This window comes from Streptomyces sp. NPDC093252, assembly GCF_040683675.1.
Classification (GTDB): Bacteria; Actinomycetota; Actinomycetes; order Streptomycetales; family Streptomycetaceae; genus Streptomyces.
In genome coordinates this window covers 168,772-398,061 of the sequence record NZ_JBFBEM010000004.1, presented here as the reverse complement: position 1 = coordinate 398,061, position 229,290 = coordinate 168,772, and the positions used below count along the sequence as shown (strand labels likewise).

The window sequence follows — 229,290 nt, the reverse complement described above, 5'->3', positions numbered from 1 at the left end:
TCCGGCGAGGGTGACGACCGGGACCAGGGCGTTGCGGAAGGCGTGCCGCCAGATGACCCGGCGCTGCGGGATACCCCGGACGCGGGCGGTCTCGACGTACTCCTTGCGCAGTTCGGCCAGCATCGAGGAGCGGGTGGCGCGGGCCACCAGGGCGGCCGAGGACAGGGCGAGGGCGACGGCGGGCAGGGTGAGGTGCCACAGTCTGCCGGTGAGGCCCTCTCCGGCGCCGAAGGCCGGGAACCAGCCGAGGGTGACGGCGAACAGTGAGGTCAGCCCGATCGCCAGCACGAAGGACGGGGTGCCCATGACGACGGTCGTGGCGATGATGGCGGCCCGGTCGGTCCGGCCGCCCCGGACCGCGGCGAGGACGCCGATGAGGACGCCGGAGACCAGGATCAGCACGAAGGCGTAGCCGACCAGGGTGACGGTGGTGGTGATCCGGGAGCCGATCAGATCGCCGACCGGCTGGCGGAACTGGAGGGACTGCCCGAAGTCCCCGGTCAGGATGCCCCCGAGCCAGGACAGGTACCGCTCGAAGAAGGGGTCGTCCAGGCGGTACTGGTCGCGGATGGCCTGGAGGGTGTCGGCGGTGACCGAGTTGCCCCGGGCGAGGAACGACTCCGGTGAGCCGGGCGCCAGATACATCGCGGAGAAGACGATGAACGAGGTCGCCAGCATCAGCAGGGCCAGCGCCGAGAGCCGTTTGGCGAGCGTGATGAGAACACCGGGCAGCCCGCCCGCCGCGCCCTTCACGAGGACGCCCCGAGGTCGGCGGCCCACGGGTAGTGGAGCTGCATGTACGAGGCGGGGGTGCCGGTGAGGCGCTGGTTGAGGAAGAGGGTGTTGTAGGGGGCGTAGAGGGGGATCCAGGCGAGGTCGTCGACGACGATCCGCTGGGCGGCGGTGACCAGGTCGGCGCGGCGGTCCGGGTCCTGGGTGCGCCCGGCCTCGTCGATCAGCCGGTCGAACTCGGGGTCGGAGAAGCCGGAGAAGTTGTAGAAGTGGCCGGTGCGGAAGTACTGGTACATCTGGAGCGGGTCGGGGAAGTCGGTGCCCCAGCCGGTGAGGTAGAGGTCGATGCCCTTGCGGGCCTCGGGGTCGGTGTAGACGCCGTTGTACTGGTCGGCGGGGATGGCGCGGACCTCGACATCCAGGCCGATCTTCTTCGCCGCGGACTGGATCTCGGCGCCGATCACCGGGACCTCGGCCTCGGCGCTGGTGGTGGCGACGACGATCGGTTCCTTCGGCGCTCCGGCCTCGGCGACCAGGCGCTCGGCGGCGTCGAGGTCGCGTTCGGTGACATCGAGCCCGTCCCAGGCGGTGCGGTAGGTGTCCTCGGCGTAGCCCCAGGAGCCGGGGACGGCGGGCGCCTTCTGGGGCTGCCCGGCGCCGCTGATGACGGAGTCGATGATGCCCTGGCGGTCGATGGCCATGGACAGCGCCCGGCGGATGCGGACGTCCTTCAGGGGGCCCTCGGCGTCCATCACGATGGCGTGGAAGCCCTGGGTGGACTCGCCGTAGTAGACGGTGCCCTTGCCGCTGGAGGTGAGGCGGTCGAGGGCGGACGGCGGGAGGAACCAGCTTCCGTCGAGGGAGTCGGAGAGCAGTCCGCTCACCAGGGCGGCGGGGTCGCGCACGAAGCGGAACTCGACCTCCTTCGCCCGCGCCCGGTGATCGGCGTCGAAGTAGTCGTCGTCGCGGGTCAGGGTCATCGACTGGCCCTTGTCCCAGGCGCTCAGCTCGAACGGGCCGACGCAGTTCACCCCGCCGCCGGGCGTGCCGTACTCCTTGCCCTTGGCGGTGACGGTGGCCTCGCTGTCGACGATCCCGGCGGGGCTGCTCAGATACGAGGTGAACAGGGCGTCGGGCTGCTTGAGGGTGACGGTGACCTCCAGCGGGCCGGTGGCCTTCACCGAGGTGACGTTCTCGTAGGCGCCGGACCAGTAGGAGCCGGCCTCCGGGTCGAGGTTGCGGTTGAGGCTGAACGCCACGTCGTCGGCGGTGAGCGGGGTGCCGTCGTGGAAGGTGACGCCCTGGTGGAGGGTGAAGACCCAGGTCTTCGGGTCGGGGTTGGTGAACGACTCCGCGAGCGCGGGCTGTACCGACAGATCGGGGTCGAGCCGGAAGAGGCCCTCGCAGACATTGGCCATGATCTGCCCGGTCTCGAAGCTGGCGTTGTAGATCCAGTCGAAGGACGCGGGTTCGGCCGACACGGCCCAGGTGATCCGGTCGACGGGGCCGGCGGGCTTCGGGGTCAGCCCGGTGACGGAGACCCCTTTGGCGCGCGCCGGGTCCGAGGTGTCCGGGGCGGCGCCGGAGCAGGCGGTGAGCAGCAGCGCCCCGGCGGCCAGCGAGACGGCGAGGCGTCCGGGGCGCGGCGGGACGGGGAGGGCGTTCAAGGGTGGTACCTCCGCGAGGGATTCGGGGTCACGCAGGGCGCGTGGGCCCGCAGCGGGGGATGCGGGTCACTGAGGACTCGTCGCACAAGGCAGGAATCGGCCTGATGCGTGGGGGTGGGTGCGGACAGCGGACGGGCCGTCCCGGCGGGGTGCCGTTTCGGTCCCGGCTCTGTCCCGGCTGTGCCGCTGAGCCCGTGGGCGTGGGCTCGATGGCCGCAGTCAACACCGAGGGGCAACGCGGGTCAAGACCCTGAAAGAAACGTTTCTTCGAGAAAAAGAAACGTTTCTTTTCCGCGTGGTTTCCGTCATGATGCTGAGCCATGGCGAGACCGCGGCCCGCTGCGACGCGGTGCCCGGCGCAGGGCGGAGGTGCCCTCGTCACACCGAGCGCGCTTCCGCCCACTGAGCCACGTATTCCTTCCACCGGAAGATGAGCGATGACCCAACCCTGGATTCTGGTGACCGGAAACGGCGCCTTCGGCACTCTGGCGAACCGGACCGAGTTGCACTACGCCGACAACCCCAGCTCCGCCGTGGCGCTCGCCCTGGACGGCGCGGAGATCGGCGGCCACCGTGTGGTCGGACGCCCCCTCGTGTGGAAGGAGCACCCGGAGGAGGCCCTGCTCCCGCTGCTGTCGCCGGACCTCGCCGGGGGGCCGCCGCCCGCGGCGGTGGTGTCCTGCGGGGTGTTCTCCGGGCGGACCACCGTCACCGTGGAGCGCACCGGGGTCAATGTGGAGGACTTCCAGTTCGCCGAGGACGGCCGCCGCCCCGCGGGCGAGGCCCTCTACCCCGAGGGCCCCGTCGCCTATCTCGCCACCCTGCCCATCAAGGCGATGACCACGGCGATGCGCGCGGCCGGGGTGCCCGCCCTGATCTCCAACTCGGCGTCCACCCACGGCTGCAACGCCGTCATGTACACCGCGCTGCACCTGGCCGCCCGCTTCGGGCTGCCCACCCGGTGCGGCTTCGTCCATCTGCCCGACACCCCGGAGCATGTCGCCCGGCTCGGCCACAACGGTCCCAGCATGGACCTCGCCCTCCAGACCGCCGCCCTGCGCGCGGGGCTGGCGGCGGTGGCCGCCCACCCGACGGACATCCGGGTCCCCGCCAACGAATGGGAGTGGTGACACCGTGATGCCGCCCGTGCCGTCCGTGCCGCCCAGGTCGTCCAACCCATCCAGCCCGTCCGGCTCATCCGGCTCGTCCGAACAGCGGCTTCCCTCGCCCGGCTCCCGCCCGCTGATCCGCAACGCCCGGGTCCACGGCCGCACCGGGCCGGTGGATGTGTACGTCCGGGACGGGAAGGTGAGCGCGATCCTGCCCGCCGGACCGGCCCACGGCCCCGGAGCACCGGACGCCGACCACCCGGACGCACCCGACCCCGCGGACACCGCCGTCGACGCCCGAGGCGGACTCCTCTCCCGCTCCTTCACCGAGCCCCACTACCACCCCGACAAGGCGTACACCAGGGACCGGGCGCCCGCCGGGGCCCTCGACGGGTTCGAGCGGGCCCGGCTCATCAAGGCCGGGTTCACCGCCGAGGACGTGGCGGACCGGGCGGCCCGCGCGCTGCGGCTCGCCGCGTCCGGCGGGGTCACCCGGCTGCGCGCCAATGTCGATGTCGACTCGGTGACCGGGCTGCGCGCCCTGCACGGGGTGCTGGCCGCGCGGGAGCGGGTGGCGCATCTGATGGACGTCGAGATCGTCGCGTTCCCGCAGGAGGGGCTGGCCCGGGACCCCGGGACGCGCGAACTGCTGGCCGAGGCGCTGCGCTCGGGCGCCGATCTGATCGGCGGCTGGCCCAATGTCGAGGACACCCCGGAGGCCCGGCGGGCGAGCGTGCGCGAGACCTTCGACCTGGCGGAACGCTTCGGCGCCGGGGTCGACATCCACGTCGACTGCGCCATCGACCCCACCGAGACCATGCTGGAGTACCTCGCCGAGGAGACCCTCCGGCGCGGCTACGGGGGCCGCGTGCTGGCCAGCCACTGCTGCGGACTGGAGGTGTACGCCGACACCGACGCGGCCCGGGTGGTCGCCAAGGTCGCCGAGGCCGACGTACGGGTGGTGGTGGTGCCGCTGAACCTGGTGGACGGCGGGCCGCGCGGGCTGTCCCGTCCGGCGGAGCTGATCGCGGCCGGGGCGGTGGTCGCGGCGGGCAGCGACAACATGAACGACGGCTGGTACGCCCTGGGCACCCTGGACCCGCTCGACCGGGCCCGGATGACGTTCCTGGGGGCCGGGTTCGAGGACGAGAGCGCCGTCGATCTCGCCTGGGAGATGGTCTCCGGGCGCGCCTCGGCCGTCCTGGGCGGGCGTGACGGGGACATCGCGGTCGGCGAGGACGCCGACCTGGTGCTCTTCGAGGCACCGGACCGCGCGACGGCCCTGGCCGGGCTGCCGGGCACCCGGACGACGTTCCGGCGGGGGCGGCTGGTGGGCCGTCGGGTGACGGACGCCCACGACGCCCGAGATGGGCGTGCCGTGGCCGGGGCGCGGGCATGAGCCCGCAGAACACTCCGTCGGTCGTGGATCTGGCGGTGACGGGCGCGACGCTGCTCGCGCAGGACGGAGAGGCGCACGACGGACCCACGCAGGACGGGCCGGACGGTGCTGTCGGATCGCGGCCCGGGACGCTGCTGGTCGACGGCGGGAAGGTCGCGGCGATCGTGCCGCCCGGGGTGCCCGTCCGGGCCCGGGAGACGCTGGACGCGCGCGGGCTGCTGCTGATGCCCGGGGTGGTCGATCCCCATGTGCACTTCGACGTGCCCGGCATCTCCCTCGAAACCGACTTCCACACAGGCACCCGGTCCGCCGCCGCCGGCGGGGTCACCTTCGTCGTGGAGCATCCGTTCTCCGACCCGCCCACCACGACCGCCGCGCGCTACGCCGACAAGATCGGGCGGGCCGGTGCCGGGGCGGTGGTCGACTTCGGGCTGTGGGGCGCGCTGACCGCCCCGTCGCTGGATGAGATGGCGGGCCAGCACGCGCTGGGCGCGCCCGGCTTCAAGGCGTTCCTGCCCGACAACGACATGGACTTCCCGCCCGCCACCGAGACCGACCTGCTCACCGGGATGGCGACCGCCGCCCGCCTCGGCGCCCGGGTGCTGGTGCACGCCGAGGACCGGGCCGCGCTGGCCCGGGGCGAGGCCGAACAGCGGGCCCTGGGCCGGACGGATCTGGGCGCGCTGCTCGCGGCCCGGCCGCCGTCCTCGGAGATCGAGGCGGTGCGCGGGGTGCTGCGGCTGGCCCGGCGCACCGGGTGCGCGGTCCATCTGGTGCATCTGTCGACGCCGGAGGCCGTGGACCTGGTGGCCGGGGCGCGCGCGGCCGGTGTGGACGCCACCTGCGAGGTCACCGCCCACCATCTGCTGCTGACCGCCGACGAACTCCCCGCCCTGGGCGGCTTCGGCGTCTGCGCGCCCCCGCTGCGGGACCCGGCGCGGGTGGAGGAGCTGTGGGACCGGGTCGCGGCCGGGCTGGTCCGGGCGATCGTCTCCGACCACTGTCCCTACGGCCGGGCCGACAAACTCGGCGCCGCCGACGACGCGTTCGGCTGCCCCTTCGGCATCCAGAGCGTCCAGGAGTACGTGCCCCTGATCCTGACGGAGGCGCGGCGCCGGGGCCTGGGCTGGGAACGGATCGTGCCGCTGCTGACCAGCGGCCCCGCCCAACTGTGCGGTGCCGGGGACCGCAAGGGCGCGCTGCGCCCCGGCCTGGACGCCGACTTCGTCCTGCTCGACCCGGCCGCGCCCTGGGTGATCAGCGCGGAGCACCAGCAGCTCACCGAGGAGCGCTGGTCCCCCTACGACGGCCGCACCGCGTCGGTCCGGGTCGTCAGAACGGTGGTCCGGGGCAGGACGGTGGCGGTGGACGGCCGGGTGGTGGCGCCGAAGGGGACGGGGAACTTCGTACCGGTGGCGGCGGGGAGGAACGGGGCCGGTGCCGATGCCGGGGCGGGTGCGCGGGACGGGGCGAAGGACGTGCCATGTCCGCTGTGAGCGACCCCGCCGTGCCCGACCTCGTCGCGGGAGCCCGTGAACTGCTGCGGAGCTGCCTCGCGGTCACCGGGGACGACCGGGTGCTGGTGATCACCGATCGGCGCACCCGTCCGCTGGCGGACGTCATCGTGGCCGAGGCCCGCGCGCTGACCCGGGCCGCGCTGGCCGTCGTACCGGAGGTGACCGGGGACGGGTACGCGCGGGCGCGGGCGGAGATCGGGCGGGCGCTGGACGCGCACCGGCCGACCGTGACCGTGTTCGCGGCGGCGGACCCCGGTGATCTGGTCGCCTGGGACGGCACGTTCTGGGCGCGTCTGGACCAACTGGGGGCGCGGCACGCGCACATGCCTGCCCTGGACGATGTCTGTCTCGGCGTCGGGATGGCCGTCGACTACGCCGAGGTCGCCCGCTTCACCCTCGCGGTGCGGGACCGGCTCACCGGCTGCCGGTCGGTGCGGATCACCAGCGCGACCGGCACCGAACTGACCCTGACCTGCGCCCCCGAGCGCCCCTGGACGCCGTTCACGGGGCTGTACGGGTGCGCGGGAGAGGGCGGGCGGCTGCCGCAGGGCGAGGTGTTCTGCACCCCGGTGGACGCCGAGGGCATGCTGGCGGTGTCCGTCGTGGGCTATCCCTTCAACAGCGCGACCGGGCTGCTGCCCGAGCCGCTGCTGATCGAGGTCGCGGGCGGCCGGGCGGTGTCCCTGCGCCATCCGGACCGGGAGCTGGAGTCCCGGCTGCGCGACTGGCTCGGCGGCGCCCCGGACGGGCTGCGGCTCGGCGAACTCGCCCTCGGCACCAACCGCGCGCTGCCCGCCCTCACCGGGAATCTGCTGTTCGACGAGAACGTCCCCGGCACGCATCTCGCCTTCGGCCACCCCTTCCCCGAGTTCACCGGCGCCGACTGGGAGTCCCCGGTCCATGTCGACATGGTCGTGGAGCGCCCCAGTGTCCGGGTGGACGGTCAGGCCGTCCTCACCGACGGCACCTATGCCGGGTCCTTCGACGACAACCGACGAGAACAGAACAGGAGTCGAGCATGAGCAGCAGCACCACCAGCCCCAGTCCCGTCGTCCACCAGGTGAGCGCCAGCCGGGGCCGGGTGCGGCCCGCGTACACGCTGATGTGCCCCGAGAACCTGGTCGAGAACGCCCTCCCCCATCTCACCGGGGTCGTCGCCAAGCCGCTCGCCACGCCCCGCGCCCTGCCCGCGCGGTTCGGCGAGTACCTCCTGGAGTTCGAGGACGGCGGGCACAGCACCCGGCCGCTGGGCGCCGGGTTCGAGAACTTCCTGTATGTCCTCGAAGGTCACCTCGTGGTGACGGCCGGCACGGACACTTCGTACCCGCTGGAGCCCGGCGGGTATGTGTTCCTGCCGGAGGGCACCGAGTTCGGGGTCCGGTCGGCGGGTGAGTCGCGGGCGCTGTGGGTGAAGCGGCGCTACGACCGGGTGGACGGGGTCGCGGCGCCCGAGCCGGTCGCCGGGCACGTGGACGAGGTCACCCATCACCCCGACGACACCATCGGCGGCACCTACGCCCCGCTGCTGCCCGACGACGAGCGCTACGACATGGCGATGAACTTCATGCGGTTCGACGTCGGCGCCCGGTTCCGGATGGTGGAGGTCCACCACCAGGAGCACGGTCTCTACATGCTGGCGGGCGAGGGCGTCTACTACCTGGGCGACGACCATGTGGAGGTCTCCGCCGGGGACTTCGTCTACATGGCCCCCTACTGCCCCCAGTCGTTCTACGCGACCGGCTCGGCCCGCCCCTCGTACCTCCTCTACAAGGACATCAACCGTGACGGTTTCTGAGACACACCCGCCCGCCGACCTGGTCGTGACCGGTGTCCGGCCCGTCGACGGCGCCGGCCGGGTCGCGGACGGCCCGGTGGATGTCGTCGTCCGGGACGGGCGGATCGCGGCCCTGGGGCCCGGTGCCGGGTCCGGGATGGCCGCCCGGGAGCGGATCGAGGGGGACGGCGGGCTGCTCACCGCGCCCTTCGTCGAGCCGCACAGCCACCCCGACAAGGCGCTCAGCCGCCGCTCGATCGGCCCACTGGGGCTGCCGTTCCCGCTGAGCCACCGGCCGGATCTGATGCAGCGGCAGCGCGACCTGAAGGCCACCTTCACCCGCGCCGAGGTCGCGGACCGCGCCGGGGCGTTCCTGCGGCTGGCCGCCGCGCAGGGCGTCGGCACGGTCGCGGGCCAGGCGGACATCGACTCGGTGACCGGACTGACCTCCTTCGAGGGGGTGATGGACGCGGGCCGCGCCCACGCCGACCTCGTCGACCTGCGGGTGACGGCCTTCCCGCAGGAGGGCCTGGTGCAGGATCCGGGGGCGTACGACCTGGTCGCGGCGGCGCTGGCGGCGGGCGCCCACCGGGTGGGCGGCTGGCCCAACAACGAGCGCACCCCGGAGGACCGGCTCGCCCATCTCGACCAGGTGTTCGCGCTGGCCGAGCGGTTCGGCGTCGGGATCGACATCAACGTCGACTACTTCACCGACCCCGCCGAGCGGCTGCTGCTGCCGCTCGCCGAACGGACCCTCGCCCATGGGATGCAGGGGCTGGTCAACGCCAACCATGTCGGCGCGCTGGAGACCTACGGGGACGACGACGCCCGGCGGGTGATCGAGAAGGTGGCCGAGGCGGGCATCACGGTCACCGTCTGCCCGACCAATCTGAGCGGCTCGCGCCCCTGGCGGGGGGTGTCCCGGACCGCCGAGCTGCTGGCCGCCGGGGTGGCCGTCGCCGCCGGGACCGGCAACCTCCAGGACAACTGGGAGCCGTTCGGCAATCTCGATCCGCTGGACACCGCCCGGCTGGCCTGGCACGCCGTTCCGCTGGCCGACGAGGCGGACCGGGGGGTGGAGACGGCCTGGCGGATGGTGACCGACCACGCGGCCCGCGCCGCCGGGGTGCCCTTCGGCACCCTCGCCCCCGGCGGACCGGCCGACTTCGTCGTCCTCGCCGCGACCTCCCTCACCCACGCCCTGCGCAATGAGCCGGGCCCGCGCCGGACGGTGCGCGCCGGGCGGGTGGTGGCGGCCCGGCGGGGCGAGATCTGGACGGCACCGGCGGGTGTGGGCTGATCCGGTGGGGGGCGCGACCGGGGTGGCGGGGCGGCCGTGGCCGTGGCTGCGGTGGGTGCTGCGGTTGCCGTGGCGGCGGCTGTGGCCGTGGCTGGTGCGGCTGTGGTTGCGGGGGTGCGGCGGGAGGCCGTCGTACTGTATGCGGGGGCGTTGTCCGTCCCCCGGGTGGCGGGTTGCGCGTCGGTGCCGGGCGGGACCGCGAGGGAAACGGCTGGGTCCGCTGATGCCGCTGAAGTCTGTGAGGCCGATCGGAATGCTGGTGGGAGCGGTGATGCCGAGGTGAGGGCGACCGGGGCCGGGGGCGGCCGGGTGACGATCCGTGATGTCGCCGCCGCCGCGGGGGTGTCGGTGACGACCGTCTCCGACGCCCTGAACGGCAAGGGCAAGCTCCGACAGGAGACCCGCGACCGCATCCGGCGCACCGCCGACTCCCTCGGCTACCGGCCCAGCCGGGTCGCCCAGGCGTTCCGGCACGGCCGCACCGGCACCATCGCGCTGGTCCTGCCGCACCGGGACGTCAGCGGCAACGAGTACGACATGATCGGCCTCGACTACTACATGACCATCGCCTCTGGTTCGGCCCGCGCCGCCTTCAGCGAGGGGTACGCGGTGATGCTGACCCCCCGGATCAGCACGGCCGACGAGTGGCGGCTGATCGGGCCGGACGGGGTGGTGCTGTGCGACCCGGCCGCCGGTGACCCGAGGATCGATCTGCTGGAGGGCATGGGCATCCCGGTCGTCTCCATCGAGCGCGACCCGGACCGCCCCGACCGGCCGTTCTATGTGTCCGGCGACAACGACCGCAACATGCGGGACCTGCTGGACCATCTGCACGCCCAGGGTGCCCGCCGGATCGCCCTGCTGTCCGCCCGGTCGACCTGGGCGTGGACCCTGGAGGGGACACAGGCGTACGAGTCGTGGTGCGCCGGGCACGGGCTGCGGCCGTTCGTCGCCCAGGTGTCGGTGGACCGGCTGGAGGCCGACTCCTATCGCGCCGCCTGCGCGCTGCTGGACGCCGCCGAGCCGCCGGACGCGCTGATCGCCTCCGCCGAGCAGTACAGCGAGGGCGCCACCCGGGCCTGCCGGGAGCGGGGCATCCGGGTGCCGGAGGATCTGCTGCTGGCCATCGGCATAGACAACCGGTTCGCCCAGCAGTCCGATCCGCCCATCACCGCGATCGATCTGCGCCCCGCCGACCAGGCCGGAGCGGCGGTGGAGATGCTCCTGCGCCGCCTGAACGGAGAACGGGTGGAGCGCCCGACCCTGGTCCCGAGCAGACTGCGGGTCCGGTCCAGTACGGTGCGGCGGGGGGTGGGCTGAGCGGGGGTGTCCGGGCCCGGCCCGCTGGGAGCGCCCGGCGCGTCCCGGCCGGTCAGTCGGTGCGCAGGGCGCCCAGCAGCGTCGTCAGCGCCTCGCGGGTGCGGGCGAGTTGGCCGGAGCCCTCGCCGGAGCCCTCGGTGGTGGCCAGCCACAGCGCCGCCTCGTTCATCGCGCCGGACAGCAGATGGACCAGGGGGGCCACCGGCTGCGGGGTGATGCGTCCGGCGTCGATCAGCGCGGTGAGGGCGTCGGCCAGATGCCGGACGGACGCGGCCTCGTCCATGGCCCGCCACTCGGCCCAGCCCAGCACCGCGGGGCCGTCGACCAGCATGATCCGCTGGAGTTCCGGATCGGTGGCCGCCGCGAGGAACTCCCCGCACCCCGCGATGAGCTGATCCCAGGGGTCGTCCTCGGCGTCGGCCGCCGCGGCGACCCGGCGTCCCACCTCCTGCTGCACCTCCTCCAGCACGGCGTGGAACAGCTCCGTCTTGCTGGGGAAGTGGTGGTAGAAGGCGCCCTTGGTGACCCCCGCGGCCCGCACGATCTCCGCGAGCCCGACCCCCGCGTAACCGTCCCCGGCGAACGCCCTTCTGCCCTCCCGCAGCAGCGTCCGCCTGGTCTGCGCCCGCTGCCGGGCCCGGACGCCCTCTTCCCGCATCGCGTCTCCCTCTCCTCGCTCATCCCTCACACCGGCCATTTTGACATACCGCAGGTATGCCAATACCTTCCTTCGCATACCGACGGTATGCGAAAGGGAACCGCCATGACCGCGCCCACCACCACGCCCGCCCGCCTGACCAGCTTCTATCCCGTGATCGGCACCGCCCGGCTCAAGGAGTCGCACGACTTCTACACCCGGCTGCTGGGCTTCGAGACGACCTTCGAGGCGGACTGGTACATCAGCCTCCGCCGGGGCACCCACGAACTCGCCCTCCTCGACCACACCCACCCCACGATCCCCGAGGGCCACCGCCACCCCGCGCGGGGCCTGCTGCTCAACGTCGAGGTGACCGATGTGGACGCCGAGTGGGAGCGGCTCGTGGTCCGCGAGGGACTCACCCCGCTGCTCGCCCTGCGCGACGAGGACTTCGGCCAGCGGCACTTCATCGTCGCCGACCCCAGCGGTGTCCTCGTCGACGTCATCAGCCCCATCGCGCCGACGGCCGAGTACGCGGACCGGTACAGCGACCCCGATGTCAGTGCCGGCTCGTAGAGTCGGACCCATGACTGATCGCGAGACCTACGCCCCCCTGGTGCTCTTCGAGTACGACCACCGGCCCGGCTCCTACTGCCTGATGCTCGGCGACAGCCACATGGGGGCGGTGGAGGACGTCTTCGCCGAGTGCGGGCACGAGGCGGGCGGGTACGGCTGGGAGGGCGTCGCCAGATCCGCGGTGCGCGAGCGCGCCCCGGAACTGGCGGGCCGGTTCGGGTACGACTGCGAGGCGGGGATGTTCGTCGCCTACGGCGAGGACCCCGACGCCCTCGGCCGCCTGGGGGCGCTGCTGCACCGGGCGTTCGGGGACCGGGCGCTGCTCAAGGAGCTGATCCTGGCCGCCGACCCCGACTGGTTCGACTGACGCCCCCGGACGGGGCGGGGCGTCAGGCCGCCGGGTCCGGCGGGGTGAGGATCCGGGGGGTGAGGCCGAGGGAGCGGACATGGCGGGCGATGTCGGCGAGCGGGGCGATCCAGGTGTCGCCGGTCGCGGTGATCCGCTCGATCAGGGTCTCCAGCGCGGCGGCGCGGGACGGACGGCCGCTGAGGAAGGGATGGTTCGTCAGGACGAAGCAGCCGCCCTCGCGGTGCAGCGCCTGGAACTCCAGGGTCCACATCTCCAGCACCTTGGCGGGGCTCTCGATCAGTCCGGTGCCGGAGATTCCGGGGAGGTAGCAGTACTGCTCCCAGTCGTCCAGCGCCCACTGCACGGGGATCTCCACGATCGACGTGCCGTGTTCCACGGCCAGTTCGTAGGGGACGTCCGCGTCCATGAGGCTGGAGTCGTAGAGGAAGCCGCGCTCGGCGAGCAGGCCGGGGCTGCGGTAGGTGAGTTCCCACATCGGGGCCCGGTAGCCCACCGGGCGGATCCCGGTCACCGACTCCAGGGCCGCCAGGCCCCGGTCCAGGTACGCGGCCTCCGCCTCCGCGTCCGCGTCCGACAGCGGCTCGTGGAGATACCCGTGGTGGGCGATCTCGTGCCCGGCCGCCGCGATGGACCGCACCACGTCCGGATAGCGCAGCGCCGTCCAGCCCGGCACGCAGAACGTGGCGCGGACGGCGTGCCGTTCGAGGATCCCCAGCAGCCGGGGCACCCCGGCGAGGGGGCCGTACGACTGGTGGGACATCACGGACATGCGGTGCCGGGCGAAGGGGTGTGCGTACAGGACGGCGGCCTCGGCGTCGAGGTCGAAGGTGAGGGCGGCGGCGGCGCGGTGGCCGTCGGGCCAGCGGACCGGGTCTGCGGGGCGGGTCGGTGAGGTCATCGGGGCGTCCCCGCGCACAGCGACACATACTCATAGGCGAGGTTGGCGGCGGCGACGCTGGTGATGTCGGCGTGGTCGTAGGCCGGGGCGACCTCCACGACATCGGCGCCGACCAGGTTGAGGCCCTTCAGTCCGCGCACGACGCCGAGCAGTTCCCGGCTGGTCAGTCCCCCGGCCTCGGGTGTGCCGGTGGCGGGGGCGTGGGCCGGGTCCAGTACGTCGATGTCCACCGACAGATACAGCGGGGCGTCCCCGATGGTCGCCCGGAGCCGGTCCACCACCTCGGCGACGGTACGGGTCTCGAAGTCGGCGCTGTGGATGACGGTGAAGCCGAGTTCGGCGTCGGAGGTGAGGTCGTCCGGGCCGTAGAGCGAGCCCCGGATGCCGACATGGGCGCTGGCGCCGGGGCGGAAGAGACCCTCCTCGGCCGCCCGCCGGAAAGGCGTGCCGTGGGTGAGAGGGGCGTCGAAGTAGGTGTCCCAGGTGTCGAGATGGGCGTCGAAGTGGACCAGGGCGACCGGGCCGTGGACGCGGTGCACGGCCTTGAGCAGGGGGTAGGCGATGGTGTGGTCTCCGCCCAGGGCGATCAGTCGCGCCCCGTCGCGGATCAGGGCGTGGGCGGCGGCCTCGATCTCCCGTGCGGCCTGCGCGATGTCGAAGGGGTTGCAGGGCAGATCGCCCGCGTCCACCACCTGCTGGGCGCGGAACGGCAGCACGTCCAGCCGGGGGTTGTAGGGGCGCAGCAGCCGGGACGCCTCCCGGATCGCGCCGGGGCCGAAGCGGGCGCCGGGCCGGTAGGTGACCCCGGCGTCGAACGGGACCCCGGCGACGGCCACGTCGTAGCGGGGCACGTCCTCGATGCGCGGGAGCCGGGCGAAGGTGGTCAGTCCGGCGTAGCGCGGGCTGATCTGTCCGTCGACGGGGCCGACCGGAGCGCTGCGGGAACCGTCCACGTCGGAGTCCGGCTCGGTGCGGGCGTCGGGGCTCAGGCTCGGCATCGGGTGCTGCCTCCGTTGATCTGAAGGGTCTGGCCCGTGAGCGAGCCATGGGAGAAGTCGGTGAGATGGGCGACCGCCGAGGCGATCTCCTCGGGGCGGCCGATCCGGCCCAGCGGGATTCCGGCGGCGTAGTGCCGGTGGGTCTCGTCCAGCGTCATCCCGGCGTCGGCGGCGTCGACGGCCAGTTGGGGGGTGTCGGTGACACCGGGGGCGACGGCGTTGACGAGGATGTTCTCCGGGGCGAGTTCCCGGCCGAGGCTCTTGACGAGGGCGATCAGTCCGGCCTTGGAGGCGGCGTAGGCGGTGGCGTGCGGCCAGCCGGTCACCCCCCACTCGGAGGAGATGACGACGATCCGGCCCCGCCCCAGGCGCCGCATGCCCGGCAGCACCGCCTGGACGAGATGGAAGGTGCCGCCGAGATTGGTGTCGACGATCCGCCACCAGTCGTCCTCGTCGTGGTCGAGGAAGCCGCCCATGGTCATGTAGGCGGCGTTGCAGACCAGGACATCGGGGTCGCCGACGGTGTGCCGCAACCGCTCGACCAGGGCGCGCACCTGCTCCCGGTCGCGGACGTCGGCGGGCGCGGGGACCCCGCCGGCGGTGCGGGCGACGGCGTCCAGATCGGGGCCCGGCGCGGGCCCGCCGACGGCGACCCGGGCGCCGTCGGCGGCCAGCCGCAGGGCGATGGCCCGGCCGATGCCCTGGGTAGCGCCGGTGACGAGGGCGAAGGGCGAGCGGGTCGCGGACAGGTCGGGGGGCTTCGGGGAGGTCGGGGGGTTCGGGGGGTTCGCGGATTTCGAGGGCGTTGAGGGCGTCGGGGAGTTCGAGGGCGTCGGGGCGGGCATCAGATCACGGCTCCGGAGTTGGGTGAGACGACTTCCCCGGTGCAGAAGGTGGCGTCCTGGAGGAGATAGCGGGCGGTGGCGGCGATCTCGTCGGGGCGGGCGAGCCGCCGGGTGGGCAGGGTGGCCAGATAGGCGGGGTCGCGCCAGGGCGAGTCGGCGGCGAGCAGCGGGGTGTCGGTGGGGCCGGGGGCCACCGAGTTCACCCGGATGTTCCGCGGGGCCAGTTCGACGGCGAGGCTGCGCACCAGGCCGATGACGGCCCCCTTGGCGGCGGCGTAGTGGGCCTCGCCGTCACCGCCGCCGAGGGCGAGTTCGGAGGAGATGGCGACGACGCTGCCGCCGCCGCGCTCGATCATCGAGGGCAGGACGGCGCGGGCGGTGTGGAAGAGGCCGCCGAGGTGCACCCGGAGCATGCGGTGCCACTCCTCGGGGGTGAGGGTGGAGACGGGGGCGGCGGCGTAGTGCCCGGCGGCGGTGACCAGCCCTTCGACCGGGCCGAGCGCCCGGTGGACATGGTCGACGGCCTGCCGGACCTTCTCGCCGTCCGCGACATCGGCGACCAGGGACAGGGCGAGGGCGTCGTCCACCACGGGCTGCCGGTCGATCCCGGCCACCCGCCAGCCGTAGGTGTGCAGTTCCTGAACGATCCGGGCACCGATACCGCTTCCGGCACCGGTGACCACGGCGACCCGGGGGTGCTTCATGATCCTGCCTTCTGGAGGGGAGGAGTGGGGGGCGGGTGACTCCGGCGGAGATCCGCCGGACCCGCCCCTAGGGGCCCGTGTCGGGGGCGGCGGCCGGGACGGGACGCTCCTCCTCCGCCGCGAGGCGGACGGCCAGCGGCGGCTTGATCCGGCGCCGTACGACCGCGTAGATCACGGTTCCGGCGACGGCCAGCAGGCCGGTCGTGAGGATCATGCTCCAGCGCAGGTACCAGGTGTCGCCCATGGACGCGCGCGGCCAGGCGATGTTCACCGTCTGGGCGACCGCCCACAGGGCCGCGAGCAGGGTGACCGGCAGCCCCCAGCGGCCGAGGCTGAAGGCGCCCGGCTTCCACTTGCCGGTGAGACGGGCGATGAGCGCGGCGATCACCGGGACGGCGAAGGCGATCTGGAAGCCCATGGTGGTGAAGTTGACCAGCACCCGGTAGAGGTCGGACCCGGCGAGCAGGACGAGGATCGCGGCGACGACCCCGGTGAGGGCGATGGCGTTCACCGGCAGCCGCTCGGGCCCCGCGAGCTTGACCAGGAACTTCGACCCGGGCAGGGCGTTGTCCCGGGCCGAGCCCCACAGGCAGCGGGTGACGGCGGCCTGGACGGCGAGGAAGCTGGACAGGAAGCCGATCACGAACATGATCAGCAGCGGCCGGGCGACCCCGGAGCCGAAGGCGCTGACCAGGGTGTCGGTGACCGGGTCGCCGGTCTTCGCGGCCATGACGCCGTCCAGGTCGGGGATGGCGAGGATGACGGCGATGCTGGAGTACATCACGATCGCGGCGACGCACAGCAGCGACAGGATGATCGCCTTGGGCACATTGCGCTCCGGCTCCTCGACCTCCTCGGCGATGGACCCGGCCGCCTCGAACCCGACGAAGGACCAGCCGACGTACGCCATGGCCACCAGCAGGGGTCCGGCGACCCAGGAGCCCAGGCCCTGGGTGCCGAAGCCGTCGAAGAGGACGTCGACGGGGTTGACCCGGTGGAAGATCAGCAGCACGGTGCTGAGCCCGACCGAGCCGATGACCTCGCAGATGATGCTGGCGATGACCATGATCTTCAGGACCCGGCGGCCGACCATGTTGGCGAGGCTGCCCACCGCGAGGATGCCGATCGCGGTCGCCGCGGTGACCCCCTTGCCCGGGTCGTCCACACCGGCCGCCGGGAGCAGGAAGCCCGCGGCGCCGTAGGCGAGGGTCGACAGGGCGATGGTCAGGCCCCAGGAGTAGGCCCAGGCGGCGATCCAGCCCCAGGAGGCGCCGCGCAGATGGCGGGCCCACTGGTAGACGCTGCCGGCGTAGGGCCAGCGGGAGGCGAGTTCGCCGAAGACACAGGCGATCAGGAGCTGACCCGCGAGCACGATCGGGAAGGCCCAGAAGAACGCGGGGCCCGCCGAGAACAGACCGAGCGTGAAGATCGCGTACAGGGCGACGATCGGCGAGACATCGGCGAAGGCCAGCGAGAACGCCGAACGGAAGCTGAAACCGCGTTTCAGCCGGCTCTCCCCGGCGGGGCCGTCCGGGGAACCGGCGGCGCCCGCTGAGTGTGACGCGACTGGAGGATTCGACATGCGCCGCTCCTTACCTGGCCCCCTGCCGGGGTGGCGATGAGGCACCGTCCGCCCCGCACGAGGCGGAGGTGAAGCGGACGTGCTGGGAGTCTGCGTCGCCGGTACTTCCAGATCTACCGAGCGATCACCACAATCGCCACTTGCTCTTTGAGCGATCACACAACAGGATTGCATCGAAGTTACAAACGCGCGTCGGCGTCACACACCCCCGGAGGGCGTGGCGGACGGCGGAGAGGCGGAGGGCGGAGCGCCTGTGCCGACCACCCTTCACACCGTGCTGGACCTGCCCCATCTGCGGCTCAGCCTGTTCGCGGGGGCGGCGGGCCTGGACCGTCCGGTGTCCTGGGCGCACGCCTCCGACCTGGACAGCCCCTGGGACTGGATGGCCGGCGGCGAACTGCTGATGCGCAACGGCTGCACCCTCCCGGTGAGCGGCGCCGCCCAGGCCGCGCTGGTCGAGCGCTGCGCGGTGGCCGGGGCGAGCGGCATCCTGATCGGCGAGGACCCCGAGACACCCGCGCTGACCGGCGCTCTCGCGGCGGCGGCCGACCGGCACGGGCTGGCGGTGCTGACCGCCGCGTACTCCGTCAGCTTCGTGGCGGTGGCCCGCGCGGTCGCCGACGCCAACACCGGGGAGGCGTCGGCCCGCTTCGGCCAGATCGAGAAGATCTACGGTGCCCTGCGCGACAGCCTCGGCGACCGCACCGGCGACTCCCCCACCGCCCGGCTCGGCCGTGACCTGGGCTGCCGCCTGCTGCTGCTCGACACGGCCACCGCCCACCCGGTGGACCCGGCGGCCGAGGCCCCCGAGCCCGCGCTGCGCCAGGCCCTGCTCACCGCCGTCCACGACCACGACGGCCGGATCCCGGGCGTCCTGCACGTGCCCTTCACCGAGGGGACGACGGTCCTCGCGGTGGAGGTCCCCGCCGAGGAGCCGACCGTCCTGGTCGCCGTCGAACCGCCCGGCGGGGACACCTCCCTCCTGCACCATCTGGCGACCGCGGCGGCCGTGGAGACCGCCCGGCAGGGGATGCTCCGCGAGCACGAGCGGCGCCTCGGCTCCGAACTGCTGGCCCAGCTCCTCGACGCCCGCGTCGACCCCGGCGCGGCCCGCGAGGAACTGGCCGCGCACCGGCTGCCCGCCGAGGACCTGGTGGTGCTGGCGGTGCCGCAGGAGGATGTCGCCGACCAGCGCGATCTGCATCTGGCGCTCAGCCGCCGGCGCGTCCCGCATCTCCTCCTGAACCGCAGTGATCTGCTGCTGGCGCTGCTCGCCGACCGCCCCGGCGAGGTGGCCGCCGTCCACCAGCGGCTCGGGCCCGGCACACCGGTCGGGCTGAGCGGCCGGTGTGCCCTGGAGCGGATCTCCGACGCCCGGGACGAGGCGGTGTGGTCGCTGGCCCTGGCCCGCACCTCCGCGGGCGGCCTGGTCCGCTACGGCGACGAGACCGGGTTCACGGTGCTGCGCAGCCACGCCGAGGCCCGCGCGGTCGTCGACCGGGTCCTGGGCCCGCTCACCGCCTACGACCGCGCCAACGGCACCGAGCTGCTCGGCACGCTGCGGGCGTTCCTGGTCAACCGCCGCTCGTGGCAGCGCACGGCGGCGGCGCTGAACATCCACAAGCAGACGGTGATGTACCGGGTACAGCGGGTGGAGGAGCTGACGGGCCGCCGACTCGCCGAGACCGCGGACATCACCGAACTGTGGATCGCCTTCCAGGCGCACGCGCTGCTGCGGGGGGAGGTTCTGCGGTGAGGTGAGGACCGGCGCCACGGGTCCTACGGCTCCTATGGGTGCTCTGGGTTCAGTGGGTTCTGTGGGTCCTATGGGTGCTATGGGTCCACCAGCACCGCGTCATAGGGGGTCGAGCGGGCGCGGCCGGACATGAAGGAGAGGAAGTCCTTCACGAACGCGGCCCGGGTGTAGGTGGTCCGGGCGGCGACGGCCGGGTCGCGGTGGAACGCGGTGCGGAAGAGCGCGCGGTACTCGTCGGCGTCGATGGACCCGCTGCCGTCCTTGTCCGTGCCGTCGAAGAGCACCTCGGCGGCCCGGATCAGCGCCGGACCGGCGAGGGAGGGGACCGCGGCGGCGTACTCCTCGGCGCTGACCCGGCCGTCGCCGTCGGTGTCCAGGGCGCTCTGGAGTTCCCGCCACCAGTCGGCGAATGCCTGGTAGAGCCGGGTCTCCTGGGGTTCGTCCAGGTCGAGGCGGGTGGCGAGTTCACGGGCCATGGCGGCGAGGTCGGGCCACTCCACGAACCCGTCGCCGGTCTGGTCGAGGACCTCCCGGAAGAAGGCGTCGGCCGCGCGACGGGGGGCGGGGTCGGTCGCCCAGCTCTGCGGGGCGGGTCCCGGTGCCGGTGCCGATGTGGGTGCCGGTGCCGGTGCGGGCTCCGGTTCGGGGGTGAGCGGGGTCATCAGGCGCAGCAGGGCGGCGGCCCGGCGCGCGGTGTGCTGCAACGCCGCGACGGTCCGGGCGGGGGCACTGTCGCTGTCGGGCGAGGGGTCGAGGAGTTCGGCGAGGTTCTCGGTCCGCAGCCAGCTCTCGGGCAGGAAGCGGGCCATGCCGACGGCGAGGTAGGCGCTCTGCATCAGGGTCTGCGCCCCCGGCACCTCCGGCAGTCCGGCCCGGCGCCGGAACGCCTCGGGCAGCGAGGCGACGGTGATCGCCCCGATGACCGGCCCGGCGACCGCCCGGCCCGCCGCCCACAGGGTCGGCACACCGCTCAGCACCGGCGGCGCGGGGAGATGCTCGAAGAGCCGGTAGAGGATGACGCGGGCGGCCTCCGTGTTCTCCAGTTCCTCCGCCACGACCCGGTCGAAGTACGGCCAGAAGTCCTGGAGCTGCTCCGGCAGATGCCCGGGGGCGTCGCCCATCGTGGCGTGGAAGGCACGGAACTCGGCGTACAGCCGCTCCATGGCGTCCTGTTCCAGGGGCTGGCCGCTGAGCCGGCACATGGTGACGACGCTCTCGAACAGGGTCGCCACCACCCAGGCCCGTGCGGCGGGGTCCGTCCCGGCGTAGGGCCGGTCACGGGCGTCGGTGCCGGTGAGGCGGGAGTGCAGCCGGTTCAGGCGGTCCGCCTCGCGCTGCCGTATGTGGTCGTCGGCGCCGAACAGCCGCTGCACACTCATGAAGGTGTTCCGCAGCCGCCGCCAGGGGTGGGCGACGAAGGTGGAGTTGTCGACGAGGGCCGCGCCGATCTGCGGATGGGCCGCCTCCAGCACGGTCGCCCGCAGCACGGCGAGGGCCCAGCGGGGGTCGTTGAGGAACGTGTGGAAGCGGGCGCCGGGGCCGAAGAGGGGGGTGGCGTGGCCGGCCGGACCCGTGGGGGTGGCCTGACCGGCCGGACTGGTGGGGGTGGCCTGACTGGCCGGACTGGTAGGACCGGTGGGGGCGGTGGGGGCAGTAGGACCAGCGGGGGGTGCGTCGTGGTCGGCGGGCGGGTCCGCGCCCCGATCGGCAGCCGGGGTCGCGCCGCTGTCACCGGGTGACCCCGGGCCCCCGTCGCCGGGCGCCCCCGCGCCTCCGCCACCGGGGACTCCCGTGCTCCCGCCCCCGGACACTCCGGTCCCGGTACCCCCGCCGCCGGGCACTCCCGCAGCGTCGGCACCGGGTACTCCCGCGCCCCCGTCACTGGGCGGCCTGGTGCCCTCGCCGCCGGGCACCCCCGGAGCCCCGTCACCGGGCACCCCGGCGCCCCCGCCGCCAGGCGCCCCCGCGCTCCTGCCCCCGGACCCACCGGTCCCGGTACCCCCGCAGCCGCCGGGCACCCCTGCGGCCCCGCCTCCAGGCACTCCCGCGGCCCCGCCATCGAGCACCCGGGCGCCCCCTTCGCCGGGCGCCCCCGTGCTCCCGCCGCCGAGCACACCGGTCCCGGTACCCCCACCGCCAGCAACCCCCTCGGCCCCGCCTCCAGGCACTCCCGCGCGCCCGGCATCGGACGCCCTGGTGCCCCCGCCGCCAGGCACTCCCGCGGCCCCGTGACCGAGTACCCCCGGACCCCCGTCACCGGACACCCCGGCGCCCCCGGCGCTCCCGCCGCCCTCGTCGTCGGGCGTCCCGGTCGGCCGTTCGGTCATGGGATTGCCCGAGCCGTCGTCGTCTGCGGTGGTCACGATCGCGGTTCTCCGTTCGGTTCGGGCTGGACGCCGCCGAAGCGGCGTTCGCGGCGCCGGTAGGTGTGGAGGCATTCGAGGAAGTGCGGTGCGCGGAAGTCGGGCCACAGGACCGGAGGGAAGACCCATTCGGCATAGGCGACCTGCCAGAGCATGAAGTTGGAGATGCGCTGTTCACCGGAGGTGCGGATCACCAGGTCGACGTCCGGGGTGTCGGGGAACGGCAGATGCGCGGCGAACGCCCGCTCGTCCACCGCCTCGGCCGTCACCCCGGACCGGATCAGCGAGCGGGCCGCCGCCACGATGTCCTGCCGTCCCCCGTGGTCGAAGGCGACGGTCAGGGTCATGCCCCGGTTGCCCTCGGTCAGGGTCGTGAGGTCGGTGAAGTCCCGGGCGAGCGCGGCGGGAATGCGGGGGTCGGCGACCCCGAGGAAGCGGCAGCGGATCCCGCGCGCGTGCAGCAGCGGGGCGTGTTTGCGGACGACCCGGCGCACCAGGCGCATGAGGTAGTCCACCTCGGTGGCCGGGCGCCGCCAGTTCTCGGTGGAGAACGCGTACAGGCTCAGCCACTCCACCCCGGCGGAGCGGGCCGCCTCGATCACATCGATCACGGTCGTCTCGGCCGCGCGATGACCCGAGGTGCGGGGCAGTTCCCGCTGGGCGGCCCAGCGGCCGTTGCCGTCCATGACACAGGCGACATGCCGGGGCACCGCGCGCGGCGCCGGGACGGCCGAGGCAGCGGCGGGAGCCGCAGGGGTGACGGGGATGATGGGGATGACAGGGGGATCGGGAACCGCGCCGGTGCTGCTCAGCTCGCTCAACCGTCACACCCTCGCGTTGATCCGACAATCCGGAAAGCATGGCAATGCCGGTCGCCCGGACGGCGTGCGAAAGCTCCGGCTTCACCCGTGTGGGTGACGGCCGCGTGCACCGCGTCCACCCGGCGCACCACCCCACCCCACCCCCTCCCCCGGGTTTACTGTCCTGGCCCGGCCGCACCGGACAACGCGCCCCGCCCCCGGAGAGGAACCCCCGTGTCCATGAGCCCCGTCCGCCCCGGCATCGGACGCCTGACCCCCCGCCCGGCGCCCGCCGGACTGCGTATGTGGACCGTCGATCACCCGCCCACCAGCGCTCTCTACGACGCCCCCGTGGACGCGCAGATCCTGCTGGAGCACTCGGACGATCTCGACCGGGCCGATCTGGCGCTGATCGCCGAGGTGCTCGCCGGGGTGGACGGCATCCTCGTGGCCGCCCTGCGCTTCGTGCGGGAGGCGCTGCGCGGGGATCCGGCGTTCTTCGGGCTGACCGCGGCGGAGGCCGCCCCGCTGCTGGACGGCGAGGTGTCCGGCATCCCTCTGGAGTCACCGCAGTTCGTGTTCCACGACGACTCCTGGCTGCTGCGGTTCGAGGGGCGGCTGCCCGTCTGTGACCCCTATGGGCTCGCCGTGCTGTTCGAGGGGACCCGCCCGGTCGGACTGGAGGATCTCAGCCGGGCCGAGCTGATCGACCCGGACTGAGTCCGTGCCCGGGGCGGGGCCGGAGTCCGCTCACCCAGTGAGTGGCCCGGTCACCCGGTGGGCGTTCCGGTCACCCGGTGAGTGCCTCGTGCAGGCGTCTGGCCTCGGTGATCAGTCGGCTGGAGCCGCGCCGGGCCGCGAGACCGGCGAGCCAGGGCGCCTCCTGGCGGGCGCCGCCGGCCTCCGCTCCCCCGGCGAGGGCGGCGAGGAGGTCGCCGGTGCCGCGCGGGGGCGGGGTGTCGGCGGTGAGCAGCGGCGGGAGCAGGGCGGCGCCGATGGACCAGGCGGTGACGGGGGCACCGGCGGACACCAGGGTGGCGAGGCCGTCGGCGACCCGGTTGGCCTTGACCGCGCCCTGGGCGAGCAGTGCGGCGAGGTCGGCGCCCAGGCGGGCGGCGTCGAGGGTGTCGCGGGCGGCGAGGGTGAGGACGGCGTCGACCACCGCGAGGCGGTCGTCGGTGTGGCGGACGCTCAGTCCGTAGGCGAGGGCGAGGTGCAGGGCGGGGCCGGGCGGCCCGGGTGCCTCGGCCAGGGTGAGGAGAATCCCGGTCTCGTTGCGGTCGGTGTACACGGCGGAACTCGCCAGCAGCGGCAGGAGATGGACGGCGAGGGTGTCGGGCCGGTCGGGGTGCAGGGAGATCCAGTGCCGGGCGGAGCCGTGGAGGCAGCCGCACCAGCGGTCGCCGGGGCGGTGGCCGTCGCCTATGCCGGGGAGCGCCGGGAGGGCCTTGGCGAGGGGGCGGCTGGGGGCGTCGGTCATCAGGGGGCGGGTTTGGTGGTCGTCGATGCGCAGGACCGTGCGCTCGGGGGCGGGCGCGGGTGGGGGCGGGGTGGTCAGCCAGTCGGCGAGGCGGCGGCCCGCGGGGGTGCCCAGGGCGCGGGCGCGGGTGGCATGGACCGCCGGGTCGGCGGGGCGGCGCAGCCGCAGCAGGGCGATGTCGAAGTCGGCGGGGGCGGGGTCGGCGCCCTCGGCGCGATAGGTGTCGAGGCGGTGGAGGAGGTCGTCGGGGTCGAGTGCGCCCGAGTCGCGGCTCGGGGCGGCGAGGAGGAGGGGCGGGACGGGGCCGGTGACGATGAGCGCGGTGATCTCGGCGAGGCGGCGGCGCCAGGGGTGGCTGAAGCGGGTGTGGGGGCAGTTCTTGTGCTCGGTGGCGCGGCGGGCCCGGCGGAGGTCGGAGGCGTCGATCCGGCCGGTGACGGCGGCGAGCAGCGGGAGCAGTCCGAAGCCGCCGTACAGCCGCCAGTTGGTCCCGTCGAGCCAGCCGGAGTGGCGTTGCGCGACCGGTTCCAGGGCCTTGGCGAGGGCCTCGCGGTCCTGGTGGGCCAGCCGGACGACGCCGTCCAGGGCCCATTCGTAGGGGCCGCTGGTGACCCGTTGACGCAGTTCGGCGGTGAGGACGGAGGCGAACTCGGCGGCGAACTCCTCGGCGCTGTGCGGCGGGGGCGGCAGCGGGGCGGGGGTCCGGGGTTCGGGCAGGGTGTCGCGGTGCGGGGCGGGGGCGCCGGGTCCGGGCCGGTCAGGGACGAGTTCCGGGGCGTCGAACAGGTCGGCGGCGGTGGCGAGGAGACCGGGGCGCAGCAGGACGGCGGCGGCGGCGAGGTCGTCGCGGGCGGCGGGTCCGGCGTGGCGGAGGTGACGGCCGGCCAGGCGCAGGGCGCGCTGCTGGAGGGCGGTGTCGGTGTGGCCGAAGACATCACCCAGGGTGGGCAGCAGAACGGGGGCGGTGTCCTTCGGGTCGCGCCGCAGTGCGGCCTCCACCCAGGAGAGCTGGGCGCGGACGAGCTGCTTCTCGGTGCGGAAGAACACCCCGCGGGCGGTCTCGGCGAGCTGGACCGTGGTCAGCCTGCCCGTGTCCCAGAGGTCGCGCAGCACCTCCTGGGCGTATCCGGCGGCCACGGAGGGGGCGTCGGCGGCGATGCGCGTCCAGTCGGCGGTGCGCGCGGCGCGTTCGTCGGCGGTCAGGTCCAGGGCGCGCAGCAGGGCGACGCAGAACCGGACGCCGTTCAGCGGCCAGGTGCCGCGCAGCAGGACCGTGAGGGTGCTCGCGATCAGGCCGGCGCGGTCGAGGACGCCTTCGGCGGCGAGCGCGGCGTAGGTGCCGTGCCAGGTGTCGACCAGGTGCTCCCCCTGCTGGCACGCGGCCCACACCAACTGCCCGGTCAGTTCGGGGGTGTCGATGAGATGGGGCAGCATGCGCGGGGTCAGCGGGTCCTCGCGCAGCGCGGCGAGCAGCCCGCCGCAGGGGGTGCTGAGGTCGGGATGCGGGGCGGCGCTCTCGCCGCGCCGCCGCTGCCGGGGCCGGTGCGCGCAGCGGGTGTAGTGCCGTTCGTACGCCTCGGCCTGCCACTGGGCGCCGGTGGCCTCGGTGAGGGGCAGGGGGTGGTGCGCGAGGTCGGCGAGGGTGCGCAGGAGCTGCCAGTCCCAGCGCCGCATGTCGGTGCGGGCGGCCAGGCGCTCCACCACCGTGGTGAGGAACTCGGCGGGCCTGCCCACGAGTACGGCACTCACCAGGTAGGGGTCCTGCTCATAGGTGAACGAGCGCCTGAGCCAGGTGGCGCAGGCGACGGCACCGGTGTGGCAGCCCGCGGCGGCGAGGTACGCGGCCCGGCGGGTGTCGCTGGTCACGGTGCCGTCCTCGCGCAGCCGCTTCAGCTCGGGCAGCAGCGCGCGGCGGGCCCGGTCGTCGAGGTCGGCGAGGAGGACGGGGACCTCGTTGCGGGCCCCGGCCTCGACGGCCCTGAGGAGCGCGAGGGAGGGGTCCTTCCCGGCCTCGTGGCGGAACCGCTGGATCTTGGCGGGGCTCCCGGCAGGCCCGAAACCGGCGGAACGCGCGGAACGGGCCCTACGGGCCGAGCGGCCGGAGGCGGCTGAGCCACCGGAAGGGCCGGTAGCGGCAGAGCTGCCGGAGGGATCGGAAGCGGCCGAGAGGTCGGTCGGGCGGATCATCGGTGCTCCAGGGAGGCGCTGTCACGGCGGTGGGCGATACGGACGGCGAGGGCGTGCTTGCAGGGGCCCCGCCCGCCCCGGTGGTCGGCCCACCAGGGGCAGGTGCAGCTCAGCGCGGGCCCGCCGGGAACGGGCCGGACCAGATGGACCCGGTCGCCGGAGCGGACGTCGGCGACCGGTCCGCCGGTGCCCGCGGCCCCCTCGCGGAAGGTGACGGCGCCCTCGGCGACCAGCGCGCGGGCGGCGACCAGGCGCGGGTTGTGGCGCTCGGCGCGGTCGGTGTCGTAGGGCAGTTCGCGGTGGAAGTAGGCGGCCTCGGCGGTGTCGTAGCCGACCCGGCCCGCCGTGCCCAGCCGGACGAGGGCGGCCCGGACCCGGTCGCGGGTGAGGCCCGATCGGGCGGCGAGGTCGGCGGGGTCGATGCGCGGCTCCCAGGCGAGGAGGACGGCGACGAGTTCGGCGTCGGCGGCCGTCTCGTCGCCCGCCAGCGCCTCCAGGACCGCGCCCTCGCCGCTGAAGCCGCGGACCACCGCGGGTGAGAGGACGAGGGTGAGCCGCATACCGGGCAGTTGGACCTCCCACCCGGAGGCCAGCGGCGGACTGTCGGCGGCGGCGGGAGGACCGTACAGGCGCAGGCCGGTGGCGTGGCGCAGGACGCGGTGCAGGGTGGCGAGCCGCCAGGGGCCCGGGAGGCAGACGGCACCGGGGGCGGGGCGGCTGGTGGGGCGCAGGGCGCGGCCGGTCGGCAGCAGCCACTGGACAGCGGCGCCGGGGCGCCCGGTGCGGGGCAGGCCGCGCAGGAAGCGGAGGGTGTCGGCGGCGCCCAGTTCGGCCCGCAGATCGAACGCGGCCGAGAAGACCTGGGTCTCGGCGAACCCCCGCAGCCAGCGCTCCGGCAGCGGCACCTTCTTCTCCACCACCGGCCCGTCGAGGGTGGTGACCGCCAACTCCTCCGGCCCGACCCGCAGATGCAGCGGATCACCGCCGCCGATCCGGGCCAGGGCGTCCCGGAGCGGGTTGTTGACGTCGACATTGGTCGTGCCGTGCCGTATCTCGCCGCCGTCGAGACCGTCACCGAGGACGTCGAGGCGGGCGTAGACCCCGCCGCAGCCGGAGAACGACTCGAACCGGAGCCGGTCGCCCTGCGCGGTGACCACCGGGTCGCGCAGGCGGGCGAGTTCGGGCCGGTGGTAGCGCGCGGCCGCCACGTCGGCGATGGCCAGCAGTCCGGCCGCGGCCACCGGGGGCCGGGTCAGGAACCCGGAGTAGAACCGCGGCCGGGCCACGGGTCCGGCGGGCGTCACCCCGCCGGAGGTCTCCAGACCGAGGGCGGTCCCCCGCGCGGTCGTACGCACGGCGGACGGCTGGGCGTAGGCGTACGCCTGGTGATTCGACGTCATGCCCAGAACGCTACGGGCCACCACTGACAATGCCCCCCCGGCGACCGGACCACCGGCCCCTCGGCCCCTTGGATCCCCGCGCCTGCGCCCCCGCACCCGCACCCCCACCGCCACCCCCCAAGGATCACATTGACCCCTCTCACGTACCGCAGATATTTTTCCGGTATCCGAGAGAGGCGGCGCACCCGATGAGCGAGCAGGGACGGCGGTCCATCCTTCCGGCCGGGGCGGGGCACGCGCCGCCCGCGCCCCGGCTCTCGCTCACCGAGCAGGTGTACCGGCGGCTCAAGGACGACATCCTCGAAGCCCGCTGCACCCCCGGCCAGCTCCTCCTGGAACCGGAGCTGGCGGCCCGCTACGGCGTGTCCAAGACGCCGGTCCGGGAGGCGCTGCGGCTGCTGGTACAGGAGGACTGGGTCACGGTGATGCCCCGCAAGGGCTATCTGGTGCGCCCGGTCCATCTGGAGGACATCCGCGAGGTGTTCGAGATCCGGCATCTGCTGGAACCCGCGATGGCGGCCACCGCCGCCACCCGGCGCGGCCCGTCCGATCTCGACCGGCTCACGGCCCTGTACGCCGAGCAGGAGCGCTCCGGCCCGGACCCGGCCGAACCGCTCCGCGCCGCTCGCGCCTTCCACACCCGGCTGGCCGCCGTCACCGGCAACCGGCGGGCCGCCACCATCCTCGGCGGCCAGTTGGACGAGGTACGGCGACTGCACCGGCTGATGCCGGAGGCGGAGCGCCGTCTGACCTCCGGGGTGGAACTGACCGCCCACCACGGGCTGCTGTCCGCCGTCCGCGACGGCGACCCCGACAAGGCGCGCCGCCTCATGAGCGAGCATCTGACGCAGATGGCGGCCACGATGGTCGACGCATTCGTGGGGACGCGGCGCTAGCGGAGCCCACCGGGCTCACCCGCCTCCTCCCCTCTCCCCCTCCCCCCGGACAGCGGTGCGGCACGCCTCCGGCAACCGAAATCACGTTCTGGACCCCGCCCGCGCATACCCGTGACGGCGACGGAAAGCCCCCCGTTGCCCCCTCACGTGTCCGCACCCGGTCCCGATCACCCCCCTGCCCCCTCCGGAGGAGCCAGCATGCACCCCTTACGCCGCTCCGCACCGCCCCGACCCACGTACGCAGCCACCGCCGCCACAGCCGATGCCGATGCCCATGCAACTGCCACCGCAACTGCCCGGGGAGGCGCCCGGTGAAGAGATTCGTCCGGTTCTTCGGCCCGGTGAAGATGGCGGAGCCCCGCGTGTCCGACGCCGAGCGGGAGCTGTTCGGCGGGCCGCTCCGCTACGACCTGGGCTGGTCCCAGCACGAGCACGCGGGACTCGACCTGACGATGATGTCCGCGCTGCGCTCCATGCCCGCGCTCGTCGGCGCGACCCTGCGCCTCGCGTGGCAGGCGGACCGGCGGGCGCTGCTCGCGGTGGTGGTCAGCGAGATCGGCCAGGGCGTCGCCGCGGCGGTCGGCCTGCTCGCCGTCAACGCGGTGATGCACGCCCTGCTCGCCGGTTCCGGCAGCGCCCACGAGCGGCTGCACGCGCTGCTGCCCGGCCTGCTGGCGGCTGCCGCCGTCGGGGTCGCGAACTCCGCCCTGGCCGCCTGGTCGACGTCCCGCGCGGGGCGGCTGGAACCGAAGGTCGAGCGGATCGCCACCACCCAGTACCTGGCCGCCGCCGTCAGTGTCGAGCTGGAGGCCATCGACGACCCCGACTTCCGGCGGCTCCTGGACATCGCCGAGCACGGCCCGGTCTCCGCGCGCCGCATGATCGGTGCCTGCGTCGCCGCCCTGAACGGTCTGATCTCCCTGGTCACCACCGCCGGTGTGCTGGCCGTGCTGCACCCCGCCCTGCTGCCCATGCTGATCCTGATCGCCGCGCCGCGCGGCTGGGGCGCCATGCGCGTCGCCCAGGAGCGGTACGTGTCGGTGATGAGCTGGATCGAGCATGTGCGGGCCAGCCGGCTGATCGGCAATCTGCTCACCGAGCGCACCGCGGCCCAGGAGGTCCGGCTGCACGGCGTCGGCGCCTTCCTCCTGGGCCGCTACCGGCGGATGGCCGAGAGCGCCGAGGCCGAGCAGGAGCGCCTCGCCTCCAGCAAGGCGCTCACCGAGTGGGTCGCCTCCGCGCTGTCGGGCCTGGCGATGGCGGTGACGTACGGGGCGATGCTCTGGCTGATCATGGCCGGGCACATGAGCCTCGCCGTCGCCGGGACCGCCGTCGTCGCCGTGCGGACCGGGTCGGCGAGCCTGGGCGCGCTGGTGATGAACGTCAATCAGCTCCACGAGGAGTCGCTCTACGTCCGTGACCACGGCAGGTTCCTGGACCGGGCCGCGCGGCGCACCCTCCCGGTGGGCGGCGACCCGGTGCCGGAGCGGATCAGCGAAGTCGTCCTCGACCGGGTCACCTACCGCTACCCCGAGCGGGAGTCGGCCGCGCTGGAACAGGTGTCGCTGACCCTGCCGATGGGGTCGGTGACCGCGGTGGTGGGTGAGAACGGCTCCGGCAAGAGCACGCTGATGAAGATCCTGTCGGGTCTGCTGCTGCCCCAGACCGGCACCCTGCGCTGGGGCGAGGCGGACATCCGGGGCCTGGACCGCGCCGGGGTCTTCGAGCGGGTCTCGCTGCTCACCCAGGACTTCCAGCGCTGGCCGGTGACCGCCGCGATGAACATCCGCCTCGGCCGCCCCTCCCGGCCCGCCGCACCGCGGGACCTCCAGCCGTCGGTGGAGTACGCCGGGGCCGGTCCCGTCATCGCCAAGCTCCCCGACGGGCTGCACAGTCTGCTGGCGCGGATGTTCCGCGGGGCGATCGAACTCTCCGGGGGCGAATGGCAGAAGGTGGGTCTCGCCCGCACCCACTGGCGCAGTTCGACCTCACGGGCGGACAGTGTCCTCATCGTGGACGAACCCACCTCGGCGCTCGATCCGGAGGCCGAGATCGAGGCGTTCGACCGCATCCGCCGTCTCGCCGCCCCCGACCGGGCCGTCGTCCTGGTCACCCACCGCATGTCCGGCGTCCGCCACGCCGACCACATCTACGTCCTCAACCAGGGCCGCCTCGCGGAACACGGCACGCACGACGAACTCATCGCGGCGCGGGGGCGGTACGCCGCGATGTTCGACGCGCAGGCGGCCCAGTACGCCCCGACGACCTCGACGACCCGGATGGCCTCGACGACCCAGACAGCCCCGACAGCCCCGACAGCCCCGACAGCCAAAGCGTCCCCGACGATCCCCCACCCCACGCACCCCACCGTCACGGCCGACCCCGCCTGACCCCGACGGGGACGGCCCCGCCCGGCGACCACGGCCGCCGCCGCCCCGCGGCGACCACGGCCCCCGCCCTATGATCGCGCGGTGAAGATATGGACGGATCCGCCGGCCGCGGCCGATGTAGAAGCCCTCATCCACCGCTACTTCGATCTGCTCCGGGCCGGGCAGCTCACCGAGGCCGCACAGCTCGTCGACCACGCGTCGAACCGGCATGTCCTGACCGCCCTGTGGAAGGGCTCGGTGGGCGTGAACGCCGAGGCGGACGGGACGACATGGACTCTCTCCCTCACCGACGACCACGACCACGATCACGACCAGAACCACGACCTCCACCTGTCCTGGCTCCGCGAACTGACACTCGGCCCCTTCCACTGGGGCCACACGGGCCACGACCACGTCTACGTCGAGATCGTCCACGACTCCCGGATCATCGAGGTGTCCCTCGGCTTCTGGGTCAAGCCGGTGGACACCGGCTGGGTCCTGGCGGGACCGTCCACGCTCTGGTGAGCGGGACCGCTACTCACCGCACCCGCTCAGTCGCCCCGCCCGGCCGTCAGATCGAGGGCGATGTCGACGATCATGTCCTCCTGTCCGCCGACCAGTCCCCGGCGTCCGGCCTCCAGGAGGAGGGTGCGGACGTCGGTGCCGTACCGCTCGGCGGCGGTCTCCGCGTGGCGCAGGAAGCTGGAGTAGACGCCTGCGTAGCCGAGGGTGAGGGTCTCGCGGTCGACGCGGACCGGACGGTCCTGGAGCGGCCGGACGAGGTCGTCGGCGGCGTCCTGGAGGGCGAGGACATCGCAGCCGTGCCGCCAGCCCATCAGATCGGCGACCGCGACGAACGCCTCGATGGGGCAGTTCCCCGCCCCGGCGCCGTGCCCGGCGAGGGAGGCGTCGACACGGGTGACCCCGTTCTCGACGGCGACGACGCTGTTGGCGACGGACAGGGAGAGGTTCTCGTGGGCGTGGATGCCGAGTTCGGTCCCGCTGTCCAGGACATCGCGGTAGGCGCGGATCCGGTCGCGGACGTCGTTCATGGTGAGCCGGCCGCCGGAGTCGGTGACGTACACGCAGTGGGCGCCGTAGCTCTCCATGAGCCGGGCCTGTGCGGCGAGGTGGGCGGGCGGGGCCATATGACTCATCATCAGGAAGCCCGATACGTCCATGCCCATTTCGCGGGCGGTGGCGATGTGCTGGGCGGAGACATCGGCCTCGGTGCAGTGGGTGGCGATCCGCACGGACCGCACCCCGAGGTCGTAGGCGCGCACGAGGTCCTGGACGGTGCCGACGCCGGGCAGCAGGAGGGTGGTGAGGCGGGCGTGGGTGAGGTGGGCGGCGGCGGCCTCGATCCACTCCCAGTCGCTGTGCGAGCCGGGGCCGTAGGTGACCGAGCCGCCGGCGAGGCCGTCGCCGTGGGCGACCTCGATGGCGTCGACACCGGCCGCGTCGAGGGCGGCGGCGATCCGGCCCACGTCCCCGGGGCCGATCCGGTGCCGGACGGCGTGCATGCCGTCCCGCAGGGTCACGTCCTGGACGAAGACGGTCGTGGGGCTGGTAGTGGTCGTGGTGTCGGTGTGCTGGCTCATCGCCGGTTCCCTTCGCGCTGGGCGATCCGCTGGGCGATCCGCTCGGCTACCCGGAGCGCGGCGGAGGTCATGATGTCGAGGTTCCCGGCGTAGGCGGGGAGGTAGTGGGCGGCGCCCTCCACCTCCAGGAACACCGAGACCCGGTGGGTGGGCCGGGTGGTGGCGCCGGGGGCGAGGAGGGTGTGCACGGGCTCGCCGGGCGGGACCGGGTCGATCTGCACCGCCTGCTTGAGCCGGTAACCGGGGACGTAGGCCGCCACCTCGTCGACGGCCTTGGCCACCGAGGCGCGGATCCGCTCGCGGACCCCGGGATCGTCGGCGGTGACCAGGCAAAAGACGGTGTCGCGCATGATGAGCGGCGGTTCGGCGGGGTTCAGGATGATGACGGCCTTGCCGCGCTCGGCGCCGCCGACGACGCGGAGGGCGTGCGAGGTGGTCTCGGTGAACTCGTCGATGTTGGCGCGGGTGCCGGGGCCCGCCGAGCGGGAGGAGATCGACGCGACGATCTCCGCGTACGCCACCGGCACGACCCGGGAGACGGCCGCCACGATCGGGAGGGTGGCCTGGCCGCCGCAGGTCACCATGTTCACGTTCGGCGCGTCGAGATGGTCGTCCAGATTGACCGCGGGGACGACGAAGGGGCCGACGGCGGCCGGGGTGAGGTCGATCAGCCGCTTGCCGAGCGGGGCGAGCCGGGCGTGGTGGGCGGCGTGCGCCTTGGCGGAGGTCGCGTCGAAGACGATCCCGATGTCCGCGGCGCCGGGCATCGCGAGCAGGCCCTCGACGCCCTCGTGGGTGAGGGGCACCTTCATCCGGGCGGCCCGTGCGAGGCCGTCCGAGGCCGGGTCGATGCCGACCATCGCGCCCATCTCCAGATGCCGGGAGTGGCGGAGCACCTTGATCATCAGATCGGTGCCGATGTTGCCGGAGCCGATGATGGCCACCTTGGTCCTGTGTGTGTCGGTCATGTCGGTCACGTGTCCCCTCCCTGCCGGGTCCGGCACGGTTGTCCGGGAGACGGGCGCGTCTCCCGAGCCGGCCGCTGTCCCAGTGCACAGGCGGGGCTGTGCCGGGGACCATGGGTGTGGTCCACTGAGCGGACCAGGAGGTGAGCGGGGAGGAGGGAGCGGCACATGCCCGACACGCCAACGCCCCGCGGCCCGGGGAACCGGCTGGACGAGCCGCCGGGGCCGGACGGACCATCGGGGCAGGACGGACCATCGATGCCGGACGAGCGACCGGTACTGGACGAGCGACCGGTGCTGGACGAGAGGTCGGTGCTGGGCCGGTCGATGCGGATCCTGCACGCGTTCGGCGCCGAGGACCGGGGCGTGGGGCTGATGGAGCTGACCCGGCGGACCGGACTGCCGAAGGCCACCGTGCACCGGATGGCACAGGATCTGGTGACCGCCGGACTCCTCGCGGTGGGCGACCGCGGCTACCGGCTGGGCCGGGGTCTGTTCGAACTGGGCATGCTGGCGGCGCCCGAGCGCAGTCTGATCGAGGTCGCGGTGCCGTTCATGCAGGACCTGTTCCTGCGCACCGACGAAACCGTGCACCTGGGCATCCGGGAGGGCACCGAGGTGGTGTACATCTCCAAGGTCGGCGGCCACCGCCAGGCTCCCACCCCGACCCGCCTCGGCGGCCGGATGCCGCTGTACTGCACGGCCATCGGCAAGGCACTGCTCGCCCACGCCCCCCGCTCCACCGTCCGCCAGGTCCTCAGCGGCCCCCTGGAGCGCCGCACCCCGCGCACCCTCGTCCAGCCGGGCCCGCTCGGCAGACAACTGGACCGGATCGTCGCCGAGGGCGTGGCCTACGAGTACGAGGAGTGCCTGCCCGGCATCACCTGTGTCGCCGCGCCGGTACTGGACCCCGACGACCGCCCGCTCGCGGCGATCTCCGTCACCGGCCCGTCCACCCGCTTCCGCCCCGAACGCCACCAGGCGTCCGTACGGGCGGCGGCGGCCGGAACGGCGTCGATCCTGGCCCGCCGGGGAGGGTGAGCCCGCCGGGGGGGCAGGGGCCCGGCGCGGGGCCGCCCTTTCCGTGGTCAGGCGATCGTCGCCGCAAGGAACTTGGCGGTGTCCACGAACTGCTCGAAGCGGACGATGAGCCCGCCGCGCACGACGAAGTGATGGGCGACCCGGACATCGAGCGCCTTGCCGGTCCCCCGGTGGGTGCCGGTGTAGCGGGCCAGCACCACCACGTCCTCCCCCTCCACGACATAGGTGTCGTCGTGGACCGTGAGGCCGCTCCACTCCTTGGCCAGCCGCTCCATGACACCGGAGACGACGGCGTCCGGGGTGCGGTACGTGCCGGCCAGCGGGAAGCCCGCCATCGCCGTCCACTCCACATCGTCGGCGAGAGTGGCCCGCAGGGCGTCGAGGTCGCCGCGGACGGAGGCGAGGTACTGGCGCCGCACCACATCGGCGGGGGCGGCGGAGGTCCCGTGGGCGGTGTTCCCGGTCAAGGCGCGTCCGTCCGTTCGTCGGTACTGCTCGTCGGTGACCGGCTCCAGCCACTCCATGTCGGGCGTGCCGTCGCCACGGCTCTCGAACAGGGCGATGTGCTCCATGAAACGGTCGGGGGCGGCACCGTGCCAGTGGTCCTCACCGGCGGGGCAGGTCACGGTCTCCCCGGGGTGGGCCTCGACGACCGTGCCGTCGCGGATGCCGACGAGCGCGACGCCGGAGACGATGTGCAGGGTCTGGCCCAGGACGTGGCGATGCCATTTCGTCCGGGATCCCGGCGCGAACCGCACCAGGGTGGCGCGCAGCCGGGACGGATCCTCACCGGCATGGATCACGTCCATCCAGACATCGCCGGTGAACCATGCGGCGGGGCCCTTCGTGGTGGCCTGCGGTGTGCGGAGTTCCATGGTGACCCTCCAGGGTGGGGTGAGGTGGTCCGGTGGTTCGTCCGCACGGGAGGGCGGCTACGGGAGCACCGATCGGGCGAAGGCGACGGCCCGGTCGAGCAGCGGTGCCGCGTCGTCCGTACCGGCCCAGAGGTGTCCGCCGCCTTCGACCAGGTGGAGGTCGACAGGGACACCAGCGGCGCGCAGGGCGGTGGCCAGGGTCCGGCTCTGGCTGCTGGGCACCAGCAGGTCGTGGGTGCCGTGGGCGATGTGGAAGGGGGGCGCGGCTGCGGAGACATGGGTCACCGGGCTGGCGAGCCGGGCGAGTTCGGGGACCTGGTCCACCGGGCTCCCCAGGAGCAGTGCCTCGCGCGAGGGCGCCGCGGGGGGAGGCGTCGGCCGGCTCAGGGTGAGGAGGTCGGTGGGGCCGTACCAGTCGATGACGGCGGTGACCTGGCTGGACGGTCCGGTGACGCCGACGGTGCCCTCCAGTGCGGGGTGGCCGGGGGTCAGGCCGAGCAGCGCGGCCAGGTGGCCGCCGGCCGACTCGCCGAAGGCGATGATGTGCTCGGTGTCCAGGCCGAGTTCGTCCCGGCGGTGGCGCAGCCAGCGGACGGCCGCCTTGACGTCGTGCAGTTGCGCGGGGAACGTGGCCTCGCCGGAGAGCCGGTACTCGACCGCCGCCACGGCGAACCCGGCCCGGGTGAGCACCGTCCAGGGGTCGGGGGTGACACCGTCGAAGGCCGGGCCGAACTCACGGCGGCTGCCGAGCCGCCACCCGCCGCCGTGCAGGTGGACGATCACCGGGGCGGGCCCGTGCGCCTCGGGCAGGTAGAGGTCCAGGGTCAGGGGCCGGTGGCCGGGGATCACCGCGTAGACGGCCTCGGGGATCAGCCGGGCGCCGCCGCCGCTGCTGCGGGTGCGGGGCTGCGGGAGGGGGGCCGTCGCCGGGCCGGGGAGCCGGGGTGCGCCGATCATCAGGAGCCGAGGTCGATGTCGGGGCGGTGGGTGTTCCGGAAGCGGCTGCCGGCTTCCCTCAGCACGTCGGGGGAGGCGAAGAACGGCTCGGGAGGGATGCCGCCGCGCAGATCGGTGGGCAGGCCGACCGCGTGGAAGAAGCGCTCGAACCCGCCGGTGGCGACGCCGATGGCCTTCGCCCGCGGGGTGAGGATGTGGTAGTTGTGCACCAGACCAGCCGGTACGAAGGCGAAGTCGCCGGGGGCGAGGACCTTCTTGACCCGCTTGCCCTGCCTGTCGTCCATCCTGACTTCGAGTTCACCCTCCATGACGTAGAAGACCTCGTGGACGTCGTCGTGGCTGTGGGCCGGTACCCATTCCCCGGCCGGGCCCTCCATGACGAAGCAGCCGAACTGCCCGTCGGTCTCGTCGCCGCTGATCAGCACCGTGAACAGTTCGTTCCCCACGACGGACCGCTCGCCGTCGCCCGCTTCGAGGAAGTACGGCTCGGGGCTGCCCGGCAGGGTGGGCCAGGAGGGGTGCCGGGGTGTGGTCGTGGTGTCGGGGGTGTGGTGCGTGCTGTGTTGCGCGCTGTGTTGCGCGCGCAGCTCGTGCAGGGTCATGACCGGCTCGCCTTCGAGTGGGTGGGGATGCCTTCGATCCTGTACCTGCCGTGCGGTGGGGTCCAGTTGGATCTGGGGGCGTGATTGTTAGGCTCGTCCTTGTGAAGCAGGTGGGCGGCCCCGATGTGTCGATCACGACGCTGCGCTACTTCGTGGCGGTGGCGGAGGAACTGCACTTCGGGCGGGCCGCCGAGCGCCTGCACATCACGGTGCCGTCACTGAGCCAGCAGATCAGCCGGCTGGAGCGGCGGCTCGGGGTTCCGCTGCTGGCGCGCACCTCGCGGCAGGTGTCGCTGACCGGTGAGGGGCGGTCCCTGCTGGAGCTGGCCCGGCGTTCTCTCGCCGCGCAGGAGGAGTTGCTGCGGTGGGCGGCGCGGCTGCACACACCGCGTCTGACGGTGGGGCTGATCGCCACGGGGGCCGGGCCCTGGACCACACCGATCCTGACCACGCTGGTCCACCGTGTCCCGGGGCTCCGGCTGGAGTTGCGCCGGCTGGGCCTGGCGGACGCGCTGCCCTCGCTCCGGGAACGGCGGGTGGACGCGGCGTTCGTCCCCTTCCCCCCGCATCTGCTGGACCCGGACATCCGCGCCCTCGCCATCTGGAGCGAGCCCCGGGTGCTCGTCGTCGCCGACAGTCATCCTCTGGCGCGGCGGGAGGCGATCGGCATCGACGAGTCGAACGGACTGGAGTTCATCCACCCCGCCGCGCAGCCGTCGGACCGCAGAAACGCCTGGTGGACCGTCGATCCCCGCCCCGACGGCACCCGGGTCAGACACGCCGCGCCCGCCGAGGACCTGGAGGAGATCCTGGCGCTGTGCGCCACCGGCGCCGGGGCGAACATCGCGGGCGCCTCCGCCGCCGAGTACTTCCCCCGGCCCGGTCTGGCCTTCGTACCCATCACCGACATCGAGCCGATGACCGTGTCCCTGTGCTACCTGGCCGACACCGCCGACCGCACCCTGGCCACGCTGGAACAGATCGTCACGGACCTGATCACCCCACCACCGCCGCCCACGCCCGCTTCCACCATGCCCTAGCCACCCTCCAGCGCCCTCGGCCCACCCCTCGCGCTCCCCCTCCTCGCCCCGGGAAAGCAGGCCCGGTCCCCATCCCCTTCCCCACTACTCGGTGATACCGTATAGTGGTACTCGGTACTACGGAGTACCACCAGGCCGAGGGGACGCGCGTTGGACGACCTGACGGAGATGCTGAAGGGCACACTGGAGGGCTGCGTGCTCGAAATCATCGGCACCGAGGAAACGTACGGGTACGCCATCACCCGCCGGCTCAACGAACTGGGCTTCACCGACGTCGTCGAGGGCACGGTGTACACGATCCTGCTGCGCCTGGAGAGGAACGGCCTCGTCCAGGTGACGAAACGACCGTCCGGGGTCGGCCCACCGCGCAAGTTCTACGCGCTCAATGACGCCGGACGCGAGGAACTCGCGACGTTCTGGAAGAAGTGGCAGTACGTGTCCTCACGCATCGACAGACTCAAGGAGGGCGGGAGATGAACTTCTGGGAGACCGTCACAGGAAGTGATCTCACCAGGGAATGGAAGGCGTTCGAAGCGCGGGCGGCGATCCTGCCGACCGGCCATCGGGCGGCGTGGGAGCAGATCAAGGCCCACCTCTTCCCCTACGGAGACTTCACCGGCCGCAATCTGATGCCGATCCTCGACGCGGCCCTGGCGCTGCTCGAAGAGACGGCGAGGGACGGGCAGAGCATCGAGGAGGTCCTCGGCGACGACATCCAGGGCTTCTGCACCGCACTGGCCGGCGGCGAGGGGGCTCGAACGTATCGCGACCGATGGCGCAGACAACTGAACCAGAACGTCGCCCGCAAGCTGAGCAGGCTGGGAGGCTGAGATGGGCATCCAGGACATCATCGAGGGCAAGAAGCAGTGGCGGGCCCATGTGGCGCGGGTCAAGGCGCTCCCGCCGGACTACCGGATCGTCTATCAGGAGATGCAGAAGTACCTGTTCAAGGTCGGTCCGGTCGAGTTGTCGGACGGACCGCTGCTCCCCGGGATCGTCGACTTCTTCGAGGAGGGCGCCGCCTCGGGCAGGGGGGTTCTGGAACTCATCGGCGACGATGTCGCCGCGTTCTGCGACGATCTGATCAAGGACTCCCGTACCTACGCGGACATCTACCAGGACTCCCTCGGCAAGGACCCCGGCACGGCCGGGAAGTAACATCCCCGGCGCGCTCTTCCCCCAGCAGCCGTGGGCCCCGCCGCCCGCGCACCCGGCTCGCCCGGCGCGGCGCCGCATGAACCCGCGCAGGCGTGAACAGGTGTGAACAGGTGTGAGCCGAAAGCCCGCCTGAAGCCCCCGCGCCCACCGCCCGCGCCCGCTACCCGCATCCGCTACCCGCCCCCACCGCCGCGATGGCCGCCGCGCCCGCCGCGCCCGCCGCCGAGCGGGAACAGGGCCGATGACACCTGCCCCGGTCCGGCGCGCCGACCCGGCCCCGCGCCCTCGCGCACCCATGCCCCCGCGCTCCGAATCTCCGAGTCCCGGCGAAACTCCCGTACCCGAAGGGAATCCCCTATGCCCAAATCTGTCATGCCCACATCCACCCACCAGGGCGACAGCCATGGCGATGTCCATGGCGACGGCCATAGGGACGGCCATAGCGGCGACAGCCCTGGCCACAGCGACAGCCACCCCTCCCCCACCGCCGTCTCCGCCGTCGGGCTGCGCAAGGCGTACGGCGACAAGCAGGTCCTCGACGGTGTCGATCTGCGCATCCCGGCAGGTTCCGTGTTCGCGCTGCTCGGGCCGAACGGCGCCGGCAAGACCACCGTCGTGAAGATCCTCTCCACGCTCATCACCGCCGACGCCGGTGCACTGCACGTCGGCGGGCACGACCTCGCCGCCGAGCCGCAGGCGGTGCGTGCCGCGATCGGTGTCACCGGGCAGTTCTCCGCCGTCGACGGTCTGATCACCGGCGAGGAGAACATGCTGCTCATGGCGGACCTGCACCATCTGCCCAGGAGGGAGGGGCGCCGGGTCGCGGCCGGACTCCTGGAGCGCTTCGACCTCACCGGGGCCGCGAAGAAGCCCGCCTCGACCTACTCGGGCGGCATGCGGCGCCGTCTCGATCTGGCGATGACGCTGGTCGGCAGCCCGCGGATCATCTTCCTCGACGAACCGACCACCGGCCTCGACCCGCGCTCCCGCCACACCATGTGGCAGATCATCCGCGGGCTCGTCGCCGACGGTGTGACCGTCTTCCTCACCACCCAATATCTGGAGGAGGCCGACGAACTCGCCGACCGTATCGCCGTGCTCCACCACGGCACGATCGCCGCCGAGGGCAGCGCCGACGAACTCAAGCGGCTCATCCCGGGCGGGCACGTCCGCCTCCGCTTCACCGACCCCGCCGCCTACCGCGCCGCCGCCACCGCCCTGCGCGAGGTCACCCGCGACGACGAGGCACTGTCCCTGTCCCTCCCCTGCGACGGCAGTCAGCGCGAACTGCGCTCCGTGCTCGACCGGCTCGACTCGGAGGGCGTCGAGGCGGACGAACTGACCGTCCACACCCCCGACCTCGACGATGTCTTCTTCGCCCTGACCGGCCCCGGCCACCCCTCCCACCGGTCGGCCCCGCCCGCCCCGCCCGCTCCGTCCGCCCCGCCCAACCAGTCGTCCAACCCGTCCGAGGAGACCGCCCGATGAGTACCGTCCCGCTCGCTGTGCGCGACTCCGGCACCATGCTGCGCCGCACCCTGCTGCACGCCTGGCGCTATCCGTCCGGGACGCTGAACCTGCTGCTCACGCCGATCATGATGCTGCTGCTCTTCGTCTACATCTTCGGCGATGTGATGAGCGCCGGCATCGCCGGGGGCGGCGCGAACCGCTCCGACTACATCGCCTACATCGTCCCCGGCCTGCTCCTGATGACCGTCGGCAGCACCGTGATCGGGGCGGCGGTCTCCGTCAGCGTCGACATGACCGAGGGCCTCACGGCCCGGTTCCGCACCATGGCGATCTACCGGGGCGCCCTGCTCGTCGGACATGTCGTCGGCGGAGTGGTCCAGTGCGTGCTCAGCGTGGTCCTCGTCGGCGCCGTGGCGGTGGCGATGGGTTTCCGTTCCACGGACGCCACGGCACTGGAGTGGATCGCCGCGTTCGGGCTCGTCACGCTGTTCGCGACGGCGCTGACCTGGATCGCGGTCGGGATGGGCGCGGCGGCCCCGAACCCCGAGGCGGCCGGCAACATGGCCATGCCGCTGATCCTTCTCCCGCTCATCTCCAGCGCGTTCATCCCGGCCGAGACCATGCCGGGCTGGTTCCAGCCGATCGCCGAGTACCAGCCCTTCACCCCCGCCATCGAGACCCTGCGCGGTCTGCTCCTCGGCACCGGGATCGGCGGCAACGGCTGGATCGCCCTCGCGTGGTGCGCGGGTCTGACGGTGCTGGGCTACCGCTGGTCGACGGCACAGTTCAACCGCGAACCGAAGTAGTCCCGAGTAGCCCCGGATCGGCCCGTCCCCATACAGCCCCGCTCAGTCCAGTCCGGCTCAGCCCGGTTCGGACGCGGAACGGCTGCTGCTTCGTCCTCCCGTACTGCTCCAGGTTGCCGGACGGCACATGGTGTGGCGCGATCGGATGGGACCTTGGCGTCATCGGTCACTGTGGCGGGTGATCCGGGTGCCTACTGTCGTCAGCGAAAGGAGCATCGACATGACGCAGACCGTTCTCATCACCGGGACGTCCACCGGGCTCGGACGCGCAATCGCCAAGCTCTTCCGGTCCCGGGGCTGGAATGTCGTGGCGACCATGCGCAACCCCGGCGCGGAGCAGGAGTTCACCGAACTCGACAACATGCTCGTCACCTATCTCGACGTACAGGATCCCGAATCCATCGAGGCCGCTGTCCGGGCGGCGCTGGCCCGCTTCGGCCGTATCGACGCGCTGGTGAACAACGCGGGATACGGCGCCTACGGGCCGCTGGAGGCCACCTCGCTCGACAGGATTCACCGGCAGTTCGATGTGAACGTCTTCGGTCTGCTCGCGACGACGAAGGCGCTGCTGCCGCATTTCCGCGCCAACAGGAGCGGGACGATCGTCAATATCTCGTCCATGGGTGGACGCGTCGCGTTCCCCCTGGGCACCCTGTACCACGGTACGAAATTCGCCGTCGAAGGGATCTCCGAGGCCCTCCAGTACGAAGTGAGTGACATCGGCGTGCGCGTCAAGGTCGTCGAGCCCGGCACCATCAGGACCGACTTCGGCGGACGGTCCTTCGACTTCAGCAACGACCCGGCTCTGTCGGAGTACCAGCCGATGGTGGAAGCGGTCTCCAACGCCTTCGGCCCGATGGCCGGGGCAGCGCCGGAGCCCGAGGCCGTTGCCGAGACCGTCCACCGGGCCGTGACCGACGGCACCGGCACCCTGCGGTACGTGGCGGGTGCCGACGCCGAGCAGCTACTGAAGGCTCGTGCCGACGCCGATGACGCCACGTTCTTCGCCGGAGTGCGCGCTCAGTTCGGACTCCGCCCTGCAAGCGAATGACAAAGCAAAGGACAAAGCAAAGGACAGAGCGCAGGACAGAGCGCAGGACAGGGCGCAGGACAGGGCGAAGAACAAAGCGAATGATAAATTGAACGCGGGAATCTATCTCGACTCACGGTAGATGATGCATATGCAGACCTATGCACTGGACGCTACCTGGCGTGCCATTCTGAAGGATCTCGATGTCGTGCCCGCCCATGTGCTACGTCGTGCCGGGCTGGCCGAGGACCTGTTCGTACAGCCGTCGGTGAAGCTCATACCCAGGGACTACTACCGTCTGTGGAACAGCATCGAGGCCGAGACAAGGGATCCCGCATTCCCTGTCCGGCTGTGCGAGATGTTCCGCGCCGAGTTGTTCTCCCCACCGTTGTTCGCGGCTCTGTGCAGTCCCGACTTCGTGGTCGCCGCACAGCGGATCGGGCAGTACAAGAAATTGATCGCACCGATGCGCATGACCGTGCCGGAGAGTGATTCGGCGGTCGCCGTCGAGTTGTCCTGGCCCGGTGGGGAGCCCTCTCCGCCCACTTCGCTGGTGATGATGGAACTGCTGTTCTTCGTCGCCCTCCTGCGGATAGGGACCCGCGAGGAGGTGAGTCCGGTCGCGGTGACCACCACGACCCTGCCCGACGTGATGGAGCCGTACACAGAGTTCCTCGGAGTCCCCCTGCGCGCGGGCTCCACCCACCGGGTCGTGTTCTCCACCGACGACGCGACCCTGCCGTTCCTCACCCAGAATGAGCCGCTGTGGGCCGCATTCGAACCCGAACTGCGTCGGCGGCTCGGCGATCTGGAGGAATCGGCGACCACCGCCGAACGGGTTCGGGCAGCGCTGCTGGAGACATTGCCGAGCGGATCGACATCCATGGACACGATCGCCCGAAAACTGACGCTCAGCAGACGAACGTTGCAGCGCCGCATCGAAGCGGAGGACACCAGTTACCAGCAGATCCTGGACACTACGCGGAACGATCTGGCACGGCATTATCTCCTGAACACCGAATTGTCGGTCGCCGAGGTTTCCTTCCTCCTCGGTTTCAGCGAGCCGAATTCCTTCTACCGGGCGTTCCGTACGTGGACCGGCACGACCCCGGACACAGTGCGACGTACGCGGACCCCACAGGCGTCACCGCGCTGACATCCGGGTTTCCCGGCCCGCGCGGCCCGCCGCGATCCGGTACGACACGTCGGCGCGGCGCCTCCCTCCACACACCTGCGCACGAAGGACACGCCATGCCCATGCCCAGCGGCACCGAACCCCACCCCACCGACGACTGGCCCACCGGCTACGACCCCCGCGCGTACCCGGTCCACGCCTACAACGAGATCCGCACCAGCCTGCCGCCGGAACGGCTCTGGCCCGTCCTGACCGACGCGGCGGCGTGGCCGCACTGGTACGGCAATGCCCGCAAGGTCGCCCTCCAGGGCGGACACGACCGGCTCGCCGACCGGGTGACCTTCACCTGGGTCACCTTCGGCATGGCCATCACCAGCAGGGTGCACGAATGCATCCCCACGCGCCGGCTCGGCTGGATCGCCCAGGGATCCCTCGGCTCCCTCGGCTACCACCGCTGGGACCTCACCCCCACCGCCGATGGCGGAAGCCTTGTCGTCACCGAGGAGGTCCAGAGGATGCCCCTGGCCCGTCTGATCGGCCCGCTGGTGCGCCGCGCGATGGAACGCGAGCACCAGAACTGGCTCGACGGCCTCGTCCGTGTCGCCGCCGAGGCCGCAGAACCCCTTCCATGACTCCCGGCACCATCACCACCCCGGCGGAGGACAACCCCGACGGGGCCCGCTGAACGACCATCCACCCGGAGGCAGAACATGAGCTGGACCGCCGAGGACATCCCCGACCAAGGCGGCCGTACGGCCGTCGTCACCGGCGCCAACGGCGGGCTCGGACTCGTCACCGCCAGAAACCTGGCGTCGAAGGGCGCGCACGTGGTGATGGCCGTGCGCAACCAGGAGAAGGCCGCCGCCGCGGTCGAGGACATCCGGGCCACCACCCCGGACGCCTCACTCGAACTGATCGCCCTCGACCTGTCCTCACAGGCGTCCGTGAAGGAGGCCGCGGCACGGATCCTGGCCGCCCACGACCGCCTCGACCTGCTGGTCAACAACGCGGGCGTCATGGCCATCGCCGAGACCCGCACGGCCGACGGCTACGAGATGCAGTTCGCCGTCGACCATCTGGGCCACTGGACCCTGACCGCGCTCCTGCTCCCCGCGCTCCTGCGTACACCCGGGTCCCGGGTCGTCACCGTGACCAGCACCGCCCACCACCTGGGCCGGGCCGTCAAGGTGGCGAATCCGCATCTGGAGGGCCGCTACGGACCGTGGCGCGCCTACGGTCAGGCGAAGCTGGCCAACTTCCACTTCGGACTCGGGCTCCAGCGCGAACTGGACCGGGCCGGCGCGCGCACGGCCAGCCTGATCGCGCACCCCGGACTGTCCCGCACCGATCTCCAGACGGTCAGCGTGCAGGGTTCGGGCGGCGGCGCCTCCCAGCGCTTCTTCCACGCCATGGCCCAGCGCACCGGCATGTCCCCCGACGACGGCGCGCTGCCGCAACTGCGTGCCGCCACCGACCCGGCGGCCAGGGGCGGCGAGTTCTACGGACCCCGGTTCGTGAACAACGGCGCCCCGGTCCGCAGGCCGGTCCTGCGCAGGGTCGGGATGGACCGGGCCATCGCGAAGCTCTGGGAGGTCTCCGCACGCGAAACCGGCGTCGCGCTCAGCGTGCGCATTCCGGCCGGAGCCTGAGCGGGCCACCACCGCCGTGATCCGCCGCAGCGGAGCGGCCGGCCACGCCCCGTGCGCGCGGCCCCGCACTGAACCGGGCCGGCGCCCCCGCTGCACAACCTCCCGACCAGCGAAGGTGAGAAGCCCATGCCATCTCCGGAGAAGCTTGCCCATGTCGTGCTGTGGACGCACCGGGTACCGCTCATGCGGGACTGGTACGTCGCGGCGCTCGACGCCCGTGTCGTGCACGAGAATCCGTTCGCCGCGTTCATCACCTACGACGACGAGCACCACCGCATCGCCGTGCTCGACCCGACGGGCGCCGAGGAGGCGATGGCCGACCGGGCGGGCACCGCCACCGCCGACCCGTCCCCCTCGGCACCCCGGCCTCCCCTCACCGCCGAGGAACTGGCGACACTCGCGCCGCACGGTCTCGCACACATCGCGTTCACCTACCGGGACCTGGCGGAACTGCTGGCGAACTACGAACGGCTGCGCCGCCTGTCGATCACCCCGCACACGACGATCAACCACGGCCCGACCACGTCGATGTACTACGCCGATCCGGAGGGCAATCAGATCGAGCTCCAGGTCGACAACTTCGCCACGGTCGAGGAAGGGACCCGGTTCATGGAATCCGACGCGTTCCGGGCCAATCCCATCGGCGTCCCCTTCGACCCGGACGAACTGCTCGCGCGGCTGGCCGCCGGAGAAGCCGCCGAAGACCTGGTGAGGCCGTCGTGGTGACAGGGCCGAGCCGGACCGGGTTCCGTCCGCCGACCGACACGGACCTGCCGCCCTTCCTCACCGGCGTCTGCACCCAGGACCAGAGACCGGCGGAGCAACTGAACACCCTCACCTGGTGAGACGAGCCGCACGGCCCTGACACCGCACCACGAGCTGTCCCCCGCCCCGAGCCTACGAGGATCCCCCCCCCCACCCCTCGTTCCCCCGTCACCCGTCACCCGTCACCCGTCGAGGGAACCCCCTGGCCCCTGCGTCCGCTCCCACCGGAAACCACGAGCACCAGAGGTCACCGCACCCGCCCACGCGGCTTCAGCGTCGTCGGTGGCAGCTCGGGGGCGGGCAGCCGCTCCCCCTCGTACCCCTTCACCTCCCCGAACCGCGTCCCGGCCATCCAGTCCTCGCGCGCCCGCACGATCTCCTCCTGGGACCGCCCGATCCAGTTCCAGAACCTAGCCCACTGTGCGCGCTTTCATGCAGGTCAGTGGTGTCTTGGGGTGCTGGCGGTCAGCAAACTGTCAGCATCGGCCGCAAGGGACAGCAGGTCATGGCTTCTGGTTCGTTGGTTCGTGGGATGGGGTCGTTCTTCAAGGAGTGTGGGCATCCGCGGTCGCGGTGGGCGAAGTGTCCGCACCTGTACGAGATCCGGTATCGGTCTGCGGCCGGGGGGCAGGTGGAGGAGTCGGGGTTCGGGACGCAGGACGAAGCGACCGAGGCAGCAGTGTGGGTCCGTCTGGCCGACGTGCAGGACGACACCGCGCTGTCACCTGCGGCTGCCGACGCCGTGAGCATGCTGGACCGCGCCAAAGCGGCATTCACCACCACTCGTTGAGAACTGAGATCAGCGCGGTCGCCTCGTACCGTCGCCTCGTACCGGACGGCCAATTTTTCGTACCTCGTGGCCGCCACGGCACGGTGACGCTGGAGCCGATTGATCCCGCGCTCCAGCTCCACCGCGCATCGTTCGCGATGATCGGTCTTTTCGAACGCTGGCGGCCTCCCGTCTCTGGGTCCGAGTTCGAGGCGATGTCTGCTGGAGCATGGAAACCCATGCACCGTCGCAGCATTGACTGCGACGGACGGCGGGGCGGTCGCCTACAGGAGGTACTGCCATTTGGCCATGCGGCTCTTGAGGTCGATGGTCGGTCCGTCGAGGGTGAAGGTTCCGTCTCCGCGATGGTGGAAGAGCTGCGGCTCGGGGTGTGCGGGGTCGGTCCAGGCCCTGACCGGCTCCAGGAGGAAGAGGTGGTAGGGCGCTACGAGGGTGCTGTCGGCGACCTTGCACTCGATGTTGGCGAAGCATTCGGCCACGAGCGGTGCCCGGACCTTTTCGCCGGGGACTGCGGTCAGGCCGAACCTCTCGAACTTGTCCACGTCGGCGCCGGAGCAGTTGCCGATGTCGACCACGGTGGCGGCCAGGTCCGCCGTCGGGATCGAGATCACGCACTCGCCGGTCTCGGTGAGGGCCCGGTAGCTGTGATCCCAGGGGCCGATGGTGCCCGCGATCAGGGGCGGGACGTGGCGCACCATCATGTTGAAGCCGTTGGTCATGACGTTGGGGATGCCGCGGTGCCGGGTGGTGACCAGGATGACGGGGCCGGGTTCGATCAGCCGGTGGATCTGGTCCAGGGGGTGGGGCCGGAGGTCGTTCACGGTGGTCATGTCTGCTCCCGGTGCTGTGCGAACTGCGCGCTGACGCGGTGGTCGGCGCGGTGCTTGTCACATCGAGTGTCGGGAGACGGAGACACGGTGATGAAGGCCGCGATGTTCCTGGGTGCGGCAGGACCAGCTTCCGCTGGTGTCCGGGTCGTCGTGGCCGTCGTGCTTGTCGTTGCTGCTCGCCTACGCCGGGTCGGCCGCCGGAGCTGTGGCTGTCCGGGGGGTGGTCGGCGGGGTGGCCAGGGCCCTGAGTGTGTCGAAGGCGGTGGCCGTCGGGCTGGCCGGTTCTGCTTGGTAGACGACGAGTTGCTGGTGCGGGGCGCCGTTGACGGTGAACGCGGCGAAGGCGATGTGCAGGTCCCCGACCTGGGGGTGCTTGAGGTGTTTGCCCTCCTGGGACTTGCTCTTCACATCGTGCAGCCGCCAGATCGCGGCGAACTCCTCGCTCCGGTCGGACAGTTCCGCCACGACTTCGGCGATGCGGGCCGATGCGGGGTCGTATCCGTAGGCGGCCCGCAGTTCGGCGACGCAGGAGTGCGCCGCGCGTTCCCATTCCTGGTAGAACTCGCGGCCGGCGGGGTCCACGAACACCATGCGGGCCAGGTTGTCGAACGCGTCGAACCCGCTGTGGAGAGCGGTGGCGAGGGAGTTGCCGGCCATGATGTCGAGGGCCGGGCCGATGACGAAGGCCGGGGTGTGGTCCCATCCGTCCATGAGCTGGAGGAGTTGCGGGCTGATACCGGTCTCGCCCCGGTCGCGTGGCCGCTGCGAGGGGGTGAGGCAGAGGCGGTTGAGGTGATCGGCGGCTTCCGCGTCCAGTTTCAGGGCCTGGGCGACGGCGTCGAGGACCTGGTGGGAGGGGCTGTTCTCGCGTCCCTGTTCCAGCCGGATGTAGTAGTCGGAGCTGACGCCGGCGAGCATGGCGACTTCTTCCCTGCGCAGCCCCCGGACCCGGCGTCGTCCGTGTTCGGGCAGACCGACGTCGTGCGGCTTCAGGGCTTCTCGGCGGGCTCGGAGAAAGTCACCCGGAGGGGTCCCATGGCTCATGCAGTCACACTAGGCGCTTTTCAGCCTGCGAGAGCGGCCGGTCGTGGATTTTGGCCCTTCGTAGCGCGGGCGTCGCGAAGGGTAGTCGCCTGTCCGGGCGGGCGAGGGCCGATCGGCCGTCCGGTTTAGGTGGATTACGCGATGCCGGGGACGTGGCGTGATCCGGCTCGTGTGTTCCCCGGGAGGTGCCCGCGTTCCTGGGTGTAATGCACCCACCGTCGGCGGCGCTGTGCGCGGTGTTCTCGGCCTACCTTGGCAGCATGGACAGAGATACGCGCCCTGGCCCGGGGGGAGGGCTGGGCCAGTTCCTCCGCTCGCGCAGAGAACGCCTCGGCCCCGCCGCTGCGGGGCTGCCCGGGGCGGGCCGCCGCCGGGTGCCGGGCCTGCGGCGCGACGAGGTCGCGGCGCTCTCGGGCGTCAGCCTCAGTTACTACAGCCGACTGGAGCAGGGCCGGGAGACCGGCCCCTCGCACCGGGTGCTGGAGGCTCTCGCCCGCGCGCTGCAACTCGGCGACGAGGACCGGGCCGAGCTGTTCCAACTGGCCCGGCCGGGCACCCGCCGTACGACGTCCCCAGCCCGGGTCGAGCGGGTCCGCCCGCATCTGCGGCGGCTGATCGAGGACTGGACCCGGACACCGGCCTTCATCGTCGGCCACGCCCAGGACCTGCTGGCCACCAACGCGCTGGCCGACGCCCTCTACCGTGAGTTCTCCCTGCACGACAACGTGCTGCGGATGCTCTTCCTGGACCCCGCCGCCAAGTCGTTCTACCGCAGCCCCGAGCGGGCCCGGCACCGTGCGGTGGCCGACCTCCAGCAGACCGCGGCCAGCACCCCCCAAGATCCCCGCACCCTGGAACTCGTCGGTGAACTGTCGGTGCGCAGCGGCGAGTTCCGCACCCTGTGGGCCCGCGAGTACATCCGCGTCCCGCCGTACGAGGTCAAGCAGATCCACCACTCCGTCGTGGGAGACCTGGAGTTGCGGCACGAGGCTCTCGACATCCGCAGCGCGCCGGGGCAGCAGCTCATCATCCTCCAGGCCGAGCCGGGATCCCCGTCCGCCGACGGACTGGCCCTGCTGGGCTCCCTGAGTGCGCCCGGACCGTCTCACCGGCAGCAGCCCCCGCACGGGTCCTGAGCCGGAGGACCGGCCAGGAGGAGCACGGCCGCGTGCCGTGGCCCGGCTTCCGGCACACACTTCGCCGCCCCAGGGTCCTTGCGGGGTATTCCGGTCGGAGGCAGTGAGGAATACCTGAGCCTTCCGGAAGACTCCCTGATGAATTTCTGCTGTTCGACCTTTCCGGTTCGGGGATCAACTGTCCCTGTTGTCCGCGCATTCTTTTCCTCCGGCGCCGGCGCCTTCTCTGATCGTCCGTGCGCGCTTCCGCGTGGGTGTGAGCGCCCCGCGCCTCGTGCGAGGCGCTCCCCGATCTCCCTCTGTCTGGAGGAAGTTGCCGCGCCGACAACCCTGCTCCGGCCCCGGCCCACGCCCACCTGCGCCGCGTCACTTGCCTAGGTGTGGGACACCCAGGAAAAAGACAGCCTTCATAGCCCTGTGGCCGAGGGGCACACTCGAAAACGTCAGCAGGAAAACCCCGGAAACGGGGAATCGAACGAACACCGAAAGAGGTTTTTCCCATGGCTACATGGTTTGTCACCGGCGCTTCCCGTGGAATCGGTGCGGAAATCGCCCGTGCCGCTCTCGCGGGTGGTAACAATGTTGTCGTCGCCGTACGGAATCCGGAGCGGGTGCCGGACGACCTCAAGAACTCGGACACCGTCTTCACGGTCGCCCTGGACGTCACGGACAATGACAGCATCCCGCAGGCGGTCGAGGCGGCCGTGGACCGGTTCGGCGGCATCGACGTCCTGGTCAACAATGCCGGGCGGGGTCTGCTCGGCGCGCTGGAGGAGATCACCGACGCGGAGGCGCGGTCGCTGTTCGACCTCAATGTGTTCGGGCTGATCAATGTCACCCGTGCGGTGCTGCCGGTCATGCGCAAGCAGGGCTCGGGCCGGCTGGTCCACATCGGTTCGCGCTCCGGCTTCGAGGGCGAACCCGGCGTCAGCCTGTACTGCGCCTCGAAGTTCGCGGTCGCCGGGATCAGCGAGGCCCTGTCCGTCGAGATGGCCCCGTTCGGTATCCAGTCGATGGTGGTCGAGCCGGGCGTCTTCCGCACCGACTTCCTCGACTCCAGCTCCCTCTCCGTCGCACAGAACCGCATCCCCGACTACGACGACACCCCCGCCCATGTGACGCTGGACTGGATCGACAAGGCGAACCACGCCCAGCTCGGCGACCCCGTCAAGGGTGCCGCGCTCATCGTCGAGGCCGGCTCCGCCGAATCGCTGCCCACCCATCTCTACCTCGGGCGCGACACCCTGGAGCGGCTGGACGTCAAGTACCGGCAGGTGCAGGCCGATCTCGCCCCCTGGCGGGAGAAGTCCGCCGCGACCGGGCACGACGACGACGCCTGATCCGACCCGCCCAACTCCGGTCACCGGCCGCTGATCACTGGCTGTTGGTCAGCAGCCTCCGGGCCGGTCATCCCCTCCCCCCCCCCGCACTCCCACTCCACAGATCGAGGTTCCGTCATGTCTTCTTCCGCCCTGCTCACCAGCACCCCCCTGTCCGGCCGGGTCGCCGTCGTCTCCGGCGCGTCCAGCGGCATGGGTGCCGTCACCGCCGCACGGCTCGCCGCGCTCGGTGCCATCGTCGTCGTCCTGGCCCGGCGCAAGGAGCGCCTCGACAGCCTGGTCAAGGACATCGAGGCGGCCGGCGGCACCGCCCTCGCGCTGGCCGTCGACGTGACCGACCGGGCCGCCGTCCAGGCCGCCGCCGACGAGGTCGCCGCCCGCTTCGGCAGGGCCGACCTGGTGTTCAACAACGCCGGCGTCCAGCTCGTCTCCGGTATCGAGGAACTCAAGGTCGATGAGTGGCAGCGCCAGATCGACCTCAACATCGGCGGCCTGATGAACGTCATCGCCGCGTTCGTCCCCCACCTGACGCAGGCCGCGGCCCAGGGCGGGCCCGCCGACCTGATCAACACCTCCTCCATCGCCGCCACCCGCATCCTGGAGAAGTTCTCCGTCTATTCCGGCACCAAGGCGTACATCAGCCACCTCACCCGGCTGCTCCGCGTCGAACTCGGCCGCAGGATGGTCCGCGTCGCCACCATCGAGCCCGGCATGGTCGACACCGAACTCCCCGACCACGTCACCGACCCCGACGCCTCCAAGCTGATGGCCGACCTGATCCACGACATCGACGTCCTCCAGTCCGCCGACATCGCCGAGACCGTCGCCTTCATGGCCGCCGTCCCGCGCCACGTCAACCTCACGGAGATCACCATCCTGCCCACGGCCCAGGCCATCTGACGTCACCCCAGGCCATCTAACATCACCTTCCGGCGTGGTGGGGGGGAGAGAGAACAGCTCAGCACTGCTCTCTCCCCCCACCACGCCGCAGTCCGTTCCGGGTGGCCGCGCAGGCGAGCAGTCGACGACCCGGGGACGGGACGGGAGCGGGTGACGGGGGTCATGTCCGCAGCCGTTTGCGCAGTGCCAGGGCGATCGGAACCGTCGCCAGCGCCAGGGTGGCCGCCAGGGCCATGGCCCACCGCCAGCCGGTGACCAGCGCCGCATCGGAGCCGGGGTCGGCCTGGGCGGCGGTGACCTCGGCGGCCAGCGAGGTCATCAGGGCCACGCCCAGGGCGATGCCGAGTTGCTGGCCGGTGTTCATCACGGCCCCGGCGACGGCCTTGTGGTCCGCGGGTACACCGTTGTTCGCGGCGATGCTGGAGATCACCAGGACGATGATGTGGCCGAAGGCGTTGACCGCGGTGGCCACGATGACCAGCCACAGTCCGTTCTTCTCGGGCAGCACGACGAGTGTCAGCAGGCCGGCCGCCGCTATGGCGATGCCGGCCAGCAGCATCTGATCGGGGCGCAGGTGTCGCAGATACCTGCCGGTGAGCACGCTGTTGACGACGCCGACGGCGCCGGAGACCGCGAACACCAGCCCCGTGGCCAACGCGCCGTAGCCCAGTACCTCCTGGAGGTACAGGGTCAGGATGAGGAGCATGCCGCCGTAGGCGGCGACCATCAGCAGGCCGATGGCATTCGCCCCGCCCACGGCCCGGACCGCGAACAGCGACAGCGGCAGGATGGGGCCGGGACTCCGGCGCTCCACCCTCAGGAACGCCAGGACCAGGCCCGCGCCCAGGGCGAGAACGAGTGCCGTGGACATCCACGCGGTGTCCGCGCCGAGTTCTTCGAGCCCGTGGACGATGCAGAACATGGCTCCCGCCGACAGCAGACAGCCCGGAATGTCCAGGCGGCCGTTCCCCTGGACGCGGCTCTCGGGGAGGTACCGCACGGCCAGCGCCACGGCCGTGATCACCACGGGCACATTGATGTACATGGTCCAGCGCCAGTTCAGCAGCTCGGTGAGGACACCGCCTCCGACCATGCCGCTGACGAACCCCGCGGACATGATCGCGCCGAAGATCCCCAGGGCGCGCTCGCGCGCGGGGCCCTCGGGGATGGTCGCGGTCAGCAGGCCCAGGGCGGAGGGGGCGATGAAGCCCGCGGCCAGCCCCTGGAGGACGCGGCCGGTGAGCAGCACGGCCGGATTCCACGCGGCGCCCGCCAGAACCGAAGCGGCCCCCAGCACCAGCAGGCCGGCGACGAAGACCCGTCTGCGGCCGTACAGATCGGCGACCCGGCCACCCGGCAGCAGCGCGGAGGCGAACGCCAGCGCGAAGGTGGAGAGGACAAGGCCGGCCGAGTGGGGCGCGAAGCCCAGTTCGGCGGTCATCCGCGGCATGGCGATGCTGGCGATCGACAGGTCCAGGGCCACCAGGAACTGCGCGGCGCAGATCACCAGCAGCCCGAGCCCGCGTCGGGTGGACCGCGCCGCGGACCGTCCGGCGCCCCCCTCGCTGATCGTGTCCGGCTCTCGGGTCATCGAAGACCGTCCCTCCGGGCGCGCGGCCGCAAGGCGCGGCACCCTCTCCCTCGTCACCTTCAAAAGCATTACGCTGGTGACGCTACGAGGGTGGGGTGTCACCGTCAAGAGAGATACAGTGGTGACGGGTGAAGTACGGCCAAGGAGGCTTCGACGCGATGAACGACCCCGGTAACCCCGCACCCGGCGCTCTGGAAGCGGTCCGTGGATTCGTCGACACCCATGACATCTACAACGGCCGTGACGAACTGGCGGATGTGGAGGCCGCGACCGAGTGGCTGACCGCCGAGGGCCTGTGGGGCAAGGGCCGTTCGATGACCGGGCGCGAACTGTCGGCGCTGCACGAGCTGCGCGACGCCCTGCGCGCGATGGCCGCGGCCAACACCCTGGGCGAGCAGCCGCCGCGCGCGGCCGTCGACTCCTTCAACGACCTCGCCGCACCGCATGCCGCGTCGGTCCGGCTCGATGTACGGAACGGCTCGGGCCCCATGACCGCGTCTTTGCGGCCACATGAGGAAGGCATCGGGGGCGTGGTCGCCGTCCTCGCCGCCGCCGTGCACGAGGCTGTGCTCCTCGGGACGTGGACCCGGCTGAAGTCATGCGACAACCCCGAGTGCCGATGGCTGTTCTACGACGAGTCACGCAACCGCGCGGCCCGCTGGTGCAGCATGCGCGGCTGCGGCAGCATCGTGAAGGCCCGCCGCTACCGCGACAGGCAGCGCCGCAGCGCCGGGCATGCTCCGTGAGGTGATCGGTGATCTGCTGGGTCCCGCTTCGGTGTCCCGACACCGGACCCGTAGCCGCCTCGGATGTCGTCGAGGTTCCCGCGCTCGGCACCCACCACACCCCGCCGGATACGGCGTCCTGGTCACCTTCACCATCGAGCGGCCCGGTCGCCGGTCCGCGCCGCCCTGTCGGGGCGGTGAGAGTACCCGCCTCCGCCCGCAGCGGAGTACCGCGCCTGCGGACAGCGGCGATCCCCCGCCCCGTTCGCCGTCACCACCTTGATGGTCGGCCCGCGCCGACGGTGAGACGCCGCTGCCCGCCCGGCTCTCGTGGCCTCTGCCGGTCCTGCCCGGCCGCGCACAAGGAAGCGGCGGGTGCCCGGGGTAGGTGGTACCCCAGGCACCCGCCGTCCCACTGCCAGGCGCGCCCGGCCTACGCGGCCAAGGACTTGCGCCCCTTCACTGCTGGGTCTCGCTTCGATGCCCCGAGTTCTTCTGCGGCTGCGACTGCGGCGCTGCTCGGGCCGCCGGGGTGGTCGGGCGGACCCGGCCTTCGGGCGGCCGGGATAGTCAGGCCGTTGGGGTGTTCAGGCCGCCGGGGTGTTCAGCACGTACTCCCGCGAGGCGTGCACCTCGTCACGCAGGGCGGTGAGGTCGACGTCGAGAACCTGCCCGCCCCACTTGCGGGGCTCGCCGTCGATGAGGACGGCGCTGATGTTGCGGGCGTCGCAGCCCAGTACGACGGTGCCGATGGGGTCGTTGAGGGGCATGTTGTTGAGGTCCTCGGCACGGATGACGAGAAGGTCGGCCTTCTTGCCGGGGGTGAGGGCGCCGGTGATGACGGAGAGGCCGTTGGTGCGGGCGCCCTGGAGGGTGGCGAAGTCGAGGACGTCGTGGGTGGTGATGCGGGACGGCTGCCGATCGGTGCCGTAGGCGGTGTTGACCGCGCGCATCCGCTGGATGGCGTGCAGGGCCCGCATCTGGGTGAACATGTCGCTGGCCAGCGCGACTTCGACATCGATGCTCAGCCCCGGTCGGATACCGGCGGACAGTGCTTCGTCGACGGCGGGGATCGCGGTCTCCAGGCCGATCTGCGCGTCGGAGGTCGGAGCGAGGGCGACGGTGGTGCCGGACTCTCCCATCGCCCGCCATGCCTGGGAGGTCAGGCCGGTGGAGTGGATCAGGGTGACATCGGGGCCGAGGATGCCGTCCTTGGCCCAGCGCAGCACCGCCTCGGAGCCGGACGCGCCGAAGACGGCGTCCACGCTCACCCCGATGCCCAGATCGGCGGCGGTGCGGGCGAGTTCGGGGCCGTAGGCGAGGGCGGGTCCGGCGATCTCGTCGGTGGCCAGGGTCGCCAGGCGCAGGGTGAGCAACTGGTCGTCGCTGCTGAAGTACTGGCCCTGGAGGCGGGTCAGGTCGGCGGGCCACTGCCGGTCCCAGTCGCCGAAGTGCGGGCCCATGGCGGCGTGCACGCCCCGGATGCCAGTGGAGCGGAGGGCCTCGATCGCGGCGTCGGAGTGCTCGCGGGTGCGGGAGTTGTGGGAGAAGTCGAGCATCGTGGTGATGCCGCTGTCGATCGCGGTGAGGGCGGCGAGCCTGGTGCCGGTGTGCATGTCCTGGGGGCGGTAGACGGTGGCGTACCCGGCGAGGGTGGCCATGACGTAGCCGCCGAGGTCGTCGACGTCCGGCATGATCCGGCGGAGCTGGGCCTCCCAGGCGTGCCGGTGGGTGTCGACGAAGCCGGGGGTGAGGATCGTGCCGGTGGCGTCCACGACCACGGCGTCCCCGGCATCAAGGCTGTGGCCGATGGCGGTGATCGTGTCGCCCTCGACCATCAGATCGGCGCCGTCGAGGACACCCAGGGCGAGGTCCATGGTGACGATCGTCGCGCCGGTGAACAGGATGCGCCGCTGGTCGGCGGGGCGTCGCCGGAGGTCTTCGAGTACGGCCGGGCTGGTGGTGTCGTTGAGGGTGCTCATGAGGGTTCTACTTTCGGGGAGGAGAGGGGGCGGCCGGGAGGGGGGGTCAGCCGAGCTTCATGACGTAGCCCGCGTGGTGGAGTTCGTTGTCCCGGAACTCGCCGTAGGCCCAGAAGCCGAGGTCGTCGAGGTAGTCGATGCGGTCGCCGTCGATCCAGTAGCGGCCCTGGTAGGCGTGCGGGCGTCCGCCGCGGGTCTCGTCGTAGCGGCCGTCGGGGGTCAGCTCCTGGTGCAGGAAGTCGTTCCGGTCGATCCAGACGCCGACGCGCGGGCTGCCGGTCAGGTCCTCGGCGGCCGGGATGCCCGCCTCGGGCGCGGTGGCCCGGCCGGGGACGTCCGCACCGGCCCACAGGACCGGCCGCCCGGCGGCGACCAGCGCACGCACCTGCTCCGGCGCCGTCAGCACCACGGCCACGGCGCTCGCCACATCGGCGGCGAGCGCGTCGGGCACCACCGCGAAGTCAGTGGTAGCGCCCGGGGTCAGCGTCCCGACGCACTCGGAGCGGCGGGCCCGGCCACCGGCCAAGGCGGCGGTGTCCACCACCGCCGGGACGACGGTCAGGCCGGTGCAGTCGACCACGATGGCGTTGTCGTCCCCGGCGGCGGTGATGATGCCGGGGCCGACCCCCACCAGCAGGGGGCCGACGAAGAGCAGGTCGGCGCCGGTCAGGGTCCCGATCAGCGGGTCCGCCGTCAGGATGCGGGCGTTGGTGAACAGCACGGGCCGCCCCTCGTCGTTCGCGAGGATCTCGGCGAGGGCCTCCGCGTTCCAGCCCGCGGCGCCGGCGGCGGTCAGGGTGGTGGTGTCGGTGATGCTCATGGGCGTGCTCCTGGGTGGGGTCGCCTCGCCGGTGGCCGCACTGCGCGAGATGCACGCCGGTGCGAGCGTCGAGGCGGGTCTTCGGCAGCCGCGGCGGCTGCCCGACCACCAGATTCGTGGCGCCGCGGAGCCGGAACCAGGCCGCCGTTATCCCGGGTGCCCCGCACCCACGATCCGCCGCGCCGCGGACAGCCACACCGGTCGCCATACTGGGTGCGCGCCGCCCAGGAAGCCCTCACCTGGGGAGACGGCGGCCTGGTCCCCACTGTCCGGCGAAGCCACCGTAGAGCCATGACCAGCAGCAACGACACACCCCGAGCCCCGCACCCCTACGTCGGTATGTGGGTGACCGCTGACGGACACATCCGCCAGGAACTCCTGCCCGACGGCCGCTACGACGAAGCCCGAGGCAGCCGCCGGAGCGCCTACACCGGCCGCTACACCGTCACCGGCAGCCACATCGACTACGTCGACGACACCGGCTTCACCGCCACCGGAGACATCCGCGACGGCGTCCTCCACCACGAACACCTCGTCCTCTTCCGGGACCTTTGACATATCGACGCCGCCAGACCCGCAGCATGCGGCCGGGGCTGGCAAGCAGGGTGACCGGCAGAAGGTACCACCGGGCGGTGTCTTCACCGAGCCCGGAGATCACGGACCGGGATGCTCGCGCGGCCGGGTTCACCACCAAGGTGCACCTGGCCGTCGAGCAAGGCCAGAAGCCCATGTCGATCGTGATCACGACAGGGCAGCGCGGGGACTCTCCGGAGTTGGAACCCGTGCTGGAGAAGGTCCGCGTGCCCCGCATCAGACCGGGCCGGCCGCGCGTCCGCCCCGGGAGAGTCCGCGCGGACAGGGCGTACGCCTCCCGCAGGAACCGGGGCCACCTGCGCCGCCCGTCGGGGGAACCGTCTCGTTGGAGATCGACAAGCAAGATCCGCAGAACCCCGCGGGAAACGGGCTCACCAGCGAGCGCTACGAGAGGGCTCTGAACGTCACCCTCAACTCAGTCGTGTTCCGTTCGTCGGGCCAGGAACTCACCACGGTCGGCGGCTGCATCGAAAGGGCGTCGTGCTTCACCCAGCCCGTGCTTCCAGGTCTCGCTGTGCGACTTTGTGCAACCGTGTCGAGACGGTGAATTGTCCGCCCCGGCAAATCAGGGCCGCCCACGTCCAGGGCCGGTTCACGGCGCGAGGGCTGTGCGCGTACGCCGGTATGACCCCCGTGACCTGGTCCTCGGGAACGGTGACCCGGACCTCGATGCGGCGCGCGGTCAATGAGAACCTCCGCCAGACCCTGACCCAAGCGGCGTTCACGTCCCTCAGCCACTCCCCCGGGGCCAATGCCTACTACCGGGGCCGCCGCGAGCGGGGAAGCACGTACTTCACCAGCCTGAGAGCGATCGGCGCCCGCATCGCCCGCGCCCTGCACCACTGCGTCGAGCACTGGACCGTGTACGACGAGGCGAGGGCCTGGGACCCGGAGAACCGCCCGCATCCGCTCTGAACGGCGGCACCCCCTGGCGGAGAGGCGGAGGAACCGGCCGGACTCGGCTCCGGCCGGTCCCCCGGTCCCTCGGCCGGGGGCGGAACGGGGACGGACGGCGCGGGTATGCCCGCTACACCTCCCGGGCCACGAGCCCCACCGCGGGAACCGGCGCCCCGCACCGTCCGTCCCAGCCCACACCAAAACATTGGTGGCTACTTTTGGTAGCATTCTCAACCGAAATGAGGGAGTTGGGCTTCCCCTTCGACTTCACTCCTCCGGGCAGGACCCTCCCTGCGCCAACCCGCGCGACGGGCTGGCCGCTCCGCGAGAGCGGAGGTGCTCCCGATCTGTTCACCGTCACCTCACCTGAACAGATTCACCCCCGCGCACACGGGGATGGAAAGCGGGTCCTGCCCGGCCCCGTCTCTCGGGAATCGGCACGCTCGCCCGGCGCGCGCCCCATTCCCCTGCGGCCACACCCATTCGACCTCGCGTGCCAACGACGGGCCGTCAGCTACCGCCAGTGCCCCGACCTGGGCTACTACACCGGGAAAGCGGTCGAAGGGGTCCCGTTCATCTGGTCACCAACCATTTAGGAGAGCATCGAGCGCAAGCCGAGCTGGACGCCTGACCGGGCGGCCCCCTCCGCACACTCCACCCAGTCCCCGCCGCTCTCTCACAGGCAGGCGACAGCTACGTCGATGTGCGCCCGAAGCGGCCTCGACCTCAGTCGCACGGTCGTCCTGCGGCCGGGCGCGAACTGGTCGCGCGGCCCTCTCCCGACCTGGCGCCGATCGCATTCACTGCCGGTGTAGCCGTGGGTCACGGATGAGCCGGGCCCAGGGTCCAGCCCGGTAGCGTGCCAGTTGCTGCTGTGCCGGACAAGACGCCGTTCGCCAGCGGCCGTTCCCTGGGTGCGTGGGCCGCTGACTGCATCTGGATACCGATGGAGAACAGCGCAAGAGGCCCTCACGGGCATGCCTCGCCATTGTCACCATGTCCTAATGAGCGGCTCGCCGGACACCAGCACACCGCCACCCGGGCCCGACGACAAGGCCCGGTTCTACGCCGGCACGAAAAGATGCCTCTGGGTAATGAAACGTCCTCTCCTAGGATTATGCCTTCTGCTCCTCTTTTTCAGCCTGCTCGGATACTTCAACAATTTTCCACTCTCCAATCCAGAGGCGCTCACCCCTGTGGGTATTTTCGCATTCGTCGTCATGACCTGCCTGTCCTCCCCCGGCGGGCAGAGGCGGCTCTGGGTCATGCATCTAATTCCGCTGCTGCGACTCGCCGGTGCCGGGCTCATCCCGCCACTCACTCACCGCGTCGACGATCTCCGCATACACCGGCGAATCCTTAACTATCCCCCTCTCGTTGGGACCGACCATCCGAATAGGGGCCACGATTTCACCCAGCGACCACATCGGACGCAGATTCGGATGATCCATCGAAATGAATTCGTGAGCACGTGACGGGATGAGGGCCTCAAACAGTCCGTCATCCCCTCCCGTACCATTGTGGTAGGGCTTGCTGTAAATCATGTGGGTGGTGATGAACTGAACTCTGGCAGCGAGGTCCGGAGTGCGTGCTATGAACTCCAGAAGTGCTGAACCCGCTTCATCGGGATGAGACAGTCTCTCCAGCGCAGGCGTGATCAGGGTGAAGTGAAGATCGCCGGGGCGGTTAAACATCTCACGTACGAGCGTGGCTGCTATTTTTACAAGAAATGCACGCCCCTCGGTACTGTCGAGCGATATTTTGATATCGTTCTTGATTCCCGGGTTCCATGATCCGCTGGAGTTTATCTCCATCGCCTGGAAATCCGCTCCCAAGTTTATCCGCTCGGCGACGTACGGACCTGTGCGCCACATGACAGAGGAGCGTCTCATGATGGTGTGATCGGTCTGGTCCATTGGTGACTCAAATTCATCCTTATTGAATCTCGACAGGAACAGGCTTCGCTGATCTTGGGTATAGTTGAAACGCACCGTATCGAGATATTGCCGGATTGCCGGATGACGCCGCGGGGCAATATAGAGACTGTTGGCGTTATGGGCTGCTTTGAGCATGGATGACGTGGCGAGCTGATCTGCCATTGTCTTCAGAGGGTCATTTTCCGTGGACAGGCCATCATCACCATCCATATATATTCCGCCGAAGCGTTCGAGTATCTCCAGGCGAAGGATGTCGCTGGCTGCCGCGTATCCCCTGCCCACCTGCCGGATGTGTTCGGTCGCGTACTCGGCGCGCAGCGTCATCGGACTGGCGGCGGTGAAGATCTCGTCGGGGTGGACCAGTTGAATCGAGTGACTGCGCGCCCAGTTCACCATGGACCGGGTGGCGGAGTCCCCTTGCGACGGGTCTGCTGACGCTTCGATCTGACTGCGGGTCACATCGGTGAAGAGGACGGTGGTGACAGAGGGGCCGAACCGGGCTGCCGCGCTCGTCAGGCCGTCGCGGAACTCCTGCATCTTGCCCTGGTCTCTGAGTGGTCCGCCGAGCCAGATCGCGTACCGCACGAGCGGGATACTGCCACCGGAACTCGTGATGACTGTGCCACCGGTGAACTCCACGGGATTCAAGGCGTGGGTGGGTGTCTGGCGTGTCATGCTGATCGTACGGAAGAAGGCGGCGACGCCTTCGGGTGCGAGTTGCCTGGAGTCGAATCGCTGTAGGAATGCAGGTGCTTCGGGGTGTCCGCGGAGACCGAAGATATCCGGTCCCAGATGGCCTGTTTCCTGGGGAAGGTTCGGCCGCACCGCTGCGAAGAGGCGGTCGACGAGTCGGCGTGACCGGTTCTCGATCACGATTTTCACGCCGCTCGCGGCGGGGGCGTTCCCGACACTGATGGGGAAGTCGTACACGGTGAATTGCCGCTGCCATTGGCCATGCGGAGGTATGAGTGAGGCGATGGCCTGGCGCAGTGCAGTACCCACGGTCTTCGCGTGCCGGCCGTCGGCAGGTGGAGCAGACGGGGCAGCGGACCGTGCGTCATAGCCCATGACGTAGATACGGGGAGCGGGCCTGCCGGGTGTGCGGAACGTGTGGGCGGCTATGTGCTGTGCCGCTTGATTGATCGTGGCCGAGGCCGTCCTCGGGAAGTTGGTGGTCCCTTCCGTGAAGACAATCTCGAAAGTGGTCTGGTTCCGGGACTGACCCGCAGTCCGCCCGCTGTCCCCGGTCGCCCGCGAGGAACTGCCTCCCAGACGTTCCTGATGCGGCGCCGGCAGGGGTGTGCCCCCCTGGGGAAGAAGGGGGCGAGGCTGGCTCCAGGAGGGATCGGCCCCGCCCCTGAGCCGCAGGACCCCGTCATCAGTCCCGTCCGACGAGGGATCGCTGCCCTCATCGTCCATCATGTCCATGATCAGGTCGGTGTCCGAGGTCTCGCCTTCACTGCCGCTGCCCTCACGGTCACTATCCTCGTCCATCATGTCCATGATCAGGTCGGTGTCCGAGGTCTCGCCTTCACTGCCACCGCTCTCCTCGTCCTCGGCCTCCCCGTTCCCGGCGTCCGTGTCCATGGCCTGCGTGTCCCCGGCGTCCGGGCGCTGCAACGGAATCCCCTGACGCCAGTCCTCCGCGAGGCTCTCCACTTCCCCATAGGCCACCGAATCCGTGATTCTCTCCGCTCCGTTCCAGGGTCCGCCCATGGTTGCCGGTACGACGATCTCGCCCAGGATCCACCTCGGATTTCCGTGCAGATAGATGAAGCGGTGCGCGAGCGAGGGGATGCGGGCCGCGTCCAGCCGGTCCCACTTGTGTTGTGGGTCGAATTCGTTTCTGGTGCTCAGAAGGTGGGTGGTGATCGTCGTCACCTTGGCCGCCAGCTCCGGGACGCGCGATATGAACTCCAGCACCGCGGCTCCGGCCGCGTCCGGATCGGACAGTTTCTCCAGAGCGGGGGTGATCAGCGTGAAGTGAAGGTCTCCCCAGGACCGGTTGAACAGTTCACGGACCATGGTCGCCGCTATCTTGACGAGGCTTTCCCGTCCCTCCGGGCTGTCGAGTTCGATCACGCTGTCGCCCGCCAGCGTTCTCCGCCACGAAAAGCTGTAGCTGGCGGGGGCGGACGCGAAGACATCGTCTCCGAGGAAGAGGTACCGGGCCGCATACGGTCCGCTGCGCCACATGACGGATGACCGGCGCACCGCGGTGTCCATGTCGTCGTCCATCCGCGACTCCCACTCCCTTTCGGTGAATCCGCGGCGCAGATCGTCGTAGAGGAAGAGGTCCTTCTGGTCCCTGGTGTAGTTCTCGCCGATCAGGTCGAGGACCTCGGCATACTTGGGGTGCTGCCGCGGGGCGATGAGCAGATTGTTGACAGCGCCCGGCGCCTTCAGCATGGTCGCGGACGCGAATCCCGCCGCTATTTCCGCCACCGGGTTGTCCGGCACCCTGTTGTCGCCGTCCATGTAGATCCCGCCGAAACGGTGGACTATCTCCACCCGCAGGATGTCGCTCGCGGCGGCATACCCCCGGCCCACCTGCCGGGTGTGCTCCGTGACGTATTCGTCGCGCAGGTTCAGCGGGCTGCTCTCGTTGAACACCTCGCCGGTATTGACCAACTGGATGTTCTGGGCCTGGGCCCACTCGACCATGCCGCGGACGGCTGGATTCCCTTCGGGTGTGTCCCAAGCCCTCGCGACGTCATCGCGGGTGACATCCGTGAAGAGGACGGTCGTCACCCGGGGCCCGAATTTCCTTGCCGCGTCCAGGACGAACTCACGGAACTCACCCTTCTTCCCCGCGTCCGTGAGCGGTCCGCCGAGCCAGATCGCGTACCGCACCAGAGGGACCCCGCCCGCGGCACTGGGCACGACGGCCCCTCCGCCGAATTCCTCCGGGGTCAGGATCCGGGTCGGTGCGCCACGGGTCAGGCTGATCTCGGTGAAGAACGCGCCGACCCCGCTCGGGTCGAGCCGGTCGTAGTCGAAGTCCTGGAGGAATTCGGGGGTCGGGGCATCGATACGCAGACCGAACAGGTCCGGTCCGAGAGGCCCGGCTTCCTCGGGGATATCGGGGAGCATCGCCGCGAAGAGGTGATCGACAGGCTGCATGGGCGCGTCCTCGACGAGGATGCGGACGTCCCGCTCCCCCGCCGGAGCGGCGTCCAGGGTGATGTGGAAGTCGTCCAGGGCGATCCGGCGCTGCCAGGGCCCACGATCGGGAAGGTACGCGCTCAGCACCTCGTGGAGTGCGCGGAGGACGCTCTGCGAGCGGCCTTCATTCCCCTCGATCCCGATGTGGACCGGGCTGCCGTGCTCGCCGAAGGCGCGGCTGACGATGGCGCGTGCCGCCTCATCGATCCGTGCCTCGGCGGCCGGGCCGGACACGGCCGTGCTGCCCTGCGCGAACGGGATGCGGAAGGATTCCGCCGTCCCCGGACCGGGCTGCGACCCGCCCGGAAGTGACCACTGACCCGTGTTCTGGCTCGCCGCCCCGTAGGTGGTGCCGCGCGGCGGGTCGGTGAGGGCGTCGGTGAGGGTGTGGGCGGGGCGGGTGGTGTCGGTAAGGGCGTCGGGGATGACGCGGCCGTCGGGGCCGATGACCACGGCATGGGTCTGGAAGGGGTGGGCGTCGCGCGCGCCGACCGGGCGGTTTCCCTCGGCGAGGAGGTCCGGGGCGAGGAGGTGCGGCTGGGAGGGCAGGGGCTCGTCGGTGACCAGCGGTCCGTCCGGGCCCTGCATCTCGATCCAGCGCAGGCCCTGGGAGGTGTGGTGGACGGCGTGGGCGTGGCCGGGCAGCGGGCCGTCCGTGCCCTGGGTGAGGAGGAGCGCGGTGCTGCCGGGGGCGCGGTCCAGGGCGTCGGTCAGGGTGTCCCACGAGGTGAGGCGGGCCCAGCCGGGGCCCTTGGCGAGGCGTTGCCGGGTCGGGTCGGTCCCGAGGGCGAGATCGGGGTCGTCCAGGACACCGAGTTCGAGGGCGCGGGCGGTGCGGTCGGTACCGACGCCGATGTCGTCCAGGGTGCGGGCGGGCCGGACGCCGGTGCCGGACACCGGCCGGACCGGGCGGCTTCCGGCATGCAACTGGTCGACGAGGTGCTGGAGCAGGATCACGCAGTTGATCACCCACAGGTCCCGCGCGGCGGTGGAGCGGTCGTCGTCCGAGGACCGGCCGGACTCCCGGCGTACGGCGTCGAACGCGTCGGCCGCGGTGGATGCCGCGCGGTGTGCGGCGTCCCGCAGTCCGCGTTCGTCGAGGAGGGGCGACGGCGGGCGGGCCGGGTTCGGCGGGGGTGTCGTCGTGGCGCTGACGGCGGCGAGGTGACCCGGGTTCGCGATGTCCCGGGAGCCGCCCGGGTCATCGGGCAGGTGCACGTCGGTGACACGGCGGGGGCCGCTCTCGTCCGTGCCGGGGGTGAGGGCGCGGAAGAGGTCGGCGCCGGTGGTCACGGGGCCGGCCGTGCGGCCGGACGCGGGCTGCCTGGGACCGGGAACGGCCCGCGTGGATGCCGGGGTGTTCGCCGTCGGCGTCGGTGTGCGGCCTCCGGTGGATTCTTCCCGTGCCCGCCCCGCCGTCACGAGGGAGCGGTCCGGCAGCGGGGTCACGGTGCCGAGTTGCGCGGCGAGAGCGTGGGCGAGGAGGGTCACCTTGGCCGGGTCGTAGGGGAGGGCGAGGAGTTCCTTGGCGAGGATCCGCTTGATGCCGTCGGTCATCGCCTGCCGGGTGTCGACCCGCATGACGACGGGATTCCTGGCGGCGCCGTGATGGCGGGCGACCTCCTCGGCGATCTGCCGGGAGCGCCCGACGACCCGGCGTTCCGCCTCGGTCTGCCTCGGGTACCGGGCGTTGATGACGGGGGGCTCGGGGCGGGTGGCGTTGTCGTCGCGCCGGACGAGGTTCCTGGACTCCACCAGGACCGGATGGTGGTCGGCCTGGTCCAGGAGGGGCGGCTTGGGCGAGAGCTGGCCCGTGCCCCAGTCGTAGGCGTTGTTGACGCGGTGGTCGCTCTTGGCGTACACGACGAGGTCGACGGTGCCGTTGCCGGTGAGCGCGTACACGTACGCGACGCCGCCGCGGCCACCGTCGAGGTGGGCGTGCAGCGGGTTGTTGACGGTGCGCTGGGTCTTGCGGTCCCGCAGTGACTGGACGCCCTGGGAGAGCGTGGTGACGACGTGCTCCTGGGCCGGTGAGAAGGGGACTCCCCGGGCGCGTCCCGCGTAGTGGATGGTGCCGCTCAGTGCCCAGGTCGAGGGGTTGTTGGCCCGGAAGTCGGTGAAGCGCCGGACCTGTTCCCGCCACTCGTGTGCCAGGGCGAGGCGCCGCTCCTCCACCACCTCGCGCCAGGTGTGCGTCGCCGCGTCCCGGACCGTCCTGTAGTGGTCTCCGGGGGCGGTGAGGTCCGCCGCGGTGAGGAAGGCCGCGAAGTACCGGTTCAGTACGTCCGGCGAGGTCAGATCCTCGCCCCTCCCGGCCAGCGTGGGGGCGGGCAGGCGTTCTGCCAGGAAGTCGCGGAAGAGGTAGTCCTTGAGGCGTTCGGGGTGGGCGTCGAGGCCGTCCGTCCGGACCGGGTTGGCGATGAGCAGCGGCAGCAGTTCGGGGTTGCGGGTCATGGCCTGGGCCACCTGCGGTCCGCGGGGGCCGGTGAGCAGATCGGTGACCTCCACGGGCAGTTCCCTCAGCAGCGGGGGCAGTTGAGGTGCCGGTTCCGGTGCGGTGGCGGGCCGCTGGTCCAGTGCTGTCAGCAGGGCCCGGGGGTCGCGGGTGGTGAGCAGCGCGCGGAAGGCGTGGGCGTCCTGCTCGGCCAGCGCGCGCACCGCGGCGGGGAACCGGGTGTCCTGTCCGGCCCGTTCCTGCCAGGCGGTCCGGGTCACGAACGCGGCGGTGAACTCGGGCCGCTCGGAGAGCAGTGCGGCCACCGGGGTGCGGCGGATGGCGTGGCGGAGTGTCTTCGCCTCGGCCGTGGTGAAGTGGTCGCGTGCGGTGATCCGCGCGGTCAGGTGGGGGTCCGCTTCGAGGACCCGGCGGAGTCTGGGGGTCATGCCCGCGGCCAGTTCGGGGTGACGCTCGGCCAGGGCCCAGACCGGGCTGCCGGGGGAGGCCGTCTCGGCGAGGACCGGGGCGGCGCGGACCGCGGTGACCAGCGCGGGCCGTGCGCGCAGTTCGCCGAGCAGGAAGGGGTTGCCGCGCATCAGGTCGGCCAGGCCGGTGTGGCGGGCGAGGGCGAGCCGCAGGCCCGGGTTCTGTACGAGGTCGGACGCCAGGCCGGGTTCCGCGTCGATCAGGCGCAGCACCGGCGGCGCGCTCAGCGCGGCCCATGACTCGGGCGCTGACAGCTCCAGCACCTTCACCATGTCCGGGGCGGTCAGCATGGCCGGCAGGCGGTCTTCGTGGAGTACCCAGGCGGTGAGTGCGGCGTCGGTGGCGGTCAGGCGGTCCGTCAGATCGCGGGTGTTCAGGAGGTTCGCCCAGTCGGTCGCCGTGGTCACGATGCCGGGCCGGTCCCCCAGGACGTCGGCCAGCGCGGGGGTCCGCGCCAGGCGGGCGACCAGACGCGGGTCCTCGGCGGACGCCCGTATCCGTCCGGGTGCCGCCGTCACCGCGCGGACGACGTTCTCCGGAGCGCCGGCCAGGGCGCGCACCAGGGACCGGGACCCGGTGAAATGACCGAGGCGCAGCACACCGCCGGCCAGTGCCTGCGACGCCGATGGGCTCTGGGCGAGGAAGTCACGCAGCGGTTCCAGGGCGGGAGTGAGGAGCTGGCGCATGTTGGCGTGCAGACGGTAGACCGTCGCGAAGTCCGGGTTGCGCTCCAGTTGGCTCTGGAAGTTGCTTCCTCGCAGGTCCAGCCGGTGTGCGCGGCTGCTGACGAAGAGGTCCAGGACGCTGTCCTGCTCGGTCAGCAGGCGGGTCAGCCGCGGCGACTGTCTGACCTGGCTGACGATGTGCGGCTGGACCAGCAGCGGAAGCATGCTGGGCCGGGTCCGCGCCAGGGTGAGCAGGGCCGGGTCGAACAGCAGGCCCTCGGCGAGATACCGGCTGCCGACGGCGGCCCGGCGCAGCGCCGGGTCCGTGCGCACGGCGTCGTAGGCGTTCAGCACCCGGGTGTCGAGGGCGTCGGAGACGTCCCTCGGGGGCGGGGCGTCATGGGCGAGCGCGGTGACGAGCCGTTCGAGTGCCGGGCGGTGGTCGGGGTCCAGGTCGAAGCCCTGGTAGGTGAAGGTGGCGTCGGTGAACCGGGTGATCGCATCCATGAGTTCGGTCTCGGCCGCCCGGGTCCGGTCGTCTTCGGCCGAGGGGTCGGTGTCCCACTGCGCGAGGACGGCCGCGGCCAGGGTGTCCAGCTCCGCCGCCCGCGACTGCCAGTGCGCGGCGAAGCCGGGACGCATCAGGACCTCCCGGAACGCTTCGGGCAGGGCGGTCAGCACCTGGGCGGTGGGTGAGGTGTGCCGCTGGTGGAGCGCGCTCAGCAGCGGCGCGTCGTTGAGGAGTTGCCTCCAGTGGAGGGCGGGCAGTTCGTCGAAGGCCGCAATCAGTGTGCCCAGGGCGCGGGGAGCCGCGTTGATCCGGTCGGCGACCCGGCGCCACTCCGGCCGGTCACCCACCTCGTACTGGAGCGAGGGGTGCCGGGACAGCAGCCGCAGCAGCGCGGAGTCCGACGCGTAGGCGGCCTCCCGCAGCCCCTCCACGCCGTACAGCAGGGGACTGAAGTGTCTGAGGCGCGGCAGGGTACCGGACAGCCAGGGGTTGCCCAGCAGCTCGCGGAGCGGCACTTCGGCCAGCACCCGTGGGTCGGTCCGGGCGAGGTGGGCGATTCCGGGGTGGATCTGGAGGGCGACCTGGAACTCGCCCGACCTGTCGACCCGGGCGGAGACACTGTCCCGCACGAAGTCCGCGTCGTCGTCGGTGAGCAGCTCGGCGAGCGGCGTGTGCCGTGCGGCGGCGGCCAGTACGGCGGTGGCCTCGGCGGGGTCCCGGGGCAGGCTCAGGGGCGTGTCGCGCATCTGCTCCCCCAGCCGGGCGATCCGGCGCAGTACGTGCGGGGCGCTGATCCCCTCGGGAAGGCTCGCCAGGACGAAGAGGATGTCCGGCAGTTCGGCCAGACGCAGCGCGGTGCGCGCGTTGGCACGGCTGGTGACCCGGTCGTTGAACAGCGTCGCCATGGGGATGCTCAGCTCGGCCAGGTACCCCATCACCTCCTCCCGGCCCCGAGGGGTCTCCACCAGCTCCGCGAGGTCCCCGGGCAGCCGCGCCGCCGGGTTCATGACGGGGCGGAACTCCTCGGGCAGGCGGGTGGCCTGCAACCGCGCCGCCAGTTCGTCGTCGGGGACGCTCTGGTAGTGCTCGGGCTGGTAGGACAGGACGCGGGCCACCTCCGGGTTGGCCACCGCGGCCTCGATGCGGTCCCGGTCCGCCAGCAGGCGGGCGGTGAGACTGGGGATGTCCTCCAGGACGTCCGTCAGTTCGGGGGCCCTGCCAAGGATCTCCAGTGCCTGGGGGTTGCTCCGGACGGCCGCCAGCACGTCCGGCGACGAGAACACCAGGTTCAGCTTGTCCGGGTGCCCGCGCAGCAGGTCCTGGAACGCGTCGTCCGCCAGCACCTGGTAGTAGAACTGGCCGTCATGTCCGCCCCTCAGATGGGGGGCGGTCCACAGCGCCGACGCCAGCGCGGCGTCGTCGGCGAGCCGCCACAGCGTGCGGGTGGGGTCCGGAGTGTTCCGCAGCGCCCCCGCGAAGTCCGGGATCGTCAGGAGGTCCGTCACCTGCTGGCCCGCGCGGCCTGCGGTCCGCAGGAGTCCCAGATCGCCGCCGAGGTTGACCAGGGCCCTGGGGTCGGCGAGCGCGGATTCGCGCAGGATCGGGTCGTTCTCCAGCTCCTCCACGGCACCCGGACGTGCCAGGGCCTCCACCACTCCCGCTCTCGTCTCCTCCGGCCACCCCTCGGCGTCCTCGCTCGTCAGGGCGGACAGCACACCGGGCGAGCGGGCCAGGACGGACACCAGCCCCGGCGCCACATCGGTCAGGTCCCCCACGACCGGTGACTGCATCAAGGGGAGCATCACCGGATGCGCGAGCAGATCCCGACCCATCTGCCCCATTTCCTCTGGCTCGATGACCATACGGCTCACGAAGCCGAGCAGGCCCCTCAGGTCCAGGGTGTCCGGGTAGTCGGGGTTCTCCATGGTCGTGCGGGTGAGATCGATGATGGCACCGATGTACTGCGGGGGGACCTTGCCGCGCAGGATCCCGGTGACGGCATCGGCCAGCTCGTCCCGGATCTCCGGGGCCTCCGGGGCGGGTTGCGGGGTGCTCTCGGCAGGCATGGGTTGTGGGGGTTGTGCGGGCTGTTGGGTCTGCGCGGGCTGCGGGGGCTGCGGGGGCTGCGCATCGGATCGGCTTCCGGGGCCCTGTGCCACAGTCTCCGGGCGCGGGGTGCCGCGTGACCCCGTCGACGGGTTCGGGGCGGAGGAGGTGGAGGTCGAGGGGGTCGGCTGACCGGCCGCCCGCTGCTGCTGCTTCTTCTTCGACGACTTCTTGGTGCCGCCCAGCAACTGGCCCTGGGTGCTGCCCGTGCCGAATGCCCGGCTCAGCTCCCGGGACACCCGCCAGGCCGCCGCCTTCCCGGGCCGGTTGGCCTTGGTGATCCGCGCCTCGGCGACCAGCGCTCTCATGTCACGGAACAGTCGCTCATACTGCCGGGCGCCGGAGGCGGAATCCCTGGGGGCCGTGCCGGGGAGCATGTGGTGGTGCGCCATCACGCCCTGGGCTCGCAGCAGTTCCTTGTCCCGCGCTTCGGGTGACAGCGCGTCCAGCACCGCGTGCGCCCGGTCGAACTGCCCGTGCCACAGCAGGAGTTGTTCCCTGCCGGGGACGGGATAGCGGAGCACCGGGGAGGCGGCGGGCGGAGCCGGGGAGGGATGCGTGCCGGGTCGCTCCGGGACGCTGGTGGAGATCGCCGAGGCGGTGTCCTCGCTGTGGGTGAGGGGGGTGGGGGGCCTGTCGTCGTCCGTGCGTGTCGTGAGGGGCCCGGCGGGGCGGCCCTCGCTGCCGGACCCGTACCCGGAATCGGGGAGGGATTCGGTGTCGGACCCGTACCCGGAATCGGGGAGGGAATCGGTGTCGGACCTGTCCGTGTCGGACGGGCCCGTCTCATCGCGGTAGGCGCCGAGACGATCCGTGTCGCGGCGATCGGTGTCGTAGCGGTCGGATTCGTCGCTGACCGTCTCCGGACGTCCGGGGGTCCGGGCGTCACCCGTGGTGGAGTCGAGGAAGGCCCTGGCGCTGTTGGGACCGACCTGCGCGGACGCGGTACGGCTCCGGCCCTGCGCCGGATCCGGTGACACGAGCTGGCCGGACTTGCGCCCCGGGTCCGCCGTGACAGCCGTATCCCGGCCCGACGCGAACACCCTGCTCGCCGGGTCACCGTCGAACAGTGCCCTGCTGATCCGGGACTGCACGGTGTCGGGGACCCGCGCGTGCTCGGTGACGGGGCGTGAACCCTGGGGGCCGGGGGTCGTCGCCGATGTGCTCTCCGTGGAGGCGGTGGCCGAGGAGCGGGCCAGGGCTGTTGGGGGTGCGGCGTCCGGGAGCCTCGTCGGCGGGGACGGTTGGGTGGCCGAGGACGCGGGGTCCGGGAGGGTGGTGGCAGGATCCTGCGCGAGGGTGTTGAAGAGGCGGTCTGCCGAGTTGGTCGCGGGGAGCCGGGTGCCGGTTTCCGGGCGGCCCGACCCGACCGGGGAACGATCCTGGTCAGTGCGGGGACTGCCGCTCTCGGTCTGGGGGCGGTCTCTTGCGGGGCCGGGGCGGGCTCCTTCCGTGCGGGGGCGGTCGGCCGGAGAGTTATTGCTGTCCGCGGCACGGACGACGTCGGAGGTCCGTGGAACGCCCGTCCGCTGCTCGCCCGCCCTGGGGTCGGCGGTTCTGGAGTCACCAGTCCTGGAGTCGACGGCCCTGGGATCGGCGGCCCTGGGGTCGCCCGCCCTGGGGTCGGCGGTCCTCGGCGTGGTGGTGGAGTCCGCGCCCGCCACCGGAGGCACGGCGACCGGCGGGAGCGGGGGCGGAGGCGGTGTCTGCGTCCGGTGCTCCGGGAGGGCCGAGTCCTGTCCGCTCTCCCCCGGTGTGGTGACCGATGTGGGGCCGGGCGCATCGGAAGCGGGGCGGGGGGCGGCGGTGTGAAGGCCGGAGTCCGAGGACTCGTCGCCGGTCGGCCGGTCGGTCCCGGTCACTCCGTTCCCGGGCAGGTCCCGGTCGCCCGCAGTCAGCCAGGCGTTGGGGTCGGAGCCGTTCAGGTCGAAGACCGGGGCGGGGGCCGGGTCCGGGGTCCCCCCATCGATGAGCGGGATGTCGCGCACGTCGGGTGTCATGACCGGCAGCGCCGGCACATCGAGGGTGTCGGTACTGATCAGCAGATCGTCCATCGAGAGCGGGTTCCACGGCACGGACGCGTTGCCCGTGGTCAGTGTGCTCATGTTGAGGGCGCCGACGTTGCCGCTCCCCGAGTTCACCGATGCCGGAGCCGGACCGGAGGCGGGAGCGGAGGTGGGGGTGGGGGTGGATGTCGAGGCGGGGGCGGGGGTGCGGCCCGGATCGGCCACGGTCCCGTCGTCCGTGCTCACCGTCACCAGCAGCGGAGTCTTCTCCGAAACCGAGTTCATGGTGACGTCGAGCGGCTTGAACTTGTCCGCGAACAGGGTGGCGACGGCGTTGAACCCGTCGGCGGCGCGCTCACTGCTCATGGACCAGAGGAAGCCACCGCCGCTGACGACGAACTGCTTGAGCGTGATCCCGTTGTAGACCATCTCGGAGGTGACGCCCAGGACACCGTCGCCGAGTCCGTGGATCGTGAACGCGGTGAACTTCCGGCCCCAGCCGCCCGGACCGAACCGGTCCGCCACCGCGCCCGACAGGGACCGCACCACATCGTCCCCGAACGACGGGGGCAGTCCCCGCTCCACCACCGTCCGCAGCGCACGCCCCAGGTCGTCGCGGAACATGCCCGCCAGGAACGTCCCCGCCCACTCCCGCCCCAGGCTCCGCGCCGGGCCCTCGCCGCCCAGGTCGTCGGCGAAGCGGCGCGCGAAGATGTCCCCCATGTCGTCCAGGAACAGGGGGCCGATCCTGGTCGGGTCCTCATTGCGTGCCACCCGGTGGGACAGATCCGAGATCCGGTCCGCGAAGTCCCGTGCGAACGCCCGGTCCGCCACCGGCCCGCCACCGCCTCCGACGGTGTTCGGAAGCCCGTCCCCGGCGAAGCCGTCGGCCATCCGGTCCGGCCGGTTGCGCGGCAGCGGTGTCGGCGTGGGGCTGCCCTGGTCCCCCGCGTCATCGGCGGTGTTCCTGACCACGGTCCGGTTCGGCCGGTTCGTGAGCGCGTTGCTGACGCTGCTGAACAGGCTGTCCCCCGCACCCCCCTTCATCCACTTCGTGACCCGCTGCGCCAGCCAGCTCGCGCCGAACTGGATCGGCACCGCCAGCAGCCCGGAGACGGCACCGAATCCGACGGCCTGCGTCAGATAGGTGTTCCCCTTGGTCGTGTGGATGCCCTGCCGGGCCAGCATCCACTGCGCGAGCCGGTCCAGGGCCACCGCGAGGCCGATCTGGAGCACCTGCTGCATCGCGATGGCCGAGACGACCTTGAACACGATGCTGTTGAGGATGGTCCGGTAGGCGGCACGCAGATACGCCTGCCGGATCATGGCACCGACCGGGTTCCAGATCGCCAGGATGAACGTCACCGCGAACTCGACCAGGAACATGAACAACTGAAGCCTGATCATCAGGTTCATGTACTCGACCTGGTACGCCGACTCGTCGGCGTAGTCACCGAGCTGTTGCGCCGCGTCCCTCAGCCCCTCCAGGGCCGCAGTGCCCTCCGGCGACGCCAGTGTCAGCATCGCCTGGTAGTACGCGTCGCTGAACTCCCCGTTCGACTCACCCGAGACGGACTGCGCCACCCGCACCAGCAGTTCCTGGACCCCGGCGAGATGTGCCGTCAGTTCCCGCTGCGGATCGACCAGATGGGCGCGCATCAGATCCACGTCGACACGCGGCATCTCCTGGCCGGTCAGCACCAGGAATAAGCGGTTCAGGTCATCCGAAGGCATTGCGGCGCGTGCTCCCCGTCTCGGCAGTGGTCCGGTCCCACGGCCCCGACAACGCCTGCGCCCCGGCCGCCCCGAGCCGACTCCCCCGGCCCTGCGCGCCAGGCTAGGGGCCGCCGACACACAGAAGCCGCGTTCGACCCACTACAGGACACCAACAGACATGACGCCTACCCCAAAGTGAACGCACAGCGTTGACATAGAAGACGACACGTAAACCACTCGGCGCGACACGAGGCCGGAGGCCATGACCCAAGGGCTCGCGGAGAACTCAACGGATTGGGTGATGTGGAGCAGGTAGGCACCGCCGTCGAGGGGGGCGGCGTGGAGTTCGAACGCCACCTCCGTGGGGGACGGCACAAGTGTGGCGGCGCTGTCGGGGGCGAGCTGGTCGATCAGCTCATCGGTGAGGACGATCCCGCCGGTGCCGTCGAGGGCGGCCTGCTGGACGAGGCGCAGTAGGAGGTCGTCGCGGTCGGACAGGGCAGGGCGTCCCGGTGGGGTGTAAGGGGAGCCGAGGTAGCCGACCGGGAGGCCGAGGCCGCTGTCGGCGACGAGGTCGAGGACCGGCACCGGGGTGCGGGTGCCGTAGCAGGTGCGGAAGCGTCCGCGGTAGTCGCGCCACGCAGGGGACCCGAACGGATACGGGGACAGACGGCACAGCACGGTCACGGCCCGCTCGGCGTCCTGGATCACCCGCATGGGTAGGCGGACATCGCCCTCGACGGTGGTGTCCACCGCACGCCGCACGGACGGGGACAGCCACGCGGGGAAGGAGTCGGCGGTGGCGAGCGTCTCGCGCAGGGTGAGGAGTTCCGTCACCGTCCCGGTGATCCCGTCGATGGCCTCGGCGTCCGCCTTCTCCAGGACGGTGCACACATGGCCGAGGGGGCCGGGGTGGTCCATGGGTGCCCGCAGGCCGGTCAGCATGACGCCCTCGGCGACCAGCCCGGCCAGCATCCCCTCGACCCGGCCCGGACCGGCCGAAGGATAGCGCTGCGTCAGCTCTTCGCGGAGGTCCGCGTACCGGATGGGGCGGGCGGCGAATTCGAGGGCCGCCGCGACCGGCCCGGTGTGGCGCACCGACGTCTCCACCGGTCCGACCTCGCCGCCCGGACCGGGCGGCGCCGGGACCACCCACCGTCCGCCCCGCACGCCCGCGGTGTCCGCCGTGATGACGTCGAGGCGCTCCAGCAGGGCGGGGCAGCGCTCAAGCCCCTCGACGGCTTCAGCGACCCACCCGGCGTCGGCCCGCGTATGCACCCGGAGACCGTCAGGCGGCCACACGGCTCGCGCCGTGTCACCGGCTGAGATCGGCGCCACCCCCGCGAACAGGCCGAAGGGCGTGGCCCGGTGCTCCCAGCGCAGCAGATACGAGGCGACGGCCAGCACCGCCCGTCTGGTCCGGCGCACGTCGTCCGACCGGCCGGACACGATCCGCTCGACGGCCTGCGCCAGTACCGGGCTGGCCTCCGTCAACGCACGGCGGAGCTTCTCCTGCGACCAGCACCGAACGAGCCACTCCCGGCCCCGCACAGTGCCGCCGCCGGCGAACAGGTCGAGATCACCCGGAACGTCCGGGCGGTCCGGCGCGGTCGTCACCCGCAGCAGCCCTGCGCCCTGCCATCCGAACCCCACAGCCCCTCCCCTCACGCCCGCCGCACCCATGGGCCGGGCCTACCGCGCCCAGCCCGGCCCGCCCCCGGGTGGCTCAGGCGGGGTCCTCGATGAACGAATCGCAGGCGCTCGAACCGTTCTGGCAGGTGGTGCCGCACCCGTCGTCCGTCGGGCAGTCACCTCCCTGCCCGTGGGGACGGGTCGTCACCACGACCCGCACGTCCAGGGCGAAGTCGTCGAAGTCCTCCTCGGGCAGTACCGCCGGCACGGCAGCGACCGATGACACGGGCATTTCGATCACACTCCTCACGATCCGGTGATGGCCTTCACCTCACCCCGGCCCGCCGACGGCGGGCCAGGACACAGCGACCCGGCTGTGGACCTTGTCGATCACCCGGCCCCCGAGCCTCTCGGGAATCAGGTCATCGGCCGTCCCCTCCGGGTAGACAGTGATCACAGGACCAGGCCCCTCACGGTGGCTCCGGTCCCATTCCCTCAGACGCTCCGCGACCACACCGGCGAAGCCGCCGGCCCCCTCGCCGAGCGCATGAACCCCGTACTCGAAGAAACCCTCAGCCGCCGGACGGGGCGTCACATAGGCGAACGAGCGGCCGTCCGCAGACACCGCGGCCAGCGAGAACCGCTTGTTGTAGGGGGCGACCAGCCCGGAATCAAGGCCGGTACCGACGGCCATGGTGCAGAACCCGGGCAGCACGGTCGCCAGATACATCTGCAGCATGTCCACCGCCACCCCCCCGCCGCACCATCACCCCGCTCCACTCCTCGACCCGCGGACCGTCCAGCACCCCGGGCAGCACCCCTGGCTCGACGGGCAGGCCGTCATCGAACCGCAGCGTCACACCCTCCGTACCAGAAAGCTGCACCACCTGGGAGGCATGGGCACCCGCCCCCCGCATCGGCACAAAACCGCACACCCGCACGGACGAACTGACCAGACGGCCGCCCTCCCGCCGCAGACCGACCGACCGCATCAGCCCCCGCACCCACAGAGGCACCACCAGCCTCCCGCCCCCCGTGAGCTGCTCCCGCGACGCCGGAGGGACATCCCAGGCTCCGACCGTCACCATGATCACGTCATACGGTGCGCCGTCCGGCACACCGTCCACCGCGTCGGCCGTGGCCACCCGGACCCGGTCATAGCCGTTCGCCTTCAGCAGCTCTCCCGCGCGCCCGGTGACCTCGGGATCGATGTCCACAGTGGTGACCGAGCCCTCGTCCCCCACCAGCTCGGCCAGATACGCCCCATTCAGGCCACCGGACCCGATCTCCAGCACCCGCATCCCTCGCCGGACGCCGGCCTGCTCCAGCATGAACGCCTGGATCCGGGGAGCCGAGACCGAACTGACCGCCACCCCCGACACATCCCGCTTCGTGACGAACGCGCTGTAGGTGCTGTACGCCTCCTCCAGCGACGCCCCCGGAGCGAACAGATGCCGCGGAACCCTCCGCATCACCTGGGCCACCCGGTCAGAGTCGATATCACCGGAAGCGACCAGCCCGTCCACAACACGGTCCCGCATCCGCACGGCCCTTGCGTCATGAAAAGGTTCAGCCCTCAAGCGGCAGACTTCCTTTCACTGCACAGCGCTGTCCCGCCCGGAACGTGGACAGCGAGGAGCACAGACGGCCATGTTGCGGTCGAGATAATCCACACCCCACGGCCCGTGCTGTGGCGTCACGGCCATCGGTGTGACCGTCGGCAGCGAGGCTGTGCCCGCCCCGATCGTGCCGTCACCGGCCCGCACGACCTCCATAGACACCCGAACCGGGCCAGCAAGCAGCCCGTACCGCACCCAAGCCTGGCCTGTACCACCGAGTCGGCTCTTCGGCTTCGTCCCGTGCCCAAGGAGCCCGGGGATCGTCAGCCGTGTTGGTCCGGCGCGAGGCCGGCGGGCCGTGTCCATGCGTGCTCTGTGAGCGCCCGTTCTCCCTCCAGGTAGGCGAGGAGTCCTTCCCGGGGGTATTCGATGATGTCCTCGGGAAGTTCGTGGATGCTGAACCATTGCAGGCTGAGGCATTTGGCGGGTTCCCGGTTGACGGGTTCGCCGCTCCATTGGGTGGCTTCGAAGAAGAACCCGATTCGTTCGACGGTGGTGTTCTGGCGGTGGTGCACGACGTGGACCATGCGCAGGTGCCGTGGGTCGGCCGAGACGCCGGTCTCCTCATGCAGTTCCCGGGCGGCGCCGACGCTGAGGGGTTCTCCCTGGTCGAGTTTCCCGGAGGGCATGTGCCAGCGGCCGTGGCCGTAGGGGCCGCCGCGCTGGGAGAGGAGGATCTCGTCGCCGTCGCGGAGGATGACGTGGGTGTCGATGACGGGCTGGGCGGGCTGCGGGTTCATGGTTCCTGGCGGGGTGGGGGATGCGGTCCGGGTGATGACGGTAGCGGGGTACCGGGCAGCGCGTCGGCGATTCGGGCCGCGATCCGGGGTGGCGAGGAGCGGCTCGTGTCGGCGAGGAGTACTTTCACTCCTTTGCTCTTCAGGGTCTGGGCGGCTTCGTCGTAGAGGTCGGTTTCGCGGGCGGGGGTGGCCGGGTCGAGGTGGAACCGGTGCCGGATGCCTCTGTCGGCTATGCGCTGTGCGATGAGGGCGGGCGGGGCGGTGAGGATGACGGCCAGATCGGGTTTCAGGATGTCCGCGTTCAGGGCGAGGAGGAACGGCAGCGGAACGCCGTCGAGTTGCTGGAGGACGAGTGTGGAGGCGATGTAGCGGTCGCAGAGGACGGTGTCGCCCGCACGGAGGTGCGGCTGGATCTCGTGGTCGATGTGGGTGTACCGGTCCGCCGCGACCAGGCAGGCGAGTGCGTGTCCGTGGATGGTGTCGGCGTTGTTCCGGGTGAAGGTGCCGATCGTGCAGGTGGAGGGTTCCGCGGTCTGGTGGACGGGCGCACCGCGCCGGGTCAGCTCCCGGGCGAGGGCGCGGGTGGTGGTGGATTTCCCGATGCCGCTGGGGCCGTCGATGGTGATGAACAGTCCGCGTGGCCGGGTCATGCGGCAGCCTTGTGGGGTGGCTGGTTGCGGTGGTGCTGTTCGCGGGTGAGTGCGGCGAGGGTGGAGCGGATGGTGGTGAGGGGGACGTCTGCGAACTGGATGCCGACGGAGAAGTTGAATTCGTCGCGCCGGCGCATGGATTCGTCGGCGCCGTCCGAGGTGAGGTCGACGTCTGTGCAGTCGAGGAGGGTGTCGGGGTTGTGGCCGGCCTGGATCAGGGTCTGCCAGACGGGGGTGCCCGGGTAGGGGCGGAACTCGAACACGCTGGCGCGGATGTCGCCGGGGTTGCGGTCGGCGATGTCCCACAGGGTGCGGATGTGGCGGACCGTGAGGGCGAGGTCGTCGTGGGTTTCGCCGGGGAAGCCGAGGATGAAGTAGCCCTTGACGCCGATGCCGTGCTCGACGAGGCGGCGGGCGACGCGTTCGGTCATGTCGGCGCTGATGCGTGTGTCCATGGCGGCGAGGATGCGGTCGCTGCCGGATTCGATCCCGAGGGCGACCTCCCGGAGCCCGTTCGCGACGAGGTGGTCGAGCTGGCGGTCGGTGAGCCGGTCGAGGACGTTGATGCGGCCGGTGGCGTCCCACACGTAGCGGTCGCCGATCTGGTGTCGGGTGAACGCGCGCATCTGTTCCTCGATGACTCGGCCCGCGCCGAGGAACAGGTCGTCGACGAAGCGGAACGCGGTCACCCGGTGCTCGGCGTTCAGCGCGTCGAGTTCACCGATGATGTTGTCCGGCGCCGGGACCCTGATCCGAACATCCGGATTCGCGCTGACCGCCGCGCCGCAGAAGGAGCAGTTGTAGGGGCAGCCCCGGCTGCCGACGATGTGCGCCTCCTGGTGCCCCTGCCGGGCGGCCCTCTTCAGCGCCGGGCCTCCGCGGCTTGCGGCCTGGCGCCGGTCCGCGCCCGTGGGCGGGGCGTGGTGGGGGTCCTGCGGCAGGAACGCGCGGTTGACGTAGGGCAGTGCGTTGATGTCCGGGCCGAGGAGTGCGGCGTTGCGCCTCGGGTCCCTCGGGACGCCGCACGCCCGGGTGCCGAGGAGAGGGTCGCGCCAGTACACGCCGGGCAGTTCGGTGCGGCGGTGTCCGTCGTCCAGGAGTGCGGCGACGCGCGGTTCGCCCTCGCCGATGACCAGGGCCCGCAGGCCGACCATGCGGGGGTCGGCGAGGACCCGGTCGGGCATGGCCTTGGCATGGTGTCCACCCGCCATCAGGGCGATGCCCTCGTCGATGCGGGCCGCGATACCGGCGGACATCTCGTAGGTGGGTGCGAGGAGGTTCATCGCCGCCCACCGGGGGCGGGCGTCGTTGACGAGTCGTGCTGTCGCGGCGATACCGAGGCCGTGGGCCTCGGCGTCGAGGACGCCCACGTTGAAACCGGCCTGCTGGGCGTAGGTGGCGATGTAGGCCATGCCCAGGACGGGGAGGGTGTAGTCGTTGGTGCGTGGCCGCCGGTCGTAGTCACGCAGCGGGGCGTTGACGAAGAGCGCGTCGAGGGTGCGGGCCGGGTCGGCCCCGGCGATCAGCGGTAACGGCATTGCTCCTCCGGTCTGTCAGCGGGCGTGGGAGCCCCAGGTGAGGGTGGAGAGTGTCAGCGTGTGCAGGGCGGTGAGGTCGCCGTCGGCCATGGCCGTCCACGCGGGGCCGAACGATCGGTCCTTCTTTCCCGGCCAGGTGTGGTCGGGGGCGATCTGGGCGGCCCAGGTCCGGACGGCGAGGTCGTCGTGGGGGTAGCTGCTGAAGTGCCCGGTGTAGTCGGCCGCGGCGGCGGCTGCGGTCCAGGGACCGATGCGGGGGATCGTGGTGAGGGCGGTGCTCAGCCGGGCGGCATCCATGCGCTGCCAGTCGGCGGCGTGCTGCTGGTACTCGGTGGCGGCTGCCTGGAGGACGGTGCGGTGGAAGCGGGCGCCGACAGCGGCGAACTGCTCCTCGTCCAGGGCCAGGACCCGCTCCGGTGACGGGGCGACGGCGAGCGGGCCGTGGGCGGTGTCCAGAGTGGTGCCGTGCGTCCGGCACCAGGTCCGGTACAGCTTCCGGGCCTGGCCGGCCCGTACGACCTGCCGCAGGACGGCTGTGGTGAGGGCGTCCCACAGCGAGGGGTTGGCCACACGCCTGCTCGGGCCGAGGGCCGCCAGTCCGGCTCTCAGAGCTGCGGGGACGGTCTCCGGCAGGCAGACGGGGTCGGTCGCCACGACGACGGGTTTCACATCCTCGGTACCGCGAACGCACCGCATGTGCAGGCCCTCCGGGTTCCACGACAGGATCCAGAGGCCGGAGCCGGTGGCCACGGCCCGGACACAGTCCCCGTCCCCGTCCCCGTCCCCGTCCCCGTCCCCGTCCCCGTTCCCGTCCCCGGTCTCGGTCCAGGCGGGGTGATCGGTCGTCAGTACAGCGGACATGAACGGCTCCCTGCTCCAGCGGGCTGGTGTCCCCCACAGCCTCTCGCACCGCAGTGCGCGGCGGGCCCGGATGAACTGCTGCGCGCCCGTCGGCAAGTCGGCCTGCCCGAGAGCACCGCCCTGCCGGTGACGGCGGACGGGCAGCGCCGGAAGGTGGATAGTGCCGCACCACCAACGCAACTCCCTGAGATCGGAGACGGCTCGTGGCACCACACCGGTATCGCTCCCCTGGCCGATCCGCCTGTCACCCGCAGTTCAGGACACGCAGAGCCGCTGGCCCCCGCGAGGAGACCAGGCCGGATGCCGCCATTCGACGCCAGCGGCTCGTCAGATGTGGCCGGACCGCCGACGGCATCACGTGGTCGTTGACCGCACCGTGGATGGGCGGGTGGGATGGCGCGTCTTCGGAGCTAGGTCCTGGCTGCGGCTCGTCAGGTTTCGGACCGCGTGCGGTGGGAGGCGCTCCATTCCCGTTCGAGGGTGGCGTGGACGATGGAGTCGCGCCATGCGCCGTTCTTGAGAATGTGTTCGCGGATGCGTCCTTCTTCGAGCATGCCCGCGCGTTCCATGGTGCGTGCGGAGGGCTGGTTGTGGGGGGAGCGGGCGCCCCAGACGCGGTGGAGGCCGAGGTCTTCGAAGGCGAGGGCGAGGAGCAGGCGGACGGTCTCGGTCCCGTATCCGGTGCCCCAGGTTTCGGGGTTGAGGGCGAACCCGATGGTGGCGGCCTGTTGTTGGTGGGGGTCGAGGGCGAGTCGTGCGGAGCCGATGAGCCGGCCGTCCTGGCGGGTGGTGACGGCCAGCGCGTACTCGGTTCGGGGTTCGACGGTGGCCGATGTGATGGACCGGCCGACGAGATCCTCTACTTGCGCCCTTGTTCGTGGGGGGAAGGAGAGGTGTTCGGTTGCGGTGGCGTCGCCGTAGATGGCGAGGATCTCGTCGGTGTCGTCGGGGCTCAGTTCGCGCAGGGTGAGGCGCTGGCTGGTGCGGGTTACCGGGTGCATGTGCGGGGACTCTACCGGCGGTCAGCGGGTCAGGGCGGGCCTGGAGGGGGCGGTGGAGCTGTATGCCTCGATCTCCTGGTGCAGGTCCCTGGCCGTGCGCGCGTCGCGGGCGGGGCTGTGGGTGAGCGCGGTGGCTACGCGGCCGACGGAGACGACGATTCCGAGGTTGCGGCGGGTGGGTTCGAGGTCGAGGACGGGGCGTGCCGCTTCGGCGGCGCCGTCGAGCTGGTCGTTGTGGAGGCGGGTCAGGGCGAGGTTGCACTGGGCGCCGGCCTGGTCTCCGAAGGCCCAGTGCGCGGTCTCGGAGTCGGCGAAGGCGGCGGCGGCTTGTTCGGCGCTGGTGATGACGTCGGTACCGCTGTGGTTGAGCAGGACGCGGGTCTCGACCTCGTAGTAGAGCTGTTTGGCCTCGGGGAAGGTCAGGAGTCCGCCGAGGCGGTCGAGGTCGTCGGGCTGGACGCGCCTGCGCAGGTCGGTGGCGCGGGTGAGGGCGGCGGTCGCGGACTGGCCGTCTCCCAGGAGGGCGGCTGCCCGTGCTTCGAGGGAGGCGAGCCAGACGCTGACGGTGCCGCGGGACTCCGTGCAGTGCGCGGCGCCCTGGCGGGCGTAGTGGAGGGCCTGGCCCGGCTGGTTCGACCAGTAGGAGATCAGGGACTTCAGGCCCAGGGTGAGACCGACGAGTCCGGTGTGCCCGGCCCACTGTGCGGCGACTCCGGCGGCGCGGGCCTGGGTCATGGCCTGCCGCGGCTCGCCCATGTCGTTGGAGCCCTTGGCCATGTGGAAGGAGAGGATGGTGGCGAGGACTCCGAGGTCGCGGCCCTGGGAGGGCTGGATGCGACCGCCGTCGAGCAGGCGGAAGACCTGGTCCTGGGTGGCTGCCATCTCCTGCCAGATCACCGACAGGGGGACGCGGGGATAGTCCTCGACTATCGCCGCGACCTTGTCCGTGACGATGGCGAGTGTCTCGGGGCCGATCAGGCCGTGTTCGGCTCCCATGGCGAAGTCTGCTGCGCGTTGTGCGGCCATCGCTGCCGTCCTTCTCATCTCGTCCAGGACCGCGCCCGTCGTGGCACGGCCGTCCCCGGCGGGGCTCTCGCGTTCGTGCGCGAGGACAGTGTCCGCCGGGCTCCAGAGGGCTTCGACGCTGTATCCGAGCCAGTGCCTGAGCACCCGGCGGGCGTCCCGCTGCGGCTGGCGGTGTCCGTAGTACCAGCCCTCGAACGTCGTCAGGGCCGGATCGAGCCGCCGCAGAGACGGTTCGTCCTCGATCTGTGCCAGCTCGTGCGCGGCTCTGCGGAAGGCGGGCAGGAACGCCCGGTGGTCGCGGAGTTCCCGTTCGTCGAGCAGGTGGCGAAAGAGCTTCTTCATCCGGCTTCGTCCTCCTGTCCGTCTCCCATGCGTCGCGGCGACGGCAGGGCCTCTCGCGGATCAATGTTCCTGCCCAGCCTGCGAGTTAGAGCATCCGGCCGGACTCCGGGGGCGTTCCGGGGAGAGGGCGGGGATGCGCGTCACTCCCGCGCCGTGTTCCGGGGACGGAATGGGGGTGGCCCTGGATTCCCTGCGGCTGCGACGCTTCTCGCCTTCCGTACGGAGCGTTTCCGACTCCCCTCGGGACGTGACGAACTGACGGATCGGGGCGGCACCGGCCTCCCGAGACCTGGCGTGGCAGTCCCCCGCTCTCTCCAGACCGGTCCCAAGGACGTGATGTGGATGACCACGACCAGTTGGCCTCCTCGTTCCAGCGATCCCGCCCCGCTCCCGCCCGGGGAGGACCTCATGCCCACGCTGAAGGACGTCTTGTCCGCGTGGGTTGTGCCCTGGCCGGCAGAGGCCCGTCCTGCCTCTTGGCTGGGGAGGTGCTGTGACCGCCTCTTTCCCGGCCGGGCCGGGCGGCAGCGCCGCGCTTCGGCGCGGGGGGTCCGGCCGGGTGACGGTGGAGGCTCCGCAGGTGGCTGCCGTGTACGGGCCCACGAGTACGCATGGGCTGGCCGACTCGGCGCTGCTGTCGGGCGCGGTGACGCTGCGGCTCGGTGGCCTGCCCGAGGGCGACGGTGCGGGCGGGGGTGGGGAGTTGCTGGCGGTTCCGTCGGGGCCGGGGCGGCTGGGCGGCTTCCTGCCCGTCCCGGATTCCTTCGCCGCGGAGGTGGCGGATGTCCTGGGATCACTGCCGGGTTTCGATGGTGTGCGGCTGGAGGCCGACGGCCGGGGCAGGCTGCTGGTGGTGTGGGGTGCGGTGTGCCCCGCGCGGATCAGCGCCCCTGGGCGCCGCCGGTTCTACGGCGTCGCGGGCAGCATCGGGGGCCTGGAGCTGCGGGACGCGGTGATGCTGGACGCTCTCGCGCACGGAACGCCGGTCGCCGCTTTCGCGGTCTGCCGTCTCGCCACGGAGCGGGAGGTGTTCGAGCGGATGGAGGCGGCGGGTGAGGTGCTCGCCGGCTGGCGGGGGATGACGTGGACGGCGATCGTGCACGAGGCGGTCTGCCAGGGTGTGGTGCCCGTGTGGCCGTCGCAGCCGGCCGGTCTGAGTCCGCTGGGCCTGGGACTGCTGGACGCGTGGGCGGCCGGGGTGCCCTGGGGCCGGGTCGCTGATCTCCTCGGAGTGACCGCGCCCGGTGCGCTGCGGGAGCTGGAGGACACGGTGTGCAGGCGGCTCGGCGCCCACTCGGCGCTGCACGCCGTCCTTCGGGGCCACGAGACCGGCCTGCTGCACGCCCGGCGCACAGCGACCGCGGCGACTGCGGCGGGTGCCCGTGCACTGGGGCGGGGGCCGTGATGCTGCCCGGCCCGTGAAGACGGCCGTCCCGGGGCGAGCGCGCCCCGGTCCCGGAGACTCCCCCCGTGGTCACGGGCCCGGAGAGCCGCCCCGGGGCGGTCCGGCGCCGCTGCTCCTTCCCTGGCAGGCCCGGGAGGGAGGCGGTCGCCGAGAAGTTCCCCGGTTGCGTCTGGATCACAGTCAGGTCCGGCTGCCGGGGTGACGGTGAAGGGGCGGTCGGGCCCCGCCACCGTCCCGGCTGCCGCAGCGGGCCTCGGATCACTCCTGCGGCAGCCGGCCCCAACCTGCCCACAACCCAGCCCTTTTGACACGTTTTCTAGCCTTCTGAGGAGCCATGGTCTCGTCTCGTCGAACGGCCCGGCGCCACTCCGCCCATGGCGGGGCAGGCGGCGGCAGCATCCCTCCGGACCTCCCGGCCCCGGGGCGCGGGCTGCTCGGGAGCAGCCTGGGCGCGGTGCTGGCGGGTGCGGCCCTACCGGCCGGGGCGTGGGCCGCCGGTGCCGCGGGCACGCTGGCGTGGCCGTGGGCGGTGTCGGGTGGGGCAGCCTTGTGGGCCGGGCTCGTGGTGGTGTGCGCCCGCCGTGACCGCTCCAGGACGTCGGCCGGCAGGCCGAACTCGGTGCCCGGCGCGAGAAGGACACCGCGCACAACAGGCTGACGGTGCGGGCCCAGGAGCTGGAGCACTCCCTGGCGAACGCGCGGGCCTGGCTGGAGCGGTACTGGGCCACCCTCGACCGGGCCCGGACGGAGGCGCAGGCGAGGGCCGGTGCCCCGATACCGGCCGCCTCCCAGCGGGGCCACGGCGACATCACGGACCCGTTCGAAGGGTTCGACCGGATGCTGACCGTTGTGCTGGGCGAGGCGGTCGCCGCAGTGGCGAAGGCCCGGGACGGCGACGCCGGGCGGGTCGTGGGCAGTGTCGCTCCGCGCCTGCACGGCACGATCACCCGTCTGCTGGGCGTGCTGGACGACGTGGAGAACAGCATCGAGGACCCGGCGGTCCTGGCGACGCTGTTCAAGGCGGAGTTGCAGGCGTCGCTGGCGCGGCGCTACTGCGAGAGCCTGATGGTGCTGGGCGGCAGCGGCCATTTCGCGCCGAGCCGGGACCCGGTGCCGCTGGGCACGGTGGTGCGGGTGGGGATCGCGGAGACCCTGTATCACCGCCGGGTGGAGACCCGGTTCCCGCTCGGCCAGGACCTGTGGATCGTGGGCTACGCGGGTCCGGCCGTGATCCACATGCTGTCCGCGCTGGTCGACAACGCACTGGGCTACAGCCCGCCGGACGAGCCGGTCGGCGTCCGGGTCGAGCAGCATTCGCGGGGCTTGCGCATCGAGATCGAGGACCACGGGCTGTCCATGCCCGTCCGGGACCTGGCGGAGGCGAACGCGCTGCTCGCCGGACCGTCGCCGGACCTGGTGCTGCCCCGGCTCGCCGAGAGGCGGATCGGCCTGGCCGTGGTCGCGCAGCTCGCTGCCGCCTACAAGATCACCGTCGGTCTGCGGGCCAAGCAAGCACCGGAACAGGGCATCGTCGCCACCGTCGCCCTGCCCGGACAGCTCCTGGTCAGCCGGGGCAACTGCCGCCCGCCGCACGACCCGAACACCCTCTTCCTCTTCCCCTCCTGCCGCCGGTCCGGCCAGGCCGATGGCCCTGCCGGGCCGCGCCGGGACAGCCGACAGCACACCACCGGCCGACCCCCGTGCGGCCTCCGGCCCTACCGCTCCGGTGACCGGTGCCCCGGCACCCTCGGGTCCGCGCCCGCGTGCGGCGTCCGATGGTGCGGGGGACCGGCCGCTGCTGCCGCGCCGAGTCCGGGACACCACCGCCCTCGCCGCACCCGGCGGTGAAGATGACACCGCCACCGGCGGCCCTGCCTCCCCGGTTCCTCCTCACCCTGACGCGGTCCCCTCGCCTGCCTCACCCGACGTCGTGGGCGCGTTCTTCCGTGCCTCGCGCCAGATCCAGGAGGCGGCTTCGGACTCCGGACCGGAGCCGGGCCCCGCCATCACGCCTTCTTCCACCCCTGACACCCCTGACACCCCCCACAGGAGCGATCGATCACCGGCGAGATCTTCGCGACCACCAGGCTTCAGGACATGACGTTGCTGCTGGAGCAGTTCGCGGCCGAGATCGGGCATTCCACCCGCGCGGTCCTCGTGTCACGGGACGGGCTGGCCCGGTGCGCCACGAAACTGCTGGACCAGGACGGGACGGACCGCGTGGCCGCCGCCTCCTCCACCGTGCTGTCCGCGTGCAGGGCGCTCGCCGAATGTTTAGGGAGCGACTCGACGCAGGAGACCCGCCAGATCGTCATCGAGCGCCACGACTGCATGATCTACACCATGGCCGCGGGCCAGGGCAGTCTCCTGACCGTCCTGACCGGCCCCGGAGCCGATCCGGGCATGGTCGCCCACAAGATGACCCTTCTGGTCCAGCAGGTCGGCCGGCACCTCGCCACGCCCGACCGCGCGGAAGGCGAATGAGATGGCGGGCGGCACCTGGGGCGAGGTCACCCCCCGCGTCCCCTACTACGCGATCACCTCCGGCCGTACCGAGGCCGACGTCACCCTCCTCCTGGAGACACAGGTCCGCGCCCTGCCGGAGAACCCCCCGCACGGAGCGACACCCGAGCAGGAGCAGGTGCTGCGCCTGTGTGCGGGCAGGGACCTGTCCGTCGTCGAACTCGCGGGCACCCTGCGCCTGCCGGCCCCTGTCGTCAAGGTGCTCGTCTCCGATCTCTTCCGGGACGGCGCCCTGCGGATCACGGTCCCCCGCTCGGACCGGCCCGGCACCGAGGGCAGCGACCCGGCCGTGCTGACCGCGCTCCTCGCCAATCTCCAGCGCCGCTGGGGGGTGAACCCCCATGCCGCATGACCAGCGGCCCGGTGAGTGGCTGGTGAAGATCCTGGTGACCGGCGGGTTCGGCGTGGGCAAGACGACCCTGGTCGGCGCGGTCAGCGAGATCACCCCGCTGCGCACCGAGGCCGGCCTGACCGCGGCGGGCGTCGGCACGGACGAACTGACCGGCGCCGTCGGCAAGACGACCACCACCACCGCGGTCGACTTCGGCCGGATCACCTTCCCCGACCCGCCGCCGATGAAGGTCTTCCTCTTCGGCACCCCCGGACAGCCCCGCTTCCACTCCATGTGGCAGAAAATCGCCCACGGCGCCCTCGGCACGGTCGTCGTCGACACCGGCCGCCTCGCGGCCTCCTTCCCCGCCCTGGACTTCGCCGAGAAGCTCCGGGTTCCCTTCGTCGTCGCCGTCAACGAGTTCGAGGACGACCCCCGCCGCTACACCCCGGACGAGGTCCGCGAAGCCCTCGACGTGCACGAGCGGGTGCCCGTGATCGCGTTCGACGCCCGCGACGCGAGGTCCGTCGCCACGGTCCTGCACGCCCTGATCACCTCCCTTCCCGCCCCCTCACCACGTGGAGCCCGCCCGTGAACCCTCACGATCCCGACCCCGGGCTACTCCCCGCGCCCGCCGCATCCTCCACCGCCCGCGCCGCCCGCCTGCACGAACTCGGCCTCCGCCGGGAACCGCGCGGCGACCTCGACGAGACGGTCACCCGCCTCGGCCGCGCCGCCGGCGCCGCGTACGCGATGGTCAACCTCCTCATGGACGACGGCCAGTACTTCACCGGCCTGTACCGGGCGGACCGCCCCGACCTGCCCCTCATCCCCCGCACCATGCCCCTCACCCACGGGTTCTGCCCCGCCTTGATCCCCCGCAACGGACTCGCCCTCGTCATCACCGACACCCACAGTCACGCCCGGTTCCGGTCGAACGCGGTCGTCGACATCCTCGGCGTCCGCACCTACGTCGGCGCACCCTTCACCGACCCCGAGTCCGGCCAGACCCTGGCCACGATCTGCTTCATCGACACCGCCGCCCGCCCCCAGGCGGACGCCGACGGCCTCCTCGGCCTCATCAAGTCCGAACGCGACGCCCTGGCGCCAACTCTCCTGCACTCCGCCCACCGCTGACCCCAGAAACGGAGAGCGATGCCCGACCTCCAGGCCCTCCATGCCGTCCCCGGCACCGAAACACCCGACCCCGACCCCGGTTCCGACCCGCACCGGGACCTGCGTGCCAGGGTCCGTGACTTCGCCCGGACCGAGATCGCACCCCGCATACCCGGCATGGAATCCACCGGGGCTGTCGAGGACGGCCTCGTGACCGAGATGGCCCGCATGGGATGGATCGGCATCACCGTCCCCGCCGCCCACGGCGGCATGGACGTCGGCCACACCGCGAAGACCGTCCTCGTCGAGGAACTCTCCTATATGAGCGCGGCGATGGGCGCCGCCGTCCAAGCTTCCGTCCTCGGCACCGCGATGATCCAGCACTTCGGGACGGAAGAGCAGCGGAACACGTGGCTGCCCGCCGTCGCGGACGGATCGGTACTGCCCACGATCGCCGTCACCGAACACGACTCGGGCGGTCACGTCCTCGGTATGACCTCGACCGGCCGCCGCCGGGGCAGGACCTGGGTGCTGAGCGGCCGGAAGGTCTACGTCGGCAACTCCCACGTGGCGCATGTGCACGGCGTGGTGGTCCGCACCGGCAAGGGCAGCCGGGGACTGAGCACGTTCCTGGTCGAGGCGGACCGTGAGGGCGTGCGCCTGGCCCCGCACACTCCCCGGCTCGGCCTGCGCGGCTTCTCCTTCGGGGAACTCGTGCTCGACGGGGTCCGGGTGCCCGATTCCCACCGGATCGGTGAGGTCGGTGACGGGCTCGATGTCGCCTACTCCAGCAGCGTGCTGGTGGGACGGCTGAACCTGGCGGCAGTCGCCCTGGGCATCCTGTCCGCCACCCGCGACCAGGTCACCGCCCACGTCCGCAACAGGCCGCGCCCTTCTCCTCCGTCCGCCTCCCACCACCGCAGCGAGCCCTCCTGTGTCCTCCACCCCCCTGCCCCTCGCACCCCTCCCGGACCGTACTGCTGCTGTGCCGCCGGTCCTCGACGGCACAGCAGCCGCCGCACTGCGCTCGGACCTTGCCCGCGCCTGCCGGACCGGGTCCGGCACCCCCTCCGCCGCAGCCCTGGCCCGGACTGCGACCACGCTCCGCGACTGCCTGGCCCGCTGGACCCCGACCGCCCGCGACTGCCGCGAGGCCGAGGCGGGTTCCCCCTCCGCGACCGCCCGCTGGGACGCCCTCCTGACCGCCGCCGAACAGCCGCCGGACACCCCCGTCACCCCTGAGACCGTCGCCCTCCTCACCACGGCACTGCGTGACCTGCTGCGGGCGATCACCCGCGCCACCGAACCCGGCCCGTCCATCGCCCAGGTGACCGAACACCTCACCGCCGGTATCCGCTCGGGGCAGTACCTGCCCGGGACCGTGCTCTCGCCCTTGCGCCTGAGCGGGCGGCTCGGCTGTTCCCGTGCCCGGATGGACGCCGCCGTCGCCGACCTCGCCACCGTCGGGGCACTGCAACGGCAGGGTGCCCGGCTGTTCGTGCCGGTCACCGGGAACATCCCGCAGATCCGGGCCCGCTACATCGCCGACCGGCTGACCGCGCAGATCGCCGCCGGGCTCCACCCGCCCGGCTCCCCACTCCCGGCCGCCAGCACCCTCGCCCTCCACTTCGTGTGAGATGCCGCGCTGGTCACCGCCGCCTTCCGGCGGCTCGCCGACCAAGGACTCCTCCAGCTCACCGGCAAGCACCCACGGGTACTCGTCACCGCCCGCAGCCTGCCCCGACCGCCGGTGAGCGAGCCACTGCCCCCGCCGTCACCGGCCACGGACACCGACCTTCTCCTGCCCGGCCGCATCCGCAGGCAGTGGAAGCACCGCAGCAGCGTCAGCCTCACCGACATCGCCGAACAGTGGACCCGGCTGCGGAGCCTGGCCAACCGAGCCGGGGCCGGAGCCTCAGGAAAGAGCAGTGACCGGGACGTCCTGCTGCTCCGGGAGCTCGCGTCCGCGCCGCTGCCCGATCCGCCCTGGCTGCGGCCCTGGCACCTGGCAGTCCTCGCCACCGCCCTACGAACCGCGCTGCGAACCGCACCCGGTTCGGTGGACGAGAGTCCCGCCGGGTACCCGCCCGGCCCCCGGCCGCACACCCCTCTCCTTCGCTCCGCCCGCCCGCACAGCGGCGGCCACCGCACGACGAACGGACCCGCCCATGACCGACCCCGCCCCGCCCCTTGAGGCATACGCCCTGATCAGCGGCATGAACACCGCCGCCCTGATCTCCCCCACCGGAAGCATCGACTGGTGGTGCCCGCCACAGTACGACGCGGACGCGGTCTTCGCCCGCCTCCTCGGCGGTGAGGAGCACGGCTGCTGGAGCCTTGCCCCCACAGGACCGGACGGTAGCGGCACCCCGCCCCCCGCCTCGCGGCGCCGCTACCTGGACGGCACCCTGATCCTGGTCACCGAGTGGGACACCCCCGACGGCACGGTGCGAGTCCTGGACCTGATGCCGCCCCACACCCGCGACGACACCCCCGTCCAACTGATACGGACCGTCCAGAGCGTCCGGGGCCGGGTGCGGATGCGTTCCGACCTCGCCGTGCGCCCCGGATACGGCAGCCGCCTGCCGCGCATCCGTGGTTTGGGCGACCGGTTCCGGCTCCACACCGGGCAGGGCAACTTGTGGTTCGACGCCCAGCCGCCGACCCAGCTCGACGGTGCCTCGCTCATCAGCGAGTTCACCGTCACCGCCGGGCAGCCGCCGATGACGTTCACGCTGACCTGGCAGGACGGATTTCCCGTACCGCCCGTCCCCGACACGGACGCAGCGTTCGCCGCCACCCTCGCGCGCTGGCAGGACTTCTCCGCCCAGCACACCCACACCGGTCCCGGCCACGACACCCTGCGGCGCTCCCTGATCACCCTCAAGGCCCTCACCCACGCCCCCACCGGCGCCGTCGTCGCCGCCCCGACCACATCCCTGCCGGAGGAGATCGGCGGCAGCCGCAACTGGGACTACCGCTACTGCTGGCTCCGCGACAGCGCCCTCACCATCGCCGCCCTCGCCCGCAACGGCCACCTCGAAGAAGCACGCGCCTGGCGTTCCTGGCTCGTGCGCACCCTGACCGACGCGCGGCCCATGCAGATCATGTACGGGGTGAGCGGCGAGCGGGACCTGCCCGAGCGGGAACTCGGGCACCTGCCCGGCTATGCGGGCTCGGCACCGGTGCGGGTCGGCAACCGGGCCGCCGGACCGCTCCAGCTCGACGTGTTCGGGGAGGTGAACGACGCCCTGGACACGGCCCGGCGCCACGGTCTGGAACCGGACCCGCGGGCGGACGCCCTCCAGATGGCGCTGGTCCGCAACCTCGCCGAGGTCTGGCAGGAGCCGGACGAGGGGATCTGGGAAGTCCGCGGCGAGCGCCGTCACTTCGTCCACTCCAAGGCGACCCGGTACGCAACACCTTCACCGCTACACCACCACCGGCAGCGACCAGGGCGTCGACGGGCGCCCCGGACACGAGGGCGCCTTCCTCGCCTGCTCGTTCTGGCTCGTCGAAGCCCTCGCACTGACCGGCCGCACCGGCCGGGCCCCACACCCTCTTCGCGCGGCTCCTCACCCTGCGAAGCGACCTCGGCCTGTTCGCCGAGGAATGGGACCCCATCCGCCGGCGCCGGGTCGGCAACTACCCGCAGGGCTTCACCCACTGGGCCCTGTGCGACGCATCCAACCGCCTCCACACCCCCGCCGAACGGCACATCCCCACCCCGCGCACCACACTCCCCAGCCCCACGCGCAGCACCCGCCAGGAGACGGCGCTCTCCGCCCCCGCAGGCGCCCCGGGCGCCCCGGGCTCCCCGTTCCCGGCGTCGTCCGCGTGAACCCGCTCCCCCGCCGACACCCCGCCTCCCGGACCGCACCCTGACCTGATCCGAAAAGGGCGTGGACGCGGAACCCGGTGCAGGTGCTCGTGGGGAACAGCCGCACCGGGCACCGCAAGAGCCCGGCGTGGAGAACACCACCGCCGCACCGCAGACGCGGCGGCCCTCCACGCCGGGTCCGACCCCGACCACCCCGGTCCACACCCCGCACATCCCGCACATCCCGCTGACACCTCTACCTCCGAGGAGACCTCCGTGCTCATCAACGTGGCGACCTGCAACTTCGAGTACAACGGGGGCGGCAATCAAACCCTGTGGCGGCGGATGCACGACCGCCTGGCATCCCTCGACCTGCATCTCCTCCTGCGGCAGGAAATGTGGGGCGCCCAGGACAACGACAACGAACTCGCGGACGCGGCCGAAGCCGTGCTCGGCATGACCGGCCGCATCGCCCGCGAGTGCAGCACCGCCGTCTACCACGACCCGAAGCTGTTCACCCCGGCCGGCGAGTACCCCAAGACCGGCCCCTGGCTGCTCCCGCCGACCGTGCGCCAGTTCCAGCTCACCGGTACGGCCGCCGACGCCGCCCCCCTGTTCGTGGGCTCCTTCCACTACGACTACGCCTCGCCCGCCGCCCGCCTGGCGGAGACCGAATGGCTGACCAGGCTGAACGACAGGTGGGCCCGGCGCGGCGACGGCCGGCGCGTCCACTGCCCGGCGCTCCTCGGCGGCGACACCAACTCCTACCCCGTCGCTGGCACCCCCGGAGACCCCGCCCTGCCCATCCTGGAAAAGATCGGCGACGAACCCCACCGGGCGCACCGCTCCTACATCGGGCCGGACGGCACACGCCTGATGGACGACCGCCCCGACGCCACCCTGCGCACCGCTGGCCTCCAGGACGTCGCCCGCCACCTCACCACCGTCACCGGGGACACCAGCCCGGTCGCCCCCACGGTCGACGCCTGCGACCACGGCCCGGACGCACGCATCGACCGGATCTACGCCAGCAAACAGCTCCTGCCCGCCGTGCGCGCGGTCGAAGTCGTCGACATGACCGGCCTGTCCGACCACCACACGGTCGTGCTCCGCCTCGACCGGGACACCCTCACCGACATCCTCAACCACCCGCTCACCCGCACGCAGTGACCGATACTCACGCCGCCGACGCGGCACCCCCTGTCCACCGCGACGGCACCGGTCCACCCGGGCCGCCGTCCTGTGTCCACTACCCGGAAGGAACAGACCCCCTGAGTACCTCCCCCGCCGCCGACACGGACGACCGGGCAGACCGGGCCCGTGCCGTCCAGGCACTCCTGGCAGCACTGCCCGACCGCCGCATGGGGGGCTGACCGCCCCCGCCTTTTCGCTCTGTCCCGGTCCCTGGTGGCACGGACCGGGACAGCCTTCGCGCCCCCATCCGCCACATCTGGATCGCGGGTCGTCCACGACTGAGCGGATGCGCCTGTAGAGCGCGGTCGTCATCGACACGAAGGGAGCAGAAGGGCTGGCCAATCTCACTCCTTCGACCGGGCGGCCGTCCGCAGGACGGCCACGCCCGCCCAATGCCCGCACGCACCCTCCCGCCTCCCGCCTCCCGCCAGAACTCCGGTCCGACGAGCTGCCGTTCGAGGTCCTCGCCCAACGTCGACCAGCAGGGGCTCAACGCGCAGAGCAACCGACGCGTCATCACATCGCCGCATCGCAAGTCAACGCTCCCGATTGGCACGAGGAGGCGGACGAGCGGCAGCGCAGGGCGGACTCCTGTCGACGTATCCGGGTCAAGCACAGCGTCGCCCACCTGATGAACCGGCAGGCGCTCGCGCGTCACCTCGGCCGCCAGAAACACATGAGTGATGCCGTCCAGACCGTCTCCGGTCTGCTGGTCCCACCAGCAGACCGCGGACCTGACCCCGGCGCACGGCAGATGTGATCCAAGCCCCCCTCTGAGGTCCACAGCGTCTCACCGCCGACCGTTCACGAGCTCGCTGGGGTTCAGCGATGCCGAGCCGTCGAGGTTGCACTGGTCGTGAATCGGTTCCTTGCGCGACGGACCTCAGGGGATCACCGGCAGCCGGTCGAGGTATTTGTCGAGCGTGAGGGGATAGTCGCGGATACGGACACCTGTTGCGTTGTAGATCGCGTTCGCGATCGCGGCGCCGACGCCGCAGAGTCCCAGCTCGCCCACGCCTTTCGCCTTCATAGGCGACGATTTGTCATCGGGATAGTCGAGGAAGATCACCTCTTGGTGTGGAATGTCAGCATGGACCGGCACCTCGTAGCTGGCAAGATCGTGGTTCACGAAGAATCCGGACCGTTTGTCGACCGCCAGTTCTTCTACGAGTGCGGCACCGACACCCATCGTCATCGCGCCGATCACCTGGCTGCGAGCCGATGTGGGATTGATGATGCGTCCTGCATCGCACACAGCGAGCATTCGCCGGATGTGCGTTTCGCCGGTATAGCTGTCCACAGCCACCTCTACAAAATGGCTGGCGAAGGTCGATTGCTGATACTGCATGGCGAGGTCGCCAAACTCGATCTTGTCCTCGACGGAAAGCGGGCCGGCTTCCTTGAGTTCGATGCGGCGACTGCCCGACACCACTTCCCCATCAACAAAATCGACATCGGCAGCGTCCACCCCCAGCTTCTGCGCGACGGCACCGCGCAGTTTCATGCAGGCCGCATAGACCCCGGCCGTCGAGCAGTTGGCGCCCCACTGACCGCCCGATCCCGGCGATGCCGGCAGTGCGGAGTCGCCCAGGATCACACGCACTTTGTCGAGCGGTACGCCCATTACTTCCGCAGCCGTCTGCGCGATGATCGTGTAAGTGCCGGTCCCGATGTCGGTCATGTCGGTGGCCACAGTGATGACTCCGTCGCCATCGAGTCCGACGCGTGCCGCGGAGTTGAGGACCTGGTTGTTGCGAAGGCCCGCTGCCATTCCCATGCCGATCAGCCGATGCCCTTCGCGGATCTGGGCGGGATTGGGGCTGCGTCTCGACCACCCGAACCGTTCCGCCCCAGTGCGCAGGCACTCGATGAGGTGGCGCTGGGAGTAGGGGCGGTTGGGATTTTCCGGATCGACCTGGGTGTCGTTGATGACGCGGAAATCCACCGGGTCCATGCCCAGTTTCTCCGCCATCTCGTCCATCGCTATCTCGAGCGCCATGAGGCCGGGGGCTTCGCCCGGTGCGCGCATGGCGTTGCCCTCGGGAAGGTCGAGCTTTGCAAGCCGCATGTACGTCTCGCGGTTCGGGGCGGCATACATCAGCCTGGTCTGCTCGACCGCTGGCTCGGGCCAGCCGCCTTCGAGATTTCCACTCACGCTGGAGTGCCCGATCGCGGTCAGACGGCCGTCGCGTCCCGCACCGAGACGGACACGCTGGATCGTGGCGGACCGATGCGTTGAATTGTTGGCCATCATCGGCCGGGTGAGCGCGACCTTGACCGGCCGTCCTACCGTCTTCGCCCCGATCGCGGCAAGGACGGCGTCGGCGCACACGAAGAGCTTCCCGCCGAAACCGCCGCCGATGTAGGGGGAATCCACCCGCACCTTCTCCGGCGGAATCGACAGTGCCTGGGCAAGGCTGTACTTTGCCTGGGCCACCAGTTGGTTCGATGTCCAGACCGTCAGTTCGCCGGCCTTCCACGCAGCGATCGATGCGAACGGCTCCATCATCGCGTGGCTCTCGTCAGGCGTCGTGTAAGTCTCGTCGAGCCTGACCGGCGCCGAGTCGAAGGCGGCGGCAAAATCGCCGATCCGGACGGGCGCAGGCGGGGCACCGTAGGCGCCGGCCAATGGCGCTTTGGGCGCCGCCTTGGCCAAGTCGAACTTCCCTGATGTGCGAACATAGCTGACCCGGATCAGGTTGGCAGCAGCCCGAGCCTGCTCGAAGGTCTCGGCGACGACCAAGGCGATGGCCTGATGGTAGTGCCCCACAATGGCCCCGCCGAAAAGATTGGCAGGGTTGCCGATTCCGCGCGGCAGCGGCTTGTGGTCCAGGGTTGTCACGACCGCAAGCACACCGGGCGCCGATTTCGCATATCGGGTGTTGATGCGGTTAATGCGTCCCTTCGCGATGCCCGACCCGAGCACATAGCCGTAAGCCTGGTCCGGGGCGACGTCATGCCGTTCATAGGCATAGGGCGCCGTCCCTGTGGTCTTGAGGGGCCCTTCGATCCGTGAGGACGGTTTGCCGACGACCTTCTTCCTGTCGATCGGGTTGGTGCCGGCGGGCGTGTCGAATTTCATGGCGCCCCCTTCTGCGATCGACTGATGATCGAGGCGAGCGTCCGAGTGGCGAGCGCCAGTTTGAAGGCGTTGTCATGGGTGGGTGTCGCGCCACGGAACGCGCGCTTGGTGACCGCAGCGGCGCCCTGGGGCAGTAGCGCATCGGCTTCCTCGACCCGCCACGGTCGCGGGGCCACGCCACCGAAGGCAACCCGCCCGGTGCCGTCCGGCTGGATGACCGCGGCGACGGATACGAGAGCAAAGGCATAGGATGCGCGATCACGCACCTTTTGATAATAGTGCCGTCCGCCAAGCGGACGGGGGAGCCTTACCGCCGTTATCAGTTCGCCGGTGCGGAGTACCGTCTCACGATGTGGTGTATCGCCCCACAGCCGGTGAAACTCGCCGATCGGGATTGCCCGTGTCCGTCCGTCGGGCATCACTGTCTCGACCTTCGCATCGAGCACGCGCAGGGCGACAGGCATATCGCCGGGGAAGGTGGCGATGCACGCCTTGCTGACTCCGATCACGCCGAGTTGGCGTGAGTAGCCGCCGATCGCGGCACAGCCCGCACCGGGCGTGCGCTTGTTGCAAGCCTGGTGAGTGTCGTAAAAATACGGACACCGTGTCCGCTGTAGAAGATTGCCCGCTGTAGATGCCTTGTTGCGGAGCTGGCCGCTGGCGCCAGCCACGGTCGCACGGGTGATTACCGAATAGTCGCGCCGTATCCTTTCGTCGCTGGCGAGCGCGGTATTGGACACCAACGCACCAATGCGCAGCCCGCCGTCCGGAGTCGGCCGGATCCTGTCCAGCCCCAGATCCTGCACATCGACGAGATGGCTCGGCGTCTCGATTTCCAGTTTCATGAGATCGAGCAAATTGGTTCCGCCCGCGAGGAACTTCGCGCCTGGCCGGTTCGCAACCAGGGCTGCCGCCTCGGCGGGTGTCCGGGCACGCTCATACGTGAATGGCTTCATGCGCTAGATCCCGCCACTTCGGCCATCGCATCGATGATGTTGGAATAGGCGCCGCAGCGGCAGATGTTGCCGCTCATCCGCTCGCGCATCTCGACCGCCGTGATGTCGGGTTTTGCTGCCACGTTGGTCTGTGCATGGCTGGGGACGCCGCGCTTGATTTCGTCGAGCACCGCGACCGCGGAGCAGATCTGGCCGGGTGTGCAGTAGCCGCACTGATAGCCGTCATGTTCGATGAACGCGGCTTGCATGGCGTGGAGCTTGTCGGGTCGACCGAGGCCCTCGATCGTGGTGATCTCGTCGCCCTCGTGCTGAACGGCGAGGGTGAGGCAGGAGTTTATGCGTTCGCCATTCACCAGCACAGTGCATGCTCCGCATTGACCGTGATCGCAGCCCTTCTTCGACCCGGTGAGCTTGACGTGTTCGCGCAGCGCGTCGAGAAGCGTGGTCCGGGTGTCCAGCTCCAGCGACTGCCGAAGACCGTTGACGCTCATCGATACCGGCATGCCAGGAGGCGCAGAGCCGGGAGCCGGCGTCTGCGCGGCCGCGCTGACGGGGAGCGCCGTCAGTGCAACGGCTGCCGCACTGCCCGCAAGAACACCGCGCCGGGAAATCTGAAGTTCCTCTTCGGTCATTTCTCATCCCATCTGTTGGGGCTGTCGGCCGATCAAGGCGCCCGGGTGGAAGGGCAGACGCACAGGAGGGCGGCGCCGGTCGCCATACGCCGGTGAATCGGCCGTGCGGCCAGGGCATACACGAGCGCGCGCACCGGCCCGTCCCGGACAGGACCGACACGGCTCTCGGTTTCACGGTCGTTCGCAGGCGAACTGCATCTGCGGCAAGGAGAACATCTCCGGTGTCATCACCCTGCTCGATGCCTGCATCAGGCGGCCTTGGACGCTACCGGCTGTATGGCTGAACGGCGGCTTCCGCAAGGTGGTGTGGATAGGGAGTCTCCGCGACCGCCCAGGGTCCCGCTCATGCAGAGGACACGGTGGGGACAGGCGCGACGCACTGCGATCAAGGCATGTGCGGGGTGAGACGTGCTAAACCGGTTCGATGTCGAGGCCGACGGTGGCGTCTGATCCCCGCACGTACTTGCTGAAATAGATCATGACGAGGCCGATCAGGCCGTATTTCTTGCCGACAAGGGTGCGGGTGCGGTTGGTGACGACGCCGTCTTGGATGGTGGCGTGGCCGCGGACGATCTCGCCGGTGGTCTTTCTGCCGTAGGTGTCGCAGATCTGCAGGGTGACGTCGGGGTTGCGCCTGATGCGCTTGACCTTCCCCGAGTCGGCCGCGGTCCAGATGACGATCTTCCGACCGTCGGGGGCGAGCCACACCGGCACACCAACCGGAGTGCCGTTCTTTCGGTAGGTGGTGAGCAGGGCGTATCGGGTGGCGGCGACCGCGTCCCACGAGCCGTGGCTCATCGAAGACGCGTTCAAGTCCTGTGTTCCGAGTGCCCGGTCCTTCATGAGTATGACCTCCTTCGCTAACCAAACTGTGTGGAGTGCTGGCCGTGGCGGCCTGATCGCACGTCACCCGGCGTGTCGTTGGTGGGCCGGTAGGCCATGGCCAGCCCCATCTCGCCGTAGCCGACGACCAAGACCGTCGGGCTCGGACTGCCCGGTGTCCGTTACTGCTTGAGCCACCCCTTGACCAAATCAAAGTTTTTGATTTGACGGTAGGCAGCTCCGATGATGCTGTCAAGCGGAACGCTCTACGCCTCCGGCAGGCCACGGCGTGGGGCGCCGCCGGAAGAGTCGCCGGCTCGCTGGCCGGGAATCTTCCCCGCCGGTCGTTCACTGCACGTCGGGACTCCCGGGGCTGCGTGCTGTGCGGCGAGCGCGCCACCCGGGCAGCGGGCCGCGGACCGACGTCACTCGACCGCGGATTCGGTGTACGCCCTGGAGAGGTGGTCACCGATCATGTGGATTGCGGCCCTGGCGGACTCGGTCGGTTTGGTGTGGGTGAACTGATGGTCGACACCGGGGAATTCGCGGTGGGTGACCTCGACTCCGCGGGCGGCGAGGTCGACTGCGAAGTCGTTGCCTTCGTGGCGCAGCGTGTCGTACTCGGCGGTCATGATGAGCGTCGGGGGCAGTTCGCCGCGGCGCGGGTGGTACACAAGGGCGGCGAGCGGGTGGTGCGGGTCGACACCAGCGAAGTAGGTGCGCCGCACCAGCGACATGAGTGAGGGAGAAGCGAGAGGTCGCTTCTTGGCCGAGGTGCGGGCCCCGTCCTCACGGGTCGTGTCGATGAACGGGTACTCGGCAGAAACGGCGGCCGGACGGTGATAGTCGTGGTCGATCGCCATCAGGGCGACGTTCAGAGCAAGTCTGCCGCCGACGCTACCGCCCCCGACGGAGATCCGGTTGCGGTCCCAGCCCGCGTGTGCGGCCTGCTTGTGCACCCAGTGGTAGGCGTCGTAGGACTGCTCCTCGGCCACGGGGAATCGCACCTGCGGAGCTACGCCGTAGTCGGGGAGCACGACGTAGCAGCCGACATCGGAGGCGAGGTAGCGGGCGACGTTGTCCTCCTGCTGAGGCCGCCGGCCGATGAAGGCGCCCGGGTGGAAGGCCAGGTGCACCGGCGGGCGCATCCCTGCCCCCGTGTGCCGTTGCATCTGCCGGGCGGTCGGGGCGTACACCAGCGCGCGCATCTTGCCGTGCCGGGTCGGGATGATCTCCGTCGTCGGTTTCGCGGTCGGTTCGCTCGCGAACTGCAGTTGCCGCGAGGAGAACACCAAAGGCACGAACACATGACTCAGCGCCTGCATCAGGAGGGCCTGGAACGCCGCACTCCGGTCGATGTGGGGGTCACGTAGAGGCACGGGACAGGTCTCGATTCTGATCGAGCGAGGGGCGATGTCGTCGGCGCGCTGATGACGGCGTCGCTGGACGGCGGTTGTGCGGGTTCCCGGTCCCGGCGATGCCTCGGGTGGTGCGCGGGATACCGGCTGGCCGCCGGTCTCGGGCCAATGGGTGGTCGGAGACCAGCGGGTCGGACGTGTCAGTCCCAGGTGGGGACTTCGCCCTCGCGGTAGCGGGCGCCGAAGCCGCCGTACGGGAGGATGTCGCGGATCGCGGCGAGGTCGGAATCGGTGAGCGTGACCTCGGCGGCGGCGCTGTTCTCCTCGATCCGGGCGACGCTGCGGGTGCCGGGGATGGGCACGATGTGCTCGCCCTGGGCCAGCAGCCAGGCCAGGGCGAGCTGGGACACGGTGATCCCCTTGGACTTGGCGAGCCCGGCCAACTGGTCCACGGCGGCCACGTTCTTCTCATAGTTGCCGGGCTGCCAGCGCGGATCGAAGGTGCGCATGTCGGTGGGGTCGTACTCGGCGGCGGGCTTGGCCGCGCCGGTGATGAAGCCGCGGCCCAGCGGTGAGTAGGCGACGAGGCCGATGCCGAGTTCCTCCAGGGCCGGCAGCAGTTGCTCGACGTCCCGCTCGAACAGGGAGTACTCGGTCTGCAGGACCGACACCGGCTGCACGGCGTGCGCGCGGCGGATGGTCTGCGGGCCTGCCTCGCTCAGGCCGAAGTGGCGGACCTTGCCCGCCTCGATCAGTTCCTTGACAGCGCCGGCGACCTCCTCCATCGGCACGTCGGGGTCGACGCGGTGCTGGTAGAGGACATCGATGTGGTCGGTGCCCAGGAAGCGCAGGCTGTTGTCGGCGACCTTGCGGATGTTGTCGGGGCGGCTGTTGAGGCCCAGGCCCTGGGCGGTGCGCTCGAAGCCGAACTTGGTGGCCAGGACCACCTCGTCGCGGAAGTCCTTGACCGCTCGGCCCAGCAGGGCCTCGTTGTTGCGGTCGTCCCAGCCGTAGACCTCGCCCCAGCCGTAGATCTCAGCGGTGTCGAAGAAGGTGACCCCGAGCTCGTGGGCGCGCCGTACGGCGGCGACGCCCTCCTGCTCGTTGGTGGGCCCGTAGGCCATGGTCAGGCCCATGGCGCCGTAGCCGACGGCCGAGACCCTCAGCCCCTGGCTGCCGAGCGTCCTGTAGTGCATGAGCTGCTCCCATCGTCAAAGCAAAACTTTTGTTTTGACCGTACCCCGCACCGTGCGCACTGTCAAAACAGGCGCTTTGGTAAGGTTGCGGAATGACTCCCCGGGCCGCCTCCGACTCCACCCGCGACCGCATCATCGCCGCGGCCAAGGCAGAGTTCTCCCGGTACGGAATCGCCGGAGCGCGCATCGCCCGCATTGCAAAAGAGGCCAAGACCAGCACAGAACGCGTATATGCCTACTTCAGCGGCGGCAAGGAAGAGCTGTACCGGTTCGTCTCCGCCCAGGAGCTCGCGGTGATCGCCGAGGCGACGCGCATGGACCCCACCGACCTGCCCGGCTTCGCGGGCCGCCTGCACGACTACTACACCGCCCACCCCGACCGGTACCGGCTGGTGGTCTGGGGCCGGCTGGAACTGGGCGACGCGGAACGGCCCGCCGACCATCCGATGCGGCAGTCCGCGTCCTACAAACTCGAGCAGACGCGCAAGGCCCAGGAGGCCGGATACCTCGACCCCGCCTGGGACCCGATGGACATCCTGGTCATCGTCAGCCAGATCGCCACCGGCTGGGCCAGCCAGCCCGACCTCCCCATCCTGGCCGGCGTCGATCGCGACACCTTCCTGGCGGCCCGCCGGGCAGCGATCGTCACCGCCGTTGAGCGGCTGTTCCCCGCTGTAGCCGCCCCCAAGCTGGACGGGACGACCTGACCGGCGGGGACGCATCCGGCAGCTCTCCCTCGATGCGGACGAGATCGCCCCGGACAATCCCAGGGACGGCATGAGGGCTCAGACGATCGTCAACGTCTCACTCAGTTGCTTCGAGTCTGCCCTCATGCGCTGCTCCCTCGGCGAAGAGCCCCCGACAGCTCTTCTTGACGAGACATTCGGATACGTACGGGTCACCCGACAGACCTGACGCCTCGGGGACCTGCAATCCACCTGCCCGGACGCAACCTCCCCCCTCTTCCCATCGCCCGCCCGGGATCCATACTGCGAATTGCTGCTCCAGCACTCGAAGTCCTGTGCCAGACAGTCAGCAGGACTCCTTCAAGCTCTCCACCGATCCGCAGTACGTCGAGAAGGTCGTCGACCTCACCAAGGTCAAGACCAGTCATCAAAGGACCGGCCAGGAATACCACCGGGGATCTCTGGCGCATTACACCAGGAGGAGGCCGTCCAGGACGGCCGGGATGAGACACCCGCCGACGACGCCAGGCGCCTTCAGCGACGGTGTCGGTCGAGTCGGTGGTGACGACACGTCGCCTCCGCCACGAATGTGTCGGCACTGGTGCGCCCAGCGGCTGGACACAGATCACCTCAGCTTCGGAAGCCACTGCCTTCAGCACATGGCCCTCGCCGGTGGCCAGCGCCACGCCGCCGAGAGCAATCAGAACGGCGTCGAACGACGGCACGGGGTCCGCCAGTTCCGGGCCGATGGTTGCCGCGCCCTGGCAGGGCGCGATGTCCAGGCTGTCTTCGACCGGCCGGATGCCGTGTCCTCGGGTCTCTGGACAGACGGCCCGGCCGCCGGTGGATGATCGGCGGGTGTCCTGGGCAATGGCTGTTTGTCGGGGGCGCTGGTCACACCCAGGTGTAGTTCTCATCGGTGACGGCTTCGAGTGCGGCGTCCGTGACGGTGGCGCGGGGGTCGGGCAGGGCGGCGAGGGCTTCTCCGAGCGGCGGGAAGATGGGCAGGTCGGCTGCCTTGCGGTAGTCGACCCACTCGATGATGCCGGTTTCGTGGCTGCCGTCGGGGAGTTCGTCCTGCTCGGTCCGGGCGAGGGTGGCGCGGAGTTCGGGGGTGATGTGGAAGCGGTAGATGAGGTGGAGTTTGCGCGGTGGCGGGGTGGGGCCGGGCCGGGTGACACGCTGGTCGACGACCCACAGGAGGTCGCCGCCCTCGGCCTGGCCGGTGTCGAGGTCAAGTTCCTCGGAGAGTTCGCGGCTCAGCGCTTGCTGGAGGTCTTCACCGTGCTCGACGTTGCCGCCCGGCGGGGTGTAGTGGGTGGAGTCGGGGCGGTCGCGCCGGATGAGGGCGACGTCGTTGCCGCAGAAGACGAGGGCCCCGGTTCGGATTCCGACGCGGGAGAACGGGGCCGTGGAGGGGCGGGGGGTGTTCGTCATGGCCATCAGTATCGTGGGCGCGGGTGGTGTCGGGGCGGGTTCGTCCGCTGTTTCACTCACCCGCCCCGGGGCCCGAATGTCAGGTGGCGGGGAGGCCGGGTAAGGCGAATCCGGCGCGGCCCTGGGCCATGCCTGTGTGTTCGATCCAGTGCTCGGGCAGGGCCAGGACGTGGCGGCGCAGGCGGCGGCCGGTGGCGCGTACGACCGGGGAGAGGTGGCGGGGGTCGAGTTCTTCGACGAGGAGGCTCGGTGTGCTGGTGGGTTGGTTCCTCTTTCCGGTGACTGCGGCCGGCAGGCGTCCGGAGGCGGCCAGTGGGAGTGGGGTGATGCACCGGATGGGGCCGCGTACGGCCGGCAGGCTCGCCTCGCCGTAGCCGCGTGCTTCTCGCGGGGTCATGGGTTCGCCGTTGGTGGCGGTCAGACCTCGGAACAGGGCCTGTGCCCGGCCCTGGTTGACGATCTGCCCGGTGTCGATGGTGAAGGTGCGGGAGAAGAACAGGCGCGGTGGGTATCCGGCGCGTTCCAGGGTGGCCGCGTACGCCGTGACCAGCGGTCGGATCTGCCCGCGCAGGTGGCCGGCCGCCGGGCGCGACGTACACAAAGTCGGATTGAGGCACGGGTACGAAAGCCGAAGCCGTGGCGGATCGTGCCGTGGTCGGCCGTTCCTCCCGCCAGCGGAAATGCCGCTCCTCGTCGCGCCACCGCGACTCGTCCAGGTCCATCACCGCAGGACGCGCCCCACTCATCTCCGAGGCCGCATCACTCCCTGAACGCACTTCCACCAGCACACGTATGTGCTCGACCCCGTCGAGCTCCAGGATCAGGGCGGCGACGTCCCCGGGCGTGCCGGCGGCGTGCAGATCAGGCAGCACCACGACCGTACGGCGCCCGTCGCGGGCCAGCGTCCTCACCAGTTCCCCCGGTGTGCCCGCCGCGACCGACAACTGCCCCGACAGCGCCCACGCCACCGTCAGCGCGCTCTGACCGGTCAGCGGGACGAACCCGTGGACACGGCGCACGGGGACGGTGCCGGGCCGCATCCCATGCCCCACCAGCCAGCCGAGCAGCGCGGACTTGCCGCTGCCCGGCCCCCGGTGACCAGACACACAGGTAGCACTCGCCCACCACGTCATCCAAGTCACGTCCGTCTGCGAGGCAGCGCCGCCGTCACCGGGAATCATCCCGATCCCTCTGCTCCATGAGCACCCATTCCGCGCGCAGCACACATGCCACGAGGCCCGGGACACCGGGCGGCCTGCGGGTAGCGGCAAAGTGGACCCCCTGTCGAGCAAACTTCGTCATCCGTCAGAGACGGTCCTACTCGCGGCAGCATCCATGTGCAGCGAAGTCACGCCGCTTGTCCACTCTCGACAAAGCGCCGCTTGCCGACCCGAACGCCCAGGCCCATACGCAACGCACCACCATCGAAGTCAGCATCAGTCCAACCGCAGCCGAACCCGGAAGCCCAGCCACTCACCGCGTGAACTGCATGAAGAGCACAGCAACAATATTTGACAGACCATCACCGAAGTCAGCATTGGTCAGCAAAGGCTCTGCCACACCCGCCCACAGAAGACCACACCGTGAAATCGCCCACCGCTACGGCACACGTCAGCAGCCCGGTGGGGAACCACAACCAGGAGCGGGCGAGAAGCTGGAGACAGCCCTCGACCGATCCGGCTCAGCGGGCGGCAGAAGTCATGCATTCCCGCAGGTCACCGCACCCGCCCCCGAGGCTTCAGCCGTGCCGTCGGCAGCTCGGGGGCGGGCAGCCGCTCCCCCTCGTACCCCTTCACCTCCCCGAACCGCGTCCCGGCCATCCAGTCCTCGCGCGCCCGCACGATCTCCTCCTGGGACCGCCCGATCCAGTTCCAGAACATGACCAGCTCCTCCTCGAACGGCTCGCCGCCCAGGAGCATCAGGGCCGCGTCCGTGTCCGTGCGCAGGGGGAGTTCGGTACGTCCGCAGCCCAGGTAGAGCATGGAACCGGCGACCACCGGGACGCCGTCCACATGGGCCTCGCCGGACATGGACAGGACCGCGTACTCGAAGTCCCGCTCCAGCGGCAGCCGTACGTCCGCACCGGCGGCCAGGGTGAGATCCGCGCCGATCAGGGGCGTGTAGGTCGTCCCGGGTGAGACCGCCCCGTCGAGGGTGCCGAGGATCAGCCTGGCCGTCAGGCCCGGTGCCGTGACCATCGGCAGCTCGGGGTGGTGCTCGAAGTGCGGGTCGGTGTGGCGGTGGGCGTCGGGCAGGGCCACCCAGAGCTGCGCCCCGTGCAGAAAACGGGCGTGGGAGCGCGGGCTCTCCTCCGAGTGGCTGATCGCCCGGCCCGATGTCATGAGCCCCAGTTCGCGCGGGCGGATCGTCTGGAGGCTGCCCGTCGAGTCACGGTGCAGCACCTCCCCCTCGTGCAGCCAGCTCACCGTCTGCAACCCCATGTGCGGGTGCGGCGGCACCTGCATACCGGGCTGGTCGGCGATGTCGTCGGGACCGTAGTGGTCGACGAAGCACCACGCGCCCACCATTCTGCGGCCCAGGTTGGGCAGCAGCCGGCGGACCTCCGTGGACTCTCCGAGCCGGACGCGACGGGGGCTGAGGAGTTCACGCACCGGCTCCGCGACGACGAACCCACGGCCGCCGCACACCGCGGGCACCGCCTCGCGATCAAGGTTGCTCATGGCCACAACCTAGTCCGGGCGGGCTCCCCACGTCAGTGGGTCGGTACGCCCGTCCCGGCGCACTTGACTCAGTGGCGGCGCACTCCCCCCGCCGGGACGGCCCGCCTCACCCGTTCGGCCCTTGCGCCCGCGGACGGCCCCGGAAACAGCGGGCGGGGAGGAAGATAGTAGCCTTGGATATAGTAGCCATGTACTGTATTTGTCATGAGTTCGATGTCCGAGCGCGCCACCCCCGGCTTCCTGGTCTGGCGGCTCTCCATGAAGTGGCGGGTCGCCGTCGACCGCGCGGTGGCCCCGCTGGGGCTCACCCATGCCCAGTACTCACTGGTCAGCTCGCTGTACGGGATGCAGCGCTCGGGGCTGCGGCCCAGTCAGCGGCAGCTCGCCGACCACACCGGGCTCGAACCCCTCTATGTCTCCAAGCTGGCCCGCGCCCTGGAGTCCGCCGGGCTGCTGGAGCGGACCCGCGACCCCAAGGACCCCCGCGCGGTGCAGCTCGCGCTCACCGACCGGGGCCGCACGGTCACCCGGCAGGCCATCGATGTCGTCCAAGGACTGCTGCGGCAGCTCCTGGAACCCCTCGGCGGCCTGGACAGCGACCGCACCCGGCACCTCGTACAGGAACTGGGCGTGCTTCTCGACACGCCGCTCAAGGAACCGGAACAAGAACAGATCCACGATCAGGAGCAGCAGCCATGACCACCACCCACGCACCCCACTCCACCCCGACCACCCCCACCCACGCACCCGCCCTCGACCCCCGTGTCATCGCGCTCGCCCACTACGCCTCGCGCGGCGTCCTCGAAGCCGTGCTCGGGCGGCACGGGGTCAGCTTCCAGGAGCAGGTGACCATGAGGCCGGTCGCCACCGCCGGCGGACCGGTCGAGCGGGCCGACCTGATCCGGGTGATGACCGACGCCCTCAAGGTCCCGGCGTCGTCGATCGGGGAGACCGTCGACGGACTCATCGGCAAGGGACTGCTCACCGCGGACGGCAGCGGCCCACTGCGGCTCACCGACGCCGGTCAGGCCCTGTACGAGACCACCGGCGCCGAGAGCCGGCCCATCACCACGCGGATCTACGACGGGATCCCGGCCGAGGACCTCGCGGTCGCCGGGCGGGTGCTGACCCTCATCGCCGAGCGGGCCGGCGCCGAACTGGACGGGCTGCGCACTCAGCGCGCCTAGGTGGTGGAATATTCAACGACCCCGCCCTGGTTATGGCCCGGTGAAGGAGGTCGACCAGTGAACACCACGACCACGACCACGTACTCGTACTACGACCGCGGGACTCCGGCGGACCGCTGGGAGCGGGCGCAGAAGTACTTCGAGAGCAAGGACTACACCGCTGCGGCGCGGGTGCTGAGCAACCTGGTCGGGGAGGTGCCCGAGCAGACCGGGCCGCGGCTGCTGCTGGCGCGTGCCTACTACCACTCCGCCCAGCTCCGGCGGGCCGAGCAGGAGCTGCGGGTCATCGTCGAGCGCGACCCGGTCGAGCAGTATGCCCGGCTCATGCTGGGCCGCACGCTCGAACGGCAGGGCCGGCACGACGAGGCGGGACCGCATCTGCGGCTGGCCTCCGCCCTGGGCGGCGACTTCGACGCCCTCTGAGGGGCGGTGACGCCGGGCGTCGTCACCGCCGTGCGGTACGAGCACAGAACACAGCAAGTCGGCGGCGGGTCCCAGTGCGGTCAGTCAGACAGCAGCACAGGGACCCGCCGCCGTATCTCGTCCCGCCCCCATCACCCCCTCCCCCCCTCACCCCCCTCACCTCCTCAGCCCTCACTCCCTGACGCCGCTTTCCGGCGCCCGCGGCGATGGGCGATCGCGCCCAGCGTCACATCCAGCGCCAGGAACGCGGCCAGCGGGATGCCCAGGAGCGGGAGGAAGTAGCCGACGACGGCCACCGCCGCCACCAGGGGGACCAGGAGCAGGGGCGGGACCCGGGCCCAGGCGCCGCGCGGGACGGGACGCCCGAAGGCGTTGCCGCGCCCGCGCTGCCACCACATCCGGTAGCCGAGGACGATCAGCACCATCAGGCCCAGCGTGAGCAGCATCAGCGCGATCTGGTTGGCCAGGCCGAACAGGGTGCCGGAGTGCAGGTCGATGCCCCAGCGGGTGAGCTTGGCCAGCACCGGGTAGTCGGCGAAGCGCAGGACGTCGAGCACCTCCCCGGTGTTCGGGTCCACGGCGACCGAGTCCTGCTTCTCGGGCCAGGTCCGCTGGATCTGCTTGACGACATACGCGGAGGACGGGTCGGCGGGCGGGACGATCTCGACCGGGTCGCCGAGCCCCTCGGCGCGGGCCGCGGCGAGGATGCGGTCGAGGCCGACGCCGTGGTCCGCGTCACCGCCCGCCGCCGCGCCGTGGCCGCCGTGGTCGCCGCCCGCCGACGCGGTGACGGAGGGCGTGGATCCGCCGAGGGAGGTGCGCAGTTCGTCGATGTGGGCGCCCGCGTACTGCGACCAGGTCAGTCCGGTCGCGGAGAGGAACACGAAACCGGCGGCGGCCCAGACCCCGATCGTGCCGTGCAGTCCGAGCACCCGGCGCCGGCCCTTGGTGCCGCGCACCTTGCGCAGGGCGCGGCGACGGCAGAACCAGAGCGCGACGCCGCCGAGCGCGATCACCCACAGCCAGCTCGCGGCGAGTTCGCTGTAGAGGCGGCCGGTCTCGCCCAGGTGCAGATCGCGGTGGAACTCGTCGATCCAGGTGCGCAGCGGGAGCGCCCCGCTCGACCCGTACTGCTCCAGCGCGCCGCGCACCTCGGCGGTGTACGGGTCGACGAACACGGCGAGGGTGCGGTCGGGGTCGACGCCGTCGACCCCGGTGAGCAGGACGCGGGTGGTGGCGTCGGCCACCGGGGAGGGGCGCACGGCGCCGACCGCGCCCTCGGGGTGGGCCTCGCGGGCGGCGGCGACCTGCTGGGATATGGGGAGCTTGGTGTCCCCCGCCGGGACGGTCAGTTCATCGGCGTAGAGGAGCCTCTCGACCTGGAAGGAGCCCGCGTAGAGGAAGCCGGTGAGGGCGGCGATCAGCAGGAAGGGGGCGACGAGGAGCCCCGCGTAGAAGTGCAGACGCAGGACGAGGGGGCGTACGGCGGCCCAGGCGCCGGGGGAAGTCGGCGCCTGGGCCGCGTCTGGGGAGGACGCCTCGTCCGTGCGGTGCGGCGGTGCGGTGGTCATCGGGGGTTCTCCGGGGTCGGTCGGCGGGACGAACGGGGAGGGAGCGGCGAGGCGGATGGGGAGGGAGCGGCGGGGCGATTGGGGAGGGAGCGGCGGGGCTGACGGGGGGGGGAGGGGTGGGTGGGGCTGAGGGGTCGGGTGCGGGTGGTGGGTCGGTGCAGTGGTCGGCCCGTCGTGCCGCCGGGTTCCCGGTCGATGGAGTGACCCCCGTCACAACGAGGGGTCTGGCATGCTGGCGGGATGTCCCACCTGCCCGAGCCGCAGCCCGGCTCCGCACCCCTGTCCCTCGCCGAGCGGGTCGAGGAACTCCTCGCCACCGAAGGGCCGTTGCCGATCGTCGCGGCCGGCGATCCGGTGCTCCGCCGCGGCACCCGGCCGTACGACGGTGAACTGGGGCCCGCGCTGCTGGCCCGGTTCGTGGCCGCGCTGCGGGTGACGATGCGGGCGGCGCCGGGGGTCGGGCTGGCGGCGCCGCAGGTCGGGGTTCCGCTGCGGATCGCGGTGATCGAGGATCCGGCACCGGTACCGCCGGAGGTGGCCCTCGCGCGGGGCCGGGTGCCGCAGCCGTTCCGGGTGCTGGTGAATCCGGTGTACGAACCCCTCGGGCCGGGGCGGGCGGCGTTCTTCGAGGGGTGCCTGAGTGTGCCGGGCTGGCAGGCGGTGGTGGCCCGGCCCGCCGAGGTGCGGCTGACCGGGCTGGACGAGCAGGGGAACACGCTCGACGAGGTGTTCCGGGGATGGCCGGCCCGGATCGTGCAGCACGAGACCGACCATCTCGACGGGACGCTCTATCTCGACCGGGCCGAACCGCGCTCGCTCGCGTCGAACGAGGCGGTGGCCGAGCGCTGGGCCCAGCCGACGCCCCTCATGGCGGCGCGGGAACTGGGGTTCGCCCTGCCGGAGTGAGGGTCAGCAGGCGAAGGTGCCGGCGAACTCCCCGAAGTTCTCCAGCGCGGGGGTGGTCGTGGCGGTGCTGGTGCCGCTGCCGCGGGCACCGGTCAGGTCGCCGGTGCCCGAGCCCGCCACGATCCGCCAGACGCCGCCGTCCATGCTGTGCCCGGTGCCGATCCAGGTGAAGGAGCCGGTACCGCATCCGGTCACCGAGCCGGTCAGCGTCTCCCGGCCGGAGTAGGTGTACTCGTCGGGCGTGTCGGTGGGGTAGAGGCAGAAGTCGTACGACGTGGTGCCGGTCCAGAGGTCGCCGGGCTCGGTGCCGAAGGTGGCGGTGCCCTCTATCGCGGTGCCGCCGGGAGCGCAGACGATATCGGCCGACGGGGCTATCTCCAGGCCCGAGTCGTAGTAGTGGCTCAGGACTTCGGAGGCCGTGGTGGCGGCCTGGGCCGGAGGTCCGGTCAGAGCGGTCAGGGACAGGGACACGGCCAACGGCAGGGACAGCGGGACCAGCAGGGTCGCGCTCCGGCGGGATGTACGCATGAAGGGCAACGGCCTCCTCGAAGATTCCGGACGGGACCTCGATTATGACCGGGCCAATGAACAGGGCCGCCCCAACTGCCCTTGTTCCGGCCAGAGTTGGGGCGACCCCTCGGGGGATCGCGTCAGCCGCGGTACGCCTCCAGCAGCCGCAGCCACACCTCGCTCAGCGTCGGGTACGACGGGACCGCGTGCCACAGGCGGGAGACCGGGACCTCGCCGGCGACGGCGATCGTGGCCGAGTGGATGAGCTCACCGACGCCGGGGCCGACGAAGGTGACCCCGAGCAAGGTCTCCCGGTCCAGGTCGACCACCATCCGGGCGCGGCCCCGGTAGCCGTCGGCGTACAGCCCCGCCCCGGCGACCGACGAGAACTCGACGTCCACGGACCGGACCTGACGGCCCGTCTGCTCGGCCTCCGCGAGGGAGAGCCCGACGGCGGCGGCCTCCGGGTCGGTGAAGACGACCTGCGGTACGGCGGCGTGGTCGGCGGTCGCCGCGTGCGCGCCCCAGGGGTCGGTCTCCAGCAGCGGTACGCCCTGGGCGCGGGCGGCGATGGCGGCGCCCGCGATCCGGGCCTGGTACTTGCCCTGGTGGGTGAGGAGCGCCCGGTGGTTGGCGTCGCCGACGGCGTAGAGCCAGTCACTGCCCTCGACCCGGAGGCTGTCGTCGACCGGCAGCCAGGAGCCCGGGGCGAGGCCGACGGTGTCCAGGCCGATGTCGTCGGTGCGCGGGGCGCGGCCGGTGGCGAAGAGGATCTCGTCGGCCTCGATACGGTCGCCGTGGTCGGTGTCGACCAGGACCGTGCCGCGCTCGCGGGCGACGGCGGTCACGGAGGTGCCGGTGCGCAGGTCCACCCCGGCCTCGACCAGCGCCTCGGCGACCAGTTCCCCGGCGAAGGGTTCCATCCGGGGCAGCAGGCCCTTGCCGCGCACCAGGAGGGTGACCTCGGAGCCCAGCGCCCGGTAGGCGGTGGCCATCTCGGTGGCGACCACTCCCCCGCCGACCACCACCAGCCGGCCCGGCACGGACGGGGAGCTGGTGGCCTCCCGGCTGGTCCAGGGCCGTACGGCGGCGAGGCCCGGCAGGTCGGGGAGCTGGGCGCGGGTGCCGGTGGCCACGGCGACGGCGTGCCGGGCGGTGAGGGTGGTCACCTCGCCGCCGGGGCCGGTCACGGTGACCGTGCGGGGTCCGGCGAGGCGGCCGTGGCCGCGGTACAGCTCGGCGCCGATGCCCTCGATCCAGGCGACCTGGCCGTCGTCCTTCCAGTGGGAGGTCTCGTCGTCGCGGTGGGCGAGGACCGCGGACGCGTCGAGGTCGCCCTGCACGAGATGGCGCAGTCCGGGCACCTTGCGGGCGTCGGCGCGGGCGATGGCCGGGCGCAGCAGGGCCTTGCTGGGCATGCAGGCCCAGTAGGAGCACTCGCCGCCGACCAGTTCGCTCTCCACGATCGCCGTGGAGAGTCCGGCCGCCCGGGTGCGGTCGGCCACGTTCTCCCCCACGGGACCGGCTCCGAGCACCACGACGTCGTACACCTGGGATGTCTGTGACACCTGGGAATCCGTTTCCGTCATGGGGTCAGTCTGGTGGGTGGTGTGCGCGGTGGCCACACGGGTACGCGGCCCGGTACACGCGTGTGCCACAACCGGGGCACGGGCGGACTCACGGGACGGGGTGCCGCAGGGCATCGGTGCGCGTGCCGCAGGGCATCAGGGCGCGTGCCGGTGCGGCATCGAGGCGCGTGCAGGTGCAGCATCGAGGCGCGTGCCCGTGCGGCATCGGGGCGCGTGCCGGTGCGGCACCGGGGCGCGTGCCGGTGCGGCACCGGGGCATGTGCGTACGGAATAACGCGGCCGTCCGGCGGTGTTCCCCGGACGTTTTCCCCGACATCAGGAAGCAGGGATTCAGGTCATGAGCAGCACTGTCGAGCTGACCAAGGAGAACTTCGACCGGACGGTCACCGAGAACGGGTTCGTGCTGATCGACTTCTGGGCGTCGTGGTGCGGGCCGTGCCGCCAGTTCGCGCCGGTCTACGAGCGGGCGGCGCAGGACAACCCCGATCTGGTGTTCGGCAAGGTGGACACCGAGGCGCAGCCGGAGCTGGCCGCGGCGTTCGACATCCGGTCGATCCCGACCCTGATGATCGTCCGGGATCAGGTCGCGGTGTTCGCGCAGCCCGGCGCCCTGCCCGAGGCCGCCCTGAAGGACGTCATCGGGCAGGCCCGGAAGCTGGACATGGACGAGGTCCGCAAGGCGGTGGCGGCGGAGCAGGCCAAGGCGGGGCAGCCGCAGGCCGACCAGTAGTCCGGCAGGGCCCGACGAGCAGTAGTCCGGCAGGGCCGGACGACCAGTGGTCCGGCAGGGCCGGTCGTGGGCCGTCAGGTGGAGTCGCGGGGGACCACCGCGGCTCCCAGGACCTCGCGGATCTCCGGGGGACCTGCGGGGTCCCGGACCGCCCGGTCGACGAGTTCGGCGATGGTCCGGCCGGACGGCAGATCGATGTGGACGGTGCTGAGCCGGGGCCGCAGCAGCCGTCCGAGCATCAGATCGTCGGCGCCGATCAGCGCGGTGTCCTCGGGGATGCGGACGCCCTCGTCCTGGAGGGCGCGCATCAGGAGCATCGCGTACTCGTCGTTGTAGGTGAACACCGCGTCCAGGCCGTGGGCCGGCCAGTCGGCGGCGAGCCGGGCGGCGGACTCCTCGGTGTAGGCGAGGGGCAGCGGTGCCACGGTCGCGCCGCTGCCGTCGAGGGCGCGGCGGACCCCGCCGAGCCGGGGGCGGGAGAAGCCCTCCAGGCCCGGTTCCTCGGGGACGACCACGCCGATCCGGCGCCGGCCGCGGGCCAGCAGATGCGCCCCGGCCGCGCGGCCGACCTCGTCCTGGTCCATCAGCAGCGCGTGGGCGCCCTCGACGGTCTCCGGTCCGAGGGTGACGACGGCGCGGGCGCCGGCCCGTTTCAGGATCGCCACCGCCTCCGGCCCCGTCCCGGTGTCGGGGACCAGTACGGCGACCGGGCGCAGCTCCGCCCAGGCGCGGGCGGCGTCGTCCCCGCTCAGGCCGAGGGTGCCGTACTGGACGACGGTGTAGTCGAGCCGGCTGACCGCCCACTGGAGTTCGCTGAGGAACCGGCTGTGGAGCGGGCCGACCGGGATGGCCGGTGACGGCATGAGGACGATCCGGCTGTGTCCGGCGCGCAGACTGCGCGCGGCGGCGTGCGGGACGTAGCCGAGTTCCTTCGCCGCCTCGTGCACCCGGCGGCGCGTGGGTTCGCTGATGCGGACCGCGCTGGTGTTGTTGAGTACGTACGAGACGGTCGCGCGCGAGACTCCGGCGAGACGAGCGACATCGGCGCTCGTGGGCACGGATCCAGGCGTGGGCGTGTTCGGTATCTGCACCATGACGTACGGCATCTTGGCAGAGGCCGGAGGCCGGGTTTCGCGCGGGTTCCGGTTGTTTTCCCTTGGACTTTCCACGCGCGTAGGTGAGGGGCTGGGGAGGGGCCGCCGGGGGACCATCCGCCGGGAAGGTGAGCTTCGTCCGTTTCGGGACGAGGGGGGCGGGGCGGGGTCCGGATGGATCACGGTTCGGTGGTGAACCGGGGCGGCACTGTGGGGACACTACAGAAGGCCACCTCGGCAGGCGCGGGCCGGTCAGCGGGCCCCGGCGCCGCCCGTCCCCGTCGGGAGGCGCTCCGTGCAAGGGCTCCCGGTCACCGGCTCGCCGCCGATCACCCGGGTCACCAGGTCCTCCCAGCCCGCCTCCAGCCGCTCCATCGGCATTCCGCAGTGCCGGGTCAGATGGTGGACCAGGCCGGGGCTGAGGTGGGCCAGCAGCACATGGGCGAGCAGCTCGGGATCGCCGTCCGGGACGGCCTCGCGCAGCAGCAGCGCGACATGGCCGTGCAGCAGCCGGCGGGGCGGCAGGTCGTAGCGGCGCTCGGCGCTGGCGGGCTCGGCGGCGAGCTGGAGCTCCAGTTCGTCGGGCGAGCGGTGGAGGAGGGCGAGGCCGAAGGCGCGCAGCCGCTCCTCGGGGGGTGCGCCGGGGCCGAGCGGGGGCGGGCCGCCGAGGAACGCGGCCTGGAACTTGCGCTCCGAGTGGTCGAGCAGGGCGGTGAGCAGGCCCGTGCGGTCGCCGAAGCGGCGGAAGACGGTGCCCTTGCCGACCGAGGCCGCCGCGGCGACCGCCTCCATCGTGACCCCGGCGGCGCCGTGCTCGGCCACCAGGGCGGCGGCGGCCTCCAGCAGCCTGGCCCGGTTCCGTGCCGCGTCGGCGCGCAGGCAGGGTTCGTCGTCGGCCGATCCGAGCTGGAGCAGTTCGGCGTCGTCGGCGGTGCGCTCCGGGGGTGCCCCGAAGGGCGGGATGGTGGCGGACATGAAGCCAGCGTAAAGCATCGGGAATGAAACTGGACCGTGGTCCGCTTAGGGTGCTACAACATAAACGGACCCCGGTCCGGATATGACAGCAGTGTGTCCGTCACGTTTCAGCACCCCTGGAGTTCCCCATGTCCGTTCAGTTCCTCGCGCTCGTCGGCAGCCTCCGGGCCGGCTCCCACAACCGCCAGCTCGCCGAGACCGCGGTGAAGCTCGCCCCGGCCGGCAGCGACGTCCAGCTCTTCGAGGGCCTCGCCGAGATCCCGTTCTACAACGAGGACATCGACGTACCGGGCAGTGTCCCCGCCGCCGCCCAGCAGCTCCGGGACGCCGCCGCCGGGGCGGACGCCCTCCTGTTCTTCACGCCGGAGTACAACGGCACCATCCCGGCCGTGCTGAAGAACGCCATCGACTGGCTGTCCCGCCCCTACGGCGCCGGCGCCCTCAGCGACAAGCCGGTGGCCGTGCTCGGCACCGCCTTCGGCCAGTACGGCGGCGCCTGGGCGCAGGACGAGACCCGCAAGTCGGTCGGCATCGCGGGCGGCAAGGTGCTGGCGGACGTGAAGCTGTCCATCCCCGGCTCCGTCACCCGGTTCGCCGAGACCCACCCCGGTGACGACGCCGAGGTCGTCGCCCAGCTCACCGAGTTCATCAAGCTGGTCCACGACCACGCGGGTACGGCCGCCGCCGCGTAACGCGTCCCGCGCGCACCCCTCCCCGAAGAGGGCCGGAGCCCATCGCTCCGGCCCTTTTCCGATGTGCCGACCGCTCCGGCCCTCTCTGACCCACCCCTTGTGACCGACGTCACCTCTGCGGAAGCGAACTCCTCGGGCGCTCCGGCGTCTTGTGGGCGTCCATCTCTCACAGACGCTTAGAAACCACCAGATAATGCCCGAATTGATGAGGCTCACGCCTGCCCTCCGACAGGCGGCCCACCCGGCTCGCCCCACCCTCCGTTCCGCCCCCAACTCCCTTACGGGCGGCGGCAGTCGATCGCTCCGGAAGGGATAGGCGCATGTTCCACCGAGTGGCAGAACTGGCCGTCCGCAGACCCAAGGCCATCCTGATCGTGGCCGCGCTGCTCGTCGCCGCGATGGGGGTCGTCGGTGCGGGTGCGTTCGGCAAACTCGTCGGCGGCGGCTTCGACGACCCCGACTCCCCGTCCACCCGGGCCGCGCAGGTCATCGACGAGAAGTTCGGCGGCGAGACCAATCTGGTCCTGCTGGTCACCGGCCGGGACGGCCCGGTCGGCGACGGGGCCGCCCGCACGGACGGCGAGAAACTCGTCGCCGCCCTGCGCGAGGAGGAGCACCTCGCCAACGTCGTCTCGTACTGGGACACCGGCAGCGGGGCGCTGGTCTCCGAGGACGGCTCCACGGCGCTGGTGGCCGCGCATGTCGAGGGCGACGAGGCGACCCGCGACCAGTACGCCCACGACATCATCGAGACGTACACCGGTCAGCGCGACAGCCTCACCGTCCGCGCGGGCGGCGGTACGGCGGTCAGCGCCGAACTCTCCGACCAGGTGCTGAAGGACCTGCTGGTCGCGGAGATCATCGCGGTGCCGCTGACCCTGCTGTTGCTGCTGATCGTGTTCGGTGGCGTGGTCGCGGCGCTGCTGCCGCTGGTGATCGGGACCATCGCGGTGGCCGGCACCTTCGCCGAACTGGCCCTGCTGGGCGGCGCGACCAATGTCTCGATCTTCGCGGTGAACCTCACCACCGCCCTGGGCCTCGGCCTCGGCATCGACTACGCGCTGCTGATGATCAGCCGGTTCCGGGAGCAGCTCGCCGCCGGGGAGTCGGAGGCGGACGCGGTCCGGGCGACCGTGCACACCGCCGGGCGGACCGTGGTGTTCTCGGCGGCGACCGTGGCCGTGGCGCTGACCGCGCTGCTGGTGTTCCCGCAGTACTTCCTGCGGTCGTTCGCCTACGCCGGGGTCGGGGTCGTGGTGATCGCGGCGGTCGGCACGCTGTTCGTGATGCCGGCGCTGCTGATGCTCCTCGGACACAAGGTCAACAAGGGCCGCATCCCGCTGCCGAAGCGCTCCGGCGGGCACCGGGCGCCGTTCTGGGGCCGACTCGCCGGAGCCGTGATGCGCCGGCCGGTGCTGACCGGGCTGCCGGTGCTGGCCGTGCTGCTGCTGGCCGCCGCCCCGCTGCTCGGGGTCACCTTCGGCACCCCCGACGAACGGGTGCTGCCCGAGGACGCCGAGAGCCGGCAGGTCTCCGCCGCCCTGCGCACCGACTTTGCCGGGGACGACGAGGGCGCGATCCAGGTCGTCGCCGACGGCGAGATCGGCTACGCGGCGCTCGACGCCTACGCCGAGACCCTCGCCGCGCTGCCCGGGGTGAGCCGCGTCGAGGCGGCGACCGGCACCTACACCCCGGACGCCTGGCAGGCGCCCGGCCCGGCCGCGCAGGCCCTGGAGCGGCCGGACGCGATGCGGATCAGCGTGATCGGCACGGCCGCCCCGAAGTCCGGCGACGCCCAGGAACTGGTCGGCACGGTCCGTGCGACGCCCGGCCCCGAGGGCGCGACCCGCACCCTGGTGGGCGGCGGGGACGCCGAACTCGTCGACACCAAGGACTCCATCGCCGACCGGCTGCCGCTGGCGGGCGGGCTGGTCGCGCTGACGACGTTCGTCCTGCTGTTCCTGTTCACCGGCAGCATCGTCCAGCCCGTCCGGGCGCTGCTGCTGAACATCGTCAGCCTGGGCGCCGCGATCGGCGCGATGACCTGGATCTTCCAGGACGGCCATCTCAGCTCCCTGCTCGGCTTCACCCCGCAGCCGATGGACACCTCCATGACGGTGCTGCTGTTCTGCATCGCCTTCGGACTGTCCATGGACTACGAGGTGTTCGTCACCAGCCGGGTCAAGGAGCTGCACGACCAGGGCGAGACCACCCACACCGCCGTCGTCAACAGCCTCGGCCACACCGGGCGGATCGTCAGCGCCGCCGCCTGTCTGCTCGCCGTCGGCTTCTTCGCCTTCGCCACCGCGCAGGTCAGCTTCATGCAGATGTTCGGCCTCGGCAGCGGACTGGCCATCCTCATCGACGCGGTCGCGGTGCGCGGGGTGCTGCTGCCCGCCGCGATGCGGCTGCTGGGCCGCGCGGCCTGGTACGCGCCCGGCCCGCTGCGCCGCTTCCACGACCGGTTCGGCCTCAGCGAGAGCGGCCCGGCGCCGACCGGCACGGGCACCGCACGCACCGACGCCCCGGCCGGGGTCTGAACTCCCCGGCCTCTCACTCCGCTTTCCCTCTTTCGTACGGGGCTTGGATCCCGCACGCCCCGAAACCCCCGAAAACCCCCAAAAACTCTCGAAACTCTCGAAACCCTCGAACGCCCGATCACCCGGAGAACCCACCCCATGCGCACATCCACCCTTGTCACCCTCGCCGGTGCCGGTCTCGGCGCGCTACTGCTGACCGGCTGCGGTGGCGACGACTCCGCCGACGGCGCCGCCTCGTCCTCATCCTCGTCCTCGTCCTCGTCCTCGGCGTCGCCCTCGCCCTCGGTCACGGCCTCCGCCGTGGACACCGCCGCCTCCCCGAGCCCGGGCGGCTCCCCGGCCGCGAGCACGGGCGCCGGCGCGGCGAAGCTGGACGGCGGCTGGCTCGGCGAGTCGGACGTCGACCAGGTGGCCATGATCATCCAGGGCCGGACGGTGATGCTCGCCTTCCAGAGCAACGACGGCACGGCCCGGCACGCCTGCGACGGTCTGCTCAAGGACACCGCGATCACGCTGAGCTGTGTCGACAAGAACAGCACCGACCGGACCAGGGGGACCGTCGAGCTGTCCAGCGGCGACAAGCTCGCCATCGCCTGGGCCTCCGGCAAGAAGGACCTGCTCACCAAGAGCGGTGACGGGGAACTGGACTACGCGCAGTGGGGTCTGCCCTCACCGCCCGCCGCGAACTGACCCGCCCACGGCGGGCCGACCGGTCGGGGCCGGGATCCCAGGGATCACGGCCCCGGCCCTCCGACATGAGGGACCCTCACCGTATGATGTGATGCAGTTCACACAGGCGTAACCGAACTTTCCTTCTCCCCCACCGTCCTGTCGCTGTTCCAGCTCGACCACGACGGGAGGCACCATGTCGTCCCCATCTCCCCCGGCCACGGCGGACGGCCGGTTCGACGACGCCGACGGCAACGCCGTCGAGGGCCCCGGCCTGCCCTCCGCGGGCCGTCTGGTCGGCCGTACGGCGGAGCTGGCGCTGTTCGACGAACTCCTCGGCTCGGACGCCACCCGGGGCACCGCGCTGATGCTGACCGGCGAGGCCGGGGTGGGCAAGAGCGCGCTGCTGGACGAGGCGGCGGCCCGCGCGGAACGGGCCGGTTTCCGGGTGATGCGGGTGGTCGGCTCACAGTTCGAGCAGAGCGTCAGCTTCTCGGCGCTCAATCAGTTGCTCCAGCCCCTGGCGGGTCAGGTCGCCGCGCTCCCCGAACGGCAGGCGCGGATCATCCAGGCCATCCGGGGCCTCTCCGACGAGCAGCCCGCCGAACTCCTCGCGGTCGCCAACGCCGTACAGGTGCTGCTGAACCGGACCACCGCCGAGGGCGGGCCGCTGGCGCTGGTCATCGACGACGTGGCCTGGCTGGACCGGCCCAGCGCGGCCGTGCTGGCGACGGTCGCCCGCTACACCCGCACCAACGCCATGGTGCTGCTGGCCGCGGCCCGCACCGGCGACGAGTCGTTCCTCAGCAGCACTCGCATACCCCGGCACGAGGTCCACCCGCTGGACGAGCACTCCGCGCACGCCCTGGTCGAGGAGCGGTTCCCGGCGATGACCGCCCGGGTCCGGCACCGGCTGGTCACCGAGGCGGGCGGCAACCCGCTCGCCCTGCTGGAGCTGCCGGTCACCCTCAACGAGGCGCAGCAGACCGAACGCGGCCCGCTGCCGGCCGTGCTGCCGCTGACCGAACGGCTCAAGGGCATCTTCGCAGTCCGGGTGGGCGCGCTCCCGGCGGCGACCCGGCGGCTGCTGCTGCTCGCCGTGCTGGACGGCTCCGGTGATCTGCACATCCTCCAGCGGGCGTCGAACGGCGGGGCCGCCGTACTCGGCGAGCTGGGCCCGGCCGAGCGGGCGGGGCTGGTACAGGTGGACGCGGTGACCGGACGGCTGCTCTTCCGGCATCCGCTGACCCGCTCGGCGGTGATGGAGTGGTCGACCAGCGAGGAGCGGCGCTGGGGGCACCTGGCGCTGGCCGGGGAGTTCCCGGAGGGGTCGGAGCACCGGGCCCGGCATCTGGCCGACGCGGCGGTGGGGCCCGACGACGAGGTGGCCGCGCTGCTCCACGAGGTCGCCTACAACACTCTGCGCCGGGGCGACGCGGTCGGCGCCATCACCACCCTGCTGCGCGCGGCCGAACTGTCCAGCACCGGGCCGCTGAAGGGCCGTCGGCTGGCCGAGGCGGCGTGCATGGGCGTCAACATCACCGGCGACCTGCGCAGCGTCCGCGCGCTGCTGGACAACGCGGCGCTCGCCGACCCGGTGGGCGCCGACTCGCTGGCCGCGGCGGTCGCGGCGGCCGGGCAACTGCTCAACGGCGAGGGCGACGCCGACACCGCCCACCGGCTGCTCGTCGGCGCCGTCGACAACCATGTCCAGGGCGGCGGCGGGGTCGACGACATCGTCGGCGACGCCCTGCACATGCTGCTGGTGCTCTGCCACTTCGGCGGGCGCCCGGAGCAGTGGGAGTCCTGGGAGAACGCGGTGGCCCGGATCGGGCAGTTGCCCTCCGACACCCTGCTGCCGGTGGTGTTCGGCGCGTTCGGCGACCCCGCGTACCGGGGGTCGGAGGTGCTGGCCGACCTCGACCGGCTGATCCCCGACCTGTACCGGGAGACCGACCCGCGGCGGATCATCCGTACCGCGATGGCCGCCTCGTACGTCGACCGGCTGCCGGGGTGCCGCAGCGCGCTGCGCCGGGTCATCGACGACGGGCGGGACGGCGGGGCCATCACCTCGGCGATCGAGGCGCTGTTCCTGCTGGGCAACGACGCCTTCTACACCGGTCAGTGGGACGATCTGACGGAGGTCGTGGACGAGGGCCTCCAGTGGTGCACGGCGTACAGCTACCGCATGACGGCCCATGTGGGGCACTTCCTGCGGGGCATGCTGGCCGCCGCGCGGGGCCAGGAGCAGGAGGCGCGGGAGCTGGCCGACCGGCTGGTGTCCTGGGGCAACCCCCGGGGACTGGGCTCGCTGCGGATGTACGGCGCGCACATCGGGGCGCTGTCGGCGCTGGGCGCCGCGGACTTCGAGGCCGCCTACCGTCGGCTGCGGTCGCTGACCACGCCCGGTGAGCTGCCCCGGCATCTGGCGCACTCCCTGTGGCTGTTCTTCGACTTCACCGAGGCCGCGGCCCGCACCGGGCGGCACGCCGAGGCGCTGGCGCACATCGCGGCGGTCAAGGAGGCCGGGGTGCCGTCCCTGTCCCCGCGGCTGGCGATGCTGACCGCGGCGGCGGAGGCCATGGCCCAGCCCGACACCATCGACCACGAGCTGTTCGCGACGGCCATCACCTCGCCCGGCGCCGAACGCTGGCCGTTCGACTGGGCGCGGATCTGCCTCGCGTACGGGGAGCGGCTGCGGCGGGCGAAGGCGGCGGTGGCGGCGCGGACGCATCTCGACGCGGCGCTGAGCACCTTCCAGCGCCTCGGCGCCGAGCCGTGGAGCGCGCGGGCGGCGAGCGAACTGCGGGCCACCGGGGTCGCGGTGCGCACCACGGGTCCCGGGGCGGAGCGGCTCGCGCTGCTCACCCCGCAGGAGCAGCAGGTGGCGCAGCTCGCCGCGACCGGGCTCACCAACAAGCAGATCGCCGCGCAGTTGTTCCTGTCGCCGCGGACGGTGGCGGCGCATCTGCGCAATGTGTTCCCGAAGCTGAATGTGACGTCCCGGGCGGGGCTGCGGGACGCGCTGAGCGGGCAGTCGTAGGGGGGACCGGCCCCCGGGGAGCCGCGCACACGGCCGGGGCGGGAGGCGAAGCGGCCGGTCCGCGGAACGGCCGGCCGCTCTCGGAGGCGGGGCGGGCTCAGGCGGTGGCGGCCTGCTTGATGATCTCGGCGACGGCCTCGGGCCGGGAGACGTAGACCGCGTGGCTGCCCGGGACCTCGGTGACCGTGGCCCCGGCCCGCTCCGCCATGATGCGCTGGGCGGGCGGGGGGATCATCCGGTCGTCGCTCGCCACCAGGTACCAGCTCGGCTTGGTGGCCCAGGACGCCTCGGTGACCGCGCCGTTGAGGGCCTCCAGGCCCCACGGCACCTGCGAGTCGGCGAGGAACTTGGCGTCCTCGGCGTCCAGGTCGGCCGCGAACGACTCGGCGAACTTCTCCCGGTCCAGGAACAGATAGCCGTTCTGCGGGGGCAGGATCGGCGGGACCGGGGCGCCGGGGGGCGGGTCGGCGATCAGGGAGCTGACGGACTCGCCCTTGTCGGGGGCGAACGCCGCGATGTAGACGAGCGCGGCGACCCGGTCGTGCCGGCCGGCCTCGGTGGCGACGACACCGCCGTAGGAGTGGCCGACCAGCACGACGGGGCCGTCCTGGGCCTCGATGACCTGGTGGGTGGCCTTGACGTCCCCGGCGAGGGACTCGGTCGGGTTCTGCACGATGCTGACGTTGAACCCGTCACGGGTGAGGATCCGGTGCACCCCCTGCCAGCCGGAGCCGTCGACGAAGCCCCCATGGACGAGGACGATGTTCTTGACGGTTGGCATGTGATGGCTCCTTTGTGCGGTGTATCTGCAAGGGCAGGAACAAGCTAGGTCCCGCCGAGTACCCCGGCTTCGTTAAAATGACCTAGTTGAGCCCAAGAAACCGCCGGTCGGGCCACCTTTCTGTACAGCGCCTGAACACCTTCTCAAGAGCTGGCAAAAAACTATCGATGAAACCGTCGGTGCACGCTCCATGGGTCCGCTCCACGCGTTCCAGCCGCCGTCGACGTTGAGATCCGTACCGGTGATGCAGGACGCGTCGGAACCGGCCAGGAACCCCACCGCGGCGGCGACCTCCTCGGGGCGCGCATAGCGGTGGAAAGGCGCGAGAGAAAGCAGCACCTTTCCGATCTCACTGTCCTGTGGAATTCCCATGTCGGTGAGCGCGAAGGCGGACACGACCGTGTGCACGGTGATGTCGCGCGGGGCGAGTTCATGGGCCCAGGAGCGCCCGTACGCGCTGATGGCGGCCTTGGTGGCGCCGTAGTCGCCGAATCCGGCGGCGAAGGCGCGCCGGGCGGAGATGGTGCCGATGGAGATGATCCGGCCGCCGTCCGGCATGTGCCGCAGCGCCTCGGTGGTGGTGGTCACCACGCCGTGCACATTGATGTCCCGGAGTCGCCGTGACTCCTCCCGGCTCAGCGATCCCGGGGGTCCGCCGCCGAGGAACACGGCCGCGTTGTTGACCAGGATGTCAATGTGCCCGAAACGCTCGGCGACTCCGGCCACGAGTCCGATCACCTCGTCCCGGTCGCCCTGGTCCGCGCGATAGGCATGGGCCCGTACGCCGAATTCCTCGACTTCTTTCACGACGCCATCGGCTTTGTGCGCGGATTTCTCATAACTGACCGCCACATCCGCTCCGGCCGCCGCCGGCCGCCGGGCCGCTGCGGCGCCGAGCCCCCGGCTCCCGCCGGTCACGAGGGCGGTCTTCCCGCACAGATTCTTCTCCACGAAACACCTCGGCTTTCCGTCTTTCTCACCGGTGCCGTACGACCGCGGAGCCGCTCCGCGGCCCCTCCATGCTCGACGGCGGTCCCGGCGCCGTCCTTCCCCGGCGCGCGGCCCTTGCCGGGCGGCGCGCACCCGGCCGGCGCCAACCCGCCCCCCACCGAACACCCCCTCGATGCAATGAGGTGTGTATTCCTGTGGTGAGACGGTGCCCTGGTCCGACACCCACGCCCTCGCGCTGTGCGAGAGCGGCGAGGAACTGGTCTCCCGGGACGCCCGGCACACCCGCACCGACCCCCGGGGCACCTGCGAACTGCTGGTGCCGCTCACCGGTTCCGCCCGCGTCGAGCAGGGCGGCACCGGCACCGCGCTGGGCCCGGGCTCGATGGTGCTGTGCCCCGTCGACCGGCCGCTGGCCTTCGCCCATGCCGCCGGGTTCCGGTCCGTCTCCCTGATCGTGCCGGGCGACAGCGTCACCCGGCGCAGTCCGGCGGCGGCGCGGGAGCCCCGGCCGCTCTCCGGCGACCGGGGGCTCGGGCGGCCGGTCCGGCAGAGGGTGGCGACGCTCCGGGGGGAGCGGGCGGCGTTCTCGGGGACGACGTTCGGCCTGGCCCGCGACCGGCTGCTGGACCTGGTGTGCCAGGCCGCCGAGGGCGGCACCGACGCGGCACCGGCCGTCCGGCGGACCCTGGTGGAGGCGTCGATCCGGCGCCATGTGCGCGCGCACGCCGACGAGGACGGCCTCGGGGTCGCCTCCCTCGCGCGGGCCCTCGGCCGGTCGACGCGCTCTGCGCAGCAGGTGCTGCACGCCGCCGACACCACCCCCCGGGACCTGATCCGCCGGGAGCGGCTGCGGCCGGCCCGGAGCCGCCGGGCGAACCCGGCGTGGGGCGGCCACTCGATCTCCCGGATCGCCCACTCCCGCGGCTTCGGCAGCCACGCGTCGTTCGCGACGGCGTTCCGCCAGGAGTGCGGCACGACCCCCATGCAGGCCCGCCACGGCACGTGTACCGGCGCACCCACCGGTCCCCGTCCCACCGGCTGACACCCGGCCCGGCCGGTACGATGTCCGAAACCGGACCATCCTCCGGTAAGCGCGGCGGGGAGTCGGCCGGAGGGTCGGCCGGGTCGTCGTCGATGGATCCGGGGAGCCCCGATGCCCGAACAGCCGCGTCCCGTACCGGCGACCGACGCCGCCGCACCGGGCCCCGCCCGGCCCGTCCGCGCCCACGCCCGGCGCAACCGGGAGAAGCTGCTGGCCGCCGCCCTGCACGAGTTCGGCACGATGGGCGACAACGCCTCCCTGGGCGGGATCGCCAAGGCCGCCGGGGTCGGGATCGGCACCCTGTACCGGCACTTCCCCAACCGTGAGTCGCTGGTCCTGGCCACCTATGAGCACGAGGTGGAGCAGCTCTGCTCGGGCGCGGCGGAGCTGCTGGACACCCTGCCCGCGGACGAGGCGTTCCAGGAGTGGATGGGGCGGCTGGCGGGCCTGCTCGTCACCAAGCAGCAGATGTCCGAGGCGCTGCGGGCGTTCGGCCCGCACGACACCTGGGAGTCGGCGACGTACACCAGCGTCTACACCACCATCGGCACCCTGGTCGAGGCGGGTGCCGCGGCGGGACGCATCCGGGACGACCTCGGCACGGCCGATGTGGTGCTCGCCATGAGCGGGCTGCTCCGGCTGGATGTCACCGGCGACTGGCGGGGCCAGGCGGACCGCCTGATCGGGCTGCTGATGGACGGGCTGCGGACGGGGGCGCGGGTGCGGGCCGGACAGGGGTGAAGCCCGACGGGGCTGCACTCGACCGGGCGATGACCGCCGCCTGCCCCTACGCCTGGCCGTGGAACGTGCGGGGTCGGCCGGGGGGTGAACGTCCCTGCCGGGTTCGCGGGCGACGGACTGCCGGTCGGGGCGCAGTTGCTGGGCCCGGCCGGGAGCGAACCGCTGCTGGTGTCGCCGGCGGCCCAGCGGGAGGCGGAGCCGCGCCGGCCCGAGCGGTGGCCTCCGGCCCGGACCACCCCGGAGCCCACGACCGGCGTCGGCCCGGATCCCCCGACCGGCGTCACCCTGGGCTCCCCAACCAGCGACATCCCGGACTCCCCGACCGGCGTCACCCCCGCGTCCGCGACCGGCGCCACCCCGGCCTCCCCCACCGGCGACACCCCCGAGTCCGCGACCGGCGACACCCTCGGCTCCACGACCGGCGTCACCCCGGACTACCCCACCGCCGCCACCCCCGCGTCCGCGACCGGCGACACCCCGGCCTCCCCCACCGCCGCCACCCCGCACCCCCGACCCACCCCACCCCGGATTCCCCGTCCGGCCCGGGGAGTTCGCCCCGTACTCTGTGACCATGGACGATACGTCGATGGTCGGGCTCATGGGACGGGTCACCGGCACGATCGGTCCCGGGCTCGTCGGCGAGGTGATCGTCCGGGTGCGCGGCGGCGCCGAGCACTTTCTCGCCTACCCGGCGACGGGCACCGAACGGATCGAGCGGGGCACGGTGGTGACGGTGGTGGAGTATCTGCCGCCGCGCACGGTGTATGTCTCGGCCATGTACGGGAGCTGACCGCCGGGGGCGTTCGCACCGGGGCGGCCACAGCTCTGTACCGAGCGCGCAACAGCCTCAACCTCCCGCTGGGCAGGGGCTGTTGGGCGGCTTCACACTCCCCTTACATCCGGTGCCCCGTCCTGGGCGCACCACCCGGCACTGGGGGTGCTCTGCCGATGACCGTCGGCTTGGTGGTGGGGGCGGCGTTCGCCGCCGTCCTCGTTCTGATCATCGTCTTCAAACTGATGTGGCGCGTCGCCGAACCCAACGAGGCGCTCATCATCTCCGGCTCCAAGCACGCCCTGGAGGGGCTGGAGGAGGGGATGGGATTCCGTATCGTCACCGGGCGGGGCACGCTGGTGCTGCCCGGGGTGCAGGCGGTGCGCAAGCTCTCCCTCGACCTCAACCAGACCGAACTGCACGTGGACTGTGTCACGCACCAGGGCATCCCGCTGAAGGTGCGGGGTGTCGTCATCTTCAAGGTCGGCGACGACTTCGTGTCGATCGCCAACGCCGCCCGCCGCTTCCTGGACCAGCAGAAGCTGATGGCCGAGCGGGTGCACACCGTGTTCGCCGGTCATCTGCGGGCCATCGTCGGCGGGCTGACCGTCGAGGACATGATCCGCGACCGGGAGAAACTGACCGGTCAGGCGCGGGCGGCCTGCGGTACGGAGATGGAGAAGCTGGGCCTGATCGTGGACTCGCTCCAGATCCATGAGATCGAGGACCCGACCGGGTACATCAAGAACCTCTCCGCCCCGCACACCGCGGCCGTGCACCGGGACGCCCGGATCGCGCAGGCCGAGGCCGACCGGCTGGCCACCGAGGCCGAGCAGCAGGCGTTCGCGCGGATGGCGGAGGCGACCCGGGACAGCGAGATCCTCAAGGCCGGGTACCAGGCGGAGCAGGACAAGGCCGCCGCCAAGGCCCGGCAGGCGGGGCCGCTCGCCGAGGCCGCCGCCAAGCAGGAGGTGGTGGTCCAGGAGACCCGGGTCGCCGAACTGGTCGCGCAGCGGCGCGAGCAGCAGCTCCAGGCGGACATCCGCAAGCCGGCCGACGCCAGGGCGTACGAGCAGCGGACGCTGGCCGAGGCGGAGCGCGACGCGATGATCTCGGTGGCCGAGGCGCGGGCCAAGGAGACCCGGGCGACCGGTGAGGCCGAGGCCGCCGCCGCGCAGGCCAAGGGGCTCGCGGAGGCGGAGGCGATGCGCGCGAAGGGCCTCGCCGAGGCCGAGGCGATCAAGGCGCGGGCCGCCGCCCTCGCCGAGAACCAGGAGGCGGTCGTCGCCCAGCAACTCGCCGAGAACTGGCCGCAGATCGTGGAGGCGGGCGCGTCGGCCTTCGGCAATGTCGACAACATGGTGCTGCTCAACGGCGCCGACGGCATGGGCGAGCTGTTCGCCAAGGCGCTCACCATGGGCGGCACGGGGCTGGGCCTGGCCCGGCAGTTGCTGACCACGATGAACGACAGCCAGAAGGGCCCGCATCTCAACGGGAGTTCACCGGCGGTGCCGCTCGCCGAGAAGGTGGCGGTGGACGACGCCTGACCGCGCGTCGGCCGTCCGGCGCACGGACACGGGGGTGCCCCTTAGGGTGCCCCCGTGACTGCGTACACCGATGAGAACGTCCCGGGCCGGTACGGGCCCTTCGCCACCGTCGAGGCCGACCCCCGGGTCATCGGGCCGGTGCGGACCGAGTACTCGCCCGCGCACGACGGCGACCCCGATCCGGGTGAGGTGGTGTGGACCTGGGTGCCCTTCGAGGAGCGGGACGGGCGCGGCAAGGACCGGCCGGTGCTGGTGGTCGCCCGGGAGCCGGGCGGGAGCTTTCTCGCCGTGCAGCTCTCCAGCAGGCGGCACGAGGGCGAGCGGGACTGGGTGCCGATCGGGAGCGGGCCGTGGGACCGGTCGGGGCGGGAGTCGTGGGTGGACACGGACCGGGTGCTGCGGCTGTTCGAGGCGGGGATGCGGCGGGAGGCGTGCGCGCTGGACCGGATGCGGTTCAACGGGGTGCGGCGGCGGTTGCAGGAGCGGTACGGGTGGCGGTGAGGTCCGCCGCCCGCACACCGAGCCGCCTCCGCAAGGCCGCTCCACGCACGGGCCCGCCTCAGGCAAGCCCCGTGGCCGGGCTCCAATGCCCTTCCCTCAGGCGAACCCGGCACCCCCTCAAGTGAACCCCGCTCAGGCGAACGTCTCCTCGAACGCCCTCAGCGTCGCCCGGTCCTTGGCGCGGTCCAGGATCGCGAAGGTCACCGCCTCGAAGCGGTCCCGGAAGGGGCCGTCCCGGAGCAGGGTGCGGAAGGTGCCCGCGACCGTGGCCGGGTCGTTCTGGAACACCCCGCAGCCCCAGGCGCCCAGCACCACCCGGCGGTAGCCGTGGGCCGCCGCCACCTGGAGGACGCGTTCGGCGCGGGAGCGCAGGGCCTCCGGGATTCCCGCGGCGCGGTCGGGGGCCGTACGGCGGATGACTCCGGTGTTGGGGGCCGGGGAGGTGAGGAAGCCCGCGGTGAACGGGGTGTCCAGGAGGGCGCCGCGGTCGTCGCGGAAGACGGGGACGCCGGGTGAGTGGATGACGCGGTCCGTGTAGAACGGGTCGCGGTGGGTGCGGTGGTGGTCGTAGTACTCCGGGGCGCGCAGCAGACAGGCGTAGAGGGCGGAGGCGCGGCAGAGGGCCTCCTCCTGGGCCTGGGCGCCGTTGAGGTAGCCGCCGCCGGGGTTGCGGGCGGAGGCGAAGTTCAGGACGGCCGTGCCGTCACCCAGACGGCGGGCGGCCCGCAGGCTGCTCTCGGCGGTCACCTCGACGGCGGTGGTGGTGGGAGCGGCGAGTGCGGCCGGGACCGTCACCGGGTCCGGGCCGTACAGCTTGGTGCCGTCGGTGGCGCGGGCGATCAGGGCGGTGAGGTCGTGGTCGCGGCCGGTCGCGGTGCGGTAGCCGCCCGTGGCGACGATCCGCTCGGTCTCCTTGGCGAGGGCGCGCAGCCGGGCGCTCATGGCGCCACCCCCGTGGACGCCATGACCGCGCCGCCCGCGGCCGGACCGTCTCCCCCGCCGAACCCGGCGCGGCTGTCTCCCCCGCCGAACCCGGCACACCTGCCGTACCCGGCGCGGCCGGGTCCCCCGTCGTGCTCACCCGTCGTGCTCATGGACCGATCCTGAGCGATGCTGGTGGAGCGGTGCAACGGAGTTTCCCGCTCGGCGACGGCTGCCCAACGCAGGGTTACCGGGAGGGAACGGCGCAATACGCACCCTTGTGCGAAACGCCGGAAAGGTTTTGGGTGGGACGGGTGCGCTGCCGCGGGCCGGTCGGCCCGGGGTGGCGAGATGGTGGCATCTCAGGAGGATCACCACATGTCCGATTCGGTTAGTGACTGTACGGAAACCCGCACCGCTGTCACGGAAGCCGACGTCGAGGCACTGGTCCGCGGTATCTGTTTCAAGACCGGACCGCCCCGGACCGTCGGCGTCGAAGTGGAATGGCTCGTCCACGAGCTGCGCACCCCGTGGCTCCCCGTGACACCCGAACGACTCGAAGCGGCCTACGCCGCACTGCGGACCCTGCCCCTCAGGTCGGCGCTCACCGTGGAGCCCGGCGGTCAGCTCGAACTCAGCTCACCGCCCGCCGCCTCCCTGATGGAGTGCATCGATACCGTGTCCGCCGATCTCGACGCCGTCCGCGCGGCACTGCGCGAGGACGGCCTGGCCCTGATCGGGTTCGGCAGCGACCCCTGGCACCCCCCTCGGCGCTTTCTGCGCGAGCCGCGCTATGACGCCATGGAGACCTGTCTCGACCGCACCGGCCCGGCCGGCCGGGCCATGATGTGCACCTCGGCCTCGGTCCAGGTCTGCCTGGACGCCGGTTACGAGGAGCCGGGGCCGCTCGGCCTCGGGCGGCGCTGGTGGCTGGCCCATCAGCTCGGCGCGGTCCTGGTGGCCGCGTTCGCGCACTCCCCGATCGCCGGACGCGCCGCCACCGGCTGGCACTCCACCCGGCAGCGGATGTGGATGGAGATCGGGGCCGGCCGGGCGGGCGCACCGCCCCCGGACGGCGATCCGCGCACCGCCTGGGCCCGGCACGTCCTGGACTCCCCGGTGATGTGCGTGCGCCGGGACAGCGGGCCCTGGGAGGTCCCGGAGAGCCTGTCGTTCCGGGAGTGGACCCGGTCGGCGGCACCGCCGACCCGCGGCGACCTCGACTACCACATCTCGACCCTGTTCCCGCCGGTGCGACCGCGCGGCCATCTGGAGCTGCGGATGATCGACGCGCAGCCCGGCGACGACGGCTGGCGGGTGCCGCTGGCGGTGACGACGGCGCTGTTCGACGACCCGGCGGCGGCCGAGACCGCCTACCGGGCGGTGAAGCCGCTGGCGGAACGGGCGCTGGCGCGGCCCGCGCCGCACAATCCGCTGTGGGTCGCCGCGGCCCGCGAGGCGCTCGGCGATCCCGAACTCCACGAGGCGGCCCGGATCTGCTTCGCGGCGGCGGTCGAGGCCCTGCCCCGCCTCGGCGCCACCCCCGAGATCACCGACGCCGTACGGGCGTACCAGGAGCGCTATGTGGTGCCGGGCCGTACTCCGGCCGACGAGCTGCTCGACCAGGTGGGCGGCGCGGCGCACGGCCCGCGCGGGGAGGACCGGTGACCATGACGCACGCATCGACCGGCGCACCCGGCTTCGACGGGGAGGCGCTCCGCGCGCGGGCGCTGGCCTCGCTGCTCGCCGCCCGGGACCGCACCACCCTGCTCACCTCCTGCGTCGAGGAGCCGGAGCTGACCGCGCAGCACTCGCCGCTGATGTCGCCGCTGGTGTGGGACCTGGCGCACATCGGCAACCAGGAGGAGCTGTGGCTGCTGCGGGCGGTGGCCGGGCAGGACGCCCTCCGCCCCGAGATAGACAGCCTGTACGACGCCTTCGAGCATCCCCGGTCGGAGCGGCCGACGCTGCCGCTGCTGGCGCCCGGCGAGGCCCGCCGCTATGCCGCCGAGGTCCGGGGGCGGGCCCTGGACGTGCTGGAGTCGGCGGCGTTCCGGGGCCCGACCCGGCTGACCGAGGCCGGTTTCGCGTTCGGGATGATCGCCCAGCACGAGCAGCAGCACGACGAGACCATGCTGATCACCCATCAGCTCCGCACCGGCCCGCAGGCCCTGACGGCCCCCGATCCGGCGCCCGCCCCACTGCTGACCGGCCCCGCCGAGGTGCTGATCCCCGGCGGCCCGTTCACCATGGGCACCTCCACCGAGCCCTGGGCGCTGGACAACGAACGCCCCGCGCACCGCCGGGACGTGCCCCCCTTCCACCTCGACACCACCCCCGTCACCAACGGCGCCTACCTCCGCTTCATCGAGGACGGCGGCTACGACGAGCCGCGCTGGTGGGCGCCGGAGGGCTGGACCCACATCCGCCGCCACGGCATCCACGCCCCGCAGTTCTGGCGCCGGGACGCCGGGCAGTGGCTGCGCCGCCGCTTCGGCGCCGTCGAGCCGGTGCCGCCCGACGAGCCGGTGCTCCATGTGAGCTGGTACGAGGCCGACGCCTACGCCCGCTGGGCCGGGCGGCGGCTGCCCACCGAGGCCGAGTGGGAGAAGGCCGCCCGGTTCGACCCGGCGACCGGCGCCTCCCGGCGCTACCCGTGGGGCGACGCCGATCCGGCGCCCGGCCACGCCAACCTGGGGCAGCGGCATCTGCGCCCGGCCCCGGCGGGGAGCTATCCGGCGGGCGAGTCGCCGTTCGGGGTGCGGCAGTTGATCGGGGACGTGTGGGAGTGGACGTCCAGCGACTTCCTGCCGTACCCGGGCTTCACCGCGTTCCCGTACAAGGAGTACTCGGAGGTGTTCTTCGGGCCCGGGTACAAGGTGTTGCGGGGCGGTTCGTTCGCGGTGGACGAGGTGGCCTGCCGGGGCACCTTCCGCAACTGGGACCTGCCGGTCCGGCGGCAGATCTTCTCCGGGTTCCGCACCGCCCGTTCGGGGGCCGTCTGATGTGCCGCCATCTGGCCTATCTGGGGCCGCCGGTGCCGCTGCGGGCGCTGCTGACGGAGCCGGCGCACAGTCTGCTGCGCCAGTCCTGGGAGCCGCGCCGCCAGCGGCACGGGACGGTGAACGCCGACGGGTTCGGGGTCGGCTGGTACGCGGCGGGCGACCCGGTGCCGGCCCGCTACCGCCGCGCCGGGCCGATCTGGGGCGATGCCTTTCTGCCGGACCTGGCCCGGGTGGTGCGGACCACCGCGCTGCTCGGCGCGGTCCGGGACGCCACGGTCGCCGGGCCGGACGGGGAGGCGGCGGCGGCCCCGTTCGCCGCCGGGCGCTGGCTGTTCAGCCACAACGGGTCGGTCGCGGGCTGGCCCGACGCGCTCGCCCCGCTGGCCCGTGAGCTGCCGCCGGTGGCGCTGCTGTCCCTGGACGCGCGCAGCGACTCGGCGTTCGTCTGGGCGCTGGTCCTGGACCGACTGCGCGCCGGGCAGGGGCTGGGCGGGGCGCTGGCGGCGACGGTCCGGGCGGTCGCCGCGGCGGCCCCGGCGTCCCGGCTGAACCTGCTGCTCACCGACGGCACGGCCATCGCCGCCACCGCCTGGGGCGACACCCTCTGGTATCTGTCGCGGCCGGGCGAGGGCACCGTCGTCGCCTCCGAACCCCACGACGACGATCCGCGCTGGCAGGAGGTCCCGGACCGGACGCTGCTGGTGGCGCGGCGCGCCGATGTGCTGCTGACCCCGCTGAGGGAGCGGGCCCCGGCGGCGGGGCGCGCCGAGGCGGCGTCCCCACCCCGCAAGGAGTCCCGCACGTGAGCCCGTTCGACGTATCCCGCACCCTGCCCGAGAACGCCACCGGGGCCGCGCTGCGCGCGGATGTCCTGCACGGCCTGACCGCCACCCCGAAGACCCTGCCGCCGAAGTGGTTCTACGACGCCCGGGGCAGTGAGCTGTTCGAGCGGATCACCGAGCTGCCCGAGTACTACCCGACCCGCGCCGAGCGGGAGATCCTGCGCACCCGGGGCGGCGAGATCGCCGCGGCGGCCGGTGCCCGGACCCTGGTGGAGCTGGGCTCGGGCTCCTCGGAGAAGACCCGCCACCTCCTCGACGCGCTCACCGGCGTCGAGGTGTACCTCCCGGTCGATGTCAGTGAGAGCGCCCTCACCGGGGCGGGGCGGGCGCTGGTGGCCGAGCGGCCGGGGCTGCGGGTGCACGCCCTGATCGCCGACTTCACGGCCTCGCTGACGCTGCCCGGGACGCCGGGGCCGCGGCTGGTGGCGTTCCTCGGCGGCACCGTCGGCAATCTGCTGCCGGCCGAGCGCGCGGTGTTCCTGGCGTCGGTCCGCGCGCTGCTCTCCCCCGGCGACGCCCTGCTGCTGGGGACCGACCTGGTGAAGGACGAGGGGGTGCTGGTCCGTGCCTATGACGACACGGCCGGGGTGACGGCCGCGTTCAACAAGAACGTCCTGCTGGTCGTCAACCGGGAGCTGGGCGCCGACTTCGATCCGGACGCCTTCGACCATGTCGCCCTGTGGGACGCGGAGCGGGAGTGGATCGAGATGCGGCTGCGCTCCCGCACCGCGCAGACCGTGAAACTGCCCGCGCTCGACCTCGCCGTGGACTTCGCGGCGGGCGAGGAACTGCGTACGGAGGTGTCGGCGAAGTTCCGGGAGGACGGTGTGCGCGGGGAACTGGCCGCCGCCGGGCTGGATCTGGCGCACTGGTGGACGGACCGGGAGGGCCGGTTCGCCCTGTCCCTGAGCGTGGCGCGGTGAAGGACGGCGGGGAACCCGGTACCGCGTACCCGGTTCCCCGCCGCCATCCGCCGTCCGGTCCGGTCATCCGGGGCTGGACAGCGCCTCGGTGATCTCGTTCGACGCCTGCTCGGCCGCGGTCTGCGGGTCGGTGCCGGTGAGGACCTTGGTCATGTACGTCTTGATCGGGTTGTCCGCCTCGACCTTGGACCACTCGGGTGTGGAGGGGGTGGCCCGGCCCTGGGCGGCGCCCTCGGCCATGGCGGCGGCGCCCTCCTCACCGGAGAGCGCGGAGGCGAGGCTCGCCTTGTTGGGGACGTAGTTCATGGTGCGGGCGAGTTCGGCGTTCCACTTGGCGCCGGACAGCATCTCGATGACCGCGATGGCGCCGTCCCGCTCGTCGGCGTGGCGGGGGATGATCAGGTCGGAGCCGCCGGTGAAGACCGCGCCGGGCTCGTCGGCGGTCTTGCCGGGGACCGGGAAGTAGCCGAGCTTGCCCTTGAGGTCGGGGTTGCTGTCCAGGATGGCCTGGGCGCTGCCGGGCACGGCGATGATCTGGGCGACCTGGCCCTTGGCGAAGACATCGGTCAGCGGCGGGTTCTGCTCGTCGGCGTCGACCGGTCCGGCGCCGAGGCCCTGCAACTCCTGGTAGAACTCCATGCCGTCGAGCGCTTCCGGGGTGTCGAGCGAGCCCTCCCAGACGGCGCCGTTCTCCACCGCGAGGTCGCCCTCCTCGTCCCAGATGAAGCCGGCGAGGGTGTACCAGTCCTGTCCGGCGAGGTAGATGCCCTGGTTGCCGTCGGTGTTGAGTTCCTCGGTGGCGGCGAGCCACTCCTCGCGGTCCTTGGGGACATCGGTGATGCCGGCCTGCTCGAAGAGGTCCTTGCGGTAGATGACCACCCGGTTGGCGGCGTACCAGGGGATGCCGTACTGGTGGGAGCGGAGCTGGCCGGGCTCGGCGAGACCCGGCAGCCAGTCCTTGCTGCCCCAGTCGCGCACCGACTCCAGGGTGAGGTCCAGCAGCCGTCCCCCGTCGACATAGGTCGGGACCTGGGTGTTGCCGACCTCGATGACATCGGGGCCGTCGGCGTTGTCGTTGTCGTCGGTGCCGGGCTTCAGCGCCTCCTCCACCTTGGGGCCGATCCCGGTCCACTGCTGGATCTGGATGTCCAGGGCGAAGTCGGGGTTCTGCTTCTCGAAGTCCTCGGTGAAGCGGTCCAGGAATTCCTGTGACGCGCTGTCCTTCATCAGCCACACGGTCACGGTGCGGCGGTCCGAGTCGGAGCCGGGCAGCAGACCGCAGCCGCTCACCAGAGAGGCGGATACGCACACGATGGCCAGTAGGCGACGTCTCACGAGGGTCGTGTCCTGTTCTTTCTGACGACCAGGGGAAAATGACCCGACGTGGGGGGACGAGCGAGGCTCGTGCGGGTGTGGATGGATTTTGGTATGTACCAATGCCCAGGTCAAGCGCGGTTTGGTATCGATCCGATGTCTCGCGCTCGGCCGCAGCTTGCGGGAGTGTGGAGTGACAAGTGACACATCCCGTCACCGTGTCAACCAGCTCCACGGCGCCGAGAGGAACACCCCATGTCGGACCACACCTACCGCATCACGGAAATCGTCGGCAGCTCCCCCGAGGGCGTGGACCAGGCTATCCGCAACGGGGTCGGCCGCGCAGCCCGAACGCTGCGTCATCTCGACTGGTTCGAGGTGACCCAGGTCCGGGGGCAGATCGAGGACGGACGCGTCGGGCACTGGCAGGTCGGGCTCAAGCTGGGCTTCCGGCTGGAGGACACGGACTGACCCCGGGACCGGCCAACGGCTCAGGTCCGGCCCTCGCGCTCCTGTGCCTCGCCCAGTGCGGCGGACGGGGCCGCCCAGCGCGCCCGGACGACCCGGAAACCGGCCTGCTCGGCGGCGTCGCAGACCAGTTCGTCGTCGTCCACCAGCATCCGCACCGCGCGGGAACGGGCCAGCCGCCGCAGGGCTTCCAGCTTGGTGACGCGGGCCGGGCGGCGGTCGTCGTTGCGCCGCATGTGGAGGGTGCCCCCGGGCAGTCCGTGCGCGGTCAGCCAGTCCAGGGTGTCGCGGCGGCAGCGCTCCGGCCGTCCCGTCAGATAGACCACCTCGCACTCCCCGGCGCTCGCCACGGCCAGCGCCACGCCCTCGGCGAGCGGCGGATCGTGGGGCGCGGCGGCGAAGAACGCGGCCCAGTCCTTGGGGCGGGACTCCAGGAAGCGCTGGCGGTGGGCGGTGTCGGCGAGGGTGTTGTCCAGGTCGAACACGGCGAGCGGAGGTCGGCTGTCGGCAGTCACCCGCCCAGGGTAGAACCCGGCACCGTGCGCACCCCCGGTGGCCTTCGCCCCCGGGGGCCGGGAATGCCGGGGCGTTCCGGGTGTTGAACCCGATGTGACCTCCGTACTGGCCCGGATCCCGTTCTCCGTCCTCGACCGCTCCCGCACCCGCGAGGGGCGTCCGGCGGCGGAGGCGCTGCGGGACACCGTGGAGTTCGCGCGGCAGGCGGAGCGGCTCGGGTATCACCGGTTCTGGGTGGCGGAGCATCACGGGGTGCCCGGTGTCGCCGGTTCCGCGCCGACCGTGCTCGCGGCGGCGGTGGCGGCGGCCACGGCGACGATCCGGGTCGGGACCGGTGGGGTCATGCTCCCCAACCACCAACCCCTCGTCGTGGCCGAGCAGTTCGGGGTGCTGGAGTCACTGTTCCCCGGGCGGATCGACATGGGCCTCGGCCGGTCCGTCGGGTTCACCCCCGGGGTGCGGCGGGCGCTGGGCCGGGACAAGGACGTGGCGGAGGATTTCGAGGGACAGCTCGCCGAACTGCTCGGCTGGTTCCGGGGCACCTCCCCGACCGGTGTCCGGGCCCGGCCCTCCGACGGGCTCAGCGTGCCGCCGTTCGTGCTGGCGATGGGCGAGGGCGCCCGGATCGCCGCCCGCGCGGGCCTGCCCATGGTCATCGGCGACCTCGGGGACCGGGAGCGGCTGCGGCGGGGCGTCGACCTCTACCGGGCCCTCTTCCGCCCCTCGGAGTGGGCCGCGGCACCCCATGTCGTCGTCTCGGGCACGATCGCCGTCGCGGCGACCCCGGAGCGGGCCCGTGAACTGCTGGTCCCGGAGGCGTGGTCGATGGCGTACTCGCGCACCCACGGCACCTTCCCGCCGCTGCCGCCCGCCGGGCGGGTGGCGGAGCTGCCGATGACGGAGAAGGAGCGCGGCTTCTTCGAGGCCGGGCTGACCGGCCGGCTCGCGGGCACGGAGGAGCAGGTGGCGCACGAACTGGAGACGGTGGTGAAGGAGACGGCGGCGGACGAGGTGCTGGTGACGACCAGCACCTACGACCGGGACGCCCTGCTGGACTCCTACCGGCGGCTGGCGGTCCTCACCGGGCGGGAGCCGTCGCGGTGACGGCCCACGAGCGCGACGACGCCCTCACCGTGACACCGGCTGCTCCGCCCGCACCTCCAGGGCCCCGTCGGCCGCGTCCACCAGGGCCCGGTCGCCCGCGGTGAGCTGACCGGACAGCAGCAGATCGGCGAGGCGGTCGTCCACCTCGCGCTGGATGGTGCGGCGCAGCGGACGGGCGCCGAAGTCGGGCTGGTGGCCGAGGTTGGCGAGGAGGTCGGCCGCCGTGTCGGTGATCTCCAGCTCCACGTCCTGGGCGCGCAGCCGGCGCCGGGTGTGGTCGAGGAGGAGGTCCACGATCTGGCGCAACTGGGTGCGGTCCAGGCCGCGGAAGAGGATGATCTCGTCGATGCGGTTGAGGAACTCGGGGCGGAAGTAGTCGTTCAGGACCGGCAGGACCTGCTCGCGCATGATGTCGTAGTCCTCGACCCCGGCGGCCAGGATCCGGTCGGCGCCGATGTTCGACGTCATGATGACGACGGTGTTCTTGAAGTCGACGGTGCGGCCCTGGGAGTCGGTGAGGCGGCCGTCGTCCAGGATCTGGAGCAGGGCGTTGAAGACGTCCGGGTGCGCCTTCTCGACCTCGTCGAAGAGCACCACGGAGTACGGCTGGCGGCGGACCGCCTCGGTGAGCTGTCCGGCCTCGTCGTGGCCGATGTATCCGGGCGGGGCGCCGACCAGGCGGGAGACGGTGTGCCGCTCCTGGAACTCGCTCATGTCGAGGCGGATCATGCGGTGTTCGTCGCCGAACAGGGCGGCGGCCAGGGCCCGTGCCAGTTCGGTCTTGCCGACACCGGTCGGGCCGAGGAAGAGGAAGCTGCCGACGGGGCGGTCGGGGTCGCTCATCCCGGCGCGGGCGCGGCGGACGGCGCGGGAGACGGCGGTGATGGCCTCGTCCTGGCCGACGACCCGTTCGTGGAGATGGTCCTCCAGCCTCATCAGCCGCTCGCGCTCCTCCTCGGTGAGCTGGGCGACGGGGATGCCGGTGGTGCGGGCGACGACCTCGGCGATGTCGTCGGCGGTGACCTCGGGGGTCTGTTCGGCGGCCGTCTCCTCGGTGCCGGCGAGGCGGTCCTCGGCCTCCTTGATGCGGTCGCGCAGGTCCTTGGCGCGTTCGTACTCCTCGTCGGCGACGGCCTGGTCCTTCTCGCGGTTGAGGGCGGCGAGGGTGTCCTCGATCTCGCGGGTGTCGGCGAGGGGGGTGCGGGAGCGCAGCCGGACCCGGGCGGCGGCCTGGTCCATGAGGTCGATCGCCTTGTCGGGCAGGAACCGGGAGGTGATGTACCGGTCGGACAGCTCGGCGGCGGCGACCACCGCCTCGTCGGTGATCCGGACCTGGTGGTGGGCCTCGTAGCGGTCGCGCAGGCCGCGCAGGATCTCGATGGTGTCGTCCACGGACGGCTCGCCGACCAGGATGGGGGCGAAGCGGCGCTCCAGGGCGGCGTCCTTCTCGATGTGCTTGCGGTACTCGTCGATGGTGGTGGCGCCGATGAGGTGGAGTTCACCGCGGGCGAGAGAGGGTTTGAGCATGTTCCCGGCGTCCAGGGCGCCCTCGCCGCCCCCGCCCGCGCCGACAACGGTGTGGAGTTCGTCGAGGAAGAGGATGAGTTCCTCGCCGTGCTCGCGGACCTCTTCGAGGAGCTTCTTGACCCGTTCCTCGAACTCGCCGCGGTACTTGGTGCCGGCCACCATGCCGGGCAGGTCCAGGGAGACCAGCCGCTTCCCGGCGAGGGTGCGGGGCACCTCCCCGGCGACGATCCGCTGGGCGATGCCCTCCACGATGGCGGTCTTGCCGACGCCGGGGTCGCCGATCAGGACGGGGTTGTTCTTGCTGCGCCGGGAGAGCACCTCGATGGTCTGCTCCACCTCGTCGTCCCGGCCGATCACCGGGTCCAGGCGTCCGGCGCGCGCGTCCTCGGTGAGATCGCGGCCGTACTCGTCGATGGTGGGGGTGGTGCTGGGCCGCTGCCGGTCGGCGTGCCCGCTCTCCGCCGACGGCGTCCGGGCGGGCTCCCAGCCGCTGTCGGCGAGGGCCTGCCCGGCGGCCGACTCGGGGTTCGCGGCGAGGGCCCGCAGGAGGTGTCCGGGGCCGATGTAGGAGACGCCGTCGGCGCGGGATATCCGGTAGGCGTCGAGCAGGGCGCGCTTGGCGGCGGGGGTGAGGGTGGTGGGCTCGGTCGGCTCGCCGGTGGCGGGGTGGGCGGTGAGCCGGGCGCGGATCCGGTCCGGGTCGGCGCCCGCCTCGGTCAGCAGCCGGCGGGTGGAGTCCTGCTCGGTGGCGGCGGCCAGCAGATGCCGGGCGTCGAGGTCGTGGCTGCCGTCGGCGGCGGCGATGTCCCGGGCGCGTGCCACCAGTTCCCGGGCCCGTTCCGAGAGCAGACCGCCGATGTCGACGCTCTGCGGTCGGCGGGCGGCGGGGGCCGCGCCCGTCCCGCCGAAGAAGCGGGACATCAGCTCGTCGAACTCCTCGAAGGGACTGCGTCCGCCGAATCCGAAACCGGGAGTAGTCATGATGGACGGGCCCTCCGTACGTCGCGTCGCGCGGTGCTCCCCCGCCTACCAACGTCGCACAGGGCGCCGTGGCCCGCACCCGCGCGGGGTCACCCCGGGCCGGGCGCGGTCGGGGCGGTGTGCGGCCGGTGCGGGGCGTCGGCCCGGCCGGGTTGCGCGGCGCGGGCCAGGGTCCGGCGGTCGGGGTGGGTGCCGGGCGCGATGAGGGGGCGGACGTCGACCTCGGCGATCAGGCCCCGGGTGGTCACCACCCGCCAGAGGGAGGCGGCCAGGGAGTCCTCGCCGATGTAGGCGGGGGCGGTGGTGGCGGGGCCGCCGGTGACGCGGTAGTGGAGCCGGACGGGCTGGACGGCGGCCCCGGCGTCCAGGGCCGCCTGGAACACGGCCCGGCGGAAGGTGCCCTGGGCCCGCCCGCACCAGGTGCTGCCCTCCGGGAAGACCCCGACGGCGGCGCCGCCGCGCAGGGCGTCGGCGAGGTCCGCCACGGTCCGGGGCAGGGCGCTGAGGCGGTCGCGGTCGATGAACAGGGTGCCGCCCCGGGCGGCCAGCGCGCCCGCGACGGGCCAGTGCCGGATCTCGGCCTTGGCCAGCATCCGGGCGGGGCGGACGGCGGCCAGCAGGGGGATGTCCAGCCAGGAGATGTGGTTGGCGACGAGCAGCAGACCGCCGGTGGCGGGCGCGGCGCCGGTGACGGCGGTGCGGACCCCGGCGGCGCGGACCAGGGTCCGGCACCACCAGCGGATGGCGTCGGCGGGGATCCGGCGGCCCAGCGGCAGGGCGAGGGCGGCCAGGAGCACCAGGGCCGCCACCGCCGTCAGGCGCAGGACGGCCCGGGGCAGGGCCGCCGCCCGGCCCGCCGCGTCGATGCACGCCGTGGGGGTGCACGGCGCGCTCGGCTGCCAGGCGCCCATCACGCCGGGACGAGGGAGAGGAAGTGCTTGAGGTAGCGCGGGTTGACCCGGCGCATGGACAGCAGCACATAGAGGTCGGCGACCCCGAAGTCCGGGTCGTGGGCGGGCTCGCCGCAGACCTGGGCGCCGAGCCGGAGGTAGCCGCGCAGCAGCGGCGGCAGCTCGGTGCGGCCCTCGGGGCGGGTGACGCCGTCGGCGCTCCAGGGCAGCAGCGGGCGGACCCGGTACTCCTCGGGGGCGAGGTGCCGGGCCCGGACCCGGTCCCAGGTGGCGGCGGCGAGGGCGCCGCCGTCGGCCAGCGGGACGGAGCAGCATCCGGCGAGCCACTCGTGGCCGCCGTCGACCATGTAGCGGGCGATACCGGCCCAGATCAGGCCGATGACGGTGCCGTCGCGGTGGCCGGGGTGGACGCAGGAGCGGCCGACCTCGACCAGGGAGGGCCGGATCGGGCCGAGCCCGGCGAGGTCGAACTCGCCCTCGGAGTAGAGGCGTCCGGCGATGGCGGCCCGGTCGGGCGGGAGCAGCCGGTAGGTGCCGACGACCTCGCCGCTGAGGGTGTCGCGGACCAGCAGATGGTCGCAGTGGGCGTCGAAGGGGTCGATGTCGAGGCCGGGCTGCGGGGTGGACAGCAGGGCGCCCATCTCCCCGGCGAAGACATCGTGGCGCAGCTTCTGGGCGGCGCGGACATCGGCCTCGTCACGGGCGAGGGTGACGGTGTACCGCGTGGGGGCCGCCGGCTGCGGCGGTCGGTCGAGCGTGGTGACGCCGGTCATGGCTCTCTCCTGGTCACGGGCCCGGTCGCGGGACCCGGTCACGGGCCTGGGCACGGGCGCAGGCGCGGTCGCGGGGGTGGTCGCGGGCCGGGTTCGGCGGGTGGCGCGTCGGACGGGGCCGGTGCCGTACGTCCGGCCGCCACAGTTCTTCCGACGCCGGCTGACCGGCGCGTGACCCGGGGGAGGAGAGCGGGTGTGGGGTGGCTGAATGCCCGGGGTGGACCGGGCGGGGCGGGGATCCACCCTGCCCGGAGTGGACCGGGCTAGGGGGTATGCCTGGCGGGACCGGGGAGAGCACCCCTCCCGGTCCCGCCCGTCCGCACCTTTACGGCGAACGTCTGTGAGCTGCGGCGGCCTACCGCCCCGCCGCCTTGCGGGTCGCCCGCAGCCACTCCTTGTTCATCCCTGTGATCGAGACCAGGGGGATGCCCTTGGGGCAGGCCGTGGCGCACTCCCCGGCGAGGGTGCAGCCGCCGAAGCCCTCCTCGTCCATCTGCGCCACCATGTCCAGGACGCGGGTCTCGCGCTCGGGGGCGCCCTGCGGGAGGACGTTGAGGTGGTTGATCTTGGCGGAGGTGAAGAGCATCGCGGCGCCGTTGGGGCAGGCGGCGACGCAGGCGCCGCAGCCGATGCACTCGGCGTGCTCGAAGGCGAAGTCGGCGTCGGGCTTGGGCACCGGGGTGGCGTGCGCCTCGGGGGCGGCGCCGGTGGGGACGCTGACATAGCCGCCGGCCTGGATGATCCGGTCGAAGGCGGAGCGGTCGACGACGAGGTCCTTCACCACCGGGAAGGCGGCGGCCCGCCAGGGCTCGATGTCGATGGTGTCGCCGTCGGCGAAGGAGCGCATGTGCAACTGGCAGGTGGTGGTGCGCTCGGGGCCGTGCGCGTCGCCGTTGATGACCAGGCTGCACGCGCCGCAGATGCCCTCGCGGCAGTCGTGGTCGAAGGCCACCGGGTCCTCGCCCTTGAGGATGAGTTCCTCGTTGAGGGTGTCCAGCATCTCCAGGAAGGACATGTCGGACGAGATCCCGTCCACCTCGTAGGTGGACATGGCGCCGTCGACGCCGGCGTTCTTCTGCCGCCAGACGCGCAGGGTGAGCCTCATGCGTAGCTCCGCTGGGTGGGGTGGACGTACTCGAAGACGAGGTCCTCGCGGTGCAGGACGGGGGCCTCGCCGGTGGCGGTGAACTCCCAGGCGGCGGCGTAGGAGAAGTCGTCGTCGCGGCGGGCGGCCTCGCCGTCGGGGGTCTGGGACTCCTCGCGGAAGTGGCCGCCGCAGGACTCCTCGCGGTGCAGCGCGTCGAGGCACATCAGCTCGGCGAGTTCGAGGTAGTCGACGATCCGGTTGGCCTTCTCCAGCGACTGGTTGAACTCCTCGCCGGTGCCGGGGACCTTGATGCGGCGCCAGAACTCCTCGCGGATCTGCGGGATGCGCTCCAGGGCCTTGCGCAGTCCGGCGTCGCTGCGGGCCATGCCGCAGAACTCCCACATCAGTTCGCCGAGTTCGCGGTGGAAGGAGTCGGGGGTGCGGTCGCCGTCGACGGAGAGCAGCAGGTTCAGCCGGTCCTCGGTCTCGGCGATCACCTCCTGCACCACCGGGTGCTCATCGGTGACGGGCTCGCTGTGCGGGTTGCGGGCGAGGTAGTCGTTGATGGTGGCGGGGAGCACGAAGTAGCCGTCGGCGAGGCCCTGCATCAGGGCGGACGCGCCGAGCCGGTTGGCGCCGTGGTCGGAGAAGTTGGCCTCGCCGATCGCGAACAGTCCCGGGACGGTGGTCTGGAGGTCGTAGTCGACCCAGAGTCCGCCCATCGTGTAGTGCACGGCGGGGTAGATCCGCATCGGCACCTCGTACGGGTCCTCGTCGGTGATCCGCTGGTACATGTCGAAGAGGTTGCCGTACTTCGCCTCCACGGCCTTGCGGCCCATGCGCTTGATGGCGTCGGCGAAGTCCAGGTAGACGCCCTGTCCGCCGGGTCCGACGCCGCGGCCCTCGTCGCAGACGTTCTTGGCGGCGCGGGAGGCGATGTCACGCGGGACGAGGTTGCCGAAGGCGGGGTAGATCCGCTCCAGGTAGTAGTCCCGCTCGTCCTCGGGGATCCGGTCGGCGGGGCGGGTGTCGCCCTTGGCCTTCGGCACCCAGATCCGGCCGTCGTTGCGCAGCGACTCGCTCATCAGGGTCAGCTTGGACTGGTGGTCGCCGGTGCGCGGGATGCAGGTGGGGTGGATCTGGGTGAAGCAGGGGTTGCCGAAGTACGCGCCGCGCCGGTGCGCCCGCCAGACGGCGGTGGCGTTGGAGTTCATGGCGTTGGTCGACAGATAGAAGACGTTGCCGTAGCCGCCGGAGGCAAGGACGACGGCGTCCGCGTAGTGGGTGTCGATCTTCCCCGTGATCAGGTCCCGGGCGACGATCCCGCGCGCCTTGCCGTCGACGATGATCAGGTCGAGCATCTCGGTGCGGGCGTGCATCTCGACGTTCCCGGCGGCGATCTGCCGGGACAGCGCCTGGTAGGCGCCCAGCAGGAGCTGCTGACCGGTCTGGCCGCGGGCGTAGAAGGTGCGGGAGACCTGGACGCCGCCGAAGGAGCGGGTGTCGAGGAGGCCGCCGTACTCGCGGGCGAAGGGGACGCCCTGGGCCACGCACTGGTCGATGATCTCGACGGAGATCTGCGCGAGCCGGTGGACGTTGGACTCCCGGGCGCGGAAGTCACCGCCCTTGACGGTGTCGTAGAACAGCCGGTGCACGGAGTCGCCGTCGTTGCGGTAGTTCTTCGCCGCGTTGATGCCGCCCTGGGCGGCGATGGAGTGGGCGCGGCGCGGGGAGTCCTGGTAGCAGAACTGGACGACGTGGTAGCCCTGCTCGGCGAGGGTGGCCCCGGCGGAGCCGCCCGCGAGACCGGTGCCGACGACGATCACGGTGTGCTTGCGCCGGTTGGCCGGGTTGACGAGTTTCGCCTCGAAGCGGCGGGTGTCCCAGCGCTGCTCGACCGGCCCGGCGGGGGCCTTGGTGTCGGCGACCGGGTCGCCGGTGCGGTAGTCGGAGTAGCTCATCTCAGCTCACCAATCCGGTCATGACGCCCACGGGCACGGCGATGAACCCGAGCGTGAGCACTGCGGCGAGAACGTTGGCGGTGGCCTTCAGGGCCCGGTCGCGGCTGCGGCTGCCGGCCCCGAGGGTCTGGGCGGCGCTCCAGAAGCCGTGCCGGATGTGCAGGCCCAGCGCCAGCATCGCGACGAGATAGATGGCGTTCCCGTACCAGGTCGAGAACGTGTCGATGATGTTCTGGTACGGCTTGAGGTGCTCGTAGCCGCCCGGGTGCACGGTGCCGGTGGTCAGGTCCAGGATGTGCCAGACGATGAACAGGCCGAGGATGATCCCGCCCCAGCGCATGGTGCGCGTGGCGTAACTGGCACGGGCCTTCTGGTGGACGTACTTGCTCGGCCGGGCCCTGAGGTCGCGGCGGCTGAGCTGGTAGGCGCAGACCGCGTGCGCCACCACGGCGACGACCAGGGCGATCCGGACCAGCCACAGCGCCCACTCGTAGTGCAGCACCGGCTCGCCCAGGGTGCGCAGCCAGTGGGCGTAGTCGTTGATCTCCTCGGGGCCGAAGAAGACCTTCAGATTCCCGATCATGTGGGCGATCAGATAGAGCAGCATGACCAGACCGCTGACGGCCATGACGGTCTTCTTGCCGACGGAGCTGTCCCACATCGTGCGCGCCATGGACGGCCGTTTGTCCGTCCGCGTTGCCAGAGCCATGTCAGGCACGCTAGGGCCGGTCGGCCCCATCGGTCCAAGACATGGTCCGGCTTGATTCGATAGGTGGCGCCTATAGTGGCTGGATGCAGTTCCAGCAGCTCCAGTACTTCGTGGCCGTCGCCGAGACCCGGCACTTCACCCGCGCCGCCGAGCTGGTCCATGTGGCCCAGCCGTCGCTGTCCCAGCAGATCAAGGCGCTGGAGCGGGAGCTGGGCGCGGATCTCTTCCTGCGCGCCCGGGGCAACATCTCGCTCACCGACGCCGGGGAGGCGCTGCTGCCGCTGGCCCGCCGGATCCTCGCCGACGCGGACACCGCCCGCATCGAGGTGCAGGAACTGGTCCAGCTCCGGCGCGGCCGGGTCCGTCTGGGCGCCACCCCCAGCCTGTGCACGGGGCTCCTCCCGGACGTCCTGCGCGCCTTCCACGACCGCTACCCCGGCATCCAGCTCCTGATCGAGGAGGGCGGCTCCCACGACCTGGTCCGGCTGCTGGCGCGCGGCGCGCTGGACCTCGCCCTGGTGGTGCTGCCGCTCCCGGCGGCGTCCCCGGCGCTGACCACGGTGGAGCTGCTGCGCGAGGACCTGGTGGTGGTCTCGGCGCCGGACGCGCCCCGCCCCGGCGGGGACCGGCGCAGCGTCCGGATCTCCGATCTGGAGGGCGAACGGCTGGTGATGTTCCGGCACGGCTACGACCTGCGGGAACTGACCGTCGCCGCGTGCCGCTCCGCGGGGTTCGAGCCGGGGTTCGCGGTGGAGGGCGGGGAGATGGACGCGGTGCTGGGGTTCGTGCGGGCGGGGCTGGGAGTGGCGGTGGTGCCGCGGATGGTGGCGGCGCGGTCGGGGCGGGGGCTGCGGGTCACGCCGCTGGCCCGTCCCGGGCTGTACCGGACGATCGCGCTGGCGCACCGCAGTGACGTGGCGCCGCCGCGGGCCGCGCGGGAGCTTCAGCGGATGCTGTTGGAGCGGTAACGGTGGGGGTGTGATGCCGGGTGCGGGTGGGTGGGGGCTGGTCGCGCAGTTCCCCGCGCCCCTGAAAAGATCGGGCACGGCGGGCTTTTAGGGGCGCTGGGGGTACCCCCTCTGGGGGAGGAACTGCGCGACCGGCCACACACGACCCGCACCCGGCATCACACCGCAACCCGGCAGACGCTCCCCGGTGCTCAGCCCGTCGCGTCGACCAGGGCCAGTTCGTGCAGGCGGTCGGGCGGACCCGGTCTCGCGTAGTACCAGCCCTGTGCCGTGTCGCACCCCAGTATCCGGAGCTGCTCCGCCTGCGCCCCCGTCTCCACCCCCTCCACCGTGACCGCGAGGTCCAGGCTGTGGGCGAGGGAGACGATCCCCTCGACGATCTTCAGATCCACCGGGTCCGCCGGGAACTGCTGCATGCTCTGCGTGAACGACCGGTCCAGCTTGAGCACGCTCACCGGGAGCCGGCGCAGGTTGGCGAGATTGGAGTAGCCCGTGCCGAAGTCGTCCAGGGCGATGTCGACCCCCATCTCGGCGAGCCTGCGCAGCGGCTTGAGGAGATCGTCGTCGGCGCCGATCAGCGCGGACTCGGTGACCTCCAGGCAGAGCGCGTCCGGCGCGACACCCGCCGACTCCAGGATGTCCACCGTGTCCTGGACCAGCCCGGGATGCGTGAGCTGGCACGGCGACAGATTGACGTTGATCCGCAGCGGGCCGGAGGCCGAGCCGTACCGCTCCCGCCACTCGTACGCCTGGCGGACCGACTCCTGAAGGACCCAGCGGCCCAGCGGGACGATCAGTCCGGTGTGCTCGGCGAGCGGGATGAACCGGTCGGGGCCGAGGACGCCGTGCTGCGGATGCAGCCAGCGGACCAGGGCCTCGGCGCCGCGGACACTGCCGTCGCCGAGGTGGACCAGCGGCTGGTACTCGATGAAGAACTCGCCGCGCTCCAGGGCCGCCGGAAGGGCGGTGGTCAGTCCGTGCCGGGTGATCGCGCGGGCGTCGGCCTCCGGGTCGGCCAGCTCGAAGCGGTTGCCGCCCGCGCTCTTCGCCCGGTACATCGTGATGTCGGCGCTGCGCAGCACCTCCGCCGCGCTGCGCTCCCCCGAGGGTCCCTCCACGATGCCGATGGAGCCCCGCACGGTCAGCTCCCGGCCGTCGATGCGGACCGGGGCGAGCAGCGCGTTCATGATGCGGCCGGCGAGTTCGTCCACCTCGCGCTGGGTGTGCGGGCCGGTGGTGAGGGCCACGAACTCGTCGCCGCCGAGCCGGGCCACCATCTCGCCGGGCGCGGTGGCGCAGGACTGGAGCCGGTCGGCGATCTCCACCAGCAGCCGGTCCCCGGCGGCGTGGCCGAGGCTGTCGTTGATGGTCTTGAAGCCGTCCAGGTCCAGGTAGCACAGGCCGAAGCGCTGGCCCGGCCCGGCGTTCATCGCCTTCTCCAGGCGTTCGAAGAACAGGGTGCGGTTGGGCAGGCCGGTGAGCGCGTCGTGGGTGGCCTCGTAGCGCAGCCGGAGGTTGAGCAGCCGGCGCTCGGTGGTGTCCTCCATCAGCGCGAGCTGGTACTGCGGGTTGCCGTCGGGGTCGCGCAGCAGGGAGACGGTGAGGTTGGTCCACAGGACCGTGCCGTCGGGGCGGTAGAACGCCTTCTCGACGTGGTAGTGCTCGCGTTCGCCGCGCACGAGTTCGTCGTAGAGCCGCCACACCTGGGGGGCGTCCTCGACATGGGTCCAGTCGCGGACGTTGCGACTGCGCACATTGTTCTCGCCGCCGCCGAACATCCGTTGCAGCGCCCCGTTGATCTCCAGGACGTTGCCGTCGAGGTCGGCGATGCCGATGCCTATGGCGGCACCCTCGAACACCGCGCGGAAGCGGGCCTCGCTGGCGTGCAGGGCCTGGGCGACCACGCCCTGGGCGCGCAGCGCGGCCTGCGCGATGGACTCCTGCTCGGCGAGGGTGCGGGCGCGCAGCGCCTGGGCGAACCCGGCGGCCATGGCGTGCTGGATGCGGGAGGAGCGGGCGCGCAGATCGTCCTGGGGGCCGTCGTCGCCGCAGTAGAGGACGAGATAGGCGTCGACGCAGTCGAGGGTGCGGCTGAGGGCCTCGGGGTCGGTGCAGTGCGCGTCGACCAGGGCGGCGCCGAGGGCCCGGCCCTCGGCCGCGTCGAACGACCGGGCGCGCAGGGCCTCGCTCATCCGGCGGGCCAGGGGCAGCAGCCGGTCCTCGAACTCGGGCCGGGTCAGCGAGGTCGGCGAGACCGGGAACACCGCCCGGCTCCAGATCGTCGCGAACCGCCGCAGACGGTCCTCCGGCCCGTCCGGCTCCGCGCTCACGCCGTACGTCCCACGCCGGCGAATCCGGCGAAGGCGTAGGGATCCTCCTCCTCCGGTGCGGTGTCCGGGCGCCAGGAGGCCGTCGGCACCAATCCGGGTTCCACCATGTCGTACCCCTCGAAGAACCGCGCGATCTCCTCGCGCGAGCGCATGATCAGCGGGTTGCGGATGTCTTTGTACACGTCGACCACGCCACCGGCCCGCTCCGGAGGCACCGGGATTCCCTCGTACGAGGCATGGGTGACGACCAGCATGCTGCCCGGCGGCAGCGCGTCGCGCAGCTCGGCGACCACCGCGTACGGGTCGTCGGCGTCCTCGATGAAGTGCAGGATGGCGACGAGCATCAGGGCCACCGGGCGGTCCGGGTCGAGCAGCCGCTCCACCTGGGGACTGCGCAGGATGTCCAGCGGCTTGCGCAGATCGCCGCCGACCACGTCCGCGCCGGGGTTGCCGTCCAGCACCTGCTGGCTGTGCGCGACGGCCACCGGATCGTGGTCGACGTACACCACCCGGGCGTCGGGACAGGCGTCCTGGGCGACCTCGTGGACATTGCCGAACGTGGGAATGCCGGAGCCGATGTCGAGGAACTGGGTGACCCCGCAGGCGACGGCGTGGCGGACGGCCCGGCGCATGAACGCGCGGTTCGCCTGCATGATCTTCGGCAGTCCCGGCATGAACTCCATCGCCTTGCGGGCCGCCTCCCGGTCGACCTCGAAGTTGTGCGAACCGCCCAGGTAGTAGTCGTAGATACGCGAAACGCTCGGCACCGAGATGTCGATGCTCCGTGGTGCCCAGGCGGGACGTTCCATGTATCTCTCCAGGCGTTGGCGATCCGGTGTTCGAGCTGAGGCTACTGATCGCCCGCCAAAGGAGCGAGCCGAAACGGAAATTGACCATCCGTTCCCGGTCACTGCCGTTGGCACGTGCCCAATCCGTGCGGTGTCGCGGTCTCCTGAAAAGTATCGGAAAGTATCGGCGGGATTTCGCTGCGTGCGCTCCGGTGTTACTCGTCGTCACATCTCGGCGCGCACACGGAAGCAGTCCGTCACCGCGCCCGGAGTTCCGGGGAACACGCGGTGACGGACTGCCGGGGAAACCGTCCCTACTCCTTGTCGGGGGCGCCGATCGGCTTTCCGTCGGGGGCCACCGCGTACCAGGTGCCGCCCACACCCTGGCCGTTGGTGTCGCCGGGCGCCTTGTCACCGGCGAAGGTGTAGATGGGCCAGCAGTTGACCGTCTGCTGCTTGGTGCCGTCGGGGCGGGTGAAGCTCATCAGGCCCTTCTTCTGCACCCCTTCGGTGTCGTCGTTGGCGACCGGGGCGACCACGGGCCACTTCGCCAGGCACTCCCCGGTGCAGGCGGAGACCGGCTCGGGCCACGCCTCGTCCTTCAGGAAGCGGTAGACGGTCATTCCGTTCTTGTCGACGACGTGTTCGCCCAGCTCGGCGTCCTCGCGGGTGGACAGCCCCGGCAGGGCGGCCAGTTCGGCCTTCTTGCCGTCGGGCGCCAGGGCGAACCAGGTGCCGTTGACGCCCTGCCCCTCGATGTCACCGGCGTTGACGTCCTTGGCGAAGCGGTAGGCGGGCCAGCCGCCGACGGTGAGCTGCTTGGTGCCGTCGGGGCGGGTGATCTCGCCGAGGAGTTCGGCGTCGACGCCGTCACCGGCGCTGGCGTCGTTCGCGGGGACGGGCGGCCAGGCGGTGGCGCAGTCGCCCTCGCAGTTGGTCTTGGGCGGCTCGGCGGTGTCCTCGTCGAAGCGGTAGAGGGTCCGGCCGTCGGCGTCGGTGAGGACACTGCCGAGTTCGGCGTTGGCCGCGACCGTGAGCTGTCCGGCGGGGGTGTTGGGGGCGGCGGCCTGCTGGCCGCCGGCCTGGGCGTCGGTACCGGTGCCGGTGCCCGGTGAGGCATAGCCGGGGGCGGGGGCCGTGGCTCCCACGTTCTGGCTGGCCGACTGGCCGCCGCTGTCCTGACCGCACGCCGTGGTCAGCACCAGTACGGCCGCGGCGCTCGCCACGAGAGAGGCGCTCCGCCAGGTGTTCATCGTCCCCACTCCCCATCATCACCAACATCGCTCAGCGCCCTGCTGCGCCGCTCGACCAGGGGTACGCGGGGCGGGGTGCGGGTGTTCAGGCCCGGCCGGGATTTCTTTCCGCAACGGGTGAAGGGGGCGCCGCTCGCGCGGGGACGGGGCACGGGTGGCGCGGGGACGGGGCTCGTGCGGCGCGGCGGGACGCGTGGGGCGGGACGCGTCGGAACGCCGCGCGGCGCGGCCCCAAACCTCGCGCCCCCGAAATCCCCCTTTCGAGGCAATCCCCGGGTACCCGGGCGTGCCGTCCGGCGGGGGCCCTCATGATCTGCGTCGTGCATGCACCCGAACGGACCCGATCCGCCGTCGCCCCCAGGGCGCTGGCCGTGCTGTCGCTGGCGTGGGCCCTGGCCGGCGCACCCGCCGGGACGGCCACCGCGGACGCCTGCGCGTGGGTGTCGACCGGCCCCGGCGGCACCGCGGTGGTGGCGGTCGCCGGGGGAGGTGAGGGAGCCGGGGGCGCGGTGGTCGCCGGAGGTGGCGGAGGAGGCGGAGGGGGCGAGGAAGGCGGGGGTGGCGTGGTCGCCGTCGCCGGAGGAGGCGGGGGCGCGGTGGCGGTCGCTCGCTCTGCGAGCGGAGGCACAGGGGGGATGACCTGGCCGACGCCGCCGACCTGTCCTCCTCCCCCGCCCTGCCCCCCGGAACCGACACCCACCCCTACCCCCACGCCCACGCCGACCCCCACACCGACCCCGACTCCCACCCTCAAGCCCACCCCCACCCCCACCCCCACCCCCACCCCGACCCCTACTCCCACCCCGAAGCCCACACCCACGCCCACCCCCACACCGGAGCCACCACCGCCCCCACCTCCAGAGCCCGCTCCCGCGCCACCTCCCCCGGCGCCGACCCCGACACCCACCCCGCCCCGTACACCCACCCCGGAGCCCACACCAACCCCCACCCCCTCCCCCACTCCCACACCCACCCCCTCACCGACGCAGGTGAGCTATCCGCCGTACCGGCCCGCGAATCAGCAGCGGGTCACCCATGGCGGTACGTCGCCGGTCACCTTCGTCCTGCTCATCACCGCGCCCGCAGTGATCGCCGTTGCCGCGCTGCGACCGCGCTGATTCTGGAGGCTTGTCTTGCCGGAATGGCTTGTTCTCACTCTCGCGATGCTGGCCGCCTGTGCGGTGGTGGTCATCATCACGCTCATCCGCAATCGCGCCGCCTCCGATGACGAGGACCCCTCCGAGACGCCCGACGTCATCGAGTACATGACGATGTGGATCGGTGTCGTCTACGCCATCGTGCTGGGCCTGGCCATCGCGGGGGTCTGGGAGGCGCGCAGCATCGCCCAGGACCATGTCCAGGCCGAGGCGCAGGCGCTGCACGAGATCTCCGAGCGGGTGCGGGTCTATCCGGAGGAGGTACGAAACCGGATCCGGGACGATGTCAACACCTATGTCGGACACGTCGTCAGCACCGAGTGGAAGACGATGGCCGACGAGGGGCGGATCACCGAGCGGGGCACCGAGCTGATGGACCGTATCCGCACCGATGTCACCGACTACCGGCCGCGGGACGACTTCGAGGCGCAGGCGTATCAGCCGCTGCTCGACCAGGTGACCGCCGCCGACCAGGCGCGCAACTCCCGGGCCGACTCGCTGGGGGCGACCATGCCCGGGGTGGTGTGGTTCGGGCTGCTGGGCGGGGCGGTGGTCACCATCGGCATGGTGCTGGCGCTCCAGATCCGGCGGACCGTGCGGGAGCTGGTCCTCGCCGGGCTGTTCTCCGCCCTGATCGCCTTCCTGCTCTTCCTCATCTGGGACTTCGACGCGCCCTACAGCCGGGGGGTGACGGCGTCGGTCGAGCCGTTCCTGAACCTGTTCCCCGGCATCGAGGGCTGACGACGCGCCCCCTGTCGCGGGCCCGCCCGGTGCGCACCGCCACGCCGGGCCGGTCCCCCGGCCGTACGCACGGTGTCCCTCCAGCGGCCCACATCCATGCCCCATTCGCCCGACTGTGATCGCGCGCCTGTGCGGATCTCCCTAGCGTTTCGGTCATCGAGGTGCATTTCTGGCGCCGGCGGAACAGGTCCGCGGCTGCTCCTCGGGGACCCGGAGGATTCACCATGCGCGCGATACGCGTCGGCTCGGCCGCCCTGCTGGCGGTCGGCGCCCTCAGCCTCACCGCTCCCGTCGCGCAGGCGCGCGGCGAGGAGGAGTCCCGTCTGCGGGTGTCGGTGGCCCCGCAGACCATCGCCGCCGGCGGCCGGGTCACCCTGCGCGCCGAGGGCTGCGAGCGCTCGGTCCGGGTCTCGTCGGGCGTCTTCGACGACGTCCACATCGAACGCGACCGGGGCACGGCCGTGGCCACCATCGACCGGGAGGCCCGCAAGGGCGCGGTCTACGAGGTCTCGTTCCACTGCGGGAACTTCCGCGAACGGGCCCAGCTCACCATCGCCGAGGGCCGCGGCTCCTCGTACGAGGACGGCTACGACGACGGGGGCGGCGGCTATGACAGCGGGTACGACAGAGAGAGCGAGGACTCCTACGGGGACTATCCGCAGCGCGGGGTGCACGCCGGTGAGGGCGGCAGCTTCGGCGGGTTCGACCTCAAGGAGATCGGCCTCGGGGCCGCGCTGATCGCCGGGTCGGTCGGGGTGGCGTACCACCTGTCCCGGCGGCGCTCGGCCGAACAGGGCGGCTGAACCCGTACACAGGGCTTCGCCCCGGATTCCCGTCGAGGGGTCCGGGGCGAAGCCCTGTGTCCGTGCGATGCGTGCGGGTCTCTCCGGGGGCGGTGGTCACCGCGTCCGGTCAGTACCGCTTCTCGGCGCGGCGGCGCATCCAGAAGACACCGCCGCCGAGCAGCGCGGCCCCGACCAGGCCGCCGCCGATCGCCATGTCGGTCGGGGTGGCCCCGTCGGAGGTGGACCCGCCGAGGCCGCCGCGCACCCCGCCGATGACGGTGAAGGCGCGCGGCCGGGTCAGGGTGCGGCCGTCGCAGTTGACCCGGACCTCGTAGGTGCCGGGCCGGGCGTCGTGGTGGACGGTGGCGTGGGCGCGGGAGGTGTCGTTGGCGCCCCGCACCGGGGTGAGGGTGGTGGTGCGGAAGGCGTTCGAGGAGGCGGCACCGCCGTTGCGGCAGCCGTCGACCGTGATGGTCAACTGACCGCCGCGGGCGATGACTCCGGGCCGGACGAGGATGTTGCGGGGGCCGCCCCGGTCGCCGACACCGCCCCGGTCGCCGAGCCCCTCGCCCCGGTCGGACAGCACCTCGCCCCGGTCCGTGAGGGCGCCCCCGCGGTCCGTCAGGGCATCGCCCCGCTCGGACAGGACATCGCCGCCCCGGTCGCCGAGACCGTCGCCGCCTCCCCCGCCTCCCTCGCCTCCGCCGCCGATCCCGCTGCGGTCCTCCAGTTCGGCTGTGTCCCCTTGGCCCGGGTTCTCCCAGGCGACGGCCGCGGGGGCGGCGAGCCCCACGACGGCGACCGCGGCGACCGAGGCCGCCAGGGTTCTGGCAGTACGCATATGCTCCTCCGCGGAAGGCGCCCCGGGGATCCGTCCCCGGTCTTTGAGCGAGAAAGCACCTCCCAGAAAGACCCTCAGTTGCGGTCCGCGCACGCGCATTTCGGCGATGGTCCGTACCGGTGAGAACGGGTGCGGCAACACGCCGGGGGAAATCCGCGCAATCGGATATTGCCGCAGGTCACGGACCGTCAGAAAATTCCTGTCCGCGGCGACTCGGATGGCGCACCGGACAGGAATCGAATGGCGCACCGGGAATGCGGCGGAACCACCCGTTCGCAGCCGTCCCCGTGCCGGTTCGCGCCCCGCCCTTTAGCGTTTCATCATGCGCGACTGACGTGGCGACGGCCACGTCGAGAGGGGATGGCGAATGTCTGCTGCCGAGCTGGCCGAGCTGGCGGAAGAGGAGGAGCGGCGCAAGCGGCGCGCCCCCTGGGGCGTGATAGCGCTCGTGCTGCTGACCGGTCTCGCGCTCATCCGCAACGGTTCGGGAGAGTTCGACGTGGGTCCGCCGCAGCCCGCGTCCGCCGCAGCCAACAGCCAGGCCCCGACGCCCGGCACCACCTTCGGGTCGGGGGTGTCGCCGCTGCCGTACTCGATCCCGGACCGGGTGCGGATCCCGGGGATCCAGGTGAACGCGCCGATGATGCCGGTGGGGCTGGACGCGGCCGGGTGGGTCGACGCGCCGCCGCCGGAGGACCCGAATCTCGCGGGCTGGTTCACCGGGGCGGTCTCGCCCGGCGAGAAGGGCACCGCGGTGATCGTCGGCCATGTCGACAACAGCCGCGGCCCGGCCGTTTTCTACGGCCTCGGGGCGCTGAAACAGGGAAATCATGTGGAGGTGACCCGCAAGGACGGAAAGACCGCGGTGTTCGAGATCTACGGCGTCGAGGTCTTCGCGAAGAACAATTTCCCCGGCGACCGGGTCTACGCCTCCAAGGGAACCGCCGAACTGCGGGTCATCACCTGCGGCGGGGGCTTTTCCCAGCAGAACGGGTACGACGGGAATGTCGTCGTCTTCGCCCGCCTGGTGGAGGTCCGCTGAGGGGCCCCGGCCAGGGGTGGGCCGTCCGGCCGGGGGTGAGGTCGTCCGGCCGGGGGCCGGGTGTGGAGGCCGGTGGGGTCGGGCCGGGGGTGGCGGGGGTCAGGTGGGGTGGTGGCGGGGGACGGTGAGGTGGTAGCCCGCGTCGAGGAGCTGGGGCAGATAGTCGCGCAGGGCGCTCACGCTCTGCGAGCGGTCGCCGCCGGCGTCGTGGGAGAGCACCACGACACCGGGTCCGGCGCCCTCGTGGACCCGGTCGATGATGGTGCGGGTGCCGGGGGTGGTCCAGTCGAGGGTGTCGACCGTCCAGGCCAGCGGCTCCATCCCGAACTCCGCGCCGAGTTGGAACGCGGCCCGGTTCCAGGCGCCGTAGGGGGCGCGGAACCAGCGCGGCCACTCGCCGACCGCCTTCTCCACCACCTCGCACGTGCTCTCCATCTCGCTGCGGATGGCGTCCCGGCCGAGCCGGGTCAGCAGCGGATGCGACCAGGTGTGGTTGCCGATGACATGACCGGCGTCCGCCATCCGCTCCAGCAGTTCCCGGTGCTCGACGACCATCTCCCCGCACACGAAGAACATCGCGGGGACGTCGTAGGCGGCGAGGGTGTCGAGGATGTCGGGGGTGTAGCGGGGGTCGGGGCCGTCGTCGAAGGTCAGCACCATGGTGTGGCCCAGTTCGTCCATGCTCAGGAGCGGTTCGGTTCGGACCGGGAGGCGGGCGGGGGCGGTGCGCGGGGCGGTGTGGCCGGTGATCGGCTGGAGGCGGTAGGCGGACGGCTTCTGCGGGAGCCGTGCGGGGGCGCCGGGGGCGCCGGGGGCACGCGGTGCGGAGGAGGCGGGGGTGGGGGTGGGGCCGGGGGTGGGGGTGGGGGCGGAGCCGGGGCGCAGGGAGAGCAGGCCCGCGGTACCGGCTGCGCCGAGCGCGGCGAGGCCGCCGAGCAGGGCGCGGCGGCGGGTGAGGTGGTCCTTCGTCTCCTTGGTCATGTGTCATGGGTCGCCCAGGAGGGGGGTGGGGCTGCGCAGCGACACCGGGGTGGGGGTGGATTTGCACCCGGGCGGCTCAGTGGGGGTGGTGTGGGGAGGGGGTGGGGGCGGCGGCGTGGGGGCTTGGCGCGCAGTTCCCCGCGCCCCTGGGAGATGGGGGCCGCTGTCCGTTGGAGGGTGCGGGAGCGTGGGAGCTAGGTGCGCAGTTCCCCGCGCCCCCGGGAGGTGGGGGGCACTGTCCATTGGAGGGTGCGGGAGCGTGGGAGCTAGGTGCGCAGTTCCCCGCGCCCCCGGGAGGTGGGGGGCACTGTCCATTGGTGGGTGCGGGAGCGTGGGGGCTTGGTGCGCGGTTTCTCGCGGCCCTGGGAGGTGGGGGCTCTGTTCGTTACTTGGTGCGGGTGAAGGGGAACAGGAGGGTTTCCCGGATCGGGAGGCCCGTCAGGAGCATGATCAGGCGGTCCACTCCGATGCCCAGGCCGCCTGTGGGGGGCATGGCGTATTCGAGGGCGGTCAGGAAGTCCTCGTCGAGTTCCATCGCCTCCGGGTCGCCGCCCGCCGCACGGAGGGACTGGGCGGTGAGGCGGCGGCGCTGTTCCAGGGGGTCGGTGAGTTCGGTGTAGGCGGTGGCGAGTTCGGTGCCGAAGGCGACCAGGTCCCAGCGTTCGGCGAGCCGCGGGTCGGTGCGGTGCTGCCGGGTGAGCGGGGAGACGTCGGTCGGGAAGTCCTTGTAGAAGGTGGGCAGCCGGGTGGGGGCCTCGACCAGCCGTTCGTACATCTCCAGGACGATGTCTCCCCGGCCGTCGCCGGTGGTGTACGGGATGTGCGCGCGGTCGCAGAGGCGACGCAGGACGGGGAGGGGGGTGTCCGGGGTGATCTCCTCGCCCAGGGCGTCCGAGAGGGCGCCGTGGACGGTTCTGACCGGCCAGGGTCCGGAGATGTCGTGCTCCTCGCCGTCCCGGTGGACGACGGGGCGGCCGAGGGCGGCGGTGGCGGCGCTCTGCACGAGGTGGCGGGTGAGGTCGAGCATCACGTCGTAGTCGGCGTACGCCTGGTACGCCTCCAGCAGGGTGAACTCGGGGTTGTGCCGGGGGGAGACGCCTTCGTTGCGGAAGGCGCGGCCGAGTTCGAAGACCTTCTCCAGGCCGCCGACGCAGAGCCGTTTCAGATACAGCTCGGGCGCGATGCGGAGGGGGAGGTCGAGGTCGTAGGCGTTGCTGTGGGTGGTGAAGGGGCGGGCGTTCGCGCCGCCGTGGGTGCGCTGGAGGATCGGCGTCTCGACCTCCAGGAAGCCCCGCTCCAGCAGCCCCTGGCGCAGCGCCTGGACGGCGGCGGAGCGGGCCCGGACCACCGCGCGGGCGCCGGGGCGCACGGCCAGGTCGAGGGCGCGCATCCGGACCCTGCCCTCCGGGTCGGTCAGGCCCCGGCGTTTGTCGGGCAGGGGGCGCAGGCACTTGGCGGTGAGGCGCCAGGAGGTGACGAAGACGGTGGGTTCGCCGTGGCCGCTGCGCCCGGCGCGGCCGGTGGCGGTGATCTGGTCGCCGAGGTCGGTGTCCGCGCGGAAGGCGGCGAGGGCGGGGCCGGAGGTGTCCCGGGTGAGGGCGAGCTGGCCGTCGCCGGAGCCGTCGCGCAGGGTGAGGAAGAGGATCCCGCCGAAGTCGCGGACGCGCAGGATCCGGCCGGCGACGGTGACCTCGCCGTCGGCGGGGAGCGCGGCGAGGGCGTGGGTGCGGGGCGGGACGCCGACCGGATAGGGGTCGATGCCCTCGGCGCGCAGCCGCTCCAGGGTGCGGCGGCGCAGCCGCATCTGCTCGGGGAGCCCGGCGAAGGGGTCGGCGGGCCCGGCAAGGGAGGGGGCGGGTGACCGGGGTGGCGGCTGGGACGGGGCGGCGGGCCGGTCGAGGTCGCGGGGGCGGCCCCCGCGCCGGAGCCTGCGCAGGGACGGTACGGGGACGAAGCCCTCGGCGATGCCGGAGGCCAGGCCGATCCGGGCGAGCGAGGCGGCCTCGCCCCAGCACAGGAAGCGCGGGTACCACTCGGGGTGGTACTTGGCGTTGGACCGGTACAGGGCCTCCAACTGCCACCAGCGCGAGAAGAACAGCAGCAGCCTGCGCCAGAGTCTGAGCACCGGCCCGGCACCGATCCGGGCGCCCTCCTCGAACACCGACCGGAACACCGCGAAGTTCAGCGAGATCCGCCGCACCCCCAGCCCGGGGGCGGCGCCGCACAGCTCGGCCACCATGAACTCCATGACCCCGTTGGGCGCGGAGCGGTCCCGGCGCATCAGGTCCAGGGAGACCCCGTCCCGGCCCCAGGGCACGAAGGACAGCAGCGCCAGCGGCTCACCGTCCGCACCGAGCGCCTCCACCAGGAGGCAGTCGCCGTCGGCCGGGTCGCCGAGCCGGTCCAGGGCCATGGAGAAGCCGCGCTCGGTCTCGGTGTCGCGCCAGGCGTCCGCCCGGCCGACGACCCCGCGCATCTCCTCGCCGGTGAGAGCGGAGTGCCGGCGGATCCGGCTGGTGGCGCCGGTACGGCGGACCCGGTGGACGGCCTGCCGGGTGACCCGCATGTCCCGGCCGCCCAGGTCGAAGGCGGCGACCTGGAGGACGGCCTCGTCACCGAGTTGGAGGGCGCCGAGCCCGGCGCGGGCGTAGGCCCTGGCCCCGTCCTCGGAGGCGCCCATCACGGCGGGCGCCCAGGCGTGCCGGCGGGCCAGGTCCAGCCAGGCGGCGATGGCGTGCGGCCATGCCTCGCGGTCGCCGACCGGGTCCCCGCCTGCCAGGCAGACGCCGGTCTCGACCCGGTAGGCGACGGCGGCCTTGCCGCTGGGCGAGAAGACGACGGCCTTGTCGCGGCGGGTGGCGAAGTAGCCGAGGGAGTCCTGGCCGCCGTGGACCGCGAGCAGGGCGCGGATACGGTCCTCCTCATCGCCGTGCAGGGCGGCTTCCAGACGCTGGGAGCGGAACAGGGCGGCGGCGGCGTTCAGCAGGGCGAGCGCGCCGAAGAGGCCCAGCAGGAAGGCGAGCTGACGGGGCGGACGGCCGTCGAAGGCGCCGCCGGTGACGAGTCCGCCGCAGACCCGGTCGGCGGCCCAGGCCAGCCGCTGGCTCTCCGGCAGGTTCCCCGGGAACAGCTCCACCAGCCCCCAGCCGGCCAGGATCGCCAGCACGAGCCCCGCGGCCAGCACGGCGAGCGCCCGCCACACCGCGCCGCGCCGGGAGGCGGCGTAGAACTCGTCGCGGGCGACGATCAGCAGGATCAGGGCGAGGCCGCAGACGATCAGCGAGGCGAGGGAGCCGGCGTAGGGCCCGAGCGCCACGCCGAGGGCGTCGACCAGGACCAGCAGCCCGAGATAGACGACGACCAGCCACCAGGCGACCCGCTTGCGGGCGGCGGTGGCGGCGGCCAGCAGGAAGAGGAAGACGGCGTAGGCGAGGTTGGCGCTGACCGGGACGATGACGGTGTCCAGGGCATGGACGACCGGGCGGAGCGCGACCCGCAGCGGCGGGATCAGCGCGAGCAGGGCGCAGAGCAGACCGAGTGCGCCGAAGAACAGGGCGAAGCCCTCCGGGACCCTGCCGAGGCCCCGGTCAGGGCGAGGGCCGGAGCCGGGGCCTCGGCCACGGTCTCGGTCCCGGCCTGTGTCCCGGCCTGTGTCGCGGTCGCCGTCTCGGGCGCCGTCGCCGTGGATGTCGCCGTGGCTGTCGCGGTCGCGGCGGCGGGGCGGTGGGGTCCGGGGCCCTGGGGGACCGTCCTCGGGGGCGCTCATGCCTCGACTGTAGGAAGGGCGGGCCCGCGTCGCCCGTCGGCGGCGGCCTTCGGCAGGGCGGCCGGGGCGGTTGCTTCCGATAGCCTCGGGGCGTGACGGAACGGGAATCCAGACGGTTCGAACGGGGCACCGACGGCCCGAAGGTCATCGTCGTCGGCGTGGACGGCTCCGACTCCTCGCTGCGGGCCGCCGCGTACGCCGGAGGGCTGGCGCGCCGGCAAGGGGCGCTGCTGGCCGTGGTGTACGTGCAGCCGATGATCGCGGCGGGCGCGGCGCTGGGGGCGCCGGTCGCCGACACCACCGGGGAGATCGCGGAGGAACTGATCGCCCAGATCCGGGAGGCGACCGAGCGGGCGCGCGGGATATTCGATGTGCGCTGGGAGTTCCACACCTTTCGCGGGGACGCCTACAGCGGGCTGGTGAAGGCGGCGGACGAGCTGACGGCGGACGCGGTGGTGGTGGGGGCGTCGGAGCAGGCGGGGCACCGGATCGTGGGGTCGGTGGCGGTCCGGCTGGTGAAGGCGGGACGGTGGCCCGTGACGGTGGTTCCCTGAGCGCGGTGCTCTGAGCGCGGCTCCCTGAGTATGTGCTCTGAGCGCGGCTCCCTGAGGCGGATCCCTGACACGGATCCCCGACGCGGTTCCCTGACACGGATCCCTGACGCGGATCCCTGACGCGGATCCCTGACGCGGGCGCTACTCCCCCATCACCAGCCCGTCCTGTGCCGCCCCCCGGCTGAGGACCACGTCCCGGATGCCGTCCCGGACGGAGACCAGTTCGGCGCCCTGTTCCAGGGCGCGGTTGAGGTTGAGCACCCGGCCCGCGTCGATGTCGTAGAGCTGGGGGATGTACTCGGCCTTGGTGACCTGCCAGCGGGTGCCCTCGCGGGCGGGCGGGGCGAAGGTGAAGCGGCCCAGCGTGGACTGGTTGCCGCGCGGGTCGAAGGCGCCGTCCGGGTCGAACATCTCGCCCGCGACCTGGTCGCCCATTCCGTAGATCACCCAGGTGCCGTTGACCTTCTGGTACGCCTGGGGGACATGGGCGTGGGTGCCGATGATGAGGTCGATGTCGGGGCGGCTGCCGGTGCGGGCGGCGGTGAGGCGGTCGGCGAGCAGGAGTTGCTCCTCGTCCGGGGCGTCCTGCCACTCGGTGCCCCAGTGCGTGGACACCACCACCACATCGGCACCGGCCCGGCGGGCGGCACGGGCGTCGGCCACGATCCGCCGCTCGTCGGTGAGGGAGACCGCCCAGGGCCGGTCCGGGGGCAGCGGGATGCCGTTGGTGCCGTAGGTGTAGGCGAGATGGGCGACCTTGGCCATGCCCGCCGCGTAGAGGGTGGCGGTGGCGGACTCGGCCTCGGTGCGGGCGGTGCCGGAGTGACGCAGCCCGGCCCGGTCCATGGCGTCCAGGGTGCGGCCGATTCCGGCGGCGCCGTCGTCCAGGCTGTGGTTGGAGGCGGTGGAGCAGCCGTCGTAGCCGGTGCGGGCGAGACCGGAGGCGACCTCGGGCGGGGATTTGAAGCTGGGGTAGCCGGTGTAGACACCGTCCTCGCCGTAGACCGTCTCCATATGACACAGGGCCAGATCGGCGCGCTCGACGACCGGTCGGACCCCGGCGAACATCGGCGCGAAGTCATGGCCGCCGTCACCGGCGTCGTAGCGGGCCCGTGCGATGACGGACTCGTGCGGGAGGACGTCGCCGGAGGCGACGAGGGTGAAGCCGCGGGGGGCGGCGGAGGGCGCCGGCTGCCCCGACCGGTCGCCCGGATCCCGCTGCTGGGCCTGGCATGCGGCTCCGGCGGCGAGTACGACCGTCAGGGCGAGGGCCACCTGCCGGCTGCGTGCGATCATCTCTGGTCACCTCTCTGGTCACCCCGGGCCGCCTCAGCGGAGTCCTATTTTCATATGAATAGGTACGAAAGCAGCCACCTTCCCAAACGGCCCCGGCCGGTCCGTTAACCGTTCGTCGTACCGTTCGCCGACGCGTTCGACCGTCCGCCGCAGGACCGTGCGCCTCCTCTGGGCGGATCGGAACCGCTGCGATGCCATACGCGCATGACGGCCGCAACCACCCTGATGACCGGGACCCACGGGACGACGACCGCCGAGCACGAACTCGCCGAGGTGCAGCGCGAGCACGGCCGGTCCCTCTTCGCACTGCTGCTCCGGCTCTGCGACGGCGACCGGCAGCGGGCCGAGGACCTCGTCCAGGAGACCCTGGTCCGCGCCTGGCAGCACCCCGAGGCGCTGCGCGCCGACGCCTTCGACTCCGTACGGCCCTGGCTGCTGACGGTGGGCCGGCGGCTCGCCATCGACGCGCGGCGGGCCCGGCAGGCCCGGCCGCCCGAGGTCGGTGACGCGATCCTGGAGAACGCCCGGGTGAGCGCCGACCACGCCGAGCGGTCCGCCGCGGCGGTCGATGTGCGCGCGGCGGTGAAGAAGCTCACGCCGGAGCACCGGGACGTCCTGGTGCTGGTGTATCTCCGTGGGGCGAGTGTGGCGGAGGCCGCCGCGGCGCTGGGCATCCCGCCCGGTACCGTGAAGTCCCGCGCCTACTACGGGCTACGGGCCCTGCGCAGGGTGCTTCCGGGATATGCGACTGACCTGCGCTGAAACCGACTGCTGGGTCAAGCCTTCGCAAAGTGCCTTGCTGAGTACCCCGGTTGAGTAATCGGCTGTCCTTGTCCGTGTTCCGGATCGGGGGGCCGACCGCCCGACCGGGCCCGGCATTCGTGGCGACGCGCACGCGCGGAGGAAGGCAGGAAGGGATGCGGCACAGAGGGCATCAGAGCACGGACGGTACCGACGGCGGAGAACTCACCGTCCCCATGGCCTGGTTGTACGCCGAATACATCGCCGACGAGCTGCTGCGGACCGGCGATCTCATGCCGCCGACCTCGTTCGAGTTCCGGGCCGGGCGGGACGCGCTCGCGCTCACCGTCTTCCTCTCGGACACCGACGGCGAACTCTCCGGGATCCGGGTGGTCACCCAACTGGAGACCTGGCTGTCGCTGACGGCGTACGACCAGCCGTGGCAGGACTGGGTGCGGGAGCGGATGGAGGAGATGGCCGCCGAGTGGGCCGCCGAGACGGCCGGCTCGGGGCGGCACTCACCCGATCTGGAGCTGGCCGAGGCCGCCTGGCGCTGGCTCCAGGAGACCGAACTCCTCGCCCCCGACCTCAACGCCGTGCCCGGCGGGGCGGCGCCGGTCGGCGAGGACGAGGGCCCCAAGGTGTGGACACCGGCCTGGCGGCTGGGGCTGCCGCTGGGGCACCTGGCGATCCATCTGTTCTGAGCCGTCCGTTCCGGTCCGGCTCCTCCGGTCCGTTCGTTCGGTTCGTTCGTTGCGGTTCGTTCGTTGCGGTCCGTTCATTCCGCTCTGTTCGTTCCGGTCCGGCTGTTCCGGTCCGTCTCTTCCGGTCAGGCTGTTCCGGGTCCGCCTGCTCCGGTCCGGCTGCCCGGGTCCGGTTGTTCCGGCCGTCCGCCGCGATCCGGTGGTTCCGGGGAAGTGCCACCCATCCGCCCGGTCCGCCGCTCCGAATCCCGGGGTTGGGGTGGGGGATTCCGCAGTGCCTTGAGTGATTCGGCGGTGCGGTGCGTACCGGTGGGGGAGCACGGAGTGACCCGCACGGAGTGATCCCGCACGGAGTGACCCCCACCCGCACCCCCAACGGCACGAGGATTCGCATGAGGTCCCTGGAACGGCATCGTGACGTCGCCGCCTACGCGCTCGGCGTGCTGAACGAGGCGGATGCTTTCCGCTTCGAGGACCACCTCATGGAGTGCCCCATGTGCACGGCCCGGGTGACGGAGTTCGGGCCGGTCTCCCGGCAGCTCATGCTCTACCGCCGGGCCACCCCGCGAGCCGTCCACCCCCTGGCCGGACCCGGCCCCCGGCTGCTGGACCGGCTGCTCGCCGAGGTCGCCGTGCGGCGCCGCGCCGGACGGCGGCGGATGCTGTACGCGGTGGCCGCGTCGGTGGTGTTCGCGGTGGCCGGTCCCGCGCTGGCCGTGCTGGCGGGCGGCGGCGAGCAGAAGGTACGGGTGGAGGCGACGGATCCGCGCTCAGGGGTCTGGGCGCGGGTCACCGCCGAGGACGAGATGTGGGGCAGCGAGGTGGAGCTGACGGTCAAGGACGCGGCGGGCCCCCGCCCCTGCCGGCTGGTCGCCGTCAGCCGCGACGGCACCGAGGAGACGGTCACCAACTGGACCACGCCCCGCCACGACGCCCGCCCGAACACCCTGCGCGGCGGCGCGGCCCTGCACCCCGACGAGATCCTCCGCTACGAGGTGCGCGCGGCGGACGGCGAGACCCTGGTGACCCTGCCCGGCCGCTGACACCGGGCGCCCGCCGCGTCAGCGGCTACTTCAGCAGCCGGGACATCCTGCGGTCGGCGAGCGGCTTGCCGCCGGTCTGGCAGGTGGGGCAGTACTGGAGCGAGGAGTCGCTGAAGGAGACCTCGCGGATGGTGTCCCCGCACACCGGACAGGGCTGCCCGGTCCGGCCGTGGACGCGCAGCCCGCTCTTCTTCTCGGCCTTGAGCCGCCCGGCCGCCACTCCTCGGGAGCGCTCGACGGCCTCGGTGAGGGTCGCGCGCAGGGCGGAGTGGAGGCGGGCGGTCTCCTCGGGGGTGAGGGACGCGGCCAGCTTGAACGGGGACATCTTCGCGGCGTGCAGGATCTCGTCGCTGTAGGCGTTGCCGACCCCGGCGATCAGGCTCTGGTCGCGCAGGGCGCCCTTGAGCTGCCGCCGCTCACCGGCCAGCAGCGCGGCGAGGGCGGCCTCGTCGAAGTCGTCGGCCAGCGGGTCGGGGCCGAGCCGGGCGATACCGGGGACCTCCTGCGGATCGCTCACGACATACACCGCGAGCCGCTTCTGCGTGCCCGCCTCGGTGAGGTCGAAGCCCTCGCCGGTCTCCAGGGCGACCCGCAGGGCGAGGGGGCCCTTGCCGGGCTTGGGCGGGCCGTCCGGCAGCCGGTCCCGCCAGTGCAGCCAGCCCGCGCGGGCCAGATGGGTGATCAGCCGGGGCCCGCCGCCGGTCGCCAGGTCGAGGAACTTGCCGTGCCGCCCGACCGCCACGACCTCCCGGCCCTCCAGCGCGGAGAGCGGCGGGTCGTAGGTCTTCAGCACGCTGATGGCGACCGGCAGGACGCGGACGATCTCATGGCCGACCAGGTGCTCGGTCAGAAAGTCCTTGAGGGCCTCTACCTCGGGAAGCTCGGGCATACGTTCCAGGGTGCCACCCGTGTGCCAGGGGCACCGGGCGGGGCGCTGCCGGGTGCCCCTCCGCCGTGCCCCCACGGATGGCGTGCCCCCACTGGTGCCGAGCCGCCACGGGTGCCGTGCCCCCCCAGTGCCGTGCCGCCACAGGCACCGTGTCCCCCGTGCCCCGGCTCAGTGGCGCAGCGGCACCGCGAACTCGCACCACACGCACTTCCCGCCGCCCCGCGCCTCCACCCCCCACACGTCCGCCATCAGGTCGACCAGCATCAGACCGCGCCCGGAGACCCCGGACGTCCCGGCCTCGCGGCGCCGGGGCAGGGCGCTGGAGGTGTCCTCGACCTCGACGCGCAGCCGCCGCTCGGCGCCGCCGAGCACCCGCAGGGTGACGATCGCGGCGCCCTCGGTGTGCATCAGGGCGTTGGTGATCAGCTCGTCGGCGACCAGTTCGACGTCGTCGGCCCGGTCCACCGCGCCCCAGGCCCGTACCGCCGCCCGGATCAGATGGCGGGCCTCGGCCAGCGCCTCCGGGTCGCCCGGGGCCACATGCTGCTGGAGCCGTCCGCCGGTCTGGGGGGCGTCCAGGCCCCGGCGGCGCAGCACCAGCAGCGCCACATCGTCGTCGCCGCCGCGCTCGTCGGCCTCGTCGATCAGCAGATCGGCGAGTTGGCGCACATCCTGCGGGCCGCCGGCGATGAGGGCGGTGAGGGTCTGCATCCCGTCGTCGAGGTCGGTGCCGGGCTGTTCGACCAGGCCGTCGGTGCACAGCAGCAGGGTGTGCCCGGGGTCCAGCTCTATCGTGCCCACCGGGTACTCCAGCCGCCCGAACTCCGCCGACAGCCCGAGCGGCAGCCCGCCCTCGACCGGGACGCGGCGGCAGCTTCCGTCGCTGCTGCGGACCAGGGGGTCGATGTGCCCGGCGCGGACCACCTGGACGACCCCGGTGGCGAGATCGGCCTCCGCGTAGAGGCAGGTCGCGAAGCGGTCGGTGTCCAGTTCGTGGAGGAAGACGGAGGCGCGGGCCATCACGGTGGCCGGATTGTGGCCCTCGGCGGCGTAGGCGCGCAGCACGATCCGGAGCTGGCCCATGACGGCGGCGGCATGGGTGTCGTGGCCCTGGACATCGCCGATGACCGCGCCGACCCGGCCGCCGGGCAGCGGGATCAGGTCGTACCAGTCGCCGCCGATGTCCCGGCCCTTGGCCCCGCCGATCGCGGCGGCCCGGTAGCGGACGGCGACATCGGCGCCGGGCACGCTGGGGATGGTGCGCGGCAGCATGGCCTGCTGGAGGCCCTCGGCGATGTCCTTCTCCTGCTCGTAGAACATGGCCCGCTGGAGGCTCTGGGCGATGCTGCTGCCGAGGGCGACCAGGATGTCCCGCTCCTCGTCCGTGAAGCCCCGCCGGTCGCTGTAGAGCAGGCCCATGGCGCCGATCGGGCGGGCCTGCACGATCAGCGGGAGATAGGCGGCGGCGGTGATGTCGAGGTCGGTGATGTGCGGCCAGAGGATCGGGTAGCCCTGGGCGAACTCGTCCGGCGACTCGATGAAGCGGGGGCTGAGGGTGCGCACCACCTCGCTCATGGGGTACGGCTCGTCTATCCGGGTGACCCGGGTGCCGGGTACGAAGCTGCCCTCGGGGCCCTCGGCGATCAGCCGGATGCGGCCGGCCTCCACCAGGCCCATCACCAGGCTGGTGGCGCCCAGATGGGTGACGCCGTGGGTGTCCTTGAGGACGTCGATGACGTCCTGGACGGTCCGGGCGTGGGCGAGGGCGGCGGTGGTCACCTGGACGACGTTGCCCTGGCGGGGGCGGATCTCCTCCTGCGCCGGGGTGGCCCGGCCGTCGCGGGAGGCCAGCTCGCGCAGTTCCTCGGTGGCGTCCCGGACGATGCCGACGATCCGGTTGGGGCGCCCGCCGTTCCCGTCCCGGCGGATGTAGCCCTGGGTGTGGGTCCAGCGCAGGGTGCCGTCGCGGCGGCGGACGCGGAAGTAGGCGCCGTAGTTCTCGCGGCCGTCCTTGATGGCCTGCGCCACCAGGGCGTCCAGGCGCAGGCCCTCGGTCTGCGGGACGCGGTCGGCGAGGGACTCCGGGTCGCCGTCGAACTCGCCGGGCCGGAGGTCGAAGATCTCGTGCGCCCGCGCGTCCATGTGGAAGAGCCCGGCGTCCAGGTCCCAGTCGAAACTGCCCATGCGGTTGAGCGCCAGGATCGGTTCCGGGTGGGCGGGCCAGTCGTCCGGGAGTGACAGGGCGCTCGCTCCCCGATCAACCATGGGCCCTACCTTGTCAGGATTTGACCGATTCTTCGACTTGTCCGGACAGGCGGGTCGGCCTCCGGCCGCTCCGGCGGGTCACTCGTCCACCAGCCCGTCGGGGTCGTCGGGGACGAGTCCGCCGCCGTCCCGGACGTCGGGGATCTCGGGGACGCGGTCGGGACCGATCTCGTCGCCGAGGGGCGATTCACCCCCTCCGTCCGCCCCGGTCACCTCGTCCGCCCCGCTCGCCTCGCCCGGCTCGTCCACGCCGTCCGGCCCGTCCAGCCCTTCGGGGGCCGTCGCCTCCCCCTCTTCCAGCACGCACACCGGTGCCTGCGGGGCCGGGGGCTCCGGGTCGGCCGCGTCCGCCGAGGTCGCCCCGTATCCGGCGACCATCAGGGCCGCCAGGGTCACCGACAGGGCCCCGGCGAGCCGGGCCCCGCCCTTCGGTATGCCAACGTCGTCACGCACCGTGCTCTCCCGACTCCCGAGGGTCGATTCCTCCCCATTGTCTGCTTCACCCGCTCGGGTCACGCAAATGGAAGACCCGGACGACAGGGAGGACCCGGCCCGCGCCGGACGGCAGAATGCGGGCGGCGGGAGAGCCCGCGCTCTGCGGACGGCAGCGGGAGAACCGCAGCAGACTGGGAGAGCGGGGAGAGGAGGCGCGCGCGGTCGTGGACTGGTTCACCGCACCCGGGTACGAGCTGAGCCGGCTGGTCTTCCAGCGGGCGCTGGCCGCCGTGTACCTCGTGGCGTTCCTGACCGCGGCGCTCCAGTTCCGGGCGCTGATCGGGCGGCGGGGCATGCTGCCGGTCCCCCGGTATGTCGCCCGGGTGCCGTTCCGGATGGCGCCCAGCGTCTTCCAGCTCCACTACTCCGACCGGTTCTTCGCGGGGTGGGCGTGGTCCGGGGCGGCGGTGTCGGGGGCGCTGCTCGCGGGGGCGGACTCCCTCGTACCGCTGTGGGCGGGGCTGCTGCTGTGGCTGCTGCCCTGGCTGATGTACCTGTCGATCGTGAACGTCGGCCAGACCTGGTACGCGTTCGGGTGGGAGTCACTGCTGCTGGAGGTCGGGTTCCTCGCGGTGTTCCTGGGCAACGGCGAGGTGGGGCCGCCGGTCGTCGTGCTGTTCCTGCTGCGCTGGGTGCTGTTCCGGGTGGAGTTCGGCGCGGGACTGATCAAACTGCGCGGCGACCGCTGCTGGCGGAATCTGACCTGTCTCTTCCACCATCACGAGACCCAGCCGATGCCGGGCCCGCTGAGCTGGTTCTTCCACCGGCTGCCGAAGCCCCTGCACCGGGTGGAGGCGGCGGCGAACCATGTCACCCAACTGGTCGTCCCGGTGCTGCTCTTCACTCCGCAGCCGGTCGCCTCGGCCGCCGCCGCGCTGATGATCCTCACCCAACTGTGGCTGGTGCTCTCCGGGAACTTCTCCTGGCTGAACTGGATCACGATCGTGCTGGCCCTCTCCGCGATCCGCTTCCCGGGCTCCGCCGCCGCCACGGCTCCCGCCACCCCGCTCTGGTACACCGTCCTGGTGCTCGCCGTGTCCGCGCTGCTGCTGGCGCTGAGCTACCGGCCGGTGGCCAACATGGTCTCCCGCCGCCAGGTCATGAACCGCTCCTTCGACCCGCTCCACCTGGTCAACACCTACGGTGCCTTCGGCAGCGTCAGCCGGGTGCGGCACGAGGTGGTCATCGAGGGCACCGCCGACCCGGTGCCGGGGCCGGACGCGGAGTGGCGGGAGTACGAGTTCCGGGGCAAGCCCGGCGATCCCCGGCGCTGGCCACGCCAGTTCGCGCCCTACCATCTGCGGCTGGACTGGCTGATGTGGTTCGCGGCGCTGTCGCCGGGCTATGCCGGGGAGTGGTTCGGGGCGCTGGTGGAACGGCTGCTGGCGGACGACCGGGACACCCTGCGCCTGCTGCGCCGCTCGCCGTTCCCGCCCGGCGCCCCGCCCCGCTTCGTCCGCGCCCGCCTCTACCGCTACCGCTTCACCACCTGGCGGGAGCTGCGGGAGACGGGCGCCTGCTGGGAGCGGAGTTATGTCCGGGAGTATCTGCCGCCGACGCGGCTGGGGTAGGCGGGGCGGAGGTCGGCGGGTTCCGAGGCTGTACCCCCGGGGTCAGAGGCCGTACCCGCCCCCGGAATCAGAGGCCCCCGGAATCAGGGCCCCTGGAGTCAGAGGCCGTACACCCGGGTCGCCGTGCCCGTGAAGACGGCGTCCCGCTCCCCCGCGCTCAGGCCCGCCGTCAGTTCCCCGGCCGTCGACATGACCCGGCCGTAGGAGGCGGCAAGCGTGCACACCGGCCAGTCCGAGCCGAACATCAACCGGTCCGGGCCGAACGCCTCCAGCACGGTCTCGGCGTAGGGGCGCAGGTCGGCGACCGTCCAGGACGCGGGGTCGGCCTCGGTGACCAAGCCGGAGAGCTTGCACACGGTGTGGGGCAGGGCCGCCAGCGCGCGGATCCCGGTCGCCCAGGGTTCCAACTCCCCGGCGGCGATGGGGGGTTTGCCGAGATGGTCGAGGACGAAGGTGAGCCCGGGGTGGGCGGCGGCGGCCCGGACGGCGGCGGGAAGCTGGTGCGGGACGACCAGCAGGTCGTAGACCAGCCCGGCGTCCGCGACGGCGTCCAGGCCCCGGTGGACGTCGGGGCGCAGCAGCCACTCGGGGTCGGGTTCGCCCTGGACCTGGTGGCGGATGCCCTTGAGGCGGTCGCCGCCGGGCAGGGCGCGCAGCGCGGCGAGGGTGTCGGCGGCGCCGGGCGCGGTGAGGTCGGTCCAGCCGACGACCCCGGCGATCAGTTCGTGTCCGTCGGCCAGGGCGAGGAACTCGGGGGTCTCCTCGGCGACGGTGACCGTCTGGACCAGCACCGTGCGGTCGACCCCGGCGGCGCGGGCCTCGGGGGCGAGGTCGTCGGCGGTGAAGTCCTGGCGCAGCGGCGCGAGCGCGGGCCCGGTGATCCAGTCCTGGTCGCGGACGGTGAGGTCCCAGACGTGGTGATGGGCGTCGACGGTCATGGCAGCTCCCGGGGAAAGGGCGGGCATGGCGGCTCCCGGAGAAGGGGCGCGGTCGGGCCAGCTTCCGGGGAAAGGGGCCGTCGGGGCGGACCCGGTGTGCGGGGGATCCTCATTCCGGGACGCCCTGGACGCCGTCCTCGGCGAGTTCGCGCCAGAAGGCGGCGGGGACGGGGGTGCGGAACTGGGTGGCGCAGTCGTCGGCCTCGGCGGCGGAGCGGGCGCCGACCAGGACGCCGGTGACGGCCGGGTGGGCGGCGCAGAAGGCGAGGGCGGCGGCGCGCAGGGTGATGCCGTGGCGTTCGGCGGTGGCCTTGAGGCGCAGGGCGCGGTCGAGGAGGGCGGGGGGTGCGGCGGTGTAGTCGTAGGTGCGGCCGGGGCGGGGGTCGGCGAGGAGGCCGGAGTTGAAGGCGCCGCCGATCACGACCGCGACGCCGCGTTCCCGGGCGGCGGGGAGGAGGTCGGTCAGGGCGCTCTGGTCGAGGAGGGTGTAGCGGCCGGCGCAGAGCACGACATCGACGTCGGTGTCGCGGACGAAGCGGGTGAGCAGGGCGGACTGGTTCATCCCGGCGCCGATCGCACCGACGACGCCCTCGGCGCGGAGTTTCTCCAGGGCGGGGTAGCCCTCGCGGAACGCCTGCTCGGCGTGGTCGTCGGCGTCATGGAGGTAGACGGTGTCGACGCGGTCGAGGCCGAGGCGTTCGAGGCTGGCGTCGAGGGTGCGGCGGATGCCGTCGGCGCTGAAGTCCCAGACGCGGCGGTGGGTGGCGGGGACGGCGAAGCCGTGGGCGAGGTCGTCGCCGGTGCCGTCGGCCGGTGCCAGGCGCCGCCCGACCTTGGTGGAGACGGTGAACGCGGTGCGGGGACGGCCGCGCAGGGCGGCGCCGAGGCGGGTCTCGGCGAGGCCGAGGCCGTAGTGCGGGGCGGTGTCGAAGGCGCGGACGCCCCGGTGCCAGGCGGCGGTGACGGTGTCGTGCGCCTGCTGGTCGGTGACCTCGGTGAAGAGGTTGCCGAGGGGGGCGGTGCCGAGGGCGAGGGCGGCGGTCACCGGGTCGCTGCCGGGCGGAGCCGCAGGCCCTGCATCCCGCCGTCGACGGCGAGGGAGGTGCCGGTGGTGGCGCCGGACAGGGGGCTGGCGAGGTAGGCGATGGCCCCGGCGACCTCGGCGGCCGTGACCAGCCGTCCGGTGGGCTGACGGGCCTGGAGGGCGGTGCGTTCGGCGGCGGGGTCGGCGGCGGAGTCCAGCAGCCGGCCGACCCACGGGGTGTCCACGGTGCCGGGGTTGACGCAGTTGACGCGCACGCCCTCACGGACGTGGTCGGCGGCCATGGCGAGGGTGAGGGAGTACACCGCGCCCTTGGTGGCGCTGTAGAGGGCGCGCTGGGGCAGCCCGGCGGTGGCGGCGATGGAGCAGGTGTGGACGATCGCCGCGTGCGCGGAGTTGCGCAGATGCGGGAGGCAGGCGCGGGCGGCGCGGACCATGCCGAGGACGTTGACGTCCATGACCCGGTGCCATTCGGCGTCGTCGTTGTCCTCGACCGTGCCCTGGGCGCCGATGCCCGCGTTGCTGACCAGGATGTCCAGCCCGCCGAGACCGGCGACGGCCGCCGCGACCGCCGTCCGCACGGAGGTGTCGTCGGTGACATCGGCGCGGTGGCCGGTCAGGGGCTCCTCGACGGTCGACGGGTCCAGGTCGAGGACGGCGACCCGGGCGCCGCGGGCCGCCATCAGTTCGGCGGTGGCCCGGCCGATGCCGGAGGCGCCGCCGGTCACCAGGGCCTTGAGTCCCTCGAAGTCGTTCATGCCGCCCGCCCTTTCCCGCTGCTCCCGGTGGTCAGGTCGGCGGCCCAGAAGGAACCGCCGGGGTAGGTGTAGCGCTCGATGGACTCGGGCCGCATCTCGGCCGAGAACCCGGGCGCGGTGGGTGCCCGGTAGTGACCCTCGCCGATCACCACCGGGTCGCGGAAGTGCTCGTGCAGATGGTCGACGTACTCGATGACCCGGTCGTCGGTGGTGCCGGAGAGGGCGAGGTAGTCGAACATCGACAGATGCTGGACGAGTTCGCACAGGCCGACGCCGCCCGCGTGCGGGCAGACCGGGACGCCGAACTTGGCGGCCAGCAGCAGGATCGCGAGGTTCTCGTTGACGCCGCCGACCCGGGCTGCGTCCAGTTGGAGGACGTCGATGGCCCCGGCCTGGAGGAGCTGCTTGAAGACGATGCGGTTCTGGACGTGTTCACCGGTGGCGACCTTGACGGGGGCGACCGCCCCGCGGATCGCGGCGTGGCCGAGGACGTCGTCGGGGCTGGTGGGCTCCTCGATCCAGTACGGGTCGAACGGGGCGAGCGCCTCGGTCCAGCGGATCGCCTCGGCCACGTCCCAGCGCTGGTTGGCGTCGATGGCCAGCCGGATGTCCGGGCCGATCACCGAGCGGGCGACCCGGCAGCGCCGGATGTCGTCGGCGAGGTCGGCGCCGACCTTCAGTTTGATCTGCCGGTAGCCGTCGGCGACCGCCTCGGCGGCGAGCCGGGTGAGTTTGGCGTCGTCGTAGCCGAGCCAGCCGGGGGACGTGGTGTAGGCGGGGTAACCGCGCTCCAGGAGGCGGGCGCGGCGCTCCTCGCCGCCCTCGCGGCCCCGGCGCAGCAGGTCGAGGGCGTCGTCGGGGGTGAGGGCGTCGGAGAGGTAGCGGAAGTCGATCTGGCGGACCAGCCACTCGGGTTCGGCGTCGGCGAGGAGTTGCCAGAGGGGTTTCGCGGCGCGTTTGGCGGCGAGGTCCCAGACGGCGTTGACGACCGCGCCGATCGCCATGTGCATCACGCCCTTCTCGGGCCCCAGCCAGCGCAGTTGGCTGTCCCCGACGAGGTCCCGGAAGAGCGAGCCGGGGTCCGCGCACAGCTCGGCCACGGGCCGTCCGACGACATGGTGGCGCAGGGCGTGGATGGCGGCGACCTGGACGTCGTTGCCCCGTCCGATGGTGAAGCAGAAGCCGTGCCCCTCCGGCTCCCCGTCGCCGTCGGTGCGCAGTACGACATACGCGGCCGAGTAGTCGGGGTCCGGGTTCATGGCGTCGGAGCCGTCCAGCTCGCGCGAGGTGGGGAACCGGATGTCGTGGGTGTCGACCGCGGTGATGCGGGCGGGCGTCGGGCTCACGGAGGGCCTTTCGGACGGCGACGGGGGCGGGGGGTGTTGCTTTTCGGGGTGGGGGTCGGTCCCCGGGGGGAGCGGGGAGGCGAGGTCGGTCCCGGGCCGGGCTGGTCGGAGGGGGCGGGGTCAGTCCTGGGCCCGGCCGATCGGGAGAGGCAGGGTCAGTCCTGGGCCCGGCCGGTGGTCACGCGGGCGATCATCAGGGCGACCAGGATGATGCCGCCGTAGATGGCCTGGATCCAGAAGGAGGGCACCTGGGCCAGGGTGAGCAGGTTCTGCACCACGCCGAGGAGGAGGACGCCGGTCAGGGCGCCGAACATGGTGCCCCGGCCGCCGTCGAGGCTGATGCCGCCGATGACGGCCGCCGCGAACACGGTGAAGATCATGTTGTTGCCCTGGTTGGCGCTGATCGCGCCGACGTACCCGGTCTGCATGATCCCGCCGATCGCGGCGAGGACCCCGGCGACGACGAACACCCCGAGCATCACCCGCTCGACCCGGATCCCGGCGGCGCGGGCGGCCTCCGGGTTGCCGCCGATGGCGTACAGCGCGCGGCCGACGCGGTGGTACTTGAGGACCAGTCCGGCCACCGCGAAGGCGGTCCCGGCGAGCCACACCGACAGCGGGATGGTGAGGAAGGTGGTGGTGGCCAGCGAGTAGAACGCGTCGGGCATGCCGAACAGGGTCTTGCCCTCGGTGGCGCCGACCAGCAGTCCGCGCAGCACGATCAGCATGGCCAGGGTCACGATGAACGCGTTGAGCCCGAACCGGACGACGAGGACGCCGTTGAAGGCGCCGACCGCCGCGCCCGCGACCAGGACGGCGAGCAGGGCGATCCCGGCGGGGAGTTCGGTGCCCCAGCCGGAGGCGGCGGCGGGCAGCACCAGCAGCGCGCCGACGGCGGGGGCGACCCCGACGACGGACTCCAGCGACAGATCGAACTTGCCGGTGATCAGCACCAGGGACTCGGCGAGCACCACCATGGCGAGGGCGGCGGAGGCACCCAGGACGGAGACGAGGTTGCGTTCGGTCAGGAACGAGTCGTTGACCAGCGCGCCCAGGATCAGCAGCAGGACGAGGGCGGGCAGCAGGGCGAGTTCCCGGGCCCTGCGCAGCAGTACCGTCCTGGCTGCGGGGGCGGGGGCGGGGGTGCCGGCGGGCACTCCCGTCAGCGCCTTGGTGTCAGCCATGGTGGTCCACTCCTTCGATGGAGGCGATCAGCTCGTGGTCGTGCCAGCCCGCCGGGTGCTCGGCGGTGATCCGGCCGTGGAAGAGGACGAGGACCCGGTCGCAGCGGCGCAGGTCGTCGAGTTCGTCGGAGACGACGAGGACGGCGGTGCCGTCGTCGCGGGCGCTGTCCATCCGGGACAGCAGGGACTCCTTGGACTTCACGTCCACTCCGGCGGTGGGATTGATCAGCACCAGCAGCCGGGGGTCGGAGGCGAGGGCACGGGCCATGACGACCTTCTGGGCGTTGCCGCCGGAGAGGTCGGAGACGGGCTGGCCGGGACCCTCGGTGTGAATGTCGAGGCGGTCGATCAGCTCGGCGGCGACCGCGCGGCGCCGCTCACCGCCGACGAACCCGAACCGGCCGAGCCGGTCCAGCACGCTCAGGGTGGCGTTGTCGCCGACGGTCATCGCGGGCACCAGGCCCTGCTCGTGCCGGTCGCGCGGCACCCAGCCGACGCCGGTGTCCAGGGCGGCCCGGACATCGCCGAAGGGCAGCGGCGTCCCGCCGACCGTCGCGGTCCCGGCGGTCGGGGTGCGCAGTCCCGCGAGGGTCTCGGCCAGTTCGGTCTTCCCGCTGCCGCTGATCCCGGCGAGCCCGACGACCTCGCCCTCCCGCACGGTGAGGTCGATGCCGTCGTACGCGGGTGAGGTGAGGCCCCGGACGGCGAGCAGGACGGGGGTGTCCCCGGGGGTGGGGGTGGTGCGGTGCCGGTCGGCGCTGTCCTCGACGCTCTCGCCGGCCATGGCCTCCACCAGGGCCCGGCGCGGGAGGTCGGTGACGGGGGCGGTGGTGATCCAGCGGGCGTCGCGGAGCACGGTGACGGTCTGGCAGACCTCGTAGACCTCCTGGAGGTGGTGGGAGATGAACAGGAAGGTCACCCCGGAGTCCTGGAGGGCCCGCATCCGGCCGAACAGGCGCTCGATCTCCCGTTTGTCGAGCTGGGCGGTGGGTTCGTCGAGGATGATGAAGCGGGCGCCGAAGGAGAGGGCGCGGGCGATCTCCACCAACTGCCGGTCCTCGACCCTGAGGTCGGCGGTGCGGGCCCCGGGGTCGACCCGGACGTCCCAGGCGGCGAGAAGGTCGGCGGCCTCGGCGCGCAGGGTGCGCCAGGCGATGAGGCCCCGGCGCAGCGGCTGCCGATTGATGAAGAGGTTCTCGGCGACGGTGAGTTCGGGGACGACGGTCGGCTTCTGGTACACGCAGGCCACCCGGCGGCGCCAGGCGTCGCGGTCGGTGAGCGGGGGTGCCGGTTCGCCGTCGAAGCGGACCGTGCCCTCGTCGGCGGCCTGGAGGCCGGTGAGGATCGAGACCAGGGTGGACTTGCCGGCGCCGTTGCGGCCGACCAGGGCGTGGGACTCACCGGGCAGGACGGTGAGCCGGCCGTCGCGCAGGGCGGTGGTGGGGCCGTAGCGCTTGACGATGTCCCGGGCCTCCACCAGCGGCCGGGGTGCGGGCTGCTCGCTCATCCGACGGTGTTGCCCCACAGCTCGGGGTCGTCCACGTTCTCCCGGGTGACCAGCGGGGCGGGCAGTTGGTCCTCCAGGATGCCGCTGGGCAGCTTCACGATCTCGGAGCCGTGGTCGGTGGGGCCGGGCTCGAACGTCTTCCCCCGCATCGCCGCCTTGATGTAGTACATGCCGTACCGGGCGTACAGGTCGGCGGGCTGGGAGACGGTGGCGTCGATCTCGCCGTTGCGGATGGCCTCGTACTCCTGGGGGATGCCGTCGTTGGAGACGATGGTGATGTGGCCGTCCTCGCCGGTCTTCTTCAGCAGGCCCTTGGACTTGAGGGTCTGGAGGGTGGGTGCGAGGTAGACGCCCCCGGCCTGCATGTAGATGCCCTTGAGGTCGGGGTGGGCGTTGAGGAGGGTGTCCAGTTTGGAGGCGGCGGTGTCGGACTCCCACTTGGCCGGGATCTCCAGGACCTCCAGCTTCGGGAACTTCTCCCGGACGCAGGTGCGGAACGCCTCCGAGCGCTCGCGGCCGTTGACCGAGGCGAGGTCGCCCATGATCTGCACGACCTTGCCGGACGGGATCTGCCCGCCGAGGTACGCGCACGCCTTCTCGCCGTACGCCACGTTGTTGGCGCGGACCACCATGGCGACCTTGCCCCGGTCGGGCGCCACGTCGACGGCGACCACGGGGACACCCTTGCGGGCGGCCTGGTCGAGTCCGGCCTCGATGGCGGCGCTGTCCAGCGGGGCCACGACCAGGCCCTTCACACCCTGGTTGAGCTGGTTGTTGATGTCGGTGATCTGCTGGGAGGGGTCGCTGTTGGAGTTGACGGTCTTCAGCGCGTCGACCCCCTCCGCGTCGGCCATCTTCGGCACGTAGTCGTTGTACGACTGCCAGAACGGTGAGGTCAGCAGGGGCAGGATCACCCCGACCCGCCCCTCCCCGCCGGCGCCCGCGGCGCCCGGGCCGCCGGTGTCCTCGGTGCTGCCGCACGCCGTGAGCGCGAGGGCGGCGCAGACCGCCACCGCCAGGGCGCGCGACGCGCGTGCGGGAGCGAAACGCCCAGTTCCGTCGGCCATCTGCCAGCTCCTCAAGAAGCGTGATCGAGCAGTTGCCCGCATATTTATCAGACCACTTCGCACCGTCAACACCCTGCGGACGCCAAATTCCGCGATTTCTGGGGGCCTTGACGCCCGAGTGGTCCGACCACATCCGAAGTGGTCCGACCACTTCCCGGCCTTCCCGGCTAGACTGCGGCGCACCCGGCGACTGGAGGAGTGGCGTGAACGAGACGGCGACGACGGAGGGGGCCGCCGAGGCCGGTGGCGCGCCCGCGCCCATGCCCGCTCAGAAGGGGACGGTCACCCAGCGGGCCATCGAGCGGATCAAGGCGATGATCACCGAGGGGCTGCTGGAGCCGGGGCAGCGGCTGCCCACCGAGCGCGATCTCGCCGCCCAGCTCGGCATCTCCCGCAGCTCGATGCGCGAGGCGATCCGCGCGCTGACCGTACTCGGCGTACTGGAGGCCCGGCACGGCTCCGGCATCTACGTCACCCAGCTCCAGGCCGGTGATCTGCTGGAGACGTTCGGGGTCGTCGCCGACCTCTCGCGCGGGCCCCGGCTGGTGGAACTCCTGGAGGTGCGCCGGGTCCTGGAGTCCACGGCGACCGCGCTGGCCGCGGCCCGGATCACCCCGGCGGCCCTGGCCGAGGTGGAGCGGCATCTCGCGGCGATGAACGCCACCGAGGACCCCGAGCAGATCCTCGCCCACGATCTCGCCTTCCACCGCGAGATCGCCGCCGCCGCGGGCAACGCCACCATGGCGGCGATCCTGGAGGGCCTGTCCTCGCGCACCTTCCGGGCCCGGGTCTGGCGCGGCTACCAGGAGGAAGGTGCCTTCGACCGCACCCGGCGCGAGCACGCCGCGATCCACCGCGCCCTGGCGGCCCGGGACCCGGAGGCGGCACGGGCGGCTGCGGCGGCGCATGTGGGGGAGGTGGAGGAGTGGTTGCGGGCGCAGGTCCGGGTGTAGGTCGGGGCCCGGTCCGGGCGTGGTGTTTCGGGGGCCGCCAGGGGCGCGACTACGTGGCCGACCCCGCTGACGGGGGGATGTCCGGATCCGAGGGTCGTATGTCCGTACGGACACCTGTGGGCCCCTGCCCCCCTGCGGTTGATTGGTGGTGAGCACACCGCCAACAGGAGGCACCCCCGATGACCACCACCTCACCCCACGAGATCGCCGGCGTCACCGTGCCGGACAGCGCGCTGGTCCGCGAGGCCACCGAACTGGTCCGCGACGCGGCCTCCGACGTGGTCTACCACCACTCCCGCCGGGTCTTCTTCTGGGGTTCCCTGCGCGGCCGGGCGCGCGGTCTGGCCGCCGACCCCGAACTGCTCTACGTCGGCGCCCTCTTCCACGACCTGGGCCTGACCGAGCGCTACCGCACCGCCGACCAGCGCTTCGAGATCGACGCGGCCGACGAGGCCCGCGCGTTCCTGCTCCGGCACGGGATCCCCGCCGGGTCGGCCGATCTGGTCTGGCAGGGCATCGCGCTGCACACCACCCCGGAGATCCCCTGGCACATGGCCCCCGAGGTCGCCCTGGTGACGGCCGGTGTGGAGGTGGACGTACTGGGCCTGGGTCTGGCGGAGGTGGGTGACGAGGCGCTGAAGCAGGTCGTGGCGGAGCATCCGCGTCCGGACTTCAAGCGGCGGATCCTCGCGGAGTTCACCGACGGCCTCGCGCACCGCCCGGCGACGACGTTCGGCAATGTCAAGGCCGATGTCCTGGAGCGGTACGCGCCGGGCTACCGGCGGGAGAACTTCGTCGACATCATCCTGAACTCCGACTGGTCCGAGTGAGCCACCCGTCGGCCGGCGACGCCCGCCCCGCCGCCGGGAATCCGGCGGGGCCCCGGCCGACGGGTTCCCCCGCGTGCGGCCGGCCGGTCACTCCCCACCGGCCGACCGGCCGCACGCCATGACGCCTCCTCCGCGCCGGTCACCTCCGCCCTCCGTCGCCGTCCCGCCCGGTGGAGCGGAACCGCTCCCGGTACGCCCCCGGCGTGATCCCCAGCAGTCGGCGGAACGCCCGCCGCAGGGTCTCCACCGAACCGAAGCCGCTCGCCCGTGCCACCGCGTCGAGCCCGTCGCCGCCGCTCTCCAGCAGCGCCTGCGCCGCCTCCAGCCGGACCCGCTCCACGAACTCCGCGCCGGTCCCGCCGGTCTCCGCCCGGAACAGCCGGGACAGATGCCGTTCGCTGACCCCGGCCGTCCGCGCCATGGAGGCGAGGGTGTGGTCCGCGCGGGGGTCGGCGGTCACCGCGTCCAGGACCCGCCGCACCACCGAGTCCGGCGGGTACTTCGCGTTCTGCCGCACCGAGAACTGCGACTGCCCGCCGGGCCGGGCCATGAACACCACCAACTGCCGGGCCGCCGCGCGGGCCACCTCCGGGCCGAGATCGCCCTCGACCAGCGACAGCGTGAGATCGATGCCCGCGGTGATCCCGGCCGACGTGATGAACCGGCCGTCCCGGACGAAGATGGCGTCGCTGTCGACCTCGACCTCCCGGTAGCGGGCGGCGAGGTCGGCGGCCAGCCGCCAGTGCGTGGCCGCCCGGCGTCCGTCGAGCAGTCCGGCGGCGGCCAGCGGAAAGGCCCCGGCGCAGATCCCGGCGACCGTGGCGGCGCCCTCCGCCAGCCGCCGTACGCCGTCCAGGAGCGGGGTGTCGGCGACCGCCGCCCACCAGTCGGGGCGGCCCGGCACCATCAGGGTGTCGACGGGGAAATCGACGTCCTTGAACGCGAGGTCGGGGACCAGGCGCAGCCCGGCGGTCGCGGTGACCGGCGCCCCGTCCACCGAGGCGGTGGTGATGCGGTAGGCGCCACCGTGCTCGTTGGCCGCCGCGTACACCTCCAGCGGTCCCGTGACATCGAGGATCTGCACGCCCTCGAAGACGACCATCAGGACCTGGTGGGGTGGTGTTGCCGTACGCATCTCCCGATCCTCGCGGGCGGGGGCGGGCCGGGGCAAGCGGAGCCCGCCCGCCCCGACCCCTCCCCCTGAGCCCGCCCCGAGCCCTCCCTCTACGGCCGCCCCGACCCCTCCCCCTACGCCCGCCCCGGCCAGTCGCCCTACGCCCGCCGCAGCCGCAGCGTGACCAGTTCGAACGGCCGCAGCCGTACGGGGATCCGGGTGCCGTCCGCCTCGGGGGCGGGGGTGTCCGCGAGGGGGCGTTCCAGCAGGTCGGTCACCTGCACCCCGGCGATCTCGAACCCGGCGGTGAGCGTGGCGCGGGCCCGGCCGCCGTGCGCCTCGTGGAAGCGGACCACGACATCGCCGCTGCCGTCGTCGGCCAGCTTGACGGCGGTGACCACGACCGCGTCCCGGTCGACCGACACCAGCGGGGCCACCTCCCCCGCGCCGGTCGTCTCCCGCTCCGGCTGGTTGATCCGCCAGCCCTCGCGGACCGCGTCCCCGATGGAGGCGCCCGGCACCAGGGCGTGCCGGAAGCGGTGGACGCCCTGGTCGGTCTCGGGGTCGGGGAAGCGCGGGGCGCGCAGCAGGGAGACCCGGACCGTGGTCGTCGTACCGAGATCGCCGTCGGTGCGGACGGTGCGGGTGATGTCGTGGCCGTAGGTGGAGTCGTTGACGACGGCGACGCCGAAGCCGGGCTCCTCCAGATGGACGAAGCGGTGGTTGCACGCCTCGAACTTGGCTGCCTCCCAGGAGGTGTTGGTGTGGGTGGGCCGGTGGAAGTGCCCGAACTGGGTCTCGGACGCGTACCGCTCGGCGTGCACATCGAGGGGGAAGGACAGCTTGAGGAACTTCTCCGTCTCGTGCCAGTCGACCTCGGTGTCGATCAGCAGCCGCCGCTCCCCCGGCGGCAGGGCCAGCACCTGGACCACCCGGGAGTCGCCGAAGGTGCGGGTGACGCGTACCGAGTCGCCGTCGGGGCCGGGGGCGACCTCGTCGGCGGTGGTGAGGTCGGTGACGGTGTTGCGGTAGAACGCGTCGACGTCCCAGGCGTCCCACATGTTGGGGAAGTCGGGGTGCAGTTGGAGGAGGCTGGCGGCGCGGCCGGGGGCGATGGCCTCGCGTCCGGCATCGATGTCATGGGCGGAGACGACGAGGCCGGACGCGTCGATCCCGATGCGGAGCAGGCCGTTGTCGAGGGTGTGGCCGCCGCCGTCGCGGGGGGTGAGGGTGGTGGCCCCGGCCGGGGTGGCGGGGGCGGCGCCGCCTGCGGGGACGCCGTGGCGGGCGTGCGGGGCGGCGTTGAAGACGAGGGGGGTGGTGCCCTCACCGGCGAGCGCGGTCTGCGCGGCGGTGATGATCGTCTCCAGTTCGGCGGCGATCCGGTCGTAGGTGGCGCGGGCCTCGCGGTGCACCCAGGCGATGGACGACCCGGGCAGGATGTCGTGGAACTGGTGCAGCAGCACCGTCTTCCAGATGCGGTCCAGGTCCTCGTAGGGGTAGGGCGCCCCGGTGCGGACGGCGGCGGTGGCCGCCCACAGTTCCGCCTCGCGCAGCAGGTGTTCGCTGCGGCGGTTGCCCTGCTTGGTCTTCGCCTGGCTGGTGAGGGTGGCGCGGTGGAGTTCGAGGTACAGCTCACCGACCCAGACGGGCGGTTCGGGGTACTCGGCGACGGCCTTGGCGAAGAAGTCGGCGGGGGTCTCCCAGGTGACGGTCGCGGAGCCTTCGAGGTCGCGCAGCCGGGCCGCCTTGGCGACCATCTCGCGGGTGGTGCCGCCGCCCCCGTCGCCCCAGCCGGTGGGGGCGAGGGAGTGCCGGGCGCGGCCCTTGTCCTTGAAGTTGCGGGCCGCGTGGGCGATCTCGCTGCCCTTCATGGAGCAGTTGTAGGTGTCGACGGGCGGGAAGTGGGTGAAGATCCGGGTGCCGTCGATGCCCTCCCAGCGGAAGGTGTGGTGGGGGAACTTGTTGGTCTGCGACCAGGAGATCTTCTGGGTGAGCAGATACTTGGCCCCGGCCGCCTTGATGATCTGCGGGAGCCCGGCGGCGAAGCCGAAGGTGTCCGGCAGCCACGCCTCGTCGTTCTCGATGCCGAACTCGTCCAGGAAGAACCGCTTGCCGTGCACGAACTGGCGGGCCATGGCCTCCGAGCCGGGCATGTTGGTGTCCGACTCGACCCACATCCCGCCGGTCGGCACGAACCGTCCCTCGGCCACCGCCTCCTTCACCCGCGCCCACACCTCCGGCCGGTGGTCCCTGATCCACGCCCACTGCTGCGCCTGGGACATGGCGAAGACGAACTCGGGCTCGTCCGCCAGGAGGGCGGTCATGTTGGAGGTGGTGCGGGCGACCTTGCGGACCGTCTCGCGCAGCGGCCACAGCCACGCCGAGTCGATATGGGCGTGGCCGACGGCGCTGACGCGGTGCGCGGAGGGCGCGGCGGGCGTGGCGAGGACGCCTTCGAGGCGGGCGCGGGCCGCTGCCGCGGTGCGGTTGACGTCCTGGAGGTCGACGGCGTCCAGCGCCCGGTCGACGGCGCGCAGGATCTCGTGGCGGCGGGCGGAGTCGGCGGGCAGCTCGGCCATCAGCTCGCCGAGCACCTCCAGATCGATGACGAGGTGCCACACGGTCTCGTCGAAGACGGCGAGATCCATGCGGGTGAGGGTGTACTGGGGGTCGGTGCCGGCGGTCTCCTTGTCGCCGAGTTGGGTGGGGAGGAAGGGGTGGTAGTCGAGGATGACGGGGTTGGAGGCGGCCTCGATGTGCAGGGTCACGGTCTCGCCGCCCGCCACCGGGGCGCCGATCCGGACCCACTGGTTGCGCGGGTTGAGGCCCTTCACCGGGGTGCCGTCGGGCCGGTAGACCAGGCCCTCGCACTGGAAGCCGGGCATGTTCTCGTCGAAGCCGAGGTCGAGGACCGCCTCGACGGTCCGCCCGGCCCAGCCCTCGGGGACGGTGCCGGTGACCCGGAACCAGCTCGTGCCCCACGGAGCACCCCACCGGTCGCCGACCGCGATCGGCGCGGGTTCGGCCGCGAGCCCCTCGGCGACCGGGACCGGTTCGTCGGGGGCGTGCCACACCGCCACGTCGAGCGGCACGGACTCGGGGTGGACGGCGGGGCGGATGCGTTCGTCGAGGACACGCTTGAGACGCCCTTCGACGAGGCTGCGGTCGTCATGCATACGGGGTGCTCCGTAGATCGGTTCGTGGTGCGGGGGGATTTGTCAGGGGGCGGGGTGGGGGGCTTGTCGGGGTGGGCGTGGTTGAGGTGGGGGGCCTGGTCGGGGCGGGGCGTGGTCGGGGGTGACCTACCAGGTGGTGGTCCTACTAGGTGGTGGTCCCACCAGGTGGTGGTCCTACCAGGTGTGGGTCACGACGGCGGGGGCCGACGACGAGTACAGCTCCCCCACCGCGCGCACTTCGAACCGTGCCGCCGCCTCCCCCTGTTCCGGCACGAGCCCGCCCGCGAACCAGGCGAGCTGGCCCGTGCCGCCGAGGAACCGCCTGCTCCCGTCGGGCAGCACCCGGTGCACGGAGTAGTGGCGGACGGTGCCGGGGGCCGCCGCCCAGCCCAGGCGCAGATCGCCGCCGGAGGAGGCGGTGACGCGGGCGTCGGTGGGGGCGGCGGGGGCGCCGGGGGTGGTGGAGGTGGCGCGGACGGCGAGGTGGCCGAGGCGCCAGCGGACGGTGCCGGTGCCGGTGGGGGTGAGCCGGACGCCGAGGGCGCGGACGGTACCGCCGAGCCCGGTGAGCCGGGCCGTCACCGTCTGCCAGGTGTTGACCGAGTTCACAGGGAAGTAGGTGTACGGGGGTGTCGCACCCGGGGTGCTGGGTTCGGCGGTGGCCACGGCCAGTTCGACGTTCACACCGCCGGTGTCCGTGCGGGGTGTCAGGTCGACAACCGAGTCAACACCGATCGCGAGCTGTGTCGCGTAGAGATCGATGATCACGGGAGCGGTGAGTTCACCCTCGACCAGGAGGCTGCTGCCGCCACGCCAGGCGTCGGCGAAGTCGAAGGTCACGGCCGGCCGCGTCCCCGAGGTCCGGACGACCCACTGTCGGGAGGGCAGTTGGTCCTGGAGCCCGAGATGGTTCCACGGCCGGTCCGAGGTGACCCGCCCGTCCTCGTACCAGCGCAGCCCGTGCCCGGTGTTGAACACACTCGCGAACGGCAGGGACGTCACCGTCGAGCGGTCGGCCACCACCACGGCCGGGGCCCGCCAGGGGTCTGCGGTGTCGGGGCGCGCGGGGTCCAGGGAGCGCCCGCTCCAGAACCGGTTGTCGGCGGCGTGGAAGTCCTTGGGCGCACGGGCGGTCGCGGGCAGGTGGTTACGGGTCCACTCGGGCCGGTAGAAGCCGAGCGAGACGACATGGGCGGAGGTGCGCGGGACGATCGCGTCCCAGTTCACGGAGGAGTTGGAGCCGTTGGACTCGACGTCCACCCCGGCCCACAGCTCGTAGCGGCTGCGGCCGAGCTGCTGGGCCCGGTTCCCGGAGGAGACCAGACTGCTCGCCGTCCAGCGGAAGTCGAGGAACATGTCGTCGGCGGCCTGGAAGAACGGCTCGTTGCGGGCGTTGAGCGCCCCCTGCCAGCTCACCGCGCCACTGGTGGTCATGGAGTCGTACCAGGTCACCCGCTGTCCCTGGGCGGCGGCGAGGGTCTTCAGCTCGCGCAGGAAGCCCTGCGTGGCGGTGGCGAGGGCCGCGTCCCCGCCGCCGGTCTCGGCGTTGACGAACCAGCCGTCGAAGCCGTACGCCGTCGCGACCGCGACCAGTTGCGCGGCGAGCGGGTAGCGGCCCGCGCTGTCCCGCTGGACCAGGTCCCGGGTCCATTGGAGCTGGCCGCCGTAGGCGGCGGGCGGCAGGAAGACATTGCCGAGGACCCGGACGCCGTGCCGGTGCGCGGCGTCCACGACGGGCGCGTTGGGGGCGAGGATCAGGCCCTCGCCGGAGGAGCCGCCCCAGAAGACCAGTTCGTCGATGTAGGACCAGTGGGTGGGGGCGTAGTAGTCGGCGGTGGCGGAACCCTGGGAGGGGTTGCCCGCGGTCGGTCCGAAGGACACCAGGGACTGGATACGGGCCTGGCCGGTGCGGGCGGTGGCGTTGGCGGGGGTGGGGGTGAAGCGGGCGGCGAGCGGGACGCGCGAGGCGTTGAAGGCGAGGTCGGTGTCGTCGGCGGCGCGCCAGGTCTTGAGACTGCGCCAGGTGATGCCGGTACCCGGGGTCCCGGCGGGCAGCGAGTCGGGGTACCAGTACGAGGCGTACGGCTGGAGGGGGGTGGCGAGGGTGTCGGCGGTGCCGGGCCCGGTGGCCGGGGTCGCGACGGCCGGGAGGACGGGGAGCGCCGGGAGCAGGGCGGCGGTCGCTCCGGCGAGCAGCACGGTGCGTCTGGTGGGGTTCACGAGCGGGTGCCTCCTTGTGGGGTGGGGAGTACCTGGTCGGACGTGACGACCTCGGTGATGCCGCGCGCCGCCAGGTGCTGCGGGTCGGTGGCGCGGGTGTCGAGGACGGTGGTGGGGCGGGCGCCGTCGGCGGTCAGCCGGAAGAAGGCGTCGTAGACGGGGCCGCCGGGGGCACAGCGGGAACGGGTGGCCGGGTCGGCCGGGACGACGAGGGCGGTGGTGCGGGGGGCGGGGATGGGGGGCGGTGCGGTGGGGGTGGGGGGCGTGGTGGGCGTGGGGATCGGGGGCGTGGGGGTTGCGGCCTGCTGGGTGCGGGTGGCTTCGGGCGCTCGGGCGGCCTCGGCGGCGCGGGCCGCCTGGGCCGCTCGGGTGGCTTGGGCCGCGCGGGCGGCCTCGGCGGCGCGGGTAGCTTGGGCCGCTCGGGCCAGGACCCGTGCCGTGTCCTTGGGGGTTCGGTCGTTGGTCAACAGCCCCAGACCGTATTCCAGTTCGGGGAAGTCGGCGAGATCGCGTGAGACGTCGTGGGAGCACCACCAGGTGATCCCGAAAAGATCCGGACAGTCGAGGGCGTGCTCGATCGTGGCCTCGGTGAACGCGGCGGCGTCCTCGGGCGGGATCAGCGGGGCGGGGGCACCGACCTCCTGGAGCCAGACCGGGCGGTGGGGCTCGTCCGCCCACGCCTTGCTCAGTTCGATCAGATACGCGGCGTGGTGCTCGGTGGGTACGGAGCGGCGGCCGTGGCGCTGGGCGGTGCCGTTGAACACCCAGGAGTGGACGGCGGTCATGGTGCCGTGCCGGGCGGCCTGGGCGGGGGTGAAGGGCTGGTCGTCCTGGTACCAGGTGGCGTCGTACTCGGCGTGCAGATGCAGCTTGCCGGGGGCGCCCTCCTCGCAGGCGGCGAGCATCCGGGTGAGCCAGGCGTCGATCTCGTCGGCGGTCGCCCGGTCGGGGTCGGGGTGGGGTCCGGCGGAGAACTGGTTGATCTCGTTGCCGAGGGTCATGCCGAGGAAGTTGGGCCGGTCGGCGAGGGCGGCGGCGAGGGTCCGCAGCAGATGCGCCTGGCCGTCGAGGACCTTCGGGTCGGTGAACAGATTGCGGCGGTGCCAGGTGCGGGTCCAGGCGGGCAGGAAGTCGAAGCTGCTGAGATGCCCCTGGAGGCCGTCCACGTTGACGTCCAGGCCGCGTTCACCGGCCGCGTCCACGAGGGTCACGAGCTGTTCGACCGCGCGCGGGCGGACCAGTGACCGGTTCGGCTGGAAGTACGGCCACAGCGGGAAGACCCGGATGTGATCGAGTCCGAGCGCCGCGATCGAGTCGAGGTCGGCGCGCACGGAATCGGCGTCGAAGTCGAGCCAGTGGTGGAACCACCCTTCGCTGGGGGTGTAGTTGACGCCGAAGCGCACGGCAGCAGCAGACATGAAGGTCCCGGTTCGGTTGTGCGGGGGGGGGCTGTTCGGGTGGGGGTGGGTGTTCGGGTAGGGGTGGGTCGTGTTCGGGTGAGGGCGCGTTCGTGATCGAGCGATCAGACGATCAGGTGATCGCTCGGTCACCCCTTCACCGCCCCCTCCCCCACCCCCCGGAAGAAGTACCGCTGGAGGCAGGCGAACAGCAGGATCAGGGGCGCCACGGCGATGATCGTTCCGGCGGCGACGAGGCGTTCGTCGTTGGCGAAGGTGCCGTGCAGATAGTTCAGTCCGATGGTGAGCGTGAACTTGGACGGATCGCTCAGCACGATCAACGGCCACAGGAAGTCGTCCCAGGCGCCCATGAAGGCGAAGATGGCGACGACGGCCAGGGTGCCCTTGACGGACGGGAGCGCGATGCGCAGGAACCGCTGCCAGACGTTGGCGCCGTCCACGAAGGCCGCTTCCTCGATCTCGTAGGGCACGTTCAGGAACGCGTTGCGCATGAGCAGGACGTTGAGCGAGGCGACACAGCCGGGCAGCAGCACACCGAGCAGGGTGTTGTTCAGTCCCAGCTCCCGCATGGTGGTGAACTGGGCGATGATGATGCCCTCCACGGGCACGAGCATCGCCAGCACGAACGCCAGGGTGGCGGCGCGCCGACCCCGGTAGCGCAGCCGGGCCAGGGCGTATCCGGCGAGGGCGGCGCCGACGCAGTTGGTGACGACGTTGGCGACGGCGACCTTCAGGGAGTTGAAGGCGTAGTCCCAGACGGGGATGGTGTCGGCGACGCGCGCGTAGTTGTGCAGGGTCGGTTCGCCGGGCAGGAACTTGGGCGGGGAGCTGAAGATGTCCTCGGTCGGCCCCTTGAGCGAGGTGGAGAGCTGCCACAGGAACGGGCCGATCATCAGCGCGAGCACGGCGAGCAGCAGGGTGTAGCGCAGGGCGAGTTCCCAGCCGGGGATGCGGCGGCCGTTCTCGTCGGTGAGCCGCAGCCGGGGTGCGCGCCGGGGCGGGGCGGGCGGGGCGGCCTCGGCGGGACGGGTCCCGTCGGTCACGCTCATCGGTCCTCCTTCCGGTCGGCGCGCAGCACGAGCAGCATCAGGATCACGGTGACCACGAACACGACCACGCTGATCGCGGAGGCGTAGCCGACCCGGCCGGTGAGTCCGGTGCCGGTGCGCTGGACGAGCATGACGAGCGTGGTGTCCTCACCGGCCGGTCCGCCGGTGGGTCCGGCCATCAGATAGACCTCGGAGAACACCTTGAAGGCGGCGACCGAGGAGAGCGCGCCGACCAGGACCATGGTGGAGCGGACGGCGGGCACGGTGACGGTCAGGAAGCGGCGGACCGCCCCGGCACCGTCGACGGAGGCGGCCTCGTGGAGTTCGCGCGGGACGTTCCCGAGCGCCGCCAGATAGATGATCATGTAGTAGCCGAGGCCCTTCCAGACCGTGACGGTCATGGCGCTGAGCAGCAGCAGCCACTGGTCGCTGAGGAAGCCGATCCGGCCGACGCCGATGGTCTCCAGGACCGCGTTGACCAGGCCGCGGTCGTCGAGCAGCCAGACCCAGATCAGTCCGACGACGACGATCGAGGCGACGACCGGGGTGTAGAAGGCGGACCGGAAGAAGGTGATCCCGGGAAGGGTCTTCTGCACCAGCAGGGCGAGCAGCAGCGGCAGGATCACCAGGGCGGGGACCACGCCGAGGACGTAGAGCGAGCTGTTGCGCAGGCCGATCCAGAACATGTCGTCCTGGAGCATCTCGCGGTAGTTCGCGAGGCCGACGAACTCGCCCGGGATGAGGGTGCGGCGATCGGTCAGGGAGTTGATCAGTGTCGAGATGAACGGATAAAGAACAAACGCGCCGATGATGAGCAGTCCCGGTGCTGCGAACAGCCAGGGGCTGGCCGGGAGCTGACGCCGCACCCGGGAGACGGGGGGCACGGGACGCCGCTCCCGGGGGGACCGGGGAGCCCGGGGAGCGGGGGGCGCCGGACGCCGCCCCGGGGTGGCGGGGCCCTTGGCCCCGGGGATCGCGGGACTCGCCATGGTGACTCAGCCCTGCTGCTGAAGAAGCCGGTCACACGCCTTGACAGCGTTGTCAAGAGCGTCCTGGGGGCTCTCCTTGCCCTGGAGCGCGCGGGCGACGGCGTTGCGCAGTTCGACCTTCATCTGCTCGCTGAACAGCACCGGCGTGTAGTTGACCGCCTTCTTGAGCGACTGGGCGGCGGCCACCCGGACCCGGGTCTCGTCGGTGCCGTCCTCCTCGGTGAAGTACGGGTCGTCGAGCGAACCGGCGGTGCTCGGGAAGATGGCGACCTGCTGCGCGAAGGACATCTGGCGGGTGGCGTCGGTGACGTAGTGGGCGAACGCGACCGCGGCGGGCTTCTTCTGGGTCTGCGCGTTCACCATCACCCCCATCACGTACATGTTCACCTGACCGGTGCTGGTGATCTGATCGGTGATGCCGATGTTCTCGTACAGGTTCGGTGCCTGCTTCTTGAAGTTCTCCAGGTCGAGCGCGCTGCCGGGGTTCATGGCGACGGCCTCGGTGAGGAACTTCTTCCCGGCGGCCTCGGGGGTGGCGGTGAGCGCCTGCGGGTCGAGCGCCTTGGCGTCGTACAGCTCCTTGTACCGGGTGAGGAGTTCCACGCCCTTGGCGTCGTTGAAGGCGAAGCCGGTGCCGTCGTCGTTCATCAGCGGGACGCCGTAGCGGCCGAAGTCCTCGATGGTGGGGACGTTGGCGAGGGTGGCGACCTCGCCGTCGGTCTCCTCGGCGATCCGCAGCGCGTCGGCGAAGAGTTCGTCGTAGGTCTTCGGCGGCTGTTCGGGGTCGAGTCCGGCCTTCTCGAAGAGCGACTTGTTGTAGAAGAGCGGGCCGGTGTTGAGGTACCAGGGGAAGGCGTAGGTGCCGGTCAGGCCGAGTATCCGGTGGCTGGCCCAGGCGCCCTCCAGGTACTCCTTCTTGTACTGGGGCGCGGCCTGGTCCAGGTCGAGGGCGAGTCCGGCCTTGGCGAGGGGGGCGGCCAGGTCCGGGGAGACGTTCACGACATCGGGCAGGGTGCCGCCGGCCGCGTCCGCGCTGATCTTGTCGGCGTAGCCCTCGGCGGGCTGGTCGACCCACTTCACCTCGGTGCCCGGGTACTCCTTCTCGAAGTCCGCGATCACGCCCTCGAAGTAGTCCTTGAAGTTGGCGCGGAGGTTCCAGGTCTGGAAGGTGATGGCGCCCTCGACCTTGCCCGAGGCGTCGGTGGAGCCGCCGCCGTCGCCCCCGGAGCCGCAGGCACTGAGCGGCACGAGGACGACTGCGACAGCAGCGGCGGCGAAGGTCCGGCGGGAAATGCGCACGACGATGTGCTCCTTTGCGGCGGTGAGGTCCGGTGACGGCCGGGGTGAACCGGAGGTGTCGGCCAGACCTTGCACTCGGTTCCGGGGAAAAGTCAATGCATTTCGTCGCGCTAAAGCATCGAGTGGAACGAACTCGCAGCTCAGGATGGGTAGTTGGGAAATCTTGCGGGAGATCACTAATGCGCTTTAGGATGCTCCCACTCAAGCGCATTAGTGCACCGCCTCCCGCATCCCGCCGGGCGGCTGTCTTTCGAGTGGGGATTCACGTGGGGAGCAGCATGTGACGGGCAGGCGGTCGCCCGCGCGCCGGCCGACGATGAAGGACATCGCACGGCGCGCCGGGGTCTCCGAGAGCGCGGTCTCGTTCGCGCTGAACGGGCGTCCGGGGGTCTCGGAGGTGACCCGGGACCGGGTGCGCCGGGTCGCCGAGCAGCTCGGCTGGCGGCCGAGCACCGCGGCCCGCGCGCTCTCCGGGGAGGGCGCGGCGACGGTCGGCTTCGTCCTGGCCCGCCCCGCCGACACGCTCGGCGTCGACTCCTTCTTCCTCCAGCTCGTCTCCGGCATCCAGGAGGTGCTGGCGGAGCGCCATCTCGGGCTGCTGTTCCAGATCGCCCGGGACATCGCCGACGAGTGCGAGGTCTACCGGCGCTGGTGGGCCGAGCACCGGGTGGACGGCGTCCTGGTGGTCGACCCGCGCACCGACGACCCGCGCCCGGCCCTGCTGGACGAACTGGGCCTGCCCGGCGTGGTGATCGGCGGCCCGCCCGACGCGGGGCACCCGGTCCTGTCCACGGTCTGGGCGGACGACGCCGGGGCCATGGCCGCGGTCGTGGACGAGCTGTACACCCTCGGGCACCGCCGGATCGTGCACATCGCCGGGCTCGCCGGACTCGCGCACACCGAGCGCCGGATCCGGGCCCTGCGCGCGGAGGCCGGGCGGCGCGGCCTCACCGAGGTGCGGTCGGTGACGACCGACTACTCGGACGCGGAGGGCGCGGCGGTGACCCGCCGGGTGCTGTCGGGGCCCACTCCCCCGACGGCCCTGGTCTACGACAACGACGTGATGGCGGTCGCCGGGGTCGCCGCCGCCTCGGGGCTGGGCTTCTCGGTGCCGGGCGAGGTGTCGGTGGTGGCCTGGGAGGACTCGGCGCTGTGCCGGATGGTCCGGCCCTGGCTCTCCGCGCTGTCCCGGGACACGGTCGAGTTCGGCCGTACGGCGGCCCGGGAGCTGACCGCGCTGCTGGACGGCGGCCCGGCCCGGACCGTCCAGGTACCGGTGCCCCAACTGATCGAACGGGACAGCACGGGGCCGGTACGGGGCGACCGGGGAGCGGCTGGGAGCGGATAGCGCGGTTCATGCGGTTCGCGCGGGTGATCAGGCACCTCGCAGGGTCCCGCACGGGTCGCTCCAGGGTCACTCACGGACCCTGATCACTCACACGCCAAACAATTTTGCAGGGCATGCACTTTTGCATACCATGCAAGCCATGCCGGAGAAGAGTGCCGCCGCGGGCGGTGGACTGCGGGAGCGGAAGAAGCGGGCCACCCGTGCCGCGCTCGCGGAGGCGGCGGTGCGACTCGCCGCCGAACACGGAGTCGAACAGGTCACCGTCGAAGCGATCAGCGCGGCGGCGGGTGTCTCCGTGCGCACGTTCTTCAACTACTTCGAGACCCGGGACGACGCTTTCGTGGTGGTCGACTCGGAGCTGAGCACCCGGGTGCGCGACGCGGTCCTGCACGCCCCGCCCGCCGTCCCGCCGCTCGACGCGGTCCGGGACGCCATCGCGGCCGAACTCGCCGGGGCCGAGGAGCAGCACGAAGTGTGGGAACTGCACGCCACGGTGCTGCGCGCCGCCCCGCATCTGCTGGTGCGCGCCCTCGGCGCGCACACGGCGGAGGAGACCGGTCTCGCGCTGGTCGTCGCCGAGCGCCTGCGCGGCGGCACGGGAGGCGTCCCCAGGCCGGTCGGCGCCTGCGGCGAGGAGCGCCGCGACCTGGAGCTGTATCCCCGGCTGCTGGCCGCCGTCGCCGGTACGGCGGTCCGGGTCGCTGTCGAGCACTGGAGCGCCCGCCCCGAGGAGCGCCGCTTCGCGGAGGTGTTCCGGGAGACGTTCACCCTCCTCACGGCGGGACTTCCGGCCCCGCCGGACTGACCCGGCCGACGCCCCCCGCACCCTCATCCCCCCATCCCCACCACCATCCCCATCCCCACCCCCGCCCTCCCCGCGCGCCGCCCGAGCGGGTCCTCCCCGCACCGAACCCGCCCCCTCGCGCGATCACCTGATCGTTCGATCGTCAGATCACCAAACGATCATCACCATGGAAAGAGCTGTCGTGACCGCACCACCGGAGACGCTCGAACAGGCGTCGCCCACCGCCATGACCCACCGGCAGATACTCCAGGCCATGTCCGGTCTGATGGCCGGCATGTTCGTCGCGATCCTGGCGGGCACCGTCGTGTCGAACGCGCTGCCCCGCATCATCGCCGACCTGAACGCCAGCCAGTCCTCGTACACCTGGGTCGTCACCTCCGAACTGCTGGCGATGACCGCCACCGTGCCCCTGTGGGGCAAGCTGTCCGACCTCTACAACAAGAAGCTGCTGCTCCAGCTCTCGCTGGCGATGTTCGTCGTCGGTTCGCTGCTCGCCGGGTTCTCGCAGAACGTCGATCTGCTGATCTTCAGCCGGGTGATCCAGGGCATCGGCGCCGGTGGTCTGACCGCGCTGGCCCAGGTCGTCATGGCCGCCATCATCCCGCCGCGCGAACTCGGCCGGTACGCGGGCATCTTCGGTGCGGTGTTCGCCGTGGGCACGGTGGCCGGGCCGCTGGTCGGCGGGGTACTGGTGGACACCGAGTGGCTGGGCTGGCGCTGGTGCTTCTTCATCGGGGTGCCGTTCGCCCTGTTCGGCATCGCCCTGCTCCAGCGGACCCTGCGGCTGCCGACCGTGCGGCGCACCGTACGGATCGACTGGCTCGGCGCGTTCCTGATCGTGGCCGGGGTCTGCGCGCTGCTGATCTGGGTGTCGCTCGCGGGCAACCGGTTCGACTGGGCGTCCTGGCAGACCGCCGCGCTCACCGTGGGTGGCGCCGTGCTGCTCCTGGGCGCGGTGTTCGTGGAGGCCCGCACCCCCGAGCCGGTCATCCCGCTCGACATCTTCCGTAACCGCACGGTCACCCTGACCACCGTGGCCAGCCTGTTCGTCGGTGTCGCCATGTTCGGCGGCACGGTGTTCCTCTCCCAGTACTTCCAGGTGGCGCTGGGCAAGTCGCCGACCGTCGCCGGGCTGATGAGCCTGCCGATGATCCTCGGTCTGCTGGTCTCCTCGACCGTCGCCGGGCAGGTGATCAGCAGGACCGGCCGATGGAAGCGGTATCTGGTCGCGGGCGCGGTCATCATGACCGCGGGTCTCGCGCTGCTCGCCACGATCGGCGCCGACACCCACTTCGCCCTGCTCAGCCTCTACATGGCCGTCCTTGGCATCGGCGTCGGCATGCTGATGCAGAACCTGGTGCTGGCCGCCCAGAACGACGTCCCCGCCGCCGAACTGGGCGCGGCGACCTCCGTACTGTCCTTCTTCCGCAGCATGGGCGGCACGATCGGTACGAGTGTGCTCGGCGCGATCCTGGCCAACCGGGTCGCCAGTGAGATGGCCGAGGGCCTGCGGGAGACCGGCGCGTCCGGCGCGGCGGCGGGCGGCTCGGGCGGCGCGGAGTCCTCGCACGCGGTCCCCGACATGACGACGCTGCCCGAACCGATGCGCGGGATCGTGGAGCACGCCTACGGGGTCGCCACCGCCGATCTGTTCCTGATCGCCACGCCGTTCGCCCTGCTGGCGCTGATCGCCGTGGTGTTCATCAAGGAGAAGCCGTTGAAGACGACCAGCGGCATGGAACGCCTCGCCGAGGAGTCGGCGGCGGAACGGGTCGGCTGAGGGCACCGGCCCACCGATCCACCGGCCCGGACCGTATACGACGCCGGGAAGGCGCTGCGGAACGGGGGGCCCGGCCGACAGGGCCGGGGCGGATGCGCACCGGTGGGGAGGGGGAACACCGGAGTCCGCATGGACGTGATGGACATGACGCAGGTGATGGCCGCACGTCCATGCGGGCGTCGATCGGTCGGTCAGTCCACGCTGGGCAGGATGTGCGGCTCGGCGAGGTCGTCCTCGTAGCCCGCCAGGCGGATGGGGGCGGACCTGGCCCAGACGTCGAGGCTGCCGATCTCGCCCGGCCTGCGGCCCGCGCTCTGCGGGCGTTCCTTGGGGCGCTGATCGCGATCTGTCTTCTCCGGTGTCACCGCGCACTCCTTATGTGTCGGGTCACCCTCGGGGCGTCACCGGTCACGTTGCGCTCCGGCGCCTGACGCCCGTTCGGGTCTGTCTTGAACGGTCGGACGCGGTGGCGCCGGCAACTGTGAGAGAGAGGGCCGTGATGAACCGGCTTGTCCCGGGACGGACCATGGGTGTGGGTGGGACCCCTTGATGCGGTCCGTCGCCCTCAGACTAACCAAATGAGCGGGCCTCCGCTCGATAGGGCTGAAAACAATGGGTAACTATCGGACATCGGCGCGTGGCCGCTCTATCCATTTCTACACCCGTTTGTTACATAATGCGTCATTTTGGAGTCACCCGTTCGGCGGAGCGTGACGAACGGAACCGCGCGGCGCGCGAATGGCAGCCCCAGGGTCCCGATGCGATCGTGGAGGGAGCGTTCGCCGGCAGGCACACCCCGGCGCATCGACCGGGACGCTCCGGTGGACGGTCGCGGAAGGTGGACCCGAACATGAGCGACAGCACCCCGCCGCCTCCCACACATGAGGCGCCCGTACCGCCGCCCCCGCCGCCCTCCTCCCCGCCCGCCCGGGGCTCCGCCCAGCACCACCGGGACCTCTCCCGGACCGTGCTCTTCTACGCGCTCGCCCTCGCCGCCCTGCTGGTCGGTGTGGCCGCACTGCTGATCGGCATCGCCTGGTCGGACCTCGCGGACACGGCCGACAACAGCCGCCCCTTCTGGTGAGGACACAAGCGCCGAGACCGGCGGGCCGCCCCTACCACTTGCCGGGCGCGTAGTCCTTCAGGAAGACGCCGTACAGATCCTCGCCGGCCTCGCCGCGCACGATCGGGTCGTAGACCCGGGCCGCGCCGTCGACCAGGTCGAGCGGGGCGTGGAAGCCCTCGTCGGCGAGGCGCAGTTTGTCGTAGTGGGGGCGCTCGTCGGTGATCCAGCCAGTGTCGACCGAGGTCATCAGGATGCCGTCGGTCTGGAACATCTCGGCGGCGCTGGTGCGGGTCACCATGTTCATCGCGGCCTTGGCGGCGTTGGTGTTGGGGTGTCCGGCGCCCTTGTAGCCGCGGCTGAAGACACCCTCCATCGCCGAGACGTTGACGACATGGGCGCGCTTGCTGTCCGCCTTGCGTGCGGCGTCGGCCATCACCGGACGGAGCTTGCTGATCAGGATGAACGGGGCGGTGTAGTTGCAGAGCTGGGTCTCCAGCAGCTCGACCGGCGAGATCTGGTCGATGCTCTGCACCCAGGTGTTGGAGTCCACGACGTCCGGCACCAGGCCGCCCGCGTCGATGGCGGTGCCCGCGCGGTGCCGCTCCACACTGGCGTTGCCCGCGACCAGGGCGAGATCGGCGACCTGCTGGGCGTCCAGACCGGAGGTGCCGAGCGGCAGGGCGGCGAGTCCGTCGACCGCGCCGGAGTTGAAGGCGCCGATCACGTGCTGGGCGGGCAGTTCCCCGGCGGGCAGCGGGGCGCTCTCGCCGTCGACCAGGGCGGCGTAGGCGGACGGCAGCCGTCGTACGGTCTGGGTGGCGTTGTTGATCAGGATGTCGAGGGGGCCCTGGGCGGAGACCCGGTCGGCGAGGGCGACGACCTGGGCGGGGTCGCGCAGATCGATGCCGACGACCTCCAGGCGGTGCAGCCAGTCGGCGGAGTCGTCCATGGCCTTGAAACGGCGGACGGCGTCCTTGGGGAATCGGGTGGTGACGGTGGTGTGGGCGCCGTCGCGCAGCAGCCGCAGGGCGATGTACATACCGATCTTGGCCCGGCCGCCGGTGAGCAGAGCGCGCTTGCCGGTCAGGTCGGCGCGGGCGTCGCGCTTGGCGCGGTTCTCGGCGGCGCAGTCCTGGCAGAGCTGGTGGTAGAAGTAGTCGACCTCGGTGTAGCGGGTCTTGCAGACGTAGCAGGAGCGGGGGCGCTGGAGTATTCCGGCGATACGTCCCTGCTCGGTGCGGGAGGAGGGCAGCAGGCCCTCGGTCTCGTCGTCGATACGGTCGGCGGAGCCGGTCGCGGTGGCCTCGGTGACGGCCTTGTCGTTGGCGGTCTTGGCGGCCCGGCGCTCCTGGCGGCGGCGCTGCTTCACGGTGCGGTAGATCCCGGCGGTGGCGCGGCGTACGGCGATGGCGTCGGGGTGGTCGACCTCCAGCCGGTCGAGTTCGGCCAGCACGGCGAGGCAGACGGCGAGCCGCTCGGGGTCGATCCCGGGGCCGTCCGACGCCGCGTCCGGGGCCGCAGCCGCTTGCGGAACGGCTGCCGTCGCCGCGTGCGGAACCGCTGCCGTGTCCGGGGCCGTCGTCGCGTGCGGGAGCGTCACCTCGTCCGGGGTCGCCGAGCCGTCCTGTGTCACCGTCATCGCCGCTGCCGTTTCCCTGCTGCCCGCGCGGCGCTCCGTCCGCGTCCGCTGTCCGAACCGCGAATTTTACGGAGCGCCGGGCCCGGGTCCAAACCCGTCGGCGGGGGGTGAGGCCGGGCTCGCGGGGCGTGACGGACGCCCCGGGCGCTCAGGGCACGGACGCCCCGGGCGTTCAGGACCCGGACGGCCCGGGTGCCGGGGCCGCGACGGGGACCCTGGCCCGCCCCTCCCCCGCCTCCCGCACCCCCTCCGGCGCGCAGGCCACGGCCGGCGTCCTCACCCGCGTCCCGCGCCCGGGGGCCGCGTCCGCCGCGATCCGCCCCGCGTCCGCTGCCCTCCGCCCCGCGTCCGGCCGCTCCGGCTCGCATGCCGTGACCAGGGCAGCCACCTCCGCGCGCACCGCGGCCGCGAGACGGTCCAGGTCCGGGACCGCCCGCGCGTCGGCGACCAGGCCGAAGTGGACCTGACCGCGATAGGTCGACATGGCGACGGCGAGCGACTGGCCGCGGGCGAGCGGGGCGTAGGGGTGGACGGCGGTGAGCGGGTGGCCGCCGAGCCGCAGGCAGAGACCGGGCAGGGGCACGCTGGTGACCAGGATGTCGAACCAGAGCCGGGCGGCCTGCGCGGCCAGCGGCCCGCCCAGCCGGTGGCCCAGCGGCGGGACATGGTCGGCGAGCAGCGCGACCGCGCCCGCGCCCCGCCCGGGTCCGGCGTCCTTGTTGCGGTCCATGGCGGCCCGTACGGTGCCGAGCCGGGTGAGCGGGTCGGGGTCGTCGACCGGGAGCCGTATCAGGTACCCGGAGAGACGGTTGCCCCGCGGGTGGGCGGTGCGGGGGCGGCGTGTGGAGACCGGGATCAGGGCGCGCGGGCGGACGCCCTCGGTGCGGTCCCCGCGCGCGTCGAGCCAGCGCCGCAGGGCCCCGGCGACGACGGCGATCAGGACGTCGTTGACGGTGCCGCCGACGGTCTTGCGGACGCGGTGGACGTCGTCGAGGTCGATGACGACCCCGGCGGTGCGGCGGGTGCCGCTGGGCTCGGCGGTGAAGCCGGGTACGGGGCGGGCGGTGAGGGTGGAGAAGGCGACGGAGGCGCCGATGTCGACGGCGCGGCCGACGTCGGTGACGGCGTCGCTGAGGGCGTCGCGGACCAGGCCGGGCAGGCGGCGCACGTCGGGCAGCCGGGAGCGGCGGGGTGCGGGGCGGCGCGGGCGCGGCGGGGGCAGGTCCATGGGGTCGAGGATCGCGGCGGCCAGAGTGAGGGCGCGCAGTCCGTCGGCGAGAGCGTGGTGGAACTTGAACAGGACGGCGAAGCCGGTGCCGTCGGCGCCGGGCAGCACATGGGCCTCCCAGGGCGGGCGGCCCCGGCGCAGCGGGCGTTCCATGAGGCGGCCCGCCTCGCCCTGGAAGTCGGCGGTGGGGGCGTGCAGCTCGATGTGCTCCAGGGGGTCGAAGTCCGGGTCGGGCTCGCGGGTGGCGCCGCCGACGGCGAGCGGGCGGAGCGGTCCGGGCGGCTGCCAGACGTCCCGGATCCGCATGCGCAGTCCCGGGACGCCGGCGGCGCGTGCGGCGAGCAGGTCGGCCGCGTGGGCACCGGCGGTGGGTGAGTGCGCGGCGAAGACGCCGAGCGCGCCCAGGTGCATGGGGTGCCGGTCGGTCTCGATGTTCCAGAACGCCAGATCGAGGGGTGCGAGCGGGTCAGGGGTCACGGCTTGCCTCGCGTAGAGGACGGGTGGGCAAGCAGTGAACAACGCCCGGACGATTACGGTCAAGTACGATCAGGCTACGCTCAGTTAACAACGGATTAAGTCAGGGAGTGTTCGGCCTCCGTGATCACGCAGGTCACAGCGGTCACCTGACCCGTTCGGCGGTGCCGCCCCGGCCACGCGCCGGGGGCGTACGCGGGCGCGGCGCGGGGCGCGACACGGGTGAATTTCAGCCACCCGCAGCCCTCGCGCCCCCCGGGGGGACCGCCCCCGCACCGCCGCGCACCGCCCCGGCCGCGCGTCCCGGCCGCCTCCTACGACACCCGCTGGCCCTTGCCCAGCGCGATCACACCGCTCTTGGAGACGGTGTACAACTCGCCGTCCCGGTGCGGGTTGACGCCGATCGTCGCGCCCGGCGGCACCTCCACGTTCTTGTCCAGCACCGCCCCGCGCACCACCGCGCCCCGCCCGATGTGCACGTTGTCGTGCAGCACCGAGCCCTGCACCACCGCGCCCGGATCGACGACCACCCCGGGCGACAGGACCGACCGGGTGACCTGCCCCCGGATCAGGCACCCCGCGCTGATGATCGACTCGCTGGCCATCCCGCCCGCGTTGAACCGGGCCGGGGAGAGCTGGTTGGAGTGGGTGTAGACGGGCCACTGCCGGTTGAACAGGTTGAACGCCGGGCGCTCGGCGATCAGGTCCATATGGGCGTCGTAGTAGGCGTCGAGCGTGCCCACGTCCCGCCAGTAGCCCTGGTCCCGGCTGGTCTCGCCGGGGACGTGGTTCTCGTGGAAGTCGTAGAGCTGGGCCTCGCCGCGGTCGGTGAGCTGGGGCAGGATCGAGCCGCCCATGTCATGCACCGAACGGGGGTCCTCGGCGTCCCGCTGGAGCGCCTCGATCAGCACCTTGGTGGTGAAGACGTAGTTGCCCATGGAGGCGAACACCCGCTCGGGGTCGTCGGGCAGCCCCGGCGGGTCGGCCGGCTTCTCCAGGAAGCGGTCCACCGTCAGCCCGTCCGAGGCGGGCGAGATCACCCCGAACGCCGACGACTCCGCGCGCGGGACCCGCATCCCGGCCACGGTGACGCCCGCGCCGCTCTCGATGTGCTGGGCGATCATCTGGCGCGGGTCCATCCGGTACACATGGTCCGCCCCGAACACCGCCACGTACTCGGGCTGTTCGTCGTAGATCAGATTCAGGGACTGGAGGATGGCGTCGGCGCTGCCCAGGTACCAGCGCGGGCCGAGCCGCTGCTGGGCCGGGACCGGGGTGATGTAGTTGCCGAGCAGGCTGGACATCCGCCAGGTGGTGGTGATGTGCCGGTCCAGCGAGTGCGACTTGTACTGCGTGAGCACGCAGATCCGCAGGATGTCGCCGTTGACGAGATTCGACAGGACGAAGTCGACGAGCCGGTAGGTGCCGCCGAAGGTGACCGCGGGTTTCGCGCGGTCGGCGGTCAGCGGCATCAGGCGCTTGCCCTCGCCGCCCGCCAGTACGATCCCGAGTACGGAAGGCCCTCCACGACGCATGGCCGCTCCCCTCACCCCTGGTTGTGAACCATCCATGCCCCCGCCCCAGGCGCACTACGCCTGTTCGAGGACCTCCTGGTAGAGCCGGACGGTCCGGCGCGCTATCGCGTCCCAGCCGAACTCCTCGACCGCCCGCGCGCGTCCCGCCCCGCCCATCCGGCGCGCGGCGGCGGGATCGGCGAGCAGGGTGTCCAGCGCGGTCGCGAGGCCCGTCTCGAAGTCCCCGTCGACGTCCACCAGCAGGCCCGTCCCGCCGTGCGCCACGACTTCCGGGATGCCGCCGACCCGCGACGCCACCACGGGCGTCCCGCAGGCCATGGCCTCCAGGTTGACGATACCCAGCGGTTCGTACACGGACGGGCAGACGAAGACGGCCGCATGGGTGAGCAGTTGGATCACCTCGCCGCGCGGCAGCATCTGCGGGATCCAGTGCAGTCCCGCGCGGACCCGGCTCAGTTCCTGGAACAGCTCACGGAACTCGCGGTCGATCTCGGGCGTGTCGGGGGCACCGGCGCACAGCACCACCTGCGCGGCCGGGTCGATACCGCGCACCGCGCGCAGCAGATGGTCCACGCCCTTCTGGCGGGTGATCCGGCCGACGAACAGCACATAGGGCCGCTCCCGGTCCAGGCCGATCCGGTCCAGGACGTCGGTGGCGGGGTCGGGGCGGTACAGGGTGGTGTCGATGCCGTTGTGCACGACATGGACCCTGCTCTTGTCCAGCGCCGGGTAGCAGCCGAGGATGTCGTCGCGCATGGCGGCGGACACGGCGATCACCGCGTCGGCGGCCTCCACCGCGGTGCGCTCGGCCCAGCCGGACAGGACGTATCCGCCGCCCAGTTGCTCGGCCTTCCAGGGGCGCAGCGGCTCCAGCGAGTGCGCGGTCACCACATGGGGGACGCCGTAGAGCAGCTTGGCGAGATGGCCGGCGAGATTGGCGTACCAGGTGTGGGAGTGGACCAGTTCGCGGTCCTCCAGACCGGCGGTCATCGCCAGGTCCACGGAGAAGGTGCGCAGGGCGTCGTTGGCGCCGTCGAGCGCGGACCACGGGCGGTGGCGCTGGACGCCGTCGCTGCGGCCCTCGCCCCAGGAGTGCACGTCCAGATCGACCAGGGCGCTCAACTCCCGCGCCAGGAACTCGACATGGACACCCGCACCGCCGTACACGTCCGGGGGGTACTCCCGGCTCAGCAGTCCCACTCGCACCCGGAACCCCCTGTCACCTTGGCCGGTTCACCATGGTCACCCACAAGGGGCCCGTGGGGAAGAGCACACGGGGCGCGTGAGACGACGGTCACCGCGCGGGGGCGATACGGGCCGGAGAGGGTGCCCGAACGGGCGGCGCCGGTGGTCGTCATCTGCGCGCGGGTGCCCGGTGCGGGGTACGGGGCTCAATGGGGCCCTTGTACGGGGTGCCCGGTGCGTACGGGGCTCAAGGGCGGCCGTCGTACGGAGAGGTGCCCGGCGCGCCCCTCACCCCCTTCCCGGTACCCGGCTCAGGCCGCAGTCGCCGCACAGTCCGCCGCCCGGCACCCGGTAGTACAGGCAGCAACTGCGGCGCCGGAAGGCGGTGTCCCGGAAGGTGCCGGTACCGGCCAGCGGCGGGTGGGTGAACAGGGCTCGGGTCAGCGCGTGGGAGCGGGCGGCGACGTCGTCGCGGCCGTGGGCGCGGGCCCAGCGGTCGAGTTCCCGGGCGGCCCCGGCGAGCGCGGAGGCGGCGTTGCCCCACAGCAGTCCGTCGGCGAGCGCGACCCGGGCGCGCAGGGCGCTGTGCAGGGGCGCGAGATGGCCGCGCAGCACGGTGTCGGCGACGGTGGCGGGGTCGGCGGGGCGGGGGCGCACCTCGGTGAGCAGGAGATCGTCGGGGGCGCTCGCGTCGGGGTCCCAGCGCAGCAGTTGGGGGTCCAGATCGGGGACGCGCTCGTACAGGGCCGCGCAGGCCAGGGTGACCGACCAGAGGCGGGCGGCCAGGCCGAGCTGGGCGATGGAGGCCGCGACACGGAGTTCGGGGGCGCGGAGCGACCGGGCGACCTTCCGGATCCGGAAAGTCAGCGAAATCGGGTAAACATCCGATCTCGAACTTTCGTATGCTTGTGCGAGCGTCGGTGAGGACGCGAGGGGGGCCCGCTCCGGATCCACGGTCGTGCGCAGTACGAAGAAGCCGCCGAGCGGCCGGAGCGCGCCGAGTGCCGGGTCGAGTTCCACGAACAGCAGTAGTACCAGGGCGCGCGGGCCGGCGTCCCGGGCCGCGATGCCCGGCACACCGGCCGTACCCCGGAGGTCGCCCCCCTCTGGGATGACGGGGCGCGCAGAGTACTCCATCGGCAGTAGGACGCATTGAGTGCTCAGGTACGACGACGGGAAGCGATCGAGGGGGCATCGTGTTGGGTATGAAAGACGATCGTTCGCCGCGCCGGGTTGCACGCCCCGGCCTGACGCAGAGGAGCCGCCCATGAGCGCCCTCGCGTTCTCCGTGCTGCTGTCGCTGGTGTCCGCCGTGGCGTACGCGGGCGGGGCCATCGTGCAGGAGCGCGTGGCGGAGTCGTCGTCCGCCACGGCCGGTGAGCAGTTCGCGCCGCTGCGCCACCCGGCGTGGTGGTTCGCGGTCGCGCTGAACGGCCTCGGCGGGCTGCTGCACGTGGTCGCGCTGGCCTTCGGCCCGCTGAGCGTGGTCCAGCCGCTGGGGGCGCTCACCATAGTCTTCGCGCTCCCGATGGCGGCCATGTTCGTCGGCCGCGGGGCGGGGGCGACGGCCTGGCGGGGCGCCGTGATGGCGACGCTGGGCCTGGCGGGCCTGCTGTCCCTGGTCGGGAGCACGGGCTCGCGGTCGCTGAGCGACAGCCAGCAGATCACTGCGTTCGCGGTCACGGCCCTCGGGGTGGCCGTCCTGATGGCGGCGGCCCGCGCGGTGGGGCGCAACCCGGTGGCGCGCAGTGTGCTGCTGGCGCTGGGCTCCGGTATCGCCTTCGGTATGTCCTCGGTGTTCACCAAGACGGTGGCCGTCGAGTGGACCGGCGGACCGTCCCTCACCGAACTGCCCGCGCTGCTCGCGATCGGGGTGCTGGCCATCGCCGGACTGCTGCTGTCCCAGGCGTCCTACCGGGGCGCCGGACTGGCCGCGCCGCTGGCCACCCTGACCGTGGTGAACCCGGTCGTCGCCGCCGCCGTCGGGATCACGATGTTCGGCGAGACCTTCCGCTACGGCACGACGGGTGCCGCCCTCGCGCTGAGCGCCGGGGTGGTCGCGGCGGGCGGGCTGATCCTGCTGACCACCGAGCGCATCCACCGCACCTCGCCCCGGCCCCCCGGCGCGTCCGAGCAGGCCGCTCCCCAGGGGCCGGACACGCAGGGCGCCCAGCGGGTCGCCGTCCGCGCGGGAGAGGCCCTGGAGGAGGCGCTGGACGCCTTCGTGCCGGGCCCCGCGGCCGACGGCGACGGACGGACCGACGGAATCGGCGGCCCGCTCCGGGCGAGCCGTACGGCGGTGCCGGGCGCCGCGCGCGAGCCGGTCGGCTCGTCGTCGGTACCGGCGGCCGTGCCGGACAGCCCGGCGAGCCTGATGAACCGCCCCTATCCGGTGTACGGGGGCCCGTTCGTGCCGCTGCCCCTGCTGGACCGGCACCGCACCAGGGTCAGATCCTGACCCCGCCGGACGCCTCCGCCCGGCGGGGACGCGTCAGACCTTGACGCCGCCCGCCCGCAGATAGGCCAGAGGGTCGATGTCCGTACCGAAGCCGGGCCCCGTCCGCACCTCGAAGTGCAGATGCGGGCCCGTGCTGTTGCCGGTGTTGCCGGAGCGGCCGATGCGCTGCCCGGCCGTCACCGACTGCCCGTCCTTCACACTGATCGCCGAGAGATGCGCGTACTGGCTGTAGCGGCCGTCGGAGTGGCGGATGACCACCTCGTAGCCGAACGAGCCGGACCAGCCCGCGCTGACCACCGTGCCCGCCCCGACCGCCTTCACGGAGGTGCCGGTGGGCACGGGGAAGTCGACGCCGGTGTGGTAGCCCTTCGACCAGGAGGAGCCGGTGGCCCGGTAGCGGGTGCCGGAGGCGGCGGCCACGGGGGCGACCCGGGTGGGCTGGCTGCTCTTGGTGCTGCTCGGCTTCTTCTCGGCCTCGGTGTCGGCCTTGGGCTTCGGTTCGGCGGTGTCCTTCTTGGCGGGTGCCGGGGCCGTTGCGGTGGCCTTGCCGGACAGGGTCAGGCGCTGGCCGGGCAGGATCAGGTCCGGGTCGGTTCCTATGGTGGAGCGGTTGGCGGAGTACAGGCCCTGCCAGCCGCCGCCCACCTTGCGCTCCCCGGCGATCCCGGACAGCGTGTCGCCGCGCACCACCGTGTACATCTCGGCCTTGCCCGCCCGCGACTGCGGGGTGGTCTGCGGCTGGACGTCGGGCGTGGCGGCCGGTTTGGCCTTCTGCTGCGCCGGGCGGGGCGTGTTCCCGCCGTCCGGGTCGATGTCCGGCTCGGCGCCGTCGCGGGTCAGTCCGGCGCGCTGGGAGCAGACCGGCCAGGCGCCCGGCCCCTGTCCGTCCAGGACCTTCTCGGCGACGGCGATCTGCTGGTCCTTGGTGGCGAGGTCCGCGCGCGGCGCGTAGCGGGTGCCGCCGTACGCCTCCCAGGTGGACTGGCTGAACTGGAGGCCGCCGAAGTAGCCGTTGCCGGTGTTGATGCTCCAGTTGCTCGTCGACTCACAGGCGGCGACCTTGTTCCAGGTCTCCACGTCCGCGGCGTGCGCGACGCCGGTGCCGATGAGCGGGAGGGCCATACCGGCGCCACCCGCGGTGACGGTCAGTGAGGCACGGTTGATCCTGTTCGGCTGGTACCGGCGGTGCCGGCCGCGTACGGCCATGAAGTAGCCCCCTCGACATATGTCAGCGGCCCAAAAGTAGGGGGGAAGAACAGGCCATGACAAGACGGCAATCGGTTGCCTGCCGGGTCAAATGGCGTGGAACAGCCGTTGGTTGACCGGTTTCCACGCACGGGAGCTGAGGCGGAGGGGGGCTGTGCCACGTTCTGAGACGTGCGGGGCTCCGAAGGTGCGGCCGGGGTGGGCGGACGTCAGGATGGCGGGGAGAGGTACCTTCGCAGGGTTCGGCTTATTTATTCAGGATCGGCGCATTCGATCGGATCGATGTCCGGGATCACTTTCCGGACTGTCCGTGATGGATTGATCGATCGACTGATCGGATGGTCACCGACCGGATGGTTGAGGAGCAGGCGGACATGAGCAACACAGCCCAGATCGGCGTCACGGGACTCGCGGTCATGGGCCGCAATATCGCCCGCAACTTCGCCCGGAACGGCTACACCGTCGCGGTGCACAACCGGACCGCGGCGAAGACGCACGCCCTGGTGGAGGAGTTCGGCGACGAGGGCGCGTTCATCGCGGCGGAGACGGCGAAGGATTTCGTGGCGGCGCTGGAGCGGCCCCGGCGGCTGGTCGTCATGGTGAAGGCGGGCGGGCCCACGGACGCGGTGATCGAGGAGTTCGCGCCGCTGCTCGAACCCGGTGACATGATCATCGACGGCGGGAACGCGCACTTCGCGGACACCCGGCGCCGGGAGCGCGAGCTGCGCGAGAAGGGCATCCACTTCGTCGGCATGGGCGTCTCCGGCGGCGAGGAGGGCGCGCTGCACGGCCCGAGCATCATGCCGGGCGGGCCGAAGGAGTCGTACGACTCGCTGGGGCCGATGCTGGAGAAGATCTCCGCGAAGGCGGCCGACGGGGCGCCCTGTGTCACCCATGTCGGCCCCGACGGCGCCGGGCACTTCGTGAAGATGGTCCACAACGGCATCGAGTACGCCGACATGCAGTTGATCGGCGAGGCGTACCAGTTGCTGCGCGATGTCGCCGGGTACGAGCCGGCCCGGATCGCGGAGATCTTCCGCACCTGGAACCAGGGGCGGCTGGACTCCTACCTCATCGAGATCACCGCCGAGGTGCTGTCCCATGTGGACGCGGCCACCGGCAAGCCGTTCGTGGACGTGGTGGTCGACCAGGCCGAGCAGAAGGGCACCGGCCGCTGGACCGTGCAGATCGCGCTCGACCTGGGGGTTCCGGTCTCCGGGATCGCCGAGGCGGTCTTCGCGCGCTCGCTGTCCGGGCACGCGGCCCTGCGGGACGCGTCCCGCGGGCTGGCCGGGCCGAAGGCGACGCCGCTGGGGGAGGCGGAGGCGGCGGCCTTCGCCGACCGGGTCGAGCAGGCGCTGTACGCGTCGAAGATCGTGTCGTACACCCAGGGCTTCCACGAGATCGCCGCGGGGAGCGACGAGTACGGCTGGGATGTCGATCTGGGCGCGGTGTCCTCGATCTGGCGGGGTGGGTGCATCATCCGGGCGGCGTTCCTGGACCGCATCCGGGCCGCGTACGACGCCCGGCCCGATCTGCCGAGCCTGCTGTCGGACGGGACGTTCGCGCGGGAGATCGCCGACGCGCAGGACGACTGGCGGGAAGTGCTGATCGCGGCGACGCGTGAGGGGGTTCCGACGCCGGGGTTCGGGGCGGCGCTGGCGTATTACGACGCGCTGCGTGCCGAGAGGTTGCCTGCGGCGCTCACGCAGGGGCAGCGGGACTTCTTTGGGGCGCACACGTATCGGAGGGTGGATCGGGACGGGGCGTTCCACACGTTGTGGGGTGGGGATCGGGCGGAGGTTTCCGCTTAGCGCGTGCGGTTCGCTGTGGGGTGCGGTGCGGGTGCGTGGGGTTGTGTGCGCAGTTCCCCGCGCCCCTATCCGGCGTGCGTGTCAAGGGTGATTGGACGGGGGCCCGGGTGGATGTACCCGGACCGTGCGGGTGCGTGGGGGCTGAGCGCGCAGTTCCCCGCGCCCCTTTTGCAGCGTGCGTGTGAGGGGTGATGGGCCGCGGGCCCGGGTGGTTGTACCGGGGGCGTGCGGGTGCGTGGGGGTTGAGCGCGCAGTTCCCCGCGCCCCTACCCGGCGTGCGTGTCAAGGGTGATTAGACAGGGGCCCGGGGGGTTGTACCGGGGGCGTGCGGGGCTGGGCGGGCAGCGCCCCTTTGCGGCGTTGGGGTGCGGGTTTTTTGCGGTCAGGGGGCGGTCCGGGTCTGGGGGTGGGGTGGGGATCGGGGGGATTGGGGAGGGGGGTGGGGTCGGGAGTGGGGGTGTGGGTGTGGGGGGTGGGACGGGGGTGGGGTATGGGTCCGGTGGGGGGTGGGTCATGGGGGGCCTCCGGAGGGGGGTGTCTGGTGGTGGTGGCTTCTCCTTCGGGTACCCGGGCCTCGTGGGCTCAGTCGGGTGGGCGGAGGTGGGCCGCCGCTGCCAGGCCCGGTCGGGGGCTGGACAGGACCGGTACGGGCGTCGTGGTGAGGAGCGCCGCGGGAGCCATGGACGCCTGGGCCAGGACGATGCTGTCGGTGGCGGTGACCGCGTCCGCCGCCGACGCCACCAGCCGCGCGGCTCCCTCCCCGTCACCGGCCTCGAAGCGGTCCCAGGCGCCCTCGACCAGCCGTACGTCGAGCCGGACCGGGCGGGCGGCGCGGCGGGCCTCCTCCTCGATCAGCGCGGCCGTGGGCGCGAGCGTGCTCGCCACGGTGGCGAGGACGGTCACCCGGGGCCCCGCGGCGACCGCGGCGGCGGCCATCGGCCGGTCCACGCGCAGCACGGGCACCGCCACCGGCAGGGACTCGGCGACCGCCCCGATCGTCGAGCAGGTGCACAGCACCGCCCAGGCCCCGTCGGCGACAGCCCCCTCCACGGCCGCCCGCACCTCGCCCGCCACCGCCTGCGGACCGCTGCGGCGGGCCCGGTCGAGGAGGCTCTCGTCCACGAGGTGTCGCAGCGCGAGGGCGGGGTGGTAGCGGTCGCGCAAGGCGTCGAAGACGGGGATGTGGACGGGGGAGGTGTGGAGGAGGGCGAGCGGCGTGGGGCCTGCGGCGGGCCGGGGCTCAGAAGCGGCCGGGGTGCGCACGCAGCCACTCCGTCGCCGCCCGCAGCAGCTCGGGGTCGGCGGCCGGGGCCTCGTCGGGGTGGCGCGCGGCCCACTTGACGACGTACGGGCACAGCGGGGCCACGGGGATGCCCTCGCGGGCGGCGATCGTGTACAGCTCGCGGGCCAGCGATCCGGCGATGCCCTGGCCCTCGTAGGCGGGCTCGACGGTGGTGTGCACGGGGACCAGGGCGGGTGACGGGGAGGTGAGGACGAAGTAGGCGATCCGGCCCGCGACCTCGTCGCCCCGTACCGCCTCCAGTCGTCCGGCGGCCCGGTTGTCGCGGATCTGGATCTCGCTCTCGGTCTCGCTCATGGGACTCCTTTTCGTTGTCGGCACGGCTCCGTCAGCGCGTCGCCGCCGCCGTCCTCGGGCCGCGCCGCTGGTCCGTGCCCGGCATCGGCTCGGCCGGGTCCGCGCCGAGTGTCACGATCCGGTTCGCGCCGTCCACGTGCACCACCTTCGGGCCCAGCGTCCGCGCCTCGACATCGGTCAGTTGAGCGTAACTGATGATGATCACAAGGTCCCCCGGGTGGACGAGGTGCGCGGCGGCGCCGTTGATCCCGGTCGCTCCGGAGCCGCGCGCTCGCCCTCGGTGACGTAGGTCTCCAGCCGGGCGCCGCTGGTGATGTCGCCGATGTGCACCGGCTCCCCCGGCAGCAGGTCGGCGGCGTCGAGCAGGTCGACGTCGACGGTCACCGATCCCACGTAGCTTTGTGCAGGTCAGGGGCTCGTCTACGGTGCATCGACCTGTCTTCGGGCTCGACGACTTCCCAGGACGTCGTGCGCCGTGGCGGGCAGGCTTCCCGCCTGCGCGATCCGTGCGCAGCACGGCTGCCGCGAAGCCGTCGGCCGGGAGCAGGTGCGCACGACTGCCCGGTCCCAGGGAGACGTGCGGCAGGTCGAGAGCCACGGAGGGCGTTGCGAACCGGATCACACGACCGAGCGCCACCCGCGTCTTCTCCCCTTCTCGCCTTCTCGCCTTCTCGCCTTCTCGCCATCTGGGCTCACCGGCCCCCTGGGGTACGGGTCGGGCACCCCCGCACCTGGTCAGGTGTGCGGGTCCAGCGAGCGCACCAGATACGCCCATGCGTCGGCGAGCTGACGGGGGCCGTAGCAACGGTCGCGTTTGGCCAGCGCCTCATCCGGATCGAAGTGGTCGGCCTCGGGGGCGTACGGGGCGTGGGTGGCGGTGGCCGCGACCGTGAGCTGCATGCGGCACGCCTTCTCCAGGAAGATCGCCGTCAGTACCGCCGTGGGCACATCGGGCCCGACCGTCACCAGTCCGTGCCGGTGCAGCAGCAGGGCGTTGCGGTCGCCGAGCGCCGTGGCGACGGACTCGCCCCGTTCGGGGGTATGGATGAGATCTCCCGTCAGGGTGAAACGCGCGATGTCGGGCGGCCAGAAGAGGGTTCCCTCGTGGCCGACCGGCCGGAGCGGCAGACCCGTGGCCGCGAACGCCACGGCCGACTCCCCGTGGCTGTGGACGACCGCCCCCACATCGGGGCGGGCGGCCATGATCGCGGTGTGGATGGGGTACTCCAGATGGACCCGGCCGCTGCCGCCCGTCCGGCGTCCGCCGTGGTCGACGCGGACCACCCGGTCTGCGGTGATCTCCTCCATCCCGTACCCGGCCGCCTTCAGCCACACGTCGCTCCCGCCCGGATCACGCCGGGACAGATGCCCCCACACCAGATCGGCGTTGCCGTGCGCGGCCAGGACCCGGCAGCCGAGGGCGACCTCCTCGGCGGGGGTCATCCCCGGTCTCCGGCGAGGAAGTCCCCGACGATCCGGTTGAACTGTCCGGGCTGCTCGAACATCGGCCAGTGACCGGCGTCGGTGATCATCTCGAAGCGGGCGTTCGGCAGGATCTCGGACGCCCTGCGCCCGACCTCGGGGGGTGTGGTCGGATTGTGGTCGGTCCACACCACGAGCGACTCGGCCTTGATCCGGGCCAGTTCCGCCTCGCCCAGCAGGTACGCCCGGTTCCCCTCACCGGGCTGCTCGGCGACCAGCTTGGCCTGGGCCTTCTCGGCGCCGGGAAGGGTGTAGTAGCGGTAGCGGCATTCCACCAGTTCATCGGTCACCACGCCCGGATCGGCCATGAGCCATTCCAGACGGGCCCGCACGCTCTCCCGGGTCGGCGCCGCCGCGGCCTTGGCCGTGACCGACTTGACCTGGGCGTGGACCCGCTCGCTCTCCTCCTTGCGGCCCTCCTCCGACAGCAGCAGGCCGGCGCCGGTGACAGAGACGATCCGGCCGACCCGGCCGGGGTGGTGGAGCGCGGTGTGGAGTGCGGTCCAGCCGCCCAGCGACTGGCCCACGAGATGGGCGCGTTCGGCGCCGATGGCATCGAGGAGCCCGATGAGGTGCTCGGTGAAGAGCGGCGCGTGATAGGTGACATCGGTGGGCCTGGCGCTCAGGCCGTGCCCGATGGCGTCGATGGCGTACACCCTCAGCCCGCGCTCGGCGAGGGGGATGACATTGCGGAGGAACCCCTCCGCGTGACCGGTCAGCCCGCCCATCAGGATGACGGGATGTCCCTCGCCGGCCTCGATGGAACGGGTCCGCCAGCCGGCCGCCGCACGGAAGCGGACCTCGGCGCCGAGTGAATCAGTCCAGAACGACATCGGTCTTTCCTTCTTCCAGTTCTGCCGGTTCTTCCGGTTCTGTCAGTTCTTGCGGTTCTGTCAGTTCTTGCGGTTCTGTCAGTTCTTGCGGTTCTTGCGGTTCTTCCAGGAATCGATTGAGGAGTGCGTTGACCTGCCGGGGCCGCTCGAACTGGGGCCACTGTTTGGCGCCCGGCACGGTGACGACCGTGGCGTCGGGCATGGCCCGGGCGGCGGCCTCGACGACGTCCGGTGGGGTGTGGCCCCGTTCCCCGCGGAGGAACAGGGTGGGGACGCTCAGTTCCGCGAGCCGGTCCGGGGTGAGCAGCCAGGGCGTGTTGTCCGCCGCGCGGACCCGGCGATGCACGTCCCGGGCCTCGGACGGTGCGTAGAGCCGGGTCCGTACCTCGACCAGTTCGTCGTCGGCGCTCCCCGGATCCGCGAGCAGACCGGCGAGCCGGGTGCGGACGGCCTCGGCGGTCGGCTCCTCGTAGGCCCGGCCGCCCCGCCGGTACGCGGCTCGCACGGTGCTGTCCGCGAGGCGTTCGGCCTCCGACTGGAGCCCGGCGGGCTCGATCAGGACGAGTCTGCGGACGCGCCGCGGAGCGTCCAGCGCGGTCAGGGCGGCGGCCCAGCCCCCGAGCGACTGGCCGACCAGGTCGGCCTCGGCGAGGTCGAGGGCGTCCAGCACGGTCTGCACATGGTCGGCGAGTTCACGGATCGTGTACCCACTGCCGGAGGCGCGGCCGGTCAGGCCGTGTCCGAGCAGATCGCAGGCGATGGCCCGGCGTCCGGCGGCGGCGACCGCGGTCAGATTGCGGGCGAACGTCTCCAGGTGCCCGCCGCGTCCGTGCAGGAGCAGCACGGCGGGCCCCGACCCCAGGGACACCGTGCGGGTGGGGACGCCGCCCGCGTCGACGTAGCTGATCTCCGCGCCCAGCAGGTCGGTCCACAGGGTCACAGGTGTTCCCGCAGGAAGGCCCGGGTCCGCTCCCAGGTGAGCCGGGCGGCCTCCGGGAGGTGGTTGGGGTGGGTGTCGTCGTGGTAGGCGTGTCCCGCACCCTCGTACACATGGACCTCGGTCGGCCGGTCGCTGCGGCCCAGGGCGTCGGTGAGGCGGGTGACCTGGTCGAGCGGGATGACCGCGTCGGCCCCTCCGAAGTGGGCCTGGACCGGGCAGCGCACCCGGTCGGCGATGTCGATGCGGGAGCGGACCGCGTGGGTCGGGCTGTAGGCGGCGGGCAGTTCGGGGATGCCGTACAGGGATATCGCGCAGGACAGCCGGTCCGACTCCGTGGCCCAGACGAGGGCGAGGCCGCCCCCGAGGCAGAAGCCGATGACCGCGGCGCGGCCGGCGTCGACGTAGGCGCGGGTGGCGAGATAGTCGAGTCCCGCGTCCAGGTCGGGGACCGCCTGCTCGTCGCGGGCGGCCAGGAACGCCTTGGCCCGGCGTTCCTCCTGGGTCGTGTGGTCCTGGGGCGGCCTGCCGCCGATCCGGCTGAACAGATCGACGGTCAGGACGGCATAGCCTTCGGCGGCGAGTTCCTCGGTGACGCGCTGCCGGTGGGGTATGACGCCGAGGTTCTCGTGCGCCATGATCACGGCGGGGGCGCGCTCGGCGCCGTCCGTGGGCAGCGCCAGATAGCCGCGGATCTCGTCGTCGCCACTGGGGAAGGTCACCCAGTGCGCGGTGACAGCAGTCATGGTCTCTCCTTGAACGGTCAGGATCCGGTCCGGGGCGGGACCGGAGGGTGGGCGGCGCGGCCTCGCAGCTCCTGGATCAGGGCGGCGATGCTTTCGAGGCGCCTACGGGGCATCCGGACGGTGGGACCGCAGACCGCGACGGCACCCGCGGGGCGTCCTGCGACGAGGACGGGGACCGCCACGCCCGCGATGCCCTCGATGAACTGGTCCTTCTCCATCGCGTAGCCCCTGGCGCGGCTCGCGTCGATCTCCTGGAGGAGTGCTCCGGGGTCGGTGATGCTGAGGGGCGTGCGCTGGGCCAGCCGCAACTGCGGGACGACCCTCTTCACTTCGTCCGGGGGCAGGGCGCTGAGGATCGCGCCGCTGATGCAGCCGTTGGCGAGGACGGAACGACGGCCGATCGAGGACAGCGCGTCGGGGCTCTGCCCCGATTCGCGGCGGCCGGTGATGATCAGCGAGCGGTCCCGCCAGTCGACCTCGGCGATGAGTACGGTCTCCCCGGTGGCACGGACCAGTTCCTCGGCGACGCCCTGCGCGAGGTGGGCGAGAGCGGTGGTGGTCGACACCAGGCTGCCCAGTTCGAGCAGCCTGGTGCCCAGCACATAGGCGCCGTCCTCCTCCTGGCGCAGGAAGCCGCGCTCGACCAGGGTCACCGCGATCCGGTGGGTGCTGGTCTTGGGCAGTCCGGCGACCTCGGCCAGCTCGGAGAGTTGCAGGCGCGGGTAGGACGCGCTCAGCGCGCTGAGGATGTCCAGCGCCCGGTCGACCGATTGCACGCCCCGCCGCCGCGGGCCTCCGCTGTGCTGTGCCATGGGGATCTCCGCCTTACGCGCAGTAGGGGGGTGCCTCGCCGACGTTCGTCTTGGTGATCAGCAGATTCGGCACGGTGGAGATCTTTTGTACCCCTTCCTCCTGGCGCATGAGCCCCACCACGTTGTCGATCGCCATCTCGCCGACGGATCTCGGGGTGTTGCTGACGGTCGCGGCGATCTCGTCGTTGCGGATGCCCTCGATGCCTTCGGGGCTGCCGCCGTTGGTGACGACCTTGATGTCGTGGCGGTCGGCCGCCTTGAGCGCGGCGAGGACCCCGATCGCCATGTCCTCGTTGTGGACGAAGATGTACTGGACGTCCGGGCTGGCCTGGAGCAGGTTCTCGGCGACGTCCTGCGCCTTGGCCCGCTGCCAGAACGCGGGCTGGTCGAAGACGACCTCGGCCTGCTCCGGCAGCGCCTTCTTGAACGCGGCGTCCATCAGGTCGGCCGCCGCGCCCGGCGCTCCGCCGATGACGCCCACCTCGACCGGCTGCCCGGCGCTGTCCTTGCCGAGCCATTCGCCGAGTTGTCTGCCCACGCCCGTGACATCGGTGACGACGGCGCCGAGGATCTTCGACTGGTCCACGGACGCGACCGAGGTGAGGAAGATGGGGATGTTCGCCCGGTTGGCGCGGGTGATGCCCCCTTCCAGGGCGTCCATGTTGACCGTCTGGACGATGATCACATCGACCTGCTTGGCGATCATGTCGTCGATGTTGGAGAGTTCCTTGGCCGGGTCCATCGCGGAGTTGGCGGTGAGCAGTTCGACGTTGTCCTGCTCGGCGCGCGCCTGCATCGATCTGAGCAGACAGGTGTGGAACTCGATGTTGTTGCCATTGACGAAACCGACGGTGAGCTTCTCGTCGCGGTCGGCCGGGGCGGGGTCCGCGGCCGTGCCCTGGTCCACGGAGCAGGCTCCGGCCAGCAGGGCGACGGCTGCGGTGAGGGCGAGGGGTGCGGTGAGGCGTCTGGTGGTGGTGCGGCTCATGACGTTTCCTTTCACCGGAATGGGAGGCTCAGATACGCCGGCGGCGCTGATGGTTGACGATCGCGGCGATCATCAGGACGGTGCCGACGGCGATGTCCTGGTAGACGGGATCGATCTGGAGGAGATTGAGCGAGTTGGCGACCAGGCCGAGCAGCAGGACACCCAGGGCCGTCCCGGCCAGGGTTCCGCTGCCGCCGTGCAGGGAGGTGCCGCCGATGACGACCGCGGCGACGACGGTGAGTTCCAGCGGCAGCCCGCCCGTGCCGGGGCTGGCCGCGCCGAGCCGGGCGACGAGCATCACGCCGCCGAGCGCCGCCAGAAACCCGCCGAGCGCGTAGAGCAGCAGCTTGGTGCGGACGACGGGGATGCCGGACAGGCGCGCCGCGCTCTCGTTGCCGCCGATGGCGAAGGCATTGCGGCCGAACGCGGACCAGCGCATGAGCAGCCCCACCACCACGCACACCACCACGGCGAGCACGACCAGTGACGGAACGGCACCGAACAACTCGCCGAAGCCGAGGACGGAGAGATGGTCACCGATGCTGACGCTCATGCCGTCCAGCAGGAGCAGGGCGAACCCGGTGAGGATGGTGGAGGACGCCAGGGTCGCCACGAACGGAGCGACGGAGAAGAAGGTGACGACGCCCCCGTTGACCAGGCCGATGGCGGTGCCCAGCACGAGCGCGGTCAGGACCGCGGCCCATTCGTTCATCCCGCCCTGGATGAGCTTGGCGACGACGGCGTGGGAGACGGCCGCGATCGCCCCGAGGGAGAAGTCGATACCTCCGGCCGTCATCAGCAGGGTGAGCCCGGCGGCCAGTACGGCGACCACCGCGATCTGCTGGGAGACATTGACCAGATTGGCCGTGGTCAGGAAGACATCGCTGTTGAGCGAGGTGAACAACCCGATCAGCACAAGGACGCCGAGCAGTCCGACGTGACGGGCGACACCGGGCGGCAGGGTGAGACCGGCCCGGTCGCGGAGGGCGGATACGGCGCTCATGAGATGTGTCCTCCTACGGTGAGCGAGACAAGGTCGTCCCGGGACACGTCGTCGCGGTGCAGTTCGGCCACCGCGCGCCCGCCTCGGACCACGACCACACGGTCGGCCAGCCTTCTGACCTCGTCGACGTCCGCCGAGGTCAGGAGCACGGCGGCGCCCCGGTCGGCGAGTTCGTCGACCATCCGGTGGATATCGGCCTTGGCCGCCACGTCCACTCCGCCGGTGGGCTCCTCCAGCAGGCACACGGTCGTCTCGGTGTCGAGCCACTTCGCCAGCAGCACCTTCTGCTGGTTGCCGCCGGACAGTGAGTCGACAGCCGGGTCGGCCGACAGGGTGATGACGCCGTAGCGCCGGCGGGTGTCGGCGGCCCTGCGGTGCAGCGGCACCCACCGCACCAGCCAGGGCCTCTTCATGCCCCGGTCGGCCAGCGCCAGGTTCTCGTCGACGCTCAGGCCGGGAACGAGTCCGTGCGCCAGCCGGTCGCCGGTGACGCAGCGCAGTCCCGCCGACAGCGACGCGCGGACGCTGCCGGACCGGAGCCGGGCCCCGCCGACGTGGACCGTTCCGGACGAGGGCTGCCGCACCCCGGCGAGCAGCGGGAAGAGTTCGCGCTGCGCGTCCCCGGCCGGGCCGAGCACCGCCACGATCTCGCCGGTCCTGATGGTGAGGTCGAAGTCCCGGAGCCGGTCCCCGCCGAGTTTGTTGAGTTCGAGGGCCGGCGGGCCGGCGGTCCGGTTCCGTCCGGCCGGTTCGGTGACCGGACGGTCGCCGGTCATGGCCCGGACGAGGACGGGGAGGTCCACGTTGCCGATCTCTTCGGTCAGCGCGGTCCGGCCGTCCCGCATCACCGTGATCCGGTCGGCGAGTGCCAGCACCTCGTCCAGGTGGTGGGAGATGTAGACGACGGCTGTGCCGCGGGATCGCAGTTCCCGGACCAGGTCGTGGATTCGGGAGGCGTCGGCGCCGCCGAGCGCGGCGGTGGGCTCGTCCAGGATGAGGATGCGCCCGCCGACGTGCACCTCCCGCGCGATCTCGACCAGCGTCTGCTGCGCGGGGGTGAGGTCACCGACGACGGCCCCCACGGGGACCTCGATCCCCAAGTCGCCCAGGGCCTGCGCCGCCTCGGCCCGCACGGTGGACCAGTCGACCCGGCCCGCCCTGCGGGGCAGCCGGCCGAGCAGGATGTTCTCCGCCACCGTCAGATCGGGCACCAGCGTGCGCTTCTGGTGGACGATGCTCACGCCGAGGGCGCGCGCCCGCCGGGGGGTGAGCGCGGGGCAGCTCCCACCGCCCATGAGGATCTCGCCGCCGTCGGGCACCAGCGCCCCGCAGACGATCTCGACCAGTGTCGACTTGCCCGCGCCGTTCATGCCGGCCAGGGCGTGCACCTCGCCGGGGAGCAGGACGAAGTCCACCTCCCGCAGGGCGTGGGCGCCGCCGAAGGACTTGCTGACCTTGCGCAGTTCGAGCGCGGGCGCGTTAGCCGCTCCCTCGTACACGGTCGGCATCTCAGTCCTCCGTCCGCCGCGAGGGGTACATCGCGTGGTGGGCGATGCCCAGGACGACCATGAGGTTGCGCAGGGCCACCGGGTTCATCCCGTGGGCGAGCAGCCAGGTGGCGTCCGTGCTGCTCACCGCCCGCTTCTCGTCCTCGCTCAGGTCGTAGGTGCGGAGCACGGGCTGCGGAGCTTCGCGGAACCGGTCGAGGAGCCCCGGGACGTGCTCCAGGTCGCGGGCGAGCCGGTTGAGGCCGACGATGCTCATGGCGCCTGCCCGATGGCGAATCCGCTGATGCCGATGCCGACGGTCCAGGACGGCATGGGCTCGTAGGCGAGGACCCGGGCCGGACCGCCTGCGGCGCCTGCGGCGATCAGCCAGGTCCGCACTTCCAGCGCTCCGTTGCCGGCCTCGTTCTGGATCCGCTCGTCGCTCCAGGAAGTCACGTCGTCCGTCCGTCCCTCGGCGAGGAGGGCGAGGAACTCACGGTCGAAGTCCTCGTTGATCTCGCCGAAGCGCGGCAGGCCCACCCAGTGGGAGAGCCCGCCGGTGCCGATGACGCCGATCCGGGCATCGCCGGGCAGGTCCCCGGCCGCCGCCGCGATCGCCTTGCCCAGCTCCAGGCAGCGTCCGAGGGTCGGCAGCGGCTCGGTGTTGCAGTTGACGAAGAGCGGGACGACGCCGGCGGCCGTGGCGGAGGGGAGCTTGGCCAGCGGGACCATGAAGCTGTGGTCCAGGCGCATGGTGTGGGAGCGGGACATCTCGAAGCCCCGCTCGGTGAGCCCCTTCAGGAGGTACTCGGCCAGCAGCGGCCTGCCGGGTACCGTTCCGCCGGGATTGCCGAACTCGGCCCAGCCCTGGTGCTCCGCGGCCAGCCCGATGCAGAACGCCGGGTAGTTCTCCAGGCCGAACGTCTCGTAGTGATCGGTGGCCACGACGACGACCGCGTCGAGTTCCGCCGCGGCGATCTCGCCGTCGAGCCGTTCCCAGGCGGCGTGCAGCACCGAGGAGCGCCGCGGATCGGCGTCCCCGTTCTTCACGATCGCGCCGACGTGGGACGTGGCGGCTGCGAGTGCGACGCGCCCCATCACCGCGCCCCTGCGGCGTCGGCGGTGAGCCGGATGTCGTCGGGGTGCGCGGCGCCCCGCCGTACGACATCGGTGGAGTGCAGCAGTCCGCAGCCGGGGCAGGCGTACTGGCGCAGTTCCAGGCCCTCGCCCAGGCGGGTGGCGTGGCTCAGTTCGTGGATGTCGGTGGTGGTCCGGGCCCCGGCGTACAGCCGCCAGGCTTCGCCGGCCGGTGCGAGGACGCGTGAGCAGGCGCAGGCGGTGAACCGGCGGCCGTCGATCTCCACGACGCGCAGGACGTCACCGAGGGGGTGGACGCGGGTGACGGGTCCGTCCGGGACCTCCGGCTGGGGGCGGGCGGCGGGCCAGGCTCTGCGCTCCGCCCGGGTCTCCTCGCGCCGCCGCGCCGTGGCCCCGGGGTCCACCCGGCCGTCGTCGTCGAGCACCGCGCGGTAGAGCCGCTGTGCGGCGTCGGGGGTGACCGCCCCGAAGTCGAGGTCGGTCTGCACGTCCTCGGCGGGGCGCTCCAGGGGGTCGCCCCAGCCGCCGCCCGCCTGGGGGACGGTGGCGAGGATGTCGTGGTCGTCCAGGTGGTAGAGGCCCTGCCGGCCGCGCATGGCGGGCCGGTCGCCCGACAGTTCACCGACGGTGGGAATCCGGCCCGCGGCGAACCTGTCGGCCAGATCGCTGTGGTGCAGGACGGTCCGGGTGTTCTGGGCGCCCGGGTAGCCGCCGAAGATCCCGGTGGAGTTGGGTACCTCCCAGCCGTGTGCCGAGTTCAGCGCGGTGACGTCCCGTCCGCCGCGTACGGTGTAGACGGCGCCCATGCTCATGCCGCCGCGGTGGCGTCCGGCTCCGCCGGAGTCGGCGACCAGGCCACGCCACACGTACAGCAGTGGCGAGTCCATCTCCACCGCCTCGACGTTGGAGATCCGCTGCCGCTCGATGTTGTGCTGGCCCTGGGTCCAGGCCCCGTCGCGGTGCGCGTAGGCGCCTCCGCCGGTGGCGAGGCAGTCCATGATCACGTAGGTCTGGCGGGCCCCGTTCTCGCCCGCCCCGGTGAGGACGAACTTGTCGGGTCCCCCGGCCGGTACGGCCTGGGCCTCGCCGAGCAGTTCGTCGGAGCAGGCCGCGAGCTTGGACAGGCATTCGATGGCCGTCATCTCCACCAGCCAGCCCGCCTCCAGCGCGCCGCCGCTGACGGCGGCCGGGCGGACCGCGTTGCAGATCAGGCCCTCGGGGCAGGTCACCTCGACGGGCTTGAACAGGCCCTCGTTCCAGGGCGCGTCGAACGCCAGGGTCGGCAGCAGGGCCGCCGCGATGCCGGCCATCATTCCCGAGTAGGCGCAGTTGATGTAGCCCTTGGCCTGCGGCGACGAGGCGGAGAAGTCGAAGTCCAGGGTCTCGCCGCGCTTGGTGAGGACGAGGTCGACCTCGTAGGTGGCGTTCTCGGCGGACTGGGCCAGACCGCCGTCGTTGTCGAGGAAGGCCCGGGAGTGCACGCGGGCGTCCGGCAGTTTGGCCAGCCGGTTGCGCAGCCTGCGCTCCGACAGTGTGATGAGGTTGCTCATCACGGTGCGGACGGTGTCGGCCCCGTACTTCTCGGCGAGCGCGGTCATGGCACGGATCGCCGTGTTGTTGGCGCCGATCAGGGCCCGTAGATCGAGGTTGACCGTGGGTGCCATCCGGGTGTGGGCCAGGATCAGGTTCCACACATCGGTGCGGACCCGCCCGCCGTCGACCAGTTTGGTCGGCGGCATCTGGAGACCCTCCTGGTAGGAGTCGGTCGCGTCGATGCAGAAGCTGCCGGGGGTCATGCCGCCGACGTCGACCATGTGGCACATGGCGCCGGTCCACGCGAGGAGTGCGCCGTCGTGGAAGATCGGCGCGATGAGCCCGACGTCCTGGGCGTGGACCGTGCCCTTCCAGGGGTCGTTGACGATGAACATGTCCCCGGGGTTGATGCCGGGGTCCTCGGTGCAGTCCTCGATGACGGACCGGGTGATGGCGGCCATGGACGAGGAGTGCGAGAGGATCGTGCGGCCCATCGCCGCGACGGACCCGTCGGGCAGATAGAGGCCGACGTTGTAGTCGCTGGCCTCGACGACATGGGTGGAGCCGGAGATCGCGGCCAGGGTCGCGCCCTGCTCGTCGGTGATGGCCAGCAGCCGGTGGCGGATGACCTCGAAGGTGACGGGGTCGATGGGCGTGGTGGGTGTGCCGGTGGCGGTCACGCGTCCCCCTTGCAGTCGATGACGAGATTGCTGTGACGGTCGACGGTGAGCGACTGGGAGGGGCCGATCACCACGGTGGTACCGGCGAACTCCAGGATCGCCGGGCCGCGCAGGGCCGCTCCGGGGCCCAGGTCCTCGCCCCGGTGGACACCGGTGGAGACCCGCCCGGTGCCGGGGAAGTGGACATCGCGCTCACCGAGCCGGGCCGCCCCGGTGTCCTGGGTGCCGGGGTAGTCGCCCTCGGAGACGTCGGTGACACCGACCCGGCCTTCGACCCGCAGGGTGTGGATCTCGACGCCCGCTCCCAGCAGGGCCGTTCCGGCGCCGTAGATGCGCTCGTAGACGGTGCGGAACTCGGTGATCAGACCGCGCAGCACCTCGGTGGTGACCTCGCCGTCGGGCACGGCGACGGGCAGTTCGTGCGACTGCCGGCGGAACTTCAGGTACGCGATGCGGCTGAGCCGGATACGCGGGTCGCCGTCGAGGTCCTCGCGGCACCGGGCGGCCAGTTCGTCCAGGGTGGCGTTGATCCGTTCGGCGTCCAGATGGGCCGCGGGGTCGGCGGCGCCGGGCGGGGTGCGGTGGACCTCCGTGGTCTGCACCGCGCGGTACCGGTCCGAGGTGACGGTGCCGTAGGCGGAGTGGACGGTGGAGGTGGGCGGCACGACCAGCGTCGCGATGCCGGCGGCCTCGGTGTAGGCGTACGCGTGCGTCGGACCGGCGCCGCCGTAGGCGTAGACGACGAAGTCGCGGGGGTCGTGTCCCTGTTCCACGGTGACCTTGCGCAGCAGGTCGGCCATCTGGTTGTCGGCGACCCGCTGAATGCCGGCGGCTGCCTCCTCGACGGTGAGGCCGAGGGGATCGGCGACGTGCTCGCGGATGGCCTTCTCCGCCAGCGACCGGTCCAGCGGCATCCGGCCGCCGAGGAAGCGGGCGGGGTCGATGATGCCGAGCACCACATCGGCGTCGGTGACCGTGGGGCGGTCGCCGCCCCTGGCGTAGCAGGCGGGTCCCGGCACCGATCCGGCGCTCTCGGGGCCGACGACGAGGACGCCGGACTCGTCGACCCCGGCGATCGAACCGCCGCCCGCGCCGATCGCGGTGACCTTGATCCGGGGGAGGGCCAGATGCAGACCGCCGACCTCGCTGACGCGCTCGACGACCGGTTCCCCGTCGATGATCAGGCCGACGTCGAAGCTGGTCCCGCCCATGTCGGAGGTGATCACATGGGAGTGGCCCAGGCGGCGGGAGAGCGCGGTCGATGCCAGCACCCCACCGGCCGGGCCGGAGGTGAGCATGGACGCGGAGCGCCGCGCGGCGTCCTCCGCGCGCATGACACCACCACCGGAGTCCATGATCGAGAAGTCCCCGGCGAAACCGGCGCTGCGCAGCCGGTTCTCCAGGTTGGCGACATAGTCGCGGATCACCGGACCCAGGTAGCTGTTGACCACGGTCGTCGCCGAGCGCTCGTACTCACCGATGACGGGGGCGACTTCGTGCGACAGCGTCAGATACACCTCGGGCCACTCCTCCCGGACGATCCGGGCCACCGCCGCCTCGTGGTCCCCGTTGACGAAGGACCACAGGAACGACACCGCGAGTGCTCCGACGCCGTCCTCCCGCAGCAGGCGCAGCGTGTCCCGCACCTCCTGCTCGTCGAGCGCGACGACCTCGGCGCCCGAGGCGTCGATGCGCTCGGTGATGCCCACGAGGCGGGCCCGGGGGACGATCTGCCCGGCGTTGCGGCGGCGGCTGTAGTGGCCCGTCGCGGCCCCCATGCCGACCCAGGAGGTCATCGAGCGCTGGATCAGCATCGTGTCGGTGAATCCGCGGGTGGTGAGCAGGGCGGTCGGGGCCCCCTTGCGCTCGATCAGCGCGTTCGTCGCCGCCGTGGTGCCGTGGGCGAAGTAGACGATGTCCTCGCAGAAGGACGGCAGATCCCGGCCGTAGGACCCGGCGGCCAGTCCGAGGGCGGCGATGACCCCCTCCGAGCGGTCGTGCGGGGTGGTCGGTGACTTGAAGAGCCGTGGGGTGTGCTGGTCCTGAAGGACGACAAGGTCGGTGAAGGTGCCACCGACGTCCGTGCCCACGAAGAATCCTGTGGCGGCGCTGATTTTTCGTTCCACACTGTCCTCACAAGAAATGGAAATATGACGCGAGAACTCCTGAGAAGTCGGGTAAGCAACCGAGTTCGACCTATGCGCTGCGTCCCGGGGCCACTGTGGGACGACGGCCAGATCGGATCAATACCCTGGTCCGCATCGCGGAACGTCGCAGGTAGATCCTTGATCAATATGCGCGATGTGAGGCAGGACACGCACAATCCGGCCACGGGGCCGCGGTGAACGCCGTGGTGGAGGGGCCGCTCGGGACGTTGCCGGCGAGCGCCGCGGACCGATGCGGGCAGCCGCCCAGCGGGTCTCCGGAGAGCTGTGCGGGTCGGCTGCCCACGCCCGCTCGCACCGGTCCCCTCGTGCGGGACGGGCGACGACGGCCTCCCTGTCGGCGGGAATTCCGCCGCGGCGCGAGCGCACGTCGGGCGGGCCGTGTTCCCGCACCCGACGGGCCGGTCGCGCGGTCGTGACACCCCCGCCCCGGGCCCGTCCGCATCCTCCACCGCGACAGCGTGCTCTCCCACGGCCCCTCGACGAACCGGTGACGAACCGGTCCTGGGCGGACCGCAGTTCGACGCCCGGGAAGCCGGTGGCACCCTCCTGGCGTCCGGCGAAGCCGTCACCATCCGGCCGGGACCGGGCCGGACATCGTCGGGCGGGAGTCCCCGCGCTCACCTGTCCGGCTCTCGCAGCGGGGCGGACCCCCGGGGGCACGGACGAGCGTCATCGAGTGGCCCGGTACGCCTCCGCCAGGGACCGCTACGGCCGCGAGCAGGCGCGGTGACGGCCGCGGCGGGCCGGTGCCGACCAGCGTTCCCGGGGTCGGGCCGGGTCGTGCGCGGGGCGGAGGGCCACCGGTGCGGCCCACCACCCCGGCCCGGGTCAGCCCCGGGGGCGGGTGACCAGGCGCCCGCGCACCTGGCCCTTGCGGATGCGGTCCAGACCCTCGTTGAGGTCGGCGAAGTCGATCTCCTCCACGGCCGGGATGATCCGCCCCCGCTCGATGAAGCCGAGCACCTGCCGCAGTTCGTCCTTGCTCGCCCCGTACGAGCCGCGCAGTTCCACGCTCTTGCGGAGCAGGGCGGCGTAGGAGAGCGTCGTGGTCGGCGCGCCGATCCCCACCACGACGACCCGGCCGAGCCGCCGTACGACGTCCACGGCGTCGGAGGTCGTGACGCCGACGCCCGCGAAGTCGATGACGACCTCGGGCTGGAGGTCGGCGAGGTCGGCGAGCCGGGTGAAGCAGTCGCGGGCACCGGCCTCGCGGGCGGCCCCGAAGGTGTCGGGGTTGACATCGACGCCGTAGACCTCGGCGCCCGCGATGACGGCCGAGCGGACCCCGTTGAGGCCGAGACCGCCCAGGCCGACGACGGCGACCACCTCACCCGGCCTGACCCTGCCCTCCGTGCGGACGGCGTGGTAGGCGGAGACGACGGAGTCCGTGGCGACGGCCGCGTGGACGGTGGAGACGGTGGCGGGCAGCGGCACCAGGGTGGAGGCGTGGGCCGCCAGCCGCTCGGCGTAGCCCCCGTCGACACCGATGCCCGGCGCGTACGGGAGCTGCACCTCGGGGTGCGCGACGAGCGCCACCGCCACCCGGTCGCCCACCGCGTGACCGGTCACCCCCTCACCGAGGGCGGAGATCGTGCCCGCGACCTCGTGCCCGAGGGTGAAGGGCGCGGGGCGGGACGGCTCGATCATGCCGTCGATGAGATGGATGTCGGTGTGGCACAGGCCGACGGCCTCCACATCGACCACGACCCAGCCGGGCTCGGCCACCGGGTCAGGGACGTCGGCCGGTTCGAGGGGGGCGCCCTTCGCCACGTACCGGAAAGCCTTCATCGTTCACTCCAAGCCGCTTCGACCCGACAGATGCTCGAACCACCCCATCACGCGTCAAGTCCCTTTCCCGGTAGGGCGGTTGAAGTCGGTACGGATGGGCAGTCCCCGGCGCCCGACCGTCCCCCGTCCGGTGCGGCGGCGTTCAGGCTCGCGAGGCGGCGGACCGCGTCGGCCTCGGGGGTACCGGGGCGGGGGGTGTAGACACAGAGGACCTGGCTGGAGCGGGCCTCGATGCGGAGGGTCTCGTAGGGCAGGGTGAGGACTCCGACGAGGGGGTGCCGGAAGGTCTTCGCGCCGGTGCGGTGGACCCGTGCGTCCTGGGTCGCCCAGCGGGTGCGGAATGCCTCGCTGCGGGCGGTGAGCTGGCCGATCAGCTCGGTCAGCTCGGGGTCGTCGGGATGGCGGCCGGCCTCGATGCGCAGCATGGCCACGGAGTCGGCGGTGATCCGGTCCCACTCGGGGAACAGGTCCCGCGCCCGGGGCTCGTCCAGGAAGAGGAAGCGGGCGCTGTTGGGGCGGCCGGGCATGTCGAGGATCGGGGCGAGGAGCGCGCGGCCCAGCGCGTTGACCGCCAGGATGTCGAAACGGCCGTTGAGGACCATGGCGGGGAGGTGGTCCAGCGCGTCGAGCATGATGCGGATGCCGGGGGCGACCTGGTCCCCCGCCGTGGCACGGGGGCGTTCGCGGGTGGCGGCGGGGGTGGGGGTGAGGGCGGCGAGCAGCCGGTCGAGGTGGACGCGTTCGTCGTCGTCCAGGCGCAGGACGTCGGCGACGGCGCCCACGACCCCGGTGGAGGGGCCGGTCGCCCGGCCGCGTTCGAGCCGGATGTAGTACTCCGGGCTGACCCCGGCGAGCAGGGCGACCTCCTCCCGGCGCAGTCCCTTCACCCGGCGGCGGGTGCTCTGCGCGGGGAGACCGGCATCGGCCGGGGTGACCCGGGCGCGGCGGGAGGTGAGGAACTCGCGGACCGCCGCCCGCGCGGTCTCCTTCTCGTCCATGCGAGCGAGGGTAGCCCCGGCCGACGGCTGGGAAGGGGGCCCTGTGAGTACCCCTCTTCGCCGTGCCTGCCGGAGGTGCGGGGCGGCGCTGTTGGCTGGGTCCCGGCCGCTCGCGGTGCCATCGCCGCGGCCGTCGGCGGACTCCCGGCCACGGGAGCGCCTTCACTCCGGAGGAGGAGCAAGCACACCATGACCGCAGCCAGTTCGCTCACCGAGCGGAACCGCCAGGTCGTCCTCGCCATGTTCGCGGCGGCGAGCAGCGGCGATATGGAGGGGGTTCTGTCGTATCTGTCCGAGGATGTCGTCGTCGCCGAGCCGCTCTTCCTGCCCTTCGGGCGGGTCTACCGGGGCAGGGACGAGTTCTTGGCCCTCGCCGGGGAGTTGGGGAAGTATCTCGACCTCTCCGCGATCACGGTGCACTACACCCTCGCCGACGGTGACCGGGTCGCCGCGTGCGTCGGCGTCCCGGACCTCGCGACCGGGAAGCCGACGCACTTCATCGAGCAGTACACCGTCAGGGACGGGAAGATCGTCGAGAACCGGCTGTTCTACCACGACGCCGGGACCCTGGCCGGTCGGCCGGACGCCGGCCAGCCGTTTGTCAGCGGGTCGTAGGTCAGGGGGAGGCGTAGGCCCGGGGGGCATCGGCCGGGGGGCATCGGCCGGGGGGCATCGGCCGGTGGCATTGGCTGGTGGGCATTGGCTGGTGGGCATGGCCCGAGGGGCCTCCGCCGCAGCCCCCCGGCCGCACACCACCGGTGGTCAGGTCGCCGCGCGCACCGCCGCCGCAGCCGCCGCAGTCGGCGGAGCCGCCAACCGTCCGGCGCGGTGGAGCCCGTGGAGCGCCGCCGCGCAGGCCAGGCCGAGCGCGGCGAGCACGGCCCAGGGCAGTGCGGGCATCCCCGCCGAGCGGGCCGCGTCGAGCGCCGCGCCCGTACCCAGATTCCCGACGGTGATGCCGATGCCGCAGATCGTGTTGTAGAGCCCGTAGTGCGTGGCGACGAGGCGGTCGCCGGAGAGCCGGACGATGGTGTCCATCTCGAACGGGTAGGCGATCATCGTGCCGATGGCCAGCAGCAGGGCGGCGAGCGTCGGCGGCACCGCCGCCAGCAGCCACAGTCCAGCCCCGGCGGCGGGCACGGGCACGGCTGTGGCGGCCAGCAGGGGGACGAACGCCAGCGCCATCACCGCCAGCCCCCGCACGAGCGCCTGTCCGGGCTCGTACCGCGCCCTGCACCGGGCCGTCACCCGGGTCTGGCCGAGGATCGTGCTCAGCCCCGAGACGGCGAACAGCAGCGCCACCGCCGTCGTGCCGAACTCCCCGTCGCCGCCCAGGCGGCGCACCTCCAGCGGCAGCGCCAGATACACCTGGAAGGTCAGCACGTACGACCCGGTCATGGCGGCGGCGAAGAGCAGGAACGGCCGGTTGGCGAGGAGGCCCCGCCACTGGGTGAGCACCCGCTCGCCGCCGGGGGGTCGCTCCCCGGCCCGCCGGGCGGGCAGCGCGCGGATCTGTACGACGCTCAGCAGCGCGAAGATCCCGGCCGCCACCAGGCAGGTGACACGGAAGTCCACCCCGGTCAGCACCATGCCCACCAGCGGGCCCAGCAGGATCCCGGCCTGGTAGAAGACGTTGAACAGGGCGAACGCCTCCACCCTGCGCTCCCCCGCGTCGGCCGCCAGATAGGCCCGTACGGCGGGGTTGAACAGGGCGCCGGCCAGCCCGGTGGCGGCCGAGGCGGCGAGCAGCGCGGGGAGCGAGCCGACCAGCCCGAGTGTGGCGAAGCCGACGGTCCGCAGGACGCACCCGGCGATGATCAGCGGCTTGTAGCCGAACCGGTCGGCCAGCGTCCCGCCGACCAGGAACATGCCCTGCTGGCTGAAGTTCCGTACGCCGAGCACCAGTCCGACGACCCAGCCGGCCAGGCCGAGGGTGCCGGAGAGATGGGCGGCGAGGTAGGGCATCAGCATGTAGAAGCCGAGGTTGATGGTGAACTGGTTCAGCATCAGCAACTGGACGCTGCGCTCGTAGGAGCGGACCTGCGTGAACAGCCCTTTCATCGGGCCTCCCCCGATGCGTCCCCGTCCCCGTTTTTATGCGCCTGCGCGTGCGCGTGCGGGCTGGTGGCGGCGCGCAGGGTGAGGGGGTCGACCACGGTGGTGCACCGGGTCCAGCGGGTGACCTCCTTCTCGTCGAGGCGGCCGAGCAGGTCGGGTTCGGGGGCGGGCGGGGCGTCCAGCAGTCCGTGGGCGGCGCAGTAGTCGTCGTCGTAGACCGTGCCGAGGTAGCGCTCGGGGCCGTCGGGGAAGACGGCGGCGATCCGGGTGCCGGCGGGGTGGGTGCGGGTCAGCCAGCCGGCCACGAGGGCGACCGCGCCCACGCTCCAGCCGCCGGTGGCGTAGTGGGAGGCGGCGAGGCGGCGGCAGGTCCAGACCGCTTCGGCCGGGGCGACCCAGTGCACCTCGGAGAAGTTCTCGTAGGCCACATTGCGGGGGTGGATGCTGGAGCCGAGGCCGCGCATGAGGCGGGGCCGGGCGGGCTGGCCGAAGATCGTGGAGCCGGTGGTGTCCACGCCGACGACGGTCACCTCCGGGTAGAGCTGCCGCAGCACCCGGGAGACCCCGGCCGAGTGCCCTCCGGTGCCGACACTGCACACCAGGACGTCGACATGGCCGAGTTCGGCGGCGAGTTCCAGGGCCAGCGGGGTGTAGGCGGCCACATTGTCGGGGTTGCCGTACTGGTCCGGGCACCAGGAGCCGGGGTGCTGCTCCAGCAGCCGCTGGACGCGGTCGCGGCGGGCCTGCTGCCAGCCGCCGGTGGGGTGGGGCTCGGCGACGACGTTGACCTGGGCGCCGTACGCGGTCAGCAGGCGGGTCATGGACCGTTCCAGCCCGGGGTCGGTGACCAGGGTCACCGGGTGGCCGTGGACCATCCCGGCCAGCGCCAGGCCCAGGCCCAGGGTGCCGCTGGTGGACTCGATGATCCTCGCGCCGGGGCGCAGGTCCCCGCGGGCCCGGGCCCGCTCCACCATGTGCAGCGCCGGACGGTCCTTGATGCCACCGGGGTTGAAGCCCTCCAGCTTCGCCCAGAAGCCGCGTCCGGCGGGGGCCAGCGGCTCGGACACGTGCAGGAGGGGGGTGTTGCCCACGAGGCCGGAGAGGGCGGGGGAAGGGGTGGAGGGGGTGGAGGGGGTGCCGGGCTTCGTCGGGGGCCGGGTCGATGATGACTGCATGTCCGTGGGTGTTCGCTCTCGTTCGATGACTGGGGAGGGATGCGCTGTGCGGGGACGCACGCACGGTGCGGAATGCACTGCGGAGGGGGGACCGGCGCGGCGCGCGTTCAACTCGCGCCCGTTCCTGACGGCATGACGGCGTGACGGCGTGACGGCGTGACCGCATGGCTGTCCGACGGCATGGCGGATCGCGGATCCGCGGTCAGGTGGTGCGGGTCCCGGAGGGTTCGGCAGCCGAAGGGCTGGGCGGCGGGCGGGTCGTCGGGCGGGGCGTCGGGCGGTCTAGATCCGCCACCGGGACGTTCGGACCAGCGCCGCGCGCCCGGTGCGCGCGGCGCGAGGTCTGCGGATCTCCCGTGGTACGAGGGGCCCGGACGTCGCCGCGGCGGCGGACAGGGCGGCGAGGACGACGAGGGCAGGTACGGCGAGGGAAAGGTCCCCGGCGGAGAGCGCCGTCTGGGCCTCGGGGCGGATCAGCGCCTGTGGCGCGCAGCCCTCGGGAGCGTGGTGGCCATGGCCGCCGTCGACGCCGCTCGTGGCGAGGGTCGTCGGGGCGGTGGGAGGCGGCGCCGATCGGTGCGCGGCCTCCGCGGGCACGCCGTGCAGGACGGCGCACAGCACCAGGGCCATGACGACGGCGCAGCGGAGCAGCGGGGCGAGGCGGTGCCGGTGGGGTGGGCCGCAGGGAGTTCCCGGGGCGGGTGGGAGGGGGGTGAGGGGGTGGGGGTGGGGAAGCACGGGTTCGGTCCTCCGTGCCGCGACCGCCTCCGGCAGTGCCGGGGAAGGCCGTGGACATGGGTGGGGGCAGGACGGGGCCGACGAACAGGGCCGGACCGGGGGAAAGGGGTACGGCAAGGGAGT

Annotated in this window: 193 protein-coding genes and 6 pseudogenes (1 of these 199 only partly in view); 86 read left to right on the top strand and 113 right to left on the bottom strand. The window is 72.2% G+C overall.

Annotated elements, in window-relative coordinates; translation table 11 throughout:
* Both AB0O01_RS10645 and AB0O01_RS10640 read right to left on the bottom strand, forming a co-directional pair.
* Positions 1-780, bottom strand: partial view of an ABC transporter permease gene (locus tag AB0O01_RS10645; protein WP_365312120.1) — the 5' portion only. 222 nt of this gene lie to the left of the window's left edge; 780 of the gene's 1,002 nt are visible here — the first part of the coding sequence; the start codon lies at positions 778-780; its stop codon lies beyond the left edge, outside the window.
* Positions 750-2,399 carry an ABC transporter substrate-binding protein gene (locus AB0O01_RS10640; RefSeq protein ID WP_365312118.1) on the bottom strand — a complete coding sequence of 550 codons (1,650 nt, stop codon included), beginning with the start codon at positions 2,397-2,399 and terminating at the stop codon, positions 750-752. Before AB0O01_RS10640 ends, AB0O01_RS10645 begins: the two co-directional genes overlap by 31 nt.
* A gap of 437 nt (positions 2,400-2,836) precedes the next feature.
* On the opposite strand from AB0O01_RS10640, the gene AB0O01_RS10635 reads away from it, so the two are divergent.
* From AB0O01_RS10635 to AB0O01_RS10605, 7 genes are all read left to right on the top strand, one after another.
* Entirely contained in the window at positions 2,837-3,529 is a 693-nt protein-coding gene (locus AB0O01_RS10635) for a hypothetical protein (protein ID WP_365312117.1), read from the top strand.
* A gap of 7 nt (positions 3,530-3,536) precedes the next feature.
* Positions 3,537-4,907 (top strand): amidohydrolase family protein, encoded by a 1,371-nt coding sequence (locus AB0O01_RS10630; RefSeq protein WP_365312449.1) that lies wholly within the window; start codon positions 3,537-3,539, stop codon positions 4,905-4,907.
* Positions 4,904-6,403, top strand: a complete 1,500-nt coding sequence (locus tag AB0O01_RS10625) for an amidohydrolase family protein (protein ID WP_365312116.1) — start codon at positions 4,904-4,906, stop codon at positions 6,401-6,403. Before AB0O01_RS10630 ends, AB0O01_RS10625 begins: the two co-directional genes overlap by 4 nt.
* Positions 6,391-7,446: an aminopeptidase gene (locus AB0O01_RS10620; RefSeq protein ID WP_365312115.1), complete on the top strand. Its 1,056-nt coding sequence runs from the start codon at positions 6,391-6,393 to the stop codon at positions 7,444-7,446. Before AB0O01_RS10625 ends, AB0O01_RS10620 begins: the two co-directional genes overlap by 13 nt.
* Entirely contained in the window at positions 7,443-8,219 is a 777-nt protein-coding gene (gene allE / locus AB0O01_RS10615) for a (S)-ureidoglycine aminohydrolase (protein ID WP_365312114.1), read from the top strand. The genes AB0O01_RS10620 and allE overlap by 4 nt, the downstream gene beginning before the upstream one ends.
* Complete coding sequence (locus AB0O01_RS10610) at positions 8,206-9,498, top strand: amidohydrolase family protein (RefSeq protein WP_365312113.1); 1,293 nt, start codon at positions 8,206-8,208, stop codon at positions 9,496-9,498. The genes allE and AB0O01_RS10610 overlap by 14 nt, the downstream gene beginning before the upstream one ends.
* Positions 9,499-9,807: 309 nt before the next feature.
* Positions 9,808-10,818, top strand: a complete 1,011-nt coding sequence (locus AB0O01_RS10605; RefSeq protein ID WP_365312112.1) for a LacI family DNA-binding transcriptional regulator — start codon at positions 9,808-9,810, stop codon at positions 10,816-10,818.
* A gap of 52 nt (positions 10,819-10,870) precedes the next feature.
* Here AB0O01_RS10605 and AB0O01_RS10600 read toward each other — a convergent pair whose 3' ends face one another.
* The gene (locus AB0O01_RS10600) at positions 10,871-11,476 is read right to left on the bottom strand and encodes a TetR/AcrR family transcriptional regulator (protein ID WP_365312111.1); all 606 of its coding nucleotides are present in this window, start codon (positions 11,474-11,476) and stop codon (positions 10,871-10,873) included.
* A 105-nt stretch (positions 11,477-11,581) separates the two neighbouring features.
* Here AB0O01_RS10600 and AB0O01_RS10595 point away from each other — a divergent pair, with 105 nt between their 5' ends.
* Both AB0O01_RS10595 and AB0O01_RS10590 read left to right on the top strand, forming a co-directional pair.
* On the top strand, positions 11,582-12,031 hold the full coding sequence (locus AB0O01_RS10595; protein ID WP_365312110.1) for a VOC family protein: 450 nt from the start codon (positions 11,582-11,584) through the stop codon (positions 12,029-12,031).
* Positions 12,032-12,041: 10 nt separating this feature from the next.
* Positions 12,042-12,398 carry an immunity 51 family protein gene (locus AB0O01_RS10590; RefSeq protein WP_365312109.1) on the top strand — a complete coding sequence of 119 codons (357 nt, stop codon included), beginning with the start codon at positions 12,042-12,044 and terminating at the stop codon, positions 12,396-12,398.
* A gap of 22 nt (positions 12,399-12,420) precedes the next feature.
* Here the strand turns inward: AB0O01_RS10590 and AB0O01_RS10585 are convergent, their stop codons facing one another.
* The 5 genes from AB0O01_RS10585 to AB0O01_RS10565 form a co-directional block, all read right to left on the bottom strand.
* Positions 12,421-13,299 (bottom strand): polysaccharide deacetylase, encoded by an 879-nt coding sequence (locus AB0O01_RS10585; RefSeq protein ID WP_365312108.1) that lies wholly within the window; start codon positions 13,297-13,299, stop codon positions 12,421-12,423.
* On the bottom strand, positions 13,296-14,297 hold the full coding sequence (gene speB / locus AB0O01_RS10580; protein ID WP_365312107.1) for an agmatinase: 1,002 nt from the start codon (positions 14,295-14,297) through the stop codon (positions 13,296-13,298). The genes AB0O01_RS10585 and speB overlap by 4 nt, the downstream gene beginning before the upstream one ends.
* Positions 14,285-15,142 (bottom strand): SDR family NAD(P)-dependent oxidoreductase, encoded by an 858-nt coding sequence (locus AB0O01_RS10575; protein ID WP_365312106.1) that lies wholly within the window; start codon positions 15,140-15,142, stop codon positions 14,285-14,287. The genes speB and AB0O01_RS10575 overlap by 13 nt, the downstream gene beginning before the upstream one ends.
* Positions 15,142-15,846 carry an SDR family oxidoreductase gene (locus tag AB0O01_RS10570; RefSeq protein ID WP_365312105.1) on the bottom strand — a complete coding sequence of 235 codons (705 nt, stop codon included), beginning with the start codon at positions 15,844-15,846 and terminating at the stop codon, positions 15,142-15,144. The genes AB0O01_RS10575 and AB0O01_RS10570 overlap by 1 nt, the downstream gene beginning before the upstream one ends.
* Before the next feature lie 67 nt (positions 15,847-15,913).
* Positions 15,914-17,428, bottom strand: a complete 1,515-nt coding sequence (locus AB0O01_RS10565) for an amino acid permease (RefSeq protein ID WP_365312104.1) — start codon at positions 17,426-17,428, stop codon at positions 15,914-15,916.
* A 253-nt stretch (positions 17,429-17,681) separates the two neighbouring features.
* Here AB0O01_RS10565 and AB0O01_RS10560 point away from each other — a divergent pair, with 253 nt between their 5' ends.
* Complete coding sequence (locus tag AB0O01_RS10560) at positions 17,682-19,184, top strand: PucR family transcriptional regulator (protein WP_365312103.1); 1,503 nt, start codon at positions 17,682-17,684, stop codon at positions 19,182-19,184.
* A 77-nt stretch (positions 19,185-19,261) separates the two neighbouring features.
* Here AB0O01_RS10560 and AB0O01_RS10555 read toward each other — a convergent pair whose 3' ends face one another.
* Both AB0O01_RS10555 and uppS read right to left on the bottom strand, forming a co-directional pair.
* On the bottom strand, positions 19,262-20,995 hold the full coding sequence (locus AB0O01_RS10555; RefSeq protein ID WP_365312102.1) for an oxygenase MpaB family protein: 1,734 nt from the start codon (positions 20,993-20,995) through the stop codon (positions 19,262-19,264).
* Between the two features lie 548 nt (positions 20,996-21,543).
* Positions 21,544-22,314, bottom strand: a complete 771-nt coding sequence (gene uppS / locus AB0O01_RS10550; RefSeq protein ID WP_365312446.1) for a polyprenyl diphosphate synthase — start codon at positions 22,312-22,314, stop codon at positions 21,544-21,546.
* 267 nt (positions 22,315-22,581) lie between these two features.
* Between uppS and AB0O01_RS10545 the strand changes: the two genes are divergently transcribed.
* Entirely contained in the window at positions 22,582-23,067 is a 486-nt protein-coding gene (locus tag AB0O01_RS10545; protein ID WP_365312101.1) for a hypothetical protein, read from the top strand.
* Between the two features lie 70 nt (positions 23,068-23,137).
* On the opposite strand, the gene AB0O01_RS10540 is transcribed toward AB0O01_RS10545, so the two are convergent.
* Positions 23,138-26,014, bottom strand: a complete 2,877-nt coding sequence (locus AB0O01_RS10540) for a DUF6493 family protein (RefSeq protein WP_365312100.1) — start codon at positions 26,012-26,014, stop codon at positions 23,138-23,140.
* Entirely contained in the window at positions 26,011-27,414 is a 1,404-nt protein-coding gene (locus AB0O01_RS10535) for an SWIM zinc finger family protein (RefSeq protein ID WP_365312099.1), read from the bottom strand. The genes AB0O01_RS10540 and AB0O01_RS10535 overlap by 4 nt, the downstream gene beginning before the upstream one ends.
* 188 nt (positions 27,415-27,602) lie before the next feature.
* Here AB0O01_RS10535 and AB0O01_RS10530 point away from each other — a divergent pair, with 188 nt between their 5' ends.
* From AB0O01_RS10530 to AB0O01_RS10520, 3 genes are all read left to right on the top strand, one after another.
* Positions 27,603-28,310 (top strand): GntR family transcriptional regulator, encoded by a 708-nt coding sequence (locus AB0O01_RS10530; RefSeq protein ID WP_365312098.1) that lies wholly within the window; start codon positions 27,603-27,605, stop codon positions 28,308-28,310.
* A 347-nt stretch (positions 28,311-28,657) separates the two neighbouring features.
* Entirely contained in the window at positions 28,658-30,700 is a 2,043-nt protein-coding gene (locus AB0O01_RS10525) for an ABC transporter ATP-binding protein (RefSeq protein ID WP_365312445.1), read from the top strand.
* 81 nt (positions 30,701-30,781) lie between these two features.
* Positions 30,782-31,204, top strand: a complete 423-nt coding sequence (locus tag AB0O01_RS10520) for a hypothetical protein (protein ID WP_365312097.1) — start codon at positions 30,782-30,784, stop codon at positions 31,202-31,204.
* 26 nt (positions 31,205-31,230) lie between these two features.
* Here AB0O01_RS10520 and dmpG read toward each other — a convergent pair whose 3' ends face one another.
* On the bottom strand, positions 31,231-32,280 hold the full coding sequence (dmpG, locus tag AB0O01_RS10515; protein WP_365312096.1) for a 4-hydroxy-2-oxovalerate aldolase: 1,050 nt from the start codon (positions 32,278-32,280) through the stop codon (positions 31,231-31,233).
* Positions 32,277-33,248, bottom strand: coding sequence for an acetaldehyde dehydrogenase (acetylating) (locus AB0O01_RS10510; RefSeq protein ID WP_365312095.1), 972 nt, complete (start codon positions 33,246-33,248; stop codon positions 32,277-32,279). The genes dmpG and AB0O01_RS10510 overlap by 4 nt, the downstream gene beginning before the upstream one ends.
* Positions 33,249-33,413: 165 nt before the next feature.
* On the opposite strand from AB0O01_RS10510, the gene AB0O01_RS10505 reads away from it, so the two are divergent.
* Positions 33,414-34,286 (top strand): IclR family transcriptional regulator, encoded by an 873-nt coding sequence (locus AB0O01_RS10505; RefSeq protein ID WP_365312094.1) that lies wholly within the window; start codon positions 33,414-33,416, stop codon positions 34,284-34,286.
* Between the two features lie 47 nt (positions 34,287-34,333).
* Here AB0O01_RS10505 and AB0O01_RS10500 read toward each other — a convergent pair whose 3' ends face one another.
* From AB0O01_RS10500 to AB0O01_RS10485, 4 genes and pseudogenes are all read right to left on the bottom strand, one after another.
* Positions 34,334-34,810: a nuclear transport factor 2 family protein gene (locus AB0O01_RS10500; protein ID WP_365312444.1), complete on the bottom strand. Its 477-nt coding sequence runs from the start codon at positions 34,808-34,810 to the stop codon at positions 34,334-34,336.
* Positions 34,811-34,882: 72 nt separating this feature from the next.
* Positions 34,883-35,095, bottom strand: a pseudogene (locus AB0O01_RS10495) (cupin domain-containing protein); the annotation flags it as partial.
* Positions 35,096-35,218: 123 nt separating this feature from the next.
* The gene (locus AB0O01_RS10490; protein ID WP_365312093.1) at positions 35,219-36,118 is read right to left on the bottom strand and encodes an alpha/beta hydrolase; all 900 of its coding nucleotides are present in this window, start codon (positions 36,116-36,118) and stop codon (positions 35,219-35,221) included.
* Positions 36,118-36,720, bottom strand: a complete 603-nt coding sequence (locus AB0O01_RS10485; protein ID WP_365312092.1) for a quercetin 2,3-dioxygenase — start codon at positions 36,718-36,720, stop codon at positions 36,118-36,120. The genes AB0O01_RS10490 and AB0O01_RS10485 overlap by 1 nt, the downstream gene beginning before the upstream one ends.
* A 101-nt stretch (positions 36,721-36,821) precedes the next feature.
* Between AB0O01_RS10485 and AB0O01_RS10480 the strand changes: the two genes are divergently transcribed.
* From AB0O01_RS10480 to AB0O01_RS10425, 12 genes are all read left to right on the top strand, one after another.
* A complete protein-coding gene (locus AB0O01_RS10480; RefSeq protein ID WP_365312091.1) occupies positions 36,822-37,760 on the top strand; it encodes a LysR family transcriptional regulator in 939 nt (312 codons plus the stop codon).
* A gap of 150 nt (positions 37,761-37,910) precedes the next feature.
* Positions 37,911-38,237, top strand: coding sequence for a PadR family transcriptional regulator (locus AB0O01_RS10475; protein ID WP_365312090.1), 327 nt, complete (start codon positions 37,911-37,913; stop codon positions 38,235-38,237).
* Positions 38,234-38,590, top strand: a complete 357-nt coding sequence (locus tag AB0O01_RS10470; protein WP_365312089.1) for a DUF1048 domain-containing protein — start codon at positions 38,234-38,236, stop codon at positions 38,588-38,590. Before AB0O01_RS10475 ends, AB0O01_RS10470 begins: the two co-directional genes overlap by 4 nt.
* A 1-nt stretch (position 38,591) precedes the next feature.
* Complete coding sequence (locus AB0O01_RS10465; RefSeq protein WP_365312088.1) at positions 38,592-38,918, top strand: DUF1048 domain-containing protein; 327 nt, start codon at positions 38,592-38,594, stop codon at positions 38,916-38,918.
* Positions 38,919-39,275: 357 nt separating this feature from the next.
* The gene (locus AB0O01_RS10460) at positions 39,276-40,406 is read left to right on the top strand and encodes an ATP-binding cassette domain-containing protein (RefSeq protein WP_365312087.1); all 1,131 of its coding nucleotides are present in this window, start codon (positions 39,276-39,278) and stop codon (positions 40,404-40,406) included.
* Positions 40,403-41,194, top strand: coding sequence for an ABC transporter permease (locus AB0O01_RS10455; RefSeq protein WP_365312086.1), 792 nt, complete (start codon positions 40,403-40,405; stop codon positions 41,192-41,194). The genes AB0O01_RS10460 and AB0O01_RS10455 overlap by 4 nt, the downstream gene beginning before the upstream one ends.
* 220 nt (positions 41,195-41,414) lie before the next feature.
* Positions 41,415-42,245, top strand: a complete 831-nt coding sequence (locus AB0O01_RS10450; protein ID WP_365312085.1) for an SDR family oxidoreductase — start codon at positions 41,415-41,417, stop codon at positions 42,243-42,245.
* 130 nt (positions 42,246-42,375) lie between these two features.
* The gene (locus tag AB0O01_RS10445; RefSeq protein WP_365312084.1) at positions 42,376-43,380 is read left to right on the top strand and encodes an AraC family transcriptional regulator ligand-binding domain-containing protein; all 1,005 of its coding nucleotides are present in this window, start codon (positions 42,376-42,378) and stop codon (positions 43,378-43,380) included.
* 95 nt (positions 43,381-43,475) lie between these two features.
* Positions 43,476-43,991 (top strand): SRPBCC domain-containing protein, encoded by a 516-nt coding sequence (locus AB0O01_RS10440; protein ID WP_365312083.1) that lies wholly within the window; start codon positions 43,476-43,478, stop codon positions 43,989-43,991.
* Between the two features lie 78 nt (positions 43,992-44,069).
* On the top strand, positions 44,070-45,008 hold the full coding sequence (locus AB0O01_RS10435; protein ID WP_365312082.1) for an oxidoreductase: 939 nt from the start codon (positions 44,070-44,072) through the stop codon (positions 45,006-45,008).
* A gap of 126 nt (positions 45,009-45,134) precedes the next feature.
* On the top strand, positions 45,135-45,734 hold the full coding sequence (locus tag AB0O01_RS10430; RefSeq protein ID WP_365312081.1) for a VOC family protein: 600 nt from the start codon (positions 45,135-45,137) through the stop codon (positions 45,732-45,734).
* Positions 45,731-45,853, top strand: a complete 123-nt coding sequence (locus AB0O01_RS10425; RefSeq protein ID WP_365312080.1) for a hypothetical protein — start codon at positions 45,731-45,733, stop codon at positions 45,851-45,853. Before AB0O01_RS10430 ends, AB0O01_RS10425 begins: the two co-directional genes overlap by 4 nt.
* 167 nt (positions 45,854-46,020) lie before the next feature.
* Here the strand turns inward: AB0O01_RS10425 and AB0O01_RS10420 are convergent.
* Positions 46,021-46,182 (bottom strand): annotated as a pseudogene (locus AB0O01_RS10420) (pirin family protein); the annotation flags it as partial.
* Positions 46,183-46,278: 96 nt separating this feature from the next.
* Here AB0O01_RS10420 and AB0O01_RS10415 point away from each other — a divergent pair.
* Positions 46,279-46,563: a hypothetical protein gene (locus tag AB0O01_RS10415; protein ID WP_365312079.1), complete on the top strand. Its 285-nt coding sequence runs from the start codon at positions 46,279-46,281 to the stop codon at positions 46,561-46,563.
* A 263-nt stretch (positions 46,564-46,826) separates the two neighbouring features.
* On the opposite strand, the gene AB0O01_RS10410 is transcribed toward AB0O01_RS10415, so the two are convergent.
* Positions 46,827-47,393: a flavin reductase family protein gene (locus tag AB0O01_RS10410; RefSeq protein WP_365312078.1), complete on the bottom strand. Its 567-nt coding sequence runs from the start codon at positions 47,391-47,393 to the stop codon at positions 46,827-46,829.
* Positions 47,394-47,573: 180 nt separating this feature from the next.
* The gene (locus AB0O01_RS10405) at positions 47,574-48,437 is read right to left on the bottom strand and encodes a helix-turn-helix transcriptional regulator (protein WP_365312077.1); all 864 of its coding nucleotides are present in this window, start codon (positions 48,435-48,437) and stop codon (positions 47,574-47,576) included.
* Between the two features lie 260 nt (positions 48,438-48,697).
* On the opposite strand from AB0O01_RS10405, the gene AB0O01_RS10400 reads away from it, so the two are divergent.
* The 3 genes from AB0O01_RS10400 (at position 48,698) to AB0O01_RS10390 (ending at position 51,813) form a co-directional block, all read left to right on the top strand.
* Positions 48,698-49,573 (top strand): helix-turn-helix transcriptional regulator, encoded by an 876-nt coding sequence (locus AB0O01_RS10400; RefSeq protein WP_365312076.1) that lies wholly within the window; start codon positions 48,698-48,700, stop codon positions 49,571-49,573.
* A gap of 500 nt (positions 49,574-50,073) precedes the next feature.
* On the top strand, positions 50,074-50,913 hold the full coding sequence (locus AB0O01_RS10395) for an SDR family NAD(P)-dependent oxidoreductase (RefSeq protein ID WP_365312075.1): 840 nt from the start codon (positions 50,074-50,076) through the stop codon (positions 50,911-50,913).
* Between the two features lie 117 nt (positions 50,914-51,030).
* On the top strand, positions 51,031-51,813 hold the full coding sequence (locus tag AB0O01_RS10390) for an SDR family oxidoreductase (RefSeq protein ID WP_365312074.1): 783 nt from the start codon (positions 51,031-51,033) through the stop codon (positions 51,811-51,813).
* A gap of 160 nt (positions 51,814-51,973) precedes the next feature.
* Here AB0O01_RS10390 and AB0O01_RS10385 read toward each other — a convergent pair whose 3' ends face one another.
* Positions 51,974-53,404, bottom strand: a complete 1,431-nt coding sequence (locus tag AB0O01_RS10385; RefSeq protein ID WP_365312073.1) for an MFS transporter — start codon at positions 53,402-53,404, stop codon at positions 51,974-51,976.
* A gap of 158 nt (positions 53,405-53,562) precedes the next feature.
* On the opposite strand from AB0O01_RS10385, the gene AB0O01_RS10380 reads away from it, so the two are divergent.
* A complete protein-coding gene (locus AB0O01_RS10380) occupies positions 53,563-54,150 on the top strand; it encodes a CGNR zinc finger domain-containing protein (RefSeq protein ID WP_365312072.1) in 588 nt (195 codons plus the stop codon).
* A 566-nt stretch (positions 54,151-54,716) separates the two neighbouring features.
* On the opposite strand, the gene AB0O01_RS10375 is transcribed toward AB0O01_RS10380, so the two are convergent.
* Together AB0O01_RS10375 and AB0O01_RS10370 are read right to left on the bottom strand one after the other, a co-directional pair.
* The gene (locus AB0O01_RS10375) at positions 54,717-56,111 is read right to left on the bottom strand and encodes an amidohydrolase family protein (RefSeq protein ID WP_365312071.1); all 1,395 of its coding nucleotides are present in this window, start codon (positions 56,109-56,111) and stop codon (positions 54,717-54,719) included.
* Positions 56,112-56,157: 46 nt separating this feature from the next.
* On the bottom strand, positions 56,158-56,931 hold the full coding sequence (locus AB0O01_RS10370) for an Atu4866 domain-containing protein (RefSeq protein ID WP_365312070.1): 774 nt from the start codon (positions 56,929-56,931) through the stop codon (positions 56,158-56,160).
* Positions 56,932-57,222: 291 nt separating this feature from the next.
* On the opposite strand from AB0O01_RS10370, the gene AB0O01_RS10365 reads away from it, so the two are divergent.
* From AB0O01_RS10365 to AB0O01_RS10355, 3 genes and pseudogenes are all read left to right on the top strand, one after another.
* The gene (locus tag AB0O01_RS10365; protein WP_365312069.1) at positions 57,223-57,486 is read left to right on the top strand and encodes an Atu4866 domain-containing protein; all 264 of its coding nucleotides are present in this window, start codon (positions 57,223-57,225) and stop codon (positions 57,484-57,486) included.
* 109 nt (positions 57,487-57,595) lie between these two features.
* Positions 57,596-57,830 (top strand): annotated as a pseudogene (locus tag AB0O01_RS10360) (transposase); the annotation flags it as partial.
* Between the two features lie 175 nt (positions 57,831-58,005).
* On the top strand, positions 58,006-58,440 hold the full coding sequence (locus AB0O01_RS10355) for a transposase (RefSeq protein ID WP_365312068.1): 435 nt from the start codon (positions 58,006-58,008) through the stop codon (positions 58,438-58,440).
* A gap of 1,253 nt (positions 58,441-59,693) precedes the next feature.
* On the opposite strand, the gene AB0O01_RS10350 is transcribed toward AB0O01_RS10355, so the two are convergent.
* From AB0O01_RS10350 to AB0O01_RS10300, 11 genes are all read right to left on the bottom strand, one after another.
* On the bottom strand, positions 59,694-73,469 hold the full coding sequence (locus tag AB0O01_RS10350; protein WP_365312067.1) for a hypothetical protein: 13,776 nt from the start codon (positions 73,467-73,469) through the stop codon (positions 59,694-59,696).
* 141 nt (positions 73,470-73,610) lie between these two features.
* A complete protein-coding gene (locus AB0O01_RS10345) occupies positions 73,611-75,104 on the bottom strand; it encodes a lantibiotic dehydratase family protein (RefSeq protein ID WP_365312066.1) in 1,494 nt (497 codons plus the stop codon).
* A gap of 73 nt (positions 75,105-75,177) precedes the next feature.
* Positions 75,178-75,375 (bottom strand): FxLD family lanthipeptide, encoded by a 198-nt coding sequence (locus AB0O01_RS10340; protein ID WP_365312065.1) that lies wholly within the window; start codon positions 75,373-75,375, stop codon positions 75,178-75,180.
* 39 nt (positions 75,376-75,414) lie between these two features.
* Positions 75,415-75,822, bottom strand: a complete 408-nt coding sequence (locus tag AB0O01_RS10335) for a hypothetical protein (protein WP_365312064.1) — start codon at positions 75,820-75,822, stop codon at positions 75,415-75,417.
* Positions 75,755-76,624 carry a methyltransferase, FxLD system gene (gene fxlM / locus AB0O01_RS10330; protein WP_365312063.1) on the bottom strand — a complete coding sequence of 290 codons (870 nt, stop codon included), beginning with the start codon at positions 76,622-76,624 and terminating at the stop codon, positions 75,755-75,757. The genes AB0O01_RS10335 and fxlM overlap by 68 nt, the downstream gene beginning before the upstream one ends.
* Before the next feature lie 341 nt (positions 76,625-76,965).
* Positions 76,966-77,442, bottom strand: a complete 477-nt coding sequence (locus AB0O01_RS10325; RefSeq protein ID WP_365312062.1) for an NUDIX domain-containing protein — start codon at positions 77,440-77,442, stop codon at positions 76,966-76,968.
* On the bottom strand, positions 77,439-78,092 hold the full coding sequence (gene tmk / locus AB0O01_RS10320; protein ID WP_365312061.1) for a dTMP kinase: 654 nt from the start codon (positions 78,090-78,092) through the stop codon (positions 77,439-77,441). The genes AB0O01_RS10325 and tmk overlap by 4 nt, the downstream gene beginning before the upstream one ends.
* Positions 78,089-79,630 carry a radical SAM protein gene (locus AB0O01_RS10315; RefSeq protein WP_365312060.1) on the bottom strand — a complete coding sequence of 514 codons (1,542 nt, stop codon included), beginning with the start codon at positions 79,628-79,630 and terminating at the stop codon, positions 78,089-78,091. Before AB0O01_RS10315 ends, tmk begins: the two co-directional genes overlap by 4 nt.
* A 15-nt stretch (positions 79,631-79,645) precedes the next feature.
* Positions 79,646-80,491 (bottom strand): hypothetical protein, encoded by an 846-nt coding sequence (locus AB0O01_RS10310; protein ID WP_365312059.1) that lies wholly within the window; start codon positions 80,489-80,491, stop codon positions 79,646-79,648.
* Between the two features lie 431 nt (positions 80,492-80,922).
* The gene (locus AB0O01_RS10305; RefSeq protein WP_365312058.1) at positions 80,923-81,492 is read right to left on the bottom strand and encodes a GNAT family protein; all 570 of its coding nucleotides are present in this window, start codon (positions 81,490-81,492) and stop codon (positions 80,923-80,925) included.
* Positions 81,493-81,513: 21 nt separating this feature from the next.
* Positions 81,514-82,860, bottom strand: coding sequence for a hypothetical protein (locus AB0O01_RS10300; RefSeq protein ID WP_365312057.1), 1,347 nt, complete (start codon positions 82,858-82,860; stop codon positions 81,514-81,516).
* Between the two features lie 493 nt (positions 82,861-83,353).
* On the opposite strand from AB0O01_RS10300, the gene AB0O01_RS10295 reads away from it, so the two are divergent.
* The 11 genes and pseudogenes from AB0O01_RS10295 (at position 83,354) to AB0O01_RS10245 (ending at position 93,225) form a co-directional block, all read left to right on the top strand.
* Positions 83,354-84,265 carry a DUF6302 family protein gene (locus AB0O01_RS10295; RefSeq protein WP_365312056.1) on the top strand — a complete coding sequence of 304 codons (912 nt, stop codon included), beginning with the start codon at positions 83,354-83,356 and terminating at the stop codon, positions 84,263-84,265.
* A gap of 660 nt (positions 84,266-84,925) precedes the next feature.
* Complete coding sequence (locus tag AB0O01_RS10290) at positions 84,926-86,113, top strand: ATP-binding protein (RefSeq protein ID WP_365312055.1); 1,188 nt, start codon at positions 84,926-84,928, stop codon at positions 86,111-86,113.
* Positions 86,114-86,362: 249 nt separating this feature from the next.
* Positions 86,363-86,749: a roadblock/LC7 domain-containing protein gene (locus AB0O01_RS10285; protein WP_365312054.1), complete on the top strand. Its 387-nt coding sequence runs from the start codon at positions 86,363-86,365 to the stop codon at positions 86,747-86,749.
* Between the two features lies 1 nt (position 86,750).
* The gene (locus AB0O01_RS10280; protein WP_365312053.1) at positions 86,751-87,140 is read left to right on the top strand and encodes a DUF742 domain-containing protein; all 390 of its coding nucleotides are present in this window, start codon (positions 86,751-86,753) and stop codon (positions 87,138-87,140) included.
* Positions 87,130-87,714 carry an ATP/GTP-binding protein gene (locus tag AB0O01_RS10275; protein WP_365312052.1) on the top strand — a complete coding sequence of 195 codons (585 nt, stop codon included), beginning with the start codon at positions 87,130-87,132 and terminating at the stop codon, positions 87,712-87,714. The genes AB0O01_RS10280 and AB0O01_RS10275 overlap by 11 nt, the downstream gene beginning before the upstream one ends.
* On the top strand, positions 87,711-88,256 hold the full coding sequence (locus tag AB0O01_RS10270; protein WP_365312051.1) for a GAF domain-containing protein: 546 nt from the start codon (positions 87,711-87,713) through the stop codon (positions 88,254-88,256). Before AB0O01_RS10275 ends, AB0O01_RS10270 begins: the two co-directional genes overlap by 4 nt.
* A gap of 18 nt (positions 88,257-88,274) precedes the next feature.
* A complete protein-coding gene (locus AB0O01_RS10265) occupies positions 88,275-89,477 on the top strand; it encodes an acyl-CoA dehydrogenase family protein (RefSeq protein ID WP_365312050.1) in 1,203 nt (400 codons plus the stop codon).
* Between the two features lie 85 nt (positions 89,478-89,562).
* Complete coding sequence (locus tag AB0O01_RS10260) at positions 89,563-89,871, top strand: hypothetical protein (RefSeq protein WP_365312049.1); 309 nt, start codon at positions 89,563-89,565, stop codon at positions 89,869-89,871.
* Positions 89,872-89,985: 114 nt separating this feature from the next.
* Positions 89,986-90,429, top strand: coding sequence for a hypothetical protein (locus AB0O01_RS10255; RefSeq protein WP_365312048.1), 444 nt, complete (start codon positions 89,986-89,988; stop codon positions 90,427-90,429).
* Positions 90,404-92,076, top strand: a pseudogene (locus AB0O01_RS10250) (glycoside hydrolase family 15 protein). The gene AB0O01_RS10255 and the pseudogene AB0O01_RS10250 overlap by 26 nt, the downstream one beginning before the upstream one ends.
* A 255-nt stretch (positions 92,077-92,331) precedes the next feature.
* Positions 92,332-93,225, top strand: coding sequence for an endonuclease/exonuclease/phosphatase family protein (locus AB0O01_RS10245; protein ID WP_365312047.1), 894 nt, complete (start codon positions 92,332-92,334; stop codon positions 93,223-93,225).
* A 907-nt stretch (positions 93,226-94,132) separates the two neighbouring features.
* On the opposite strand, the gene paoC is transcribed toward AB0O01_RS10245, so the two are convergent.
* From paoC to AB0O01_RS10215, 6 genes are all read right to left on the bottom strand, one after another.
* Positions 94,133-96,331, bottom strand: a complete 2,199-nt coding sequence (gene paoC / locus AB0O01_RS10240) for an aldehyde oxidoreductase molybdenum-binding subunit PaoC (RefSeq protein ID WP_365312046.1) — start codon at positions 96,329-96,331, stop codon at positions 94,133-94,135.
* A complete protein-coding gene (locus AB0O01_RS10235) occupies positions 96,328-97,287 on the bottom strand; it encodes a xanthine dehydrogenase family protein subunit M (protein ID WP_365312045.1) in 960 nt (319 codons plus the stop codon). Before AB0O01_RS10235 ends, paoC begins: the two co-directional genes overlap by 4 nt.
* Complete coding sequence (gene paoA / locus AB0O01_RS10230; RefSeq protein ID WP_365312044.1) at positions 97,284-97,919, bottom strand: aldehyde dehydrogenase iron-sulfur subunit PaoA; 636 nt, start codon at positions 97,917-97,919, stop codon at positions 97,284-97,286. The genes AB0O01_RS10235 and paoA overlap by 4 nt, the downstream gene beginning before the upstream one ends.
* Before the next feature lie 411 nt (positions 97,920-98,330).
* Positions 98,331-98,762, bottom strand: a complete 432-nt coding sequence (locus AB0O01_RS10225) for a PPOX class F420-dependent oxidoreductase (protein WP_365312043.1) — start codon at positions 98,760-98,762, stop codon at positions 98,331-98,333.
* A gap of 404 nt (positions 98,763-99,166) precedes the next feature.
* Positions 99,167-100,120: an alpha/beta hydrolase fold domain-containing protein gene (locus AB0O01_RS10220; protein WP_365312042.1), complete on the bottom strand. Its 954-nt coding sequence runs from the start codon at positions 100,118-100,120 to the stop codon at positions 99,167-99,169.
* A 179-nt stretch (positions 100,121-100,299) separates the two neighbouring features.
* Positions 100,300-101,295: an aldo/keto reductase gene (locus tag AB0O01_RS10215; protein ID WP_365312041.1), complete on the bottom strand. Its 996-nt coding sequence runs from the start codon at positions 101,293-101,295 to the stop codon at positions 100,300-100,302.
* A 92-nt stretch (positions 101,296-101,387) separates the two neighbouring features.
* Here AB0O01_RS10215 and AB0O01_RS10210 point away from each other — a divergent pair, with 92 nt between their 5' ends.
* On the top strand, positions 101,388-102,002 hold the full coding sequence (locus AB0O01_RS10210) for a TetR family transcriptional regulator (protein WP_365312040.1): 615 nt from the start codon (positions 101,388-101,390) through the stop codon (positions 102,000-102,002).
* Between the two features lie 451 nt (positions 102,003-102,453).
* On the opposite strand, the pseudogene AB0O01_RS10205 reads toward AB0O01_RS10210, so the two are convergent.
* From AB0O01_RS10205 to AB0O01_RS10190, 4 genes and pseudogenes are all read right to left on the bottom strand, one after another.
* Positions 102,454-102,787 (bottom strand): annotated as a pseudogene (locus AB0O01_RS10205) (pyridoxal-phosphate dependent enzyme); the annotation flags it as partial.
* Positions 102,788-102,875: 88 nt separating this feature from the next.
* Positions 102,876-103,418, bottom strand: a complete 543-nt coding sequence (locus tag AB0O01_RS10200) for an NUDIX domain-containing protein (RefSeq protein ID WP_365312039.1) — start codon at positions 103,416-103,418, stop codon at positions 102,876-102,878.
* Between the two features lie 79 nt (positions 103,419-103,497).
* Positions 103,498-104,019: a hypothetical protein gene (locus tag AB0O01_RS10195; RefSeq protein WP_365312038.1), complete on the bottom strand. Its 522-nt coding sequence runs from the start codon at positions 104,017-104,019 to the stop codon at positions 103,498-103,500.
* Positions 104,020-105,133: 1,114 nt separating this feature from the next.
* Complete coding sequence (locus AB0O01_RS10190) at positions 105,134-106,099, bottom strand: pirin family protein (RefSeq protein ID WP_365312037.1); 966 nt, start codon at positions 106,097-106,099, stop codon at positions 105,134-105,136.
* A 204-nt stretch (positions 106,100-106,303) separates the two neighbouring features.
* On the opposite strand from AB0O01_RS10190, the gene AB0O01_RS10185 reads away from it, so the two are divergent.
* The 3 genes from AB0O01_RS10185 to AB0O01_RS10175 are packed head-to-tail and all read left to right on the top strand — an operon-like array spanning position 106,304 to position 107,709.
* Positions 106,304-106,798, top strand: a complete 495-nt coding sequence (locus tag AB0O01_RS10185) for a MarR family transcriptional regulator (protein ID WP_365312036.1) — start codon at positions 106,304-106,306, stop codon at positions 106,796-106,798.
* On the top strand, positions 106,795-107,286 hold the full coding sequence (locus tag AB0O01_RS10180; RefSeq protein WP_365312035.1) for a MarR family transcriptional regulator: 492 nt from the start codon (positions 106,795-106,797) through the stop codon (positions 107,284-107,286). Before AB0O01_RS10185 ends, AB0O01_RS10180 begins: the two co-directional genes overlap by 4 nt.
* A gap of 57 nt (positions 107,287-107,343) precedes the next feature.
* Positions 107,344-107,709 carry a tetratricopeptide repeat protein gene (locus tag AB0O01_RS10175; RefSeq protein WP_365312034.1) on the top strand — a complete coding sequence of 122 codons (366 nt, stop codon included), beginning with the start codon at positions 107,344-107,346 and terminating at the stop codon, positions 107,707-107,709.
* 164 nt (positions 107,710-107,873) lie between these two features.
* Here the strand turns inward: AB0O01_RS10175 and AB0O01_RS10170 are convergent, their stop codons facing one another.
* Positions 107,874-109,280, bottom strand: coding sequence for a PepSY-associated TM helix domain-containing protein (locus tag AB0O01_RS10170; protein ID WP_365312033.1), 1,407 nt, complete (start codon positions 109,278-109,280; stop codon positions 107,874-107,876).
* Between the two features lie 240 nt (positions 109,281-109,520).
* Here AB0O01_RS10170 and AB0O01_RS10165 point away from each other — a divergent pair, with 240 nt between their 5' ends.
* Positions 109,521-110,186 (top strand): peptide deformylase, encoded by a 666-nt coding sequence (locus tag AB0O01_RS10165; RefSeq protein ID WP_365312032.1) that lies wholly within the window; start codon positions 109,521-109,523, stop codon positions 110,184-110,186.
* Between the two features lie 3 nt (positions 110,187-110,189).
* Here AB0O01_RS10165 and AB0O01_RS10160 read toward each other — a convergent pair whose 3' ends face one another.
* On the bottom strand, positions 110,190-110,714 hold the full coding sequence (locus AB0O01_RS10160; RefSeq protein WP_365312031.1) for a DUF3224 domain-containing protein: 525 nt from the start codon (positions 110,712-110,714) through the stop codon (positions 110,190-110,192).
* 122 nt (positions 110,715-110,836) lie between these two features.
* Complete coding sequence (locus AB0O01_RS10155) at positions 110,837-112,285, bottom strand: NAD(P)/FAD-dependent oxidoreductase (protein WP_365312030.1); 1,449 nt, start codon at positions 112,283-112,285, stop codon at positions 110,837-110,839.
* A 337-nt stretch (positions 112,286-112,622) separates the two neighbouring features.
* Between AB0O01_RS10155 and trxA the strand changes: the two genes are divergently transcribed.
* Positions 112,623-113,015 (top strand): thioredoxin, encoded by a 393-nt coding sequence (gene trxA / locus AB0O01_RS10150; RefSeq protein WP_365312029.1) that lies wholly within the window; start codon positions 112,623-112,625, stop codon positions 113,013-113,015.
* 74 nt (positions 113,016-113,089) lie between these two features.
* Here the strand turns inward: trxA and AB0O01_RS10145 are convergent, their stop codons facing one another.
* Together AB0O01_RS10145 and AB0O01_RS10140 are read right to left on the bottom strand one after the other, a co-directional pair.
* Positions 113,090-114,121 (bottom strand): LacI family DNA-binding transcriptional regulator, encoded by a 1,032-nt coding sequence (locus AB0O01_RS10145; protein ID WP_365312028.1) that lies wholly within the window; start codon positions 114,119-114,121, stop codon positions 113,090-113,092.
* Between the two features lie 240 nt (positions 114,122-114,361).
* Complete coding sequence (locus AB0O01_RS10140) at positions 114,362-115,084, bottom strand: TetR/AcrR family transcriptional regulator (RefSeq protein WP_365312027.1); 723 nt, start codon at positions 115,082-115,084, stop codon at positions 114,362-114,364.
* A gap of 128 nt (positions 115,085-115,212) precedes the next feature.
* Between AB0O01_RS10140 and AB0O01_RS10135 the strand changes: the two genes are divergently transcribed.
* The 4 genes from AB0O01_RS10135 to AB0O01_RS10120 all read left to right on the top strand — a co-directional run bounded on the left by AB0O01_RS10135 (position 115,213) and on the right by AB0O01_RS10120 (position 122,028).
* Complete coding sequence (locus AB0O01_RS10135) at positions 115,213-115,776, top strand: NAD(P)H-dependent oxidoreductase (protein ID WP_365312026.1); 564 nt, start codon at positions 115,213-115,215, stop codon at positions 115,774-115,776.
* A gap of 320 nt (positions 115,777-116,096) precedes the next feature.
* Positions 116,097-118,316, top strand: a complete 2,220-nt coding sequence (locus AB0O01_RS10130) for an MMPL family transporter (protein WP_365312025.1) — start codon at positions 116,097-116,099, stop codon at positions 118,314-118,316.
* Between the two features lie 138 nt (positions 118,317-118,454).
* A complete protein-coding gene (locus AB0O01_RS10125; protein WP_365312024.1) occupies positions 118,455-119,006 on the top strand; it encodes a hypothetical protein in 552 nt (183 codons plus the stop codon).
* A 175-nt stretch (positions 119,007-119,181) separates the two neighbouring features.
* Complete coding sequence (locus AB0O01_RS10120; RefSeq protein WP_365312023.1) at positions 119,182-122,028, top strand: AAA family ATPase; 2,847 nt, start codon at positions 119,182-119,184, stop codon at positions 122,026-122,028.
* A 97-nt stretch (positions 122,029-122,125) separates the two neighbouring features.
* On the opposite strand, the gene AB0O01_RS10115 is transcribed toward AB0O01_RS10120, so the two are convergent.
* Positions 122,126-122,809 (bottom strand): alpha/beta hydrolase, encoded by a 684-nt coding sequence (locus AB0O01_RS10115; protein ID WP_365312022.1) that lies wholly within the window; start codon positions 122,807-122,809, stop codon positions 122,126-122,128.
* A gap of 72 nt (positions 122,810-122,881) precedes the next feature.
* Positions 122,882-123,760 carry an SDR family oxidoreductase gene (locus AB0O01_RS10110; protein WP_365312021.1) on the bottom strand — a complete coding sequence of 293 codons (879 nt, stop codon included), beginning with the start codon at positions 123,758-123,760 and terminating at the stop codon, positions 122,882-122,884.
* A gap of 205 nt (positions 123,761-123,965) precedes the next feature.
* On the opposite strand from AB0O01_RS10110, the gene AB0O01_RS10105 reads away from it, so the two are divergent.
* From AB0O01_RS10105 to AB0O01_RS10085, 5 genes are all read left to right on the top strand, one after another.
* The gene (locus tag AB0O01_RS10105) at positions 123,966-124,802 is read left to right on the top strand and encodes a helix-turn-helix domain-containing protein (RefSeq protein ID WP_365312020.1); all 837 of its coding nucleotides are present in this window, start codon (positions 123,966-123,968) and stop codon (positions 124,800-124,802) included.
* 111 nt (positions 124,803-124,913) lie between these two features.
* Positions 124,914-125,543, top strand: a complete 630-nt coding sequence (locus AB0O01_RS10100) for a TetR/AcrR family transcriptional regulator (RefSeq protein ID WP_365312019.1) — start codon at positions 124,914-124,916, stop codon at positions 125,541-125,543.
* Between the two features lie 571 nt (positions 125,544-126,114).
* Positions 126,115-126,333, top strand: coding sequence for a hypothetical protein (locus AB0O01_RS10095; RefSeq protein WP_365312018.1), 219 nt, complete (start codon positions 126,115-126,117; stop codon positions 126,331-126,333).
* 158 nt (positions 126,334-126,491) lie between these two features.
* Positions 126,492-127,862 carry an SPFH domain-containing protein gene (locus tag AB0O01_RS10090; protein ID WP_365312017.1) on the top strand — a complete coding sequence of 457 codons (1,371 nt, stop codon included), beginning with the start codon at positions 126,492-126,494 and terminating at the stop codon, positions 127,860-127,862.
* A 54-nt stretch (positions 127,863-127,916) separates the two neighbouring features.
* Positions 127,917-128,363 carry a type II toxin-antitoxin system PemK/MazF family toxin gene (locus AB0O01_RS10085; RefSeq protein WP_365312016.1) on the top strand — a complete coding sequence of 149 codons (447 nt, stop codon included), beginning with the start codon at positions 127,917-127,919 and terminating at the stop codon, positions 128,361-128,363.
* 132 nt (positions 128,364-128,495) lie between these two features.
* Here the strand turns inward: AB0O01_RS10085 and AB0O01_RS10080 are convergent, their stop codons facing one another.
* The gene (locus AB0O01_RS10080; RefSeq protein WP_365312015.1) at positions 128,496-129,305 is read right to left on the bottom strand and encodes a TIGR02452 family protein; all 810 of its coding nucleotides are present in this window, start codon (positions 129,303-129,305) and stop codon (positions 128,496-128,498) included.
* Positions 129,302-129,457, bottom strand: a complete 156-nt coding sequence (locus AB0O01_RS10075; RefSeq protein WP_365312014.1) for a hypothetical protein — start codon at positions 129,455-129,457, stop codon at positions 129,302-129,304. Before AB0O01_RS10075 ends, AB0O01_RS10080 begins: the two co-directional genes overlap by 4 nt.
* Positions 129,458-129,662: 205 nt before the next feature.
* Between AB0O01_RS10075 and egtA the strand changes: the two genes are divergently transcribed.
* The 4 genes from egtA to egtD are packed head-to-tail and all read left to right on the top strand — an operon-like array spanning position 129,663 to position 134,054.
* Positions 129,663-130,952 (top strand): ergothioneine biosynthesis glutamate--cysteine ligase EgtA, encoded by a 1,290-nt coding sequence (egtA, locus tag AB0O01_RS10070; protein ID WP_365312013.1) that lies wholly within the window; start codon positions 129,663-129,665, stop codon positions 130,950-130,952.
* 2 nt (positions 130,953-130,954) lie between these two features.
* On the top strand, positions 130,955-132,289 hold the full coding sequence (gene egtB / locus AB0O01_RS10065) for an ergothioneine biosynthesis protein EgtB (RefSeq protein ID WP_365312012.1): 1,335 nt from the start codon (positions 130,955-130,957) through the stop codon (positions 132,287-132,289).
* Positions 132,289-133,095: an ergothioneine biosynthesis protein EgtC gene (gene egtC / locus AB0O01_RS10060; RefSeq protein WP_365312011.1), complete on the top strand. Its 807-nt coding sequence runs from the start codon at positions 132,289-132,291 to the stop codon at positions 133,093-133,095. The genes egtB and egtC overlap by 1 nt, the downstream gene beginning before the upstream one ends.
* Entirely contained in the window at positions 133,092-134,054 is a 963-nt protein-coding gene (gene egtD / locus AB0O01_RS10055; protein WP_365312010.1) for an L-histidine N(alpha)-methyltransferase, read from the top strand. Before egtC ends, egtD begins: the two co-directional genes overlap by 4 nt.
* 63 nt (positions 134,055-134,117) lie before the next feature.
* Here the strand turns inward: egtD and AB0O01_RS10050 are convergent, their stop codons facing one another.
* Complete coding sequence (locus tag AB0O01_RS10050; protein ID WP_365312009.1) at positions 134,118-135,389, bottom strand: extracellular solute-binding protein; 1,272 nt, start codon at positions 135,387-135,389, stop codon at positions 134,118-134,120.
* 234 nt (positions 135,390-135,623) lie between these two features.
* Between AB0O01_RS10050 and AB0O01_RS10045 the strand changes: the two genes are divergently transcribed.
* The gene (locus tag AB0O01_RS10045) at positions 135,624-135,839 is read left to right on the top strand and encodes a dodecin (protein ID WP_365312008.1); all 216 of its coding nucleotides are present in this window, start codon (positions 135,624-135,626) and stop codon (positions 135,837-135,839) included.
* A gap of 20 nt (positions 135,840-135,859) precedes the next feature.
* Here the strand turns inward: AB0O01_RS10045 and AB0O01_RS10040 are convergent, their stop codons facing one another.
* Entirely contained in the window at positions 135,860-136,351 is a 492-nt protein-coding gene (locus AB0O01_RS10040; protein WP_365312007.1) for a hypothetical protein, read from the bottom strand.
* Positions 136,352-136,445: 94 nt separating this feature from the next.
* Between AB0O01_RS10040 and AB0O01_RS10035 the strand changes: the two genes are divergently transcribed.
* Positions 136,446-137,456 (top strand): LLM class flavin-dependent oxidoreductase, encoded by a 1,011-nt coding sequence (locus tag AB0O01_RS10035; RefSeq protein WP_365312006.1) that lies wholly within the window; start codon positions 136,446-136,448, stop codon positions 137,454-137,456.
* A gap of 24 nt (positions 137,457-137,480) precedes the next feature.
* Here the strand turns inward: AB0O01_RS10035 and AB0O01_RS10030 are convergent, their stop codons facing one another.
* The 6 genes from AB0O01_RS10030 to AB0O01_RS10005 form a co-directional block, all read right to left on the bottom strand.
* Complete coding sequence (locus AB0O01_RS10030; RefSeq protein WP_365312005.1) at positions 137,481-139,964, bottom strand: ATP-dependent Clp protease ATP-binding subunit; 2,484 nt, start codon at positions 139,962-139,964, stop codon at positions 137,481-137,483.
* A gap of 89 nt (positions 139,965-140,053) precedes the next feature.
* Positions 140,054-140,875: a lysophospholipid acyltransferase family protein gene (locus tag AB0O01_RS10025; protein ID WP_365312442.1), complete on the bottom strand. Its 822-nt coding sequence runs from the start codon at positions 140,873-140,875 to the stop codon at positions 140,054-140,056.
* Positions 140,875-141,648, bottom strand: coding sequence for a GNAT family N-acyltransferase (locus AB0O01_RS10020; RefSeq protein WP_365312004.1), 774 nt, complete (start codon positions 141,646-141,648; stop codon positions 140,875-140,877). Before AB0O01_RS10020 ends, AB0O01_RS10025 begins: the two co-directional genes overlap by 1 nt.
* A gap of 355 nt (positions 141,649-142,003) precedes the next feature.
* Positions 142,004-142,753 (bottom strand): succinate dehydrogenase/fumarate reductase iron-sulfur subunit, encoded by a 750-nt coding sequence (locus AB0O01_RS10015; RefSeq protein ID WP_365312003.1) that lies wholly within the window; start codon positions 142,751-142,753, stop codon positions 142,004-142,006.
* Positions 142,750-144,696 carry a fumarate reductase/succinate dehydrogenase flavoprotein subunit gene (locus AB0O01_RS10010; RefSeq protein WP_365312002.1) on the bottom strand — a complete coding sequence of 649 codons (1,947 nt, stop codon included), beginning with the start codon at positions 144,694-144,696 and terminating at the stop codon, positions 142,750-142,752. The genes AB0O01_RS10015 and AB0O01_RS10010 overlap by 4 nt, the downstream gene beginning before the upstream one ends.
* A 1-nt stretch (position 144,697) precedes the next feature.
* The gene (locus tag AB0O01_RS10005) at positions 144,698-145,405 is read right to left on the bottom strand and encodes a succinate dehydrogenase (protein ID WP_365312001.1); all 708 of its coding nucleotides are present in this window, start codon (positions 145,403-145,405) and stop codon (positions 144,698-144,700) included.
* 83 nt (positions 145,406-145,488) lie between these two features.
* Between AB0O01_RS10005 and AB0O01_RS10000 the strand changes: the two genes are divergently transcribed.
* On the top strand, positions 145,489-146,373 hold the full coding sequence (locus tag AB0O01_RS10000) for a LysR substrate-binding domain-containing protein (RefSeq protein WP_365312000.1): 885 nt from the start codon (positions 145,489-145,491) through the stop codon (positions 146,371-146,373).
* Positions 146,374-146,564: 191 nt separating this feature from the next.
* On the opposite strand, the gene AB0O01_RS09995 is transcribed toward AB0O01_RS10000, so the two are convergent.
* From AB0O01_RS09995 to AB0O01_RS09985, 3 genes are all read right to left on the bottom strand, one after another.
* The gene (locus AB0O01_RS09995; protein ID WP_365311999.1) at positions 146,565-148,703 is read right to left on the bottom strand and encodes an EAL domain-containing protein; all 2,139 of its coding nucleotides are present in this window, start codon (positions 148,701-148,703) and stop codon (positions 146,565-146,567) included.
* Positions 148,700-149,512: an SAM-dependent methyltransferase gene (locus tag AB0O01_RS09990; protein WP_365311998.1), complete on the bottom strand. Its 813-nt coding sequence runs from the start codon at positions 149,510-149,512 to the stop codon at positions 148,700-148,702. Before AB0O01_RS09990 ends, AB0O01_RS09995 begins: the two co-directional genes overlap by 4 nt.
* Before the next feature lie 293 nt (positions 149,513-149,805).
* Entirely contained in the window at positions 149,806-150,744 is a 939-nt protein-coding gene (locus AB0O01_RS09985; RefSeq protein WP_365311997.1) for an SCO0930 family lipoprotein, read from the bottom strand.
* Between the two features lie 989 nt (positions 150,745-151,733).
* Between AB0O01_RS09985 and AB0O01_RS09980 the strand changes: the two genes are divergently transcribed.
* From AB0O01_RS09980 to AB0O01_RS09970, 3 genes are all read left to right on the top strand, one after another.
* The gene (locus AB0O01_RS09980) at positions 151,734-151,862 is read left to right on the top strand and encodes a hypothetical protein (protein ID WP_365311996.1); all 129 of its coding nucleotides are present in this window, start codon (positions 151,734-151,736) and stop codon (positions 151,860-151,862) included.
* A gap of 15 nt (positions 151,863-151,877) precedes the next feature.
* Entirely contained in the window at positions 151,878-152,642 is a 765-nt protein-coding gene (locus AB0O01_RS09975) for a hypothetical protein (protein ID WP_365311995.1), read from the top strand.
* Between the two features lie 224 nt (positions 152,643-152,866).
* Positions 152,867-153,445 carry a hypothetical protein gene (locus AB0O01_RS09970; protein WP_365311994.1) on the top strand — a complete coding sequence of 193 codons (579 nt, stop codon included), beginning with the start codon at positions 152,867-152,869 and terminating at the stop codon, positions 153,443-153,445.
* 109 nt (positions 153,446-153,554) lie between these two features.
* On the opposite strand, the gene AB0O01_RS09965 is transcribed toward AB0O01_RS09970, so the two are convergent.
* Positions 153,555-154,013, bottom strand: coding sequence for a hypothetical protein (locus AB0O01_RS09965; protein WP_365312439.1), 459 nt, complete (start codon positions 154,011-154,013; stop codon positions 153,555-153,557).
* A 622-nt stretch (positions 154,014-154,635) separates the two neighbouring features.
* On the opposite strand from AB0O01_RS09965, the gene AB0O01_RS09960 reads away from it, so the two are divergent.
* Positions 154,636-155,310, top strand: a complete 675-nt coding sequence (locus AB0O01_RS09960) for a class F sortase (RefSeq protein WP_365311993.1) — start codon at positions 154,636-154,638, stop codon at positions 155,308-155,310.
* 99 nt (positions 155,311-155,409) lie between these two features.
* Here the strand turns inward: AB0O01_RS09960 and AB0O01_RS09955 are convergent, their stop codons facing one another.
* A complete protein-coding gene (locus AB0O01_RS09955; protein WP_365311992.1) occupies positions 155,410-156,291 on the bottom strand; it encodes a polysaccharide deacetylase family protein in 882 nt (293 codons plus the stop codon).
* Positions 156,292-156,676: 385 nt separating this feature from the next.
* On the bottom strand, positions 156,677-160,057 hold the full coding sequence (lysX, locus tag AB0O01_RS09950) for a bifunctional lysylphosphatidylglycerol synthetase/lysine--tRNA ligase LysX (protein ID WP_365311991.1): 3,381 nt from the start codon (positions 160,055-160,057) through the stop codon (positions 156,677-156,679).
* Between the two features lie 92 nt (positions 160,058-160,149).
* On the opposite strand from lysX, the gene AB0O01_RS09945 reads away from it, so the two are divergent.
* Positions 160,150-160,611 (top strand): universal stress protein, encoded by a 462-nt coding sequence (locus AB0O01_RS09945; RefSeq protein WP_365311990.1) that lies wholly within the window; start codon positions 160,150-160,152, stop codon positions 160,609-160,611.
* 141 nt (positions 160,612-160,752) lie between these two features.
* Here AB0O01_RS09945 and AB0O01_RS09940 read toward each other — a convergent pair whose 3' ends face one another.
* Entirely contained in the window at positions 160,753-161,907 is a 1,155-nt protein-coding gene (locus tag AB0O01_RS09940; protein ID WP_365311989.1) for a CapA family protein, read from the bottom strand.
* 204 nt (positions 161,908-162,111) lie between these two features.
* Here AB0O01_RS09940 and AB0O01_RS09935 point away from each other — a divergent pair, with 204 nt between their 5' ends.
* The 3 genes from AB0O01_RS09935 to AB0O01_RS09925 all read left to right on the top strand — a co-directional run bounded on the left by AB0O01_RS09935 (position 162,112) and on the right by AB0O01_RS09925 (position 164,395).
* Positions 162,112-162,669, top strand: a complete 558-nt coding sequence (locus AB0O01_RS09935; protein WP_365311988.1) for a sigma-70 family RNA polymerase sigma factor — start codon at positions 162,112-162,114, stop codon at positions 162,667-162,669.
* A gap of 155 nt (positions 162,670-162,824) precedes the next feature.
* Positions 162,825-163,352: a hypothetical protein gene (locus tag AB0O01_RS09930; RefSeq protein ID WP_365311987.1), complete on the top strand. Its 528-nt coding sequence runs from the start codon at positions 162,825-162,827 to the stop codon at positions 163,350-163,352.
* Between the two features lie 392 nt (positions 163,353-163,744).
* Positions 163,745-164,395, top strand: coding sequence for a hypothetical protein (locus AB0O01_RS09925; RefSeq protein ID WP_365311986.1), 651 nt, complete (start codon positions 163,745-163,747; stop codon positions 164,393-164,395).
* Positions 164,396-164,420: 25 nt separating this feature from the next.
* Here the strand turns inward: AB0O01_RS09925 and AB0O01_RS09920 are convergent, their stop codons facing one another.
* The 3 genes from AB0O01_RS09920 to AB0O01_RS09910 all read right to left on the bottom strand — a co-directional run bounded on the left by AB0O01_RS09920 (position 164,421) and on the right by AB0O01_RS09910 (position 168,002).
* Positions 164,421-165,284 (bottom strand): DNA-formamidopyrimidine glycosylase family protein, encoded by an 864-nt coding sequence (locus AB0O01_RS09920; RefSeq protein ID WP_365311985.1) that lies wholly within the window; start codon positions 165,282-165,284, stop codon positions 164,421-164,423.
* 168 nt (positions 165,285-165,452) lie between these two features.
* On the bottom strand, positions 165,453-167,549 hold the full coding sequence (locus AB0O01_RS09915; protein WP_365311984.1) for a SpoIIE family protein phosphatase: 2,097 nt from the start codon (positions 167,547-167,549) through the stop codon (positions 165,453-165,455).
* 78 nt (positions 167,550-167,627) lie between these two features.
* The gene (locus AB0O01_RS09910) at positions 167,628-168,002 is read right to left on the bottom strand and encodes a hypothetical protein (RefSeq protein WP_365311983.1); all 375 of its coding nucleotides are present in this window, start codon (positions 168,000-168,002) and stop codon (positions 167,628-167,630) included.
* Positions 168,003-168,208: 206 nt separating this feature from the next.
* On the opposite strand from AB0O01_RS09910, the gene AB0O01_RS09905 reads away from it, so the two are divergent.
* Complete coding sequence (locus AB0O01_RS09905) at positions 168,209-169,615, top strand: lipase maturation factor family protein (RefSeq protein WP_365311982.1); 1,407 nt, start codon at positions 168,209-168,211, stop codon at positions 169,613-169,615.
* Between the two features lie 98 nt (positions 169,616-169,713).
* Here AB0O01_RS09905 and AB0O01_RS09900 read toward each other — a convergent pair whose 3' ends face one another.
* From AB0O01_RS09900 to AB0O01_RS09870, 7 genes are all read right to left on the bottom strand, one after another.
* Positions 169,714-170,553 (bottom strand): amidohydrolase family protein, encoded by an 840-nt coding sequence (locus AB0O01_RS09900; protein ID WP_365311981.1) that lies wholly within the window; start codon positions 170,551-170,553, stop codon positions 169,714-169,716.
* Between the two features lie 109 nt (positions 170,554-170,662).
* Positions 170,663-171,598: an aldo/keto reductase gene (locus AB0O01_RS09895; protein ID WP_365311980.1), complete on the bottom strand. Its 936-nt coding sequence runs from the start codon at positions 171,596-171,598 to the stop codon at positions 170,663-170,665.
* Entirely contained in the window at positions 171,595-172,353 is a 759-nt protein-coding gene (locus AB0O01_RS09890; RefSeq protein WP_365311979.1) for an SDR family oxidoreductase, read from the bottom strand. The genes AB0O01_RS09895 and AB0O01_RS09890 overlap by 4 nt, the downstream gene beginning before the upstream one ends.
* Positions 172,350-173,699 (bottom strand): L-fuconate dehydratase, encoded by a 1,350-nt coding sequence (locus AB0O01_RS09885; RefSeq protein ID WP_365311978.1) that lies wholly within the window; start codon positions 173,697-173,699, stop codon positions 172,350-172,352. Before AB0O01_RS09885 ends, AB0O01_RS09890 begins: the two co-directional genes overlap by 4 nt.
* Positions 173,700-173,854: 155 nt before the next feature.
* Positions 173,855-174,883, bottom strand: coding sequence for an ABC transporter permease (locus tag AB0O01_RS09880; protein ID WP_365311977.1), 1,029 nt, complete (start codon positions 174,881-174,883; stop codon positions 173,855-173,857).
* Positions 174,876-176,390 (bottom strand): sugar ABC transporter ATP-binding protein, encoded by a 1,515-nt coding sequence (locus tag AB0O01_RS09875; protein ID WP_365311976.1) that lies wholly within the window; start codon positions 176,388-176,390, stop codon positions 174,876-174,878. The genes AB0O01_RS09880 and AB0O01_RS09875 overlap by 8 nt, the downstream gene beginning before the upstream one ends.
* The gene (locus AB0O01_RS09870; protein ID WP_365311975.1) at positions 176,387-177,457 is read right to left on the bottom strand and encodes a sugar ABC transporter substrate-binding protein; all 1,071 of its coding nucleotides are present in this window, start codon (positions 177,455-177,457) and stop codon (positions 176,387-176,389) included. Before AB0O01_RS09870 ends, AB0O01_RS09875 begins: the two co-directional genes overlap by 4 nt.
* Positions 177,458-177,717: 260 nt before the next feature.
* On the opposite strand from AB0O01_RS09870, the gene AB0O01_RS09865 reads away from it, so the two are divergent.
* Together AB0O01_RS09865 and AB0O01_RS09860 are read left to right on the top strand one after the other, a co-directional pair.
* Positions 177,718-178,410, top strand: a complete 693-nt coding sequence (locus AB0O01_RS09865) for an FCD domain-containing protein (RefSeq protein WP_365312438.1) — start codon at positions 177,718-177,720, stop codon at positions 178,408-178,410.
* 179 nt (positions 178,411-178,589) lie between these two features.
* The gene (locus tag AB0O01_RS09860) at positions 178,590-179,240 is read left to right on the top strand and encodes an HD domain-containing protein (RefSeq protein WP_365311974.1); all 651 of its coding nucleotides are present in this window, start codon (positions 178,590-178,592) and stop codon (positions 179,238-179,240) included.
* Positions 179,241-179,379: 139 nt separating this feature from the next.
* Here AB0O01_RS09860 and AB0O01_RS09855 read toward each other — a convergent pair whose 3' ends face one another.
* The 7 genes from AB0O01_RS09855 to AB0O01_RS09825 form a co-directional block, all read right to left on the bottom strand.
* Complete coding sequence (locus AB0O01_RS09855) at positions 179,380-180,375, bottom strand: GlxA family transcriptional regulator (protein ID WP_365311973.1); 996 nt, start codon at positions 180,373-180,375, stop codon at positions 179,380-179,382.
* 137 nt (positions 180,376-180,512) lie between these two features.
* A complete protein-coding gene (locus tag AB0O01_RS09850; protein ID WP_365311972.1) occupies positions 180,513-183,533 on the bottom strand; it encodes a glycoside hydrolase family 38 C-terminal domain-containing protein in 3,021 nt (1,006 codons plus the stop codon).
* A 174-nt stretch (positions 183,534-183,707) separates the two neighbouring features.
* Positions 183,708-185,753, bottom strand: a complete 2,046-nt coding sequence (locus tag AB0O01_RS09845) for an endo-beta-N-acetylglucosaminidase (RefSeq protein ID WP_365311971.1) — start codon at positions 185,751-185,753, stop codon at positions 183,708-183,710.
* Positions 185,750-187,156 (bottom strand): glycosyl hydrolase, encoded by a 1,407-nt coding sequence (locus AB0O01_RS09840; RefSeq protein ID WP_365312436.1) that lies wholly within the window; start codon positions 187,154-187,156, stop codon positions 185,750-185,752. The genes AB0O01_RS09845 and AB0O01_RS09840 overlap by 4 nt, the downstream gene beginning before the upstream one ends.
* A gap of 143 nt (positions 187,157-187,299) precedes the next feature.
* On the bottom strand, positions 187,300-188,220 hold the full coding sequence (locus tag AB0O01_RS09835; RefSeq protein WP_365311970.1) for a carbohydrate ABC transporter permease: 921 nt from the start codon (positions 188,218-188,220) through the stop codon (positions 187,300-187,302).
* The gene (locus tag AB0O01_RS09830; protein WP_365311969.1) at positions 188,217-189,104 is read right to left on the bottom strand and encodes a sugar ABC transporter permease; all 888 of its coding nucleotides are present in this window, start codon (positions 189,102-189,104) and stop codon (positions 188,217-188,219) included. Before AB0O01_RS09830 ends, AB0O01_RS09835 begins: the two co-directional genes overlap by 4 nt.
* Positions 189,105-189,215: 111 nt before the next feature.
* Complete coding sequence (locus tag AB0O01_RS09825) at positions 189,216-190,508, bottom strand: sugar ABC transporter substrate-binding protein (RefSeq protein ID WP_365311968.1); 1,293 nt, start codon at positions 190,506-190,508, stop codon at positions 189,216-189,218.
* A 316-nt stretch (positions 190,509-190,824) separates the two neighbouring features.
* On the opposite strand from AB0O01_RS09825, the gene AB0O01_RS09820 reads away from it, so the two are divergent.
* The 3 genes from AB0O01_RS09820 (at position 190,825) to AB0O01_RS09810 (ending at position 194,441) form a co-directional block, all read left to right on the top strand.
* Positions 190,825-191,856, top strand: coding sequence for a LacI family DNA-binding transcriptional regulator (locus tag AB0O01_RS09820; RefSeq protein WP_365312435.1), 1,032 nt, complete (start codon positions 190,825-190,827; stop codon positions 191,854-191,856).
* A gap of 139 nt (positions 191,857-191,995) precedes the next feature.
* On the top strand, positions 191,996-192,661 hold the full coding sequence (locus AB0O01_RS09815; protein ID WP_365311967.1) for a TetR family transcriptional regulator: 666 nt from the start codon (positions 191,996-191,998) through the stop codon (positions 192,659-192,661).
* A gap of 226 nt (positions 192,662-192,887) precedes the next feature.
* Positions 192,888-194,441, top strand: coding sequence for an MDR family MFS transporter (locus tag AB0O01_RS09810; protein WP_365312433.1), 1,554 nt, complete (start codon positions 192,888-192,890; stop codon positions 194,439-194,441).
* Positions 194,442-194,632: 191 nt separating this feature from the next.
* On the opposite strand, the gene AB0O01_RS09805 is transcribed toward AB0O01_RS09810, so the two are convergent.
* Positions 194,633-194,806 carry a hypothetical protein gene (locus AB0O01_RS09805; RefSeq protein ID WP_365311966.1) on the bottom strand — a complete coding sequence of 58 codons (174 nt, stop codon included), beginning with the start codon at positions 194,804-194,806 and terminating at the stop codon, positions 194,633-194,635.
* A gap of 485 nt (positions 194,807-195,291) precedes the next feature.
* On the opposite strand from AB0O01_RS09805, the gene AB0O01_RS09800 reads away from it, so the two are divergent.
* Complete coding sequence (locus AB0O01_RS09800; RefSeq protein ID WP_365311965.1) at positions 195,292-195,525, top strand: hypothetical protein; 234 nt, start codon at positions 195,292-195,294, stop codon at positions 195,523-195,525.
* Positions 195,526-195,556: 31 nt separating this feature from the next.
* On the opposite strand, the gene AB0O01_RS09795 is transcribed toward AB0O01_RS09800, so the two are convergent.
* The 5 genes from AB0O01_RS09795 to AB0O01_RS09775 all read right to left on the bottom strand — a co-directional run bounded on the left by AB0O01_RS09795 (position 195,557) and on the right by AB0O01_RS09775 (position 202,606).
* A complete protein-coding gene (locus AB0O01_RS09795) occupies positions 195,557-197,146 on the bottom strand; it encodes an SDR family NAD(P)-dependent oxidoreductase (protein ID WP_365311964.1) in 1,590 nt (529 codons plus the stop codon).
* A gap of 172 nt (positions 197,147-197,318) precedes the next feature.
* The gene (locus AB0O01_RS09790; RefSeq protein ID WP_365311963.1) at positions 197,319-198,851 is read right to left on the bottom strand and encodes a wax ester/triacylglycerol synthase family O-acyltransferase; all 1,533 of its coding nucleotides are present in this window, start codon (positions 198,849-198,851) and stop codon (positions 197,319-197,321) included.
* 311 nt (positions 198,852-199,162) lie between these two features.
* Positions 199,163-200,383 carry a glucose-1-phosphate adenylyltransferase gene (gene glgC / locus AB0O01_RS09785; protein WP_365311962.1) on the bottom strand — a complete coding sequence of 407 codons (1,221 nt, stop codon included), beginning with the start codon at positions 200,381-200,383 and terminating at the stop codon, positions 199,163-199,165.
* A gap of 54 nt (positions 200,384-200,437) precedes the next feature.
* A complete protein-coding gene (glgA, locus tag AB0O01_RS09780; RefSeq protein ID WP_365311961.1) occupies positions 200,438-201,589 on the bottom strand; it encodes a glycogen synthase in 1,152 nt (383 codons plus the stop codon).
* A gap of 267 nt (positions 201,590-201,856) precedes the next feature.
* On the bottom strand, positions 201,857-202,606 hold the full coding sequence (locus tag AB0O01_RS09775; protein ID WP_365312432.1) for a (2Fe-2S)-binding protein: 750 nt from the start codon (positions 202,604-202,606) through the stop codon (positions 201,857-201,859).
* A 229-nt stretch (positions 202,607-202,835) separates the two neighbouring features.
* Between AB0O01_RS09775 and AB0O01_RS09770 the strand changes: the two genes are divergently transcribed.
* Positions 202,836-204,026 (top strand): DMT family transporter, encoded by a 1,191-nt coding sequence (locus AB0O01_RS09770; RefSeq protein ID WP_365311960.1) that lies wholly within the window; start codon positions 202,836-202,838, stop codon positions 204,024-204,026.
* A gap of 33 nt (positions 204,027-204,059) precedes the next feature.
* Here AB0O01_RS09770 and AB0O01_RS09765 read toward each other — a convergent pair whose 3' ends face one another.
* Complete coding sequence (locus tag AB0O01_RS09765) at positions 204,060-205,232, bottom strand: transglycosylase family protein (RefSeq protein ID WP_365311959.1); 1,173 nt, start codon at positions 205,230-205,232, stop codon at positions 204,060-204,062.
* 374 nt (positions 205,233-205,606) lie between these two features.
* Here AB0O01_RS09765 and gndA point away from each other — a divergent pair, with 374 nt between their 5' ends.
* Positions 205,607-207,046, top strand: a complete 1,440-nt coding sequence (gene gndA, locus AB0O01_RS09760; RefSeq protein ID WP_365311958.1) for an NADP-dependent phosphogluconate dehydrogenase — start codon at positions 205,607-205,609, stop codon at positions 207,044-207,046.
* Between the two features lie 582 nt (positions 207,047-207,628).
* Here gndA and AB0O01_RS09755 read toward each other — a convergent pair.
* The 17 genes and pseudogenes from AB0O01_RS09755 to AB0O01_RS09675 all read right to left on the bottom strand — a co-directional run bounded on the left by AB0O01_RS09755 (position 207,629) and on the right by AB0O01_RS09675 (position 225,196).
* Positions 207,629-208,309: an arylsulfatase gene (locus AB0O01_RS09755; protein ID WP_365311957.1), complete on the bottom strand. Its 681-nt coding sequence runs from the start codon at positions 208,307-208,309 to the stop codon at positions 207,629-207,631.
* On the bottom strand, positions 208,287-208,643 hold the full coding sequence (locus AB0O01_RS09750; protein WP_365311956.1) for a GNAT family N-acetyltransferase: 357 nt from the start codon (positions 208,641-208,643) through the stop codon (positions 208,287-208,289). The genes AB0O01_RS09755 and AB0O01_RS09750 overlap by 23 nt, the downstream gene beginning before the upstream one ends.
* Positions 208,644-208,674: 31 nt before the next feature.
* Positions 208,675-209,036: pseudogene (locus AB0O01_RS09745) on the bottom strand (aspartate 1-decarboxylase).
* 342 nt (positions 209,037-209,378) lie between these two features.
* The gene (locus AB0O01_RS09740) at positions 209,379-210,086 is read right to left on the bottom strand and encodes a class II aldolase/adducin family protein (protein ID WP_365311955.1); all 708 of its coding nucleotides are present in this window, start codon (positions 210,084-210,086) and stop codon (positions 209,379-209,381) included.
* Positions 210,083-210,958, bottom strand: a complete 876-nt coding sequence (locus AB0O01_RS09735) for an alpha/beta fold hydrolase (RefSeq protein ID WP_365311954.1) — start codon at positions 210,956-210,958, stop codon at positions 210,083-210,085. Before AB0O01_RS09735 ends, AB0O01_RS09740 begins: the two co-directional genes overlap by 4 nt.
* On the bottom strand, positions 210,942-211,898 hold the full coding sequence (locus AB0O01_RS09730; RefSeq protein WP_365311953.1) for an alpha/beta fold hydrolase: 957 nt from the start codon (positions 211,896-211,898) through the stop codon (positions 210,942-210,944). Before AB0O01_RS09730 ends, AB0O01_RS09735 begins: the two co-directional genes overlap by 17 nt.
* Positions 211,895-212,641, bottom strand: a complete 747-nt coding sequence (locus AB0O01_RS09725; protein ID WP_365311952.1) for a dienelactone hydrolase family protein — start codon at positions 212,639-212,641, stop codon at positions 211,895-211,897. Before AB0O01_RS09725 ends, AB0O01_RS09730 begins: the two co-directional genes overlap by 4 nt.
* A 17-nt stretch (positions 212,642-212,658) precedes the next feature.
* Positions 212,659-213,453: an IclR family transcriptional regulator gene (locus AB0O01_RS09720; protein ID WP_365311951.1), complete on the bottom strand. Its 795-nt coding sequence runs from the start codon at positions 213,451-213,453 to the stop codon at positions 212,659-212,661.
* A 13-nt stretch (positions 213,454-213,466) separates the two neighbouring features.
* The gene (locus tag AB0O01_RS09715) at positions 213,467-214,441 is read right to left on the bottom strand and encodes a sugar ABC transporter substrate-binding protein (protein WP_365311950.1); all 975 of its coding nucleotides are present in this window, start codon (positions 214,439-214,441) and stop codon (positions 213,467-213,469) included.
* Positions 214,442-214,469: 28 nt separating this feature from the next.
* On the bottom strand, positions 214,470-215,444 hold the full coding sequence (locus tag AB0O01_RS09710) for an ABC transporter permease (protein ID WP_365311949.1): 975 nt from the start codon (positions 215,442-215,444) through the stop codon (positions 214,470-214,472).
* Positions 215,441-216,952 carry a sugar ABC transporter ATP-binding protein gene (locus tag AB0O01_RS09705; RefSeq protein WP_365311948.1) on the bottom strand — a complete coding sequence of 504 codons (1,512 nt, stop codon included), beginning with the start codon at positions 216,950-216,952 and terminating at the stop codon, positions 215,441-215,443. The genes AB0O01_RS09710 and AB0O01_RS09705 overlap by 4 nt, the downstream gene beginning before the upstream one ends.
* A 1-nt stretch (position 216,953) precedes the next feature.
* Positions 216,954-217,208 (bottom strand): hypothetical protein, encoded by a 255-nt coding sequence (locus AB0O01_RS09700; RefSeq protein ID WP_365311947.1) that lies wholly within the window; start codon positions 217,206-217,208, stop codon positions 216,954-216,956.
* On the bottom strand, positions 217,205-218,029 hold the full coding sequence (locus AB0O01_RS09695; RefSeq protein WP_365311946.1) for a hypothetical protein: 825 nt from the start codon (positions 218,027-218,029) through the stop codon (positions 217,205-217,207). The genes AB0O01_RS09700 and AB0O01_RS09695 overlap by 4 nt, the downstream gene beginning before the upstream one ends.
* Entirely contained in the window at positions 218,029-220,242 is a 2,214-nt protein-coding gene (locus tag AB0O01_RS09690; protein WP_365311945.1) for a hydantoinase B/oxoprolinase family protein, read from the bottom strand. Before AB0O01_RS09690 ends, AB0O01_RS09695 begins: the two co-directional genes overlap by 1 nt.
* Positions 220,239-222,332: a hydantoinase/oxoprolinase family protein gene (locus AB0O01_RS09685; protein WP_365311944.1), complete on the bottom strand. Its 2,094-nt coding sequence runs from the start codon at positions 222,330-222,332 to the stop codon at positions 220,239-220,241. Before AB0O01_RS09685 ends, AB0O01_RS09690 begins: the two co-directional genes overlap by 4 nt.
* Before the next feature lie 906 nt (positions 222,333-223,238).
* On the bottom strand, positions 223,239-224,198 hold the full coding sequence (locus AB0O01_RS09680; RefSeq protein ID WP_365311943.1) for a zinc-binding dehydrogenase: 960 nt from the start codon (positions 224,196-224,198) through the stop codon (positions 223,239-223,241).
* Positions 224,199-224,245: 47 nt separating this feature from the next.
* A complete protein-coding gene (locus AB0O01_RS09675) occupies positions 224,246-225,196 on the bottom strand; it encodes a helix-turn-helix transcriptional regulator (protein WP_365311942.1) in 951 nt (316 codons plus the stop codon).
* Positions 225,197-225,385: 189 nt separating this feature from the next.
* Here AB0O01_RS09675 and AB0O01_RS09670 point away from each other — a divergent pair, with 189 nt between their 5' ends.
* On the top strand, positions 225,386-225,811 hold the full coding sequence (locus AB0O01_RS09670) for a nuclear transport factor 2 family protein (protein WP_365311941.1): 426 nt from the start codon (positions 225,386-225,388) through the stop codon (positions 225,809-225,811).
* 147 nt (positions 225,812-225,958) lie between these two features.
* On the opposite strand, the gene AB0O01_RS09665 is transcribed toward AB0O01_RS09670, so the two are convergent.
* The 3 genes from AB0O01_RS09665 to AB0O01_RS09655 all read right to left on the bottom strand — a co-directional run bounded on the left by AB0O01_RS09665 (position 225,959) and on the right by AB0O01_RS09655 (position 229,167).
* On the bottom strand, positions 225,959-227,257 hold the full coding sequence (locus AB0O01_RS09665) for an MFS transporter (protein WP_365311940.1): 1,299 nt from the start codon (positions 227,255-227,257) through the stop codon (positions 225,959-225,961).
* A complete protein-coding gene (locus AB0O01_RS09660) occupies positions 227,254-228,429 on the bottom strand; it encodes a PLP-dependent cysteine synthase family protein (RefSeq protein ID WP_365311939.1) in 1,176 nt (391 codons plus the stop codon). The genes AB0O01_RS09665 and AB0O01_RS09660 overlap by 4 nt, the downstream gene beginning before the upstream one ends.
* A 282-nt stretch (positions 228,430-228,711) precedes the next feature.
* On the bottom strand, positions 228,712-229,167 hold the full coding sequence (locus AB0O01_RS09655; RefSeq protein WP_365311938.1) for a hypothetical protein: 456 nt from the start codon (positions 229,165-229,167) through the stop codon (positions 228,712-228,714).
* Positions 229,168-229,290 lie beyond the last annotated feature (123 nt).

Bases quoted from the DNA above. Each gene is read 5' to 3' on its own strand.
- AB0O01_RS10620 (WP_365312115.1), top strand. From the start codon at position 6,391: ATGTCCGCTGTGAGCGACCCCGCCGTGCCCGACCTCGTCGCGGGAGCC.
- AB0O01_RS10045 (WP_365312008.1), top strand. From the start codon at position 135,624: ATGTCGGACCACACCTACCGCATCACGGAAATCGTCGGCAGCTCCCCC.
- AB0O01_RS10635 (WP_365312117.1), top strand. From the start codon at position 2,837: ATGACCCAACCCTGGATTCTGGTGACCGGAAACGGCGCCTTCGGCACT.
- AB0O01_RS10285 (WP_365312054.1), top strand. From the start codon at position 86,363: ATGACGTTGCTGCTGGAGCAGTTCGCGGCCGAGATCGGGCATTCCACC.
- AB0O01_RS09795 (WP_365311964.1), bottom strand. From the start codon at position 197,146: ATGACGGTGACACAGGACGGCTCGGCGACCCCGGACGAGGTGACGCTC.
- AB0O01_RS10235 (WP_365312045.1), bottom strand. From the start codon at position 97,287: ATGAAGCCATTCACGTATGAGCGTGCCCGGACACCCGCCGAGGCGGCA.
- AB0O01_RS10280 (WP_365312053.1), top strand. From the start codon at position 86,751: ATGGCGGGCGGCACCTGGGGCGAGGTCACCCCCCGCGTCCCCTACTAC.
- AB0O01_RS10405 (WP_365312077.1), bottom strand. From the start codon at position 48,437: ATGAGCCATGGGACCCCTCCGGGTGACTTTCTCCGAGCCCGCCGAGAA.
- AB0O01_RS09955 (WP_365311992.1), bottom strand. From the start codon at position 156,291: ATGACCAAGGAGACGAAGGACCACCTCACCCGCCGCCGCGCCCTGCTC.
- AB0O01_RS09940 (WP_365311989.1), bottom strand. From the start codon at position 161,907: ATGATCGCACGCAGCCGGCAGGTGGCCCTCGCCCTGACGGTCGTACTC.
- AB0O01_RS09810 (WP_365312433.1), top strand. From the start codon at position 192,888: ATGACCCACCGGCAGATACTCCAGGCCATGTCCGGTCTGATGGCCGGC.
- gndA (WP_365311958.1), top strand. From the start codon at position 205,607: ATGAGCAACACAGCCCAGATCGGCGTCACGGGACTCGCGGTCATGGGC.
- AB0O01_RS10215 (WP_365312041.1), bottom strand. From the start codon at position 101,295: ATGCACTACAGGACGCTCGGCAGCCAGGGGCTGAGGGTCTCGGCCGTC.
- AB0O01_RS10365 (WP_365312069.1), top strand. From the start codon at position 57,223: ATGACCAGCAGCAACGACACACCCCGAGCCCCGCACCCCTACGTCGGT.
- AB0O01_RS10315 (WP_365312060.1), bottom strand. From the start codon at position 79,630: ATGCCGTTACCGCTGATCGCCGGGGCCGACCCGGCCCGCACCCTCGAC.
- AB0O01_RS10185 (WP_365312036.1), top strand. From the start codon at position 106,304: ATGAGTTCGATGTCCGAGCGCGCCACCCCCGGCTTCCTGGTCTGGCGG.
- AB0O01_RS10510 (WP_365312095.1), bottom strand. From the start codon at position 33,248: ATGACCGACACACACAGGACCAAGGTGGCCATCATCGGCTCCGGCAAC.
- tmk (WP_365312061.1), bottom strand. From the start codon at position 78,092: ATGACCCGGCCACGCGGACTGTTCATCACCATCGACGGCCCCAGCGGC.
- AB0O01_RS10630 (WP_365312449.1), top strand. From the start codon at position 3,537: ATGCCGCCCGTGCCGTCCGTGCCGCCCAGGTCGTCCAACCCATCCAGC.
- AB0O01_RS10225 (WP_365312043.1), bottom strand. From the start codon at position 98,762: ATGAAGGACCGGGCACTCGGAACACAGGACTTGAACGCGTCTTCGATG.
- AB0O01_RS09870 (WP_365311975.1), bottom strand. From the start codon at position 177,457: ATGGCCGACGGAACTGGGCGTTTCGCTCCCGCACGCGCGTCGCGCGCC.
- AB0O01_RS09740 (WP_365311955.1), bottom strand. From the start codon at position 210,086: ATGACCCCCGCCGAGGAGGTCGCCCTCGGCTGCCGGGTCCTGGCCGCG.
- AB0O01_RS10445 (WP_365312084.1), top strand. From the start codon at position 42,376: ATGCAGACCTATGCACTGGACGCTACCTGGCGTGCCATTCTGAAGGAT.
- AB0O01_RS10015 (WP_365312003.1), bottom strand. From the start codon at position 142,753: ATGAGGCTCACCCTGCGCGTCTGGCGGCAGAAGAACGCCGGCGTCGAC.
- AB0O01_RS10145 (WP_365312028.1), bottom strand. From the start codon at position 114,121: ATGCCGTACGTCATGGTGCAGATACCGAACACGCCCACGCCTGGATCC.
- AB0O01_RS09750 (WP_365311956.1), bottom strand. From the start codon at position 208,643: ATGAGCGAGACCGAGAGCGAGATCCAGATCCGCGACAACCGGGCCGCC.
- AB0O01_RS10570 (WP_365312105.1), bottom strand. From the start codon at position 15,846: ATGAAGCACCCCCGGGTCGCCGTGGTCACCGGTGCCGGAAGCGGTATC.
- AB0O01_RS10160 (WP_365312031.1), bottom strand. From the start codon at position 110,714: ATGCGTACATCCCGCCGGAGCGCGACCCTGCTGGTCCCGCTGTCCCTG.
- AB0O01_RS09880 (WP_365311977.1), bottom strand. From the start codon at position 174,883: ATGGCTGACACCAAGGCGCTGACGGGAGTGCCCGCCGGCACCCCCGCC.
- AB0O01_RS10180 (WP_365312035.1), top strand. From the start codon at position 106,795: ATGACCACCACCCACGCACCCCACTCCACCCCGACCACCCCCACCCAC.
- AB0O01_RS09890 (WP_365311979.1), bottom strand. From the start codon at position 172,353: ATGAACGACTTCGAGGGACTCAAGGCCCTGGTGACCGGCGGCGCCTCC.
- AB0O01_RS10440 (WP_365312083.1), top strand. From the start codon at position 43,476: ATGCCCATGCCCAGCGGCACCGAACCCCACCCCACCGACGACTGGCCC.
- AB0O01_RS09735 (WP_365311954.1), bottom strand. From the start codon at position 210,958: ATGTCGTTCTGGACTGATTCACTCGGCGCCGAGGTCCGCTTCCGTGCG.
- AB0O01_RS10300 (WP_365312057.1), bottom strand. From the start codon at position 82,860: ATGAAGAAGCTCTTTCGCCACCTGCTCGACGAACGGGAACTCCGCGAC.
- AB0O01_RS09700 (WP_365311947.1), bottom strand. From the start codon at position 217,208: ATGAGCATCGTCGGCCTCAACCGGCTCGCCCGCGACCTGGAGCACGTC.
- glgC (WP_365311962.1), bottom strand. From the start codon at position 200,383: ATGCGTCGTGGAGGGCCTTCCGTACTCGGGATCGTACTGGCGGGCGGC.
- allE (WP_365312114.1), top strand. From the start codon at position 7,443: ATGAGCAGCAGCACCACCAGCCCCAGTCCCGTCGTCCACCAGGTGAGC.
- AB0O01_RS09660 (WP_365311939.1), bottom strand. From the start codon at position 228,429: ATGCAGTCATCATCGACCCGGCCCCCGACGAAGCCCGGCACCCCCTCC.
- AB0O01_RS10505 (WP_365312094.1), top strand. From the start codon at position 33,414: ATGCCCGACACGCCAACGCCCCGCGGCCCGGGGAACCGGCTGGACGAG.
- AB0O01_RS09720 (WP_365311951.1), bottom strand. From the start codon at position 213,453: ATGGCACAGCACAGCGGAGGCCCGCGGCGGCGGGGCGTGCAATCGGTC.
- AB0O01_RS09715 (WP_365311950.1), bottom strand. From the start codon at position 214,441: ATGAGCCGCACCACCACCAGACGCCTCACCGCACCCCTCGCCCTCACC.
- AB0O01_RS10025 (WP_365312442.1), bottom strand. From the start codon at position 140,875: ATGGGCGCCTGGCAGCCGAGCGCGCCGTGCACCCCCACGGCGTGCATC.
- paoC (WP_365312046.1), bottom strand. From the start codon at position 96,331: ATGAAATTCGACACGCCCGCCGGCACCAACCCGATCGACAGGAAGAAG.
- AB0O01_RS10335 (WP_365312064.1), bottom strand. From the start codon at position 75,822: ATGCTGCAGATGTATCTGGCGACCGTGCTGCCCGGGTTCTGCACCATG.
- AB0O01_RS10455 (WP_365312086.1), top strand. From the start codon at position 40,403: ATGAGTACCGTCCCGCTCGCTGTGCGCGACTCCGGCACCATGCTGCGC.
- AB0O01_RS10380 (WP_365312072.1), top strand. From the start codon at position 53,563: ATGAACGACCCCGGTAACCCCGCACCCGGCGCTCTGGAAGCGGTCCGT.
- AB0O01_RS09970 (WP_365311994.1), top strand. From the start codon at position 152,867: ATGCGCGCGATACGCGTCGGCTCGGCCGCCCTGCTGGCGGTCGGCGCC.
- AB0O01_RS10090 (WP_365312017.1), top strand. From the start codon at position 126,492: ATGACCGTCGGCTTGGTGGTGGGGGCGGCGTTCGCCGCCGTCCTCGTT.
- AB0O01_RS10020 (WP_365312004.1), bottom strand. From the start codon at position 141,648: ATGACCGGCGTCACCACGCTCGACCGACCGCCGCAGCCGGCGGCCCCC.
- AB0O01_RS09990 (WP_365311998.1), bottom strand. From the start codon at position 149,512: ATGGAACGTCCCGCCTGGGCACCACGGAGCATCGACATCTCGGTGCCG.
- AB0O01_RS10370 (WP_365312070.1), bottom strand. From the start codon at position 56,931: ATGAGCATCACCGACACCACCACCCTGACCGCCGCCGGCGCCGCGGGC.
- egtA (WP_365312013.1), top strand. From the start codon at position 129,663: ATGTCCGATTCGGTTAGTGACTGTACGGAAACCCGCACCGCTGTCACG.
- AB0O01_RS09665 (WP_365311940.1), bottom strand. From the start codon at position 227,257: ATGAAAGGGCTGTTCACGCAGGTCCGCTCCTACGAGCGCAGCGTCCAG.
- AB0O01_RS10450 (WP_365312085.1), top strand. From the start codon at position 41,415: ATGACGCAGACCGTTCTCATCACCGGGACGTCCACCGGGCTCGGACGC.
- AB0O01_RS10395 (WP_365312075.1), top strand. From the start codon at position 50,074: ATGGCTACATGGTTTGTCACCGGCGCTTCCCGTGGAATCGGTGCGGAA.
- AB0O01_RS09985 (WP_365311997.1), bottom strand. From the start codon at position 150,744: ATGAACACCTGGCGGAGCGCCTCTCTCGTGGCGAGCGCCGCGGCCGTA.
- AB0O01_RS10265 (WP_365312050.1), top strand. From the start codon at position 88,275: ATGCCCGACCTCCAGGCCCTCCATGCCGTCCCCGGCACCGAAACACCC.
- AB0O01_RS10275 (WP_365312052.1), top strand. From the start codon at position 87,130: ATGCCGCATGACCAGCGGCCCGGTGAGTGGCTGGTGAAGATCCTGGTG.
- AB0O01_RS09800 (WP_365311965.1), top strand. From the start codon at position 195,292: ATGAGCGACAGCACCCCGCCGCCTCCCACACATGAGGCGCCCGTACCG.
- AB0O01_RS10625 (WP_365312116.1), top strand. From the start codon at position 4,904: ATGAGCCCGCAGAACACTCCGTCGGTCGTGGATCTGGCGGTGACGGGC.
- AB0O01_RS10525 (WP_365312445.1), top strand. From the start codon at position 28,658: ATGGCGGAGCCCCGCGTGTCCGACGCCGAGCGGGAGCTGTTCGGCGGG.
- AB0O01_RS09835 (WP_365311970.1), bottom strand. From the start codon at position 188,220: ATGAGCGTGACCGACGGGACCCGTCCCGCCGAGGCCGCCCCGCCCGCC.
- AB0O01_RS09765 (WP_365311959.1), bottom strand. From the start codon at position 205,232: ATGGCCGTACGCGGCCGGCACCGCCGGTACCAGCCGAACAGGATCAAC.
- AB0O01_RS10375 (WP_365312071.1), bottom strand. From the start codon at position 56,111: ATGAGCACCCTCAACGACACCACCAGCCCGGCCGTACTCGAAGACCTC.
- AB0O01_RS10165 (WP_365312032.1), top strand. From the start codon at position 109,521: ATGTCCCACCTGCCCGAGCCGCAGCCCGGCTCCGCACCCCTGTCCCTC.
- AB0O01_RS10200 (WP_365312039.1), bottom strand. From the start codon at position 103,418: ATGACGAACACCCCCCGCCCCTCCACGGCCCCGTTCTCCCGCGTCGGA.
- AB0O01_RS09855 (WP_365311973.1), bottom strand. From the start codon at position 180,375: ATGCGTACGGCAACACCACCCCACCAGGTCCTGATGGTCGTCTTCGAG.
- AB0O01_RS09915 (WP_365311984.1), bottom strand. From the start codon at position 167,549: ATGGTTGATCGGGGAGCGAGCGCCCTGTCACTCCCGGACGACTGGCCC.
- egtB (WP_365312012.1), top strand. From the start codon at position 130,955: ATGACGCACGCATCGACCGGCGCACCCGGCTTCGACGGGGAGGCGCTC.
- AB0O01_RS09680 (WP_365311943.1), bottom strand. From the start codon at position 224,198: ATGAAGGCTTTCCGGTACGTGGCGAAGGGCGCCCCCCTCGAACCGGCC.
- AB0O01_RS09725 (WP_365311952.1), bottom strand. From the start codon at position 212,641: ATGACTGCTGTCACCGCGCACTGGGTGACCTTCCCCAGTGGCGACGAC.
- AB0O01_RS10600 (WP_365312111.1), bottom strand. From the start codon at position 11,476: ATGCGGGAAGAGGGCGTCCGGGCCCGGCAGCGGGCGCAGACCAGGCGG.
- AB0O01_RS10585 (WP_365312108.1), bottom strand. From the start codon at position 13,299: ATGACCTCACCGACCCGCCCCGCAGACCCGGTCCGCTGGCCCGACGGC.
- AB0O01_RS10000 (WP_365312000.1), top strand. From the start codon at position 145,489: ATGCAGTTCCAGCAGCTCCAGTACTTCGTGGCCGTCGCCGAGACCCGG.
- AB0O01_RS09705 (WP_365311948.1), bottom strand. From the start codon at position 216,952: ATGCCGACCGTGTACGAGGGAGCGGCTAACGCGCCCGCGCTCGAACTG.
- AB0O01_RS10125 (WP_365312024.1), top strand. From the start codon at position 118,455: ATGCGCACATCCACCCTTGTCACCCTCGCCGGTGCCGGTCTCGGCGCG.
- AB0O01_RS10460 (WP_365312087.1), top strand. From the start codon at position 39,276: ATGCCCAAATCTGTCATGCCCACATCCACCCACCAGGGCGACAGCCAT.
- AB0O01_RS10590 (WP_365312109.1), top strand. From the start codon at position 12,042: ATGACTGATCGCGAGACCTACGCCCCCCTGGTGCTCTTCGAGTACGAC.
- AB0O01_RS09875 (WP_365311976.1), bottom strand. From the start codon at position 176,390: ATGAGCGAGCAGCCCGCACCCCGGCCGCTGGTGGAGGCCCGGGACATC.
- AB0O01_RS10465 (WP_365312088.1), top strand. From the start codon at position 38,592: ATGGGCATCCAGGACATCATCGAGGGCAAGAAGCAGTGGCGGGCCCAT.
- AB0O01_RS10430 (WP_365312081.1), top strand. From the start codon at position 45,135: ATGCCATCTCCGGAGAAGCTTGCCCATGTCGTGCTGTGGACGCACCGG.
- AB0O01_RS09850 (WP_365311972.1), bottom strand. From the start codon at position 183,533: ATGCATGACGACCGCAGCCTCGTCGAAGGGCGTCTCAAGCGTGTCCTC.
- AB0O01_RS10410 (WP_365312078.1), bottom strand. From the start codon at position 47,393: ATGACCACCGTGAACGACCTCCGGCCCCACCCCCTGGACCAGATCCAC.
- AB0O01_RS09770 (WP_365311960.1), top strand. From the start codon at position 202,836: ATGAGCGCCCTCGCGTTCTCCGTGCTGCTGTCGCTGGTGTCCGCCGTG.
- AB0O01_RS09920 (WP_365311985.1), bottom strand. From the start codon at position 165,284: ATGCCCGAGCTTCCCGAGGTAGAGGCCCTCAAGGACTTTCTGACCGAG.
- paoA (WP_365312044.1), bottom strand. From the start codon at position 97,919: ATGACCGAAGAGGAACTTCAGATTTCCCGGCGCGGTGTTCTTGCGGGC.
- AB0O01_RS09820 (WP_365312435.1), top strand. From the start codon at position 190,825: ATGAAGGACATCGCACGGCGCGCCGGGGTCTCCGAGAGCGCGGTCTCG.
- AB0O01_RS10140 (WP_365312027.1), bottom strand. From the start codon at position 115,084: ATGTCCGCCACCATCCCGCCCTTCGGGGCACCCCCGGAGCGCACCGCC.
- AB0O01_RS10190 (WP_365312037.1), bottom strand. From the start codon at position 106,099: ATGAGCAACCTTGATCGCGAGGCGGTGCCCGCGGTGTGCGGCGGCCGT.
- trxA (WP_365312029.1), top strand. From the start codon at position 112,623: ATGAGCAGCACTGTCGAGCTGACCAAGGAGAACTTCGACCGGACGGTC.
- AB0O01_RS09815 (WP_365311967.1), top strand. From the start codon at position 191,996: ATGCCGGAGAAGAGTGCCGCCGCGGGCGGTGGACTGCGGGAGCGGAAG.
- AB0O01_RS09710 (WP_365311949.1), bottom strand. From the start codon at position 215,444: ATGAGCGCCGTATCCGCCCTCCGCGACCGGGCCGGTCTCACCCTGCCG.
- AB0O01_RS10470 (WP_365312089.1), top strand. From the start codon at position 38,234: ATGAACTTCTGGGAGACCGTCACAGGAAGTGATCTCACCAGGGAATGG.
- AB0O01_RS10010 (WP_365312002.1), bottom strand. From the start codon at position 144,696: ATGAGCTACTCCGACTACCGCACCGGCGACCCGGTCGCCGACACCAAG.
- AB0O01_RS09675 (WP_365311942.1), bottom strand. From the start codon at position 225,196: ATGGACGAGAAGGAGACCGCGCGGGCGGCGGTCCGCGAGTTCCTCACC.
- AB0O01_RS10155 (WP_365312030.1), bottom strand. From the start codon at position 112,285: ATGACGGAAACGGATTCCCAGGTGTCACAGACATCCCAGGTGTACGAC.
- AB0O01_RS10030 (WP_365312005.1), bottom strand. From the start codon at position 139,964: ATGACTACTCCCGGTTTCGGATTCGGCGGACGCAGTCCCTTCGAGGAG.
- AB0O01_RS10530 (WP_365312098.1), top strand. From the start codon at position 27,603: ATGAGCGAGCAGGGACGGCGGTCCATCCTTCCGGCCGGGGCGGGGCAC.
- AB0O01_RS09900 (WP_365311981.1), bottom strand. From the start codon at position 170,553: ATGACCGTCGACGCCCATCACCACGTCTGGGACCTCACCGTCCGCGAC.
- AB0O01_RS09670 (WP_365311941.1), top strand. From the start codon at position 225,386: ATGACCGCAGCCAGTTCGCTCACCGAGCGGAACCGCCAGGTCGTCCTC.
- AB0O01_RS09960 (WP_365311993.1), top strand. From the start codon at position 154,636: ATGTCTGCTGCCGAGCTGGCCGAGCTGGCGGAAGAGGAGGAGCGGCGC.
- AB0O01_RS09930 (WP_365311987.1), top strand. From the start codon at position 162,825: ATGCGGCACAGAGGGCATCAGAGCACGGACGGTACCGACGGCGGAGAA.
- AB0O01_RS10435 (WP_365312082.1), top strand. From the start codon at position 44,070: ATGAGCTGGACCGCCGAGGACATCCCCGACCAAGGCGGCCGTACGGCC.
- AB0O01_RS09935 (WP_365311988.1), top strand. From the start codon at position 162,112: ATGACGGCCGCAACCACCCTGATGACCGGGACCCACGGGACGACGACC.
- AB0O01_RS10400 (WP_365312076.1), top strand. From the start codon at position 48,698: ATGGACAGAGATACGCGCCCTGGCCCGGGGGGAGGGCTGGGCCAGTTC.
- AB0O01_RS10340 (WP_365312065.1), bottom strand. From the start codon at position 75,375: ATGCCCGTGTCATCGGTCGCTGCCGTGCCGGCGGTACTGCCCGAGGAG.
- AB0O01_RS10385 (WP_365312073.1), bottom strand. From the start codon at position 53,404: ATGACCCGAGAGCCGGACACGATCAGCGAGGGGGGCGCCGGACGGTCC.
- AB0O01_RS10210 (WP_365312040.1), top strand. From the start codon at position 101,388: ATGACTCCCCGGGCCGCCTCCGACTCCACCCGCGACCGCATCATCGCC.
- AB0O01_RS10305 (WP_365312058.1), bottom strand. From the start codon at position 81,492: ATGCACCCGGTAACCCGCACCAGCCAGCGCCTCACCCTGCGCGAACTG.
- AB0O01_RS10310 (WP_365312059.1), bottom strand. From the start codon at position 80,491: ATGTCCGCTGTACTGACGACCGATCACCCCGCCTGGACCGAGACCGGG.
- AB0O01_RS10095 (WP_365312018.1), top strand. From the start codon at position 126,115: ATGGACGATACGTCGATGGTCGGGCTCATGGGACGGGTCACCGGCACG.
- AB0O01_RS10120 (WP_365312023.1), top strand. From the start codon at position 119,182: ATGTCGTCCCCATCTCCCCCGGCCACGGCGGACGGCCGGTTCGACGAC.
- AB0O01_RS09865 (WP_365312438.1), top strand. From the start codon at position 177,718: ATGCCCGCTCAGAAGGGGACGGTCACCCAGCGGGCCATCGAGCGGATC.
- fxlM (WP_365312063.1), bottom strand. From the start codon at position 76,624: ATGCGGGACCGTGTTGTGGACGGGCTGGTCGCTTCCGGTGATATCGAC.
- AB0O01_RS10595 (WP_365312110.1), top strand. From the start codon at position 11,582: ATGACCGCGCCCACCACCACGCCCGCCCGCCTGACCAGCTTCTATCCC.
- AB0O01_RS10135 (WP_365312026.1), top strand. From the start codon at position 115,213: ATGTCCGTTCAGTTCCTCGCGCTCGTCGGCAGCCTCCGGGCCGGCTCC.
- AB0O01_RS09925 (WP_365311986.1), top strand. From the start codon at position 163,745: ATGAGGTCCCTGGAACGGCATCGTGACGTCGCCGCCTACGCGCTCGGC.
- AB0O01_RS10130 (WP_365312025.1), top strand. From the start codon at position 116,097: ATGTTCCACCGAGTGGCAGAACTGGCCGTCCGCAGACCCAAGGCCATC.
- AB0O01_RS10390 (WP_365312074.1), top strand. From the start codon at position 51,031: ATGTCTTCTTCCGCCCTGCTCACCAGCACCCCCCTGTCCGGCCGGGTC.
- lysX (WP_365311991.1), bottom strand. From the start codon at position 160,057: ATGAGCGCCCCCGAGGACGGTCCCCCAGGGCCCCGGACCCCACCGCCC.
- AB0O01_RS10535 (WP_365312099.1), bottom strand. From the start codon at position 27,414: ATGACGTCGAATCACCAGGCGTACGCCTACGCCCAGCCGTCCGCCGTG.
- AB0O01_RS10325 (WP_365312062.1), bottom strand. From the start codon at position 77,442: ATGAACCCGCAGCCCGCCCAGCCCGTCATCGACACCCACGTCATCCTC.
- dmpG (WP_365312096.1), bottom strand. From the start codon at position 32,280: ATGAGCCAGCACACCGACACCACGACCACTACCAGCCCCACGACCGTC.
- AB0O01_RS09860 (WP_365311974.1), top strand. From the start codon at position 178,590: ATGACCACCACCTCACCCCACGAGATCGCCGGCGTCACCGTGCCGGAC.
- speB (WP_365312107.1), bottom strand. From the start codon at position 14,297: ATGCCGAGCCTGAGCCCCGACGCCCGCACCGAGCCGGACTCCGACGTG.
- AB0O01_RS10350 (WP_365312067.1), bottom strand. From the start codon at position 73,469: ATGCCTTCGGATGACCTGAACCGCTTATTCCTGGTGCTGACCGGCCAG.
- AB0O01_RS10100 (WP_365312019.1), top strand. From the start codon at position 124,914: ATGCCCGAACAGCCGCGTCCCGTACCGGCGACCGACGCCGCCGCACCG.
- AB0O01_RS10575 (WP_365312106.1), bottom strand. From the start codon at position 15,142: ATGCCCGCCCCGACGCCCTCGAACTCCCCGACGCCCTCAACGCCCTCG.
- AB0O01_RS10500 (WP_365312444.1), bottom strand. From the start codon at position 34,810: ATGGAGTGGCTGGAGCCGGTCACCGACGAGCAGTACCGACGAACGGAC.
- AB0O01_RS10485 (WP_365312092.1), bottom strand. From the start codon at position 36,720: ATGACCCTGCACGAGCTGCGCGCGCAACACAGCGCGCAACACAGCACG.
- AB0O01_RS10115 (WP_365312022.1), bottom strand. From the start codon at position 122,809: ATGCCAACCGTCAAGAACATCGTCCTCGTCCATGGGGGCTTCGTCGAC.
- AB0O01_RS09695 (WP_365311946.1), bottom strand. From the start codon at position 218,029: ATGGGGCGCGTCGCACTCGCAGCCGCCACGTCCCACGTCGGCGCGATC.
- AB0O01_RS10415 (WP_365312079.1), top strand. From the start codon at position 46,279: ATGGCTTCTGGTTCGTTGGTTCGTGGGATGGGGTCGTTCTTCAAGGAG.
- AB0O01_RS10080 (WP_365312015.1), bottom strand. From the start codon at position 129,305: ATGAGCGCCCGGCTGCGCGCCCTCGCCAAGGAGACCGAGCGGATCGTC.
- AB0O01_RS10540 (WP_365312100.1), bottom strand. From the start codon at position 26,014: ATGATCCGCCCGACCGACCTCTCGGCCGCTTCCGATCCCTCCGGCAGC.
- AB0O01_RS10565 (WP_365312104.1), bottom strand. From the start codon at position 17,428: ATGTCGAATCCTCCAGTCGCGTCACACTCAGCGGGCGCCGCCGGTTCC.
- egtC (WP_365312011.1), top strand. From the start codon at position 132,289: ATGTGCCGCCATCTGGCCTATCTGGGGCCGCCGGTGCCGCTGCGGGCG.
- AB0O01_RS10005 (WP_365312001.1), bottom strand. From the start codon at position 145,405: ATGGCTCTGGCAACGCGGACGGACAAACGGCCGTCCATGGCGCGCACG.
- AB0O01_RS10490 (WP_365312093.1), bottom strand. From the start codon at position 36,118: ATGATCGGCGCACCCCGGCTCCCCGGCCCGGCGACGGCCCCCCTCCCG.
- AB0O01_RS10170 (WP_365312033.1), bottom strand. From the start codon at position 109,280: ATGACCACCGCACCGCCGCACCGCACGGACGAGGCGTCCTCCCCAGAC.
- AB0O01_RS10075 (WP_365312014.1), bottom strand. From the start codon at position 129,457: ATGAGCACGACGGGTGAGCACGACGGGGGACCCGGCCGCGCCGGGTAC.